At 63.7% G+C, this 226716-nt stretch carries 213 protein-coding genes and 3 pseudogenes (1 of these 216 only partly in view); 113 read left to right on the top strand and 103 right to left on the bottom strand.

Features of this window, described 5'->3' with window-relative positions:
• From PQT43_RS25110 to PQT43_RS25090, 5 genes are all read right to left on the bottom strand, one after another.
• Positions 1-708: the 5' portion of an amino acid ABC transporter ATP-binding protein gene (locus tag PQT43_RS25110; RefSeq protein WP_110652979.1), read on the bottom strand. It extends 57 nt beyond the left edge of the window; the window shows 708 of its 765 coding nt (coding positions 1-708); it begins with the start codon at positions 706-708; the stop codon falls past the left edge of the window.
• Complete coding sequence (locus PQT43_RS25105) at positions 705-1364, bottom strand: amino acid ABC transporter permease (RefSeq protein WP_253085566.1); 660 nt, start codon at positions 1362-1364, stop codon at positions 705-707. Before PQT43_RS25105 ends, PQT43_RS25110 begins: the two co-directional genes overlap by 4 nt.
• Positions 1365-1373: 9 nt before the next feature.
• Positions 1374-2021 (bottom strand): amino acid ABC transporter permease, encoded by a 648-nt coding sequence (locus PQT43_RS25100; protein ID WP_102879946.1) that lies wholly within the window; start codon positions 2019-2021, stop codon positions 1374-1376.
• 63 nt (positions 2022-2084) lie between these two features.
• A complete protein-coding gene (locus PQT43_RS25095; RefSeq protein ID WP_102879945.1) occupies positions 2085-2873 on the bottom strand; it encodes an ABC transporter substrate-binding protein in 789 nt (262 codons plus the stop codon).
• Between the two features lie 190 nt (positions 2874-3063).
• Positions 3064-6111, bottom strand: a complete 3048-nt coding sequence (locus tag PQT43_RS25090; RefSeq protein ID WP_272754888.1) for an aminotransferase class III-fold pyridoxal phosphate-dependent enzyme — start codon at positions 6109-6111, stop codon at positions 3064-3066.
• Between the two features lie 139 nt (positions 6112-6250).
• On the opposite strand from PQT43_RS25090, the gene PQT43_RS25085 reads away from it, so the two are divergent.
• The 6 genes from PQT43_RS25085 (at position 6251) to PQT43_RS25060 (ending at position 12196) form a co-directional block, all read left to right on the top strand.
• A complete protein-coding gene (locus tag PQT43_RS25085; RefSeq protein WP_102879943.1) occupies positions 6251-6691 on the top strand; it encodes an Lrp/AsnC family transcriptional regulator in 441 nt (146 codons plus the stop codon).
• Between the two features lie 209 nt (positions 6692-6900).
• The gene (locus tag PQT43_RS25080; RefSeq protein WP_102879942.1) at positions 6901-7407 is read left to right on the top strand and encodes a sigma-70 family RNA polymerase sigma factor; all 507 of its coding nucleotides are present in this window, start codon (positions 6901-6903) and stop codon (positions 7405-7407) included.
• Positions 7404-8369, top strand: a complete 966-nt coding sequence (locus PQT43_RS25075) for a FecR domain-containing protein (RefSeq protein ID WP_272754886.1) — start codon at positions 7404-7406, stop codon at positions 8367-8369. Before PQT43_RS25080 ends, PQT43_RS25075 begins: the two co-directional genes overlap by 4 nt.
• A 97-nt stretch (positions 8370-8466) precedes the next feature.
• Positions 8467-11301: a TonB-dependent receptor gene (locus PQT43_RS25070; protein ID WP_272754885.1), complete on the top strand. Its 2835-nt coding sequence runs from the start codon at positions 8467-8469 to the stop codon at positions 11299-11301.
• Between the two features lie 103 nt (positions 11302-11404).
• Complete coding sequence (locus PQT43_RS25065; protein ID WP_047303602.1) at positions 11405-11869, top strand: DUF3429 domain-containing protein; 465 nt, start codon at positions 11405-11407, stop codon at positions 11867-11869.
• Between the two features lie 165 nt (positions 11870-12034).
• A complete protein-coding gene (locus tag PQT43_RS25060) occupies positions 12035-12196 on the top strand; it encodes a DUF2986 domain-containing protein (RefSeq protein WP_102864230.1) in 162 nt (53 codons plus the stop codon).
• Between the two features lie 107 nt (positions 12197-12303).
• Here the strand turns inward: PQT43_RS25060 and PQT43_RS25055 are convergent, their stop codons facing one another.
• Positions 12304-12780 carry a GNAT family N-acetyltransferase gene (locus tag PQT43_RS25055; RefSeq protein ID WP_272754884.1) on the bottom strand — a complete coding sequence of 159 codons (477 nt, stop codon included), beginning with the start codon at positions 12778-12780 and terminating at the stop codon, positions 12304-12306.
• A 493-nt stretch (positions 12781-13273) separates the two neighbouring features.
• On the opposite strand from PQT43_RS25055, the gene PQT43_RS25050 reads away from it, so the two are divergent.
• Positions 13274-13966, top strand: coding sequence for a tRNA (adenine(22)-N(1))-methyltransferase (locus PQT43_RS25050; protein WP_317072769.1), 693 nt, complete (start codon positions 13274-13276; stop codon positions 13964-13966).
• A gap of 62 nt (positions 13967-14028) precedes the next feature.
• Here PQT43_RS25050 and arsH read toward each other — a convergent pair whose 3' ends face one another.
• The 3 genes from arsH to PQT43_RS25035 are packed head-to-tail and all read right to left on the bottom strand — an operon-like array spanning position 14029 to position 15615.
• Complete coding sequence (gene arsH / locus PQT43_RS25045; RefSeq protein WP_272754942.1) at positions 14029-14721, bottom strand: arsenical resistance protein ArsH; 693 nt, start codon at positions 14719-14721, stop codon at positions 14029-14031.
• 24 nt (positions 14722-14745) lie between these two features.
• Positions 14746-15216, bottom strand: a complete 471-nt coding sequence (locus PQT43_RS25040; protein WP_272754882.1) for an arsenate reductase ArsC — start codon at positions 15214-15216, stop codon at positions 14746-14748.
• Between the two features lie 51 nt (positions 15217-15267).
• Positions 15268-15615: a metalloregulator ArsR/SmtB family transcription factor gene (locus PQT43_RS25035; protein ID WP_102880097.1), complete on the bottom strand. Its 348-nt coding sequence runs from the start codon at positions 15613-15615 to the stop codon at positions 15268-15270.
• Positions 15616-15858: 243 nt separating this feature from the next.
• Between PQT43_RS25035 and PQT43_RS25030 the strand changes: the two genes are divergently transcribed.
• Positions 15859-16713: a hypothetical protein gene (locus PQT43_RS25030; RefSeq protein WP_123393104.1), complete on the top strand. Its 855-nt coding sequence runs from the start codon at positions 15859-15861 to the stop codon at positions 16711-16713.
• A gap of 48 nt (positions 16714-16761) precedes the next feature.
• On the opposite strand, the gene PQT43_RS25025 is transcribed toward PQT43_RS25030, so the two are convergent.
• Entirely contained in the window at positions 16762-17103 is a 342-nt protein-coding gene (locus tag PQT43_RS25025; RefSeq protein ID WP_249735863.1) for a hypothetical protein, read from the bottom strand.
• Positions 17104-17440: 337 nt separating this feature from the next.
• On the opposite strand from PQT43_RS25025, the gene PQT43_RS25020 reads away from it, so the two are divergent.
• The 3 genes from PQT43_RS25020 (at position 17441) to PQT43_RS25010 (ending at position 21361) form a co-directional block, all read left to right on the top strand.
• Complete coding sequence (locus PQT43_RS25020) at positions 17441-17728, top strand: barstar family protein (protein WP_272754881.1); 288 nt, start codon at positions 17441-17443, stop codon at positions 17726-17728.
• A 96-nt stretch (positions 17729-17824) separates the two neighbouring features.
• Positions 17825-20389 (top strand): valine--tRNA ligase, encoded by a 2565-nt coding sequence (gene valS / locus PQT43_RS25015; protein WP_272754880.1) that lies wholly within the window; start codon positions 17825-17827, stop codon positions 20387-20389.
• A gap of 132 nt (positions 20390-20521) precedes the next feature.
• Positions 20522-21361, top strand: a complete 840-nt coding sequence (locus tag PQT43_RS25010) for an EcsC family protein (protein ID WP_272754879.1) — start codon at positions 20522-20524, stop codon at positions 21359-21361.
• Between the two features lie 50 nt (positions 21362-21411).
• Here PQT43_RS25010 and PQT43_RS25005 read toward each other — a convergent pair whose 3' ends face one another.
• Together PQT43_RS25005 and PQT43_RS25000 are read right to left on the bottom strand one after the other, a co-directional pair.
• Positions 21412-21741 carry a cyclic-phosphate processing receiver domain-containing protein gene (locus PQT43_RS25005; protein ID WP_110652991.1) on the bottom strand — a complete coding sequence of 110 codons (330 nt, stop codon included), beginning with the start codon at positions 21739-21741 and terminating at the stop codon, positions 21412-21414.
• A 40-nt stretch (positions 21742-21781) separates the two neighbouring features.
• Positions 21782-22471 (bottom strand): hypothetical protein, encoded by a 690-nt coding sequence (locus PQT43_RS25000; RefSeq protein WP_272754878.1) that lies wholly within the window; start codon positions 22469-22471, stop codon positions 21782-21784.
• Between the two features lie 93 nt (positions 22472-22564).
• On the opposite strand from PQT43_RS25000, the gene PQT43_RS24995 reads away from it, so the two are divergent.
• The 9 genes from PQT43_RS24995 to PQT43_RS24955 all read left to right on the top strand — a co-directional run bounded on the left by PQT43_RS24995 (position 22565) and on the right by PQT43_RS24955 (position 28086).
• Complete coding sequence (locus PQT43_RS24995) at positions 22565-23350, top strand: hypothetical protein (RefSeq protein WP_272754877.1); 786 nt, start codon at positions 22565-22567, stop codon at positions 23348-23350.
• A 90-nt stretch (positions 23351-23440) separates the two neighbouring features.
• A complete protein-coding gene (locus tag PQT43_RS24990) occupies positions 23441-24538 on the top strand; it encodes a hypothetical protein (protein WP_181433957.1) in 1098 nt (365 codons plus the stop codon).
• The gene (locus PQT43_RS24985) at positions 24535-24870 is read left to right on the top strand and encodes a hypothetical protein (RefSeq protein ID WP_110652994.1); all 336 of its coding nucleotides are present in this window, start codon (positions 24535-24537) and stop codon (positions 24868-24870) included. Before PQT43_RS24990 ends, PQT43_RS24985 begins: the two co-directional genes overlap by 4 nt.
• Positions 24860-25048: a hypothetical protein gene (locus PQT43_RS24980; protein ID WP_102864243.1), complete on the top strand. Its 189-nt coding sequence runs from the start codon at positions 24860-24862 to the stop codon at positions 25046-25048. Before PQT43_RS24985 ends, PQT43_RS24980 begins: the two co-directional genes overlap by 11 nt.
• Positions 25048-25191, top strand: a complete 144-nt coding sequence (locus PQT43_RS24975; RefSeq protein ID WP_180988597.1) for a hypothetical protein — start codon at positions 25048-25050, stop codon at positions 25189-25191. The genes PQT43_RS24980 and PQT43_RS24975 overlap by 1 nt, the downstream gene beginning before the upstream one ends.
• 8 nt (positions 25192-25199) lie before the next feature.
• Positions 25200-25829 carry a DMP19 family protein gene (locus PQT43_RS24970; RefSeq protein ID WP_213666118.1) on the top strand — a complete coding sequence of 210 codons (630 nt, stop codon included), beginning with the start codon at positions 25200-25202 and terminating at the stop codon, positions 25827-25829.
• A gap of 58 nt (positions 25830-25887) precedes the next feature.
• Positions 25888-26334 carry an NUDIX hydrolase gene (locus PQT43_RS24965; RefSeq protein WP_102864245.1) on the top strand — a complete coding sequence of 149 codons (447 nt, stop codon included), beginning with the start codon at positions 25888-25890 and terminating at the stop codon, positions 26332-26334.
• 210 nt (positions 26335-26544) lie between these two features.
• A complete protein-coding gene (locus tag PQT43_RS24960) occupies positions 26545-27240 on the top strand; it encodes an OmpW/AlkL family protein (RefSeq protein ID WP_102879926.1) in 696 nt (231 codons plus the stop codon).
• A gap of 222 nt (positions 27241-27462) precedes the next feature.
• Positions 27463-28086 carry a cell wall hydrolase gene (locus PQT43_RS24955; protein ID WP_170003740.1) on the top strand — a complete coding sequence of 208 codons (624 nt, stop codon included), beginning with the start codon at positions 27463-27465 and terminating at the stop codon, positions 28084-28086.
• Between the two features lie 21 nt (positions 28087-28107).
• Here PQT43_RS24955 and PQT43_RS24950 read toward each other — a convergent pair whose 3' ends face one another.
• Both PQT43_RS24950 and PQT43_RS24945 read right to left on the bottom strand, forming a co-directional pair.
• Positions 28108-28449: a hypothetical protein gene (locus PQT43_RS24950; protein WP_272754872.1), complete on the bottom strand. Its 342-nt coding sequence runs from the start codon at positions 28447-28449 to the stop codon at positions 28108-28110.
• Positions 28450-28492: 43 nt separating this feature from the next.
• Complete coding sequence (locus PQT43_RS24945; protein WP_272754870.1) at positions 28493-28894, bottom strand: GFA family protein; 402 nt, start codon at positions 28892-28894, stop codon at positions 28493-28495.
• A 258-nt stretch (positions 28895-29152) separates the two neighbouring features.
• Here PQT43_RS24945 and PQT43_RS24940 point away from each other — a divergent pair, with 258 nt between their 5' ends.
• Complete coding sequence (locus PQT43_RS24940) at positions 29153-29614, top strand: methyltransferase family protein (RefSeq protein WP_102880094.1); 462 nt, start codon at positions 29153-29155, stop codon at positions 29612-29614.
• A 127-nt stretch (positions 29615-29741) separates the two neighbouring features.
• Entirely contained in the window at positions 29742-29984 is a 243-nt protein-coding gene (locus PQT43_RS24935; RefSeq protein ID WP_159897923.1) for a hypothetical protein, read from the top strand.
• Between the two features lie 38 nt (positions 29985-30022).
• On the opposite strand, the gene PQT43_RS24930 is transcribed toward PQT43_RS24935, so the two are convergent.
• The 3 genes from PQT43_RS24930 to yfcF form a co-directional block, all read right to left on the bottom strand.
• Positions 30023-31192 carry a hypothetical protein gene (locus PQT43_RS24930; protein WP_272754869.1) on the bottom strand — a complete coding sequence of 390 codons (1170 nt, stop codon included), beginning with the start codon at positions 31190-31192 and terminating at the stop codon, positions 30023-30025.
• Between the two features lie 118 nt (positions 31193-31310).
• A complete protein-coding gene (locus PQT43_RS24925) occupies positions 31311-31748 on the bottom strand; it encodes a hypothetical protein (protein ID WP_159897925.1) in 438 nt (145 codons plus the stop codon).
• Between the two features lie 89 nt (positions 31749-31837).
• Positions 31838-32470 (bottom strand): glutathione transferase, encoded by a 633-nt coding sequence (gene yfcF / locus PQT43_RS24920; RefSeq protein WP_272754865.1) that lies wholly within the window; start codon positions 32468-32470, stop codon positions 31838-31840.
• Positions 32471-32759: 289 nt separating this feature from the next.
• Between yfcF and PQT43_RS24915 the strand changes: the two genes are divergently transcribed.
• Positions 32760-33089, top strand: coding sequence for a hypothetical protein (locus tag PQT43_RS24915; protein WP_123393138.1), 330 nt, complete (start codon positions 32760-32762; stop codon positions 33087-33089).
• Between the two features lie 346 nt (positions 33090-33435).
• On the opposite strand, the gene PQT43_RS24910 is transcribed toward PQT43_RS24915, so the two are convergent.
• Complete coding sequence (locus PQT43_RS24910) at positions 33436-34332, bottom strand: DMT family transporter (RefSeq protein WP_110595848.1); 897 nt, start codon at positions 34330-34332, stop codon at positions 33436-33438.
• Positions 34333-34445: 113 nt separating this feature from the next.
• Between PQT43_RS24910 and PQT43_RS24905 the strand changes: the two genes are divergently transcribed.
• The gene (locus tag PQT43_RS24905; protein WP_272754864.1) at positions 34446-35780 is read left to right on the top strand and encodes an aminotransferase-like domain-containing protein; all 1335 of its coding nucleotides are present in this window, start codon (positions 34446-34448) and stop codon (positions 35778-35780) included.
• Between the two features lie 51 nt (positions 35781-35831).
• Here PQT43_RS24905 and PQT43_RS24900 read toward each other — a convergent pair whose 3' ends face one another.
• The 4 genes from PQT43_RS24900 to PQT43_RS24885 all read right to left on the bottom strand — a co-directional run bounded on the left by PQT43_RS24900 (position 35832) and on the right by PQT43_RS24885 (position 39997).
• Complete coding sequence (locus PQT43_RS24900) at positions 35832-37460, bottom strand: methyl-accepting chemotaxis protein (protein WP_102879917.1); 1629 nt, start codon at positions 37458-37460, stop codon at positions 35832-35834.
• Between the two features lie 245 nt (positions 37461-37705).
• Positions 37706-38587 carry an alpha/beta fold hydrolase gene (locus tag PQT43_RS24895; RefSeq protein WP_102864259.1) on the bottom strand — a complete coding sequence of 294 codons (882 nt, stop codon included), beginning with the start codon at positions 38585-38587 and terminating at the stop codon, positions 37706-37708.
• A gap of 87 nt (positions 38588-38674) precedes the next feature.
• A complete protein-coding gene (locus PQT43_RS24890; RefSeq protein ID WP_123393142.1) occupies positions 38675-39196 on the bottom strand; it encodes an alpha-ketoglutarate-dependent dioxygenase AlkB family protein in 522 nt (173 codons plus the stop codon).
• An 87-nt stretch (positions 39197-39283) separates the two neighbouring features.
• Positions 39284-39997 carry a murein L,D-transpeptidase catalytic domain family protein gene (locus PQT43_RS24885; protein WP_123393144.1) on the bottom strand — a complete coding sequence of 238 codons (714 nt, stop codon included), beginning with the start codon at positions 39995-39997 and terminating at the stop codon, positions 39284-39286.
• 151 nt (positions 39998-40148) lie between these two features.
• On the opposite strand from PQT43_RS24885, the gene PQT43_RS24880 reads away from it, so the two are divergent.
• Positions 40149-41723, top strand: a complete 1575-nt coding sequence (locus tag PQT43_RS24880) for a L,D-transpeptidase family protein (protein WP_253085547.1) — start codon at positions 40149-40151, stop codon at positions 41721-41723.
• A 102-nt stretch (positions 41724-41825) separates the two neighbouring features.
• Here the strand turns inward: PQT43_RS24880 and PQT43_RS24875 are convergent, their stop codons facing one another.
• The gene (locus tag PQT43_RS24875) at positions 41826-43709 is read right to left on the bottom strand and encodes an amidohydrolase (RefSeq protein WP_253085546.1); all 1884 of its coding nucleotides are present in this window, start codon (positions 43707-43709) and stop codon (positions 41826-41828) included.
• A 113-nt stretch (positions 43710-43822) separates the two neighbouring features.
• Here PQT43_RS24875 and PQT43_RS24870 point away from each other — a divergent pair, with 113 nt between their 5' ends.
• Positions 43823-44194 carry a hypothetical protein gene (locus tag PQT43_RS24870; protein WP_102879911.1) on the top strand — a complete coding sequence of 124 codons (372 nt, stop codon included), beginning with the start codon at positions 43823-43825 and terminating at the stop codon, positions 44192-44194.
• Positions 44195-44197: 3 nt separating this feature from the next.
• Positions 44198-44380: a DUF1289 domain-containing protein gene (locus PQT43_RS24865; protein ID WP_102879910.1), complete on the top strand. Its 183-nt coding sequence runs from the start codon at positions 44198-44200 to the stop codon at positions 44378-44380.
• 34 nt (positions 44381-44414) lie between these two features.
• Here the strand turns inward: PQT43_RS24865 and PQT43_RS24860 are convergent, their stop codons facing one another.
• The 4 genes from PQT43_RS24860 to PQT43_RS24845 all read right to left on the bottom strand — a co-directional run bounded on the left by PQT43_RS24860 (position 44415) and on the right by PQT43_RS24845 (position 47066).
• Positions 44415-44894 carry a hypothetical protein gene (locus PQT43_RS24860; protein WP_110595843.1) on the bottom strand — a complete coding sequence of 160 codons (480 nt, stop codon included), beginning with the start codon at positions 44892-44894 and terminating at the stop codon, positions 44415-44417.
• Positions 44895-44907: 13 nt separating this feature from the next.
• Positions 44908-45549 carry a LysE family translocator gene (locus tag PQT43_RS24855; RefSeq protein ID WP_110653003.1) on the bottom strand — a complete coding sequence of 214 codons (642 nt, stop codon included), beginning with the start codon at positions 45547-45549 and terminating at the stop codon, positions 44908-44910.
• A 139-nt stretch (positions 45550-45688) separates the two neighbouring features.
• Entirely contained in the window at positions 45689-46240 is a 552-nt protein-coding gene (locus PQT43_RS24850) for a hypothetical protein (protein WP_253085545.1), read from the bottom strand.
• Between the two features lie 67 nt (positions 46241-46307).
• The gene (locus tag PQT43_RS24845) at positions 46308-47066 is read right to left on the bottom strand and encodes a hypothetical protein (protein ID WP_072452364.1); all 759 of its coding nucleotides are present in this window, start codon (positions 47064-47066) and stop codon (positions 46308-46310) included.
• A gap of 323 nt (positions 47067-47389) precedes the next feature.
• Here PQT43_RS24845 and PQT43_RS24840 point away from each other — a divergent pair, with 323 nt between their 5' ends.
• Positions 47390-48064, top strand: coding sequence for an ATPase (locus PQT43_RS24840; RefSeq protein WP_253085544.1), 675 nt, complete (start codon positions 47390-47392; stop codon positions 48062-48064).
• A gap of 123 nt (positions 48065-48187) precedes the next feature.
• Here the strand turns inward: PQT43_RS24840 and PQT43_RS24835 are convergent, their stop codons facing one another.
• The 3 genes from PQT43_RS24835 to PQT43_RS24825 all read right to left on the bottom strand — a co-directional run bounded on the left by PQT43_RS24835 (position 48188) and on the right by PQT43_RS24825 (position 50325).
• The gene (locus PQT43_RS24835) at positions 48188-49039 is read right to left on the bottom strand and encodes a CAP domain-containing protein (protein ID WP_110595840.1); all 852 of its coding nucleotides are present in this window, start codon (positions 49037-49039) and stop codon (positions 48188-48190) included.
• A 93-nt stretch (positions 49040-49132) separates the two neighbouring features.
• Positions 49133-49828 carry a DUF1963 domain-containing protein gene (locus PQT43_RS24830; RefSeq protein WP_253085543.1) on the bottom strand — a complete coding sequence of 232 codons (696 nt, stop codon included), beginning with the start codon at positions 49826-49828 and terminating at the stop codon, positions 49133-49135.
• A 2-nt stretch (positions 49829-49830) separates the two neighbouring features.
• Positions 49831-50325, bottom strand: a complete 495-nt coding sequence (locus tag PQT43_RS24825) for a PaaI family thioesterase (RefSeq protein ID WP_253085542.1) — start codon at positions 50323-50325, stop codon at positions 49831-49833.
• A gap of 726 nt (positions 50326-51051) precedes the next feature.
• On the opposite strand from PQT43_RS24825, the gene mqo reads away from it, so the two are divergent.
• The 3 genes from mqo (at position 51052) to PQT43_RS24810 (ending at position 54528) form a co-directional block, all read left to right on the top strand.
• Complete coding sequence (gene mqo / locus PQT43_RS24820; RefSeq protein ID WP_102879903.1) at positions 51052-52689, top strand: malate dehydrogenase (quinone); 1638 nt, start codon at positions 51052-51054, stop codon at positions 52687-52689.
• Positions 52690-52954: 265 nt separating this feature from the next.
• Positions 52955-53677 carry a GNAT family N-acetyltransferase gene (locus PQT43_RS24815; RefSeq protein ID WP_170004947.1) on the top strand — a complete coding sequence of 241 codons (723 nt, stop codon included), beginning with the start codon at positions 52955-52957 and terminating at the stop codon, positions 53675-53677.
• A 68-nt stretch (positions 53678-53745) separates the two neighbouring features.
• The gene (locus PQT43_RS24810) at positions 53746-54528 is read left to right on the top strand and encodes a DeoR/GlpR family DNA-binding transcription regulator (RefSeq protein WP_102879901.1); all 783 of its coding nucleotides are present in this window, start codon (positions 53746-53748) and stop codon (positions 54526-54528) included.
• Between the two features lie 38 nt (positions 54529-54566).
• On the opposite strand, the gene PQT43_RS24805 is transcribed toward PQT43_RS24810, so the two are convergent.
• The 3 genes from PQT43_RS24805 to PQT43_RS24795 form a co-directional block, all read right to left on the bottom strand.
• Complete coding sequence (locus tag PQT43_RS24805; RefSeq protein WP_272754857.1) at positions 54567-55895, bottom strand: MFS transporter; 1329 nt, start codon at positions 55893-55895, stop codon at positions 54567-54569.
• 154 nt (positions 55896-56049) lie between these two features.
• A complete protein-coding gene (gene lhgO, locus PQT43_RS24800; RefSeq protein WP_272754856.1) occupies positions 56050-57243 on the bottom strand; it encodes an L-2-hydroxyglutarate oxidase in 1194 nt (397 codons plus the stop codon).
• A 114-nt stretch (positions 57244-57357) separates the two neighbouring features.
• Positions 57358-58068 (bottom strand): FadR/GntR family transcriptional regulator, encoded by a 711-nt coding sequence (locus tag PQT43_RS24795; RefSeq protein ID WP_123393159.1) that lies wholly within the window; start codon positions 58066-58068, stop codon positions 57358-57360.
• Positions 58069-58426: 358 nt separating this feature from the next.
• Between PQT43_RS24795 and PQT43_RS24790 the strand changes: the two genes are divergently transcribed.
• Complete coding sequence (locus tag PQT43_RS24790; protein WP_102879897.1) at positions 58427-58885, top strand: GNAT family N-acetyltransferase; 459 nt, start codon at positions 58427-58429, stop codon at positions 58883-58885.
• A 748-nt stretch (positions 58886-59633) separates the two neighbouring features.
• Here PQT43_RS24790 and PQT43_RS24785 read toward each other — a convergent pair.
• The 3 genes from PQT43_RS24785 to PQT43_RS24775 are packed head-to-tail and all read right to left on the bottom strand — an operon-like array spanning position 59634 to position 62063.
• Positions 59634-60575 (bottom strand): class I SAM-dependent methyltransferase, encoded by a 942-nt coding sequence (locus PQT43_RS24785; RefSeq protein ID WP_110653770.1) that lies wholly within the window; start codon positions 60573-60575, stop codon positions 59634-59636.
• A 58-nt stretch (positions 60576-60633) separates the two neighbouring features.
• Complete coding sequence (locus PQT43_RS24780) at positions 60634-61080, bottom strand: DUF7832 domain-containing protein (protein ID WP_110595832.1); 447 nt, start codon at positions 61078-61080, stop codon at positions 60634-60636.
• A gap of 47 nt (positions 61081-61127) precedes the next feature.
• Positions 61128-62063, bottom strand: a complete 936-nt coding sequence (locus PQT43_RS24775) for an ankyrin repeat domain-containing protein (RefSeq protein WP_110595831.1) — start codon at positions 62061-62063, stop codon at positions 61128-61130.
• 349 nt (positions 62064-62412) lie between these two features.
• Here PQT43_RS24775 and acuI point away from each other — a divergent pair, with 349 nt between their 5' ends.
• Together acuI and PQT43_RS24765 are read left to right on the top strand one after the other, a co-directional pair.
• A complete protein-coding gene (gene acuI, locus PQT43_RS24770; RefSeq protein ID WP_102879893.1) occupies positions 62413-63396 on the top strand; it encodes an acrylyl-CoA reductase (NADPH) in 984 nt (327 codons plus the stop codon).
• A 135-nt stretch (positions 63397-63531) separates the two neighbouring features.
• Positions 63532-64887, top strand: coding sequence for an MATE family efflux transporter (locus PQT43_RS24765; RefSeq protein WP_272754854.1), 1356 nt, complete (start codon positions 63532-63534; stop codon positions 64885-64887).
• A gap of 12 nt (positions 64888-64899) precedes the next feature.
• Here PQT43_RS24765 and PQT43_RS24760 read toward each other — a convergent pair whose 3' ends face one another.
• Both PQT43_RS24760 and PQT43_RS24755 read right to left on the bottom strand, forming a co-directional pair.
• Positions 64900-65220, bottom strand: coding sequence for a DUF2834 domain-containing protein (locus PQT43_RS24760; RefSeq protein WP_272754851.1), 321 nt, complete (start codon positions 65218-65220; stop codon positions 64900-64902).
• Positions 65221-65246: 26 nt separating this feature from the next.
• Complete coding sequence (locus PQT43_RS24755) at positions 65247-65636, bottom strand: DUF6713 family protein (protein WP_336314630.1); 390 nt, start codon at positions 65634-65636, stop codon at positions 65247-65249.
• Positions 65637-65784: 148 nt separating this feature from the next.
• Between PQT43_RS24755 and PQT43_RS24750 the strand changes: the two genes are divergently transcribed.
• Both PQT43_RS24750 and PQT43_RS24745 read left to right on the top strand, forming a co-directional pair.
• The gene (locus PQT43_RS24750) at positions 65785-66243 is read left to right on the top strand and encodes a GNAT family N-acetyltransferase (protein WP_102879890.1); all 459 of its coding nucleotides are present in this window, start codon (positions 65785-65787) and stop codon (positions 66241-66243) included.
• 44 nt (positions 66244-66287) lie between these two features.
• The gene (locus tag PQT43_RS24745; protein WP_272754849.1) at positions 66288-67097 is read left to right on the top strand and encodes a helix-turn-helix domain-containing protein; all 810 of its coding nucleotides are present in this window, start codon (positions 66288-66290) and stop codon (positions 67095-67097) included.
• A gap of 49 nt (positions 67098-67146) precedes the next feature.
• On the opposite strand, the gene PQT43_RS24740 is transcribed toward PQT43_RS24745, so the two are convergent.
• The gene (locus PQT43_RS24740) at positions 67147-67521 is read right to left on the bottom strand and encodes a DUF2784 domain-containing protein (protein WP_102864296.1); all 375 of its coding nucleotides are present in this window, start codon (positions 67519-67521) and stop codon (positions 67147-67149) included.
• A 215-nt stretch (positions 67522-67736) separates the two neighbouring features.
• Here PQT43_RS24740 and PQT43_RS24735 point away from each other — a divergent pair, with 215 nt between their 5' ends.
• Positions 67737-68774 (top strand): hypothetical protein, encoded by a 1038-nt coding sequence (locus PQT43_RS24735; protein WP_442962475.1) that lies wholly within the window; start codon positions 67737-67739, stop codon positions 68772-68774.
• 15 nt (positions 68775-68789) lie between these two features.
• Here PQT43_RS24735 and PQT43_RS24730 read toward each other — a convergent pair whose 3' ends face one another.
• The 5 genes from PQT43_RS24730 to PQT43_RS24710 form a co-directional block, all read right to left on the bottom strand.
• Positions 68790-70571, bottom strand: coding sequence for an FAD-dependent oxidoreductase (locus PQT43_RS24730; protein WP_272754847.1), 1782 nt, complete (start codon positions 70569-70571; stop codon positions 68790-68792).
• Between the two features lie 193 nt (positions 70572-70764).
• Complete coding sequence (locus PQT43_RS24725; RefSeq protein ID WP_272754846.1) at positions 70765-71376, bottom strand: class I SAM-dependent methyltransferase; 612 nt, start codon at positions 71374-71376, stop codon at positions 70765-70767.
• A 177-nt stretch (positions 71377-71553) separates the two neighbouring features.
• Entirely contained in the window at positions 71554-72927 is a 1374-nt protein-coding gene (gene ppnN, locus PQT43_RS24720) for a nucleotide 5'-monophosphate nucleosidase PpnN (RefSeq protein ID WP_102879885.1), read from the bottom strand.
• 222 nt (positions 72928-73149) lie between these two features.
• Complete coding sequence (locus PQT43_RS24715) at positions 73150-73815, bottom strand: suppressor of fused domain protein (RefSeq protein ID WP_110653525.1); 666 nt, start codon at positions 73813-73815, stop codon at positions 73150-73152.
• 51 nt (positions 73816-73866) lie between these two features.
• A complete protein-coding gene (locus tag PQT43_RS24710) occupies positions 73867-74616 on the bottom strand; it encodes an SIR2 family NAD-dependent protein deacylase (RefSeq protein ID WP_272754844.1) in 750 nt (249 codons plus the stop codon).
• Positions 74617-74796: 180 nt separating this feature from the next.
• Between PQT43_RS24710 and PQT43_RS24705 the strand changes: the two genes are divergently transcribed.
• Positions 74797-75201 (top strand): response regulator, encoded by a 405-nt coding sequence (locus PQT43_RS24705; protein ID WP_102879882.1) that lies wholly within the window; start codon positions 74797-74799, stop codon positions 75199-75201.
• Positions 75202-75234: 33 nt separating this feature from the next.
• Here PQT43_RS24705 and PQT43_RS24700 read toward each other — a convergent pair whose 3' ends face one another.
• On the bottom strand, positions 75235-76104 hold the full coding sequence (locus PQT43_RS24700; protein WP_102864306.1) for an isocitrate lyase/PEP mutase family protein: 870 nt from the start codon (positions 76102-76104) through the stop codon (positions 75235-75237).
• A gap of 438 nt (positions 76105-76542) precedes the next feature.
• Here PQT43_RS24700 and PQT43_RS24695 point away from each other — a divergent pair, with 438 nt between their 5' ends.
• A complete protein-coding gene (locus PQT43_RS24695) occupies positions 76543-77670 on the top strand; it encodes a saccharopine dehydrogenase NADP-binding domain-containing protein (RefSeq protein WP_110595820.1) in 1128 nt (375 codons plus the stop codon).
• Between the two features lie 7 nt (positions 77671-77677).
• Here PQT43_RS24695 and PQT43_RS24690 read toward each other — a convergent pair whose 3' ends face one another.
• The 3 genes and pseudogenes from PQT43_RS24690 to PQT43_RS24680 all read right to left on the bottom strand — a co-directional run bounded on the left by PQT43_RS24690 (position 77678) and on the right by PQT43_RS24680 (position 81062).
• Positions 77678-79003: a hypothetical protein gene (locus PQT43_RS24690; protein WP_110595819.1), complete on the bottom strand. Its 1326-nt coding sequence runs from the start codon at positions 79001-79003 to the stop codon at positions 77678-77680.
• A 117-nt stretch (positions 79004-79120) separates the two neighbouring features.
• Positions 79121-80068 (bottom strand): sensor domain-containing diguanylate cyclase, encoded by a 948-nt coding sequence (locus PQT43_RS24685; RefSeq protein ID WP_110595818.1) that lies wholly within the window; start codon positions 80066-80068, stop codon positions 79121-79123.
• A 3-nt stretch (positions 80069-80071) separates the two neighbouring features.
• Positions 80072-81062 (bottom strand): annotated as a pseudogene (locus tag PQT43_RS24680) (response regulator).
• A 709-nt stretch (positions 81063-81771) separates the two neighbouring features.
• On the opposite strand from PQT43_RS24680, the gene PQT43_RS24675 reads away from it, so the two are divergent.
• Positions 81772-82308: a DUF4174 domain-containing protein gene (locus tag PQT43_RS24675; protein ID WP_272754841.1), complete on the top strand. Its 537-nt coding sequence runs from the start codon at positions 81772-81774 to the stop codon at positions 82306-82308.
• 56 nt (positions 82309-82364) lie between these two features.
• On the opposite strand, the gene PQT43_RS24670 is transcribed toward PQT43_RS24675, so the two are convergent.
• Positions 82365-83564: an aspartate aminotransferase family protein gene (locus PQT43_RS24670; protein ID WP_272754840.1), complete on the bottom strand. Its 1200-nt coding sequence runs from the start codon at positions 83562-83564 to the stop codon at positions 82365-82367.
• 101 nt (positions 83565-83665) lie between these two features.
• Between PQT43_RS24670 and PQT43_RS24665 the strand changes: the two genes are divergently transcribed.
• The gene (locus tag PQT43_RS24665; RefSeq protein WP_123393179.1) at positions 83666-84613 is read left to right on the top strand and encodes a LysR family transcriptional regulator; all 948 of its coding nucleotides are present in this window, start codon (positions 83666-83668) and stop codon (positions 84611-84613) included.
• On the opposite strand, the gene PQT43_RS24660 is transcribed toward PQT43_RS24665, so the two are convergent.
• The 3 genes from PQT43_RS24660 to PQT43_RS24650 are packed head-to-tail and all read right to left on the bottom strand — an operon-like array spanning position 84565 to position 86334.
• On the bottom strand, positions 84565-85071 hold the full coding sequence (locus tag PQT43_RS24660; RefSeq protein ID WP_267269849.1) for an NUDIX hydrolase: 507 nt from the start codon (positions 85069-85071) through the stop codon (positions 84565-84567). The two genes, PQT43_RS24665 and PQT43_RS24660, sit on opposite strands and share 49 nt — an antisense overlap.
• A gap of 8 nt (positions 85072-85079) precedes the next feature.
• A complete protein-coding gene (locus PQT43_RS24655; protein ID WP_110653517.1) occupies positions 85080-85787 on the bottom strand; it encodes an NUDIX hydrolase in 708 nt (235 codons plus the stop codon).
• 1 nt (position 85788) lies between these two features.
• Positions 85789-86334 carry an adenylyltransferase/cytidyltransferase family protein gene (locus PQT43_RS24650; protein ID WP_102879874.1) on the bottom strand — a complete coding sequence of 182 codons (546 nt, stop codon included), beginning with the start codon at positions 86332-86334 and terminating at the stop codon, positions 85789-85791.
• Positions 86335-86517: 183 nt separating this feature from the next.
• On the opposite strand from PQT43_RS24650, the gene PQT43_RS24645 reads away from it, so the two are divergent.
• From PQT43_RS24645 to nadE, 3 genes are read left to right on the top strand one after another with little or no spacing between them, the layout of a single operon-like run.
• On the top strand, positions 86518-87165 hold the full coding sequence (locus PQT43_RS24645; RefSeq protein ID WP_102864317.1) for an isochorismatase family protein: 648 nt from the start codon (positions 86518-86520) through the stop codon (positions 87163-87165).
• A 9-nt stretch (positions 87166-87174) separates the two neighbouring features.
• Positions 87175-88404, top strand: coding sequence for a nicotinate phosphoribosyltransferase (gene pncB, locus PQT43_RS24640; RefSeq protein ID WP_060838784.1), 1230 nt, complete (start codon positions 87175-87177; stop codon positions 88402-88404).
• Between the two features lies 1 nt (position 88405).
• A complete protein-coding gene (gene nadE, locus PQT43_RS24635; RefSeq protein ID WP_267269851.1) occupies positions 88406-89284 on the top strand; it encodes an ammonia-dependent NAD(+) synthetase in 879 nt (292 codons plus the stop codon).
• 113 nt (positions 89285-89397) lie between these two features.
• Here nadE and PQT43_RS24630 read toward each other — a convergent pair whose 3' ends face one another.
• Positions 89398-89865 carry a hypothetical protein gene (locus tag PQT43_RS24630; protein WP_267269852.1) on the bottom strand — a complete coding sequence of 156 codons (468 nt, stop codon included), beginning with the start codon at positions 89863-89865 and terminating at the stop codon, positions 89398-89400.
• Positions 89858-90268 (bottom strand): GFA family protein, encoded by a 411-nt coding sequence (locus PQT43_RS24625; RefSeq protein WP_267269853.1) that lies wholly within the window; start codon positions 90266-90268, stop codon positions 89858-89860. Before PQT43_RS24625 ends, PQT43_RS24630 begins: the two co-directional genes overlap by 8 nt.
• Positions 90269-90783: 515 nt before the next feature.
• Between PQT43_RS24625 and fae the strand changes: the two genes are divergently transcribed.
• The 4 genes from fae (at position 90784) to PQT43_RS24605 (ending at position 95265) form a co-directional block, all read left to right on the top strand.
• Positions 90784-91296 (top strand): formaldehyde-activating enzyme, encoded by a 513-nt coding sequence (gene fae, locus PQT43_RS24620; protein WP_267269854.1) that lies wholly within the window; start codon positions 90784-90786, stop codon positions 91294-91296.
• Between the two features lie 10 nt (positions 91297-91306).
• Positions 91307-92341, top strand: a complete 1035-nt coding sequence (locus PQT43_RS24615; protein ID WP_267269855.1) for an aldo/keto reductase — start codon at positions 91307-91309, stop codon at positions 92339-92341.
• Positions 92338-93771: an NAD-dependent succinate-semialdehyde dehydrogenase gene (locus PQT43_RS24610; RefSeq protein ID WP_267269856.1), complete on the top strand. Its 1434-nt coding sequence runs from the start codon at positions 92338-92340 to the stop codon at positions 93769-93771. The genes PQT43_RS24615 and PQT43_RS24610 overlap by 4 nt, the downstream gene beginning before the upstream one ends.
• Before the next feature lie 132 nt (positions 93772-93903).
• Complete coding sequence (locus PQT43_RS24605; protein WP_267269857.1) at positions 93904-95265, top strand: MFS transporter; 1362 nt, start codon at positions 93904-93906, stop codon at positions 95263-95265.
• Between the two features lie 34 nt (positions 95266-95299).
• On the opposite strand, the gene PQT43_RS24600 is transcribed toward PQT43_RS24605, so the two are convergent.
• Positions 95300-96175: a LysR substrate-binding domain-containing protein gene (locus PQT43_RS24600; RefSeq protein WP_267269858.1), complete on the bottom strand. Its 876-nt coding sequence runs from the start codon at positions 96173-96175 to the stop codon at positions 95300-95302.
• Between the two features lie 268 nt (positions 96176-96443).
• Positions 96444-97616 (bottom strand): hypothetical protein, encoded by a 1173-nt coding sequence (locus tag PQT43_RS24595; protein WP_267269859.1) that lies wholly within the window; start codon positions 97614-97616, stop codon positions 96444-96446.
• Between the two features lie 321 nt (positions 97617-97937).
• Between PQT43_RS24595 and PQT43_RS24590 the strand changes: the two genes are divergently transcribed.
• The 5 genes from PQT43_RS24590 to PQT43_RS24570 all read left to right on the top strand — a co-directional run bounded on the left by PQT43_RS24590 (position 97938) and on the right by PQT43_RS24570 (position 105096).
• Complete coding sequence (locus PQT43_RS24590; RefSeq protein WP_267269860.1) at positions 97938-98879, top strand: LysR substrate-binding domain-containing protein; 942 nt, start codon at positions 97938-97940, stop codon at positions 98877-98879.
• A 419-nt stretch (positions 98880-99298) separates the two neighbouring features.
• A complete protein-coding gene (gene aldA, locus PQT43_RS24585) occupies positions 99299-100723 on the top strand; it encodes an aldehyde dehydrogenase (RefSeq protein WP_267269861.1) in 1425 nt (474 codons plus the stop codon).
• A 136-nt stretch (positions 100724-100859) separates the two neighbouring features.
• Positions 100860-102182 (top strand): MFS transporter, encoded by a 1323-nt coding sequence (locus PQT43_RS24580; protein ID WP_179601097.1) that lies wholly within the window; start codon positions 100860-100862, stop codon positions 102180-102182.
• Between the two features lies 1 nt (position 102183).
• Positions 102184-103401 carry a mandelate racemase/muconate lactonizing enzyme family protein gene (locus PQT43_RS24575; RefSeq protein WP_267269862.1) on the top strand — a complete coding sequence of 406 codons (1218 nt, stop codon included), beginning with the start codon at positions 102184-102186 and terminating at the stop codon, positions 103399-103401.
• A 78-nt stretch (positions 103402-103479) separates the two neighbouring features.
• Positions 103480-105096, top strand: a complete 1617-nt coding sequence (locus tag PQT43_RS24570) for a GMC family oxidoreductase (protein ID WP_267269863.1) — start codon at positions 103480-103482, stop codon at positions 105094-105096.
• 66 nt (positions 105097-105162) lie between these two features.
• On the opposite strand, the gene PQT43_RS24565 is transcribed toward PQT43_RS24570, so the two are convergent.
• From PQT43_RS24565 to speD, 3 genes are all read right to left on the bottom strand, one after another.
• The gene (locus PQT43_RS24565; RefSeq protein ID WP_267269864.1) at positions 105163-106476 is read right to left on the bottom strand and encodes an NAD(P)/FAD-dependent oxidoreductase; all 1314 of its coding nucleotides are present in this window, start codon (positions 106474-106476) and stop codon (positions 105163-105165) included.
• A 157-nt stretch (positions 106477-106633) separates the two neighbouring features.
• The gene (locus PQT43_RS24560; RefSeq protein ID WP_102879866.1) at positions 106634-107998 is read right to left on the bottom strand and encodes a glutamine synthetase family protein; all 1365 of its coding nucleotides are present in this window, start codon (positions 107996-107998) and stop codon (positions 106634-106636) included.
• Positions 107999-108692: 694 nt separating this feature from the next.
• A complete protein-coding gene (speD, locus tag PQT43_RS24555) occupies positions 108693-109127 on the bottom strand; it encodes an adenosylmethionine decarboxylase (RefSeq protein WP_102879865.1) in 435 nt (144 codons plus the stop codon).
• 592 nt (positions 109128-109719) lie between these two features.
• On the opposite strand from speD, the gene PQT43_RS24550 reads away from it, so the two are divergent.
• The 24 genes from PQT43_RS24550 to PQT43_RS24435 all read left to right on the top strand — a co-directional run bounded on the left by PQT43_RS24550 (position 109720) and on the right by PQT43_RS24435 (position 136288).
• Entirely contained in the window at positions 109720-111219 is a 1500-nt protein-coding gene (locus PQT43_RS24550) for an alkaline phosphatase family protein (RefSeq protein ID WP_267269865.1), read from the top strand.
• Positions 111219-113033, top strand: coding sequence for a B12-binding domain-containing radical SAM protein (locus tag PQT43_RS24545; RefSeq protein WP_102864327.1), 1815 nt, complete (start codon positions 111219-111221; stop codon positions 113031-113033). Before PQT43_RS24550 ends, PQT43_RS24545 begins: the two co-directional genes overlap by 1 nt.
• Before the next feature lie 3 nt (positions 113034-113036).
• The gene (locus tag PQT43_RS24540; protein ID WP_102864328.1) at positions 113037-114164 is read left to right on the top strand and encodes a radical SAM protein; all 1128 of its coding nucleotides are present in this window, start codon (positions 113037-113039) and stop codon (positions 114162-114164) included.
• On the top strand, positions 114154-116385 hold the full coding sequence (locus PQT43_RS24535; RefSeq protein ID WP_267269866.1) for an ANL family adenylate-forming protein: 2232 nt from the start codon (positions 114154-114156) through the stop codon (positions 116383-116385). The genes PQT43_RS24540 and PQT43_RS24535 overlap by 11 nt, the downstream gene beginning before the upstream one ends.
• 3 nt (positions 116386-116388) lie before the next feature.
• A complete protein-coding gene (locus tag PQT43_RS24530; RefSeq protein WP_102879862.1) occupies positions 116389-116643 on the top strand; it encodes an acyl carrier protein in 255 nt (84 codons plus the stop codon).
• Between the two features lie 147 nt (positions 116644-116790).
• A complete protein-coding gene (locus tag PQT43_RS24525; RefSeq protein ID WP_102879861.1) occupies positions 116791-118089 on the top strand; it encodes a trans-sulfuration enzyme family protein in 1299 nt (432 codons plus the stop codon).
• A complete protein-coding gene (locus tag PQT43_RS24520; protein WP_213666147.1) occupies positions 118086-119156 on the top strand; it encodes an OsmC family protein in 1071 nt (356 codons plus the stop codon). Before PQT43_RS24525 ends, PQT43_RS24520 begins: the two co-directional genes overlap by 4 nt.
• On the top strand, positions 119150-119560 hold the full coding sequence (locus tag PQT43_RS24515) for a VOC family protein (protein ID WP_267269867.1): 411 nt from the start codon (positions 119150-119152) through the stop codon (positions 119558-119560). The genes PQT43_RS24520 and PQT43_RS24515 overlap by 7 nt, the downstream gene beginning before the upstream one ends.
• A 9-nt stretch (positions 119561-119569) precedes the next feature.
• Entirely contained in the window at positions 119570-120214 is a 645-nt protein-coding gene (locus PQT43_RS24510) for a sulfotransferase family protein (protein WP_102864334.1), read from the top strand.
• The gene (locus PQT43_RS24505; protein ID WP_102879858.1) at positions 120207-120878 is read left to right on the top strand and encodes an HAD-IA family hydrolase; all 672 of its coding nucleotides are present in this window, start codon (positions 120207-120209) and stop codon (positions 120876-120878) included. Before PQT43_RS24510 ends, PQT43_RS24505 begins: the two co-directional genes overlap by 8 nt.
• The gene (locus tag PQT43_RS24500) at positions 120856-121290 is read left to right on the top strand and encodes a type II 3-dehydroquinate dehydratase (protein ID WP_102864336.1); all 435 of its coding nucleotides are present in this window, start codon (positions 120856-120858) and stop codon (positions 121288-121290) included. Before PQT43_RS24505 ends, PQT43_RS24500 begins: the two co-directional genes overlap by 23 nt.
• Positions 121283-121594, top strand: coding sequence for a phosphopantetheine-binding protein (locus tag PQT43_RS24495; RefSeq protein ID WP_162884136.1), 312 nt, complete (start codon positions 121283-121285; stop codon positions 121592-121594). The genes PQT43_RS24500 and PQT43_RS24495 overlap by 8 nt, the downstream gene beginning before the upstream one ends.
• 8 nt (positions 121595-121602) lie before the next feature.
• Positions 121603-125622 (top strand): non-ribosomal peptide synthetase, encoded by a 4020-nt coding sequence (locus PQT43_RS24490; protein WP_267269868.1) that lies wholly within the window; start codon positions 121603-121605, stop codon positions 125620-125622.
• A 214-nt stretch (positions 125623-125836) separates the two neighbouring features.
• On the top strand, positions 125837-126229 hold the full coding sequence (locus tag PQT43_RS24485) for a VOC family protein (RefSeq protein ID WP_102864339.1): 393 nt from the start codon (positions 125837-125839) through the stop codon (positions 126227-126229).
• Positions 126230-126271: 42 nt separating this feature from the next.
• Positions 126272-126625, top strand: a complete 354-nt coding sequence (locus tag PQT43_RS24480; RefSeq protein ID WP_123393316.1) for a DUF1801 domain-containing protein — start codon at positions 126272-126274, stop codon at positions 126623-126625.
• A gap of 103 nt (positions 126626-126728) precedes the next feature.
• A complete protein-coding gene (locus PQT43_RS24475) occupies positions 126729-127469 on the top strand; it encodes a class I SAM-dependent DNA methyltransferase (protein ID WP_267269869.1) in 741 nt (246 codons plus the stop codon).
• A gap of 24 nt (positions 127470-127493) precedes the next feature.
• Positions 127494-128114 carry a sugar O-acetyltransferase gene (locus PQT43_RS24470; protein ID WP_102864341.1) on the top strand — a complete coding sequence of 207 codons (621 nt, stop codon included), beginning with the start codon at positions 127494-127496 and terminating at the stop codon, positions 128112-128114.
• A gap of 17 nt (positions 128115-128131) precedes the next feature.
• Positions 128132-128755 (top strand): adenylyl-sulfate kinase, encoded by a 624-nt coding sequence (gene cysC, locus PQT43_RS24465; protein WP_110595800.1) that lies wholly within the window; start codon positions 128132-128134, stop codon positions 128753-128755.
• Positions 128755-131079, top strand: a complete 2325-nt coding sequence (locus PQT43_RS24460; RefSeq protein ID WP_267269870.1) for an efflux RND transporter permease subunit — start codon at positions 128755-128757, stop codon at positions 131077-131079. Before cysC ends, PQT43_RS24460 begins: the two co-directional genes overlap by 1 nt.
• Before the next feature lie 31 nt (positions 131080-131110).
• The gene (locus PQT43_RS24455; RefSeq protein ID WP_102864344.1) at positions 131111-131914 is read left to right on the top strand and encodes an outer membrane lipoprotein-sorting protein; all 804 of its coding nucleotides are present in this window, start codon (positions 131111-131113) and stop codon (positions 131912-131914) included.
• On the top strand, positions 131911-133122 hold the full coding sequence (locus tag PQT43_RS24450) for a hypothetical protein (protein WP_267269871.1): 1212 nt from the start codon (positions 131911-131913) through the stop codon (positions 133120-133122). Before PQT43_RS24455 ends, PQT43_RS24450 begins: the two co-directional genes overlap by 4 nt.
• A 54-nt stretch (positions 133123-133176) precedes the next feature.
• The gene (locus tag PQT43_RS24445) at positions 133177-134346 is read left to right on the top strand and encodes a hypothetical protein (protein ID WP_267269872.1); all 1170 of its coding nucleotides are present in this window, start codon (positions 133177-133179) and stop codon (positions 134344-134346) included.
• An 84-nt stretch (positions 134347-134430) separates the two neighbouring features.
• Positions 134431-135537, top strand: a complete 1107-nt coding sequence (locus PQT43_RS24440) for a bis-aminopropyl spermidine synthase family protein (protein WP_162884138.1) — start codon at positions 134431-134433, stop codon at positions 135535-135537.
• A complete protein-coding gene (locus PQT43_RS24435; protein WP_170004784.1) occupies positions 135527-136288 on the top strand; it encodes a PIG-L deacetylase family protein in 762 nt (253 codons plus the stop codon). The genes PQT43_RS24440 and PQT43_RS24435 overlap by 11 nt, the downstream gene beginning before the upstream one ends.
• On the opposite strand, the gene PQT43_RS24430 is transcribed toward PQT43_RS24435, so the two are convergent.
• From PQT43_RS24430 to PQT43_RS24415, 4 genes are read right to left on the bottom strand one after another with little or no spacing between them, the layout of a single operon-like run.
• Entirely contained in the window at positions 136228-137100 is an 873-nt protein-coding gene (locus PQT43_RS24430) for a glycosyltransferase family 2 protein (RefSeq protein WP_110595795.1), read from the bottom strand. The genes PQT43_RS24435 and PQT43_RS24430 overlap by 61 nt on opposite strands.
• The gene (locus tag PQT43_RS24425; RefSeq protein WP_102879846.1) at positions 137100-138479 is read right to left on the bottom strand and encodes an MATE family efflux transporter; all 1380 of its coding nucleotides are present in this window, start codon (positions 138477-138479) and stop codon (positions 137100-137102) included. Before PQT43_RS24425 ends, PQT43_RS24430 begins: the two co-directional genes overlap by 1 nt.
• A 28-nt stretch (positions 138480-138507) precedes the next feature.
• The gene (locus PQT43_RS24420; RefSeq protein ID WP_272754826.1) at positions 138508-139584 is read right to left on the bottom strand and encodes a Gfo/Idh/MocA family protein; all 1077 of its coding nucleotides are present in this window, start codon (positions 139582-139584) and stop codon (positions 138508-138510) included.
• Positions 139581-140789 (bottom strand): DegT/DnrJ/EryC1/StrS family aminotransferase, encoded by a 1209-nt coding sequence (locus PQT43_RS24415; protein ID WP_102864352.1) that lies wholly within the window; start codon positions 140787-140789, stop codon positions 139581-139583. The genes PQT43_RS24420 and PQT43_RS24415 overlap by 4 nt, the downstream gene beginning before the upstream one ends.
• 615 nt (positions 140790-141404) lie before the next feature.
• Between PQT43_RS24415 and PQT43_RS24410 the strand changes: the two genes are divergently transcribed.
• Genes PQT43_RS24410 through PQT43_RS24390 form a run of 5 tightly spaced genes read left to right on the top strand, consistent with a single transcriptional unit; the run spans position 141405 to position 146124 of the window.
• Entirely contained in the window at positions 141405-142688 is a 1284-nt protein-coding gene (locus PQT43_RS24410; protein ID WP_102864353.1) for an alkaline phosphatase family protein, read from the top strand.
• The gene (locus PQT43_RS24405; protein WP_272754825.1) at positions 142685-143644 is read left to right on the top strand and encodes a transglutaminase domain-containing protein; all 960 of its coding nucleotides are present in this window, start codon (positions 142685-142687) and stop codon (positions 143642-143644) included. The genes PQT43_RS24410 and PQT43_RS24405 overlap by 4 nt, the downstream gene beginning before the upstream one ends.
• A gap of 23 nt (positions 143645-143667) precedes the next feature.
• Positions 143668-144411: an SDR family NAD(P)-dependent oxidoreductase gene (locus PQT43_RS24400; RefSeq protein WP_170004919.1), complete on the top strand. Its 744-nt coding sequence runs from the start codon at positions 143668-143670 to the stop codon at positions 144409-144411.
• Positions 144411-145343 (top strand): ROK family protein, encoded by a 933-nt coding sequence (locus PQT43_RS24395; RefSeq protein ID WP_102864356.1) that lies wholly within the window; start codon positions 144411-144413, stop codon positions 145341-145343. The genes PQT43_RS24400 and PQT43_RS24395 overlap by 1 nt, the downstream gene beginning before the upstream one ends.
• A 55-nt stretch (positions 145344-145398) precedes the next feature.
• Positions 145399-146124, top strand: a complete 726-nt coding sequence (locus PQT43_RS24390; RefSeq protein WP_102879840.1) for a YczE/YyaS/YitT family protein — start codon at positions 145399-145401, stop codon at positions 146122-146124.
• Between the two features lie 228 nt (positions 146125-146352).
• Here the strand turns inward: PQT43_RS24390 and PQT43_RS24385 are convergent, their stop codons facing one another.
• On the bottom strand, positions 146353-146682 hold the full coding sequence (locus tag PQT43_RS24385; RefSeq protein ID WP_016968704.1) for a hypothetical protein: 330 nt from the start codon (positions 146680-146682) through the stop codon (positions 146353-146355).
• 568 nt (positions 146683-147250) lie between these two features.
• Between PQT43_RS24385 and PQT43_RS24380 the strand changes: the two genes are divergently transcribed.
• Complete coding sequence (locus PQT43_RS24380; RefSeq protein ID WP_253085466.1) at positions 147251-149611, top strand: DNA polymerase II; 2361 nt, start codon at positions 147251-147253, stop codon at positions 149609-149611.
• A gap of 6 nt (positions 149612-149617) precedes the next feature.
• Here the strand turns inward: PQT43_RS24380 and PQT43_RS24375 are convergent, their stop codons facing one another.
• Complete coding sequence (locus PQT43_RS24375) at positions 149618-149914, bottom strand: hypothetical protein (protein WP_102879838.1); 297 nt, start codon at positions 149912-149914, stop codon at positions 149618-149620.
• 282 nt (positions 149915-150196) lie between these two features.
• Between PQT43_RS24375 and PQT43_RS24370 the strand changes: the two genes are divergently transcribed.
• Entirely contained in the window at positions 150197-151648 is a 1452-nt protein-coding gene (locus PQT43_RS24370; protein ID WP_272754822.1) for a serralysin family metalloprotease, read from the top strand.
• 50 nt (positions 151649-151698) lie between these two features.
• Here PQT43_RS24370 and PQT43_RS24365 read toward each other — a convergent pair whose 3' ends face one another.
• Complete coding sequence (locus PQT43_RS24365; protein ID WP_272754821.1) at positions 151699-152433, bottom strand: glycine-rich domain-containing protein; 735 nt, start codon at positions 152431-152433, stop codon at positions 151699-151701.
• Positions 152434-152518: 85 nt separating this feature from the next.
• Here PQT43_RS24365 and PQT43_RS24360 point away from each other — a divergent pair.
• A pseudogene (locus PQT43_RS24360) lies at positions 152519-152611 on the top strand (DUF2599 domain-containing protein); the annotation flags it as partial.
• Positions 152612-152657: 46 nt separating this feature from the next.
• Here the strand turns inward: PQT43_RS24360 and PQT43_RS24355 are convergent.
• Together PQT43_RS24355 and PQT43_RS24350 are read right to left on the bottom strand one after the other, a co-directional pair.
• Complete coding sequence (locus tag PQT43_RS24355) at positions 152658-154280, bottom strand: MFS transporter (RefSeq protein WP_110595790.1); 1623 nt, start codon at positions 154278-154280, stop codon at positions 152658-152660.
• A gap of 196 nt (positions 154281-154476) precedes the next feature.
• Entirely contained in the window at positions 154477-156123 is a 1647-nt protein-coding gene (locus PQT43_RS24350) for a GMC family oxidoreductase (RefSeq protein WP_272754818.1), read from the bottom strand.
• A 133-nt stretch (positions 156124-156256) separates the two neighbouring features.
• Between PQT43_RS24350 and PQT43_RS24345 the strand changes: the two genes are divergently transcribed.
• Positions 156257-157150: a LysR family transcriptional regulator gene (locus tag PQT43_RS24345; RefSeq protein WP_170003085.1), complete on the top strand. Its 894-nt coding sequence runs from the start codon at positions 156257-156259 to the stop codon at positions 157148-157150.
• A gap of 6 nt (positions 157151-157156) precedes the next feature.
• Here the strand turns inward: PQT43_RS24345 and PQT43_RS24340 are convergent, their stop codons facing one another.
• Both PQT43_RS24340 and PQT43_RS24335 read right to left on the bottom strand, forming a co-directional pair.
• Entirely contained in the window at positions 157157-158092 is a 936-nt protein-coding gene (locus PQT43_RS24340; protein WP_272754817.1) for a phytanoyl-CoA dioxygenase family protein, read from the bottom strand.
• Positions 158093-158210: 118 nt separating this feature from the next.
• Positions 158211-158621, bottom strand: coding sequence for a hypothetical protein (locus PQT43_RS24335; RefSeq protein ID WP_258381443.1), 411 nt, complete (start codon positions 158619-158621; stop codon positions 158211-158213).
• Positions 158622-158924: 303 nt separating this feature from the next.
• Here PQT43_RS24335 and PQT43_RS24330 point away from each other — a divergent pair, with 303 nt between their 5' ends.
• On the top strand, positions 158925-159299 hold the full coding sequence (locus PQT43_RS24330) for a hypothetical protein (protein WP_213666161.1): 375 nt from the start codon (positions 158925-158927) through the stop codon (positions 159297-159299).
• Between the two features lie 28 nt (positions 159300-159327).
• Here the strand turns inward: PQT43_RS24330 and PQT43_RS24325 are convergent, their stop codons facing one another.
• Genes PQT43_RS24325 through PQT43_RS24295 form a run of 7 tightly spaced genes read right to left on the bottom strand, consistent with a single transcriptional unit; the run spans position 159328 to position 165678 of the window.
• Positions 159328-160740: an ATP-binding protein gene (locus PQT43_RS24325; protein WP_272754816.1), complete on the bottom strand. Its 1413-nt coding sequence runs from the start codon at positions 160738-160740 to the stop codon at positions 159328-159330.
• Positions 160737-161399: a response regulator gene (locus tag PQT43_RS24320; RefSeq protein ID WP_102864368.1), complete on the bottom strand. Its 663-nt coding sequence runs from the start codon at positions 161397-161399 to the stop codon at positions 160737-160739. The genes PQT43_RS24325 and PQT43_RS24320 overlap by 4 nt, the downstream gene beginning before the upstream one ends.
• Positions 161400-161421: 22 nt before the next feature.
• Entirely contained in the window at positions 161422-162066 is a 645-nt protein-coding gene (locus tag PQT43_RS24315) for a tetratricopeptide repeat protein (RefSeq protein WP_115582224.1), read from the bottom strand.
• Positions 162063-162872, bottom strand: coding sequence for an SDR family oxidoreductase (locus PQT43_RS24310; protein ID WP_110595783.1), 810 nt, complete (start codon positions 162870-162872; stop codon positions 162063-162065). The genes PQT43_RS24315 and PQT43_RS24310 overlap by 4 nt, the downstream gene beginning before the upstream one ends.
• On the bottom strand, positions 162859-163533 hold the full coding sequence (locus PQT43_RS24305) for a TenA family transcriptional regulator (protein ID WP_272754814.1): 675 nt from the start codon (positions 163531-163533) through the stop codon (positions 162859-162861). Before PQT43_RS24305 ends, PQT43_RS24310 begins: the two co-directional genes overlap by 14 nt.
• On the bottom strand, positions 163530-165011 hold the full coding sequence (locus tag PQT43_RS24300; protein WP_272754813.1) for an AMP-binding protein: 1482 nt from the start codon (positions 165009-165011) through the stop codon (positions 163530-163532). Before PQT43_RS24300 ends, PQT43_RS24305 begins: the two co-directional genes overlap by 4 nt.
• The gene (locus PQT43_RS24295) at positions 165001-165678 is read right to left on the bottom strand and encodes a thermostable hemolysin (RefSeq protein WP_267269883.1); all 678 of its coding nucleotides are present in this window, start codon (positions 165676-165678) and stop codon (positions 165001-165003) included. Before PQT43_RS24295 ends, PQT43_RS24300 begins: the two co-directional genes overlap by 11 nt.
• A 213-nt stretch (positions 165679-165891) precedes the next feature.
• On the opposite strand from PQT43_RS24295, the gene PQT43_RS24290 reads away from it, so the two are divergent.
• The gene (locus tag PQT43_RS24290) at positions 165892-166443 is read left to right on the top strand and encodes a cytochrome b (RefSeq protein WP_267269884.1); all 552 of its coding nucleotides are present in this window, start codon (positions 165892-165894) and stop codon (positions 166441-166443) included.
• A gap of 141 nt (positions 166444-166584) precedes the next feature.
• Here PQT43_RS24290 and PQT43_RS24285 read toward each other — a convergent pair whose 3' ends face one another.
• The 4 genes from PQT43_RS24285 to PQT43_RS24270 all read right to left on the bottom strand — a co-directional run bounded on the left by PQT43_RS24285 (position 166585) and on the right by PQT43_RS24270 (position 171855).
• On the bottom strand, positions 166585-167625 hold the full coding sequence (locus PQT43_RS24285) for a DUF6602 domain-containing protein (RefSeq protein WP_272754812.1): 1041 nt from the start codon (positions 167623-167625) through the stop codon (positions 166585-166587).
• A gap of 17 nt (positions 167626-167642) precedes the next feature.
• Entirely contained in the window at positions 167643-168749 is a 1107-nt protein-coding gene (locus PQT43_RS24280) for a DNA alkylation repair protein (RefSeq protein ID WP_272754811.1), read from the bottom strand.
• A 202-nt stretch (positions 168750-168951) separates the two neighbouring features.
• Complete coding sequence (locus PQT43_RS24275; protein WP_102879821.1) at positions 168952-170775, bottom strand: monovalent cation:proton antiporter-2 (CPA2) family protein; 1824 nt, start codon at positions 170773-170775, stop codon at positions 168952-168954.
• Between the two features lie 189 nt (positions 170776-170964).
• Positions 170965-171855: a LysR family transcriptional regulator gene (locus PQT43_RS24270; RefSeq protein WP_102864378.1), complete on the bottom strand. Its 891-nt coding sequence runs from the start codon at positions 171853-171855 to the stop codon at positions 170965-170967.
• A 170-nt stretch (positions 171856-172025) separates the two neighbouring features.
• Between PQT43_RS24270 and PQT43_RS24265 the strand changes: the two genes are divergently transcribed.
• From PQT43_RS24265 to PQT43_RS24250, 4 genes are all read left to right on the top strand, one after another.
• The gene (locus PQT43_RS24265) at positions 172026-173108 is read left to right on the top strand and encodes a 4-oxalomesaconate tautomerase (protein WP_272754809.1); all 1083 of its coding nucleotides are present in this window, start codon (positions 172026-172028) and stop codon (positions 173106-173108) included.
• A gap of 43 nt (positions 173109-173151) precedes the next feature.
• On the top strand, positions 173152-174477 hold the full coding sequence (gene dctA, locus PQT43_RS24260; RefSeq protein WP_272754808.1) for a C4-dicarboxylate transporter DctA: 1326 nt from the start codon (positions 173152-173154) through the stop codon (positions 174475-174477).
• A gap of 139 nt (positions 174478-174616) precedes the next feature.
• Complete coding sequence (locus PQT43_RS24255; RefSeq protein WP_272754807.1) at positions 174617-175921, top strand: CitMHS family transporter; 1305 nt, start codon at positions 174617-174619, stop codon at positions 175919-175921.
• 91 nt (positions 175922-176012) lie between these two features.
• The gene (locus PQT43_RS24250; RefSeq protein ID WP_102880089.1) at positions 176013-177266 is read left to right on the top strand and encodes an OprD family porin; all 1254 of its coding nucleotides are present in this window, start codon (positions 176013-176015) and stop codon (positions 177264-177266) included.
• Between the two features lie 5 nt (positions 177267-177271).
• On the opposite strand, the gene PQT43_RS24245 is transcribed toward PQT43_RS24250, so the two are convergent.
• Positions 177272-178282 (bottom strand): M48 family metallopeptidase, encoded by a 1011-nt coding sequence (locus tag PQT43_RS24245; RefSeq protein ID WP_102879816.1) that lies wholly within the window; start codon positions 178280-178282, stop codon positions 177272-177274.
• Positions 178283-178309: 27 nt separating this feature from the next.
• Positions 178310-178909 carry a LemA family protein gene (locus PQT43_RS24240; protein WP_102879815.1) on the bottom strand — a complete coding sequence of 200 codons (600 nt, stop codon included), beginning with the start codon at positions 178907-178909 and terminating at the stop codon, positions 178310-178312.
• Positions 178910-179109: 200 nt separating this feature from the next.
• Between PQT43_RS24240 and PQT43_RS24235 the strand changes: the two genes are divergently transcribed.
• The 4 genes from PQT43_RS24235 (at position 179110) to PQT43_RS24220 (ending at position 180828) form a co-directional block, all read left to right on the top strand.
• Entirely contained in the window at positions 179110-179529 is a 420-nt protein-coding gene (locus PQT43_RS24235) for a DUF4265 domain-containing protein (protein ID WP_272754806.1), read from the top strand.
• 22 nt (positions 179530-179551) lie between these two features.
• A complete protein-coding gene (locus PQT43_RS24230; RefSeq protein WP_102880088.1) occupies positions 179552-179959 on the top strand; it encodes an Imm10 family immunity protein in 408 nt (135 codons plus the stop codon).
• Positions 179960-180035: 76 nt separating this feature from the next.
• Positions 180036-180374 (top strand): FKBP-type peptidyl-prolyl cis-trans isomerase, encoded by a 339-nt coding sequence (locus PQT43_RS24225; RefSeq protein ID WP_213666170.1) that lies wholly within the window; start codon positions 180036-180038, stop codon positions 180372-180374.
• Between the two features lie 31 nt (positions 180375-180405).
• Positions 180406-180828 carry an NUDIX hydrolase gene (locus tag PQT43_RS24220; protein ID WP_110653453.1) on the top strand — a complete coding sequence of 141 codons (423 nt, stop codon included), beginning with the start codon at positions 180406-180408 and terminating at the stop codon, positions 180826-180828.
• Positions 180829-180843: 15 nt separating this feature from the next.
• On the opposite strand, the gene PQT43_RS24215 is transcribed toward PQT43_RS24220, so the two are convergent.
• Both PQT43_RS24215 and PQT43_RS24210 read right to left on the bottom strand, forming a co-directional pair.
• The gene (locus tag PQT43_RS24215; RefSeq protein ID WP_110595772.1) at positions 180844-181866 is read right to left on the bottom strand and encodes a sensor domain-containing diguanylate cyclase; all 1023 of its coding nucleotides are present in this window, start codon (positions 181864-181866) and stop codon (positions 180844-180846) included.
• Between the two features lie 159 nt (positions 181867-182025).
• Positions 182026-182664, bottom strand: a complete 639-nt coding sequence (locus PQT43_RS24210) for a LysE family translocator (protein ID WP_272754939.1) — start codon at positions 182662-182664, stop codon at positions 182026-182028.
• A gap of 120 nt (positions 182665-182784) precedes the next feature.
• On the opposite strand from PQT43_RS24210, the gene PQT43_RS24205 reads away from it, so the two are divergent.
• On the top strand, positions 182785-183753 hold the full coding sequence (locus PQT43_RS24205) for a LysR substrate-binding domain-containing protein (RefSeq protein ID WP_272754804.1): 969 nt from the start codon (positions 182785-182787) through the stop codon (positions 183751-183753).
• Here the strand turns inward: PQT43_RS24205 and PQT43_RS24200 are convergent.
• A complete protein-coding gene (locus PQT43_RS24200; RefSeq protein WP_123393268.1) occupies positions 183746-184240 on the bottom strand; it encodes a DUF1543 domain-containing protein in 495 nt (164 codons plus the stop codon). The genes PQT43_RS24205 and PQT43_RS24200 overlap by 8 nt on opposite strands.
• 82 nt (positions 184241-184322) lie before the next feature.
• A complete protein-coding gene (locus tag PQT43_RS24195; RefSeq protein WP_272754803.1) occupies positions 184323-185456 on the bottom strand; it encodes a cytochrome P450 in 1134 nt (377 codons plus the stop codon).
• Positions 185457-185537: 81 nt separating this feature from the next.
• Between PQT43_RS24195 and PQT43_RS24190 the strand changes: the two genes are divergently transcribed.
• Positions 185538-186287, top strand: coding sequence for an ArsR/SmtB family transcription factor (locus PQT43_RS24190; protein WP_110653449.1), 750 nt, complete (start codon positions 185538-185540; stop codon positions 186285-186287).
• A 71-nt stretch (positions 186288-186358) separates the two neighbouring features.
• On the opposite strand, the gene PQT43_RS24185 is transcribed toward PQT43_RS24190, so the two are convergent.
• A complete protein-coding gene (locus tag PQT43_RS24185) occupies positions 186359-189961 on the bottom strand; it encodes a transporter substrate-binding domain-containing protein (RefSeq protein ID WP_272754802.1) in 3603 nt (1200 codons plus the stop codon).
• 337 nt (positions 189962-190298) lie between these two features.
• On the opposite strand from PQT43_RS24185, the gene PQT43_RS24180 reads away from it, so the two are divergent.
• From PQT43_RS24180 to PQT43_RS24145, 8 genes are all read left to right on the top strand, one after another.
• A complete protein-coding gene (locus PQT43_RS24180) occupies positions 190299-191507 on the top strand; it encodes an EAL domain-containing response regulator (protein WP_102879805.1) in 1209 nt (402 codons plus the stop codon).
• Between the two features lie 90 nt (positions 191508-191597).
• On the top strand, positions 191598-192098 hold the full coding sequence (locus tag PQT43_RS24175; RefSeq protein WP_272754800.1) for an AAA family ATPase: 501 nt from the start codon (positions 191598-191600) through the stop codon (positions 192096-192098).
• 492 nt (positions 192099-192590) lie between these two features.
• The gene (locus PQT43_RS24170; protein ID WP_102879803.1) at positions 192591-194000 is read left to right on the top strand and encodes a circularly permuted type 2 ATP-grasp protein; all 1410 of its coding nucleotides are present in this window, start codon (positions 192591-192593) and stop codon (positions 193998-194000) included.
• A gap of 3 nt (positions 194001-194003) precedes the next feature.
• Positions 194004-194954, top strand: a complete 951-nt coding sequence (locus PQT43_RS24165) for an alpha-E domain-containing protein (RefSeq protein WP_102864395.1) — start codon at positions 194004-194006, stop codon at positions 194952-194954.
• Positions 194951-195748 (top strand): transglutaminase family protein, encoded by a 798-nt coding sequence (locus PQT43_RS24160; RefSeq protein WP_102879802.1) that lies wholly within the window; start codon positions 194951-194953, stop codon positions 195746-195748. Before PQT43_RS24165 ends, PQT43_RS24160 begins: the two co-directional genes overlap by 4 nt.
• A 182-nt stretch (positions 195749-195930) precedes the next feature.
• Positions 195931-197097, top strand: coding sequence for a DUF1624 domain-containing protein (locus tag PQT43_RS24155; protein WP_267269892.1), 1167 nt, complete (start codon positions 195931-195933; stop codon positions 197095-197097).
• Between the two features lie 141 nt (positions 197098-197238).
• Complete coding sequence (locus tag PQT43_RS24150) at positions 197239-198459, top strand: putative DNA modification/repair radical SAM protein (RefSeq protein WP_102879800.1); 1221 nt, start codon at positions 197239-197241, stop codon at positions 198457-198459.
• On the top strand, positions 198456-199292 hold the full coding sequence (locus PQT43_RS24145) for a TIGR03915 family putative DNA repair protein (protein WP_267269893.1): 837 nt from the start codon (positions 198456-198458) through the stop codon (positions 199290-199292). The genes PQT43_RS24150 and PQT43_RS24145 overlap by 4 nt, the downstream gene beginning before the upstream one ends.
• A gap of 52 nt (positions 199293-199344) precedes the next feature.
• On the opposite strand, the gene PQT43_RS24140 is transcribed toward PQT43_RS24145, so the two are convergent.
• From PQT43_RS24140 to PQT43_RS24120, 5 genes are all read right to left on the bottom strand, one after another.
• Positions 199345-200364 (bottom strand): branched-chain amino acid aminotransferase, encoded by a 1020-nt coding sequence (locus PQT43_RS24140; protein WP_015635266.1) that lies wholly within the window; start codon positions 200362-200364, stop codon positions 199345-199347.
• 223 nt (positions 200365-200587) lie between these two features.
• Complete coding sequence (gene lpdA / locus PQT43_RS24135; RefSeq protein ID WP_213666177.1) at positions 200588-201979, bottom strand: dihydrolipoyl dehydrogenase; 1392 nt, start codon at positions 201977-201979, stop codon at positions 200588-200590.
• 17 nt (positions 201980-201996) lie between these two features.
• Positions 201997-203295 carry a dihydrolipoamide acetyltransferase family protein gene (locus PQT43_RS24130; protein WP_047303845.1) on the bottom strand — a complete coding sequence of 433 codons (1299 nt, stop codon included), beginning with the start codon at positions 203293-203295 and terminating at the stop codon, positions 201997-201999.
• Positions 203296-204354, bottom strand: coding sequence for an alpha-ketoacid dehydrogenase subunit beta (locus PQT43_RS24125; RefSeq protein WP_047303847.1), 1059 nt, complete (start codon positions 204352-204354; stop codon positions 203296-203298). It abuts the gene before it with no gap.
• Position 204355: 1 nt separating this feature from the next.
• Positions 204356-205591: a 3-methyl-2-oxobutanoate dehydrogenase (2-methylpropanoyl-transferring) subunit alpha gene (locus PQT43_RS24120; protein ID WP_267269894.1), complete on the bottom strand. Its 1236-nt coding sequence runs from the start codon at positions 205589-205591 to the stop codon at positions 204356-204358.
• Positions 205592-205787: 196 nt separating this feature from the next.
• Between PQT43_RS24120 and bkdR the strand changes: the two genes are divergently transcribed.
• Positions 205788-206276, top strand: a complete 489-nt coding sequence (bkdR, locus tag PQT43_RS24115; protein WP_060838848.1) for a Bkd operon transcriptional regulator BkdR — start codon at positions 205788-205790, stop codon at positions 206274-206276.
• A 3-nt stretch (positions 206277-206279) separates the two neighbouring features.
• Here bkdR and PQT43_RS24110 read toward each other — a convergent pair whose 3' ends face one another.
• Complete coding sequence (locus PQT43_RS24110; RefSeq protein WP_253085488.1) at positions 206280-207482, bottom strand: HD-GYP domain-containing protein; 1203 nt, start codon at positions 207480-207482, stop codon at positions 206280-206282.
• 133 nt (positions 207483-207615) lie between these two features.
• Complete coding sequence (locus PQT43_RS24105; RefSeq protein WP_123393286.1) at positions 207616-209238, bottom strand: methyl-accepting chemotaxis protein; 1623 nt, start codon at positions 209236-209238, stop codon at positions 207616-207618.
• Between the two features lie 244 nt (positions 209239-209482).
• Between PQT43_RS24105 and PQT43_RS24100 the strand changes: the two genes are divergently transcribed.
• On the top strand, positions 209483-210967 hold the full coding sequence (locus PQT43_RS24100; protein ID WP_102879794.1) for a DASS family sodium-coupled anion symporter: 1485 nt from the start codon (positions 209483-209485) through the stop codon (positions 210965-210967).
• Between the two features lie 6 nt (positions 210968-210973).
• Here the strand turns inward: PQT43_RS24100 and PQT43_RS24095 are convergent.
• Positions 210974-211422: pseudogene (locus PQT43_RS24095) on the bottom strand (hypothetical protein).
• 214 nt (positions 211423-211636) lie between these two features.
• On the opposite strand from PQT43_RS24095, the gene PQT43_RS24090 reads away from it, so the two are divergent.
• Complete coding sequence (locus PQT43_RS24090) at positions 211637-213292, top strand: MFS transporter (RefSeq protein ID WP_272754796.1); 1656 nt, start codon at positions 211637-211639, stop codon at positions 213290-213292.
• Positions 213289-214419: an HlyD family secretion protein gene (locus PQT43_RS24085; RefSeq protein ID WP_115582244.1), complete on the top strand. Its 1131-nt coding sequence runs from the start codon at positions 213289-213291 to the stop codon at positions 214417-214419. The genes PQT43_RS24090 and PQT43_RS24085 overlap by 4 nt, the downstream gene beginning before the upstream one ends.
• A gap of 185 nt (positions 214420-214604) precedes the next feature.
• On the opposite strand, the gene copD is transcribed toward PQT43_RS24085, so the two are convergent.
• Genes copD through PQT43_RS24070 form a run of 3 tightly spaced genes read right to left on the bottom strand, consistent with a single transcriptional unit; the run spans position 214605 to position 216319 of the window.
• On the bottom strand, positions 214605-215480 hold the full coding sequence (copD, locus tag PQT43_RS24080; protein ID WP_272754793.1) for a copper homeostasis membrane protein CopD: 876 nt from the start codon (positions 215478-215480) through the stop codon (positions 214605-214607).
• Positions 215481-215483: 3 nt separating this feature from the next.
• Positions 215484-215852, bottom strand: coding sequence for a copper homeostasis periplasmic binding protein CopC (copC, locus tag PQT43_RS24075; RefSeq protein ID WP_102879790.1), 369 nt, complete (start codon positions 215850-215852; stop codon positions 215484-215486).
• Between the two features lie 32 nt (positions 215853-215884).
• Positions 215885-216319 (bottom strand): GNAT family N-acetyltransferase, encoded by a 435-nt coding sequence (locus PQT43_RS24070; RefSeq protein WP_102879789.1) that lies wholly within the window; start codon positions 216317-216319, stop codon positions 215885-215887.
• 264 nt (positions 216320-216583) lie between these two features.
• On the opposite strand from PQT43_RS24070, the gene PQT43_RS24065 reads away from it, so the two are divergent.
• Positions 216584-217204, top strand: a complete 621-nt coding sequence (locus PQT43_RS24065) for a TetR/AcrR family transcriptional regulator (RefSeq protein ID WP_110595756.1) — start codon at positions 216584-216586, stop codon at positions 217202-217204.
• Positions 217205-217459: 255 nt separating this feature from the next.
• Here PQT43_RS24065 and preA read toward each other — a convergent pair whose 3' ends face one another.
• The 3 genes from preA to hydA form a co-directional block, all read right to left on the bottom strand.
• Positions 217460-218734 carry an NAD-dependent dihydropyrimidine dehydrogenase subunit PreA gene (gene preA / locus PQT43_RS24060; protein WP_102879787.1) on the bottom strand — a complete coding sequence of 425 codons (1275 nt, stop codon included), beginning with the start codon at positions 218732-218734 and terminating at the stop codon, positions 217460-217462.
• Complete coding sequence (locus tag PQT43_RS24055) at positions 218735-220102, bottom strand: NAD(P)-dependent oxidoreductase (RefSeq protein WP_110653466.1); 1368 nt, start codon at positions 220100-220102, stop codon at positions 218735-218737.
• A 259-nt stretch (positions 220103-220361) separates the two neighbouring features.
• Positions 220362-221801, bottom strand: coding sequence for a dihydropyrimidinase (gene hydA / locus PQT43_RS24050; RefSeq protein ID WP_102879786.1), 1440 nt, complete (start codon positions 221799-221801; stop codon positions 220362-220364).
• A 621-nt stretch (positions 221802-222422) separates the two neighbouring features.
• On the opposite strand from hydA, the gene PQT43_RS24045 reads away from it, so the two are divergent.
• Together PQT43_RS24045 and PQT43_RS24040 are read left to right on the top strand one after the other, a co-directional pair.
• The gene (locus PQT43_RS24045; RefSeq protein ID WP_213666184.1) at positions 222423-223910 is read left to right on the top strand and encodes an NCS1 family nucleobase:cation symporter-1; all 1488 of its coding nucleotides are present in this window, start codon (positions 222423-222425) and stop codon (positions 223908-223910) included.
• A 225-nt stretch (positions 223911-224135) separates the two neighbouring features.
• Positions 224136-225413 (top strand): Zn-dependent hydrolase, encoded by a 1278-nt coding sequence (locus PQT43_RS24040; protein ID WP_267269898.1) that lies wholly within the window; start codon positions 224136-224138, stop codon positions 225411-225413.
• A 57-nt stretch (positions 225414-225470) separates the two neighbouring features.
• Here the strand turns inward: PQT43_RS24040 and PQT43_RS24035 are convergent, their stop codons facing one another.
• Positions 225471-225743 (bottom strand): hypothetical protein, encoded by a 273-nt coding sequence (locus PQT43_RS24035; RefSeq protein ID WP_123393303.1) that lies wholly within the window; start codon positions 225741-225743, stop codon positions 225471-225473.
• Positions 225744-226716 lie beyond the last annotated feature (973 nt).

Raw genomic sequence — 226716 nt, 5'->3', positions numbered from 1 at the left:
CAGGATCTCTTGCGGCGCGCCTTCCTCGACCACCACGCCACCGTCCATGAAGACGATCCGGTCCGCCACTTCACCGGCAAAGCGCATTTCATGGGTGACGATCAACATGGTCATGTGCTCGGCGGCCAGTTGTTTCATCACCTGGTTGACCTCTTCCACCAGCTCCGGGTCCAGGGCCGAGGTGGCTTCATCGAACAGCATGACTTTGGGACGCATCGCCAGGGCCCTGGCAATGGCCACGCGCTGTTTCTGTCCGCCGGACAGGCGAGAAGGGTACTCGTCGAACTTGTTGGCCAGGCCGACTTTCGACAGGTACTCCATGGCCAGCTCGCCAGCGGCGGCTTTGTTCAGCCCTTTGAGCTTGATCGGCCCGAGGGCGATGTTTTCGTGCACGGTCAGGTGCGGGAACAGATTGAAGTGCTGGAACACCATGCCCATCTGCTGGCGCACGCTGTTGATGTGCTGTTCGAATGCGCGACCTTTCAACGGCCGGTTGACGTGCTCGCCTTCCAGCCAGATCTCTCCTTCGTTCAGCACTTCCAAGTGATTGATGGAGCGCAGCAGGGTGCTTTTGCCCGAACCACTGGGGCCGATGATGGCGATGATCTGTCCGCGCGCGACAGACAGATCGATGCCTTTGAGCACTTCAAGTGCGCCATACGCCTTGCGCGCACCCTTGACTTCAACCATGAACTTTTCTGTGGTCATCGTGACATCTCTACCTTGGTTTCAAGCAGGTGCAGGCCGGCTTCCAGAACAAGATTGACCGCGTAATAAATCACCGCGACGGCCAGATAGAATTCGAACGGGCTGTAGGTTTCGCTCACGGCGCGCTGGGCGCTGTAGACCAGCTCGGCAATGCCGATGATCGACACCAGGGAGGTGTCCTTGAGCAGCACAATCAGGTTGTTGCCCAGCGGCGCCAGGGTGCTGCGCAGTGCCTGCGGCACAATCACGTAGCGCTGGGCCTGACTGCGGCTCAGGCCAATGGAGCGCGCACCTTCAATCTGCCCGGGGTCGACCGACAGGACCCCGGCACGAATCACGTCGGCGTTGTAGACCGCAAAATGCAGGCTCAGGCCGATGATGCCGGCCATCAGCGCCGGGATATCGATCCCCACTTGCACCAGGCCGTAATAGATCAGGTACAGCTGCAGCAGCAGGGGCGTGCCCATCAGCAGCCAGGTCAGGAAACGTATGGGCAGGGAGACCAGTTTCGGGGTGTAGAGCACGATCAGGGCAAAGGCTATTCCAGCGATCAGGCTCAGCACACTGGAGCAGAGGAACAAGACGATGGTCCACCAGAGCCCGGTGGCCAGCAGCTCGGAATAGGGGGACACGATACTCAGGTCAAGGCTTGGCATGGAGGTGTCTCACTTGGCCGCGAAGCGTTTATCGAGGTGGTCCACCATCAGCCTGACCGTGTAGACCATGGCGATGTACAAAATGGCCGACACCATGAAGATCTCGAATGGCTTGTAGGTGGAACTGATAAAACGCTGCGCCGTGTAGGAGAGTTCCACCACGGAGATGGTCGACACCAGGGCCGAGCCTTTGATCAGCGCGACCGCATTGACCCCCAGTGGCCTGATCATCAACTTGGCGGTTTGCGGGAGGGTGATCAGCCACAGGGTCTGGCCCTTGCCGAAACCGATTGAGCGGGCGGCTTCGACCTGACCGGGATCGATGTTGCTGATCGCGCCGCGAATGGATTCGGCCATGTAGGCCGCAATGTTCAGGCCCAGGCCGATGACACCTGCGGAGAACGGCTCCAGCTCAAGGCCGATTTGCGGGCCGCCAAAGTAGATGAGAAACAGTTGGACCAGACAGGGTGTGCCGCGAAAAACGCTGATGTAGACCCTGGCCAGGCAGCGAAGCAGAAAAAAGCCGGACAGCCGCGCCGCCACCAGCACGACGGCAACCAGCAAACCCAGCAGCAGTGCCAGCAGCGAAACGTGCACCGTGACCCAGGCCGCCTCCAGAAAAAACGGCAGGGTGCGCTGTATAAGTGTCAGATCCATGGGCAGGCTCGAAAAGGTCGGAGTGACTGGCCCGACCCCAGGTCGAGCCAGGCTGCAGATGAGTCAGCGAATGTCCTTGCCAATCCACTGCATCGAGATCTTTTCGTAGCTGCCATCGGCGAGCATGTCGTTCAGCGCCTGCTGCATCGCGGCCTTGAGCTCTGGGTTGTTCTTGCGCAGGGCAATGCCCATGCCTTCAACCCCACCGTCACTGTCGGGTGGGGTGATGATGCGCACCTTCTGCCCGGTTTCCTTGACGGCCACCAGCACCGGAACGCTGTCCATCACCAGCGCATCGAGGCGCCCGGCGTCCAGGTCGACCAGCATCTCGGGAAGGCCTTTGTAGGTCTTGACCTTCAGGTTGCCGCGCGTCCTGGCCCATTTGTCGTGGGCATCGCCCAGGGTGACGCCGACCTTCACCTCCTTCAGGTCATCCAGGCTGTGGATCGGCGAGTCTTCCTTCACCACGATGGTGCGGCCGGCGTGGTAGTAGGGGCCGACGAAATCCACGGCCTTCTGGCGCTCCGGGGTAATGGTCATGGAGGCGATGATGGCGTCATATTTTTTCGCCAGGAGCCCGGCAATGATCCCGTCGAAGGGCGTGGTGACAATGCTGACTTTCACCCCGAGCCGCTGGGCCAGGGCTTCGCTGATGGAGGCGTCGAAGCCGACAATCTGGTTCTGCTCGTTGGCAAAGCTGAAGGGCGAATATTGCCCGCTCATGGCAATGCGAATCTCTTTGGAGTCCTGGATCGACTGCAAATCATCAGCCTGAACGGCTGTAGGACAGAGGAGCGCCGCGGCCGCGACGGTGGATGCAGCAAGCAGACCCTTGAGCGTTCTGGTTAGCATTGGATGGCACCTTTGAAGAATTATTAATTATTGTTTTTGGGCTCTTCACCCAGGCCTCGGGAAAAGCTTTGCATAGGCCGTTCTGGAAAGCACCCGGCAAGGTGTCCGCCAGCCGGACACATTGCCGGAGTTGGCCGACACTATGTCGGCCGGGCACGCAGGCTGTCACTCGTGCGCCGATCCGGGCGCTCTAGCGCAGGGCCGCCTGGAAGCTGTCGTCCAGCACCTCCAGCAGGAAGTCGGCATTCTTGTGACTGAAAATCATCGACGGGCGCATTTTCAGCACGTTGTCATGGGGGCCTTCGGTGCCGATCAGCACGCCGCGCTCCCGGGCACCATCGGCGACCTTTTTCGCCAGTTGCGTGGCCGGAGCCTTGCTCTGGCGGTCGGTGACCAGTTCGATCCCGAGGAACAGCCCCAGCCCGCGTACATCGCCAATGGCATCGTAGCGCTGCTGCAGTGTGCGAAAGCCATCGAGCAGGTAATTGCCCACCGTCAGTGCGTTGAGTTTCAGGTTGTCGCGCTCGATCACATCGAGAACGCTGAGGCCCACGGCACATGAAACCGGGCTGCCGGCGAAGGTATTGAAGTACTCCATGCCGTTGTTGAAGCTGTCGGCGATCTCGCGGGTAGTCACCACCGCCGACATGGGATGGCCGTTGCCAATGGGTTTGCCCATGGACACCGCATCAGGCACCACGCCCTGGGTTTCAAAGGCCCACCAGTGGCTGCCCACTCGGCCAAAGCCGACCTGAACTTCATCGGCCAGGCACAGACCGCCCTCGGCCCGCACCATTGCATAGACTTCTTGCAGGTAGTTTTCCGGAAAGAACAGCTGCCCGGCGACGCTGGGAATGGACTCCGCCAAGAAGAAGGCCGGGGCTCGGCCTTGCCGGCGCATGCTGTCGATCTGCTCGGCGACACTTTGCGCGAAACGCTTGCCCAGCTCTTCCAATGGCCAGTCATCCGCTGCGCGGTAAACGTCCGGCACGGCCGCCTCGAATACATGCTCTGCACGGCCCTTGCCGGCCTTGCGCTTGTACTTGTAAGGGCTCAGGTCAATCAGCTCCTGGGTGGTGCCGTGGTAGGCCCAATCCAGCACGATGGCATCATTGCGCCCGGTGTGATTGCGCGCCATGCGCAGCATCAGGCTGTTGGCCTCGCTGCCGGAACAGCCAAAGGAGGCGACCGCCAGGCCCTCGGGCAATGTTGCGGTGAGCCGCTCGGCGTATTCCACGATGTTGTCGTGCAGGTAGCGGGTGTTGGTGTTCAGCCGTGAAGCCTGACGCGCAAGGGCTTGCACCACATCGGGATGGCAGTGGCCGAGGTGGCAGACGTTGTTGAAGCAGTCCAGATAGGCCCGACCAAAGTTGTCGATCAACCAGACCCCATCACCGCGTACGAACTTGATCGGGTCCGAGTAGGAAATCGACAAGTTGGGCAGCAGCAGTTGCTTACGCTTGGCCACGATCTGCGCTTTGCTCCTGCCTTCCTGGCTATAGGTTTCCGGAGGAATTCCGGCCAGGGTCGAAGCATCCGGGAACAGGTCGGCCCACACCTCAAGATAGGCGCGCTCACCGACGCCGATGAACTCGCTCGCCTTCAACTGGGTGTCGGTGGACATCTGGAAATGCACATGGGGCAGCCAGCCGCCATTTTCCGTGTCCGCGCCCATGTAGCCCACCAGCGCGCCAGCGGCCAGGTGGTCGCCGGGCTTGAGGCGTGTCAGCGCTTCGTGGGCCATGTGCCCCCACAGGGTCAGGAAGGGCGGGCAGCCTTCAGGCGAGTGCTTGAGCATGATCAAGCCGCCATAGCCCAGTGGTTCAGGCTCGACCTCGACGCTCTGCACCACACCGGCAAGCGGTGTGTACAGCGGCGTTCCGGCCGGCATGATCAAGTCGACACCCAGGTGCATGATCCGACGCTCTCCTGCAATGAAGCGCGATTCAAAGGCGCTGTCGGTGTAGATGGTCCTGGCTTCGCCCCAGGGCCCGATGCCCAGCGGCACCTGATGTTCAGCTGAGAAATCATTCCACCACTGGGTCGCCTCTGCCGGGCGCTGCGCGGCGGAAGCGATGGTCATTTCATGGGCGGCATCGGCGAACGGCACAATGGCCTTGTTCAGGGTCGCCGCCGAGGGATGCACGATGTCCGCGAAGGACTGGCGGTTTTCATCCACCCAGCGGCGAATGGCCCCGGCACCTTCTATCGCGTCGTAACCGCAGGCTTTGCGCAGGATCGCCGTCGCCAGGCGCGGGTTCATGCGATCCATCTTTTCCAGCAGGCGCCAGGCCGGGGCTTCGCTGATGGCCAGGTAGGGGTTGTCCTGGGTCTGCTGGTGGCGCGAGGCCGACAAGGTGACGCTGATCACCAGGCGCATGGCGATCAGATTGAACAGCACGTCCAGCTCTTGCGGCTGCAGCGGGTAGCGCTCATGGAAGCCGCCGGTGAGGGCGGCGGCCGCGCCTATTGGGTCTTGCATGTCGAGAATGGCGTAGGCGCAGGTGATGGCGACTTCGGCAATCAGCACCGTGTGCACCGCATCGCCGAAATCGATGATGCCCGAGACCTGCTGGTGGTTCTGCGGGTCGACGAGGATGTTCCAGTCATTGCCGTCGTTGTGAATGACCTGTGTGCGCAAGCGCGCAAGCTTGGGTTCGACCCTGGTTTCGAAATCATCGATGAAGCGCTGCAGAATGGCGCGTCTGGCGGGGTCCTTGATGAAGTGCAGGCGGGCGCGGGAACGGGCGGCGTGCCGCAGGTCCCAGTCCAGATCGCGGACCGCGCCGGGATGCATGAAGCCCTGAAGGGCATGGTCCATGTCGGCGAATGATTGACCCAGGCTGCGCATGAGTTCGAAGGTGCGCGGGACCTCGGCCAGCGGCGTTCCTTGCAACCAGCTCACCAGGCGCACCGCGTGGGTTTCGCCAGAGGGCGCCACGGCCGAGGCGAGTAAATCGCCGGCCAGGCTTTTCTTCAACTGCGGTACGCCAAGCTCGGGGCTGTGATGGGCCAGATGGCTGAGGATGGCGGTCTGCAGCTGGCTTTCAATGCGCGGTTCGCTGGCGTTGACGACTTTCAGAATCCATCCCGCATCGGTCGCTGTGTTCAGCCGGAAGTTGCAGTCTCGCTCGCCGTCCAGAGGCGAGGCGCTCGCGCTGACATTGAAAAGCTGCGCAGCCAATTGTTCGGCATCGCGGGGCGAGAACTGCGGGGCGGGGTGGCAAAGGTCAGTCATGGTAATGGTTTTCCTGGTTATTTTTTTCAGTTAGCTTGGCATGCGAAATCTTCGAGGGCAGTAGGTATGCGGTCGGCTTTGGCCTGCATATTGTCGGAATCGACCGACACAAAATCGGCAGTCAATGTGAGGAGTTTCAATGCGCGAGCTGGACGTGAAAGATCGGGAAATACTCGACATTCTGTCTAAAGAGGCGCGGATCGCCCTGAAGGCCCTGGCCGCGAGAATCGGCTTGTCCAGAAGCGCCACCAGCGAGCGCGTCAGCAACCTTGAGCGCAATGGTGTGATCCGCGGCTACCGGGCGGATATTGGCGAAATCGACGCCAACGTGATTCGCGCCATGTTTCTGGTGTGCCTGAAACGCACCCCGGCCATCAGCCTGCTGGACATGCTGGCCCAGCACTCGCAGGTGCGCCGCATCTCCTCGGTCAGCGGCCAGCTGGACCTGGTGATCGAGATCGAATCACGCACCATTGATGACCTGAACCGAGTCCGGGATGCCGTGGCCAGCCACGAATCGGTCGAGGACATCACCACCGCCGTGGTCCTTCGCCGCGATATCGATCGACAGACCTCCTGATCCGCCGCGGCAAGTCTTGATGGCGTGTGCCTGCGGGAAATGCCGGACACCGCTCAAACGCAGCTGCAATCCACGCTTGGCACCTGATCCCAGTGGCCTGATCCGTGAAGTCGGGCCAGGCTCTTTACGGCAATCGCAACGTGCCGTGCTGTACAACTCCCATTTGCAAACCATAAAATGAGAAGCATTATCATTAATGCGAATCTCCCATGCACAACCACAGCCTCTCTTCGCCTGTCGCTCAGCTGTATGCGAATCATCACGGCTGGCTGCGCGGCTGGTTGCATCGGCGCCTGGGGCACAGCGCCGATGCCGAGGACTTGGCGCACGACACCTTTATCCGCGTGCTGCGGTCCCAGGAAGATGTGCGTGAGCTGCGCCAGCCCATGGCGTTTCTGGCCACCATCGCCAATGGTCTGTTGATCAATCGCTGGCGTCGTCAGGCCATCGAGCGGGCTTACCTGGAGGCGCTGGCGGCACGGCCGGTGGGGGAGGAGCCTTCGCCGGAAGAGCGGCATCTGATGATCGAGACCCTGCTGCAGCTGGATTCGCTGCTGGTGGGTTTGTCGGCGCGGGTGCGGCAGATTTTCTTTCTGTCCCAGCTCGATGGCTTGACCTACCCGCAGATCGCCGCGCAGTTGGGCCTGACCGTGGCCCAGGTGCAGCGGGCCATGGGCAAGGCGTTCAGCGTCTGCTATGCGAGCCTGTTTGAATGAGTGGCGTCGCGGTCGATCCCCGGGTGCGGGACAGCGCCATTGATTGGCTGGTGCGGATGCAGTCCGGGCTGATGAGCGCCGCGGACCATCAGGCCTTGCAGCAGTGGCGCGAGGCCAGTGCCGAGCATGAGTACGCCTGGCAGCGGGTCAGCGGTTTGCCCCTGATGTTGCAGCCGGGGGCCCATCTGCTGGCGGATGCCACGGCGCGCCGGGCCTTGCAGGCGGCGGGCGCCGATCCGCAACGGCGGCGGCAGGTGCTCAAGTGCCTGTTGGCGCTGGGACTGCTGGGAGGCGTGTCCTGGCAGGGGGCGGATTCCACCCTGGTGCGTTCAGCCTTGGCCGGTTATCGCACCGGTATCGGTGAGCGGCGACGTTGGGCCCTGGCTGACGGCGGTTCGCTGTGGCTGAACACCGCCAGTGCGGTGAATCTGGACTTGGGTGCGGGGCAACGCAGCGTGCAGTTGATCGAGGGCGAACTGGCCCTGGATACCCTGGCCGGATCGGCCTCCCTGCAACTGCAAACGCCGGATGCGCTGTTGTACAGCCAGGGCGCCCATCTGCTGGTGCGCCATGATCGCCAGGGCACTCAGGTGACCGTGCTGCGCGGGCTGGTGCAGGTCAGTGCCCGGCAGCCGTCGACCCCGCTGTCATTGCAGGCCGGCTGGCAAACCCGGGTCGATGGCCAGGGAGCAGGGCGGCCGACTTCCATCGATGTGTTTCTGGCCCAGGCCTGGATGCGCGGCATCCTGCCCGCCGAGCGCATGCGCCTGGATCAGTTGCTGGCAGAGCTTTCGCGCTATCGCCCGGGTTTTTTACGTTGCAGCGAAGCGGTTGCCGCGTTGCGGGTGACCGGCAGTTTCCAGCTGGACGACACCGATGCCGCCCTGGCCCTGGTGGCCAATACCCTACCGGTGCGCATCGAGCGCAGAACCCGTTATTGGGTGACGGTGGTGCCGGCCTGAAAGTTTTTTTTCACCTGCGCGATAGTTTTTTCGATCTGGCTTGGCCTTCAGGTATTACCCACCGGCACAGGTGGGTTTCGATCCTTAGGAGCCTTGCATGATTTTCCCCGCTCGTGTCTTGCGTACCCATACCTTCGGCCTGCTGTTGCTCAGCCTGCAACCGCTCTACAGCGAGATGGTGCTGGCGGCCGGAGAACGTCACTACAGCATCGGCGCCGGTCCCCTGGACCAGGTGCTGTCACGTTTTGGCGCCGAGGCGGGGATCAGCATGGCCGGCAGTGCGCTGCTCACGGCGGGCAAGACCAGCCAGGGCCTGCAAGGGGATTTCACTACCGAAGCGGGCTTGAACCAGCTGCTGGCGGGCACCGGCCTGGGCTACGTGCGTCAGGCCGACGGCGGCTATGCCTTGCGCCTGCGCCTGGAGGCGGTCTCACTGCCGACGCAGAAGGTCAAGGGCGAGAACCCTGACGAGCAAGAGGTGTATCGGGCACCGCGTTCGTCTGTGTACATCTCCGCCGACGACATGCAGCGCTTTGGCGTGGTGTCGGTGGGCGACGTGCTCAAGGGCCAGCCCGGGGTGCAGGTCGGCGACAGCCGCAATGGCGGCGGCCTGGATGTGAACATTCGCGGCATCCAGGGCCAGAGCCGAGTGGCGGTGACAGTGGACGGTTCGCAACAGGCGCTGGATGTCTATCGCGGTTATGCCGGCACTCAGCAGCGCAGCTACATCGACCCGGACATGATCAGCGACATCGCCATCGACAAGGGCCCGAGCCTGACCTCCAGCGCCATCGGCGGCACGGTCAAGATGCGCACCCTTGGCGTCGGCGACATCCTCAAGGACGGTCAGAATGTCGGTCTGCGGCTCAAGGGCGATGTCTGGAACAACGGCGTGGCCCCTGCCCGTCGCGACCCCCATTCGAAGACCGAGGACCTGTATGCGGAGCCGCACCAGAGCCGTGGCGGGCTGTTCGGCTCGGACGCGGAGTCCGGCAGTGCCGCGTTTGCCTACAGCCATGACTTGTTCGATGTGGTGGCAGCCTACGCCCAGCGCAACCAGGGCAACTATTTCGCCGGCAAGAAGGGCCAGGATCGCTACCGCACCTTTGACCGCTACGGCGATGAAGAGACCAGCGTGGCCACCACCTACAACGCCGGGGAAGAGGTGCTGAACTCCTCGTCGAAGACCGTATCGTGGCTGCTCAAGACCACCCTGCGTCCAGCGGACGGCCACAGCTTCGACCTCGGCTACCGGCGCTATGATGGGCGCATCGGCGAGATCATGCCCTCGGACATCTTCCGTTTCGGCACCGGTGGCATCTACCAGTACCCTCTGGGCCACACCCAGATCGACACCTACACCGCGCGCTACAACTACCTGCCCTCGGACAACCCGCTGCTGGACCTGACTGCCGACCTGTGGCTGACCGATGCGCAGACCAGCCAACTGAGCGCCTGGTCGGCACCGGCTTCCCAGGCCTATCGCACGGACCGTTCCTGGGCCCGCCAGGCCAACCGCCGCACGGGCGGCGGTCTGGCCAATACCTCGCGCTTTAGCACCGACTACGGCGACTTGAAGCTGGACCTGGGCGGCTCGTTCCAGCTGGAAGAACTGCGTCCGCAGAAAGGCGTGGTCACCACCCAGGACGACATCAACGCCAACCGCAGCTTGCGCGAAGGCTCGCGGCAGGAGTTCAGCTTCAACGGCAAGCTGGAATACCAGCCGGTGGAGCGCCTGACGCTGTGGGGCGGCGGTCGTTACACCCACTATCGCAGCAAGGACCATGTGGCCAATGCCACGGCGCGCAGAGAGGAGCGCGAACACAAGTACGTGACCGTCTCCAGGCCCGGCGACTATGGCTACCTGATGTGGTTCCCGGACCAGAACGGGCTGTACACCGATGCGACCGACCCACGCTTGAACAACGGCATTGTTTTCAACAACACCAACTATCCATTCGAAGGCACGCCCTATAACCAATTCGGCGCGACCGAGACGGAAGTGGGCGACGCGCAAGTAGGCCGGGTGGTCACCGGCTACAACTATTCGGGCAAGGACAGCAACAGCGGTGGCGCCTTTGCTCCGGCCTTCGGCATCAATCTAGAAGTGCTGCCAGACACCTTCGTCTATGCCTCCTACACCCAGGGCTTTCGCATGCCTTCGCTGTTCGAAACCGGCTACGGTGTGCAGCAGACCACGCCGGGCAAGGGCCTGAAGCCCGAGCGCTCAAGCAACTGGGAGATCGGCGCCAGCACCTTGCACAAGGGGCTGTTCGTGGATGACGATTCGGCGGCGATCAAGCTCGCCTACTTCAACAACAGCATCAAAAACTACATCACCCGCTACTACGATCCGAGCCCGGGCCTGTGGGGCCTGATGCGCTTCAGCAATACCGACAGCTACACCACCCGCGGCCTGGAACTGCAGACCCACTACGACGCCGGGCGGGTGTTTGCCGACCTGTCGTCCACCTACTACCTGAAGACCGAAACCTGCGACGCGGCCTTCGCCGCCACCCTGCGGGCCACCAGCAACCCCTACCGGAAAACCGCCGACACCCCGGACTGCACCCCGGGCAGCTTCATGGGGTCCTACACCAACACCCAGAACCCGCCGCGCTTTGCCGGCAACCTGACCACCGGCCTGCGCTTCTTCGACCAGAGCCTGACCCTCGGCACGCGGATTACCTACACCTCGGGGCCCACCGTCACCGCCGACAAGCCCTGGCAGACCGGTGCCACCACGCCGCAGCTGAACTACCGCGAAGTGGCGCTGTTCGATCTGTTCCTCAATTACAAGTTGAAGCAAGACGCCAGCCTCAATGTGTCGCTGCAAAACCTCACGGATCGCTACTACCTGGACCCGCTGGCGCAGAGCTTCATGCCGGCGCCGGGGCGCACGCTGCGGGTGGGGATGCAGGCGAAGTTCTGAGGGGCCGGCAGTGGCCAGCCGGTTGCGGTGAGTCAACGCGACGGCCATTCAGAGGGCGCTTTTGCGGCTACAGTTTTCAGTGCCCTAATTGAGAGGAATCCAGATGAACCTTTTGTCTTCTGTATCGCCACCCAAGCCCGTTGCCCTGCTGGGTTATGGCGGCTTGCTGCCGTTTCTCGGGCTGGCGTTGCTGGCCGTGGTTGCGCACGGACAGCGGCTGTTGTGGTGCCAGGCACTGGTCAGTTACGGGGCGGTGATCCTGAGTTTTGTCGGAGCCCTGCATTGGGGCTTTGCCATGATCGCTCCCGGCATGAACGCGCAGCAGCGTCACACACGCTTTGTTTGGAGCATCGTCCCTGCGCTGATGGGCTGGGTCGCCACCTTGCTGCCGCTGTCATGGGGCGGGCTGTTATTGATTGGCGGATTCTTCGCGCACTGGTGGCATGACCGGCAGCTCTCGCAGGTCATGCACCTACCGGCCTGGTACCTGCCGATGCGTTTGCGACTGACCATCGTGGCCAGCGCCTGCCTACTGCTGGGGGTGCTCGTGATGGCCATCGGGAGTTAAGTGCGACGTTCAGCTGCCGCCTCCCACCGAAGGGGCGGTGGTTGAAGCAACAGGCATCGCCGAGGAAGGGCGCTGAGGATCATTCGCTGGATCGGCAAAGAGTTACCAGCCCCGTCGAGTGGCGGCTGATATCATTCCTGCACTTAAAAAGCCGGGTAGCCCCACATGAATCGTCGCAAGAAAATCCAACAGCTATTGAAGGCTCATGCCAAGAAGGCCAGCGCCAAACTGGCTCCGCAAAAAAAGTCCAAGTACATCAGCAAGGCTGATCGGGCGAAGCTGGCCACCGAGGCCAATGACGACGCAGTGGTTGTCACTGAGAGCTGATCCGTCCGCTTGAAGCCCGACGGACCTTTATCTGGCCGACTTGCGCGACGCTATCTTTTCTCGGGCCTAGCACACCTCTGGCCAGCAGAGGCGCGGCCGGGTCAGTTCTACAGAGGGCAGAGCATGGTCTGCACCTTGATATGGGGATGGCTTTCCAGGGGTTCCCATTCATCGATGAAGGCGAATCCCTGCTTCAGATAGAAGTGTGCGGCTCTTGCGTTCTCGGGGGCGACGTCCAGATACACGCACTCATGGCCCTTGTCTCGCCCACGGGATTTCACCGCGTCCACCAGCTTCGCGGCCACGCCACTGCCCCGTGCGTCGGGGGCTACCCACATGCCGATCAAGTTGTAGCGGTTCGCGCCACTGACTGCGGCACCGATCATTCCCACCGGCTGCTGGTCCTTGAAGGCCAGCCAGAATTGGCTACCGGTTGACGAGGCGCGGTCCTGCCACTGCTGGTCACTGTAGTTAGCGGCAGTCTGGTAACTCACGCCAAAGGCAGTCGGGGTGTCCTGAAGTGCCGCGAGACGAACGCGCTTCAACAGCATCCAGTCCCTGGTTTGCGTCAATCGAATGTCCATGATTTTCCTGAAGGTGGGTGAAGACTCAACAACTCGCTAACTGGCTCAAGGACATACAGCGAGCTCCAAAGCGGCGGTAAACCCAGCTCCTCCATGTAGGAAGTGAAACAGTTGAACGGCTCGGTAGCCATGACCTCGGCAGTGAGCCACAGCGACTCGCACTCTTGGCAAACGTACAGAATCTCCTGCGTCGCCCGCACTTGAACCTTGGTCACGTCGCCTTGTTCACATTCTGGACAGAGCATTTTTTAAGCCCCCAAATGGGCGGGGAGTCTATCACTGACCAGGGTGCACGCTGCCAGCAACGAAGGTCTGTTTCTGCTCAGAAACCCGCCATGCAGGACGGTGCTTTCGACCCTGTCCGGAGCGGGCCTTTTCTGCAGCGCATCCCAGGTTCCGGTCGCATAAATTTGAAATGCCCGGCATTGCCCGCCAGAATCGCCCCCCGATCCGGCCCTGGCTGGCGGACGTTCGTGGTGAAAAGGGGCAGCAGTTGAAGCAACAGACATTGTCCATGCGCCTGGCGCGTGTGGCGGCACATGTGCCGGCCGGCGCGCGGCTGGCCGATATCGGCTCGGATCACGGCTACTTGCCGTTGGCCTTGATCAGCCGCGGCACCATCGTTGCAGCGGTGGCCGGGGAGGTGGCGTTGACGCCGTTTCGCTCGGCCCAGCGCGCGGTGCGCGAGAGCGGCATGGAGCAGCAGATCGACGTGCGCCTGGCCAACGGTCTGGCCGCGATCGAACCGGCAGACGGGATCACCGCGATCAGCCTCTGTGGCATGGGCGGCGAGACTATCCGTGACATCCTCGACAGCGGCCAGGCGCGCTTGAGCGGTGAGGAGCGTCTGATCCTGCAGCCCAACGGCGGCGAGCAGCCGTTGCGCCAATGGTTGATGGAACATGACTACCAGATCCTCGCCGAGGAAGTGCTGCGAGAGAACCGCTTCGACTACGAAATCATCGTCGCCGAGCGCGTCGGGCCAGTGCAGTACAGTGCCCGGGAGCTGTACTTCGGCCCGCTGCAGATGCAGGCCCGCAGCCCGGCGTTCCTGGCCAAGTGGCAGCGTCTGCTGCGGCTGAAGCAGCGCACGCTGGCCAATTTCACTCAAGCCCAGGCCGTGCCCGAGGACAAGGTGCAAGAGGTCGTCCGCCAGACGCAATGGATCAGCGAATTGCTGGCTTGAGCCGGCGCTTCAAGTGGGCCGCAATGTCCGGAACCTAGCGAGAGGGCAGGGGGATCGTGCTCTCAGATCGAACGCTGGTTGACCCGGGCCATGAGTTGCTCGGCGCTTTCCTTGCGCTCCGAGTAGCGATCCACCAGGAACGCTTGCTGGTCCCGTAGCACGAGGGTGAACTTCACCAGCTCCTCCATCACGTCGACGACCCGGTCGTAGTAGGCCGAGGGTTTCATCCGCCCCGACTCGTCGAATTCCAGGTAGGCCTTCGGCACCGAGGATTGATTGGGGATGGTGAACATGCGCATCCAGCGGCCCAGCACCCGCAGCTGATTGACCACGTTGAACGACTGCGAGCCGCCGCACACTTGCATCACCGCCAGGGTCTTGCCCTGGGTCGGGCGCACGGCACCGAGCTTCAGGGGAATCCAGTCGATCTGTGCCTTGAACACCGCCGACATAGCGCCGTGGCGTTCTGGCGAGCACCAGACCTGGCCTTCGGACCATTGCACCAGATCCCGCAGTTGCTGAACCTTGGGATGGTCCACGGGAGCGTCGTCGGGCAGGGGCAATCCGGACGGATCGAAGATCCGGGTTTCGGCACCCAAGTGCTGCAGCAGGCGCGCGGCTTCTTCGACCAGCAGGCGGCTGAACGAGCGCTCCCGGGTCGAGCCGTACAGCAGCAGGATGCGCGGTTTGTGCTCGGGCCTGGCGTGCTTGCCATCGAGCAGGGAGAGGTCGAGGTTGGGCAGGTGTTCTGACAGGTGTTCTGACATGTGTCCTCCGGCTCAGAGTGTGCCGATACGGTTCAACTCGTGCTGCAGTTGCTCACGGCTGAGGTGGTTGAAATGCAGGCCCAGGAAGGCCCGGCAACGCAGCTCGATGTGCGCCAGGGTGGCGCGGAAGGCGGCGTCGACGCAGGCTTCGTCACCCCGGACGTCGGAGGGATCTTCCAGGTTCCAGTGGGCCTTGAGTGCGGGGCCGAAGTACACCGGGCAGGCCTCGCCCGCCGCCTTGTCGCAGACGGTAATCACGATGTCGGGCGGGTTGTCGGCGAAGGCGTCGTTGCCCTTGCTGTACAGGCCGGCGGTGGCGATGCCGGCCTGCTCCAGGGTGGCCAGGCTGCGGGGCAGCACCTGACCTTTGGGAAAACTGCCGGAACTCAGGGCCGCAAATCCCTCGGGCGCCAGGTGGTTGAACAGGGCTTCACAGAGGATGCTGCGGCAGCTATTGGCCGTGCACATGAACAGGACTCGCATGGGTTGCTCCTTCCGCTGCGGCGGACGTCAAAGGCTCTTTGGGTAGCGGATTCAGCAACAGGCAGCAGCGCGGACCGGGCGTCCATCCATGTTCTGCAGGCGGGCAGCGTTGTCCTGGAGCCAGTGGGCGTTGGCGTGCAGGGTCACTTGCAGGATCTGGTGCACCCAGGCGGGTAGCTCCGGATTCAGGCGGTAGTAGACCCACTGCCCTTGGCGGCGATCCAGCAACAGGCCACTGCTGCGCAGTTGGCCCAGATGGCGGCTGATCTTCGGCTGGCTGTCGTTCAGGGCGCACATAAGCTCACAGACGCACAGTTCGCCCTGGTGCGCGATCAGCAGGGTGGCGCGGGCGCGGGTTTCGTCGGCAAGACTCTTGAATACGTCGGCAGGCGTCATCATGGTGCTGGCTTGAATATATGGGAAATCGAATATACGGAAATCCATATGTTTCATGCAAGCCATGGGAGTAGCAAAGCCCGCTGGTGCCGCCCCCGAGCAGTCCAGACCCGCAATGAGCGCCCGCACTTGCCATTTGCCAGCATCTTGTCGGTGCCGAAAGCCTGCCTTTATGATCGTCGCGTCATGCACGACGCCGCCGACGCAGTCCGCGGTTCTCTACAGGCTCACAGGGACGTTCAAGCGATGAAAATCACGATCAAGGCCGGTTCGCTCATGCAAGGCTGCTTGGGCAAAGGCCTGGCAGGCTTGCTGTTGTCCACCTTCACCCTGGCGGCGCCAGCGCTGGTCCAGGCCAAGGACGCACCGATTCCCCCAGGCGCGGTGCTGGCGGTGATGCAGAACGTCGAGGTTCCCGCGGCGAATGAGGAGGTGGAGCTGGAGGACGGTGTCACCGCCACGTTCTGGTACGGCAAGGAGCTGGACTTCGACGGCAAGCATTACTACGCGGCGTTTGTCTGGCACACCCGGGACAGCGCCGCCCGCCAGGGCGAGGATTTTGCCGCGCCCGACGTCCAGGTGCGGCTGGCCGATGCCACCTTCGAACTCACCCATCCAGGCCAGACGCCGGCCTATTCCATACTCAGTATCGAGCGCAAGATCGGCTTCTTTGGCGGTCGGGAAAAACCCGAGGAAGTGGACACCAAGCGCCAGGCCCTGGAACACCGCACTGCCGATGGACGGCTGCTGTTGGCTGTGCCCACGGCGACCTTTGAGGACGGCATCGTCACCAAGGGCTACACGCTGTTCGTGTTCAATCCGAACAAGAAACCCGAAGACGACGGCTGGATCTGGTCCCATGTCGGCCAGGTGCGCACCGGCGAGGACAATTCGGCGGCCTGCGACGACGGCGCGGTGATGCCGTGCATCGGCAGTGACGGTGAGCTGAGTTTCGTCGCCGGCCAGGAGTCGCTGCCGCAGGTGCAGGTCAAGGTCAGCGGCACCACCTTCCAGGGGCCGGAAAAAGTCCGCCCGCTGGTGGCGGCCGACAACCTCACCTATGTCTATGACAGCAAGACCCAGCAGTACATCAGTCACTAGGTTGCGCCGAGGCTTCAGCGAGGCCGGCCGCTGAGCGGGTCGCACTACTCAGGCATGGGCATCAACGCCGATCCTGGCCTGCAGCCAATCCTGGTAGAGCAAGGGGCTGTCCGTGGACTGGCCGGCGTTCCTGGCGATTAGGGTCTTGCCGTCCAGGCGGCCGATTTCCATCAGGTATTGCAGGCCCTTGAGCACGTGGGTGGCGTCGCTCTTGTCGAGCGATGCCACATCGGGCAGTTCGACGCTGTTGCTCTTGTCGTCGAAGGTCGCCCAGGTAGGGGTGGTTCTGTATTGGGCTATCAGCTTTGCGTTCGAAGCCTGCGACTCCAGAAAGTTGGCGTCGATCTGCGCCTGGATTTGCGGCGTTGCGTTTTCGACTTGAATCTTCATGGACTTCACCGTGCCACTCTCCAAAGCCCGGGTGATTCCCTTGAGGCCCATAGCGACGAGTGACGTGGTGCTTGAGATGCTTCCTGTCATGTGACGACTCCCTGGTTGGTAGCGGCAGACGGAGCAAAAGTCGGGCCATGATCCGGCAGTCTTGTGCTGTGCCGTTCTGTGCGGTGTCCGTGGCGTTGCCGGAGCAGGGCCGTGGCAGGGGCTGGCCGAAGCTGGCAAGGGATTGCCGTGAACGCTGCCGTGCTTGGTTGAAGCGCTTGCGTAAGCGTCCGCAAGCGATGGCATCGGTTATGCTGGCGGCCCATGAACCGGAGCAGAGGCACAGAACATGACGCGCCTGCAGTGGCTGGAAATTGATGTGCGTGACCTTGGCACGGCCCGTGAACTGCACCTGGCCTTGCGTGATGCCTTGGGTTTTCCCCAGTGGTATGGCTGTAATTGGGATGCCTTCTGGGATGCCATTTCCGGACTGGTGGACATGCCGCTGCAGTTGCGGATCAGGGGCTGGCACAGCCTCTCTCAGCGTTTGCCGGACGATGCGCGACTGCTGGAGCAATGCCTGCTGCGCTTGCAAAGCCAGTACCCGGCATGGGCTGCGGACCTGCAGTTCGATTGAACGAAGATGCAAAAAAGGGGCGCTTGGGCAATTTACTAATCCGGCGCGATCCTCTATAAATTTCCCCTTCGGCGCCGATTCTTGCGGCGCCATCGGGTGATAACAGGAGGATGCTATGTCACCGTTAAACGTGTAACCCCAACGCTTTGCCCCATCGCCACACCCTCGCTTGAACACCTCGAAACACGCTGGTCCCAGCGCTGGCTGGAAGAGGGCACCTACGCCTTCGATCGCAGTGCCACCCGGGACGCGGTCTACTCCATCGACACACCGCCACCCACGGCCTCGGGCTCATTGCACGTCGGCCATGTGTTCAGCTACACCCACACCGACATCATCGCGCGCTTTCAACGCATGCGCGGCAAGGCCGTGTTCTACCCCATGGGCTGGGACGACAACGGTTTGCCCACCGAGCGCCGGGTCGAGAACTACTACGGCGTGCGCTGCGATCCCCAGGCGCCTTACCAGCCGCAGTTGCAGCCACCGGCCCGGGTCGCCGAGCGGCGTGCCGACTATGCGGCGATCAGCCGGCGCAACTTTGTCGAGCTGTGCCACCGCTTGACGGCCCTCGACGAGCAGGCCTTTCGCAGCTTGTTCATGCAGTTGGGCCTGTCGGTGGACTGGGGCCTGACCTACGCCACCATTGATGAGCGTGCGCAGCGGGTCAGCCAGCGCGCCTTGCTGCGCAACTACCGGCGCGGCGAGCTCTACAGCCAGCAGGCTCCCTGCCTGTGGGACCTGACCTTCCAGACCGCCGTGGCCCAGGCTGAACTGGAGGAACGGGAGGTGGCGGGGGCGTATCACGACCTGCGGTTCCAGGGCGTCGAGGGTGAAGACCTGCGCATTGCCACCACCCGCCCCGAATTGCTCGCGGCCTGTGTGGCGCTGGTGGCGCATCCGGATGACCCGCGTTACAAGAAACGCTTCGGCCAACACCTGCGTTCGCCGTTGTTCGAGGTCGAGGTGCCGTTGCTGGCCCACGCCCTGGCCGATCCGCAGAAGGGCAGCGGGCTGGCGATGGTCTGTACCTTTGGCGATCTGACCGATGTGCTCTGGTGGCGCGAGCTGCAGTTGCCCACCCGCTCGATCATCGAGCCGGACGGTCGGCTGCTGGCCCAGGCGCCCGATTGGCTGACCACGCCGGGCGCGCGTCAGGCCTATGAGGCCCTGGCGGGGTGCAGTTTGCCCCAGGCACGCAAGTTGATACTGCCGATGTTGCGTGAATGTGGCGCTTTGCTTGGCGAACCGCGGCCGATCCGGCACGCCGTGAAGTTCTTCGAGAAGGGCGACCAGCCTCTGGAGATTGTCGCCACGCGCCAGTGGTACTTGCGCAACGGTGGGCGCAGCGCTGAACTGCGCCAGCAGTTGCTCGGCCGCGGACAGTCCCTGGAGTGGCATCCGCCGTTCATGCGCAGTCGTTACGAGCACTGGGTCGGCGGCCTCAATGGCGACTGGCTGATCAGCCGCCAGCGGGTCTTCGGCGTGCCGATTCCGTTCTGGTATCCGCTGGATGCCCAGGGCGTAGCGGACTACGCCAGGCCGATCCTGGCGGACGAAACCTCACTGCCGGTGGACCCGACCCTGGACACGCCAGCGGGCTACCGCCCCGAGCAACGCGGCCAGCCCCATGGCTTTATCGGCGAGCGCGACATCATGGACACCTGGGCCACCAGTTCCATGACCCCACAGATCGCCGCCGGCTGGGAGGAGGACGACGACCTGTCGGCGCAGGTCTACCCCATGGACCTGCGCCCCCAGGGCCACGACATCATCCGTACCTGGCTGTTTTCGACCCTGGTGCGTAGCCATTTCGAGGCGTCCGTCGTGCCCTGGCGGCACGTGGCGCTGTCGGGCTGGATCCTCGATCCGGACCGCAAGAAGATGTCCAAGTCCCGGGGCAATGTGGTCACGCCGCAAGCCTTGCTGGAGCAATACGGCAGCGACGGCGTGCGCTATTGGGCGGCCCTCGGGCGCCCGGGCAGCGACACCGCCTTTGAAGAGCAGCAAATGAAGATCGGCCGGCGCCTGGCGCTCAAGCTGTTCAACCTGTCGAAGCTGGTTTTCGCGGTGCCGGGAGACCCCGAAGGCCGTGTCGATCAGCCATTGGATCAGGCCATGCTGCAGCGCCTGGGTGCGGTGACCCTGGACGCCCAGGTGGCTCTGGAGGGCTACGACTACAGCAGCGCGCTGATGGGCATCGAGGGCTTCTTCTGGTGGTTCTGCGATGACTATGTCGAGCTGGTCAAGCGTCGTTCCTATCGGCCCGAGGGGCATTCGGCGCGTAATGCCCTGGCGGCGGCCTTGAGTGTGCTGCAACGCTTGTTCGCACCGTTTCTGCCCTTTGTCTGCGAGGAGGTCTGGCGTTGCTGGCAGCCGGGTTCGGTGCACCGGGCCCAGTGGCCCGAGGCGCAGGTAGCCGAGGACTTTGTCGAGCCGCTGCTGGAGGCGGTCAGTGCCACGCTGGCCGCCATTCGCAAGGCCAAGTCCGATGCCCGGCAGTCGATGAAGGCCGCGGTGGAACGGGTCGAACTGGTGGAGCTCGGGCCGCTCCTGGAGTCCCTGCAATGGGCTCGCCAGGACCTGATCGAGGCCGGGCAGGTCGCCAACCTGGTGTTCATTGAAGGCGCGGTACGGGAAGTGCGGGTCTGGTTGCAGGATTGACGGCAATGATCCGGGGCCTGCCCGCGAGAGGACGTTGCAGTCCTTTCGCGGGCAGGCCCCGGCCTCACTTTCCCGAGCGTTGCAAACCCATTACCTTGCACGTCGTGGGCGGTTTAACGGCAGGAGAAGTGCGTGAATATCAAAGACAATCCGCAGGATTATGGGGACCTCAAGCGTGCCGTGAGCTTGCTGGAGTCACCCTCGCTGACGGCGCGCCTGTCCGGCGTGCTCGGCTCGCCCATTGAAAGCGCGGTCAAGGCCTTGCCCAACTGGGTGTCCAGAAAAATCAACGATGCGGTGGTGGCCGCGCTGCAGACCTCCGCCGATGCGGCGCTGTGGAGCCTGGAAAACACGCCAAAAAAACAGGCATCGACGCTGCTGCACAAAGTCTATGCCGCCACCTCCGGTGCGGTGGGCGGGGCTTTTGGTTTTGCCGCGCTGTTTGTCGAGTTGCCCATCTCCACCACCATCATGATGCGCTCGGTGGCCGATGTGGCCCGCAGCGAAGGCTTCGACCTTAACGACCTGGCCACCAAGCAAGCCTGCATCGAAGTGTTCGCCATGGGCGGCAACAGCCAGGCCGATGACGCCACGGAGACCGGCTACTACCTCACCCGCAGCTTCACCACCCAGGCCATGCAGCAACTGTCCAAGGAACTGGCGGCGATTGCCGCCAAGCAGGGGGTGGGCGCGGCTGGCAGGTTGTCGCCGGGGCAGGTGGGCAAGTGGCTGGCGCTGTTGATCGAGAAGGTCGCCAGCCGTTATGGCGTGACCATCTCCAGCAAGTTTGCGGCCCAGGCGGTGCCGGTGATCGGCGCCTTGACCGGCGCCACCATCAATGCGCTGTTCACCGACTTTTATCAGGACATGGCCCGCGGGCACTTCATCGTCAGGCGCCTGGAGCGCAAGTACGGCTTTGAGCAGATCAAGGGCGAGTATGCGCAGATCCTGGGCCGGCGGTTGGCAGGCTAGGGGGCCCTTAGCTGTTGCCCGATTTCGCTGCCGCGCGGTCCTCGATGGGGTCAACTGCCACTGTTGTCGGTTGATGGGCGGCATCCGTTGTTGCGGGCCAGTCGATCGATCGCTTGCACGCCTGCGCGCATCTTTTCCACGGCGCTGGCATTGGCCGAGTGGATGTGAATACGCGGTGGACGAAAGCCATTCAGGGCCACGGCCTCTTCGATCCACAGGATCACGTCGTAACCGGTGCCGCGCAGGTCATCTCCGAGGTCGTGGTCGAGGCTGATCTCTTCGACGCCGCCGGCTTTGAGCAACGCGATGACTTCGTCCGGCCAGTAGGTGCGAATCCAGCCTTGTGGGGTTTGGCGTTCGTCGTCGAGGTAGATTTTCATGGGCGTTAGAAGCGGCTTTTCAGGAGTTGGAAGTGGTCGATCAATGCAGCCTGTCGCGTAATGCCTTGAGGGCGGCATCCCGATGCCAGGTTTCGACCCCAATGGCAACCGTCCCGGCCGCTTCAGGAACCATCTCGACGCAGGTCGCGATGTTCTGTTGGGCGAGCAGTTGCTGCGCCACCTCAAGGTGCCGGCGTATGCCGGTGAGCCAGTGACGCTGTTCATCGGTCAGCAACCGGATGGCCTCGGGATAGGAGCAGTCGAGCTTTTGTCGCAGGTTGATCATTGCCGGCTTGTCGTCACGACTGAATGCCGGGGTCAGTACATAGCACTGGCCTGCTGCGGCACGCAGGTCGTACTTGTCTTGCAGGTACTCTTCAACACTGAAGCAGTTGGCGACCGTCTCGATTTCTCCGCTGAGTACATTGACCAGATGGGCATTGACGCCGACATAGCAGTATTGCGTCATGCCGTGCACCACATAGTCCTCACTGTTGCAGCGCACCGCCCAGTAATCACCCTTGGCGGACAGCTCGCAGGATTGAATGGCAAAGCGTTCGGGCTTGCCATCCCTGAGGGTGCCGTCATGGAGGGCAAGTACGGCATTGCAGGCTTGTTGTGCGGATAGCATCGGTCCGTGATCTTCGACAGTGAGTGTGGTGCTGTTTTTTCGTCCTGCTGTATACCTCGTTGCTGTTCTATAAGCCACAGTGCTGCGAATGTCGGTCAATCCTTATCCTGCGGTGGATTACTGCGCCACAGTTGTGTAAAAGCCCTCGCTTGTTCAGCTCCGTGACCCTGCCAGTTTTCCAGGTGCAAGCCAATGAAACCTAATGCCGAACTCCGGTTGTTTGCCGTCCCCCTGTGCGGCGGGCTGATCTATGCCGTCACCAAGGGGCTGGTCAATGGCTGGAATGCTTCACAGCTGTTCTCCGGGTTTGTGTATGGCAGTGTCATCGCCATTGTCCTGGGTATTCCTCTGTTGCTATGGGGTGACCGACGTTGCCCGGCGCTGCCCGGTCGACATTTTTTCAGCAGCCTGGTGCAGGCCTTGGCGGCCGCGGTTCTGCTGGGGGCTGCAACGAGGCACTTGCTGTTGGCGGTGCTGGGCGGGCTGGCGCTGGGGGGGCTTTTTACTCTGCTGGTGCGCGGGATCGAGGCATTGCCGGTTGCCGGTGAAGGGCCAGAGCGCCAGGGATGGTCACGGGTGCTGATGGTGCCACTGTCAGGTGCATTGACCCTGGGCAGCATCGCTACGGCGCTCTATCCCAGGGGCGTGGAAAGCCTGCCGATGTTTTTCTTCGGCGGGTTGATCGGCGCGTGGCTGAGTGTGCTGGTCTGTTGGCCGATGCTGTGGCTGGTGGAGCGGGTACTGGTCACCCCTTGGCGCTACGTGATCGGTGGCGGCCTCAGTGGTCTGGTGGTCTGGCTGCTGTCCGGGGCACAGGGGTTGATGGTCAATCCTCAGGGCTGGTCCGCGGGGCTGGGCTTCTGGGTGCCGCTGCTGACCCATGGTTTCTTTCCGTTCCTGCTGATCGGGCTGTTGAGCGGGATGCTGATGACGGCCTGCAACCGGATGCTCCAGCGCGAGAAGGCGGGCCCCGGTTGAATTCGGTGACCTTGCCGCCTTCTAGATACTTCGATGGGGCAAATATGATAGCGTTGCGCCACTTTTACCCTGCCGATCAAGGGATTTTTCGTGCGTCGATTGCTCAGTCGCCTATCAACCGTGTTTGCCGGACCCTCGGATGAGTACTGGGACCAGAAAGCCACGGAGTTGACCTATTTGGGCAAGCTTCATCGTGGTGAGCTGGAGTTTGAGCAGAGCCGCCCGGGCCAGAGCCTTCAAGAGCGCGCCATCGCCGCCGTGGGACCGGTGAACTTTACCGAGCTGCTGGCTGAGCTGGAGGTCGATACCGGCTACAGCACCTTGACGGCGGCGCAGATCAGCGGCGCGGTCGGCATCGGTATTGCGGGGGTGGTCTCGGCGTACATGACCAATCTGCACGCCGACAAGCTGGAGGAGCTGTTTCTCAAGTTGCATGAGTATTTCAAGCCGGAAGGCACCACCAGCCCCCTCGACTATCGGACCGGCGCCAAGCATCGCTACATCTTCGGGCATGACCTCAATGTGTTCCAGAAGCTGCCGGACGACTACACCTTCGGTGGCGAGTCCGTAGGCGGCAAGACTCTCTATTCTCTGGTCGTCGATTACATCGAGGCGGGGTACCCGGGCGCAGGACCGGTGCTCAAGCACCTCAAGGCGATTGCCCATATTCTTACCCATTGCCTCAGCGACCTTCCCACCAAGGATGGTCTTCCCCTGCCGTTCAGCTCCCTGTTCACCCAGTGGGTGAAGGATGAAAGCAAGGCGTCCGGCTACAGCGCCTCGAACCCGCTGATGGATGCTCTGGGCAGGGAGTTCGGTACGATCAATGCGGCGGATATCAGCTCCTACGCCACCATCAAGCTGCTGTTGAGCGGACGGCACGCCATCGCTTTCTACAAGTCCGAGGTGACCCAGGAGGACAAGGACCTGCACCTGGCGCTGATGAGCACCATCGCCTACGGCACGGGGTTGATGATCCAGATGTTGCTGCTGGTCGCCGGGGCAGGGGGGCGTACGGGCAAGATGAACTACCTGATTGCCGGGCCTTTTCTCTGGAATGCCGGCAAGTCGACCTTGATTACCCATCGTCAGCACCAGCGAGTGGTGATGGACTACGAGCGCTCCATCCGCCTGCTTGACGATAAAACCACCACCTTCGATGACTGGATCAGAGTTCAATGCCAATGATCGATCATGCCGAAAATGCCGATACCGAATATCACTTCGAGTCGTCGGACGAGTACTGCTCTCCCGATCTCGTGGAGCAGGTTGCCCAAGCGCTGAAGCAGAACATGAGCCTGACGGCGGCCGACCTGGCTCAGTTGGCGACCATCGTGCACCTGGAGCGTCTTCGCCACGACTTTGCCCACAGCGGGCAAAGTCTTGCCGAGCATGGCAAGGAGATTCAGCGGCTGCGCAACGAGTTGATTGAGCATCACCACCGCGAGCCATTCGACAACGGCAAGCTGGAAAAAGCCTTCTACAAGGCGTTGAACAAGGCTTACGGCTATGTCGGATAAAGTCGTCCGGGGCCTGTTCATAGCTGCGGGCGCCATCGTCGTCAGTTGTACGTCGGGGCTGATGGGCAAGCTCGCCTCCGACCATCGAGAGCGCAAGCGCAGAAGCCGGCTCGATGAAACCTTGAACAAGATGGAGGCCAAGATGGCAGCGGACAAACAGAACCGGGGAACTCCTTGATGGCGATTGTGGTAATAGGACTGTTTTTCCTGATCCTGGCCATTGTGGTGTTCAGCACGGTCTTTTCATTGCTTGAAAAATCACGCATCGCCAAACACGAGCAGATGAAAAAGGCCAAGGCCAAGACCTTCAGGAAAAAATAGGTAGCGTTTTGAAATTCCCTCCCATCCTCCATGTCCACTTCGAAGATGACGCGCTCTGCCTGAGCTGGGCCGACGGCCTGGTCCTGCGCCAACCCTTGAGCCGTTACAGCCAGCTGCAAAGCGCCACACCCGAGCAGCGTGCGGATTTTCGGATTCACCCGCATGGGATCTCGGTGTCCTGGCCGCACCTGGGAGACGCGGATGTCGGCATCGATGCCTTCGACTGGATCTGGGAGCACCTGTGCCGGGAATCCATGGGGCGGCTGCAGGCTCTGGAGTGGCAACTGGAGCAATTGCCAGAGGACGATCAGTTGATCGTGGCGCTCTGGCGCCTGGAAGCAGACGGTTACAACGGGGGCTTCCTGCAGTTCTTCTGCAACTGGGGCGAGCATTGCTGCGAGCTGGCGCTCAAGGCGCTGGTTGCCATTGGCGCGCGTAGCACCCATGCCGTGGTCAGCCGCCAGCGGCAGTTGATCGGGCCTCTTGACGATCACCCGCAACTGCAGCGGCTGTGGGACATTCCCGAGCTGCTGAGTGACGAGCAATATGAGCTGATCGGTGGCGAGCTGGACGAGCAATTGTGGTCGGCGATGGAGGAGGTGCCGACGCTGGCGGTAAAGTATTTCTACGCTGGCTGATGCTCATTGCGCCATGTTCTAATGCCGCGCCTTGCCCCCTTTGAATGGACTTCATCCCTTGGCTGAACCCCGTATCCGCGCCCTGGCGCTGTGTGTCTTCCATCACCAGGGCAAGATCCTGGTCAATCAGTTCGTTGATGCCGACACGCAACAGACGCTGTTCCGGCCGCTGGGCGGTGGGATCGATTTTGGTGAGCACAGTGCCCAGGCCATTGTTCGCGAAGTGCAGGAGGAGTTGGGGCAGTCGATCAACAACCTGCGGCTGATCGGCACTCTGGAAAGCCTGTTTGTTTACGACGGCAAACCCGGCCATGAAATCGTCCAGGTGTACGACGCCTGCTTCGAGGATGCGACGGTCTATCAGCGCGCTCAACTTGACGCCCAGGAAAGCGACGGCGCGCCCTTTGTGGCCCGCTGGCAGGGCAGCGCCAGTTTCACCGAGCATACGCCGCTGGTTCCCCAGGGGTTGGGCGAACTGCTGAAGAACGCCGGCTTGCTGGACTGACCGGGCTCCGGCCGCGATTGGCCGCAGGCGCCCGGCCGCGGCCTTGATTAACGAAACACCCCGCAACGCATCCGGCGCCTGATCGGCCTCGGCCTATGTCATTCGGCAGATGTGCGCGTTCACCTGCTTCTCGATACTCAAGCCTCCCTGGCACAGCCCGCCGTGATCACGGCTGGCGGGTTGGCCGTTGTTCGAGTAGTGGAGTGATGCATGCGTAAATTGACCCTTCTGAGTACCAGCCTGCTGTTGTCTGCCCTGGCCGTTTCCACGGCCCAGGCCTTCGAGGCTGGCGACATTATTGTCCGCGCCGGCGCGGTGACGGTGGACCCGCGTGAGAGCAGCTCCAGCGTCAAGGTCGATCGCGGCGCCCTGGCCGGCACCAGCCTGGGGGGCAAGGCCAGCCTGGGCAGCGATACCCAATTGGGCCTGAACTTCGCCTACATGCTGACCGATAACCTGGCGGTGGAACTGTTGGCGGCGACCCCCTTTGAACACAACGTGAGCCTCAGTGGCACCGCTGGCGGCATTGCCGATGGCAAGCTCGGTTCCCTCAAGCACCTGCCGCCGACCCTGAGCCTGCTGTACTACCCGATGCACAGCAAATCGGCGTTCCAGCCCTATGTAGGGGCGGGGATCAACTACACCTGGATCTACGATGAAAAGGTCGGCAGCCGGGCTTCAGCCGCAGGCTTCGACAACTTCCGCGCCGGCAACTCCTGGGGCTGGGCGGCACAAGTGGGCATGGACTACATGCTCACCGATCGGCTGATGCTCAACGCACAGATGCGCTACATCGACATCAATACCGATGCCTATGTGAACAACAGCCAGCTTGGGGTTCGCTCCAAGGTCAATGTGGATGTCGACCCGTTCGTGTACATGGTGGGCTTGGGCTACAAGTTCTAGGTGCTGAGCCGGGGCGCTGCGCCGAGGTCCAGCGTCCCTGGTCCGGTCAGCGTTTTTCAAGGGAATGTTTTAGTGGCGCCATGGTCGACTCGATATGGCCCGCTCATGACCCGTCGGTTGTCGCCTACGAGCCCGTGCGCCGGCCTCGGTGCGCGGCGCTGTGGCTCAATGGCTCAGGGCTGGCGCTGACACAGGGTCCATGACTTGTTGGAAGAGTCGATCATGCACTTCATCGCAAGGCTTACCTGCTACGGTCTGATGCTCTATATCGCCCAGCTCCTGGCCGCCGAGCCGCAATCGGTGGTCCAGGAAGTGGCCAAGGACAAGGCTCAGGTCCTGGAGCAGAAAGTCGCGGACAAAGAGAGCCCCAAGGCCGAGCCCCAGGCGGCAGCCATCACCAAGCCTGAAGTCCAGGCCGTTGACCCCGCCGGCCAGGCACCGGTGGACGATGCCATCACCTGTCTGTCGCGAACTCTGTATTGGGAAGCCAAAGGAGGGGAGTCTGCCGATATGGAAGCGGTGGCCGATGTGGTCATGAACCGCCTGGGCCATGAGGGGTTTCCGTCTACCGTGTGCGAAGTGGTCAAGCAGGGCTCGGAAAAAAGTCCGTGCCAGTTCTCCTGGTGGTGCGACGGTCGCCCGGATCAGGTGCAAGAGGAGGGGCGCTATAGCCTGGCCAAGGAGATTGCGCGCAAGGCGCTGAATCAGCAGCTCCAGGACCGCACCGGCGGCGCCCTGTACTTTCACGACCGCAGCGTTTCACCGCAGTGGGCCAAGAGCTATATCAAGACCACCGAAATCGGCCATTTCCTGTTCTACAAACCCAAGGATCTGGCGGCGCGCTAGCGGCGCCGGGGCCGGTGGTGTTCAGGTCGTCGGGCGGTGCTGACGCAGCCAGCGCTTGCCCAGGGGCGTCAGCCTGTGCCGGATGGATTGGCTGAAGCGTTTGCGAGACACCTGATGCAGCAGGGTTTCGCATAGCTCGTGATCCAGTGGAAAGCCTGTTTCCAGCCATATCACGGCACATTGCGCCCAGTATTCGGAGTCGGACTCCAGGGCGGTCAGCAGCAACTGGCGCAGGTCGACCGCCTGGGGCAGCGGGTGCTTGATGTCCCGCTCGGCCAGGGCATTGGGCAGGTTGGCCGCTACCGACTCATAAGGGCTTTCCAGCAGCGGCAGTAGCCATACGTAGCACAAGTGCTGGCTCATCTATTGGCCGATCCTTCAGGTAGGGGCACGGCTGCGCCCGGGGTCAGGGCAGTTGCGGATAGTGATCGGTGATGGCATGCCAGCTGGCTTTCATGGCCACGCAATGGTGCTTCTGCTTGGGGGCCGTGAATGGCGTGTCCAGGGTGGCGATGGCGATTGAAATCCACTCGGCGTATTCGCCTCGCACATTTTGCCAGAACAACGATGAGCCACAGTGGCAGCAGAACTGGCGCAGTACGCCGGGGGAGGACTCATAGCCCTTGAGGGCTGTGCCGGCGTCGCTGACGTGCAGATTCGCGCGCGGGGTGCTGGCGTAGGAGGCAAAGGCCGCGCCATGGCCTTTCTGGCACTTGCGGCAGTGGCAGTGGGTGACGGCTTTCAGTGCGCCGGACACTCGGTAAGTGACTGCGCCGCACAGGCAACTGCCTTGATGGGGGATTTGCATGTTGTGAGGAATTCCGAGGTTTCAGGGCCATTCGCGCTGGAACCAGTCCAGTTGGGGGTTCAGAGTGGATGGGGACAATCAGGTCGAGGCCCGGAGGATGTACAAATGCGCGCTGATGCTCAAGTGGGCAGTGCCGGCTTCCCAGGAATGTCTTGTCGCATTATTGAGCGACGGTAAGCTGTGGCGGGTGACGGGCAACCTCTGGGGCTAGAGATCCGTCGCCTGTCTATTGCGCAACATGTCGAGGGAAGAATCATGCTGCAGGCATTGGAAAACAAGGTTCCGCCCCCGCTGGTGGCGCTGGTGTTCGGCGGGCTGATGGGCGGTGCATCGCTGGGGCTGCCGGGACTTGACCTGGCATGGGGCACACGCCTGTTGTTGGCGCTGCCGCTGATCGGGGCGGGGCTGCTGTTCGTTCTGGCGGGCGGGATCTCGTTCCGGCGTGCCCGGACCACGGTCAATCCCTTGAAACCCGAAGCGGCCTCAGCGTTGGTCACGTCAGGCATCTACCGCTACACCCGCAACCCGATGTATGTCGGCTTTGCCCTATGGTTGCTGGCCTGGGGGCTGTACCTGGCCTCGCCCCTAGTGCTGCTGGGCGTCCTGGGGTTTGTCCTGTACATGAATCGCTTGCAGATCGCTCCCGAAGAACGGGCGCTCGGGCGGTTGTTTGGTGCGGATTTTGCGGCGTATCGACAGCGCGTGCGGCGCTGGCTGTGAGCTTCTGCTGAAGTTGCATGCAATAGGCGACTTTTTTCCTCGCCAATTCCTCGGTGTTTTCAGGCCTGGGGTTGATCCTGTGCTCGATCTTCAAGATCAGCCAGACAACTCACTAAAGGCACACCTCATGAACCAGCAAAGCCGCAACAACCGCGCTAATCAACTGAACCCCAACAGCCCTGCCTACCGGCGCTCACGGGGGGATACCAGGGCAGCGATGGGCAGTAGCAAGAAACACCCCCAGGATGCGCGAGGGGATATCCAGAACGCCAACAAGGGCACGGCAGGTACCAATCCCATCTATGACAAGGGCCAGGGCAATCGTGGCAAGCAGCTGAATCCCAATCAGTCTCCGTCGAAACCTAGATGACCAAGGCTTTGGGGCCGGCGACGTGCCGGCCCTTTTCTTCAGGGCAGCGGATGGCCCAGGATCATCAGCGCTTTGCGGTACTCCTGCGGATAGCTGGCGAACACCTCGCCGATCAATTGCGCGGGCAGGCCCAGCCGTTGCAGTTCCTTCTGTAGAAAACGCGTTGTTTCGGCAAAGTGCAGCATTTGCCGCAGTGCATCGATTTCACTTCCTCCCTGGTAGTCCGCCACACCTTGCAAGGCGGCCGCCCTGATCGCCACCGCCTCGGCAAGTGAGCGCACGCTGGCGAGGGTAGGCCGGCCTTTGCCGCCGCTGATCCAGTCACGCAGCAAGCGTTGTTTGGAGGTGATGTCACGGACTTTGCCCTGATGGTACTCATGCTGCGCCCAGAGCTCGCCAAGGGCTGCCGTGTTAGAGCATCCCGCGAGCTTGGCAAAGTGTTCAAGGCAGTCGCCGAGAGGGTTGCTCCAGTCGGACTGGGGAGGCGTCAGCCTGGGCAGCCAGCGTTCCAGTGGCTGGCTATTCCGGGTTGCGTTGTGTTGCATCAGGTCCCAGTTCAGCACCACGGCATCGGCGGTCAGCCAGGCCGCAAAACGCAGCAATGTGGCGACGCTGTCGGCCAGTCTCGTCTGCATGAAATCCGCATGGCTGGTCAGGGCCTGCTCATCGCGTGTGCTTGCCAGCAATGCCTTGAGCCGTGCCCTTGAACCAGGAAGGCCGAGATCCTCGGTCAATGTGGAGTCGGCCAGTAGTGCCAGCTTTGCCGCGACGCCGGAGGCACCGGGCAACAGCTTGCAGGCCAGGTGCCATTCTGTCTCGAGCTTGTCTTTCCAGTAGTCCCCGCATCGCGGGCTATTGAAGAGCGGGCTAGCCATCAAACCCAGCCATTCGGCGTAGGGGCGCCAGAGCGCCTCCTTCTGCAGAATTTCTTGCTGCAGTTGTGCCAGCTCCGGACGGCTTTGCAGCATCTTGTCCAGCTTGAGCTTCTGGGTAGGGCGCATCTCCTCCTTGGGCTGAGGGTCTGCAAACCACTTGCTGAAGGTCTTCCAGGTGAGCCAGCCAGGTCGATGCGCCTGCTCGTACAGATTCCTCTGCAGGGCCGGCATGTGGAGCAAGTCGAAGACGTTGGCCATGGGCAGGAAGTACAGGCAGCCCTGATAGATGGGAATCAGGGCTTCTTGATCGGACGTTGGCAGGTGGGAATCCATTCCTAGCTCCTGATGCCGCAGGGGGGGCCGTAGGTGTGTGACCTTGTGCCGGGTTTGCGTGGGGGCGCCTCGGCACGGTGCGGGACGCCGGGCAATCAGTGCTGGCCGCTGGCGGCTCTCAAGCCGCCACTTGCGCCTGAATCTGCAACTGGCCGTCCACTTCGCGAGTCAGGCCGCTGGCGACGAACAGCGGCACCAGCAGTTTGTGCAGTTCGGGGTCGACGAAGTCCTTGACCGTCGCCAGGTCCAGGTCGCCGCTCGCTGGCAGTTCGGCCTTGGTGAAGGACAGCCAGGCCTTTTTCAGGGCCAGCAGCACGTCGCTGCCGGCGGTGGTGGCGAAGCGGCGGTTGGCGACCTTGCCGGCAAAGTTGAAGCTGTGCGGGTGCTCGTAGCCGGTTTCGTCACCCTGGCTGGCGACGCAACGACCGCAGGAGCAAGGGCCGTCGGCGAAGGCGGCGCGCAGGTAGCTGTTGAAATCGACAATGGGCTTGAGGGCCAGGCGCTTGTCGACTTCGAACAGGTCCCCGGTCATTTTTGCTTCACTGCTCAAGGGCATTTTCCTCAGTGTCTGGCGGTGTGTTTTTCAAGGGCCGCACCATACCAGCCGGATCGGTCCAGGGGTACTGTTCTGGCGTTGCGCGGCCGCTACAGCGCCGGCCGCGGCAAACGCAGCCATTCCTGCACTGCCGGCCGCTGCCATTGGCGCCGGGCATAGTCCACCAGGCGCGCCGGCATCGGGTCGCCGTTGAGGATCAGCCGATTGAGCATCAGTGCCAGGTCGACATCGGCAATCGACCATTGGCCGAACAGGCAGTCACGGCCATCGGCCAACAGCGCTTGCGCAGTATCGATCAGCTTGGCCACCGCCGCTTCGGCGGGTGGCGACAGAGGTTCGCCCTTGCAGCCATAGAACACCACCAGGGTCGAGCGCTCCTGGCGGATCGGCAGCAAATCGCTGCGCAGCCAGGCCTGGACTTGGCGGGCCTTGGCTCGCTGTTGTCGGTCTTGGGGATAGATCGCGGGTTCGGGGAACAGCTCCTCCAGGTATTCAGTGATGGCCGAGGATTCGGACAGGGCAAAGCCGTCATGCACCAGGGTCGGTACGCGTTGGGTCTGAGACAGGCGGGCATAGGCGGGTTCGCGGTGTTGCGCGGCGTCCAGATCCAGGGGCAGCAGGTCGAAATCGATGCCCTTCTCGCGTAGTGCCACGAACACGGACAGGGCATAAGGGCTGGTGAACTGAGCATCGACGTACAGGCGCGGGCGGGAAGCGGTCACGGCGGTATCTCCATAGGGGGAACCGACACGCTAAGAGATCCTGTTCGATAAATAAAATGCGCTATTTTTATCCTGGCATTCCTCGTGGGAATACTGGCGAGCGGCCGGCGCGGCGGGTGTCATGCTGCGCTGTATCGGCCTCGGGCAACTGAGCCGCCACTGGGGGGATCGCCTGGGTGGCCAGTATCGGCAGGCATATTGCCTTGATTGGTCAGGCAGAATACTGGCCCCGGACAGTCTGAAATGTCGCCAAAATCGCTTTATTTTCAGGTGGTTAGGTGACCGAAAAATGCGCCATGTGTTGATTACGCTGACGTCGTTTGCCCTCCTGGGCGGGGCTTGTGCGGCCCAGGCCCGGGAGCTGGCGGCCAATGATCGTTATGTTTGCAGTTGGGGCGCAGGCACGGCTGCCAGGGCCCAGGAGCTGAAGTTGTCCGGGGTGTCGCTGTACGCGGCGCGGCAGAAGATCCAGGTCTACAAGTTCAGCAAGGGCTGGATGCGCATGATGGCCCTGGGGATCACCGAGCAGACCTACGACAGCCCCTCGCGGATCAGGCCCGAAGCCTTGCGCAAAAGCTTTTACGACGACTGTGTGCGCTACAAACTGGCCCGTCGATAGTCGCTGCTACAGGCTCTAGCCTGAGTGCTGCGTAACGGGATTGAGGTTTCTGATCCGTATTTTTCTCGCTCATCTGCATCTGTTATCAGAACAGCCAAGGTTTGAAAATGGCGCGCCCACTGGGTCTCCTGGCTGGAGATCCGGTCCGCTGCACCGCAAACCTAATGTTCAGGAGGCCTGATGACTAAGATGGCGTTTTTCTTGTTTGGATTTTTAGCCTTGACCATCGCTATCGGTGCGCTTGCCACTATCTCTCCGACTTGAGCGGGGCCGTTCGCGGCTCCGGTTTCATTTCCCTTTACCATCAGTGGCAGGGCAGATCAGCCACTGCCACTGAATCTGACTGCTATCTGGAAAACTTCTTCGCTCCGGCCACGCACAGGATCACTGCCACTGTGACCCCGAGCATGCCCAGGCTGACCTGTTCATGCAGCAGGCCGGCGGCCAGGGCCAGGCCGAAGAATGGCTGCAACAACTGCAGTTGGCCGACGGCGGCGATCCCGCCCTGGGCCAGTCCGCGGTACCAGAAGACAAAACCGATGAACATGCTGAACAACGAGACATAGCCCAGGCTGAACCAGGCCGGCAGGCTGATGCCGCTAAAGGAGGCCGGAGCGCTGAACAGGGTCAGGACCGCCATGACCGGCAACGACAAAACCAGGGCCCAGGAAATCACCTGCCAGCCTCCCAGGGTCCGGGACAGTTGCGCGCCCTCGGCGTAACCCAGGCCGCACACCAGCACCGCCAGGAGCATGAGCAAATCGCCCTGGGGCGACGCCGACAGACCCTGGGACAGGGCGTAGCCCACCACCAGCAGGCTGCCCAGCACCGAGAACAGCCAGAACACCGGACGCGGTCGTTCACCGCCGCGCAACACGCCGAATACCGCGGTGGCCAGGGGCAGCAGGCCGAGAAACACGATGGAGTGAGCCGAGGTCACGTACTGCAGGGCCAGGGCGGTCAGCAAGGGAAAGCCCAGCACCACGCCCAGGGCGACGATGGTCAGGGGCAGCAATTGCTGCCTGCTGGGGCGTCGTTCCTTGAACAGCAACAGGATGCACAGGGCCAGGACCGCAGCGAGGGTGGCGCGGACAACGGTAAGGAACAGCGGGTCGAACTCCAGCACCGCGACCCGGGTCGCCGGTAGTGAGCCGCTGAAGATCAGTACCCCGATAAAGCCGTTCAGCCAGCCGCCGGCGGTATTTTCCAGCGGGGGGGATTGCAGGTGCGATGTCCGTTCCATTCAACAAGTGCTCACTACGATTGGCAGGGGCAGGCCCGGGGTGGGGCTTGCGTCCAGCTCATCCTAGGATTGAAAATCAGCACAATCAAAAAATTGTCATGGATACAGCGTCAATGGCCCGCGCCCGCTACAAGCAGTTAGTCGATGTGTTTGCCGCCGATATCCGTCGCGGTGTGCTGGCCCCTGGCACCCGCCTGCCCACCCATCGAGAGCTGGCGGCCAGGGAAGGGCTGGCGCTGGTAACCGCCTCGCGGGTGTATGCCGAGCTGGAAGCCATGGGCTTGATCAGCGGCGAAACCGGGCGTGGCACCTTTGTCCGGGAAACCGCGCTACCGCCCGGACAAGGTGTAGATCAGCAGGCCACGGCGGCCGGAACCCTGGACTTGAACTTCAACTACCCGTCCTTGCCCGGGCAGGCAGAGTTACTGCGCGCAGCCCTGCGTCAGTTGGCGTCCTGCGGCGACCTGGAGGCCCTGCTGCGCTATCAACCCCACGCTGGCCGCAGTCATGAGCGGGCCACGGTGGCGCAGCATTTGGCGGGTCGCGGTCTGGCGGTGAAGGGCGAGCAGGTGCTGATTGTCAGTGGGGCCCAGCACGGCCTGGCGACCACGGTCATGGCCCTGCTCAAGCCCGGCGACGTGGTGGCCACCGATGCCTTGACCTACCCGGGGTTCAAGGTGGTGGCGGATGCGCACGGATTGGAGTTGCTGGCCATCCCATTGACGGCAGAAGGCCCGGACCTCGATGCCTTCGAGCGCTTGTGCCAGCGTCGGCGGGTAAGGGCGGTGTACGCCATGCCGACTTTGCACAACCCCATGGGCTGGGTGCTTGACCTGGCCTGGCGCCAGCGTCTGGTGGCCCTGGCCCGCCAGCATGGGTTGCTGATCATTGAGGACGCGGCCTACGCCTATCTGGCGGACGATCCACCTGTGCCCCTGGCGGCCCTGGCCCCGGAAAGCACGGTGTACATCTCGGGCTTTTCCAAGAGTGTGGCCGCCGGGCTGCGGGTCGGCTACGTGGTGACCTCCGCAGACCGAGCGCCCTTGCTCGAACGCGCGATCCGCGCCACTACCTGGAACACCCCCGGGGTGATGACCGCCATGGCCTGTGCCTGGATTGAGGACGGCACCGTGGCGCGCCTGGAGCAGGAAAAACGCCAGGACGCCCAGGCCCGTCAGCGTCTGGCTCGGGAACTGTTGGCAGGACTGGAGCATATCGGCCACCCCAACTCGTACTTCCTCTGGCTGCCTTTGCCCGAGGAAGTACGCGCCGATCAGGTGGCCATGGCGTTGCTGCGCGAGAACGTCTCGGTGTCCACCGCCGAGCCCTTTGTCTGCGCCGGGCCGGTGCCCCACGCCATTCGCCTGGCCCTGGGCTCGGTGGACCTGGCGGATTTGCCCGAGGCGCTGGCCAAGGTCCGGCAAGTGATGGCCCGTTACGCGTTCTGACGCTACCAGCCGCTTGCTGCAGGTTTGCGGCTCGATAGGTACGGCGGCTTCTCAGAGCTTGAACTGGGTCACCAGCCCGTTCAGGTCCACCGCCAGCCGCGACAGTTCCTGGCTGGCGGCGTTGCTCTGGTTGGCCCCGGCCGAGGTCTGGGTCGACAGGTCGCGGATGTTGATCAGGTTGCGATCCACTTCCCGGGCGACTTGGGCCTGTTCCTCGCTGGCGCTGGCGATCACCAGGTTGCGTTCGTTGATCGCGGTGATGGCCTGGGTGATCTGGTCCAGGGCCAGCCCCGAGGCGCGGGCGGCTTCCAGGGTCAGATGGGCGCGCTCGTTGCTGTTGCGCATGGCGCTGACCGCCCCCTCGGTGCCTTCCTCGATGGTGTTGATCATGCTTTCGATTTCCTGGGTCGACTGCTGGGTGCGATGGGCCAGGGCCCGCACTTCGTCGGCGACCACGGCAAACCCCCGTCCGGCATCCCCGGCCCGGGCCGCTTCGATGGCCGCATTCAGGGCCAGCAGGTTGGTCTGTTCGGCAATCGAGCGGATCACTTCCAGCACCTGGCCGATATTGCGCACGTCCACTGCCAGGTGCTCGACCTGTTCGCAGGTCTGGGTCACGTCTGCCGCCAGTTGGCCGATGGAGTCCACGGTGTGTTGCACCTGCTCGCGGCCGTGGTGGGCGGTGCGGTCGGTTTCCTGGGAGGCTTCGGAGGTGCTCACCGCATTGCGCGCTACTTCCTCCACGGCGGCGGTCATCTCGTTGACTGCCGTGGCAGCCTGCTCCACTTCATTGCTTTGCTGGTGCAGGGTTTGACTGGAGTGTTCGGTGACCGCATGCAGTTCCTCGGCGGCGGAGGCCAGTTGGTTGGAGGAATCGGCGATCCGCTGCAGGGTGCCCCGCAGGCTGGCCTGCATGGTTTGCAGGGCTTGCAGCAGGCGTGCCGGTTCGTCCTTGCCACTGACCGTGATGCTCTGGCCGAGGTCGCCGCTGGCGATGGTTTCTGCCACGGCCACGGCCTGGCCCAGTGGGCGCACGATGCTGCGGGTCAGCAGCAGGGCGAGGGCGATGGTCAGGGCCACCACGATCAGCATGATCAGCACGACCATGGCAATGGCGCCCTGGAACACCTCACTGCTCAGCTGCGCGGCGGCGACGCCACCCCGAGTGTTGGTGTCGATGATGTCCAGCAGCTCCTTGAGCATGGCGTCGGCATGGGTCAGGAACGAACCGCCGTCGACGACATCGATGGCCGCTTCCTTGTGCCCCTGGCGCACCAGTTCCACCACCCGGTGCTGTTCCTTGATGTAGGCCGCCTTGGCGCTGAGAAAGCGTTCATAGGCCGAGCGCTCCTCGGCCTCGGTGATCAGCTTTTCGTAGACGCCTTGCTGGCGATTGAGTTGCTCGTCGAGTTCGCCGACGCGCTTGAGCAGGGCCTGTACATCGTCGTGGTCACGGACCACCAGCATGCGCAGGGTGATGGTACGGATCTGGGTGCTGGTCAGGGCCAGGGCGTTGGCGGCGACAATCGATGGCTGCCAGTTCTGGTCGACCTCAAGGGATTGCTGGTTCATGCGCCGCATTTCCAGCAACGAGAAGCCCCCCAGGCCCAGTGCCAGCAGGGCGATCAGGGCGAAGCTGAACCCTGCGCGGCGGGAAATATTCATCGTTCTCAAGAGCATGACTGTGTTCCTTGTGGCGGCAAAAAGTACAACCGGCGAAGCGAGTCGCGGTTTGCATCTGTGCGGTGCGCTGTGGAGCGAGGCTTCACGGCACCGTCGGTTTTTGCACACAAGGTCGGCGGTAGGCGCATCTGATCGGCGCCTTTGCCAGGGTCTTCCAGGGGGGACAGGAGGCACGGCCGGCCTGGAAAACCCGCCGATGATATCACGATGACATCTATTTGCGGGCGCCTGGCCCGCAGCTTTCAATGGGCTTCGGTATGCAGGAAGCCTGCGATGGAGCGGGCACTGGTCACTGGGTCGACTTGCATGAAACAGTGCTGGCCGTCGATCACCTGGGTGCTCAGGTGCCGGTTGAGGGCGGCCCAGCGTTTGATCGAGCGGGCGACGTAGGGGTAGCTGTCGCGCCCGTGGATCACCAGGGTCGGGGTCTGCACCCGGCGCAGGGATCGCCACAGGCGCCGCGGGAAGCTGCTGAAAATGTCCACCTCGCGTTCAGGGGAGCATTTGAGCGCTACGCCTTGACCGTCGTCTTTCAGACCGTGCTCGACGTAGGCGTTCAGGGCCTCGTCGCTCCAGCCCTTGAAGATCCCCCGGTTGGCCAGGGCGGCCTTGGCCGAGGCGCGGTCCGGCCAATGCTGGCGGCGGGCAGCGGCCTTGCGAGCCAGGGTATGGCGACGGTTGAGGCCCAGGGCCGAGAGCAGCCTCAGGGAGCTGATCATCGACGGGCTGAAAATCACCGGGTCGAGCATCACTGCCTTGGCAAACAGCTGGGGGCGTTCGGCCACGATCAGACTGGTGAGCACGCCGCCAAAGCTGTGGCCGACGGCGTAGCGGGGCACGTCACCGTAGGCCTTGAGCCCGGCCTCGAAGGCTTCGGCCGCCAGTTCTGCGGTGCGGTTCCAACCCACAAACGGGCCGCCATGATCGCTATCGCCATGGCCCTGGACGTCGCTGAGCCACAGGTCGAAGGATTCGGCCAGCAAGGCCAGCAGCGGACGATAGGCCATGGAGCAGAAGCCGTTGCCGTGGAGGAAGTGCAGCAACGGTTTACCCGAAGGTTCTGAGCGCAGGCCGCGCAGGGTGAAGCCTTCGGGGCAGGGGTAGGACCAGGGAAGCAACTGCATGGGGCCTCTATTCGAGCGGTGATCACAGCCGGGCATTGTCGATGGCGCGGCCCTTGAGTCAAGGGCCGATCCTGACCGAGTCCAGCACTACGCGGTCTTGAGCTGGCGAAACGACAGGCTGATGCGTTCGCCGGCATTCGGGGCCTTGGGGATCGCGTGCAGCCAGTGTTTCTGCAGTTCGTCCGACATGTGCAGCAGCGAGCCGCTGGCCAGGCTGTAGTCGAAGGTGGCGCCGCTTTCCTTGTGGCGAAAGACCATGGCCCGGGCGTGACCCAGGGAGACGATCACCACCCCGGTGCCTTCCACCAGTTGCTCGTTGGCATCGGAATGGAAGCCCATGGAGGACTGGCCGTCCGGATAGAAGTTGAGCAGGCAATTGTTGGGGCGAAAGCCCAGCAGCTGCTCGATCGGCCCGCACAGCTGCTCCAGCGCCTCGGGCATCGGCACTGCCGGGTAGGTGATCTGCGAGTAGTCGTAGGGCGCGCCGAAGCTGGCGGTCTTGCGTGCGCGCATGCGTTCATCCCAGAGCACGCTGTCCTTGAGGTGGTTGAACAGGGCGTCGGGGGCCGGGATGAAGTCAGGGAACAGATCGATTGCAGGTGGCGTCATGGGGCGGCTTCAAGTGCTAGAGGGACGAGCAGCGAGTCTAACCCGGTTACGGGCGCCCTCGCTGATCGGCATTGCGCCACCGAGCAATCAGCCGCCGTTGCTGCTCAGGATGCTCGCGACCTGACGCGGCTGGCAATTGAGGTAGGGCGAGGATTTCAGCCAGCGCTGGTCCGGATACCAGGAAAACATGAACTGGCCATCCTTGAGCTTGTCTATCACCTGGCGCGCCACCTGGGGTCGCACCGCCGGGCAGCCCTGGCTGCGGCCGATGCGGCCCTGGCGCTGGCTCCACAAGGGGTTCACGTAGTCGGCGGCATGGATCACGATGGCCCGGTCCCGGGCCCGGTCGTTGAAGCCGGGCTCCAGGCCGTCCATGCGCAAGGAGTAGCCGTGGGTGCCTTCGTAGCTCTCCTGGGTGCGGAACAGGCCCAGGCTGGATTGATAGCTGCCCAGGCGATTGGAGAACTGGGTGGCGAAGTTTTCCCCGGACTTCTGTCCGTGGGCCACCAGGTCGCGCAGCACCAGTTTTTTGCTGCGCAGGTCGAAGATCCACAGGCGCCGCGCGGTGGACGGTTGCGAGTAGTCGATCACCGCCAGGTGCCGGGCTTGTCGGGCACCACTGTTGACCGCGCATTGCATGGCGTTCAGGGCACTTTTCAGGGCCTGGGGATTGAGTTCCGGTGCGGCGTGAGCGAGGCTGCTGTACAGCGCGGGAGCGGGTTTGCTGGCGGCGAAGGAAGGACTGCAAAAGGCGCCCAGAGCGATAGTCGCCAGGCAGATTCGGCACAAGAAGTTCAACATGTTTAGAGCATCCCCATGATCACTTTGGCTCCTGACGTCCTGTCGTTCCCCCGGCAGTCTGGTCTATATGTTTAGATCCCAGGCCTGATTGTTCCCCATCTGCCGTAACGATTGGCCAACGCACTGAAGGCCACGGATTGGAGTAAAGCAGTTGTTCAAAAAAACCGCATGTTACTTGAGCCTGTGCCTGCTCGCTGCGCCATTGGTCGCGCTGGCCGAGGACCCTGCGCTGGCGCCGGCCAGTGCGCTGCAACTGACGCTGACCCAGTTGGCGGTGGCTTGCCCGGCACAGAGTCCACGCCTGGATGCTTCCGCGCAACTGCTGTTGCAGGCGTTCTACCGCCAGAACGGCGAACAGCCGGTGTGGTCCGCCGAGCACCGGCTGGCCAGCTTGCAGGCGCAATTGGCCCAGGTGATCGATGACGGCCTGGACCCGGAGCGCTATCGGCTGCCGGTGAGCAGCGCAGCAGGGGATGAGCTGTGCACCGATATCGCGATCAGTCATCAGTACCTGCAAGCCTTGCAGGATCTGCACTACGGTCGCCTGTCACAGAGCCGCTTCGAGCCCTTGTGGCGGGCCCAGCCGCCGGCAGACGATCGCCAGGCGGCGTTGCTGGCGATGGCCGTGCCCGGGCTGGAAAACCTCGCCGGCGCCTTCGATCAGGCCCGTCCGAACCTTGAGCAGTACCGCAACCTGCGTCAGGTCTATGCCCGTGAACGCCAGCAACCATTACCCAGTTGGCAGGCGGTAGCCGGTGGCCCGCTGTTGCGTCCGGACATGCAGGACAAGCGAGTCCCGGAACTGGCCCAGCGCCTGTACCTGGGCGGCTTTCTGCCAAGCCCCGAGGTCAGTGCCGATAATACCTTCAGCAGTGACCTGGTAAACGCGGTGAAAAATTTCCAGCTCAGTCATTCGCTGCAGGCTGATGGCGTGATTGGCGCGGGCACCCTCAAGGAGCTGAATATCAGCCCGGCCCAGCGCCGTGAGCAACTGCGCATCAACCTTGAACGCCTGCGCTGGCTGGCCCAGGATTTCGAACCCAATATCGTGTTGGTCAACGTCGCGGCCGCGCAACTGACCTTCTATCAGGACGATGCGGTGGTGTGGCAGACCCGCACCCAGGTCGGCCGAGCCGAGCGTCAGACCCCGCTGTTGAAGTCCCAGGTCACGCGCTTGACCCTGAACCCTACCTGGACGGTGCCGCCGACCATTCTCAAGGAAGACAAACTGCCGGAAATCCGCCGTGACCAGGGCTTCCTCAATCGTCAGAACCTGCAGGTGCTGGATGCCAATGGCCAGCCCCTGGCGCCCGAGGATGTCGATTGGGAGCGTCCGGGCAATATTCTTCTGCGCCAGGGGGCGGGCCCGCGCAACCCCTTGGGGCGCATCGCCATCCGTTTTCCCAATCCGTTCTCCGTGTACCTGCACGACACCCCGAGCCAGGCGCTGTTCAGCAAGGGGCCCCGCGCCTTCAGTTCCGGCTGCGTGCGGGTCGAACAGGCGCTGCAACTGCGCGACTGGTTGCTGAGCCCGGCGGAGCGACTGCGCACCAACGAACTTCTGGCCACCGGCCTGACCCACGAATTTCGCTTGGCCAGGCCGGTGCCGATCCTGCTCAGCTACTGGACGGTGCAGGCCGACAGCCATGGGCAACTGCTGTATGCGCCGGATATCTATGGGCACGACGAAGTCCTGTCCAGCGCCTTGGGCAGCAAGCTCCTGTAGCCGCGAGCTTGCTCGTGATGAACCGGTGAGCGTCGCATTCAATCGGCAAGCGCGGGTTCGCGAGCAAGCGTGTGCCTGTAAGAGGGCCGTGTCGCCGCGGTTTCAGGGCTGCGCGGGTGCGAGCTGGTCGTAGATCACATCCAGTGCCGGTCCAAGGTCGCCATCTCCCTGGGCGACGGCCTTGATTCCCTGGGGCAGCGGCAGCGATGGATCGCCATGCATGCCCAGCGGCGCTGGCAACGGTGTCACCTTGGCCGGCCGCTCATAGATCACCCGGCCTTCCTTGATTGTCTTGAGCACCTTGATCTCGCTCAGGTTTTCGGGCGCTTCGGTCAGCGGGTTGGCCGACAGCACGGCGAAGTCCGCCAGTTTGCCGGGGGTGATGGAGCCTTTGCGGTCCTCCTCGAAGTGCTGGTACGCCGACCACAGGGTCATGGCCTTGAGCGCTTGCAGAGGCGTTACTCGCTGCTCCGGTCCCAGTACATAGCCGCTGCGGGTGGTGCGATTGACTGTGGTCGCCAGCACCCGCATGGAGTCTGGCAGGGCCACCGGGGCATCGTGGTGGGTGGTGAACTTCAGGCCGGCCTTGAGCACCCATTGAGTGGGCGAGATGTTTTCTGCGCGCTCCGGCCCCAGCACCGATTGGCGGTGCCAGTCGCCCCAGTAATAGGTATGCATGGGGAACAGTGACGGGAAGATCTTCAGTTGCTTGAGTTCGGCCACCTGATCCTGGCGCAGGGTCTGGCCGTGGATCAGCACCGGGCGCACATCGACGCCGGGGTAGGCTTTTTCCGCGGCGCGCATCGAGCTCAGCAACTGGTCGATGGCCCGGTCGCCGTTGGCATGGGAGAGGATCTGCCAGCGATTGGCCAGGGCTTGCTTGTAAATGGTCAGGGCGTCGTCGTCCTTGACCACGCCGTAGCCGGCATAGCTGGCGTCCTGACCTTGAGGCGGCTTGAAGTAGGGTTGGCTGAGCCAGGCGGTCTTGCCCTGGGGCGAGCCGTCCAGGGTCAGCTTGACCCCGCCGATGCGAAAGTGCCGGTCATAGCTCACCGGTTGGTTGGTCGGGTGATACCAGGGCGCGACCAGCAGTTCCTTGGTGCCCGGGGTGAGGATGTCGGGGTAGGAAACAATGTCCGCCAGCAGCTTGCCGTCGCCAGCGGCCTTGATTGCGGTCTTGACCTGGTCCGGCGAGGAGCGGCCGTCCTGCAGGGTGGTGTAGCCATAGCTGATGTACAGCTGTTGCCCGGCGCTGAGCATGTCCACCGCCTGGTCGGCAGTGAGCTTGGGGAAGATCTTGATCAGGGCATTGAAGAAGGCGTTTTCCTCCAGTACGCCGTTGGGTTCCTGGCTGCCCTCGACCCGGCGGATCACCCCGCCTTCCGGGTCGGGGGTCGAGGCGTCGATCTTCGCCAGTTCCAGGGCCTTGCTGTTGAGCACCCCCAGGTGCGAAGACTGGTGGACGATGGCAATGGGCACGTCCCTGGACACGGCATCCAGGTCGTCCTTGGTCGGGTGCCGCTGTTCCTGGAGTTGGGAGTCGTCATAGCCAAAACCGAACAGCACGCCGAACTGCTTGGGGATCGGTGACTGCTGTTCGAAGTTGCGCAGGGTTTCCTGAAGCTTGGGGAGGGTGTCGTTGGTGCCGTCCGGCGGTGGCAGCAGGTTGGCGCTGGCGGCCTGGAAACCCACCATCGATACATGGCCGTGGGGGTCGATGAAGCCCGGCAGCAGGGTGGTGCCCTTGAGGTCGATCATCTGCGTGGTCGGACCTTGATTCTGCAGTACCTGTTGGCGCTCGCCCACGGCGAGGATCTTGCCGTCCTTCACCGCCACGGCCTGGGCATTGGGGTGTTTGTCGTCGAGGGTGATGATCGGGCCGTTGAACCAGATGGCGTCGGCCACCGGGGCGCCCGTGGCGGCCATGGCGCTGCCGCAGGCGAGCTGGATGGCGGCCAGGAGCAGGGTGAGAGAGGGTCGTGACATGACCTGTCTTCCTTGAAGGTATGAAGGAGGGCACAAGCCTAGACGCAAAGATGCGTCCCGAGGGAGAAGCTTGAGGTATCGTGTGCGGCCTTTTTTGCCTCTCGAGGGTCGTCATGCCATTGAACAAACGCCAGCAGGCCGCCATGGAGCGTCTACTGGCCGTCACCCTGACCGAGGCTTGCGAAAGCGCCAAGGCGCAGATCGAGGGTTTTGCCTGGCTGACCCACGAGGCGGATTACGCGGCCTTTCCCGCCAGCCTGGTGGTGGTCTGGGTCTTCGACACCCAGGCGCACAAGGAGCGCGCTCTGGCCGCGGGCCAGGGCCCACTGATGATCGAGTTGACGGCCCGAGCTTTGAACGAGGCCCAAGTGTGCCTGGACTCATTGGCCGCCCATGTGTTCTTCGACAGCGAAGAACAGTGCCGCAGGGTCAACGCCGGTGATTGGGCGCAACGCCTCAAGCGCCTGCGCCCGGGACGGGGTTGAGCCATGGCCAAGGAAATCGACAACCCCTGCATCGCCCTGTGCCAGCTCAGCGGCGACCTGTGCGTGAGTTGCGGACGGACCAAGGAGGACATCCGCAAATGGAAGCGCATGAAGCGCCCGGAAAAGATGGCCGCCGTGCAGCGGGCCAGTGCGCGGCTCAAGGCCTTGCAGAAAAAGAAGGGTTGAGGGCGGTGTGTTTGCCCCGCGACCTTGCCAGGCATCAGCCCTGAAACTGTCCTGCTCCCAGGCGTCGCACGCTTAGCCAGAAGTTTTTCTGAGGCTCGAACTGGAGCAAGTGGATGGAGTGCTCGTCACCCAGCTCATCCTCCACAATTACCCTTGTGTTCCAATCGAACTGTGGAGTCTGGGAGATGCTGTAGGACGGATAAGGGCTATCGATCTCGAAGTGAATCGAATAGACCTCCAACGGCGGGCACGAGACGCTGCCTTGTTCATACAACTGCCAGACCTGGCGTATTCCGGGTTCACACAGTTGTTCGGCAAAGGCCAGGGCCTGGGGGATGTCGTCCCAGGCGGCCTGTACCCCTTGCTGTGCAATCGCGAGCCTGCGCTGCGGTGGTTCGTTGTCGGGGTGCTGGACATAGACCAGGCGCCCGCCGAACTGCAACTCACATTGCATCACCCCAGTACCGGTCTCCCAGTGACCGAGCATCGCCCCATTCAGTAGATCGATTTGCATAGCGTCTGATTGCCTAAGCCGTTTGCCGGCGCATGGCCAGGATGGTGGTGCCGAAGAAGATAAAGGTCGAACCCACCACGCGGTTGACCCACTTGGACAGCGCCGGGCGGGTCAGCACGCCCTTGGCCCGGGAGGCCAGCAGGGCGTAGACGCTGAGGGAGACTAGCGACAGCGCCATGAAGATCAGGGTCAGGATGAAGAACTGCGGCAGCAGCGCGGCGTGCTGGTCGATGAACTGGGGGAACAGCGCGGTGAAGAAAATCGTCGCCTTGGGGTTGGTGGCGGCGGTCAGGAAGGCCGACTTGAACAGCTTCAGGCGTGGCGGCGGGGCGAGCTTGTTGTGCTCGGCGCTGCTCGGGCTCAGGAGCTGGCTTTTGCTGAACAACTGCTTGGCGCCGAGGTAGAACAGGTAGCCGGCACCGACAATCTTCACCGCGTTGAAGATCCACTCCGAACTGGCGATCAGCGCTCCTAGGCCCAGCATGGCCGCGGCGGACATGCAGAACAGCCCGCTGATATTGCCCAGTGACGACCACAGGGTCGATTTGGCGCCGTAGGCCACGCTGTTGTGCAGCGCCACCAGGGTGGCAGGGCCGGGGCTGGCGATGGCGATGGCTGCCACCAGGGTGTAGGTCAATATCGAGTGAGCATCCATGGTTCGGACTCGTCTTGCAGAAAAAGGGGGGTCGATTCTATAGGGGGCAGCACAAGGCTGTAAGCCAAAAACTTCCAGGTTGCGTCTGGGCGGTTTTGGACTGCAAGTGCCACGCTCGGTTGGCAATTGTCAGTAGCGCCTAGAAGGCATTGCGGTGATACACCGTCAGATCGCAGGACGACGCAATGATCAGCGTGAGGCCGCTGTAGGAAAAGCCAAAAGCTCTGTATCCGGCTTCAATGGCCAGCTTGTGGAAAACCGCCGGTCGATTGATCTGGGCGCCATACAGCCAAGATCCAGGCTCCACCAGCAGCAGGTGATGTTCGGGCCATGCCAGGGAGATACTCTCGACCTTCCAGCCGTCGTTGCTACCTAGGGGCAGACTGCCGCCATTGATACCCGCCATGGCGATGGTCTTGCCCGCTAGAGGCCCAATCCCCTGGGCCTCGAGGTAACGGTTGCTTTCGACGTCCTGCGTATAGTCCCGGGCAATTTTTTCACCCGTCAGGCAGTCGATGACACTTCGTCCTGAACTGGAGGTCACCAGCAACAGCTCAGACTCACGATCGAAACCGACTTCCAGCAGGCTGCCGGCGGCTCGCTCAGTGACCAGCTTCCAAGGTTCCGGAGGCGGGCTGATGGGGCATTGAGCGATGGTGCGACGCAAGATGTCCAGGTGCGAGGTATTCATCCGGGGCTCCGCTGACGGTTCCTGATTTATCGAGCGTTCAGGCACCGGCTGGTTGGTCGAGGTCGATTTACTGCATGGCCACGTCGCTGAACTTGAGGGTCAGCGGGTCATTGTTGCCATCACGAAATACCAGCTTGATGGCCGGGGTTTTGCTCATTTTGTTATTACTTTGCTGAAAGATCAGGGTGACCCGGGTCGGCACATTGCGAATCAGCTGGAAGTCCAGCCAGGAATGGGACTCGACCTGACCCACCCGAATGGAGTTGAAGGTTAGTGGCCCGCCGGATTCGTCGAACAGGCGAGTGCCATTGTCGAAACTGAAATTGCGATCAAGGTTGAGGTTGGTCAGCTCGAATGAGCAGGTCGGCAAGCGGCCGATGTTTTCACAGCCTTCCAGTTCGAAACGTACGTTATCCAACACTTCAATGCGTCGGCCCAGGAGGTTGTTGCCTTCGTTTTCGACAATCTTGGCCTGCAGCTTGGCGAATTCGAACGAGGGCTTGGCGTACTCGGTGCCGAGGATGAAAAAGCCGAAGGAGAGGATGCAGGCCAGGCCGAACTGCAGTACGCCTCTCAGCAAGGGCGTGAGGTTGCGCATCTGCCAGCCCAGGGATACCGCCCCCAGGAACAGGAAGGTGCTGACCAGCAACACTACATTTTTCCAGCTGATGAAGCTGAAACCGAAGACGCTGGGATCGGGGACCGCATAAGTAATCAGGGCCCACAGACCGCTCAGTACGACCCCGAGGCCCGCCATTCCCCGAGTGATCAATGAGGTGAGTTTCTGGGTGCGGGTCGACGGTGCGATTGAATCTTGAGATGACATCAACGGTACTGGCTCCTTGTTCCGTAGTCGGATCATGCGTTCTTGCAGGCGTTTGTCAGGCAGTTTTTCCTGTGGACCTCATGGCAGAGGAATACTGTCCGGTTATGGCGAGTTGCCATTATCCAGTATCGACGGGAACGGTAAAGCAGAGTCTGTTTTTGCAGTCCTTGGCCCGGGCGATCAATGCAAAAGCAGCTCAAGTGTCCAGGCCTTTTACATCATTGCTGCAATCGATAGTTATCATCAAAAAGTGCAGGTTCCGTTTTTCCAGCAAAGGAGGAAGATGGCGCTTACACCGTGCTGGCTGCAGAAGGAAACACCCGATGAGAATCTCGACTCTATTGACCCTTGTGGTTGTCTTGATCGCGGGAACCGGTGCTTCTGCGACAGCCTTCGCCGCCGATGACATGTCCTGCCACTTCTTGCCCATGGCCGACAGCAGCGCCGATCTGCGGCACGCCCAGTCGGTAGGGCTGCTGTACAGCGAAAACACCCTCAATACCCTGGATTACCTGGAGCACTACCACTCGGTGGCGCTGAACGGGGCGAAAAATGCCGGGCTCGACCCGCGCATCAGTGCCGCCTTTGTCGACAGCTCCGACCCGCAACGGGCGATCAACTGGTTGACGGCGTCGTTGCAGAAACACTTTGGTACCGTGACCCTGTATGACAGCCTCGATGCCGTGGTCCAGGCCCGGCCTGACGTGGTGGTCATGCTCGATACCTACAACCAACTGGTGACCAAGGCCAACCGCAAGGTGGAGGCGCGGTTCATCGCCAAGTTCTATGACGCCAACCTGCAATACATCGGCAAGGCCGAAGGCATTCAGGCCAAGGAGTTGCCTTCGGTCTGGGTCCGGGGCAAGGCCGCACCGGAAATTGCCGCGCAGATCAACCAGCAGACCGAGCTGCAGGTCAATGCGCTGAAGCAGTTCGACGCATCCCTCAAGGCGCTGGTGAGCCAGGGTGATGCTGGGCAGGTGGCGACCAACCAGTAAGGTCGCCATTGGCTGAAAAAAACGCCCCGGTTGATCGGGGCGTTTGCGTTCATGGCCGGGCTCGAACCCAGACGGGGACTGGCCGGCCACTGTGCTCGGCAGGCCCTGTCTGAAGCCGGCGCCTCAAGGCGCGCCGAACATTGCAGTCCAGTAGATGCCCGCATCGCTTTTCGGGTCCACTGCATAAGCTGCACCCAGCTCGCGGTAGGCCGGGTTCATCAGGTTGGCACAGTGCCCGGGGCTGGCCAGCCAGCCGTCCAGCACCTTGCGCGCGCTGTCCTGGCCGGCGGCGATGTTCTCGCCCACTTGTTGCCCGGCATAACCGGCCAGTTCGGCGCGATCACCCGGGGTGCGGCCGTCATGGTCCTTGTGATCGAAATAGTTCTGGTTGGCCATGGCCCGGCTGTGTGCTTCGGCGGTGCTGCCCAGGGTGGCATTCCAGGCCAGCGGTGCGCTGGCGGCAAAGCTCTGGCCGCCGCATTGCCGGGGCTGGCTGCGGGCGCTGTTGATCTGTGCCAGCAGTTGCTGGCCCTCAGCTTGCCAATCCCCGAGGCGGGCGGCCAGCAACGGCCGGGCGAGGACGATGCGCCACTGGTTGGCCTGGCGATTGACGCCGATATCGACGAACTGCGGGTCCAGCACCACCTGGCAGAAGCTCTCGCGCACCGCTTGCATCGCCGCCTGGGCGTCCCGGGGGCCGGAGAGGCTGATGGCCTGCACATTGACCATGGGATAGGCCGCCCGTGCCAGGGCCTGTTGCAGGTCACCGACGTTGTCTACGGGCAGGATCAGGCGCGGATCGCTGGCCAGTGGCGGCAGCTCCGAGGAGGCCTGGTTGGCGCAACGTTGTGGCTGGCTGCGGTAGGCGTTGATCGATTCGATCAACTGCGACCGATCATCGGCCACGGCGCTGGCCGAACCCAGCAGGCCCAGCGCCAGAGCGGCGGCGGGCAAGAGCAATGGACGCAGGGGCATGAAGGTCTCCCGAAAAATGACAGCGCTCATGATGCACCTGGCGCCCGGGCTTTTCATCCGTGGGAAGATGAAATCGCTATTCACCGACCGGTCTCAATAGAAGTCGAAGTACAGCGCCCATTCGCCCGTGTCGCGATGCTTCCAGAACATCAACTTGCCGCCGTCCACCACGTTGAGTCCGATCTTGGCGTCGGAGGCAATCTGCATCACGAATTCGAAACCGTCTCCGACATCGATCCCTGATTGGCAGTAGGACGGATAGCCCCCCAGCTTGTGTTCATAGCAGTGGCTGATCAGGTCGTAGTAACACTCGATCCGGCCGCTGCGTTCCAGGTCGAGAATGGCCTGCTCCACCTCATCGGGGATGCCGCCACCGTCCCACAGCGGAAAGTCCTCGGCCACGGCTTCGGCTTTGATCGGCATGGGTTTGAGGAAGGCTCCGGGAGCGGCCAGCTCCTTGCGCACCAGCACCTCGTCGTCGCGGTATTCGCGGATCAGCCAGCGTTCACCCATGGGCTCCAAGGGTTCGGGAAAGGGATTGGCGACAAACACGCTCAGCACCCGCACGCCTTTTAGCAGCGGGCTGTGAAAGGGCAGGGCCGGGAGATAGAGCTGCGCGAAGGGCAGCAGGGTTTCACCGGCGCGGTTGCGCGGCAACTCTTCGTCTTCGCGAAACAGAAAGACTCGGCCCAGCCAGCTTTCCTCATCGCTGTGAGTCGGACGAAAGCCGCCGGCACTGAACTTCACGGCTGGCTTGGCCAAGTGCAGCTGTATTTCCTGAATGTCCATACTCAGGCACCACGTCCATGAGCGGCGGCGGCCAACTGCTCTGTATCGACCCGAACAAACACCGAATCGCCAATGGCGGTCAGTACATCACCGGCATACACCTCACAGATCACCCGGCTCTTGCGCCCCACGTCGCCCTCGACCTTGGCCCGCAGGGTCAGGGGTACGCCCATGGGCGTGGGCTTGATGAACTTGATGCCCAGGTTGCCGGTGACGCAGTCGATGCGCGGCAGGCTGCCCGGTTCCCGTTGTTCGTTACGGTAGTGGTAGGCCATGGCGGTCCAGTTGGAGTGGCAGTCCACCAGCATGGCGATCAGGCCACCGTAGACCAGGTCCGGCCAGCCGCAGTACTGGGATTGCGGCAGGTGCTCGGCGATCACATGCTCGCCGTCTTCATGCCAGTGGCTCTTGATCTGCAGGCCGTGGTGGTTGCTGCTGCCGCAGCCGAAACAGACGCCCTCGGGGGCGGTGGTGTCTTGCAGGGAAGTCTCGTGCATGGTTGTTCTTCTTGTCCTTGACGATGGTCTGGCAGGTCTTGCAGCCGGTCATGATGCCTGTGCCATTGCTGACCGCCAAGGCTCAGTGCAGTGCCGAGGCGTAGCGACCGGCCAGCGTCTTTGTGACGCATTGATTGTGGCGAGTGTCGTAGTGCGTCGCGGTTTTTTCGAGGGCCAGGGCAGCCGCTCCGGCCAAGACAGGCTGATGCCGTAATGATATTCTTGCGCTGAATCGGTTCATCGTTTGTGCAGAAATACCTCCCCTATGCTTTGCTTCAAGTGGCCTGTTCGGGTCCTTGCAAGCGCGTGGGAGTGTCTGGGCAAACTCGCCGAATGCAATGTCAGGCAGTGTTCGTCTACCTCCTTTGGTTGACCCCGACCCTTCTTTGTCCTGCTGGCCCCGTGTAGACGGGTGTCAGTGTTGTGCGTCGAATCGAGTCCGGTGTCGGTGAAAGGAGTGGGGCGTTATTGCCCGTTGGTCTACGTCCCGTGACGTGTCCTGAGAAACAAGTGTCACTCAAGTAGCTGAAGCCAAAAACGACAAGAAGTCAGCGCCGGAGCGATATAAAACTGAGGTCGAGCCAGTCTCGTCGGCCTTGTGTGCCCACCCTCCAGTTCTTTTGAATGCGTTCATCCAGGACCTGCGAAATGCCTGTTTCGCAATGCACTGAGTTCGCAGGATCGAGGATGGGGCGGCGGATGGCGTTCTATCGTAGGTACTACAGAATGTTGAAGAAAGTGAACACGGCCCTGATCGGGCTGGCGATGTCGATAGGCCTCACGTCCGCGCACGCGGCTGAGCCGAAGAAAGTGGATGTGCTGCTGATCGGTGGCGGCATCATGAGTTCGACCCTCGGGGTCTGGCTCAATGAGCTGCAGCCCGATTGGTCCATGGAGATGGTCGAGCGCCTGGATGGCGTGGCTGAAGAAAGCTCCAACGGCTGGAACAACGCCGGTACCGGTCACTCCGCCCTGGCTGAGCTGAACTACACCCCGGAAGGCAAGGACGGCAAGATCGAGATCGCCAAGGCCATCGAGATCAACGAAGCGTTCCAGATTTCCCGCCAGTTCTGGTCGTGGCAGGTCAAGAACGGTGTGCTGAAGAACCCGCGTTCGTTCATCAACTCCACGCCGCACATGAGCTTTGTCTGGGGCGATGACAACATCAAGTTCCTCAAGGCACGCTACGAGGCCCTGCAGGCCAGCCCGCTGTTCAGCGGCATGCAGTACTCCGAAGACGCCGAGCAGATCAAGAAGTGGGTACCACTGATGATGGAAGGTCGTGATCCGGCGCAGAAGATCGCTGCGACCTGGAGCCCGATCGGCACCGACGTCAACTTCGGCGAGATCACTCGCCAGTTCGTCGCGCACCTGCAAGCCCAGCCGAACTTTGCTCTCAAGCTGTCCAGCGAAGTGCAGGACATCGAGCGCAATGAAGACGGCTCGTGGCGCGTGACCTACAAGAACCTCAAAGACGGTTCGAAAACCGAAACCGACGCCAAGTTCGTGTTCATCGGCGCTGGCGGCGGTGCCCTGCACCTGCTGCAGAAGTCGGGCATTCCCGAGGCCAACGAATACGCCGGCTTCCCGGTGGGTGGCTCGTTCCTGGTGACCGAGAACGCCAGCGTTGCCGAGCAGCATCTGGCCAAGGCCTACGGCAAGGCTTCGGTGGGCGCTCCGCCGATGTCGGTTCCGCACCTGGACACTCGCGTGCTGGACGGCAAACGGGTCATCCTGTTTGGCCCATTCGCTACCTTCTCCACCAAGTTCCTCAAGGAAGGTTCGTACTTCGACCTGCTGACCAGCACCACCACCCACAACTTCTGGCCGATGACCAAAGTCGGTATCGAACAGTACCCGTTGGTGGAATACCTGGCCGGCCAACTGATGCTGTCGGATGACGATCGCTTCAACGCCCTGAAGGAATACTTCCCCAACGCCAAGCAAGAAGACTGGCGCCTGTGGCAGGCCGGTCAGCGCGTGCAGATCATCAAGCGTGACGAAGAGAAGGGCGGCGTGCTGAAACTGGGCACCGAGATCGTCGCTTCCCAGGACGGCAGCATCGCCGGCCTGCTGGGCGCCTCCCCAGGTGCCTCGACCGCCGCGCCGATCATGCTCAGCGTGCTGCAGAAGGTGTTCAAGGACAAAGTGGCGACCCCGGCCTGGCAGGAAAAACTGCACCAGATCGTACCGAGCTACGGCACTGCCCTGAACGACAGCCCTGAGCGTGTGGCCAAAGAATGGGCCTACACCGCCGAAGTGCTGCAACTGACCCCGCCACCAGCGGTCAAGGGCGCTGCACCTCAGGCTCCGGCCAGCATGGCCAAGCCAGAGAGCAACCCAGCGGCCGACATGGCGCTGTAAGCCTCGGCCCCGTCCGCGTTCGTCGGATGGGGCACAGCGGCTGCCACCGTGCAGCCGTATCTTGCATGGGTTGCGGCGATATCCCTGATGTCGTCGCAACCGGCCGGCCTTGCCGGTGCTTCTGAAGCAGCATCTCCGTATCTTTCTCAACGAGGCTTGAGCCCGACTCGAGCATCTTGTTGGCTGCCTGTGTCTTGCCGTGACGCGGTATGATTGCCACGCCCGCCGTTGCGGGCACGCCTCAACCCTCGGAGTCACTGCCTCGATGTCCAGCATCACCCTGTTCCAAGCCCCGCCGCCCGAAGCCATCCAGAGCCAGATCCAGCAAATGGTCGTGGACTACATCACCGACATCAGCGCGGTGGCCATTGCCCCGAGCAACCCGCTGTACAACCTGTACCAGTACGGCGTCGGCTACGAAGTGCACCTGTACCTGCAGGCCATGGACGGTTCCCGGGGGATCGCGGTAGAGCTGGTGGTGGCCACCGATACTCAGGACCCTGAGCAGGTGCTGGGCTTCACCCTGTACCTGCCGCTCAAGGACGATCCCCAGGCCTGTGCCGTGGCCTATATGGCGGTGCGGCAAAACCATCGGCGCCAGGGCATTGCCCGGCAGATGCTGGAGGCGCTGCGTGCTCGCTATCCCCATGCCGAGCTGGCCTGTCAGGTGGCCAAAGTGGAGTGTTTCGAGGCCCTGGGCTTTCAGCTGCTGGGCGCCCGCGGTCCGCAAGTGCTGATGAATACCCGAGACCATGGCAGCGATGGCTTGCTGGCGGTATTGGACGTGGCGCCGATCTACCAATCGGTGGAAGTGCGGCAGATTCACACCTACCTGCTGGCCCAGCACGGGCGCAAGGCCATGCTGGAAGCGGAGAAGAAGCGCGACCGGCATCTGGACCAGATGACCCGGCAGGCCCAGGCCCTGGTGCGCGAGCGCCTGGGTGAGGCGGCGCTGTACAACGTACGGCCCCCACAATTGATCTCCTGAGCGCGGCTGCTTGTTTTCGCGAGAGGGCTTGGCTAATCTCGCGAAAACACGCAAAAACGGGCAAGAACATGCAAAACCTGCACCCGGCAGCCGAGCTGCCCTCCCTGCGTCGACAAAAGATCCTTCTGCTGCTGGAGCGCGACGGCAAGGTCATGGCCGCCGAGCTGAGCCGGCACTTCGCGGTTTCAGAAGACACCATCCGCCGCGACCTCGCCGAGCTGGATGCCAATGGCCTGGTGCAGCGGGTGCACGGCGGTGCGCTGCCGCGACCCAAGGACAGCGGCAAGGACTACTTCACTCGGGTCGGCGAAACCAACGAGGCGAAACTGCGTCTGGCGCAGTTTGCCGTGCAATGGGTGCGGGACGGCCAGACGGTGCTGTTCGATTCCGGTTCCACCACCTTGCATATCGCCCAGTCCCTGCCGGCCGATATCCGCCTGACCGCAGTCACCGCTTCGCCAATGATTGCCGTGGCCCTGGCCGAATACCCCGGGGTCAAGGTGATTCTCGTGGGCGGCCAGCTCAATCCGGCAACCCTGTCCGCCAGCGGCCATGAAGCACTGCGGATGATCCAGGGGATCAAGGCCGACCTGATGTTCACCGGGGTCTGTGCGATTCACCCGGAGATCGGCATCAGCTCCCTGCATTTCGATGAAGTGCCGATCAAGCAGGCGATGTTCGACAGCGCCGCCGAAGTCATCGCCGTGACCACCGCCGACAAACTCGGCGCCATGGAGCCCTTTGTGGTCGCACCCTGCAACCGTCTGCAGCGGCTGGTGACCGAGCAGGAAGTGCCAGAGGTGGATATCGAAGGTTATCGCCAGCTGGGGATCGAGGTGCTGCTGGCCTGAGCCGCCCCAGTGCGACCTGTGGGCGGCTCAACGGTTTTTCAGTTCTTGAACGCCGAGTGCTTGCGCCCCTGGTCGAAGAGGGCAAACACCATCACCAGCACGGCGGACACCGCGAGGATGATCACCACGCCGTCGGTGGAGTGAGTGGCCGAGGCGGTCACCAGGGATAGGGCGCCCAATGGCGCCAGGCCGCCGGCAATGGCGGTGCCGATCTCGCGCCCGGTGCCGAAGCCCGAGGAGCGGGTCGCGGTGGGGAACTGGCGGCTGAGGAACGAACCCTGAGGCGCGAACATCATCGGTGCCAGGATGCCGGTGCCGACGCCGATGGCGATGTAGATCATCAGGCTCTCGCCGGTATTGAGCAGGGCCAGGAACGGGTAGGCGAACAGCAGCGAGAACACCCCGCCCAGAATCAGCACGGTCTTGCTGCTCCACTTGTCGCAGAGCCAGCCGAAGAAGGGCACGGCGACGATGGCGATCAGGCTGGCGATGGTCACCGACAGTGAAGTGACGTGCACATCGACATTCTTGTACTGGGTCAGGTAGGCCAGGGAAAAGGTCTTGAAGATGTAGCTCAGGGCGTTGTAGCCAATGGCGACGAAGAACACCACCGCCAGGCCCTTGAGGTCGTTCTTGAACAGTGCCTTGAGGGGCGAGGGCTTGGCCTTCTGGCTTTCCTTGCTCAGTTCCTTGAACTCCGGGGTTTCCGGAATGCTGTTGCGCACCCACAGGCCGACCGCCACCAGGACGATGCTGCACACGAAGGGAATGCGCCAGCCGCCGGCCAGCAGGAAGTCGTTGCCGTTGATGGTCAACAGGTAAATGGTCAGCGACGACAGCAGCAGGCCCAGGTTCAGCCCCAGCGCCGGCCAGGCACCTTGGCTGCCGCGTTTGCCTTCGCTGGCGTGTTCATAGGAGGTGACCGCCGCGCCGGAGAGTTCGGCGCCGGCCCCCAGGCCCTGGATGATGCGGATCGCCACCAGCAGGATCGGTGCCCAGATGCCGATGGAGGCGTAGCTGGGGATCAGGCCGATCAGTGCGGTGCACACGCCCATCAGGCAGAAGGTCAGCACCAGCACCTGCTTGCGGCCGAACTTGTCCCCCAGGTAGCCGAACAGGATGCCGCCGAAGGGACGGGCGATAAAGCCGATGGCAAAGGTGGAGAAGGCCATCAGCGTGGCGCTTTTCGGGTTGCTGTTATCGAAGAAGATCTTCGAGAAGACGATGGCCGCCATGGTGGCGTAGAGGTAGAAGTCGTACCACTCCAGCATCGAGCCGAAGATGGTGGCCGCCGCGACCTTGCGCAGGCGTTTCTGGGTTTGTTGTGGGGTTTCCGCTGCAGTAATGCCGGTTTCAACTGCGGTCATTGTGTACATCCTCTTGGATCATTGTATTTATTGTCGAGTTGACGCGGGTCTTGCTCGGTGTGCCCCAAAGGGACTGCCGAGGGGTATTTCGGCGGCACGGGGCCCCGCAGACAGCGCTGCAGCGCTGTGCAACAAGGCGTGCCGCGTCTGTGTTTCAGTCGGCCTGGAAAATCTTGTCAGCGATCATCGAACCAATGGGAATCGCCGACGTGGCGGCGGGCGAGGGCGCGTTGCATACGTGCAACATGCGTGGGGTCTGGGCGAACAGGAAGTCGTGCACCAGGCTGCCGTCACGCATTACCGCCTGGGCGCGAATCCCCGCCTCGTAGGGCAGCAGGTCGGAGACTTCCAGGGACGGGCAGTACTTGCGGCACTGCTCCAGGTAGCCGGACTTGAACAGCGAGTTCTTCATCTCCGTGGTGCCGGAACCCAGGTTCTGCCAGATGGTTTTCCAGAACCCGGGGAAGCTGGCGTACTGCGCCACGTCGCGCCAGTTGATGGAGAACTTCTTGTAGTTCTCACGGCCCAGGCCCAGCACCGCATTGGGGCCGACGGTGACGCTGCCGTCGATCATGCGGGTCAGGTGCACGCCGAGGAATGGCAGCTCCGGGTCGGGGATCGGGTAGATCAGGTGATTGACGATGTTGTTCTTCGAGGCCGGCAGGCGGAAGTACTCGCCGCGGAAGGGGATGATCTGGTGGTCGATCCTGACCCCGGCCAGGGTCGCCAGGCGATCCGATTGCAGGCCGGCACAGACCACCAGTTTCTTCGCCTGCCAGCTGCCGCCATGGCTGTTGACCGTGACGCTGTCGGCGTTTTCCTGGATCGCGGTCACGGTCTGGCTGAGGCAGATTTCTCCGCCGTCGCGGCGGATCACCCGGGCCATGGTTTCGCAGACTTCGCGGTAGTCGACGATGCCGGTGGCGTCGAGGAACAGCCCGCCGAGGCCGACGATGTTCGGCTCACGCTCACGCAGTTGCTCGGCGTCCAGGCGCTCCACCTTGAGGCCGTTCTGTTGTGAGCGCTGATACAGGGCTTCCATGCGCTGCACTTCCAGGGCGTTGGACGCTACCAGCACCTTGCCGCAGACCTCGAACTTGATTCCGTGCTCGCTGCAGAACTGCTTGGTGGCCTCGGCGCCGCGCTTGCACAGGTCGGCCTTGAGGCTGCCCGGCGCGTAGTAGATACCGGCGTGGATCACCCCGCTGTTGTGCCCGGTCTGGTGCTTGGCCAGGACATTTTCCTTTTCCAGGATCACCAGCGAGGCGCCCGGCTGGCGCTTGAGGATCTCCATGGCCGTGGCCAGTCCGACGATGCCGCCGCCGATGATGCAAAAGTCATAAATCATGGTTCTGGGTACCTTGGATCAAACGGTTTCAAGTCTGGTTATCAGGTTGTCAGACTAAGTGTTCCGATAAAAAACCGCAGGCTAGCGCTTGCGGCTTGAAGCGTGTTGCAGGTGTCAGTCGAGGGTTGGCAGCTCCAGGCCCAGGCGCTTGGCCGCGGCACGCAAGTGAGCATCGGCACAAGCGGCGGCGGCCTGGCGATCACCGGCGGCAATGGCCTGGTACAGCGCCTGGTGTTCCTGGGTGGCATCGGCGGAGCCGCCGACCATGCGCCGCGCCGAGTTTTCCCAGGCGGCCTTGCGGGCGCTGGTTAGCTGGCTGCGCAGAAAATCATGGAAGGCCACGAAGTAGTCGTTCTTGCTGGCCTCGGCGATGGCCCGGTGAAACTCCACGTCAGCCAACCCCGCGGCTTCGAAATCGCTGCGCTTGTCGTGCATTTCCTGCAGGGCTTGCTGCATGCGCTGCAGATCGGCGGCATCGCGGCGCTGGGCGGCAATCGACGCAGCCTGGGTTTCGATCCACAGGCGCATCTCGAACATCTGCGCCAGATCCGGCAGGCGTCCATCGGCCTGGGGGAAGCGGAACACCGTGCCGGCAGGGGTCTTGGAAATGTACGACCCCAGGCCGCGCCGGGCGATCAGCACGCCATCGGCCTTGAGCTGGGCAATGGCTTCGCGCACCACCGAGCGGCTGACATTCAGCTGCTCGGCCAGTTGCTGCTCAGTGGGCAGGCGCGACTCGGGAGCCAGGCGGCCGGAGTCGATCTCGGTACGGATCGCATTGACCACACGCACAACGAGAGAGTCGGGACGCTGGAGTTCAAGCATGGAGAAACCTTGGTAGTCAGGTTGTCAGACAATAGCCGCTGGGAATTTTTGCTGTCAAGAAAAACCCACAGCTCAGCGCTATCGCCGGCAGTTGGGACTAAGGCTCCGAGTCCTCAGGCACTCCTTGCAATCGCTCACAGAAGCTTCGGGTCGTCCACGTTCTGTTCGCGTAGAAAGCGGGTGGGATTCACTTTGGGGCCCATTAGCAGTCCGAGGTGCGAGGTGCGCGAGCGGTGGCAAAAGTGGTCTGCTCTTTGCGATTGAAATGGCCTGATAAAACCCTCCATTCAAACCATAAGCTGGCGCTCCTCACCATCCAGGGGTTGACGTCTGGAGTGGGTTTTAACAGGAGAGTGCAATGAGTGATCAACAACACGCAGTGACGATACGGCCGATTCAGCCTGGCGATTATCAGCAGTGGTTGCAGTTGTGGCTGGCGTATCAGGACTTCTATCAGGTGACGCTGGACGAGCAGGTCAGTGTGGTTGCCTTCGAGCGTTTCTGTGATCCGCAAGAGCCGGTGTTTTCAGCGGTGGCGGTGCAGGGTGATGAGCTGATCGGTTTCGTCAACTCGGTGTTGCACCGTTCGACCTGGGCGGTAACTGACTTCTGTTATCTGGAGGATCTGTATGTCGCTCCGGCAGTGCGGGGCAGTGGTGCGGGGAAACTGTTGATCGAGTGGGTGCAGGCCTTTGCCCGGGAACAGCGGTGTGGGCGGTTGTATTGGCATACGCAGGAGAGCAACAAGCGGGCGCAGAGGTTGTATGACTGGGTGGCGCAGAAGCCTGGGGTTATTGAGTATCGGATGGGGTTGTGAGGCGGGGCGGGGGCTTTGGGGTTTTTTTGGGGGGCATATCCGTTGCTGCGGGTGGGGCCACTTATGGTTTCGCTCTTACAGCGAGTCACTTTGGAAAGAGCCCAAAGTAACCAAAGGCTCCTGCCCCTCCACTCGGTGCCTCGCCTAGGCTCGGCATGCCCTCACTCCGGCATTGATCCGTGGGCCGCCGCCACAGGCCATCCATGGCCTGGGGCGGCTAACCCGGCGTCCTGCCGGGTTACCCACGGCTCAATGCCTGCGTTCGGCCATCGTGGTTAACGGGGCGTTCAGATCAAGATCAAGAGCGCGACGGCGGCCTTGCGGCCGGCCTGAAGATGGAGTGGGGCGTCCCTCCCACCACCTCCCGTAGGAGCTGGCTTGCCAGCGAAGGCGTCCGCCCTGACGCTGCATGACTCACGGGCCTCTTCGCCGGCAAGCCGGCTCCTACGGACAGCGCGTAACACGCGCTTGGCTCTGGCTCTGGCTTTTGATCTTGATCTTCAGGCCCCTTCCCAGCCTGCCGGAGAGAGGGAACCCCGAGCCCCAGCGAGGGGCCCATGGAGGGGCAAGCGTTTTTGGTTCCTTTTTAGGCGTTTGTAAAAAGGGACTCGCCGTAAGGGCGAAACCCTAAGTGGCCGTGACCGCAGCAACGGATATGTACCCCGTCCCCCTCGCCGTAAGGGCGAAACCATAGGTAGCCGCACCCGCAGCCACGGATACATCACCCTTCCCAGCAGCGATGGCCCCTCTATTCCCCCTGACGAAACACCAGCGCCTTGAGCCCACACTGCGGATCGGCATCGGGAAACTCCGGCGGGTTCTCCAGCCGCTGTTCAAAACGCAACCCCGGCGCTGCCTCGGCCATGCCCTCCAGCAGAAACTCCACGGTAAACGCCGGGTCGTTCATGCAGGCCAGCACGCAGCCGTTGGCTGTCAGCAACTCCGGCAAGCGCCGCAGGACCCGGGCATAGTCCTTGCCCAGGACAAAGCTGCCTTTCTGGAACGATGGCGGATCAATGATCACCAGGTCGTAAGGGCCACCTTGCTTGACCTTGCTCCAGGACTTGAACAGGTCATGGCCGAGAAAGCTCACCCGGCTGGTGTCGTGGCCATTGAGCCGGTGGTTGTCGCGGCCACGGCTCAGGGCCGCTCGGGACATGTCGAGGTTGACCACTCGCTCGGCACCGCCAGCGATCGCTGCTACCGAGAAGCCGCAGGTGTAGGCGAACAGGTTGAGCACGTTCTGGCCCCGGGCATGGGCCCGGACCCAGTTGCGCCCGTAGCGCATGTCGAGGAACAGCCCGTTGTTCTGCTTGCTGCCCAGGTCCACTTGGTAGCGCAGGCCTTCCTCGGTGATGGTGCAGGAATCCACCGGCTGGCCCAGCAGCCATTCGCCATGGCTGTCGGGCAGGTAGCGGTGTTGCAGCATCAGGCTGCGGGCACCGCTGGCGGCCCATTGTGCGGAGTTGCCCAGCTCCACCAGCAGCAGCTTGAGGGCCGCGAGTTGTTCAGGCTCCGGCGCCTTGAACAGGGACACCAGCAATACCCCTTGCAGCCAGTCCACGGTCAGTTGCTCCAGCCCCGGCCAGCAGCGGCCGCGGCCATGGAACAGGCGCCGGGTTTCGGTGGGCGCGGTGGCCAGGGCGGTTAGCAAGTGCTGGTTGAGGGTGGCGAGGGCTTGAGGGGTCATCACGGTAACCGGCGATTTTCGGGGGCGGCATTTAACCACAATTGCCGGCGTCCGGCGCTCAGTCGATGTACTGCGCTCGCCCCGTGGCGCGCCAGTGTGCAAGTCGCTCGTCCATCACCGATGCCAGCCGGTCGTAGTTGCTCCAGCTGTTTTCCACCCGGTAGATGGTGCCCGGCTCAGGGGCCAGGATCTGTTCGTAGTCGCTGGAAAACCGCCCGCTGTCCCGCCCCTTGTAGTAGGCCAGGGCAAAGGCATTGCCTTCGTCGTTGAAATCGCCGTCGCTGAGCTTTTCATCCAGTATCCGCAACAGGAACTCGCGGCCATCGAGGGTGCGGGCCTGGACTTGGCCGATCTCCTCTTCGACATCGTCCAGCAGCTCCTCGCTGGCAAAGTCGTTGATCAGCATCCAGGCCAGGAACAGGCCGATGTGGGTGGCTCCGGCCGTGGTGGGCAGGTCGTCGGGAAAGTCGCCGCCGTAGTGCCAGGAGGCGTCGTCGTATTTCATGGGGGCAGGTCCTGAAAGGTGAGAGGGGCGTGCAAGTTGCAGGGGCGTCACAGAATCGCGTTGGTCCATTTCGGGGTGCCGGCCAGGCGCCGCTTGACGCTGTCGATGCGCCATTGCCCCGCGACCCGTTTGACCAGGAAGCGATGCTCGTAGCACAGCGCCCGGGAGGCTGGATCACGCATCAGCACTTCGGCCTCGGCGGGCTTGAGCAACTGGCAGCCCAGTAGTTGGTCGGCCTCGGAGTAGGTTGTGGGGTAACCGTAGGAGGCTCGGGGATAGGCCCGCGGCCGCAGGGTGCAGAAACGTTCGAGGAGCTGTTGCGGTTCGGCCCAGAAGGCCGCGTCGACAGCCTCGTGGCCCAGGGCATTGCCTCGTTGTTCCCAGGCCTCCAGCGCCAGGGTATAGGCCCGCACCTGGGTGACCGGATCGCCACTGTTGTCATCGCCTGCTGCCAGTGGCGGCCAGGGCAGGGAAGGGGCCGCTGCGGGCGCTGGCGGCGCTCCGGCACCGGCCTGCGCCAGCTGTTGCATGATCTGGGTATGGCCCTTCTCTTCGGCCAGGGACCAGGCATTGCGCTGCTGGAAGTCCAGGCGCAGCGGATCGGCGCCGGCTTTGAGCAGCAAGCTCAGCATTGCCTCGTGCCCGCCCTGGGCGGCGTTCATCAGGGCAGTACGTTGCAGTTCGGGGCTGGCGTGTTCGAGCGCTGCGCCATGGGCGATCAGCAACTCGGCCATGGCGGTATCACCTTGGCTGGCGGCCCAGGCCAGGGGGCTGTAGCCCAGGGCCTTGCACGGTTGCTGGACATTCGCGCCGCGTGCCAGCAGCAGCGCCACGGCCGGCTGGTGCCCGGCGATAGTGGCGGCCAGCAGGGCCGTGCGGCCGGTGCCCTTGTGCTGCCATTCAAGGTCCGCGCCAGCATCAAGGAGGCGCTCGATGGCCGCGAGATCGCCGCGTGCGGCGGCTTTTTCCAGTAGGTGAGACAAGGTCGAGAATCCGTTCGGTCAGGGTAGAAACGCCGCGGCATGGTAACGCTCCATGCTGCGTTTTTGCCACGCCCGATACGCCCCTCATCGCCGTTCTGGCAGGCCAGTTGCGCTGGGCTACGTTGCGATACGGGACGCTGGGTGCGGCCCGGGCCATTGCGAGCGTCGCGGGCGGGGACTGGGGTGAGGGGCGATCAATGACCTTTAGCGCCGGCCCGGCCACCGGAGCAATCCTGTGGCGGGCAGGGGTGTTCATGGACGCCTTCCGAAGGCTTGCGTAGGATGGCGCGTTCGCGTTCTACGCCGTTGCAGCCAGCGCTGCAGCCTCCCTTGCCAACAGGAGTCCGTGATGTTCAAGGCCATTGTGATCGACAAAGACACTGCAGGTTATCGCGCCCATCTGAGCCAACTGGAGGAGGTGCAACTGCCTGCAGGCGATGTCACGGTGCGGGTGGCCTACAGCACCCTGAACTACAAGGACGGCCTGGCGATCACTGGCAAAAGCCCGGTGGTGCGGCAGTTTCCCATGGTCCCCGGAATCGACCTGGCAGGTACCGTCGAAGCCAGCAGTCATCCGCGCTTTCGCCCGGGGGAGCAGGTGCTGCTCAATGGCTGGGGCGTGGGCGAGAGCCATTGGGGCGGGCTGGCACAGAAGGCCCGGTTGCAGGGGGACTGGCTGATCCACCTGCCAGAAGCCTTCAGCGCGCGCCAGGCCATGGCCATCGGCACTGCCGGCTACACCGCCATGCTGTGCCTGATCGCCCTGGAACGCAGCGGCCTGACCCCCGAGCACGGCGAAGTGCTGGTCACCGGTGCCAGCGGCGGCGTCGGCAGCTTTGCCATCAGCCTGCTGTCGCGCCTGGGCTACTCGGTGATTGCCGCCACCGGGCGGCCGGAAGAGGCCGACTACCTCAAGGCGCTGGGGGCCAGCCGTATCATCGAGCGCGCCGAACTGTCCGAGCCGGGACGCCCGCTGGCCAAGGAGCGCTGGGCGGCGGCCATCGATTCGGTGGGCAGTCACACCCTGGCCAACGTCTGTGCCGGCACCGCCGCCGATGGTCTGGTGGCTGCCTGCGGGTTGGCCCAGGGCATGGATTTCCCGGCTTCGGTGGCGCCCTTCATTCTGCGGGGAGTGAGCTTGCTGGGGATCAACAGCGTGACCCGTCCCTACCACGAACGGGTGCATGCCTGGGAGCGCCTGGCTGCCGAGGTGGACCAGCAGCACCTGCAGCGGATCACCCGCGAAGTGGGCCTGGAAGAGGCGTTGACCGTCGCCCGTGAACTGCTCGAAGGCAAGGTCCGCGGGCGGGTGGTGGTGGACGTCAACCGCTGATATAAACCTCGGGCCGCTGCGCTGCCGGAACGTCGCGTGCGGCCTTCATTGCTGCACCTTCCAGGACCGACGCGAGCCCCGTGCCACGGACTGCTTCGCGGCCCTTCGTCCTCTTGATCCGAGGTTGCCTGCCCCATGTCGATTCCCGCCCAGCGCCCGCTTTGGCAGGTGTACCTGATCTTCCTCATGCCCATGGTGCTGTCGAACTTCCTGCAGTCGTTCTCCGGCACGCTCAATGGCATCTACATCGGGCAGATGCTGGGGACCCAGGCGTTGGCCGCGGTGTCGGGGATGTTCCCCATCGTGTTCTTCTTCATTGCTCTGGTGATCGGCCTGGGCGCGGGGGCCTCGGTGCTGATCGGCCAGGCCTGGGGCGCCCGGGAGCTGGGCACGGTCAAGGCGGTGGCCGGCAGCACCTTGCTGCTGGGCGCGCTGATCGGGTTGTTGGGGGCGGTGCTGGGCATGCTGTTTGCGCGGCCGGCATTGCAGGGCCTGGGCACGCCCCTGGATGTGCTGGACGATGCAGTGGGCTATGCCCGGGTGATGATGCTGATCATGCCGCTGCTGCTGGTGTTCGTGCTCTTTACCCAGTTGCTGCGGGGCGTCAGCGATACCCTGTCGCCGCTGCTGGCGCTGATCGTGTCGACCCTGGTGGGCCTGCTCCTGACCCCGGCGCTGATTCGCGGCTGGCTGGGCCTGCCGCCGATGGGCATCCAGAGCGCGGCCTTCGCCGGGCTGGTGGGCAATATCCTGGCCATGGGTTTTCTGGTCTGGCGCTTGAGTGGCCGGGCCCATCCCCTGGCGCCGGATCGGGCGCTGTTCGCGGCGATGAAGCTGGACCGGGCGATCCTCGCCAAGGTGCTGCGCATCGGCCTGCCCACCGGGGTGCAGATGGTGGTGATCTCGCTCTCCGAACTGGTGATCCTGGCCCTGGTCAACCGCCACGGTTCCCAGGCTACGGCGGCTTATGGCGCGGTGACCCAGATCGTCAACTATGTGCAGTTTCCGGCGCTGTCGATCGCCATCACCGCGTCGATCCTCGGGGCTCAGGCCATCGGCGCCGGGCGCCTGGAGCGCATCACCCCGATCCTGCGCACGGGCCTGGCGATCAACCTGTGCCTGACCGGGGCCCTGGTGCTGCTGGGCTACCTGATTTCCCACTGGCTGCTGGGGCTGTTCATCATCGACCCCACAGCCCTGGTGCAGGCCGAACACCTGCTGCACATCATGCTCTGGAGCATCCTGGTGTTCGGCTTCCAGGCGGTGGTGGGCGGCATCATGCGCGCCAGCGGCACGGTGCTGATGCCGGTGGCGATCTCGATTTTCTGCATCCTCGGGGTGCAGCTGCCGATGGCCTATCTGTTGGACGCGCACTTCGGCCTGCAGGGGGTGTGGATGGCGTTCCCGGTGGCCTACCTGAGCATGCTGGTGCTGCAGACCGGCTACTTCAAGCTGGTCTGGCGGCACAAGCAGATCCAGCGGCTGATCTGAGGCCGTTGCCGCTCAGGCGCTGCGGGGCGAGCCTCGGCCAAAGCCGTTGACCACGATGTACAGCAGCGGGCCGATGGAGACCAAGACCGCCGTCAGCAGCAGGTAGGGCAGCACCGACAGCGCCGAGCGTCCGCGGGCCCGGGCGTCTTGCAGCATCCACAGTCCAGCCAGCAGCGCCATCAAGTACAGGTCGATGACCACCTGCGCGGTGTCGGGTTGCGACAGCAGTTGCACGCCGAATTGCAGCAGCGACTGCTGTGCCTGGAGCAGGGTGAACAGGGTGTAGGCACTGAAGGCCAGCAGGGTCAGCAGCGCGAGGTAGGGACGGGGCATGGTGGGTTCCTTGAGCCGGGAGGTGATCAGTCGTTGCACGGGGAGCGTTGCCGGCCCAGGTCCAGCATCAGGTAGAGCAGGCCGGTGGCACCGCAGGCGAAGATCAGCGTTTGCGACAGCAGCGAGTCGAAGAGGTACAGCGGGTGCTGCTGAAGGTTGAAGTGCAGCCCGGCGTGAACCACGGCAAAGGCGGCCAGCAGTTGCCGGCTGGTCCGGCGCATGGCCTGGCGCGGGTGCCCGATCAGCCACATCAGTGCGACGCACAGCGGTACATGCAGCGCAATGAACCACTGCTGGCCCAGCGTCGGATCGAGGTCGCGCAAGCCATACAGCAGGCGCCACTCGGCTTGGGCCACGGCGTCCAGTTCATGGCCGGCGAACAAGGCCAGGCATAGGCGCCAGAGTGTTTTTCTCACCATTAAACTCCTTGAACTACGGGGAGCGAACAGGCTAAGTGGCAACCCCCGGGCCACTCAATGACCTCCCAGGTCATAGACAGGCGTGGGGCACAAGCGCTCAGCTGGGCGGCACAGGACAACAATCAGCTTCAAGGAATGAGTAGCAATGAGCGACAGCGAACAGGCTCCTGAGCCAGGCACCTCGAGGGTGATCCGTGAAGCACGGCCCGACGATGTGCCGGCCATGCTCGGCTTTGATGCCTATGCACAATCCCATGCCAGCCGGGGCCAGGCGCTTCGCGAGGCGGTCGGGCGGGGCCAGGTGTGGGTTGAGCTGGCGTGCGACAGGATCGCCGGCTATGTGCTGCTCAATCATGATTTTTTCGATCAGGGGTTCGTCTCCCTGGTGGTTGTGGCGCCCGGGCAACAGCGTCAGGGGGTGGCACAACGGCTGCTCGCCGCCGCCGAGAAGGCTTGTCGGACGAGCAAGCTGTTCACTTCCACCAACCGTTCCAATCGGGCGGCCCAGGGGCTGCTGGCCAAGGCCGGATTCCGCCCCAGCGGGGTGGTCGAGAACCTGGACGAGGATGATCCCGAACTGATCTTCTTCAAGCCTGTTCGCTGAGTTGTCCGCCAACGGCTAACCCACCCAAAGGATGATGGAACCCGATGATCGAACCCCTTGGACGCGTTCCCGCACCAGCGCTGCCGGTCGGCGCGCAACTGCGCCAGCTGCGGCGCCAAGCGCGCTTGAGCCAGCTGGATCTGGCGTTGCAGGTGGGCATGTCGCAACGGCACCTGAGCTGCGTCGAGACGGGCCGGGCGCAGCCCAGCCCGGCGCTGCTGCATGGCTTGCTGAGCACCCTGGATACCCCACTGGAAATACGCAACCGGGTGTATCTTGCCGCCGGCTATGCCCCCCGTTATGCCGCCTTGCCATTGGACGATCCGGGCCTGGAGCCGGTGCGCGCCGCGCTGATGCACCTGCTCCAGGCCAACAACCCGGCGCCGGCCATTGTCATCGACAGCGGCTGGCAGGTACTGGCCGCCAATCGCGCCACCACGGCCTTGTTCGGGCTTTTGGGACTGCCGCCGGCGGCGCTGGAGCAAGGTTTCAATCTGCTGGCGAGCCTGCTGCTGCCCGGTGGTTTTGGTGACTGCCTGATCAATGCCGAAGAGATCCGTCAGGTGGCTTGGCAGCGGGCGGCCCGGGAGGCGGCGCAACAGCCAGGGCTGGCGGCGCTGCTGGCGAGCCTGCCGTGCCCCGGCGAGGCGTCGGGTGCTGCAAGCCTGGCCACGCCGTTGCTGCTGACCCGGGTGCGCGGGCCCACGGGGGAACTGCGTTTTCTTTCCACCTTCACCACCTTTGGCATGCCCCAGGACATCACTGTGGCGTCATTGCGCATCGAGCACCTGATCCCCGCCGACCAGGCCACCTGGCAGGCGCTGACCCAGGCCTGCGAGGCCGATCCGTCCTAGAGCGCCAAGGTGCGGGCCGGTTCGCCGCTGCGGTCACAAGGGGGAGGCTTCAGGCGTGGCGGGTACGGCTCCAGCGCCGTGCCAGGTAGCCGTAGACCGAGAGGTTGATCACTAGAACCAGGCTGCCCAGCCAGAGCTGGATGCCCGGGGTCAGCCCGGCGGGGTAGATCAGTGGGATCAGGTAGTGCTCGATGAACCCGGCCCCGTAGCCATCCTGGCCGGCGGCGTGGCGCAACAGGTTTTCCCAGCGGGTCAGCGGGCATTCCAGGTGCAGGACTTCCACCGCCACACCCCAGGCCGCGGCGGGCAGGTGCAGCAGCATCAGCCGTGGATGGCGCAGCACCAGCAGGCCTCCCAGCAGCACGAAGACGATGAATGACAGGTGAAACAGCACCAGGCTGTCAGCGGCGATGCGGTAGAGCATGAAGGTTCCTTGTAGGGGGGAGGCAGGTCCGTGGCGCAGGCGCCCCGGGCAATATACCGATGCCGGAGGCGTCGTGGGTGACGATTGCACGAGCGCCTGGCAAAACGCCCCGGGCGGCGCAGTGGCGCTACCTATACTGCAAGTAGGCCAGGCCGGACAGTCGAGTCTGGCCTGGCCTTGCCTTCAGGGAGGGACTTGCCTTGTGCTCACTGGCGCTGCGTTGCTGTCGCCCCAGGTCCTGGTTGTTCAGCCTGGGGCTGGCGGTGCTGGTACTGCTCCTTCCTGGCTGCGCCAGCCGTGTCGCCGAGCCCGTCGCCCAGGCGCCGGTCAGTCCGGCCGTCTGGCGTCAGGTGGACGGGGAGCTGCTGAACGCCTCACGCTCCGCCACCCAGCAGGCTGAAGTCTATGCCCAGGGCTCCATGGAGCACTGGCGCACGCGGATCTATCAGCAGACCGACGAACACTTCATTCCCTGGTTCAGTGGCTACTGGACCCAGGAATGGCTGGCGCTCAAGGTCGGTTGGTATTCCCTGAACGACCGGGGCGATGACGCACAGGCTTCCAGGCGCCTGGCCGGTTACCTGCAGGAACAGTATCAGCAGCGGGTCCTGGCACCAGTGGCGCTGGAGATCGATGCCGATGGCATTACTGGCGAGGCCATGGAGTTCTATGTGCAGTTGCTGCGTCAGCAGGTGCAGCTCAGCACTGCGCGTCACCAGTTGCCCGTGCCGCAATTGGATCAGCATCTGGCGCGGATCATCGCCATCGATCTTGGGCCCCAGGCCGGGCAACGCGCTTCGCTGCAGCAACTGTTGCAGGTAGAGCCGGTGGCCCGTCTGCCGGCCTATGCGCCGCTGTTGCAGCAGATTCATGCCGGGCCGGCGACCGATCAGGGGGAGGCGGCGCCGGGCGTGTCCCAGGTGGCCCAGGTCACCAGTGAGAAACTTCAGGCCCAGTTCGCCAGTCGCGGTGTGGCCGGTGCCGTGGCCGCCGCGGTGGGGCGGGTGGCCGGAGCGCTGATTTCCGTGGGGGTGGCGGGCGTACGGGCCCTGGTCCAGAACAATGAGCGCGAGTACCTGCAGGCGCAGACCCGGCGCGACCTGGGCGTGGCCTTCGATCAGGCCTGGCTCAAGCAGTTGCATGACCCTGAGCACGGGGTTATGGCCGGGGTGTATTACCTGGCGCGGCAGATCGAGGCGCAGTTGCAGGCCTCGCAACCCCTGGTGGAGCAGGGCCCCGGCTGGAGCCCATGAACCAGCGGCGCCAGGTCAATGCATCGCCGCGCATTGTCCGGAACCTGCGCCAAGGGCCGGTTCGAGGATCACCTCATAGTCACTGACGCCTGCGGCATGGCGCCCGGCAATGTAGCCGAAGGTCATGGCCGGCCCCAGGTTGATGCCCCCGGACGGGTAGAAACCGCCCATGACACTGGCCATGTCGGTGCCCGCGGCATACAGCCCCGGGATCACTGCCCCGGCCTGATCCAGTACTTGGGCCTGGGGGCTGGTCTTGAGCCCGGCAAAGGTGCCGAAACTGCCGGGCAGCACTTTGACCCCATAGAACGGCCCTTGCTGGATAGGCGCCACACAGGGGTTAGGCCCTGGGTGCAGGGCGTCACCCTGCTTGCGGTTGTAGGGCGTCGAACCGCGACCGAACTCAGGGTCCTGACCCTGCCGGGCATGCTGGTTGAACGCTTGTACCGTGGCGGCCAGGCCTTGTGGGTCGATGCCGCAACGCCGTGCCAGCTCCTGGATGGAGTCGGCCCGTTGCAGGTAGCCGTTGCGTACCAGATGGCCCACGGGCAGGGGGAAGGGGCGGGCATAACCCAGCCCGTAACGACGCTGGAAGCGGTGGTCGCAGATCAGCCAGGACGCCACTTCCTCGCCGGCCGGAACCGCTTCCACCATGGCCGCGGTGTAGTCGTAGTAACCGTCGGCCTCGTTGACAAAGCGTTTGCCATTGGCCAGCACCCCGATCACCCCGGGCTTGGCCCGATCGATGATATGGGGAAAGTGGCCGATGCTGCCGTCGGCGTGTTGCACCCGCGATACCGGGGCCCAGGCCACCGGGCTGGCAAGGTCGGTGGCCAGCACGGCACCGGCGGCTTCACCGAGACGAATGCCGTCCCCCGAGCAGCTCAAGGGTGGCAAGGCCAGATGCTCGTCGGGGCCAGGCGCCCGGGGAAACAGCGCCTGGCGTCGAATCGGGTCATGGGTAAAACCACCGGCCGCCAGGACCACGCCGCGACGGGCCCGGATCTCCCGCGGCCCCTGAGGCGTGTCGACCAGGGCGCCGTGCACCCCTTGTTCGTCCTGTAGCAGCGAACGGGCCGGCGACGACTCCAGCAGATTCACTCCCAGGTCCTGGGCCGACTTCGCCAGCCGGCCGATCAGCGCCACGCCGTTCACCAGGTGCATGGCCCGGCCATGCAGCGCCAGGTCCCGCAGATGGCGGACAAAGCGCTTGCCCACATGCAACAGCGACTTGAACGAGCGCGTCATGCTGAGAAAGGCGCCCAGGTCGGCCCCGGCCATGATCGGCATGCCCAGGAACGAGGTCTCGCGCAGGGTCCGGCGCAGGCGCGCCAGCAAGGGACCAATGGCCCGGGCGTCATAGGGCGCGGCGATCACCTGATGACCCTCGATGCCAGCCCCGGGCACCTGGCCATGGATGTCCGGAATGCCATTGCCGTCGACGAACTGCAGGGCGGTGTGCTGTTCGAAGAAGGCCACCATTTGTGGACCGTTATCGAGAAAGGCGTCGATGCGTCCGGCGTCGTAGCCTTCGCCCAGTTCATGCCTGAGGTAGGTGCGCGGTTGCTGCGGGTTTTCATGGATGCCGGCGCGGCGTGCCAGCGGATTGCCCGGCACCCACATCCAGCCACCGGACCAGGCACTGGCACCGCCGAAAGTGGAATCCTTTTCCACTACCACCACCTTCAGCCCATGCCAGGCGGCGGTCACGGCACAGGCCAGACCGGCAGCTCCGGAGCCGATCACCAACAGGTCACAATCCAGGGGCGGGAGGGTTGCGGCGGGAACTTCGCTCACGATGACAGGCCTTTTTTGGTGTATTTATAAAAAATGGAATTGCGTTCCATAATGTTGGAAAACTATTTCACGTGGCCATGAGGCTGTCAAACCCGCTGCGTTTTGCAGGTGGCAACGCCGTGTGCAGCGGCGTTGTCCGGGGATAGGGGGAGGGGAAGGAGAAAGGGGGGGGCGGCGGCCTTGGTGGCGTCCGTCAGGGTTTGCGCAGGATCAGGTCGAACCTGTGGTTGTGCTTGGGACCGCGCAGGCTCTTGCCCAGCCCTTCGCTTTCCTCGAAATGCTCGATGTGCAGGCCGGCGCACAGTGCCTGTGCGCCGCTGCGGGAGTGAAAAGTCAGGTCTGGCGCCGTGGCCCATTGGTCCCGCTCACCGAACAGCTGGCCCACCAGCAATGCGCCGGGTTGCAAGGCCTCGACTTGCACCTGCCAGAACCGGGCGAAGGCGTCGGGGCGACAGAACGGCCAGGCCAGTCCGGCGTGAATCAGCTGGGCCGGCGCCAGTTCATCGAGGGTTTCGAAGTGCCCCTGGACGGCACGTAGGCGACCTTCGGCGAGGGTTCCGGCGCGTTCTTTGAGGCGCTCGATGGCGCTCGCTTCCTGGTCGATGGCCAGCACTCTCCAGCCGCGCTCCAGCAGTAAGCGGGTCTCGATGCCCGAGCCGCAACCCAGGTCGATGGCCAGAGGGTGGTCCATATCGGGCAGGTTCAAGGCCAGGGCGCGGCACAACAGGGGCGAAGGTGGGCGACCCTCGAAAGTCTTGTAGAAGGCTTCCCACCGGGCGGACGTCTCACTGTCTGGTGCTGGCATGAATCACTCCTTGATGGTTGGCGCCACATCCTAGCGGAGCCCGGCCATCCTTTGCCGGGTTTCAGCTAGCACAAAGCCCAGGGGCCGGCCTGGCGCGGGAGGCAAATGCCGGGCAAGAAAAAGCCGCGCGCTCCCAGGGAACGCGCGGCGCTGTTCAACCACCGAAGGGGCTGGGGATCAGCTCACTACGCGGTAGCACGGCACATAGGCCGCGCCGCCTGGCAGCTTCATGCGGTGCTGCTCGACGAAGGCTTTGAGCAGTTGGTCCAGGGGCTGCATGATCGCCGGGTCACCGTGAATGCTGTAGGGACCTTTCTGTTCGATCAGGCGGATGCCCTGGTCCTTGACGTTGCCGGCGACGATGCCGGAGAACGCCCGGCGCAGGTTGGCCGCCAGTTCGTGGGGCGCCAGGGCGTGGTTCAGTTGCAGGTTGGCCATGTTCTCGTGGGTCGGATCGAAGGGGCGCTGGAAGCCCTCGTCGATCTTCAGCAGCCAGTTGAAGTGGAAGGCGTCGTTGCGTTCGCGGCGGAACTGCTTGACGGTCTTCAGCCCTTCGGTCATCTGCCGGGCCACTTCTGCCGGGTTGTCGATGATGATCTGGTAGTGCTTCTGCGCCGCTTCGCCCAGGGTCGCCAGGACAAAGGCGTTGAGCTGCTCCAGATAGGGCGCTGCGCTCTTGGGACCGGTCAGGATCACCGGGAACGGCAGTTCACGGTTGTCCGGGTGCATCAGGATGCCCAGCAGGTAGAGGAATTCCTCTGCGGTGCCGGCGCCCCCCGGGAAGATGATGATGCCGTGGCCGACACGGACGAAGGCCTCCAGGCGCTTCTCGATATCCGGCAGGATCACCAGCTCGTTGACGATGGGGTTCGGTGCTTCGGCGGCGATGATCCCCGGCTCGGTCAGGCCCAGGTAGCGGCCGCCGCTCATGCGCTGTTTGGCGTGGGCGATGGTCGCGCCTTTCATCGGGCCCTTCATCACGCCCGGACCGCAGCCGGTGCAGATGTCCAGCTTGCGCAGGCCCAGTTCGTGGCCGACCTTCTTGGTGTATTTGTATTCTTCGGTATTGATCGAGTGGCCACCCCAGCACACCACCATCTTCGGCTCCACGCCGGGCCGCAGGGTGCGGGCGTTGCGCAGCAGGTGGAAGACGTAGTCGGTGATGCCCTGGGAGCTCTCCAGGTCGATGCGCTGGCTGTCGAGTTCGTTCTCGGTGTAGACGATGTCGCGCAGGGCGCTGAAGAGCATTTCCCGGGTGCTGGCAATCATCTCGCCGTCGACGAAGGCGTCGGCCGGTGCGTTCAGCAGTTCCAGGCGCACGCCACGGTCCTGCTGGTGAATGCGCACTTCGAAATCGTGGTAGGCGTCGAGGATGGTCTTGGCGTTGTCGACGTGGGCGCCGGTGTTGAGGATCGCCAGGGCGCACTGGCGGAACAGCGTGTAGATGCTGCCGGAACCGGCGGCGCTGAGTTGTTGCACTTCACGTTGCGAGAGGGTCTCCAGGCTGCCTTTCGGGCTCACCGAAGCATTGATCACTTGTCTTTGCGGCATTAATCCATTTCCTGAAATCGGCGCCACCGCGCCATGTGCGGTCAGTGGCGAAAAACGGCGGGGCAGTGAAAGAGCCACCGGTACGGGGCTTGGTTTCCAGCGGCAGGGCAAGAAAGCAAACGTCGTCGCGAGATTGTTCGCTGTCTGAATCTACCTCAAGCGGGCCCGCTGTGGCTGGAAAAATGACGATCCGTCACGGTCGCGGTGAATTTTCATCGAGTCTCAGCAGACGCTGGCCCGTGCCGGATCCATCACCGGCGAGGCTGCGGCCTGGGTCAGGCGTTGCTGCAGGGCCGGATACCCCGCGCCCTGGCCCCAGGCGTGTTCGTCCAAGGTCAGACCGACGATCTGCAGGAATTCGAAGCGTCCGCTCAGCAATTGATGAGGCCCGGCAAAAGCCGGCGCGGGGATGAACAGCAATGCCTGCAACAGGCTGTCGCCGCCGTCGATGGGTTGCCCGGTACGCATGCGGTCCCATTCGTCCAGCGGCGGCTGCTCGCCGAAACGGCCGGCGGCCAGTAGCAGTTGATAGGCGCAGAATTTACGCAGCAGGTGCAGGGCCCAGGGCGCCTGCTCGCGGGTTTCCAGCAGCAGTTCCTGGCCCATCCCGGACCAGCCATCGGCTTCGGGTTGCGCATCTTCCCAGGCATTGGACAGCCCTGAAGTGACGTACAGCCAACTGTTGCGCGTGGTGGTAGGCGGTGATTCGAAGACTCCGTGGCTGAGCCAGCGCGGGTCGATTTCGGTCTGACCGAAGACCTCGCTGAACAGCGCCATGTCCAGGGGGTAGATGCCTGGGCCCAGGTCGCCGAACAGCGCCGGGTAGAGTTGTTCCTCACGTTGTGCCCAGGCGGCTTCAAACCATGAAGAGTCGGGGGATTGCAGCATGTGAAAGCGTCCTTGAACAGAAACGGTGGCTCGGCTTGAGCCCCCAGAAAATCAGGCAAAGGCCTGACGCAGCAATTGCGGCAGAATCTCTCCGGCCTTGCCCACCAGGCTGTATTCCTCAGGCTTCGTACAGGCCTGGGGCTGCGGGTTGATGTGCACCACGCAGGCACCTTGCTCCAGCGCCAGTTGGGGGATCTGCGCCGCCGGCTGCACCAGACCCGAGGTGCCTACCGACAACAGCAGGTCGCATTCGCCTGCCGCTTTGAATGCCTCCTTGAGGATGTGCGGTGGCAGGGCTTCGCCGAACCACACCACACCGGGGCGGATCTTGCCGTTGCAGCCGGTGCAACGGGGGGGCTCCAGGCTGCAACCCTGCTCCGGCAACAGGGGTTCTGGCAGTTCGCCGCTGAAGGGGCGGTTGCAGGCGAAGCACTTGGGGTGGTGCAGGCTGCCGTGCAGGTGCAGCACCGAGGGGCTGCCGGCGCGCTCGTGCAGGTCATCGACATTCTGGGTGATCAGGGTCAGGCGCGGTACGCGTCGGGCCAGTTCGGCAATCGCCAGGTGGGCCGGGTTGGGTCGGGCCTGGAGCACTTTCATGCGGCGCCATTCATACCAGCCCCAGACCAGCGCCGGGTCCTCGCGAAAGGCTTGGGGCGTGGCCAGCCGCGCCGGGTCGAAGTTCTCCCACAACCCGGTCAGGGCGTCGCGAAAGGTCGGGATGGCGCTTTCGGCCGAGACTCCGGAGCCACTGAACACCACCAGGTGTCGGGCCTGGGCCAGGCGTTGGGGATCGAACTCCATGGATGACCTGTCTCCCTTGTCACGCTGATATCGGGGTCGCATTATCGCCAGTCGGTTCGGACCTGTCCGAAAAAAACACTGCGGGCGCATCGGGAATGAATTTATCGTCAAGCCGCCGCTCATAACTCTTGTCAGCGGTCCTGTCCGTAGAGTCCTCAAGCCTTCAGGGAGTGTTACCCCATGTACCCAGCCTCGTCCGTCAACCCAGACGCCACCTCCCGTTTGATCCTGGTGGTGGAGGATGAACCGACGGTGCTGGAGTTCCTGTGCGAGATTCTGCAGGACGAGGGGTTTGCCACCGAGGCCATGGAGAGTGCCGACCGGGCCTGGGAGTTCCTGCAACAACATGCCGCGGACGTGGCCCTGCTGCTGACCGATATCACCATGCCCGGCCGGCTCAATGGCGCCAGCCTGAGCAACCTGTGCGGTGAGCACTGGCCGTCGCTGCCCATTGTGGTCATGTCGGGTTTCGAGACCCCCGAGAGTTCCGGGGTGCGTTATCCGGTGTCCTTCATTCGCAAGCCCTGGACCATCGGGCAGATCCTCGACTGCGTGGAAGGCGCGCTGAAATCGGCCCAGGGTTGAGGCGTTGCGCCTCACCCCGGCCCATCGCCGGTGTTACTCCTTGACGCTCATGAACTCCTTGGCCCAGACGATGTAGTCCTCGGGCTGGGTGTAGGTATGAGCCAGTTCGGTCGCACTCAGGTCCGAGGCCTGGGTGAAGATCTGCCGCTGTTCCCGCAGGCAATCGTAAGTGGCCTTGATCGCGGCGAAGTAGGCGGCGTGGCCGTCCACCACGATTTTCACTCCCAGCTCCGCCAGGCGTGCGTCGTCGCGCAGGGCCGGGTTGCCGTAGGTCACCAGCATCAGCGGCACACTCAGGTGCTCGGAGATCTGTTCCAGTTGCTCGAAATCACGAATGCCCACCATGCAGATGGCGTCGGCGCCGGCACGCTGATACTGCTGGGTGCGGCTGATGATTTCCTGCACCGGGAGAATCCCGGCGTTGGTCCGGGCGATGATCGCCAGTTCGTTATCGACCCGGGCTTCCAGGGCGGCGCGGATCTTGCCGACGCCTTCGGCAACGCCAATCAGGTCGGTGGATTTACGCCCGAACTGGGCCGGCAGCAGGGTGTCTTCGATGGTCAGCGCGGCGATGCCGGCACGCTCCAGTTCAACCACGGTGCGCATCACGTTGAGGGCGTTGCCGTAGCCATGGTCGGCATCGGCGATCACCGGCAACTGGGCCACGCGGCCGATGCGGGTGGCCTGTTCGGCGAATTCGCTGAGGGTGATCAGGGCGAAGTCAGGGGCCGCCAGCACTTGCAGCGAAGCCACGGAGCCACCCAGGATGCCCACTTCAAAACCCAGGTCGGCGGCGATGCGCGCGGACATCGGGTCGAACACGGAAGCGGTGTGGTAGCAGGAGTTGGAAGCGATCAGTTCACGGAAACCGCGGCGCAAATCTTGATGGGAAAGCCTGGACATAACAGCTCCGAGATAGGATCGAGAGATCGACCTTGAGGTCGAGTCAGATTTTGCAATCAGTTCCCTTGGCGAGCCGATGATTGATGGGCTCACAGCGAAACGTTAGTTGGGCAGATGAAGGTGAAGCAAAGGGGGGTAACAAGGCGTCTGGGTCTCACTCGGTTGCGTGAACCGGCAAGTTTATTATGCGAAGCCGACATAGCAGGACGAGGCTAACACGCTCCAAGGCCCGAGTTGATGAGGAATTTGCATAGCATTATGCCGGACCGGCATTGGCATTTTTTTTCTAACTGAATATTACGACGCTTCGCCGAGGGTGGTTGAGGAGGCCGCCGCAGGCAATCGGGGGCTTGTCGATCCCTGGCAAATCCACCAAGCTGCCGCGCCTCGAATGGCAGCTTGGCAGCTGCGCAATGGCTTGGTTCAAGGATGCAGGTAATGACGCTCAGGGTGTTGGTGGTCGGTGGTTATGGCAATTTCGGCAGCATCGTCTGCCGCTATCTGATCCAGACGCCCGGGGTGCATCTGCTGATTTCCGGGCGTGACCCGCGCAAGCTCGCGGCCAAGGTTCAGGCGCTGCAAGCCGAGGCTGGACAGCCCTGCGAAGGCTGGTGCGGCGATGCCATGGGCCCGCAGTGGGTGCCGGCGCTCAAGGCCCTGGATGTGCATTGGGTGATCCACACCGCAGGGCCGTTCCAGGGCCAGTCCTACGCGGTGGCCCAGGGCTGCATCGAGGCTGGGGTCAACTACTGCGACCTGGCCGACTGCCGCCAGTTCGTGCGCGGTATCGGCACCCTGGATGAAGCGGCTCGGGCCGCCGGGGTGACCCTCCTCAGCGGGTGCAGTTCGGTGCCGACCCTGTCGACGGCGATCATCGATGAGCACCGTGAGCGGTTCTCCCGCATCGATCGGATCGAGCACGGTATTTCCTCCTCGGCGAAAATGCCCGGCCTGTCCACCATCCAGGGCGTGCTGGCCTACGCCGGCCGGCCGATCCTGCAACTCAAGGACGGCCAGCCGCTCCCGGTGATCGGCTGGCAGGGCCTGACCTTGCGCAAGCTGCCCAGGCTGGGCACGCGGCTGGTGGCCAATGTCGATGTGCCGGACCTGGACCTGTTCGCCGAGCGTTATGGCGCCCACACCTTGAGCTTCAAGGCGGGTGCCGGGCTGAAGATCGCCGGGCTGGCCAACGCCCTGCTGGCTCAGGCGGTGAAGCTCGGGCTGATCGACGACCCGGCGCCTTGGGCGGCGCGTCTGCATCGTTGCGGCACTTGGTTTGAAGGTTTCGGCGACGGCCTCAGTGCCATGTACGTGGACGTGCATGGCCTGGGCCAGGACGGTCAGCCGCTGTCGATGTACGCGCAGTTGACCGCCACCCACGATCACGGCCCGGAGATCCCCAGTTGCGCTGCGGTGGCCCTGGTGCACAAGCTGCTGGCCGGCCATGTGCCGGTCTCGGGGGCGCGTTCCAGTGCTGGCGAGGTCAGTGTCGAGGAGTACCTGCGGGCGATCGATGATCCGGATCACCTGCAACTGCAGGTGAGTTTCTCGCGCCCGCCGGTTTAAAACCCGCTCACCACAGCAGGGGCTTGGCGAAGTCCTTCCAGAACAGCCAGCGCCGCAGTTCGTGGTGCTCGCCGGTGCCGATCTGCCAGTCCGGTCGTCCGCTATCCAGGGCGATCTGGACGATGATCCCGGCATAGGTCGCGGCCACCAGGGTCTTGCCGTCGACGCTGATGTCCATGGCGGTGAGGGTCGAGCCGATGTAGTGCTGCCAGCGCTCTTCGCCGGTTTCACTGATGGCCCGCAGGTAACCGTAGGCGTCGCCGATGATGAACTCGTCGCCCCGTGAAGCAGCGGCATACACCCGGGCGCCTTCTTGCAGCACCGGGGTGCGCGGGTCGTCGCTGTAGAAGTCGGTGGAGAGCCCCGGCAGGTCGGCTACCGCCACCCCCACGCTGGCGCCGCCATAGAAGTGGCAAGCATTGAGCAGCAGGCGGTCGCCGCGCTGGTTGAAGTGAGCGAAGTGCGGGTATTCGCTGGCGGGGCCGATCTGCGCGACCTGCTGCAACCTCGCATCGAACACCAGGTGCATCCCGCTTTGCTCGCCGATGGCGATCCACTGGCCATCGGGCGACACCGCGCCATGTTCCATGCTCAGGCCGATGCTCAGGTCTTCGGCGGCGACGCCGTCGGCCAGGTCCTGCTGGATGTCCTCAAGGCTGCGCAGCAGGCGGGTGGCGCCATCGGCAGCCAGGACGAAGATGCCGTCGGCACTCACCAGCAGCACCCGGCGCCCGTCGGGGAAAGGGATCAGGCTGGTGGCAGAGGGGCGTCCGCTGTCTTCAAGCTCCAAACCTGCCGGCAGGCCGGCGTGAGGGGCGGGCCAGGGAAAGCTTGCCACCTGAGGCCCGTTCCAGCCGTCAGTGACCTGGATGCCGTCGGCCCGGCCCCAGGCGAAGTAACGCCGCTGCGGGCACATGCCGAAGCATTCCACCTGCTCCAGGGTCTGGATCCGCGCATCGTCGATATGCACCACGAAGCCGGCCTCGTAGGGCGCGCCGATACGTGCCAGCAGGCTACCGTCCGGCAACAGGGCCAGGGTCGGAATCATCCGCCCCTGGCTTTCCAGGCGCGGCGTCAGTGGGAAGTGTGCCGGCGGCCAGTCCTGGCGGAACGCCTGGCGCGCGGCCTCATCATGGGGGCACTGATTGCTCGCCTCCAGGGCCGCTTGCCAGTCCTGCAACAGGTGCTCGGTGTCGGGCATGTTCGGTTCCTTCAAGCCCTTCCAGCCCTCGCGGGTGCCGGTTTCGACATAGTGGTTGATGTCGCGGGCATAGGTCAGCACGGCTTGCTGCCATTGCTGTTGCGGGGACAGGTTCGAATTCGACTGGGACATGCGCGCAGGACTCCTTGTGGCGCTGGAAAAGGCGTAGCAGACCGGGGGATGGACCGGAAAAGCGCGCAGTTTATCCCTTGGCGGCGGCTTTTTTTCAAGGGGCCGGAGCGCCCCTGTTCAAGGCGCGTAGGTGCTGACCCGATTGCGCCCGGCGTGCTTGGAGGCGTACAGCGCCTGGTCGGCCCACTCGATCAGGCAACGGTGGTCCCGGGCCGGACGGTCGAGGCAGGCGATGCCCAGGCTGATGGTGAAATCGATGGCCTGGCCGTTGTGGATCACCTGTTGTGCTTCCACCGACTGGCGCAGGCGCTCGGCCAGGGTGTGGGCACCGGCCAGATCGGTGTGGGGCAGGAGGATGGCGAACTCTTCGCCGCCATAACGCCCGGCCACGTCGCTGTCGCGCACATGCTCGTGGATCAGTTGCGACAGGCGTTTGATCACCGCGTCACCGGCCTGGTGCCCGTAGCGATCATTGATCGACTTGAAGTGGTCGATGTCCAGCATCAGCAGGGCAATGGCGTTGCCGTGGCGGCTGTATTCGAACGCCAGGCGCTGTTCCCAGTGGCCGCGGTTGAACAGCTGGGTCAGGTGGTCGACGCGTGACAGGTGCTGCAACTGCTGGTTGGCCTTCTGCAGCGCCAGGCTGTTGATCGCCACGTCGGTGAGGTCGTAGATCACCAGGCAGACATGATGGATCTCGCTGTTGGACGAACGCAGCGGCAGCAGCGTGGTGTTCTGGTACATGAACTCGCCCTGGCCGGTAATCGGTTGGTAATTGTTGAAATGCACCAGGTACGGCCGCTGCTTCCAGATGGTAAAGGCCGGTGTGCCCAGGGCCACCACACGCCCGACCTTGCGGGTGAACCAGGGTCGCTCGACCTCGGGGAACAGCTCGAAAAAGGACTGGTCGATGGCCTGCTTGGAGGGCACGCCGGAGCGGTTCTCCATGAAGCTGTTCCACACCTGGACCCGGCACTCCAGATCAAGCACCACGATCCCCACATCGATGCTCTGGACCACCGCCAGCAGCCAGTGCAGTTCACTGAAATCCATTCGTTTGGGCATGGCTCAATTCATCAGGTAGGCGAGCTTCTGTTCCAGCAAGGCCATGGAACTCTCGGTGAACAGCAGCAACAGGTCGAAGTGGATGTTCTGTTCTTCCAGGCTGTAGCTGATCTCCACCGCTTGGGTCCTGTTCCAGCGTTGCTGGTTGAGCACGATCAATTCATCGATGGTGGTGTGTTCGCCCAGCACCTGGGGATGCCCCACGGAAAAGAACACATCCAACTGCTCGGCAATGCTGCTCAAGCAGGCACCGATCAACACGCTGGACAGGTCGATCAGCACTTCCATTTCCTGATAGGGATCGGTGCCCTGTTCCATCAGTTGGGCGATGTCGGCCACTTCCGAGTCGTAGAACATCAGCAGCGCTTCGCCGGCAATGCCGCTGCCGATATAGCTTTGGCAGATGGCAGTCAGTTGCCGGGCGCGATTGGCATCGGCCAGGAGCATCTGCAGTTCGCCGGCCTCCAGCACATTGACGTGAGGGATCGGCAGGTGCACGAACACGTCCAGGACCTTGGCGATCAGCGCCGCGGCGTAGCCCATGGAGACGTTGACGGTTTCCCGGAACGCGTCGCGAAAGGTCACCAGGGGTGGCGGCGACAGGGGGGGCGACGGGGGATGCGCCAGGGCTGTCCAGCAGTTGCAGTTCGTTGAGCAGTGCACGCAACTGCTGGGGATCGAAGGGCTTCTTCAGGAAGGCCCGGGCCCCCAGTTCGCGGGTGCGACGGACCGCTTCTTCCTGGACGTCGCCGGAGATGACGATGATCTGTGCGTCGATGCCTTCTTCCTGCACCGCACTCAAGACCTGGTAGCCGTCCATCACCGGCATGGTCAGGTCCAGCAACGCCACCTTGCCCAGCCCCCGGCGCAGGGCTTCCAGGCCTTCGCGACCGTTGCAGGCCTGGGTCACGGACACCCGCCACTCGCTGGGCAAGGTCCGCAGCACCTGCTTGCGGGCCATGCTCGAGTCATCGCAGACGAGGAGAGGGATCATCGGGGTCGGACGCTCATTCGAAAAAAACCGCCGTTGGATAACGTTCAGGAATGTAACGAGTTGCCGCGCAATAAGGGTGGTGTAACGGGCTGTCCGTGCCGCGCCGCACTATAGTTCGGTCGGCAATGGAAGAACAAGTCGGCGTTCATTGAGTTATTTGTTCCAGATCATTGTTCTGTGCATTGAACTGCAGAGCGAGTTGCAACTTTCGGCTGATATCAGTCTGTGCCTCGATGCGTTGTTCCCTTTGCATTGCTGGGTGGGTTCAGCGAGATGCTGAAAGATCGAAAGCCCCGAGATAGAAAGGTTGTTAAAGGTCAGTGAGCAGTTGTGCCTGTTTTCTGGCGTTTGGGAAATGACACTTTGCAAGCAACTTTAAAATGCTGCCGTTCAATACGGTTGATGTACGAGCTGGTCAGGGACGGTGGTATGAAAGACGGCATATTCTGCTGCCGGAGGAGGGCGTGAAAGTTTCGGCGCAACCGCTGTTCCGATATTCCGTACAGCCCGCTTATATGCAACAAAACCTTACCGTGGAATGCACTTCGATGAGCGCTGCCAACCCTGTAGCCCTTGTTTCCCGCCGCCTATAGAGCACGAGGCGCAGGCCCGGCCGGCCGGGCAAAAAAATGTCAGATTTTGAGTCCCGGCCTGGACCTTTTCCTGCAATGCGCAATCATTACTGCGTGGAAAACATAAGGAGAGACGCATGTTCATTCGGTCATTGACCCTCGCTACTCTGCTCGCTGTCGCCGGCCCGGTCCTGGCGGCCGACAACGACGGCCCATTGGCTCAGGACCTGGGCAAGTCACGGCCATTGATCGTGATCGCCCCCAGCACCGTGGACCCGACCCTGGTGAGCCTGAAGAAGTCCCTGGATGAGCCGGCGACCCGTCAAGCCTTCAACGAACGCAACATGGTCCTGTACACGGTGATCAACACCATCGGCCAGCGCGATGGCAAGGACATCGACCCGCAATCCACCATGGCCCTGATCCGCAGCCTCAAGCTGGGGGCGGGGGCCCGAACCAAGGTGATCCTGGTGGGCAAGGACGGCGAGAAAAAGCTCGAGCACTCCGGAAGCATCGAGCTCAAGGAAGTCTTCAGCGCGGTCGACCAGTTGCCGGCGGCGGAGAAACAGGCCGCGGCTCCAGCTCCGGCTCCCGAGCCGGAAGCCAAACCGGCCAATGCCAAGGCCGGCAAGGCGACCAAGCCGGCGGCGGCGCCCAAGCCGCTGGACGACTGAATTGCATAGCCGGCTAGCCCGGGGCAGGCGCTGCGCGCCCCGGAACTTGCCCAGCGTCATCGCGTCAGCGCGTGGCGCGATGTCAGCGCCTCGAGGGTTTGGCGCAGCCCGTCGACGATCATCTCCACTTCTGCGGCATCGATCACCAAGGGGGGCAGCAGGCGGATGGTCGTGCCCCGGGTGACATTGATCAGCAGGCCATGATCACGGGCGGCGATCTGCACCAACTGCTGGGCCGGCTGCACCAGCTCGATACCCACCATCAGCCCCAGCCCGCGAATCTCCCGTACCGCCGGATGTCCCGCCAGTTCCTCCCGCAACCGACCTAGCAACTGGGCGCCGCGTTGCTCGGCGTTAGTCAGCAACTGCTGTTCCTCGATGATGTCCAGCACGGTGCAGGCCGCGCGGCAGGCCAGGGGATTGCCGCCGAAGGTACTGCCATGGCTGCCTGGTGTGAACAGTTCGGCGGCCTTGCCCCGGGCCAGGCAGGCACCGATGGGAATGCCATTGCCCAGGCCCTTGGCCAGGGTCATCACGTCCGGTACCACGCCTTCGTGCTGACAGGCGAACCAGCGCCCGGTGCGGCCGATACCGCTCTGGATCTCGTCGAGCATCAGCAGCCAGTTGCGCCGGGTGCACAGCTCACGCACGGCCTTGAGGTAGCCGGGCGCAGCCAGCTGGATGCCGCTTTCACCCTGGATCGGCTCCATCAGCACCGCGCTGATGCGCGGACCGTGCTTGGCAACGACCGATTCCAGGGCGGCCAGATCGCCGAACGGCACCTTGAGAAAACCGTCCGGCAACTGGCCGTAGCCCAGGCGCACTGCCGGGCCGTCGCTGGCGGCCAGGGTGGCCAGGGTCCGGCCATGAAAGGCGTTTTCCATGACCACCACCAGGGGCTGCTCGATGCCTTTGTGCCAGGCGTGCAGGCGCGCCAGCTTGAGGGCGGTTTCATTGGCTTCGGCCCCGGAATTGTTGAAGAACACCCGCTCCATGCCACTCAGCTGGGTCAGTTTGGCGGCCAGTTGCTGCTGCCAGTGGATGTCATAGAGGTTGGAACTGTGCAGCAGCAGGCCGGCCTGTTCGCGGATGGCGCTGACCAGGCGTGGATGAGAGTGGCCGACAGCGGTCACCGCGACTCCGGCGATGGCGTCCAGGTACTCACGCCCGGTCTGGTCCCAGAGGCGGCTGCCCAGGCCCTTGCAGAAGCTCAGGGCGAGGGGCTGGTAGGTGCTCATCAGGCAGGCGGCGGTCATGGCGGGCGACTCCATCTCAGGGGGTGTGCTGCCAGTATCGTTAGCCATTCAGGCTAGATAAACTCGCCATTTCTTTAATCATCTTGAAGTCAGGGTTGATAATGGATCTGTTCCAGGCAATGTCGGTGTACGTCAAGGTGGTGGAGGCGGGAAACATGACGGCCGCCGCCCGGGAATGCGCCATGTCCACCACCATGGTGGGCAATCACCTGCGGGCCCTGGAGCAGCGCCTTGGGGTGCGCCTGCTCAACCGCACGACGCGACGCCAGCGCCTTACCGAATTCGGCACCGAGTACTACCAGCGTTGTCTGGCGGTTCTGGGCCTGGTAGCGGACTCCGAGCGCCTGGCGGAGCAGGCTCAAGGCGAGCCCTCCGGCACCTTGCGCATCACCGCGCCGCTGACCTTCGGCACCGAGCGCCTGGCTCCGGCCCTGAGCGAGTTCCGGGAGCGCTGTCCGCAGGTCAAGGTGGAACTGACCCTGGCCAATCAGCGTTTCGACTTGAGCGACGGCGCCTTCGATGTGGCCGTGCGCCTGGGCAACCTGGACAACTCATCGCTGATTGCCCGGCCGCTGCAGGATTACACCCTGACCATCTGCGCCGCTCCGGAGTACCTGGAGCGTTGCGGCACCCCGCAGGTTCCCGAAGATCTGCAGCAGCACAACTGCCTGGCATTTGCCTACCCGGCCGGCGACGAGTGGAGCTCCACCGCCACCCAATGGCCGTTGCGCGGGCCCGAGGGGGATGTGCTGATTCCGGTGTCCGGCTCGTTGCTGACCAACACCTCGTCCGGGTTGCACCGGGCGGCGCGGGGTGGGCTGGGGCTGGTGATGATGCCCGATGCGTTGGTGGAGGAGGACCTGCAGCAGGGCCGGCTGGTGCCGGTGCTGCAGGATTATCAGTTGCCGTTTCGGACGATGCACCTGCTGTATGCCCAGGACCGCTATCGCCTGCCCAAGCTGCGCAGCTTTGTCGACTTCGCCCTGGAGAAGTGGGGGCGTCAGGCCGACTCGGCGGCCAGCAACATCATTGCTGCCGACAGGGTGTGACCGTCGGTGATCTGGCCGGCGGCGATCATCGCCAGCAACTCCTGGCGGCTGACCCACAGTATATGGTCCACCTCGCCATCGGTGGCGGCGCTCTGCTGGTCGGCGATCTCGACCTGACACACCGCCACCGCGCTGGCGATCAGCGAAGTGTTGCTGTGCAGCAAGCCCAGTTGGCGGACCTGCGATGCCTGCCAGCCAGTCTCTTCCAGCAGTTCCCGGGCTGCGGCGTCACAGGCGCTTTCCCCGGCATCGATGGCGCCCCGGGGAAACTCGATGGACTGGCCGCCAATGGCCCGGCGTTTGAGGTCCACCAGCATCAGCCGGCCATCGGCCAGGGTCGGCACGGCCACCACGCCGTTTACCGCCTGGGCTTCCTTGATGATGAAGTAGCCGTTTTCGCGGACCACCTTGAAGTACGGGGTTTGCAGCAGGCACTGGCTTTCGGTGACGGAACTCATGGGCGGCATTACTCCAGAAAACAACGATCGAACAGGTACAACTCGGTGGGTTTGAGGGTTTCCACTGTGGCCTGAGGGCGGCCGCCATCGCCGCTTTTCTTGCGCCCGGTTTCCTGCAGGTAACCGGCCTCGCTCATCTTCAGCAGGCGCTGGCGGATGCTGGTCTTGAGCACTGGCCGTTGCAGTACCAGGGAGAAGATGCTCACCGCCTCGGGGGCGCTGAATTCCTGGCCGAGAAACATCAGCGGCAGGCTGCTGTACAGGGATTTGGAAAACAGCCGCTCCCGTGTCTGGGCCACCAGGCTGTTGTGGTCGAAAGGCAGTTTGAAGGCGCCGCTGGCTACGTCCGCGAGGGCAAAGAAACCCTGCTGCGGGCCGGGCTGCACCGGGTCGCTGACGATTCCCAGGTAAAAGGTCGAGGACGACCAGCAGCGCGGGTCGCGGAAGGCGTCGCCGACGGTGCCCACCTGTTCCAGCCAGGCCAGGGGCATGTCCACTTTGCTTGAACGGCGCAGGCGTTCCACCGCGTCATTCAGGCTGCGGTCTTCGACATCGCCGTTGACCACGATGCCCGGCAGTGCCCAGTGTCCGGCGAATGGCTCGCTGTCCCGTTGGTGAAGGAGAATTTCCAGCTCGCAGCGCTCGCGGTTGTAGCGCAGCAGGCACAGGTCGATGGTGTGCAGGTAGGCGCTGGGGAGGGTGGTGCGATCGTGCATATCAACTTCCGTGGACGGCGTAGAGGCCGTAGTTTAGCGGATTCATGCCCGGTGCCAGCCATTGGCTGGGCGGTGTTTCGCCGCGGGCCAGGCACTGGCGCAATACGCTGCTGCGCACTCCAGGCTGTTCCTCGATGCAGAGGATGGAAAAGCGTTGCAGCAATTCTTCGCCGCGATGGAACCTGGGCAACTGCCGCGCCACGTCTTCACCCACCACCAGGGCGATGCGCTTGCCGTCCAGGGCCAGGTCGTCGGCCAGGCGTTGCAGCAGAGTGAAGCTGTAGACCGGACCCGGATCGGCCAGGGCCAGCTGCCGCTCCAGGCGGCTGACCGCCAACTCGGCCTGGCACTCGGGCTGCAAGTGCGTGGTGATCGCCTGCAACCAGTTGGCCCGTTGCTCGAAATCGGCCATGCGCTTGCCGTCCGGGTGGCGAAAGCTCGGGACTACCAGTACCCGGCGGGCGTGGCGAGCGGCTTCGAGCATCACCTGGGCGTGTCCGGCGTGGGGCGGGTTGAAGGCGCCGCCATAGAGGGCCAGTTCAAACATCTGCTTTTCCTCGTTTGGTACATGACGTGTACCTTAGCATCGCTTTTGTCGGCGGAGAATCTCCTTTTGTACCTTGCTATTTCGGATTGATTGAAGATCGATTGATAAAAATAAAATCCATAGGGGCTTGCCATGAAAGTACATGACATGTACTTTGTGCTCCATGCAGAGGAGAGACCCAGCATGAACAGCCAAACGATGAAGACCGCTTCCTTCGATGTCGATGCACAAAAGAGCTTTACCCCGCTGTGCCCGAACGAGTTGCCCGTGGCCGAAGGCGATCGCATCGGCGGCGAGCTGAATTTCATGGCGACCCTGGCCAGCCTGCGCATCGGCAGCAAGGACGCCCACAGCCCCCAGGCTCCCTGGGTGGTGGCCGAGCACGCACAGATGCTCCAGCCCACCGGCCTGGAACACGCCGACCTGACCTGGGTCAGCCACTGCGTACCGGGCACCGCAGGCTTCACCCTGCTGGACGAGTTGCCCACGCCGTACGACTACGACTACTTCGTGTGGAAGGGCGTGGAGCCGGACCTGCACCCCTATGGCGCCTGCTATCACGACCTGCACGGCAAGCTCTCCACCGGGGTCATCGAGTACCTCAACAGCCAGGGCGTGCAACAAGTCATCGTCGGCGGCCTGGCCCTGGATTTCTGCGTCAAGACCACCGCCCTGCAACTGGCCGCCGCCGGCTTCAAGGTGATCATTCACCTGCCGGCCTGTCGCGCCATCAGCGCCGAGGGTGCTACTCAGGCGATCAACGACATGCAACGAGCGGGCATCGCGGTTGCCGCGACCCGCGAAGCAACCGCCAGACTGGCCAAGGCCTGAGGAGTCATCATGGAAAGTGCATTCGACCGTAACAACGGCGTGATTCAGAGCCTGCTGGACACTGACTACTACACCTTCACCATGATGCAGGCGGTGCTGCACCAGCACCCCAATGTCGATGTGGAATACCAGTTCATCGTCCGCTCCAAAGAGTCCCTGGTGCACCTGATCCCCGAGATCCGCCAGGAACTGGAAAAGCTCGCCGGCCTGCAGATGCGCGAAGGCGAACAGCGTTTTTTGTTCAACAAGCGCTTTCGTGAGTACCTGACCCCGGACTTCGAACAGTTCCTCGGCCTGTTCCGCTTCAACCTGCGCTACATCCACGTGGCGGCGGTCGATGGCCAACTGAGCATCCGCGTCCGTGGTCCGATGCTGCACTGCATCATGTTCGAGCAGCCGGTGCTGGCCATGGTCAGCGAGTTGCGCAACCGCGATAAGTACCCCGAGGTGGAGCTTGAGGATGTCACTCGCCGGCTCTATCAGAAGTTCGAATGGCTGGAGAAAAACGCCAGCCGCGACGAACTCGCCGAGTTCCGTGTTTCGGATTTCTCCACCCGCCGGCGCCTCTCGTTCAAGGCCCAGCGCGAAGTGGTGAAGATCATGCGCAGTGATTTCCCCGGGGTCTTCGTTGGCACCAGCAATGCGCACCTGGCCTACGAGTTCGACCTGCCGCTGATCGGCACCATGGCCCACCAATGGCTGATGGTGCACCAGCAACTGGGGCGGTTGCGGGAGAGCCAGAATGCGGCCCTGGAGAATTGGGTGCACGAGTATCGCGGACGCCTCGGCATCGCCCTGACCGACTGCATCAGCACCGACTTTTTCCTCAAGGACTTCGACCTGTACTTCGCCAAGCTCTACGACGGCCTGCGCCAGGATTCCGGGGACCCGCTGCTCTGGGCCGACAAGGTCCTGGCCCGCTACCGCGAACTGGGCATCGATCCACGGACCAAGGACCTGATGTTCTCCGATGGCCTGAACTTCGAGAAATGCCTGCCGATCCTGCGCCACGTGCGTGGCCAGGCCAGGTTCGGGTTTGGCATGGGCACCAGCCTGGCCTGCGATGTCGAAGGCGTGGAGCCGCTGAGCATCGTGATGAAGCTGGTGCGGGTGCATGGCGAACCGGTGGTGAAGTTCTCCGACGACCCGATCAAGAACGTTTGTGAAGACCCGTCGTTCCTGCGCTACGCCGCCCAGGTGTTCAACGTTGATCTTGCCCACTCGCCCCTGGAGGCCTGACATGAGCAACCAAACCCAAGAACGCATTGCCCGGGAACTGGGCATCGACCGGCAACTGGTGCGCGGTGGCGAGGCCCTGGAAATCGCCCGGCGCGTGGAGTTCATTCAGCAAGTGCTGCGCGAGTCCGGTTGCACGACCCTGGTGTTGGGCATCAGTGGCGGAGTCGACTCCCTGACGGCCGGCCGCCTGTGCCAGCTGGCGGTGGAGCAACTGCGGGGGGCAGGGCAGGAGGCGCGATTTATCGCCATGCGCCTGCCCTATAAAAGCCAGGCGGATGAACGCGATGCCCAGGCGTCCCTGGACTTCATTCGCCCGGACAGCGTCAGTACCTGCAACATTGCCGACAGCGTCGATGGAATGATGAATCAGCTACAGATCGAAGGCTTGCAACCCTCGGCGGCCCTCACGGACTTTGCCAAGGGCAACGTCAAGGCCCGAGCGCGGATGATCGCGCAGTACGCCGTGGCCAACTTCAGCAACGGCCTGGTGGTGGGCACCGACCACGGCGCCGAGGCGCTGATGGGTTTCTTCACCAAGTACGGTGACGGCGCCTGCGACCTGGCCCCGCTGTCGGGGCTGACCAAGACCCAGGTACGACTGCTGGCCGACGCCCTTGGCGCTCCTGGCCAACTGGTGCACAAGGCGCCCACCGCGGACCTGGAAGAACTGGCCCCGGGCAAGCTGGATGAAACGGCTTATGGTTGCAGCTACGAAGAAATCGATGCCTACCTGATGGGCGAGCCCGTCACCGACGCAGTGCGCCACCTGATCGAACGTGCCTACCTGCGAACGGCCCACAAACGCGCCTTGCCCCGCACCCCGCCTTATCGGCATGCGTCGAATGACCTCTCCCAGCCGGTCCTGCCCAGCGTCCTGTAGCCGCTGCCGCAGGCTGCGATCGGCTCCGCAGGAGACGCGGCGAGCTGAACGCCGCCAGAGGTCCGTCGGGAAATCGCCAGGCAAGGTCCTGTGGCCTTTGTCGACAGGGCCGGTCAATCCGGCCATTTCTTCAAGGCCACACGGCATTCTTCGGTCAGCTCCGGCATATGCTCCCGTACCTGCGGCCAACCCAATATCTCCAGTGCCTCGCGGGCGCCTTCTCGCAGCGGTCGCCATTGCGGGTGTTCGAAGCCATTGTCTTCCAGGGTCATTCCATAGGCCTCCCGGCACAGTGCTTCACAGCCGATTAACAGTGCTTGCAAGCGCGACAGCAAATGCGGCGCCAGATACAGCGGAAAATGCTTCACAAAACCAGCGAGATAATCCAGATAGCCAGACCACAGATTGCACTCGGCACAGCAACCGACCTCCATCCGTTGTCGCTTGGCGTCCAGGGCGAGAAATTCCAGGGCCACGCCCAGTTCGCCCAACAGGATGATCCTTCGGTATTCGTCCTGGCCGTACCAGGTCCAGACGTTCGAGGCGAGGGGGGAGCTGCAGTGCGAAGGTGCTTCACTCATGCTGTCCGCCTTTATCCTGCGTTGTCGGCGCGGGCTGCCAGCCCTCGGGCCAGCGGTCGCTGAACGAATGGCTGGCCGGCATCAGGGCTGGGTCGCGGTTGTCATCGAAGCAGCCCAGCAGCAGGGCAAGGGTCGGCTCGTCATCGACAGCCCCCAGCGTGCTGCCGCATTCCCGGCAAAAGGCCCGGCTCGAATAGTCCGACGACCTGAAGGTCGCCGGTGCGCCGCCAGGGCCGGTCCAGGTCACCCGTTCCCGGGGGAACTCGACCCACGCCAGTGTCAGCGCGCCACTGTGGCGCTGGCACAGTTTGCACGAGCAGGTATGGGGATTGGCGGCAGGCCCTCGGGCCTCGAAGCGAATCTGCCCGCACAGGCAGCCGCCCTGGTACAACGCTTGGTTCATGGCTGGGTCTCTGAACATGCGGCGCTGATGGCCGATGGGCGAATTTACCACGTCCGGCATGTTTTCAAGGCACAGCAAGGACCTGATCGAGGACCTGGGGGGATCTCTGGTAACCGATCGATGGGTAACTCAACAGGGCTTTGACGCCGGCGGGCAGTTCCGGTCCCGTGACTGGCAGCAGGTCCAGGGTGACGCTGGCGTAGGGGGAGCGAGCAGGTCGCCGGGCGCTTGGTCCGCCGCGGAGCGCCCTTCACCAGGGGTATGACTAAAGCTCATGGCCACATGACTTTTAATGGTTACGGCTGCCTGAAAATCCGGTGATACAACAGCGCCAAACCAGCTCATCCATAACAACAAAGAGCGTTTGGCCATGACTTCATCCCGTCCTGCCGGGCTTCCCGGTTCGCGCTGCACCTATCTCTGGCTGCGCTCTTTGACCTGCATTTTCCACCCGGTCCGGTTTCAGCTTGGCTGATCCGGTTCCTGTTCCCTGCATCCTCAAAGAGTAAGCATCCATGCAACCACTCGACCTCTACATTGGTGAAGGTTTTGAAGGCCCGGGCGTCAATGCCGCCCATATCAATATCCTCATCGGTCCGCGCAACGGCCCTGCCGGGCAGGCCTTCGCCAGCAGCCTGGCTTCGCCGAGCCAGGGCCATTGCCCATTCATGGTCATTGCCCAGCCGAACATCCCGGTCAAGCCCATGACCCTGTACGTGAACAAGGCGGCCATTGTCAGTGAGCTGCACGGCCAGGCCACTTGGGGCGCCTCTCAGGCCGGGATCGCCAAGGCGGTGCTCGAAGCGCTGCTGGACGGCACTTTGCCGGCCGAGGCCGAGAACCAGTGGGCAATCGTCACCGCCAACTGGGTCAACCCGGACTGCGACGACTTGGATGCGGTCTACCAGAACAACTACCGCGCCTGCCGCACGGCAATTCGCGCAGCCCTGACCGGCAAGCCCGAGCGCGCCCAGCTGGCGGACGTGGTGAACCAGATCAGCAACCCGTTCTACACCCCCAAGGCCTGAGGAGCGCAGCATGCAATACATTCGTTTGGGCCAGTCCGGCCTGCAAGTCTCGCGCCTGTGCCTGGGCACCATGAACATGGGCACCCCGGACTGGAAACCCTGGATCTTCGATGAAAAACAGAGTGAGCCCATCGTTGCTCACGCCCTGGATCACGGGGTGAATTTCATCGACCTGGCGGACTTCTATTCCGCAGGCGTCGGTGAAGAGGTGGTGGGACGCATCGTCAAGCGTCTGGCGCGCCGCGAGGACCTGGTGATCACCACCAAGGTCGGCTACGGCACCCGCAGCGGGATCAATGCCAGCGGTCATTCGCGCAAACATATCCTCGACAGCATCGATGCCTCGCTCAAGCGCCTGGGCATGGATTACGTCGATGTGTTCATGCTGCATTACTTCGATGTGAACACCCCAGTGGAAGAAACCATGCAGGCGCTGGACGACATCGTCCGTGCCGGCAAGGCTCGCTACATCGGCGTCTCCACCATGCTCACCGGGCAACTGGCGAAGCTGCTCATGGCCTGCGAGCGCCATGGCTGGGTCAAGCCGATCAACATGCAGCTGCAACTGAACTGCGCCTACCGCGAGGAAGAGCGCGAGATGATCCCATTCTGCCGTGACCAAGGCTTGGGCATCTCGGTGTTCAGCCCCCTAGCCCGTGGCTTGCTTACCGGTGACGTGCAGTCGACCCGCAACCAGACGGACTTTTTTACCCAGCAGATGTACAGCGATGAGGCCTCGTTGCAGATTGCCCGCTCGGTACAGTGCGTGGCGCGCGCCCGCGGTTTGTCCAACGCCCAGGTGGCCCAGGCCTGGGTGCTCAAGCACCCCGGGGTCGATTGCATGCTGGTGGGCGCCGACACCACCGCGCAGTTCGATAGTGCCCTGGCGGCCCTGGAGACCACCCTGGATGCCGAGGAGCTGCACGAGCTGGAGCGCAACTACACCCCCTGCGATGTGATCAACGACTACACCGCCGGCAAACGTATCCTGCGCGTGGCCCGTCCGGGGCTGCAGCGCTTTTCCCTGAGTGAGGCACTGGCATGAGCGCATTGATCCGTACCGGCCATTTCATCGATGGCCACTGGTCCAGCGGCGGCGCCAGCTACCCGGTGTACAACCCGGCCAATGGCGAGCTGATCACCCAGGTGCAAAAGGCCGGCGCCGAGGAAACCCGCCTGGCCATCGCCGCCGCCCAACGCGCGCTGCCGGCCTGGCGCGCACTCACCGCCAAGGAGCGCAGTCAGCGGCTCAAGCGCTGGAGCGAACTGATGCTCGGCCAGCAGCGCGAACTGGCCACCTTGCTCAGCCGCGAACAGGGCAAGCCCCTGGCTGAAGCCATGGGCGAGGTGGTCTATGCCGCGAGCTTTCTGGAGTGGTTCGCTGAGGAGGCCAAGCGTGCCTACGGTGATGTGATCCCCAGCCACAAGGCTGACGCGCGAATCATCGTGACCAAGCAAGCCATCGGTGTGGTCGCGGCGATCACCCCGTGGAACTTCCCCCTGGCCATGGTCACGCGCAAGGTCGGCCCGGCCCTGGCCGCCGGCTGCACGATGATCCTCAAGCCCTCGGAAGAAACCCCGCTATCGGCCTTCGCCCTCGGGGTGCTGGCAGAGCAGGCGGGTATCCCGGCCGGGGTGTTGAACATCGTGTCTGGCGATGCCCCGGCCATTGGCCAGGCGCTGCAGGCTTCGAGTGTGGTGCGCAAGCTGTCGTTCACCGGCTCCACCGGCACCGGCAAGCTGCTGATGCGTCAGTCCGCCGACACCCTGAAAAAAGTCTCTCTGGAACTGGGGGGCAACGCACCGTTCATTGTCTTCGACGACGCCGACCTGGACGCCGCGGTCAAGGGCGCCATGGCCTCGAAGTTTCGCAACACCGGGCAGACCTGCGTTTGCGTCAACCGCTTCTTTATCCAGGACGGCGTGTATGAGGCTTTCACCGCCAAGCTGGCCGAGGCGGTTGCCGTGCTGCGGGTCGGCAGTGCCCTGGATGGCGATACCGATCAGGGTCCGTTGATCAATGCGGCTGCCCTGGCCAAGGTCGAGGCGCATGTCGGCGATGCACTGGAGAAGGGAGCCAGGCTGCTCTGCGGCGGCCGTCGTCATGCCCTGGGCGGCACCTTCTTCGAGCCGACCATCCTCACCGAGGCCAGCGACCAGATGCGGATCGCCGAGGAAGAAACCTTCGGTCCGGTGGCGGCCTGCTTTCGTTTCAAGGACGAAGCCGAAGTGCTGCAGCGGGCCAACGACACGCCATATGGCTTGTCGGCCTACTTCTACAGTCGTGACATCGGCCGGGTCTGGCGCATGGCCGAGGGCCTGGAAGCAGGGATGGTGGGCATCAACGAAGGCATCATTTCCACCGAAGTGGCGCCCTTTGGCGGGATCAAGGAATCGGGCCTTGGCCGCGAAGGTTCCAGGTACGGCCTGGACGATTACCTGGAGATCAAATACCTGCTGATGGGCGGCCTCTAGCCTTCACACCCTCCAACGCAGGCGCTGGCTTGCCAGCGAAATGGCGCAAGGTCCAAGGGGCCTTTCGCCAGCAAGCCGGCTCCTGCGTGGTTCGATTCATCTCTTATCCAAGAACAATAAATGGAGACGAACATGAGCACTGCAACCGTCAAGATCGATGACCTGCCCATTGGCCGGTTTCACCTGAAAATCGCCGGCCTGACCTTCGGCGCGCACTTCACCGACGGCTATATCCTCGGCCTGATCGGCATCGCTTTCACCCTGCTGAGTCCGCAGATGCAGCTGGATGCGTTCTGGCAGGGCCTGATCGGTGCTTCGGCGCTGATGGGGCTGTTTATCGGCAGCCTGTTTTTCGGCTGGATCTCCGATCACCTGGGGCGGCAGAAGATCTTCCTGGTCAGCTTCGTGCTGATCACCCTGGCCTCGGTGATGCAGTTCTATGCCGAGACGGCCATGGGCCTGTTTGCCTGCCGGGTGCTGATCGGCATCGGCCTGGGCGGCGATTTCAGCGTCGGCCACGCGATGCTCGCCGAGTTCGCGCCGAAGAAGCAGCGTGGCGTGCTGCTGGGTTCGTTCAGCGTGATCTGGACCTTCGGCTATGTCGCCGCGACCTTTGTCGGCACCGCCATGCTCAGCCTCGGCGACGATGCCTGGCGTTGGATGCTGGCGTCCTCGGCGATTCCCGCCGGACTGATCCTGCTAGCGCGCATCGGCACCCCGGAATCGCCGCGCTGGCTGGTCAACCGCGGGCGCATTGCCGAGGCCCGGGCCATCGTGCACAAGCACCTGGGAGCCAACGTGGTGCTGGACGAGCAACCCAGCAGCCAGAGCCGCTCCGGCTACGCTGTGCTGTTCAGCCCCGAATACCGCAAGCGCACCGCGTTCAACTGCCTGTTCTTCGTGTGCATTGTCATGCCGTATTTCGCCATCTACACCTTCCTGCCGTCGATCCTGCAGAAGATGGGCCTGGCCGAGGGCTTCGGCACCGAACTGATGCTCAACCTGCTGCTGATCATTGGTGCGCTGATTGGTATCTGGTGCACGGTGAAGTTTTCTCGCCGGGGGTTCCTGATCAACTCCTTCATTATCCTGGCGGTGGCACTGTTGCTGCTGGCGGTATTGCCGGGCAGCGCGGCGTGGCTAATGGTGTTGCTGTTCGGGGTGTTCACCCTGGTGCTGTCGGCGGTGAGCAACCTGGTGGGGGTGTTTCCCGCGGAGAGTTTTCCCACCGAAGTGCGCGCCAGCGGCATTGGCCTGGCCACCGCGGTGAGTCGCCTGGGCTCGGCCATCAGCACCTTCCTGCTGCCGGTGAGCGTGGCCGGGATCGGCCTCAGCCCAACCATGGGCATCCTCGCCGGGATCCTGGCCCTGGGAGCACTGATTTCCTGGGCCTGGGCGCCAGAAACCAAGTCCCTGACCTTGAGTCAGGCGTGTAGCGCCAGCGCTGTTGGCTCCAGCAAAAACGACCTGCCGAAGGTCGCCTCGCCGATCTGATATCGCCCCGCATCATCGTAGAAACCACGCGCCGTCAGGGATTGCTCACCCGCCCCAGCCATTGGGTGAACAGCTGCACTTTGGACAGCCCCTGTTTGCCATTCGCCACGTCTAGCCAGTAGCCATATGGGCCGATCACCTCCACCGGGGTGATCGGCAGCAGGCGTCCATCCGCCAGTTCCCCCTCGATCATCTGCCGGTCGATCACCGCCAGCCCGCCACCGGCCAGGGCCGTGTGGATCACCTGGTCCAATGTGCTGAACTCCAGGCCTGCCCGGGCGTCGACGTCGTTGCGGCCCATGGCCGCCAGCCAGTTCTCCCAGACCTGCAAACGCTTGCCGGCATGCAGGATGTGCAACAGCGGAAAGCGCCGGAGGTCCGGCGCCTGGCCGGCGCTGAACAGCTCCGGGCTGGCCACGGCAATATGCCGCTCCATCACTAGCAGTTGGCTCTGGCAATGGGGGGCGGCCTGCAGGCCGAAACGGATCTCGCAATCGACTTCGGCCGGGCTGTCGTGATGGTTGTGCTGGGTCACGCTGAGGCTGATATCCGGGTAGCGCTGGCAGAAGTCCCGCAGGTGCGCCGACAGCCAGCGGGTGGCCCAGGTCGGCGGCGCGATGATGCGCAGGCGTTGACGCAGATTGGGGACGCGCAGGGCTTGCAGGGCGCGCTCGATGTGATCGAAGGCCTGGCCCAGGTTCGGCGCCAGGGCCGCGCCGGCCTCAGTCAGCGCCAACCCTTGAGGGGAGCGGCTGAACAGCGCCACGCCGAGGTAGTCTTCGAGCTGCTTGATCTGTCGGCTGACTGCGCCCTGGGTGACGTTGAGCACCACAGCGGCCTGGCTGAAACTGCGGTGGTGGGCGACTTCCTCGAAGACCCGGAGCATGTTCAGGGAGGGCAGTTGACGCATGGCGGGCAGACTCCGCACCTGACGCCAGGCTGTAGCGATCCGCGCCTGGCGGGCTGAGCGCTGGAAGTGGCGGGGCAGGTTTATTGTTGTTGTAGGGCACTTCATCTAGGGCGCCCATCTTAGCCTGTAGGAGCCCTTTGCGGAGGTTGGCTTGCCCGCCAAGAGGTCCGTGAGATCGCTTTCGCCGGCAAGCTGGCTCCTACAGAGAGATTCATATTTTCCTGCCAACTGTAGGAGCTGGCTTGCCAGCGAAAGGGCCAGCAAGGATTCAGAAGTAGTAGCCGATATTCACATACACCTGGTTTTCCCACTGGTTGCTGCCACCGGCTCCCAGGCTCTGGGCATAACTGCTGCCGCCGATGTACGGATCGTTCTTGCCGAACAGCCATTCGGTAGCGATCCACAGCTTGCTCAGCGAGAACGAGCTGCCGAGGATCATCCGCTGGGACGTTTTGTAGGCGCTGGCCGACTTGTCGAAGGCGCTGTAGTTGGCGTACAGCTTGACCCCGCTGACCTGGTCGAACAGGTACTTGCCGTCGACGTCGTAACTCAGGTCGGCGACATACAGGTTGCCGCGGCTGGCGACGTTGAAGGTGCCGTCGTAGCCGCCCAGGGTTATCAGCTCATCGGTGCCCGGATTGCGTGGCGACATCTGCTGGCGCGCCGCCTGCAATTGCACGCCCCACGGGCCGTTCTTACCCCGGTAGTGGACGGCCAAGGCATTGCGCCTGCCGTCGTTGTGGGTGTCGTTGTTTTTCAGGGTCGAGGTCAGGCCCGAGACGCCGACTTCCGATGCCCAGTCACCCAGTTGCACGGCCCGCGCCGCCCGCAGCACCAGGGTGTTGCGTTCGCGGTTGTCACTGCCGTCGGCCACGTAGCTGTCGGCCGAAGACACCACGCTGGAATAGGTGCGGCCGTTGCTGGTGCCCTTGCCTTGCCAGGCCGGGCGCAGGTAGTAGCCGGCCTGGAGGTTCCAGTCGCCGTGCTGCTGGATGTACTTGGCACCGATTTGCTCGATGTCCTCCAGGCCCACCACGTTGCCCAGGGTTTCGAAGAAAGTGCTGCCGAAATAGGGTTGCAGGCCGAAGGGAATCTGGTTCAGACCGACCTGCACTTGCTGCTCGGGGTTGAACCGGTAGCCGATCCAGGCGCTCTCGGCGAAAGCGATGTCGCCCACTTTGTCGGTGTAGCGGTAGGGGTAGGCGCGGCCGTAAAAGCGGTACTTGGCGGCGCCGATCCAGGTGTCGGAGCTGTACTTGGCACTCAAGATCGCGGTGTCGAAGTTGAAGGTCTGGATATCCCGGTCCGGGTCGTAGTCCCAGCGCGCGCGAACCGCGCCGCCCAGATCCAGGTGGTCGGTGACTTGCACGGCCAGAGCGGGGGTGGCGAGGCTGCCCAGCAGGGCGAAGTTGCACAGTAGGCCAGAGCGTTTGTAAAGCATGGGGTTTTCTCCCGGATTGTTATTGTCGGGTGCGATGAAACCGGCCGCGGCAAGGGCTGCAGCCAAGGGTGAAAGAATTGAGAGTGGGGTGAACGCTAGGGCTTCAGCCCTTGGCGATCATCGAGACAAGCGGGAAAGGAGGCATGGGCGGTACTCGTTGTTGTTTTTGTAATGTGCCTGCAGTGTTGCTATCTACTCCTGGCTCGACAAACGATTTATTCATCGCCAAGGCATGACTAAAACGAATGTTAGTCAGATAGATTCCGCCTGTGATGGCATGCGATGCTCTGCGCCTTCTGCAGCCGTTACAGAGAGACTGTCGTGAAACGCAAGATGCCTGCGCTCAATGCGCTCAAAGCCTTCGAGGTCGCCGGCAGCACCGGCAGTTTTACCCGGGCCGCCGAATTGCTCAACGTCACCCAGAGCGCGGTCAGCCGCCAGGTCCGGCAACTGGAGGAACAGTTAGGGGAAAGCCTGCTGCAACGGCGCCATCATCATCTGGAACTGACCAGCGCCGGGCGTGTGCTGCTGCGGGCCCTGCACCAGTCCTTCGACAAGATCGAGCTGACGCTGCGCGGCATCGCGCAGAAATCCCATACCAATCGCTTGCACCTCAATGCGCCGCCGACCTTCGCCAGTCGCTGGCTGCTGCCGCGCCTGGGGCGCCTGCGCGAGCAGCATCCGGAGCTGGAGCTGAGCCTGACCACGCGCTTGCAGGACAGCCTGGCGGAAACCGCGACCCTGGATTGCGCGATCCGCTTTGGTGACGGTGAGTGGGATGGCCTGGACAGTTCGCTGCTGTTCCAGGAGCGGCACATCGCCGTCTGCGCGCCTTGGCTGCTGGCCCGGGAATCGGCGGAGCAGGGCGTCGATCTCAAGCGCATGACCCTGTTGCATGTATTGGCCCGGGAGGACCAGCGCTACCTGACCTGGAAGCACTGGCTGGATGCCGCGCGGATCACCGGGGTCGATACTCAGGGCGGCTATGAGTTCGACCTTCTGGACCTGGCCATCCGCGCGGCCACCGAGGGCCTGGGGATCACCATTGCCGACTGGCACATGGTGGCGGCGGAACTGGCGGCGGGGCAGTTGACCCAGGTGCACAACGTGCATGTGGAGGGGCACCAGTCCTACTGGCTGGTGACGCGCCCGGCCCAGGCGCCGTTGCCGCAGCTGCAGGTATTCAGCCAGTGGCTGCAAGAGGAAGTCTGGCTGGCGCAGCGCCAGCTTGAGCCCTCCACAGCCTCCACACCCCTGGGCTAGAGGCCGCGCGACCGCCTTCGTCGGCAAGCCGACTCCTACAAAAGCCCACATGCGCAACCTGTGTAGGAGCTGGCATGCCAGCGAAGAGGTCCTTCAGGCCACCATCATCAGTGCGTCATAACCTGCGTTTTTTGCATGTTAGTCCGCACAATTAATCGTTTGTCCTTGTCGCGCCGGACGACAAGACTGCCAGCACTCACATAACAACAACCCGAGTGCTCAGCCATGCCATATCCGATCCTTGCCGATTGCCTGTCGCTGCCCCTTGTCCGCGTCTTCCAGCCTTGCCCGCACGTCATCGCCATGTCCGTGGATCGCTGTGCTGTGCCCGCTCGACTACGCCAGACCCTTTGACCGCCGGGCCTGGATCGTCTCCAGGCTACCTGCGCCACCTCTCTGCCAACGACGGGGCAACTTTCATGCAACTTGAACAGAATTTTGTTAATGGCGACTTCATCAAACCAGCCAGCGGTGCATCGATTGCTGTTTATGATCCGGCTGACGAAACCCTTGTCGGGCATGTCTCGGCCGCCACTCAGGAAGAGGCCTGTGGAGCGGTGAGCGCCGCCTGCGCTGCACAGAAAAAATGGGCAGCGTTGACCAGCATCCAGCGCGGTGATTACCTGCGCGCATTGGCCGACGCCCTGGAGTCGCGTGCCGACGCCATTGGCCAGGCGCTGGCGGCCGAATCGGGCAAAAGCCTGGCGGACGCCAGCAACGAAGCCCGCTATGCCGCGCAGATCACTCGTTATCACGCTGAATGGGCGCGCCGCATCGAGGGCGAGATCATTCCCAGCGACAGCCCCGACGAAAAGCTGTTTCTGCACCGCGAGGCGATTGGCGTCGTGGCCTGCCTGATCCCGTTCAACTACCCGGTCTACACCTTGCTGCGCAAGGTGGCGCCGGCGCTGATCGCCGGCAATACGGTGGTGGTGCGGCCGAGCAACAACACGCCGCTGTCGGCGTTTGAAATCGCCCGGGCGGTGCAGCAGGCGGGCCTGCCCCCGGGTGTAGTGAACATCCTGACCATGGACCACGCCACCGCTGCCACGGTCTGTACCCACCCGGCAGTGGGCATGATCACCCTGACCGGCAGCGTCAATGCCGGGCGTATCGTGCTCGACTACTGCAAGGCCAATATTGCCAAGCCGTCGTTGGAACTGGGGGGCAAGACCCCGGCCATCATCGAGCCCGACGCCGACCTGGAGCAGGCAGCCAGCGCCATCATCGCCTCCAAGACCACCCACTGCGGCCAGTTGTGCACGGCGGTGGAGCGGGTCTATGTCCATGAAAGCGTGCATGAGCGCTTCCTGGCCCTGCTCAAGGCAAAAATCGCCGCCGTGCAATTCGGTGACCGGCGCCAGGACCCAAGCCGCATGGGGCCTCTGGTCAGCGCGGCGTCCCGGGTTGCGATACATGGCCTGGTGCAGCGAGCGGTCGCCCAGGGCGCGGTGCTCGAAGCCGGTGGCGTGATGCCCGAGGGGCCGGGGCATTTCTATCCGCCGACGCTGCTCAGCGGCTGTCGCCAGGACATGGAGATCGTGCAGGAGGAAATCTTCGGTCCGGTGCTGCCGGTGCTCAAGTACCGGGATATCGATGAAGCCCTGGCCTTGGCCAATGACCACCAGTTCGGCCTGGCCTCGGTGCTCTACACCGAAAACTACCGCACCGCGATGAAAGTCGCCGGGGCCATCCAGGCCGGCGAGCTGTACGTCAACCGGACCCCGGCCGACCCCTACCAGGGCTACCACGCCGGCTGGAAGCGCTCGGGACTGGGCGGCGACGACGGCAAGCACGGCATGCTCGAGTTCACCCAGACCCGCCTGGTGGTCATGCCTTTCTGAAGGCCGCCGCCAGTCATCAGCCGCAAGCTGCAAGCAAGAGCAGCGCAGTCGTTCTTTCCGCGTGAAGCTCGAAGCTTGCCGCTGCCCCACTAATAATAATGAGCGGCGCCGGATACCGGCGCCCGAGGGCATCGTCATGTCAAAAAATGCCGCCGATCTGGCCGCTATCCCGGGTTCTGCCGCATTGCCGCTGGACAACAGCGACAAGCGCAGTCGCTACTTTCAACTGATGCTGCTGGTGCTGGCCGCCGGGGCGATCTACCCGATCCTCTACCTGCGTCAGGTCTACCAGACCACCATGCTCGAGGTGTTGCACATCAACCACAGCGAGCTGGGTTACCTGTACTCCATGCTCGGCACTATCTTCCTGATCAGCTACCTGCCCAGCGGCTGGCTGGCGGACCGTATCGCTCCGCGCTTGCTGATTTTCTTCTCCCTGGTGGCCACCGGCGCCCTGGGCCTGTGGTACTCCACTGCGCCATCACTGACGTCGCTGATGATCATCTTCGGCTGCTGGGGGCTGACCACCGGGCTGACCTTCTGGGCCTCGGTGCTCAAGCGGGTGAAGATGATTGCCCGCCACAACGAGCAGGGGCGTTTCTTTGGCATCCTCGACGGCGGCCGTGGCCTGGTGGAAGCCTTGCTGGCGACCCTGGCCCTGGGGTTGTTCGCCCTGGCCACCGAGACGCGTGGCGAGTCGACGGCCGAGGGGTTCCGGCATGTGGTCTACCTGTACTCCTTTACCTGCATCGCCATCGGCTGCGTGCTGGTGCTGCTCAAGGACCCCAAGTCCATGCAAGACACGGCGCCGGTGGAGCAGGGGCGCTTCAACCTGCTCAGCGACCTGGCGACCCTGGTGAAGATCCCCGAGCTGTGGCTGGTGACCGCCATCGTGTTCTGCGGCTACCACATCTTCTGGGCCACCTACAGCTTCTCCGACTACCTGCAGGGCAACGGCATGACCGCGGTAATGGCCGGCACCATCACCACCATCAAGCTGTGGATGCGGCCGCTGGGTGGCATCGGTGGCGGCTGGCTGGGGGACCGCTTCTCGAATATCTCGGTGCTGATCGTGGCGCTGTTGCTGGCGACCTTGGGCATCGTCGGGCTGATCCTGTTCCCGGCCCTGGGCAGCCTGGGCTTGTTGATCGCCACCGTGATCTTCATCGGCCTGATGACCTACGCCATTCGCGGGCTGTACTGGGCGATTCTCGATACCTGTCGGATCCCCTTGCGCATCACCGGCCTGGCCATCGGCATCGTCTCGGTGGTGGGCTACCTGCCGGACGCCTTTATCCCGCTGATCAACGGCTATCTCACCGAACATTTCCCCGGGGCCTTGGGCTACCGCCTGTACTTCGGCTATATCGCCGCGGTCGGCGCCCTCGGCACCCTGGCCGCGATCGCCTTGCGCGCTCGCGTCAACCGCACCCAGCAGCATTCGCAAACAGGAGCCTGAGATGAAAATCGTCGCCCTTGAAACCCATATTGTCGCTGTTCCACCACCGCATATCGGCGGCATGTACTGGCTGTTCGTCAAGTTGCGCACCGCCTGCGGCATCGAAGGCGTGGGCGAGATCTACGCCGCCACCTTCGGTCCTCAGGCAATGCAGCCGATCATCGAAGACGTGTTTCAACGCTACCTGCTGGACCAGGACCCGCACCACATCGAACGCTTCTTCCGCCAGGCCTATTCCAGTGGTTTCACCCAGCGCCCGGACCTGACCATGATGGGCGTGGTCAGCGGCCTGGAGATGGCCTGCTGGGACATCATCGGCAAAGCGGCGAACAAGCCGGTGTATGAGCTTTTGGGCGGCAAGGTCCACGAACGCCTGCGCTCCTACACCTACCTGTATCCACAGAACAGCCGTGGCGAATACGACTACGACGACCCGGACCTGGCCGCCGAATGCGCGGTGCAGAACATGAACCAGGGCTTCACTGCCCTGAAGTTCGACCCGGCCGGGCCCTACACCGCGTACTCCGGGCACCAGCTGTCCCTGGAAGTGCTGGAGCGCTGCGAAACCTTCTGCCGCAAGATCCGTGAAGCGGTGGGCAATCGCTGCGACCTGCTGTTCGGCACCCACGGGCAGATGGTGCCGTCCTCGGCCATACGCCTGGCCAAGCGCCTGGAGCAATACGATCCGCTGTGGTTCGAGGAACCGGTGCCGCCGGGCCAGGAACAGGCCATGGCGCAGGTGGCGGCCAAGACCAGCATCCCGATTGCCACCGGCGAGCGCCTGACCACCAAGTACGAGTTCTTCAAGCTGCTGCAGGCCGGTGGTGCCTCGATTCTGCAGATGAACGTGGCGCGCTGTGGGGGCCTGCTGGAGGCGAAGAAGATCGCCAGTATGGCCGAGGTCTACTACGCGCAGATCGCCCCGCACCTATACAACGGCCCGATCGGCGCGGCGGCGAGCTTCCAGCTGGCTGCCTGCACGCCGAACTTCCTGATCCAGGAAAGCATCATGACCTGGGGCGGCTTCCACGCCGAAGTGCTGACCAGGCCTTTGCAATGGGAGGATGGCTACATCATCCCGTCCAGCGAGCCGGGCCTGGGGGTGGAGCTGAACATGGACGTGGTACGCAGGCACTCGCCCTACAGCGGCGAACGCCTGCACTTGCAAATGGCCGCGAGCCCGGTCGACGTCAAGGACACCTCCCCGGCCAAGGGCTGAGCACTTCCCGCCCGGTGACGGGCAGGGCATGGGCAGCCATTGCGGCTGCCTTCAACACCATCTGAGCGGTAACCCTGCATGACATACGACTACATCATCGCCGGCGCCGGCGCCGCCGGCTGCGTTCTGGCCAACCGGCTCTCGGCCTCGGGCCAATACTCGGTATTGCTGCTGGAAGCGGGCGGCAAGGATTCATCGTTCTGGTTCAAGATTCCGGTGGGGTTCGCCAAGATGTACTACAACCCGACCTTCAACTGGATGTACTACAGCCAGCCACAGAAGCAGCTCGCCGACCGCGCCCTTTATGCGCCACGGGGCAAGGTTCAGGGCGGTTCCGGCTCGATCAACGCGATGATCTACGTGCGTGGTCAGGCCCATGATTTCGATGATTGGGCGGCGGCCGGCAACGACGGCTGGAGCTTCAATGACGTGCTGCCATACTTCCGCAAATTGGAAAGCCACCCTCTGGGGGACAGCCAATACCACGGCGCTAGCGGTCCCATCAGCATCACTCCGATGAAGGGACAGACCCATCCCATCTGTGATGTGTTCCTCAAGGGCTGCGAGGAACTGGGCTACTCGCGCAGCGAAGATTTCAATGGCGCCAAGTTCGAAGGTGCGGGTATCTACGACGTCAACACCCGCAACGGCCAGCGCTGCTCCAGCAGTTTTGCCCATCTGCATCCGGCGTTGAGTCGGCCAAATCTCAAGGTCGAGCATTACGCGCTGGTCGACCGGGTGCTGTTCGATGAGCAGAAACAGCGCGCCACGGGCATCAGTGTGACCCAGCACGGGGTGGTCCGGACCTTCAGCGCCAACAAGGAGGTGATCCTGTGTGCCGGCGCGGTGGACACGCCGAAGATCCTGCAACTGTCTGGGGTCGGTGATCGCGAGTTGCTGGCCCGGCACCAGATTCCTTTGGTTCGGCACTTGCCGGCGGTGGGGCAGAACCTTCAGGACCACTTGTGCGTTAGCTACTACTACAAGGCCAATGTGCCCACCCTCAACGACCAGCTCAGTTCGCTGTTCGGCCAGCTCAAGCTGGGCCTGCAATACCTGCTGACGCGCAAGGGCGCACTGGCCATGAGCGTCAACCAGGCCGGAGGCTTCTTCCGTGGCGACGAAGGGCAGGAGCACCCTAATCTGCAGCTGTACTTCAACCCGCTGTCGTACCAGATCCCCAAGAGCAACAAGGCCAGCCTCAAACCCGAGCCGTATTCCGGCTTCCTGCTGTGCTTCAACCCCTGCCGGCCCACCAGTCGCGGTAGCATCCAGATCGCCTCGAAGAACCCTCGCGATGCGGCGCTGATCGATCCCAACTACCTGAGCACCGACAAAGACGTTGCCGAGGTGATCCAAGGCAGCCGACTGCTGCGCAAGATCATGCAGACCCCGGCGCTCAAGAGCATAACGGTGGATGAAGTGCTACCGGGGCCAGCGGTGGACAGCGATGAGCAGATGCTGCAGTACTTTCGCGAGAACAGCGGCTCGATCTACCACCTGTGCGGCTCCTGCGCCATGGGCCGTGACGAACAGCACTCGGTGGTGGATGCGCGGCTGAAGGTGCACGGCCTGGCGCGGCTGCGCATAGTCGATGCCTCGGTGTTCCCCAACGTCACCTCTGGCAACACCCATGCGGCGGTGCTGATGGTGGCGGAGAAGGGCGCCGACCTGATCCTGGAGGATGCTCGGTAGCAGCCCCAGGATCGTGTCGAACGGCTTGTTGACGGTGCTGTACGTCAGTGCGTACCGGGACCTGGGTTAGCGCAGTTTCTCCAGCATCTGGTAGTACCACATGCCCGCCGCCAGCATCGGGTTGCCCAACTGGTCGCCGAAGGGCACGCGGATGTGTTGGCAGGCGGCGAAGGTGTCGTAGTGGCCGAGGTGGCCGGTCAGGGCTTCGGCCATGATCTCGCCCATGATGTGGCTGGTGGCCACGCCGTGCCCGGAGTAGCCCTGGCAGTACCAGACGTTGTCCGAGAGCTTGCCCAGTTGCGGGATGCGGTTGATCACGATGCCCATGGCGCAACTCCACTGGAAGTCGATGCCCACGCCCTTGAGCGCCGGGAAGGTGCGTTCGATGCACGGGCGCAGTTCGCCGGCGATGTCTCGCGAGTCCTTGCCGCTGTAGTTGGCGCCGCCGCCGAACAGCAGGCGGCCGTCGGCGGTCATGCGGTAGTAGTCGAGGACGAAGCGGCAGTCGTAGACCGCCAGGTCCTCGGGGTTCAGGCGCTTGGCCAGGTCGCCCAACGGCTCGGTGGTGACGATGCCGCCCATGGCCGGGAATATCTTGCCCTTGAGCTTCTTCGGCTCCAGCTTGTGGTAGACGTCGCCGGCCAGCAGCACTTGCTTGGCGTTGATCCGGCCTTGGGCGGTGATCACTGCCGGGTGTTCGCCGTGGACGATCTGCAGCACTTCGCTGTGCTCGAAAATCAGTGCCCCCAGGCTTTCGGCGGCCCGGGCTTCGCCGAGGCACAGGTTCAGCGGGTGCAGGTGCAGGTTGCGGGTGTTCTTGATGGCGCCGTGGTAGAGGTCGCTTTCCAGCAGGCCGCGCACCTGGGCTCGGTCCAGCAGGCTGACTTCGTCGCCCATGCCGCGGCGCAGCGCTTCTTCGTAGTCGGCGCGCAGGCCGGGCAGGTGGCTGGGCTTGTAGGCGGCGTGCAGGTGGCCGTGCTTGAGGTCGCAGGCGATGGCGTATTTCTCCACCCGTTGCTGGATGATCCGGTGCCCGCGCCAGCGCAGGTTCCAGATGAAATCGTCGACCTCGTCGCCCAGTTCGCGGCGCATCTGCTTGCGCATGGCCGCATCGCCGGAAAGGCTGCCGGTGACCTGGCCACCGTTGCGCCCGGTGGCGCCCCAGCCGACCTTGTGGCTTTCGACGATGGCGACTTTCAGGCCGCGCTCGGCCAATTCCACCGCGCTGGCAACGCCGGTGAAGCCGCCGCCGATGATCACCACATCCACCTGATGGCTGCCTTGCAGGGTCGGGTAATGGGTTTCCTGATTCAGGGTGGCGCTGTAGTAGCTGGGGCAGCGCTCGGCTGCCGGGGTCCGCGGATCGAAGGCGGCTGTCATTGAAAAATCCTCGTGGAAAAAACAACCGGCGGCTGCGTGGGGGCAGCGGCCAGCGCTTCAGCAACTGTCGATGATCTGCCGGGCGCAGCTCAGGTCCGGCAAAGCGGTTTCAGGCCGCCTTGCCCATGAGTCCAGCACCGCAGATCGTTTCTGCGGCTCAGGCCTGGGTCAGGTACCAGCGCCAGTCCTGCTCGCCGACTTCGGCCATGAACTGGCGGTACTCGGCACGCTTGACCGCCAGGTACACACCGAGGAACTCACGGCCCAGGGCGTCCCGGGCCCAGGCCGATTGCTCCAGGGCGATCAGCGAGGTCAGCCAGTCGGTGGGCAGCAGTTCGGTGGCCTGGGCGTAGCCATTGCCCTGCACTGGATCGCCCGGATCGAGCTGTTCGCGCAGGCCACGATGGACGCCGGCGAGGATCGCCGCCGCGGCGAGATAAGGGTTGGCGTCGGCGCCGCAGATGCGGTGTTCGATGTGCCGACTATTGGCCGGGCCACCGGGCACCCGCAGGCTCACGGTGCGATTGTCGACGCCCCAGGTCGGCGCCAGGGGCGCGTAGCTGTTGGCCTGGAAGCGCCGGTAGGAGTTGGCGTTGGGGCAGAACAGCAGCAGCGATTCCAGCAGGGACGCGAGCATGCCGCCCACCGCCTGGCGCAGCAGCGGGGTGCCGGCCGGGTCCTCGGAGGCGAACAGGTTGCGGCCCGCAGCGTCGGCAATGCTCACGTGCATGTGCATGCCGGTGCCGGCCAGGTGGTCGAAGGGCTTGGCCATGAAGGTGGCCTGCATCCCGTGCTTGTGGGCCACGGCCTTGACCAGGCGCTTGTAGCGCACCGCCTGGTCCATGGCCTCCAGGGCATCGCCGTGTTCCAGGGTGATTTCCACCTGGCCCGGGGCGTACTCGGAGATCGCCGTGCGCGCCGGAATGCCTTGCAGTTTGCAGGCGGCGTAGAGATCGGCGAGGAACGGCTCGATCTGCTCCAGCTCGCGCAGACCGTAGACCTGGGTGCTGCGCGGACGACCGCCGTCGGCGTCCAGGGCCGGTTGCGGTCGGCCGTTGCCGTCACGCTTGGCGTCCAGCAGGTAGAACTCCAGCTCGCAGGCCATCACCGGGTGGTAACCCTCGGCCTTGAGCCCGTCGATCACCTTGATCAGCAGGTGGCGCGGATCGGCGATGCTGGCGGGCATGCCCTCCTGCGGATGCATGCTGACCTGCACAGCCGCGGTGGGAATCTGCCGCCACGGCAGGCGCACCAGGCTGCCGGCCAGCGGGTAGGCACGGCAGTCGATATCACCGACGTCCCACACCAGGCCGGAGTTCTCCACGTCGTCGCCGTTGAGGGTCAGGCCGAGGATGGTGCTGGGCAGGGGCCGGCCGCTTTCATACACCGCCAGCAGTTCTTCGCGGTGCAGCAGCTTGCCTCGGGGCACGCCGTTGGCGTCGAGGATGAACAGCTCGATCATGTCGATGTCGGGGTTGGCGGCCAGGAAGTCACGGGCTTCGTCGAGGGCGGCAAATTTCATCAGGGTTCTCGCTTGCGCCATTGGGGCGCGCAGGTTTTCAGGTCCTGCAACAACGCCGCGCACGGTGCGGTTGCAAGGGTAGAAATCAGGTCTGGGAGCGGCACGCGCAGGAGGGCGCGATCAGGCCAGAAGCGAGTGATCCGGAGGACGTGAGGAGTGGCGCAGACGGGAGCGGCACAGGGCCATGGGCAGGTTGACCAGGAGTTTCATGGGCAGGGCCTGTCCAGCAAGTACAAGCCGATGACGGCGGCGCGGTCCTCATGGACCTCACGAGGCATGGCGGGGAGCGAGCGGGGCAGCGAGAACCCAGCGTCGACGTCAGCACCGCGGCCACTGTGCAGGGGCGCGGGAGCTGATCTGTCGAATCCGTGAAACGGGCTCAGGGGGTACATCGCCGGGTGATCTCGCTGTCGAGTTCGTTGTAGTTATTGGTTATGGGAACCGGGCGCTGCTGGGGCAGAGCAATGGAGCCGTTGTCCCAGGGCGGATCAATACTGCAAGAATCCGTCCGCCAATGTAAGGGGGGTAAACGGCTCCAGTCCCCTGGCGGGTGCCCTGCACCCACGGGGAGAGGTGCGAGCTAGAGCGGTGCTTTCTGGTTGCCAGAAGTGTCTGATTTTTTTTACAGAGCCCCAGCAGACACCGGGCAACTTCCACGCAGCATCACCGAGTATCAAGGCTCTTCGTACAAAGCCTAGGGATCGACCGACTCTGTCTGGTGCCGTACCACCGGCGCTGCATGGCTGGCTGGCAGGTGAGGGGATGCTTGCGTCGCTCCCCGCTCAACGATCTTCATCGCCCGTACATCGCAGCCCAGGTTCGAACAGATGTAGTCGAATGCCTTGACCGGGTCGCAGGTTGTGCCGCAGGTAAAGATGTCGAGAAACAGCGCGCCATGCTCGGGGTAGGTGTGGAAGGAGGCGTGGGACTCCTCCAGCATCACCAGGACCGTTGCGCCTTGTGGCTCGAAGCGTTTTGTCAGCGTGCCACAGACCGTCGCGCCGGCTTCGGCGGAAGCGGCACACAGCAGTTGGGTCAAGGCATCCAGGTCATTGAGCTTTTCGGGGGCGATCTGATAGAGCTCGCCCAGCGTGTGCCTGCCAAAAAAAGCATTGGCGTTCGGGTTCATAGGACTTCCCTGTTTCGACACCAGTACGGATGGCGCGGGTCGGTGAGTGACAGGCTGCGCAGGCCTGATTGCAGGCGCCGATGATGGGATAGCCGGTACTCGATTTCCAGGCAAATTGCCGGCGGGTTATTTGAGTATGTAAGAGGTTGATACCAATTGTTTCGCAGGCCCTGGCGGAGCGATCAGCACCTGGCGCGCAGGCCCCGAGGCAAGGCGGCGCATGGCACCGGCAATGATTCATGGGCCTTGATCAACTCACTCATCGGTTCAGCTATCGCCATCGGCAGGCGTCGCCGTGCTGTCCGGGGGCGAATCTGTTCCTTTATTAGTTGCTGGAAATATCGATTCATACTCGGATTGATTTTGTTACAAGTCTGAAATTATTTTCGGAGTTCTTTGTTTGATGTCGGTGTTAGCTTGTTTTCGCTGCTGTTCCGGCTGTGCCTGGTAGTTGTGAGTCTCGAACTTTGTCGGTTGGTTTTCGAATGGCGTCGCAATAGCGATTCTTATACGTCGCTGCTGTTTGAAATGTTGTTCTGCAATGTTGATGAAAGTTTATCTGGTTAAACTTTAGTGTCGGAGGTGGGTGATCATGGAAGATCAGAAGTTGAAGTTGTTGGTCTTCGGTATCGACGGGGCGTCCCATGCTGTCCTCCAGCAACTGATGGCTCGGGGATTGCTGCCGAACTTCAGCGCACTGCGCCGGCGCGCCTCCCATGGGGTACTGCAATCGACCTTCCCACCGCACACGGCACCGGGCTGGGCCTCCATGTTTACCGGGGTTTCTCCGGGTGAACACGGGATCTACCAGTTCTGGTCGACCCAGTCTGCGGACTATCGTTTCCGGGCAATGAACGCTGCCGACTATGGGCGTGAACCCTGCTGGCTGACCCTGGAACGCCAGGGGCTGAAAGTCGGTGCCTACAACATCCCCATGACTCATCCGCCGGCAGATCTTCAGGGCGGCTATATGATCAGCTGGCCATTGGCCAAAACCCTGAGATATACCTCGCCCGCCAACTTGATGCATGAGTTGATGCAGGCGGGACTGCACTATCATTCAGACATTGTCACGATGTATCGCGGTCAGGAAGACTACTGTGAGCAGGCGCGAAAGTTTATCAAGGGGCGTGCCGATACTTGCTGTTTTCTGCAGCAGACCCGACCAGTGGATGCACTGTTTGTAGTCTTCACCGAAGTTGATCGTGTCAGTCACTATTATTGGGGCGATCACTCGGCGCCAAGTTCAGTAGTGGAACAGTGTTATATCGATATTGATCAGGCGCTGGGCACGGTATTGACCCTGGCCGATGACGACACCCTGGTGGTGGTGGCTTCCGACCATGGCTTTGGCCTGTGTGAAGCGGACTTCAGCGTGCACGAGTTCCTCGAACAACAGGGCCTGCTGGCGACCCGCTATGAACTCCAGGACTCGGGCGCCGAGGCCTCCCACGACGACCCGGGGGCGCGTTCCTGGTTCGACGCCCCCGGAAGCTACCGACGTGTGGTGGATTGGTCGCGCACCGAGTTCTACATGCCCACCCCTGGCTGCTTCGGTGTCAATGCCAATCTGATGGGGCGCGAGGCCCAGGGGGTGCTGCGCGCCGAGCAGTTGCCGGAGGCCGAAGCGCGTTTGCAGCAAGCCCTGGAGCAGGTGCTCGACGAACAGGGGCGCCCCTGGTTCACGCTGGTCAAGGCCGATCAGGTGTATGCCGGCGCACGCCTGCAGGACGCTCCCGACTACCTGCTGATCCCCAGGGATTTCAGCGTCATGCCGACGCCGGCACTCACCGGCCGGGTCTGGAGTACACCGGCCCAGCGTGGCGTGCATCGGCCCGACGGCATCGTGTTTATCCGTGGCTCGACCTTTCCCGAGGACGCCGCGCTGCAAGCGCGGATCGAAGACATCTACCCGACGATCCTGGCCCATCTGGGGCTGCCGGTCCCTGAAGGGCTGGAAGGCCACTGGTTGCTGGAACCGGCCCACGAGCCGCAGCGCGAGCCCGGCCGCAAAGGCTGTGGCGGGCAACGAATGAGTGAAGAAGAACAGCGCTTCATGGACAGCCAATTACAACAAATTGGGTATTTTTAATGGAAACCGTGCAGTTCACCAACGCCGCCGACGGGTTGATTCCGCTCGCCAACCTGGCTGAGCCGATCGACGCGCCACCGACCAATCCGCTGCATTCCACTGTCGACTTCCGCAAGCCGCAGCCGATGCGCGTGTGCTTTCCGGTGTTGCTCGATGGCGACCTGGTGATGAGTTCCGAACACCTGGGCGTCAGTTACCTGGTGTCGATCCTGCGGGACCTGGGAGCCGAGTGCCAGGTGGTCGAGGTCAAGTCGATCCAGCACGGCGACGAGATTGCCATTGCCGAAGTGGTGGCCTTCAAGCCCGACCTCATTGGTTTCTCCCTGACCACGGTCACCGTCAGTCATGCCACCGCTTTCGGTTCGGCATTGCGTGCGGCCCTGCCCGAGCAGGTGGCGTTTCTGGCTGGTGGCCCGCTGGCCACCTTCCTGGGCTCCAAGTTGCTGAGCAACCCCAACTGGAGCTTCCTTGACGCCCTGGTGCGCGGTGAGGGCGACGTGCCGCTGGTGCGCTACGTCGAGGCCTTCTGGGATCACGGCGACTACGCCCGGGTGCCGAGCCTGAGCTGGCGCGAGGAGGGCGGGTTCGTCATCGACAACCCCATTGGCAAGCCGGTGCCGGAGCTGGACATGCTGCCTGAGCCGGCGCGGGATCAGTTCGAGCTCAACAGCGGCAAGCTGCCCTACCTGCGCCTGGCCACCACCCGTGGCTGCACTGCGCGCTGCACCTTCTGCAACGCGCCTCACGCCGGCAACAAGATCAACCCCGGCAAGCTCTGGCGGGCCAGGACCCCGGACAATATCGTCGATGAAATCGAGCGGCTTTATCACAAGTACAACTTCAACACCTTCGACTTCGTCGACTCGACCTTCGAAGACCCGGGCGGTGCGCCGTTCGCCAAGCAGCGGATTGCTGACATCGCCCAGGGCGTGCTCGATCGTGGGCTGAAGATCTATTACAACTGCTGCATGCAGGCCAAGAACTGGCACCCTGAAGACCAGCCGCTGCTGGACCTGCTGTACCGCTCCGGCCTGGAGAAGGTGCTGATCGGCATCGAGTCGGGTTCACAGATCGGCCTGGACCGCTGGAAGAAGAAGTCCACGGTCGAGGACAACAAGCGGGCCATCGAGCTGGTGCGTGGTGCCGGCATCTACGTGGCCTTCGGATTCATTGCCTATCACCCCTGGTCGACCTTCCAGGAGATCCGTGACAACAACCTCTTCCTGCGCGAATACATGGGCTACAACCTGCGCCGCTACACCGTGCGCCTGGAGCTCTACCCCGGGGCGGAGGCGGTCGAGACCCTGCGCGCCGAGGGCAAGCTGCATGACGACTTCGATGTGTCGCTCAATGCACTGAGCTACGACTTCGAAGACCCGCGAGTGCGTCAGTTGTCGACCATCAGTGCCTTGCTCTACGGCGAGAAGTACGCCTCGGAAATGGTCATCGAAAAGGAACCGGCGGTGTTCGAGTTCGAGACCTACGACATTGTCATGCACACCTTCATGTCGCGCTTGCGGCGTGCGGTGCTCGGCGACGCCCGGGGCATGGCGATTCTCGAAGCCGGCGAAGCCAAGGCCGCCGAATTGCGCCGGCTCATGAGCGATTTCAACTATGCGCTGATTTCCGAGATGACCGACCTGGCCGAGCAGGGGACCCTCGACGAGGCCTATGCCCATGAACGGCGACCCCAGGTCGAGCAGTTCTACCGGGTCAAGCTCGGCGAGCTGCGCCAGGTCCAGTTGGGAATCAGCATGCAACTCCACCGCGCCGGGCTGAGCCTGCGCGACATCCAGTTCAGCAAAGGGGCTTGAGCCATGACGAATGCCGAACCGGTGAACTTTCTCGGTCACAGCCAGTTGCTGGGCAATGACCTGGTCATCAACGAGGACTCCTGCAACCTGGGGTGCACCTACTGCCTGACCGGGCAGAGCAACATGAAGTCGTCCCACGAAGGCAAGCTGATCTTCCAGCCGCCGGTGCACGACGTCTACAGCCAAGACAGTGACCTGGGCCGGCGTCTGCAGACCATCGTCGAGCGAGTCAACCGCACCTTCAAGCCACCGCTGCTGAAACTCACCGGCGGCGAGATTTTCATCATCAAGGGCATCATGAGCTTCATCGAGAGCATGTCGCCCCTGCATGAAGTGCTGATCGTACAGACCAACGGCCTGCCGTTGACCCGGGACAAAGTGCGGCGCCTGGCCCAACTGGGCAATGTCGTGGTGCAGATCTCACTCGACAGCAGCAACTATCAGGGCAACAGCTATCGGGTCCTGTCGCCACGCATCCACGAGATGATCATGGAGCGTATCGCGATGGTCCTGGAGGCCGGCCTGCCGCTGGAAATCTATGGCGTGCTCAATGACCGCAGTGCGCCGTATCTGCGCGAGTTCGTGGAGTGGTGCTCCGGGTTTGCAGACAACCCGCCGCAGCTGTTTCCGTTCCCCGTCCGCGGCCCGGACAGCGAGAAGTTCAAGGTTCGCCCCGAGCAGTATCCGTTCATCGACGCGTTGTTCGAGCTGCGCGAGCGTTACCCGCAGATCCTGCCACCCAAGGCCTACCTGGACCGCCTCAGTTCGTTCTATCACCAGGGGCGGCGCACCTGGCGCTGTCACCTGCCGCGCCTGGTGCTGTCGACCTTCAGCGACGGCGTGGCCACGCCCTGTCCGAACATCTGGTTCCACAACATGGGCAACGTGCTGGAACAGGACTGGAACAAGGCTCTGGCGCCGGTGAACCGCTCACCGTTCTATCAGTTGCTGCTGGCTGAACGACCACGGCTGGATGCCTGCAAGGGGTGCTTCACGCCCTGGGACACCCTGAGCCTGTATTTCGAAGACGCTATCAGCCTGGACGAGTTATGCCGTGCGCCTTCCTACGCGCCCCAGGCCGTCAGGAACCTGCTCGAACAAGCCAAGGAAGCGTATCAACATGGCGCCTGAGTCACGGACCGATGACCGCTGGTTTGCCCAACTGAGCGCGGGGCCGGTACTGGCTTCGCTGCCGGCAACCCGGCGCAGTGAGTGGGCCCGGCAGCTTGGTGAACTGGCCAGCAGCGGCCAGCAGCGCCTGCTGCTGGTGTTCGACAGTACGCTTGAGCATGCCGCGCTGTTGCTGGTGTTGCTGGAGCAGGGCTTGTCGCCGTTGCTGGTGGCCAGCGATGCCAAGCCCCAGGAACTGCAGCGCTATGCCGCCCAGGGGGCGATCAGCCACAGCGTCCATCTGGAGCAGGGCGAACTGCGGGTGACATCGCTTGAGCCTGGCGCTGCGCGGCCTGCCGATCCGGCAGTGCAGCCACACCGGCGTGGCATCTATTTGCTGACGTCGGGCACCACGGGGGAACCGTCGCTGGTTTTTCGCGACCTGCACAGCTGGCGCGACGAAGGCTTGCGCTATTGCCGGCTGTTGCAACTGAGCCACGAGGACCGGGTACTGTTTATTGCCCCGGTGTATCACGCCTATGCACTGGGCTGGTTGTGGGGCGCGTTGCTGGCCGGGTCCCAGGTGGAAATCTGCAAGCCCACGGAACTGGGGGCGGCGCTGCAGGCGCTGCGTCTGCGCGCCAGCCATTGCGTGGTCACGCCGATGTTGGCGACCCTGATGGCCCAGCGGGTTGGCCAGGGTGAGCGTCCGCCCCAGCTCAAGGTGGTGATGTCCGGCGCCGGCCCGGTGGACGGACAGCTCGACCAGCAGTTTCAGCAGGCCTTCGGCATCGGACTGTCGCGCAACTATGGCAGTACCGAAAGCGGTGCCGTGTTTGCCGGCGTCGCGCCATTGCCGCCGTTGTCCATCGGCTTTCCCATGCCGGGGATCGAAGTCGTGGAGCCGGCGGCGGGTCAGCCGTTTGCCCTCAAGGTGCGACTGGAGGATGGCCGCCTTTACGACACCGGCGACATCGCCGAACAGAGTCCGGCCGGCTACAGCATTGTCGGTCGTGAAAGCAGTGCGATCCGTCGGGGCGAACGCTGGATTTCGCCGTTTGAGATTGAATCGGTACTGACCAGCCACCCCGACGTACTGGATTGCTCGGTGCGGGCAGTGAAGTCGGCCCGGGCAGGCAACGACCATATTTTCGCCTTCGTGGTCTGGAGTGCCGAGCGGCCCTGGAACCCGGGACTGCTGCGCGAATACTGTCAGGCGAACCTGGCGTCGGCCAAGGTCCCCGACCGCTTCGAGCGCACGGCATTGATTGCTCGTAGCAGTAATGGCAAGCCGCTGCTCAGTCGCCGCTACCGCCCGGCTGCCAGCCTGGTATTGCTCGACGCGGCCCACGCTTACAAGCGTTCGCAATTGCTGTTGGCATTGTGGGATTGCGGCGCCTTGCAACTCAGTGCCCAGGGCTTGAGCGTCGATCAGATTGCCCAGCGTACCGGGCTGCATGCGCAGACTCTGGCGGTGGCCTTCGACACCGCCCAGGCCAACGGATTGGTGCAGGAAGCCGCAGGCGCCGAGGCGCATGCGCAGGACCTTGAGGCCCTGGCTCCGGTGCTCGATCTGGAAGCCTTCAACAACCGCCACTGGAACCGTCTGGACGAGCTGCTGGCGGTGCTGCATGACGGCCTCGACCGGCGCGCTTTCGAGCAGAGTCCCAAGCATCCGCAATTGCTTCGGCGCTACCAGCGCGCAGTGTCCGGGGCGGACAAGCAACTGGCTGCGCAACTGACCTGGCGCAAGGCCTTGCTCCACACGACGGGCGCCATTCGCCTGCTCGATGTCTGTGCCACCGGCGCGGTGTACACCCAGGCGTTGCTTGGTCGCCGACGCCTTGACTGCAACGCCAGCCGGATCGTGCCACTGGGGGGGCTCAACCCTGTGGCGGCGGATATTCCGGTGCACAGCCGGGAGACATTGGCCGAGCTCGATGAGTGCCAGTTCGACGTTATCGTGCTCGACAACACCTTGCACCAGCCCAGCGTAGCCCAGGCCCTGCCTGCCTTGCTGGAGCGCCTGGGGGCAGGTGGCCGGCTGATCATTGACGAGATTTTCTTTTGCGACACGGCCTCGGCAGCTGTCGGCGTGGATTGGCTGACCCATGGCGGCTGCCAGTACCCGAGGCAGGACGAGGTGGTTGCGGCGCTGGCGCGCCTGGGGTTCGTCGGCGAGCAAATCTGGCGCCGCGAATCGATGATTTATCAATGCACGATGTTATTCAGCAGGAGCTAGAAAATGACCGATACCGACCGCTTGATCAAAGTGTTCTCCAGCACCGTGGGCCGTGAGCTGAGCCGCGAAGACCTTTCGGGGGGCGACCTGATCGGCACCCTGGGCCTGAACTCGATCGACGCCTTGCAGTTGCTGATCCAGGTGGAAACCGAGTTCGGCTTTTCCATCGAGGACAACGAGCTGTCCATTGAACTGGTCAACTCGCTGGAGCGCCTGGAAGCCTTCGTCGCCGACAAGACCCAGGCCCGGGTCGTCTGAGGACGATGACGGCATGTGTCTCTTTGCCAACCTCGGCCGCGCGCTTTGCAGTGCGCGCCGACCTGGGCGGCCCGGCGCCCGCCGGGCCGCCCGGAAGAACCGAACGACGAGGGAATTCGTGTGAACGATGCAAAAAAGACTGAGGCAATGTTTGCCAATCGTCCCGGCACCGATGCCCAGTTGCCCTGGCTCAACCAGCTCAACCGCCAGCGTCTGGCCGGGCCGGCGATGGAGAACAATCGCTGGCTGACCGAAGGCGAGGCCCCGGCGACACTCTGCGTGCACGCCGGCACCTACGAGGACCCGGTGACCGGGGCCGTGGGCACGCCGATATTTCCCAGCACCACCTTTCGCTTCAGCCAGTCCACCTACGAGTCGTTCCTGGAAGGCTACGTGCGTGACATTCCCACCTACAGCCGCTACGGCAACCCGGGGCAGTGGTCGGTGCAGTTGAAGGTGGCGGCCATGGAGGGGGCGCAAAGTGCCTTGGTTCTGTCATCGGGCATGGCGGCGATCGCCTCGACCCTGTTCGCCCTGACCAACCGCAATGGCCACATCATCTCTTCCTACGATCTCTACGGTGGCAGCTACAGCCTGCTGCACGCCGACATCAGCCAGGCCGGGCGCTCGGTGAGCTATGTCGACCCGCTGGATCTGCAGGCGATTCGCCGGGCGATCCGCCCGCAGACCCAGATCATGTTTTTCGAGCTGCTGTCCAACCCGCTGATGAAGGCCATCGATCTGCTGGCCATCGCTGCCTTGTGCAAGCAGGAGAACATTCTCCTGGTGGTGGACAACACCTTCCTTTCACCCATCAGTTGCCGTCCCCTGGAGTGGGGGGCCGATATCGTCATCCACTCGGCGACCAAGTACCTCAACGGGCACAGTGACGCCACCTGTGGCGCGGTTGCGGGCAGTCGCAAGCTGGTGGACCGGGTCTGGGCACAGCTGTTGCGCTTTGGCGGTAACCTGGACCCCTTCGTGTGCTTCCTTCTGGAACGGGGCATGAAGACCCTGGCGGTGCGCATGCAGGCTCATGCCGCAGGGGCCCGGCAGGTGACGCGTTTTCTCGAACGCCATCCGCAGGTGACCGCGGTGCATTCGGTCTATGCCGAGGAGTATGCCCACCCCCATCTGTACCAGTACGCCGCCCAGGCCACCTGCGGCATGCTCGGTTTTGAGCTGCGGGGCGGCGATCCGGCGGCCCTGCAACTGCTGGAACACCTCAAGCTGATCACCTGTGCCACCAGCCTGGGCGGTGTCGAGTCGCTGGTGAGCCTGCCGTTCAACACCTCCCACAGCGGCCTGACTCGCGAGCAGCAGAAAAAGATCGGGCTCAACCCCGGGCTGGTCCGGCTGTCGGTGGGAATCGAGGACCCTGATGACCTGTGTGCCGATCTCGAGCAGGCGTTGCGTCAGGTCTACCAAGGAAGGAGTCAGCCATGAGAAACGGAATGAACATCTCGGGCTTCAGTGAGATTGTCCACGAGATCCAGCAAGAGCCGGCCCAGGCGATCTTCCGTTACGCCGCCTATGCGCACTGTTCGCCGGCCGGCGGCATGCTGGCCGGCGTGGCTCCGGCCTTGATCGGCCTGTTGCGCGCGCCGCGGCATTTCGAAGTACCGATCCGCCCCAGCCCGGCGTTGCAATGCCAGGGGCTGCTGGACCCGGCCTGGCCCCAGGAATTGGCCCTGGCGGCGCTCTCCGGCTGTTTCCTGGTGTCCGCGGTGTCGGGGTTTTCCGCGCGACGGACCACGGTCGATCATCTGTCCATGACCACCAGCGCGATCCTGCAGGAAGCGGCCGCTGCTGCTCCCCAAGTGCGCTACGAGATCCGTTCGGGCACCGACAAGAAGATCAGCGAAGCCCTGGAAGTGATCGAGGCGGTGAAGAGCCACAGTCCCAATCACCAGACTTTCGTCCAGCCCCTGGGGCTTTCGGCACGTCTGGTGGATGCCGAGGGCGCTGGCCCCTGGCACAGGTTTTGCCCCTTCGAGCAGGCGCCTGCGGATACTGCGGCGGTCCAGACCAAGACCCAGGCCCTGTCCCTGGATTGCCAGTGGCTCTATGGCACTCAACTGCGGGCGGACTTCGTCCACCAGGACCCTCAGGACCTGCGCAGCTTTCCTATCGACCAGCCCAAGCAGCTGGCTGGTATCGACTGGGGCCCCAACCCCCAGGAATACCTGCTGATGGCGATTGCCGCCGATGTCCTGGCGCAGCTCAACCGTCGCCAGCAGTTGCCGGGTGCGGTGCACCTGGACGTGCGGGCCATGGTGGACATCCGCGGCATGTGTGAAGTGGCGCCGACCCCGGTTCACCTGCAGGACATCGAGCTTGAACTGCAAGTCGAAGGCTGGCCGGCCGCCCAGTTGGCGACGCTGATGCAACAGCTGGCGGCGAGCATCGAGGCCTCGGTGGTGTGTGCCCTGATTCGCCATCGGGTGGGTTTCGAGTTCCAGGTCGGTGCCCGGCCGCTGTCCGAGGATGCCCGCGAGTGCCAGCCATGCTGAATCAGTCGACCCTGTGTTTCGCCACCCTGGCGGTTCCCGACCTGGCGGCTGCCGAAGCCTTCTATGTGCAGGTCCTGGGTCTGCAGGTCAGCCGGCGCTTTGCCCCGACCCGCTGGATCAGCCTGGATGTGGACGAGCAGGGCGGTGCCGGACTCGGCCTGATCGAAGACCCGCTGATGGCTCGACCGTCGCCGGCCAGCATGCTTGACCTGATGGTGCCTGAGCTGGATGCGCTGGTTGCCCGGATGCCACCGCAGGTGACCCTTGTCGAGGTGCCAGGGCCGACCCTGTGGGGCAGTTACAAGGCGGTGATCGAGGACCCGTTCGGCAACCGCCTGGGCCTGGTCCAGTGCAGCCCGCAGGCCGCTGTCCAGGATACCGGGCAGCCGGGAAAGAACGAGTAAGGAGCTGGGATGCTTAAGCAATATGAATGCATGAATGTACCGGACTGCGTTGCTGGCGATGGCGGCTTCGTGTCCGTGGTCTCCGGGCTGCCGCGCAGCGGCACCTCGATGATGATGCGTGCCCTGGCCAGTGCCGGCCTGGCGCCGCTGACTGACAACCTGCGCCAGGGCGATGAACGCAATCCCCATGGCTATTTCGAATGGGAAGCGGTCAAGTCCCGCGACGGCTACCTGGGGTGGATGGACCAGGCCCGCGGCCGTGCGGTCAAGCTGGTGTCGCGCTTTCTCCAGCACCTGCCAGCGACCCACGGGTATCGGGTGTTGTTCATGCACCGTGATATCGATGCGGTGATCCGTTCCCAGCGAGACATGGCCGAGCACCACAGCGGTCAGGTCTGGGGAGGGCAGGAGGTCGAGGAACTGGCGCGGCTGTATCGCGAGCATGTGGCCCAGGTGCTGGCATGGGTCCGTTCGCGGCCGAACATGCAACTGCTGGAACTGGATTATCAACGGGTGCTGCAAGACCCTGACGGCGAATTCACCCGGGTTGCGGCATTCCTCTCACCCTTGCCCCTGGCGGTGCAGTCGATGGCGGCCACGGTGGATCGAGGTCTGAATCATCAAGCGGCGATGGAGGCTGCGAGCCATGTCTGAATTGCCCATCCGTGCAGTCATCTTCGACCTCGACGGAACCTTGATCGACAGCAAGCAAGTGATTCGCGAGGCCTACCACGCGGCCCATGCCCAGGTGGTAGGGGCGGACGTCGAGCCACCACCGTTCAGCGAGTACTGCAAGCACCTGGGACGCAGCTTTGTGCAGATCATGAAGATCATGGGGCTGCCGGCGCAGATGCACCCGGTGTTCATGCGTGAAAGCAACGCGCGAATGCAGCGCATCCGCGTGTTCGAAGGCGTCGGGGGACTGTTGGCGAGCTTGCATGCCAGGGGCATTCCCATGGCGATCGCCACGGGCAAGGACCATGGGCGCACGGTGGCGATTCTCGAGTACCTGGGCCTGCTGAAGTATTTCTCCTGCATCGTCGGCAGCGACGACGTGGCCAATCCCAAGCCGGCGCCGGACATGGCCCGGATGATTGTCGAACAGTTGCATCTGGACCCGGCGAGCTGCCTGTTCGTGGGCGATGCCCTGGCTGACCTGCAGTGCGGCCAGGCGTCGGGCATGCAGACCGCGCTGGCGCTCTGGGATCATCCCGGCGAGGAGATCCGACGCTATCCCAGCACCTATCAACTGACTGCGCCAGGCCAGATCCTGGCCTTGCTGGAGGTGGCTCGCCATGCCGACATTACTCCTGCTTAACGGCCCCAACCTGGGGCGCCTGGGGCTGCGCGAACCGCAGGTCTATGGCACCAAGACCCTGGACCAGATCACCGCTGAGGTCACCGCGGTCGCCGCCTCCCGTGGCTGGACGGTGCTGGCCCGACAAAGCAACCATGAGGGCGAGTTGATCGACTTCATCGAGAGCCAGCATCAGGCCGAGGCGATGATTATCAATCCGGGGGCGCTGATGATGTCCGGCTGGGCTCTGCGCGATGCCTTGCAGGACTACCCGGGGCGCTGGATGGAGGTGCACATTTCCAACCTGTTTGCCCGCGAGAGCTTCCGTCACAGTTCGTTGCTGGCGCCCCTGTGCCACGGCTTCATTGCCGGTCTGGGCACTGATGGCTATGCCCTGGCCGCCGCGGCACTGGTGGGAGCCCGCCATGTGTAGTGCAACGGCGGTACCGCTGCAGACTCAGGTGATGGACGACGTGCTGGGCCTCTGCGCCCGTTTGCTGAAGGTGGCGCAGGAGCAGTTGCATGCCGGGCAGAACTTCTTCGCCATCGGGGGCAGCTCGTTGCAGGCCCTGCAACTGTGTGCACTGCTCGAACAACTGCATCCGCAACTGTGCGGCGAGGACGGGATTGACCTGACCCTGATCGTCGGCACCGCGACCCTCGGCGAGTTTGTTGCCGCCGTCCTGCAGGGGGCGGCCGGCCGGCGTGCCGGGGCAATCTGCGAGGGCGAACTATGAGCCAGGCGATGGCGACATTGATCGAGCATTGGGAACAGCGCGGTGTGCACCTCTATGAAGATGGCGGGCGCCTGCGCTACTACTGCGGCGCAGACGGACTGCCTGAAGATATCCGCCATTTAGTGGGTCATGAGAGGAGTCGCCTGCTGGCGTACCTGGCCCCGACGGACCCACTGGCGTCTCACCTTGGCGGGCTGCGCCAGGCCTACTGGCTGGGTGAGCATTCGGCTTTCAGCCAGGGCAGTGCTGCCTATCTGCACCTGGTCTATGCCGGCGCGGTGCCCACGGCCGCGCAATTGCAAGCGGCATTGCCCCGCCTGCTGGCCTTGCACCCGATCCTGGCGTACACCCTGGACGCCCAGGCCCCGCGCTTCAAGCCGCTGGTCGCACCGCAACTGATGGTCGAGCAGCAGGTCGCTGCAGAGGGGACGGACCCACGGCGTTGCACGGCCCTGGCGGACAGCGCCATGCCGATTGCGCCGTTGACCGCGGAGCAGCCGCTGTTTCGCCTGGTGCTGGTGGCAGGTCCCCATGAGCGCTGTTTGCATGTGGTCTATCGGCTGGCGCTGTTCGATGCCCCGGCGGTGCAGATTTTTATCGGTGACTTGCTGGCACTGGTCGCCGGAGACAGTCCTCTGCAAGCGCAGGGCTATGCCCCGGCGCAAGTCGCGGCGTGGAGCCGGGCCCAACGCCTGGCGCGTTTCAAGGCCCGGCACTACTGGCTGCAAAAGATTCCCCAACTGGCTGCGGGTCCGGACCTGCCGCTGGCTCGGCGTCGGCAGGCGAGTGCAACACCGGCGCGCTTCATCGAGCATCGGGTGGTCCTGACGCCGGCGCTGCAGCAGGCGCTGAGTGCGGCGGCACGGCATCACCGCGTGTCGCTCAATGCGGTCCTGCTGACGGTGTATCTGCAGACCCTGGCACGCTGGTCGGGCAGGACCACGGTGACCTGCAGCGTCATGTACAGCACCCGGACGCTGCTGGGGCCGGAGTTCGCCCGCACCATCGGCAATTTCGCCGATACCCTGCTGCTCGATCTGCCATCCCAACCCCTGGCCTTTGCCGCCTGCGCCCAGCGGGTCCAGCAGGACCTGTACGGTGCGCTACAGCATGCCGCCTACGATGGCGTGTCAGTGGTCCGCGAATGGATTCGCGAACACGACCAGCGTCTCGACAGCAGCGAGCCGCCGATGCCTTATGTGTTTTCCTCGTTGCTGGAAATGGACCTGCCGGCGCCACCGCTGCAACAGACCGATCACGCGATGATGACGCCGCAGATCTGGATCGACGCCCAGGCCTTCGCAAGCGAGGCGGGCTTGTGCCTGTCCTGGGACGAGCGCGAGGGCTTGTTCGAGCCCGGGCTTGTCGCCCAGGCCTTCGAGCATTTTCATGGCGCCCTGGAGCGCCTGGCCAACCAGCCGTCGACCTGGGAGCTGAGCGAGCTGGCCTTGCCTGAGTCACTGCTGGCCCGGGTCGATGCCTTCAATCACTGCACGCGGCCGCTGCCTCGGCAGGCTCTGCATCAGGGCCTGTCCAGGCAAGCGGCGCTGCGCCCGGATGCGCCGGCGCTGTTGAGCGCTGGCAGCAGTCTGAGTTTTGCCGAGCTGTTGCGCCTGGCCAGTCGTCTGGCCAGCCACCTGAATGAAAACGGCGTGGGGCCCAGTGACCATGTGGTGGTGCGCGGCAGTCGGGACAGCGCCAATGTGGTGGCGATCTACGCGGTACTGATGGCCGGGGCGACCTATGTTCCGGTGAGCAAGAGTTCTCCGGTGCGCCGGGTGCATTCGATCATCACCCAGGCAGCGGCCACCACGGTGCTGGGCGACGATGCTGCGGACATCGCGGCGGTGCTCGCATCGCCGGTGAACTGGTCGCTCGACTACCGGCACTGGCTGGCGTCGCCGGAGGCGCAGGGCGCCGCTATCGCACCGGCTTATCCGGCGGTGGACAGTTCCCTGGCCTACCTGATGTTCACCTCCGGCACCACGGGCACGCCCAAGGGGGTGGCGGTCAGCCATCGCGCCGCGTTCAATACCCTGCTGGACTGTCACGAGCGCTTTGCCATCGACGCCCAGGACCGGCTGCTGGGGGTCAGTGAGTTCAGCTTCGACCTGTCGGTGTTCGACCTATTCATGCCGGCATTGTGCGGCTGTGCGCTGATCCTGCCGGCCAATGGCGAGCGGGCCGAGCCCCAGGCCTGGCTCGACGCGGCACGGACCCATGGGGCGACTGTCTGGAACTCGGTCCCGGCGATCATGGAAATGGCCCTGGGCTACGCCAGGGCGGTGGGCCTGCCGGCGCCGGCGGCGAGTGTGCGCCTGTGGATGGCCAGCGGCGACTGGATCGCCCTGGGGTTGCCCGAGCGCCTGCGGGAGCTTACACCGGGCTCGCGCTTCGTGGCCCTGGGGGGCGCCACCGAGGCGGCCATCTGGTCCAACTGCTTCGAGGTCCAGCAAGTGCACCCCGAGTGGCCGAGCATTCCCTATGGCCGACCGCTGAGCAACCAGCGGTTCTACATTCTCGACGCGCTGGGCCGGCGTTGCCCGCCAGGGGTCAAGGGCATGCTGTACATCGCCGGCGACGGCCTGGCAGCGGGCTACATCCATGATCGGCAACGGACCGAGCAGGCCTTCTTCATCGAGCCCGGGTTGCAGCAGCGGGTCTACCGCACCGGTGACATGGGACGGCTGCGAATGGACGGGGAGATCGAGTTTCTCGGCCGCGAGGACTTGCAGGTCAAGCTCAATGGCATGCGTGTGGAACTGGCGGAGATCGATGCGGTGCTGGGACGCGCCCCCGGGGTCGAACAGGTGGCGGTGTGTGTAGACGCTGCCGGGGCCTTGTACGGGTTTTTCGTCGCCGGTCAGCCGGCACCCAGTGGCCCGCAGTTGCTGGCCTTCGCGGCGCAGTACCTCAATCCCTACATGCTGCCGGTGCAGTTGTTCGCGCTGGCGCAGATGCCGCTGAGCGCCAACGGCAAGGTGGATCGGGGGGCGCTGGTGGCCTTGCTGCCAGGGCTTTGCGAACCCGGCGAGCCGGTGCAGGAGGTGGGCTTCTCGGCCCGGCAGGAACTGCTGCTGAGCTGCGTCCAGCGGGTGTTGCCGGCGGTACGTGGCGCGGCTGATTCATGGTTCGACATGGGCGCCTCGTCACTGCACGCGGTGCACATCCTGCTGGGGTTGAACACTGAGCTGGGGCTGGACCTGAGCCTGGCGGACATCTACGCCTATCCCTCGGTCAGTGCCTTGCTCGGGCATATGCAGGGCACGGGCCGGCGGCACCGCAACCGGGTGGATTTCTGCGCCGGCAGCGGTGAGCCGCAACCCTTGCTGGTGCTGGTGCACCCGGTGGGCGGGGCGTTGTCGTGCTATTGGCCGATGATTCGTGCCACCCGCGAGGACTTCCAGGTGATTGGCCTGTGTGCCGACGCTGGCCAGCGTTTCGATACGCTTGAGGATCAGGCTCTGGAGTACCTGGAGCAATTGCAGGACAGCCTGCAGGCAGCACGTCCGGTGGTGCTGGCCGGTTGGTCGTTCGGTGGCGTGCTGGCGGTGGAAATGGCCCGCTTGCTCAGTGACCGCGGCCGTCAGCAACTGGCGCTGGTGACCCTCGATGCGGGCGCGCCGCTGGACAGCGTGGTGCAATTGCCGCCGAGCTTGTTGCAGCAACTGTTTCAGGACGACCTGGAGCATTGCGCCCAGATCCAGGCCACGGGCCAGGCGGTAGCCGAAGTCTGCGAGAGCGCCACCCAGGAACGCTTTGCCTTGTTCTGTCGGCACTACGCCGCCTTGCTCGATTATCGCTACCGAGCGCCGGCTTGCCCGACCTGGCACCTGCAGGCCAGCGTCGAGCAGCCGTCCAGCGGGCTGCGTCCCTTGGCCGGACAGGACCGGGACGCCCATTGCCTGACCCTGGCTGGTGACCACTACAGCATTCTTTCCGGGGCGGCCCTGGAGCAGATTTTGCTGAGCCTGGCGGCGGCGGTGCGCGAAGTCAGCGCGGCGGATGACCGCCAGGCAGGGACATGAACGCTGGTGAACACAGGCGTGCGCGCCCAGTGGCCACCCCGGCAGGCGGCTCACTAGTGGCTGCGGGCCATGATGTGGAGTGTCTGAAAGTGCTGTTCCAGGCTGATTCTGCACTGGCGGATCGCCCCGCTAACCGGGAAAATTCGCCTCGGCTCCAAGGCTGCCACCCAGGCGCCAGGAGCCTCATAAACAGGGTAATTAAAGGAGTGACACTGTGAAGTTTGGATACACGATTGTTTATGTTCCCGATGTTGAAGCCTCGATCCGTTTCTTCGAGGACGCCTTCGGTTTCTCCCGTCGTTTCCTCGACGAGTCCGGTGATTACGGTGAACTCGACAGTGGCGCCACGACCCTGGCCTTCGCCAGCCGCGGCCTGGCGGACTCCAATTGTGAAGGCGGCTACCAGTTCTGCAGCCCTCAGCACAAACCTCTGGGCATCGAGATCGCCCTGGTCACCGATGATGTGCCCAAGGCCCATGCCAAGGCCCTGGCCGCCGGCGCCACCGAGCACGCCGCCATTCAGCACAAGCCTTGGGGGCAGGTGGTTTCCTATGTGCGTTGCCCGGCCGGAACCCTGGTCGAGTTGTGCACTCCGGTGGGCCAGTGAGCACCGGGCTTGAGGTTGCGGGCTGCCAGGGAGTACGCGGTCATGGTTAAAACCGAGGATGCGGTCCTGGCGTTGCTCGAGGACATCGGCAGCACCCACGGAGCCTTGCTGGACATCGTCCAGCGTGTGCGCCAGGTGGTGGAGGAAACCTGCGGCGGCGTCGCGGAAATGGTCAAGTACGGGGGCATCATGTTTTCCCGTGCAGCGCCGTTCTGCGGGGTCTATGCCTATACCGACCATGTATCGGTGGAGTTTGGTCAGGGCTATCTGTTCGACGACCCGCACGGGGTGCTCGAAGGCTCTGGAAAGTTTCGCAGGCATATCAAGTTGTTTGCTGTATCGGATGTTCAAAAGAAGCATCTTGCTGATTATGTAAGGCAAGCAATCAATCAATAGTCTTTTGAACTGAACACCTAACTAACGGTTGTTTCCTGCGGGGGATCATATCCCCCGCACGGGACCTTATTGCCCTGAAAAAACCACAGAGTGGAATGAGCACATGAACGATGCCAGCACTTACGGCGAAACCCTGGCCGATATCTATGACGACCTGTACGGCGAGGCTCCGGCCAATGCCATCGAGGTTCTGGTGGCAATGGCCGGCACCCGCGAGCCGGTGCTGGAGCTGGGGATCGGCACCGGGCGTTTCGCCTTGCCGATGCATGCACGCGGTGTGCAGGTGCATGGCGTCGATGCATCACCGTCGATGCTGGAGAAGCTGCGAGCCAAGCCCGGTGCGGCCGGCATTCCCCTGACCGAGGCGGATTTCGCCACCCTGGAAGGGGTCGGGGGCGGTCCGTTCAGCCTGGCCTTCTGCACCTTCAGTTCATTGTTCCTGCTGCTGTCCCAGGCCGCCCAGGTCAGTTGCTTCAAGGCCACCAGCGCCTTGCTCAAGGACCAGGGACGCCTGGTGATCGAGACCTTTTATCCGGACCTGTCGCGCTACGGCAAGGACCAGCCGGTCTATGTCGGCGGCCTGGAGCGCAACGAAGTGCTGCTGGAAGCTTCGCGCCTGGATGCCGTCGCGCAGCGGGTCAGCTGCCGCTTTATCCGCATGCAGGAGCAAGGGGTGAAAGTGATTCCGGTGGAGCTGCGCTATGCCTGGCCGGCGGAACTGGACCTGATGGCCGAGCTGGCGGGCATGCGCCTGGTGCAGCGCTGGTCAAGTTGGGACAAGACGCCTTTCGTCGAGGGCTCGTTCAAACATATATCGACCTATGAAAAGTTGCCCCAGGCCTGACTTTCCAGAACTTCGGAGTTGGACATGGACGTTTCCCAATCACCACGCATTGTGATCGACGAAAGTCGTTCGGCCCGCGAGTTGATGCTCGCGGGAGAGTGGTTCTGTACGCCTGATCTGGAACTTGCGCGCATGCGTTTTCGCTCCCAGGCATTGCAACGACGCTTTAACGATTGCTCTGTTCTGGCGTTCAAGGAACAGCAGGCCCTGCTGGCGAAGTTACTCAAGCGAGTGGGCCTGAACAGTTGGATAGAACCCAACTTTTATTGTGATTACGGGGTGCATATCGAGATTGGCGATGAGGTGTTTATCAACATGAACTGCACCTTTCTGGACGCAAACCGGATCCTCATCGGCGATCGCACCTACCTCTCGCCCGGCGTACAGCTGATGACCACCGCCCACCCCCTGGACCCCCGGGCACGTACGGTGCGCATCGACGCTCGCCTCAAGTGCGTGCAGCGGGCGGCACCGATTGTGCTGGGCAACGATGTGTGGATCGGCGCGGGGGCGGTGCTGTTGGGCGGGGTGGAGGTCGGCGATGGCAGCGTCATCGGCGCCGGCAGCGTGGTGACACGCTCGATCCCGGCCGGGGTACTGGCGGCAGGTAATCCCTGCCGAATCATCCGCTCGGTGTACGAGTGAACCTACTGGATCTGTTTATGAGAGACGTGACAGTGAATATCGATGACACAGGCAAGGGCCACACCGGCGCTATCGCCTCCCTCGGCGAGGCGGCCGGCCGGTTCGTCCATGGACCGTTGTGTGTGTGGTTCACCGGCCTTTCGGGGGCCGGCAAGTCGACCCTGGCCAGGGCCCTGGAAGCGCGGCTCGGGCAGTTGGGCGCACGAGTGCGGGTCCTGGATGGCGACGACCTGCGTGGCGGGTTGAACAGCGATCTGAAATTCAGCGCCGCCGACCGCAAGGAGAATATCCGCCGCCTGGGGGAGGTTGCCCGGCTGTTCTACGACAGTGGCTACATCGTCCTGGTCAGTGCGATTTCGCCATTCATTGAAGACCGCGAGCGGGCGCGGGCGTTGTTTGCCGCGCCGTCGTTCATCGAGGTGCACGTCGCCACTGCTCTGGCCTTGTGCGAAGCGCGCGACCCCAAGGGCCTGTATGCCAGGGCTCGCAGTGGCCTGTTGCCGGAGTTCACCGGGATTGACAGTGCCTACCAGCCGCCGACGGCCTGCGAGTGCCTGATCGAGACGGCAGGGCGCAGTGTCGACGACGGCGTCGGGCAGTTGCTGGAAGTCATTGGGCGCATCGGTGGAGGACAGCATTGATGGCCACTTCGACCTTCGAGCGCGTGCTCAAGCGTTACCGTTTCTGGCTGTTTGCCCTGGTGCTGGCGCTGGTCGCGGGGTTGTCCTGGGGGATGACCTCGATCCGCTTCGCCGCCGACTACCGGGCGTTTTTTCCCGAGGGCGAAAAAACCGTCGAGCAACTGGACGCCTTGCACCGGCAGTTTGGCAAGTCCGACACCCTGCTGTTCGTGATCAAGAACCCCAAGGGCACGGTGTTTACTCGGGAGTACCTGGAGCAGTTGCATGAGCTGACGCAACAGGCCTGGCACATTCCCCACGCTTATCGGGTGGACTCGGTAACCAACTTCCAGCATGTGTTCGCCGAAGGCGACACGGTGCATGTCGAGGCCCTGGTACGCGAGCCCACAGACCTGACGCCGTCCCACATCGAGTTGATGGAGCGCCTGGGACGCAATGACATCGAACTGGTCAAGCGCCTGGTGTCCAGCGATGGCCAGACGCTGGGGGTGCTGGTCACCCTGCAGTTTCCGCCACAGACCCTGGATGCGGCGCTGGCCGCCACCGCCGAAGGCCAGCGCCTGCTGGATGACTTTGCCCGCAAGAACCCGCAACTGCAGGTGCACCTGACCGGGCTGGCGGCCGTGGAGGCGGCCTATCCGGCAGCGGCGCAGCAAGACATGGCGGTGCTCACGCCGTTGATGTACCTGATCATTCTGCTGGTGAGCGTGCTGATGCTGCGCAGTCTTGGCGCCCTGCTGGTGGTGCTGATCGCCATCAGCATGGCCACCGCCGCGACCCTGGGCGCCAGCGGCTGGCTGGGCTTTGAGGCAACGGCCTTGACCGGCCTGCTGCCGACCATTGTTCTGGCGACCTCGGTGGCGGAGATCATGCACGTGCTGTCCGCCGCGCGGCAGATGAGCGCTGAGTATGGCCAGCGCCGGGTGGACCTGGCCTGCGCGGCGATCAAGGACACCATCAAGCCGATTGCCATTGGCACGGCGACCAATGCCGTGGGTTTCTATAGCCTGGTGTTCGCCGCGTCGCCGCCCTACAAGGAGTTCGGGGTGCTGGCGGCCATCGGTGCGGTCATGGCGTTGCTGGTGACCATTTCGGTGGCCGCGGTGCTGATCCCGCTGCTGCGGCTCAAGCCGCTTGAGGGGGCCGCCAGCCGGCGCTATTCGCTGTACATGGAGCCGTTGTTGCGCTACCCGAAGCTTTGGCTGCTGGGGTTTGTGGTGCTGTTCGTGCTGGCGATCGAGCCGGCGCGCAACAACCTGATCAATGACCGGATCGTGGAGAACTTCGACACCAGCATCCCGGTGCGCAACGCCACCGAGTTCGCCATGGACAACCTGTCCGGGATCTATCGCCTGGAATATGTCGCCACCTCGGCCAAGAGCGATATTTCCGATCCGGGCTTTCTCGTCGAACTGGACCGTTTCGCCCAGTGGCTCAGGACTCAGCCGGAAGTCGATTCGGTCACCACCCTCGGTGATGCCCTGAAGAAGCTCAACCAGACCATGAACGGCGGGCAGGCCGGGGAATACCGCTTGCCCAGCGACCCGGCGTTGGCCGCACAGATGCTGCTGGTGTACGAAATGTCGCTGCCGTTCGGCCTCGACCTGGGCAGCCAGATCAACATCGACAAGTCGGCCACGCGCCTGGTGGTGACCCTGAGCCGGCTCGACACCCAGCAGATCCGCGACATCAAGCAGCGGGCCGATGACTGGTGGCAGACCCATGCCGATCGTGCGGCGCTGGTGCCGAGCCTGGGCACCGGCGAGGCGGTGGTGTTTGCCAACCTCACGCACATCAGCATCGAGTACATGGTCAATGGCCTGCTGTTCGAACTGGTGACCATCACCCTGATGGTCGCGCTGTTCCTGCGCAACGCCGGCCTGGGGCTGATCAGCATCCTGCCCAACGTCTTTCCGTTCTTCATCATGTTCGGCCTCTGGGGCCTGTGGCGCGGTGAGATCAATACCGCGGCGATCAATGTCTGCGTGGTGGTCTACGGCCTGATCGTCGAGGCCACGATCCACATCATGAGCCACTACAAGGAGCTGCGCCTGGTGCAGGGCCACCCGCCACGAGAGGCACTGCGCCTGACCTACCAGCATGTGCTGCCGTCGGTGTTCGCCAATGCGGTGATTCTCGCCTCGGGCTTCATGGTGATGACCTTGTCGCCGTTTTCGATGAACGCCGATTTCGGCCTGCTGGCGGTCATCGCGATTTTCCTCGGACTGATCTTCGACGCTCTGTGCCTGCCCCTGGTGCTGCTGACCTTTGACCGCTTCCTGTGGGGCCGCGCCGCCACGCGACTGGCCACGCGCGAAGCCTGAACCCGACCCGTATTCAGAGAAGGAATCGACAATGAACTGCAATGCCGTATCGAGCGTCTGCCTGTCACTCTGCGCACTGCTGTACCAGGGGACATCGCTGGCCAGCCCGGAGCAGGAACTGGGGCAGCAATACGCCCATCACTGGCGCGACAGTGACCTGGGCTACCAGGACACCAGTGCCAGAATCCGCTTGACCCTGGTGGAGAAGGAGGGCGCCAGCACCGACCGCTTCATGCGCATGAACAGCTTCGAAACCGCCAGCACGGCGGTGGGCGACAAGGTGCTGCTGACCTTCGAGGCCCCGGAGAACATCAAGAATTCCCGGGTGCTGATCCACTCCAAGATCAAGGAAGGCGATCAGGTCTGGCTGTACCTGCCGGCCCTCAAGCGGGTCAAACGGGTGGCGGCGGCCGACCGTTCCGGGTCGTTCTCGGGCAGCGAGTTTTCCTACGAGGACATTGGCTCAATGGAAGTCGGCAACTACGACTACCAATGGTTGCGCGACGAACCCTGCGGCGACTTCCAGTGCGCGGTGGTCAAGCAGGTGCCGCTGTATCCGTATTCGGGCTATTCGTCGATCTGGGTCTGGTACAACAAGACCGACTACCGGCAGATGAAGACCGAGTACTACGACCGCAAGGGCAGCAAGTTCAAGACCCTGACCCTGGGTGACTACCAGTTGTTCCTGGGGCGCTACTGGCGTGCCCTGAACATGACCATGGTCAATCACATCACCGGTCGGCAAACCGTGCTGGTCAGTTCCGACGTGCAGTTTCGCACCGGCATCCGGGAGGACGCTTTTGAACCTGCAAGGCTTGGAAACCTGACGCAATGAATCCAGGCAAGGTCCACCGCAGGCTCCAGGCGTTGATGCTGGGGCTGTGCTGGAGCGTCACCCAGGTGCAGGCCGAGGCGGAGCAGGGGTTGTCGGCGAAGATCGCGCTCAAGCGCTACTTCTTCAGCTCATCGCCGGCCGAGGGCGTTGACGATGGGCAGCTGTCCGGCACCGCGCAACTGGGCCTGGACTACCAGTACCTGCAGAGCTGGGACAGCCTGCGCCTGCGCCTGGTGGTCAACCCGCGCTACCTGGAGAGCGGGTCCAGGGACCCGCGGCCGAGTTTCTATTGGGATGAGCTGTTCGTGCTCCTCGAGCAGGACAACCGTGAGCTGAAAGTGGGGCGGATCAAGGAGCATTGGGGCGTCATGGAGACCCGCCAACTGGTGGATGTGATCAACACCTACGACAACCTCGACGGTCTGCAACCGGAAGAAAAGCTCTCGCAGAAAGCCATCAAGCTGGGCAGCACTCTGGGGCCTGGGCATCTGAGCCTGTACCTGCTCGACGGCTTCGAACCGGTGCAGTTCTACAGCGAGCCGGCGCGGTTTGCCGCTTACCGGGTCCAGCCAGCGGCCGAGTACATCCACGGTGCCGATCCGGATTCCCTGGATCTGGCGGCGCGTTATTTCGTCTCGGTGGCCGACCTGGACATCGGCCTGAGCTACTTCAAGGGCACCAATCGGTCGCCGGCATTGCGCGCCGAAGGTGACAGCCTAGTGGCCCAGTACACCGAGGTCACGCAATGGGGGCTGGATGCGATCTGGGTCAGGGAACAATGGTTGTACAAGCTCGAGGCCCTGAATCAGCGGGTTAGCGACAATGCCTACAGCTCGCGCAAGCTGTCGGTGGGGCTCGAATACGCGATTACCCGGGCCTGGCGCGATGCCGACCTGAGCCTGATCGGTGAATACCACCACGACCGTGACCAGCCCCTGGCCCCGGTGAGCATCTTTGATCGCAAGTTCCTGTTGGGGGCGCGTCTGGAACTCAACGATGCCCATTTGTCCTCGGTGTTCCTGGGCTACACCGCGCAGGCGTCCGATCTGCGCAACAACATGCTCAGCGCCTCCCTCGACCTGGGGCTCAGCGATGCAGTGCGGGCCGGTGTCAGCGCGGCGCTGATCAACAGCTCCGCGAGCGACGTGGTCTGGGATGCGCTGGCCAGCGATTCCCACGTGGCGTTGGAGCTTTCCTATTCATTCTGATCGTACCGGCGCACGCCGGGCCGATCCCATGCAATTGCTTAAAGGGATAACGCCATGGATACCTTGCTACAGATCATCGGATTCGGGCCCGCGGCCCTGGGTCTGTTCATTACTGCAGATCGCAATGGCCGTTTGCAGCAATTGCTCGACTGCGGGTTGCAGGTGCATGAGCGCAGTGCCTCCCTGGAGCAGTGGGATGGCCTGGGCTACGAAATCGAAGCCAATTCGCCGATTGCCGATTTTCTTGGCGGCATTCGCCGCGACGGGGTGTTTGCCCAGTGCCTGGATCAACCCCAGGTACAACGCTGGCTGCAGGTTCCGGAGCAGGTAGTGCCCCTGGTGCAGGTCTCGGCGTTTCTGCGTCAACTGGCGCAGGTGATCATCGAGCTCTGTCAGGCTCACCCCAGGGCGGCGATCCATTTTGCCCACGGGGTCGAGGACGTCCGATGCGAGGCGGATGGCTTCACGGTCAGTGGTGGCTGGGGTAACAGTTCCAGCCGTTACCTGGTGCTGGCCTGTGGCGCCCGGGTGCGTGACCTGCAACCGCAGGAGGCGATGCCGGCCACTTCGGTGCTGTGCTCCGACCGGGTGCTGCGGGGGCGGGTTGACCCGATCCTGCGCCAGACCCTGGAGCAAGGGCGGCCAGTGGTGGTGCTGGGGGGCAGTCATAGCGCCTTTTCCGTGGTCGGCTACCTGCTTGAGCGTTTCACCGGACTGCTCGGCCTGGGGTCGATCCAGGTCCTGTGCCGTCGCCGCCCGGCGTTGTGGGCAGCCTCGACCCGGGTTGCCGCGCCATTGGGGGCCCAGGACCGGGTGGATGAGGACAGTGGCGAGGTCAACCGCTTCTGCGGCTTGCGCGGCGCCGCCCAGGACACCCTGCTGCAGATCGAGGCTGGCGCGCGCGCCAGTGTCGTCTTGCACATCGGCTCCACCGATCCGCAACCCTGGCTCGCCCGCGGTGCGCTGTTGATCAATGCCACCGGTTACCGACCCCGATTGCCCGGGCTGCTGGATGCCCAGGGCCGTCAACTGCGCCTGGACCAGCGCGACGGCAACCTGTGCAAGCACCCGCAGAGCCACGAACTGACGGTGGGCGGCCAAGCGGTGCGCGGGTTGTTCGGCACCGGGCTGGGGTTTTCCGACCGGCGCGGCGCGACCCTGGAAGTCGGGGTCAACTTCTTTCACGGCCGTTGTGCCGGGAACATTCTGCACGCCGTGCTCTGACGGCATCTCACTTCAACCAGGCATACAGGAGGCTGCATGCGCACACTCGCGGCAACTCGATCGGATCTACAGACAGGACTGGCGATGCTGCCCAGCGCCTTACCCGCGGACCCCGCCGCACTGGACGACCTGCTGTCCAAACTCGCCACCCCCCAACGGGTCTATCAATTGCTGTCGTCGCGCCTGACGGTGCGCCAGGTGCTCTGGTGCCTGGCGCAACTGCTGGCCGAGGGACAGCTGCGCGTGGTGCCGGGAGGCTCGCCGCAGCGCTTTGTCCGGGAGGGGCCGGATGAGACTCCGCTGCCGGGCTGCGGCCTGCATCTGGTGGGCGACGACAGCCTGCGCCTGAACCCGCATTTTCGCGAGATCCTCACCGATCTCATCAGTGACAAGCAGAGCCAGTACAGCCAGTCCGTCGAGACCTACGAAACCTTGATCCGTCGTTACAAGATCATGCAGAGCCTGGGCGACTTGAATCACGAGGCGCTGTTGCTGTTGGGGGATGACGCGTTGTTCTCGCTGTTCCTCGCGGTACATGGTTATCGCCGACGGATCGTCGTGGCGGACATCGACCCGCAGTTGCTGGCGACCATTGCCCGGGTCGCGGCGCAGCAGGGTTTCAATAACATCGAGGTGGTTCAGTACGATGTCTTCCAGCCCTTGCCCCAGAGCCTGGTCGGGCAGTTCGACTGCTTTGCGGTCAATGGTTTCAAGGACCTGGGAGGCTTGCTGATGTTCGTCTGTCGCGCCTTGCAGGCACTCAAGGCGCCACCGGCCATGCGCAGCGGCTACCTCAACTTCGGCAGTCACGATGTGCTGTCAGTGGAGCAGGTCAGGCAGGAAGTCGAGATGCATCAGGCGCTGCTGCGCTTTGGTCTGTACCTGGACTACTGCGTGCCCTGTCCCGAAACCCATGTGTGCAGTGCCTTCGAGGAAGCCTTCAGCGCCAGCGCGCAACGCCTGGCCGAGGTGCCGCCGGTGTTGCGGGTGCAGGCGTGCGAGCGTGAACTGCAGGCGCTGTACCAGGCCTTTTCCCACCTGTCCTGGGTGCAGATGCGCAACTTCCCGGACATCCAGCTCTCGCCCCTGAAGATGGGCCGCTGCCGGGTGGTGGAGCGCAATGACCGGGAGATCTCACGGTTCCTGCGCTTGGGCCAGTTGTACGCAGGCAGCACCGCCAATGCCCAGTGAGGCCGGCAATGGCCGGGTGGTGGTGCTGTCGCCGCACCCGGACGATGGGGTCTGGTCGCTGGGCAGCGGCCTGGCACGCTGGGCGCCGCGGCAGGAGATTGAGCTGTTGAGCCTGTTTGCCGGCGACGCCCCGGCGGGGCTGACTCGGGCCCGTGCGCCGGAGCAGCGCTGGCGCTGTTTTTCCACGCCCGGGCAACGTCGCGCCGAGGATCGGCGTGCCGCCGCAGTCCTCGGCTACGGCTGCTCGAACCTGGAGGCAGCGGATGGTGCATTGCGTCTGGATCAGGGCGGAGGTTTTGCGCATGCCAGCCTGCAGTCGCTGTTCCTGGACAGCGCCCCGGGCTCCTGGCCAGCCCCGGAGGCTGCCCTGGTGGCTGCGCTGCAAGGTTTTCTACGGCCGCAGGATGTGGTCTGCGCGCCGCTGGCCATCGGGGGGCATGTCGACCATTGCCTGACCCATCGCCTGGCCCGCGAGCTGCCTAACCGGGTGTATTTCTACAGTGAGTTTCCCTATGCCGAGCAGTTGTCGCAGCAGGCGCTGCAGGGGCATGTGCGGGCCTTGGGCCTGCAGCTGCAGGCCCGGGATATTGCCTGTTCCTGGCCGGCGTGGCGCGAGGCGGCGCTGTGCTACCGCTCCCAGGTGCTGATGCTGTTCGCCGGTCAGGGCCGTTTTCTCCAGGCCCTGCAGCGTCACTGCCGCGTACAGGGGGACACGGCGTTCTGCCGGATCTGGTCGACCCGGGCGATGTAGCGCTGCACCGAGCCGGTGGGCGAGAGCAGTTCGTCCAGGGCCAGGGCCTCGGCGATTGGTGCCTGGGCCTGGAACAGTTGCAGGTTATGCCGATGGTCCTCCCAGCGCTGGGGATTGTGATGGGACATGTGGTAACCGCAGGCGCGGGGTTCCAGGCTCAGCCTGACCCCGGCCCGCCACAAGCGGTAGCCCAGGTCCAGGTCTTCCATGCCCCAGCGTCGGCCATAGGACGCATCGAACCCGCCTACTTGGCGCCAGGCGCTGCGCGACAGGGAGATGTTCGCCCCGGCACTGGCCAGCCATGGCCACTGGCTGGCCCGTGGATGTTCTGCGGCCTGCTCCAGGGGATTGGCCAGGGTCCGCGCGCTCTGTGGTGTCCAGCGCCCGGCCAGCAAGTCTTCCACCAGGATCGGTGGGCAGCCGACGGTGCCCAGGGCCGGATCGCTCACCGGACCCAGGGCAATCAGTTCCCGCAGCCGGCCGTGTACCAGGCCGCCGTGTGCCTGCTGGGCCTGCAGGTGGGCCTCGAAGAAACCGTCCTGGACCAGGATGTCATCGTCGAGAAACAGCAGGATCTCACCCCTGGCGACACTGGCCCCAAGATTCCTCGCCGCTGCGCGCCCCAGGCCCGGCGAGCTGAGCAGCCGTACGTCCGGCAAGGATTCGACCAGGGCCAGTACGGCGGGCTGGGCGCCGTCGGCGACGATCACGGTCTCGAATTCACAGCGTGCCTGTTGGCGCTGCAGGCTGGCCAGGGTCAGGCGCAGGCGCTCGGCCTTGGCATGCACCGGAATGATCACGGAGAGCTGCATCAGGCACCTTCGTCGCGCAAGTCGCTGGCAGGGCCAGCCTGGCCGGGCTGGTGGTTCAGTTGGTGGTGGCGCTGGGTCATGAGCACCGCAGCGATCAGGTTGCCGATCAGCATGGCTTCCACCAGACCATTGAGGCCGCGCTGCCAGTGCAGGGTCAGCAGCCAGCCCAGGGGCACCATCAGCAGCAGGTAGGCAATGGCATGGATCAGGGTGGGGGCCATGGCGTCTTCGCGTCCGCGCAGGGCATTGGACATGATTCCCTGCCAGGCATCGAAGGGCAGCGCCAGGGCCAGTAGCAGCATGCTCGGCAGGGCCACGGCCAGCAGTTGCGAGTCATGGCTGTATTGCGCCAGCAACGGTTCCGGCAGGGCCGCCAGGACCAGGGCGCAGAGGGTGCTCAGGGACACCCCCAGCAGCAGCCCGGCGCGGGTCGACAGCTTGATGTCCGGCAGGTCGCGGTTGCCGTGGGCCATGCCCACCTGGATCGAGGTGGCAAAGCCGACCCCCATAGGAATCATGAACAGGATCGAGCGGATATTGACCAGCACCGCGCAGGCGGCGGCAATTAATGGCGAGGCCACTGCGGCCATGACCGCGATGAGCATGAAGGCCAGGGCTTCGATGCCGAAGCTCAAGCCGCCGCCGTAACCGATGCGGCGCTGCATCTGCCATTGCGGCCAGGCCCAGCGAAAACGCTGGTTGATCGCGAAATCGTCACGGTCAGCCATGATCCGGTGCACATACAGCACGATCGCCAGCGCCATCAACAGCCGGACAATGGTGGTGCACCAGGCTGAGCCCAGGGCGCCCATTTCCGGCAGGCCGAACTCGCCGTAGACCATGGCGTAGCACAGCACCGCGTTGACCAGGTTGCCGCCCAGGATGACCAGGGTGGCGGGCATGGGGCGAGAGATGCCTTCGAGGAAAAACGAGTAGGCGATGTAGATCAGGATCGCCGGCAACCCCAGCGCCACGATGACCATCAGTTCGGCAATGGCCGCGGCCAGCTCCGCCTGCACCCCGAACCGCGCGAGCAAGGGCAGGCTGGCGACACTGGCCAGGGCGCAGGCCAGCCCGAGACCGAGTGCCTGGACCACTCCGCGCTGGGCGGCCAGGCCGGCGGCGCGCGGGTCCTGCTGGCCGATGGCGATCGAGCCCATGACCAGGATGCCGAACAGCAACCCGGCGGCAATCAGCATGTAGGTGTCGGCAATCGCATGGGTGATGGAGATCGCAGCCAGCGATTCGGTGGCATAGCGCCCGACCATGATGGTGTCCACCAGGGACAGCAACAGGAAGCCGATGCGCGACACGACGATCGGCCCCGAGAGTTTGGAGAGTTGCAGCAACTTGTCTTTGAGCGGTGTGGAACTGGCCATGGGAGTGGCTCCTGGCTGCGGCGCCCGGTCAGTGACCTGGCCGGGCGGTGCAAGATGGCGTGAGATGGGGGTAGAGGGCGGACATCGCCGAGGCCAGCGAGCGCAGCTTGCGGTACTCGTGTTCGCGGGTCTGCGCACAAGTGCCCAGGCTGGCGATGCGGCTGCCGAGGAAGTCCCGGTAGGGCGCGAGGTTGTCCTCGGCGGCGAAGGCCAGAGAGGTCTGGGTGCCGTCCACGGTCAGGGTCAGGCTCGGCTGTTGGATGCGGTTCTGGCTGAAGCCGAAGGTGGTGCGCAAACACAGCTCACCAGCGCTGCCGTACAGGGTGATACGGGTTTCATCGTGCTCCTGGTGGCTGGCCCAGGCAGTACTCATGCGCACCAGCGTGCCGCCCCGGGCCTGCAGGCAACTGAATGACTGCGACTCGACTTCGATCGCGCCTCCCGGGCCCTGGTCGCCACGCCAGGTGGCCTGCTGTTGAGCTTCATCGGCGGTCGCCGGCACATGGTTGCACAAGGCCGCGTCGATCAACGGATAGTCCAGTGCATGCAGAGCCACCTCCAACAGGTGCCAGCCCAGGTCCGCGCCCGAGCCGGCCAGGGCCTGGCTGGCCTGGGTGAACCAGGAGCCCGGGCGCGGCACCCCACGGCGCCGACGCCAGCTGACATCGATGCAGTGCAGTGTGCCCAGCGCGCCCCGGGCCGCGGCCATGGCGCGAACGTCGCTGCGGTGGGCCGCCGCGGCGCTGACCAGGAGTTCGGCACCGGTTTCACGGCTGCAGCGGATCAACTGTTCGGCATCCGCGGAGGACAGGCAGGCGGGTTTTTCCAGGATCACGTGCAATCCCTGGCCCATGGCCCTCAAGGCTTGCTGCACGTGATGCACGTTGGGCGAGCAGATCAGGGCCAGATTGCAATTGTGCAACGCCTGGTCACTCATGCAGCGATGCCAGCGCGGGCCAGGCGACATGGTAGGGAAGGCCGTACTCGCATCGGTCTGTGGATCGATCACCGAGACAATGTGCGCATTGTGTTGCACCAGCAGTGGTGCCCAGACATTGCGCACCACCCAGCCGGCTCCGACGAGGGCTATACGGGGCTCGATCATCGTTCGCCGGCCAGATGCTGGTGGACCTTGGCGATGGCCGTGGCGATGTCCAGGGTGTCCTGTTCGTTGCCGAGCAGGGCGCGGTGATGGATCCAGATACCTCGTTGTGCCATGTGCTCGGTCACCGGACAGGAGGCGATGCATTGGGCCAGGTCCTGCCGGGTCGGTGCCGGTGCCTGCCAGAAGCTGGGAATGCGGTACAGCGCCTGGTAGGAGCGGAACGCCGGGATGCCTTCGGCCACCAGGCAGTCCACCACCCGGTTGCGATCCAGCGCGCGCTGGCCCGGGAGGTCGTTGAGGGTGAACAGGAACATGTAATAGGGATGGGTGTGGGCATCTTGGGTGCGCACCTGTGCGGTGACCAGTCCCTGGCGGGCCAGGGTGTCACTCAGGAGCCGGGCGTTGTGCTGGCGCACACGGGTCTGTTGCTCCAGGCGTGAAAGCTGGACACCAAGCACCGCGGCGCTGAACTCGCTCAACCGGGCATTGGTGCCGACCACGGTGTGCTGATAGCTGCGATCACCCAGCGGACGCCCGCAATTGCCATACAGGAAGACCTTCTCGCGCAGCTCTTCGTTGGGGCACAGGACCAGGCCGCCTTCACCGGCGGTCATCAGCTTGAAGTTCTGGAAACTGAAGCAGGCCAGGGAGCCATACTCGCCGATCCCGGTATCTGCGTAGCCCCGCGCGCCGTGGGCATGGGCGGCGTCCTGGATGATCACCAGCCGATGCTGGTCGGCGATTCTCGACAGGCTGAGCATGTCGCACATGTGCCCAGCCATGTGTACTGGAATGATGGCTCGGGTGCGGGGGCCGATGTTCGCCAGCACGGCGGCCGGGTCGATGCACAGCGTGTCGGGCAGTACATCCACGGCAATCGCGGTGGCACCGATACGCTGGCAGGCCATCGAGGTGGAGATGAAGGTGAACGCCGGCACTATGACCTCGTCACCGGCACCGATGCCTGCGGCTTGCAGGGCGATTTCGATCGCCACTGTGCCGTTGCTCACCGCAAAGGCCGAATGGGCACCGTGCATCTGCGCGAAGGCCTGTTCGAAGTCCAGGTTTTCGCAGCCTTGCATGCGCCACCACTGGCCCTGGTGCAGGCTGCGCAGCAGAGCGCTTTCCTCTTCGGCGCCAAACTGTGGCCAGCCGGGATAAGGGGTTTGTCGAACAGGGGTACCGCCATCAATAGCCAGGGTCATACATCCATTCCCTTGGAAAGGTTGATAAATAAACAGGCAAGCAGATGTTTACCGGGATGTTTTGGAAGAAGTCCCGGTGTTTAAAGTGTCTTTCCTGAAGTTGTAGTTGGGCTGCCAAATGTGTCGCGCTATAGGTTTTATAGTTCGTGGGTGGTGCTTCCCTAGTTGTTATTTTCAGAGTCGCCGTGAAGATAACATGGGATTAAAAGCTGGGTGCAAGGTTATTTTTAGTAATCCTTTGTAATATTGTGAAATACTCTCGGAGTTGCAGTTGTCGTGTCCGAATTAATCCCTGTGTTAAAAAATTGGAAATAGCTGATTTGTCCTGAAGCCCCCGTTCTGAATGGCTTTGAGGTGGGTTGGTGGCGGGCCTAGGCGCGCTTTATAAGAATAGCTGACGTCAAGGAAGTGTCGTTTCATATCTGGGAATTTATATGCAGCTCTCCTTTTTAAATAAAGGAGTGGTTTGTGTCTTTCTGCCTTTTATTCGCTTTCTTGACAGGGTGGCATTCGCGACATTGCAAAGGGATTGTCACTTTGCGGTCATGTCTAAGTGTTGGTTCGGTATTCACTAAGTTTGCCGGATTCAGGGATGATAAGAGGCTAATTGATATTATGAAGACATTGATTGTCATTGCCGAAGGGATGGACCCACTGGTACTGGAGTCCGAAGTTGCCAAAGGCCGGCTTCCATGGTTCTCGCAGCGCTTGGGCGCGCACTCTTATCGGCATTTGAATTGTGGGCCGGTGCCCTATGAGCCAAGCAACCTGGCGACCGCTTTCTCGGGGGTCAACCCGGGTCGGCATGGCTGCTTTTCCTACTGGAGCGCCCACAGCTCGGGGGAGATTCCGCGGATTCTCGAAACCACCGATGTCATGGCGCCCCGGCTTTGGGAGTGGCCGGAAATGGCCGGTCAGCGTTTTGCGGTGGTCAATGTGCAGCTCACCCATCCGCCGCGGCCGCTCAATGGCACGCTGATTACCTACCCGATGCACAACTCGATGAACACCAGCCACCCGCGCAGCCTGCTGCGCGACCTGAATGCCCAGGGGGTGCGCTACGCCCATGACGTTTCGCTGTTCTACACCGGGCAGCCCTTCGACGAGTTCGCGGCCCAGGCCTTCCGGATTGCCGAGCATCAGCTCGACAGCGCCATGGCGCTTGCGCAAGAGGCGGATGTGATGATCGTCAACCTGACCCTGGCCGATCGTCTGTCACATTTCATGTGGTACGAAATGCTTGAGTCCGAGCCCGCGCAGCGCCCGCAGATTCTGCGCGCTTATGACTTCATCGACCGTGCCTGCGAGCGTCTGCAGTCCCTGGCTCCAGAGTCGATGCTGGTGTTTTCCGAAATGGGCTTCGGCGAACTGGCGGGGTTCTTCTCCATCGATCAGCACTTGCGGGCCGCGGGCCTGCAAGTGCTCGACGAGCAGGGGCAGGTTGACCTCAAGCGCAGCGTCGCCCTGGAGACGGTGCAGGGTTCCCATGGGGTAATGTTGTGCGCCGACCTGTGCAATGAAGGGCACGCCAGCGCTGCTCAACGCCAGGCGGTGATGCAATGCCTGAGTGACATCCGCTTTGCCGATGGGCAGCCGGCGCTGGCCAGCGTCCGTGCCCGGGAGGAGGTGTACCAGGGCCCCCATACTCACCTGGCCCCGAGCCTGATCGTGACTCCGGCGGACCCCAAGCGCCCACCTTTGGGCGATCCGCGCTGGGCCAACCACGTGCGCCGCACCGCGCAGTCGGGATGGCATCGCGACTGCGGCTTCGTGCTGCTGGATGGGGCCAGGATCAAGGCCGCGCCGGGGCCCCTTCAACTGCAACAGATCGCCCCGACAATCGCCGGGCTGAGTGGTTGTCAGGCGGCTGCCCAATGTGAAATGACGAGCTTCGCATGACCAGCCTGGCGCTTGTTCGGCAGCCGATGGCGCAAGTTGTTCTCGATAACCTGGGCAAGGTCGAGGATCACCATCGCCGGTTCAGCGTGGCGGCAGCGGAGGCGGGGCTCTATGGCTTTGTCGACAGTGACCTGCAGGCACTGAAGTCCATCGGCCTGGTGTCGCGTATTCAGGAGCACGACGAGTTCTTCGATCCTGACGATCTGTACAGCCTGTCCCTGCACCTGCGCTTGCCGTCGTTGCACAAACTGGCCATGCGCAGTTGGGCCACGGCGTTTCGCCAGTCCGATCGTCAGCGACAGGTTGAACTGGTGTATACGCTCAACGAGAAACAGCCGCCCCAGGGGCCGATCCAGGTGCTGACCGCCGCGGAGCGCCTGTGTGTGCTGGAGGCACCGCAGGGCGGTGACTTCTATCGCCAATGCCTAGTCATACCGGGCCAAATGCGGCTCCTGCCGAGTCCGTTTCGGGAGCTGATCGAAGAGGTCAGTGCCGGCATGCAGTTCTACATGCTGCATGACGGAGTTCGTTGGGACCTTGAATTCATGAGCCGGCACAAGCTGGCCGAATGCGGTGGCTTCTCGAAACTGCTGGTTGAGCGGGCCAAGGCACTCGGCTTGCCTGCCAGGCAGGTATTCGGCCTGCTGCTCAGTTCCCCCTATGCCACCGGCCATTACTGGGCCGAACTGCAGATCTGTGGTGAGTGGATTGCCGTGGACCCCTTGATGATCCGCCTGCTGTCACAGCAGGCGGGGCTTGTCTGTGATCAATGGCCGCTGCACAGGTCACCGCTGGGCGCGCTGTTGAGGCTATGCGTTGTCGAATCCTACGACCACAACGGAGCTCCCTGCCTGAGCTGCTTCGAAGACAAGTACTTTCGCCAGCTTCCTGTGGCGACGGCAGGAACCACGCAGTACCGGGTGTCATACAGGGTAGCGGTTCAGCTGCCTGTTTAAATCGATTGCAGATAGGGAAAATCATGCTGGAACTGAATGGACGGGTGTGCCTTGTCACAGGGGCTTCAGGTGTGCTGGGCGCTGCGATATGTGAAGAGCTGGTCCGCGAAGGCGCTTGGGTCTTCGGGGTCTATCAACACAACATCGAGCGTATGCAAGCCCTGGTCGCCGAGACCGCGGAGCTGCCTGGCACACTGATTCCGGTCGCTTGCGACCTGACATGCGCAGAAGATACCTCAAGGATGCTGGCCACCCTGGCCGCTGACTCAAGGCCGATTCATGCCTTGGTCTGTTGTGCCGGGAAGATGTTGCGCAAGTCTGCCCTGCTCAGCAATCAACTCGATGGCGACCCGCTGTTCGAACTCAATGTCGAGGCCACGATCCGCCTGGTGCGTCAGGTTGTGCGGCCGATGCTGGGGCAGCGAGCCGGGCGCGTGGTGCTCCTGGGGTCACTGGCCGGCGAGAGCGGGATGCCCGGGCAAAGCCTTTATGCCGCGTCCAAGGCGGCGCTGCATGGTTACGCCCGATCATTGGCCTTTGAGGTCGGTGGGTTCGGCATCACCGTCAATGTGGTAGCTCCGGGGGCCGTGGCCGGACCACCGACCCATTACAGCGCCGCCGAGGAACAGCAGGTGTGCCAGCGTATTGGCCTGCGACGCTTGGGACGCCCCGAGGAAGTGGCAGCAGTGGTCGGCTTTCTCGCCTCGGCCCGGGCCTCCTATATCAACGGTGCGGTGATCGCGGTCGATGGCGGAGGGCGTTTCTGATGCATTGCGCAAGTATCGACCTGGGCGGCAGCAAGATGGCCCTTCACTTCAGCATCGCCGGACGCGTTGTGCAGCGTGAGCGCATCGAGATTCCGGCCGGTTGTGTTCCGCAAAGCATTCTTGAACAGGCGGTGGTCCTGTTGTGCCAGCAAATAGCGCTGTACGGCCCGATCAATTGCCTGGTGATTGCCAGCGCGCCGACGATCAATGCCGACGGCACAATCATTCGCTGGCCCAATCGACCCGACTGGGAAGGCCTGGCCATCGGCCCGGCTTTTCGCATCGAGGGGGTCGAACGGGTGATCTGGTGCGATGACGGAACGGCGGCGACTTTCGGCGATGCCACGGTCATGCGTGCCTCCAACCTGGTGCATTTTTCCCTGGGCACCGGGGTTGGTGGCGGTGTGGTCTATCAGGGCCGCATGTTGCCCGATCGCGAATTGGGACACCTGCTGGTCTGGCCCGGAGGAGCGCCCTGCAGTTGTGGACGGGCGGGTTGTCTGCAGGCCTATGCGTCGTTCCGTTCACTGGACAAGTTTGTCGCCTCGATGGGCTTTTCCGATGAGGCCACGCTTAACCACTGGCGCTTGCGGGCGGTACAGGCCCTGGCGCTGGCCACGGCCAACCTGGTGGAGCTGTTCCGGGTGGAGGTGATCTGCCTTGGCGGGGGCATGCTCGGACGCTTCCCGGAAATTCCCCATCAGGTGGGCATGCTGCTGCGCGAGCCGGGCTACCTGAAACCCTCCTTGAATCCGCCCCTGGTGATGCATTCCCCCCAGGGCACCGAAGCCTCGGTGCTGGGCGGGTTGTATCTGGCCCAGGCCAGCCACGAAGTGCAGAACGAGATTTGCGAAGGTGGCATCGACAACTCCAGGGTCAGCATTCGCCATGTCAGCAACGGTATGAGTTTTATCTCCATGAGCTCGAGGTGAATGGGCGCATGGCAGGACACAACGGATGTATCCATTCTGAGAAAAGGCAAACGATATGATCAACGAACCAATCCACGAGCCCAAGGGCCTCAAGAAAGTCCTGGCCGCCTCTGTGCGTGCCTGGCTGACGCCGAGTCGGCTGGCGATGTACTTGATAGGCGTGATGATCTTTTCGCTGGGGGCACTGTTCTTTATTGTCAGCCGATTGGGCACCGATCCACTGGATGTGTTTGTCATCGCCTTGAACAATCATCTGCAGGTGGGACTGGGGGCTTGTTCTGCTTTGTTCTCGGTGGGCTTGTTGCTCTGGTGGGCACTGTGGAACAGGCAGTGGCCGCCGATCAGTCCCTTTGTGACCACGACCCTGACCGGACTGTTCATCGATCTCTGGCTGTTTCTGGAGTTTGACGAGGTGTTGGCGGCGGCCCTGGGGCCTTATGTGCTGCTCGCCATTGGCTTGGGGCTGTGCGCTTATTCCTCGGCGCTGATCATCATGAGCGGGATCGGCATCCGGGTCATCGATTTACTGGTGATCAGCATGATGAACAAACTCGGTTGGTCCTTCACCCTGGCGAAGATGGTTCTGGAGATTTCGGTCTTTGTCCTCGGCTGGTTCATGGGCGGGCCATTCGGCATCGGCACCATCGCGTTTCTATTGATCATCGCGCCGATGATCAAGCCCTTCATGAACATGAACGAGCGTTACCTGCGCATGGGCAACTATGGGCTAAAGCGCCGCGATGTGTATTTCGTCCCTCCGGCGTCGCTCACTGGCAAGTAAGGCCGCTGTGCTCGAAGAGCATGCCCAGGTGCCGGATCGAATGGTCGAGAAACAGGCGCGTCAGGGAAGTTCCGAGCCACTTGTTGCAACGCTGTGGCAAGTCATGAGGGGAGTGAAAGTTGCTAGAGGTGGGCTGCAACACGCAGAAGTTGGTTATGTGCCGTGTTGCAGTTGTTCCAGGAAGAGGGTGGATCAACGGGTGTTCAACCCGTTGATCACACAAGGTACTCAACAAAACCGATCAATCACCCGAACTTCCGACTTGTCCCGCAGCGATTGCCATTCGGCTTTCAGGGTCTCCAGGACCCGACCGATGAAGTCTTTGTCGGCGGCGGCTTTCTTGCCGACGTAGCCCTGGCCGCGGCGGTACATCTTCAGGCGGGCCGCCAGTTCCTGGTTGTTCTGGTCGAACTCTGCTTCATGGCTATGGGGCGACAGGCAGTCGATATGCACTTGGCCCGACTTGGCAATCCACAGGATGTGGCTGTCGTGGCTGTCTTTCTGTGCGGCGAACATACGTGCCAATTCATCAATAGTGGGTTGATTATTAAGATTCATTTGTAGCCCCCTTGACCATTTATCGATCTATCTAAGTTGATTCGCTAATTCATCTTGCTACGTCGGTAAGTTGAACCCTGATACCGGAAACAGGGCGACAGAGGGTGTCTGTCGGATACAGATAAGGCCCAGAGCCTGATGCGTGTAGTTGCCTTGATTAACTGCTACGCAATAGCGTCACAACGAAGAGAAGCAGCGTAAACCTGGATGAAGCTGCCGACATTCCCACCATCGGCCACAAGCATCTTGAAGAGTTTTCGCCGGCTTCCCGTCTTGGTACTGGACGGTCAATGCCAGGTCAGTTTCATCAATCTGCCTTGTGGGCAGTACACATCCGGGTCACAGCTCGGCGGTCAGACGAGCTTGCTCATAACACCTTTGCCTCGTCCCCCGATCGGGGGGACGCCTGCATCATGCAAGGGCGAAATCCTCTCGTCAACGGTTTTGTAGTGAAAATTTTCAGGCACTACATATTGTCTGACAAAAGCCGAAAAGCCATCACCCAGGCCCCCCAATGCCGGTCAGGGCAGGTAGAATCGGCGCCTTGAAATGTTCTGAGGTTGCAGCGGTGGATGTACAACAAGGCTTCGTCCTGACCCGGCACTGGCGCGACACGCCGGCGGGCACGGAAGTCGAATTCTGGCTGGCCACCGATCAGGGGCCGCGCCGTATCCGCTTGCCGTTGCAAACGTCCGTGGCCTTCATTCCGGCGGCCCAGCGGGCCCAGGCCGAGCGTTTGCTGGCCGACGACCCGGATGTCCAGCTGCGCCCCTTGCAGTTGCGGGACTTCCACCAGCGCCCGGTGCTGGGCATGTACTGCCCGCAGCACAATCAACTGATGCGCCTGGACAAGACCCTGCGCCGTGCCGGTGTCGAGGTGTTCGAGGGCGACGTTCGTCCGCCCGAGCGCTACCTGATGGAGCGTTTCATTACCGCGCCGGTGTCCTTTGGCGGCCAGCCAGGGCCCGACGGCCTGTTGCTTGAGGCGCAGATGAAGCCGGCGCCGGACTACCGCCCGACCCTCAAGCTGGTGTCCCTGGACATCGAAACCAGCGAGCGCGGTGAGTTGTACTCCATTGCGCTGGAGGGGTGTGGCCAGCGCCAGGTGTACATGCTCGGCAAGGCCCGGGAGGACGACAGCCCGGTGGACTTCGACCTGGAGTTCTGCGCCAGCCGCGAGCAGTTGCTGGAGAAACTCAACCAATGGCTGGCCGAGCACGACCCTGACGCAATCATCGGCTGGAACCTGGTGCAGTTCGACCTGCGGGTGCTTCACGAACATGCCCGGCGCCTGGCCGTGCCCCTGCGCCTGGGGCGTGGTGGCGAGGAAATGCAATGGCGCGAGCACGGCAGCCGCACCCATTACTTTGCCTCGGCCGCCGGGCGCTTGATCATCGACGGTATCGAGGCATTGCGTTCGGCGACCTGGAGTTTCCCGTCCTTCAGCCTGGAGAACGTGGCCCAGACGCTGCTGGGGGAGGGCAAGTCCATCGACAACCCGTACCAGCGCATGGACGAAATCAACCGCATGTTCGCCGAGGACAAGCCGGCCCTGGCCCGTTACAACCTCAAGGACTGCGAGCTGGTGACGCGGATCTTCGCCAAGACCGAGCTGCTGACCTTTCTCCTGGAGCGGGCCACGGTCACCGGCCTGCCCGCCGACCGCAGCGGTGGCTCGGTGGCGGCCTTCACTCACCTGTACATGCCGCTGATGCATCGCCAGGGCTTTGTCGCGCCCAATCTCGGCGAGCTGCCGCCCCAGGCCAGCCCCGGTGGTTTTGTCATGGATTCGCGGCCCGGGTTCTACGAGTCGGTGCTGGTGCTGGACTACAAGAGCCTGTACCCCTCGATCATCCGCAGTTTCCTGATCGACCCGGTGGGGCTGGTGGAGGGCCTGCGTCAACCGGATGACCAGCACTCGGTGCCAGGCTTTCGCGGCGCGCGCTTCTCCCGTACCCGACATTGCCTGCCCTCGATCGTGACCCGGGTCGCCGAGGGCCGCGAAGTGGCCAAGCGCGAGCACAACGCGCCATTGTCCCAGGCCCTGAAGATCATCATGAACGCCTTCTACGGCGTGCTCGGCTCCAGCGGCTGCCGCTTCTTCGATCCACGCCTGGCGTCATCCATCACCTTGCGTGGCCACGAGATCATGGCCCGTACCCGGCAGTTGATCGAAGCCCAGGGCCATCAAGTGATCTATGGCGATACCGACTCCACCTTCGTCTGGCTCGGCAGCCTGCATGACGAGGAGCAGGCGGCGCTGATCGGCCGCAGCCTGGTGGCCCACGTCAACCAGTGGTGGCGCGAGCATCTGCAGCAAGAGTACGGCCTGGAAAGCGCCCTGGAGTTGCAGTTCGAAACCCACTACAAACGCTTTCTGATGCCCACCATCCGCGGCGCCGAGGAGGGCAGCAAGAAGCGTTACGCCGGCCTGGTGCAGCGCGCCGATGGCAGCCAGGAGATGGTCTACAAGGGCCTGGAGACCGTGCGCACCGACTGGTCGCCCCTGGCCCGGGAATTCCAGCAGGAGCTGTACCAGCGCATCTTCCACCGCCAGCCCTACCAGGACTATGTGCGCGACTACGTGCAACGCACCCTGGCCGGGCAACTGGACGATTTGCTGATCTACCGCAAGCGCCTGCGCCGTCCCCTGGACGACTACGAGCGCAACGTGCCACCCCATGTGCGCGCGGCGCGCCTGGCGGACGAGTACAACCGCGAGCAGGGCCGGCCCCTGCAGTACCAGAACGGTGGCTGGATCAGCTACGTGATCACCCTGGCTGGCCCCGAGCCCCTGGAAAACCGCCGCGCGGCCATCGACTACGAGCACTACCTGACCCGGCAACTGCAGCCGGTGGCAGACGCCATCCTGCCGTTCGTGCAGGACGACTTCAGCACCCTGGTGGGCGGGCAGATGGGCCTGTTCTGAGGCGCCTCAGTCGTCCACGGCTTCGCACAGGCCACTGGCACCGTGTTTGTCGCTGTACTTCACGCTCACTGAATCGTCGTCCTCGACGCTGATGGTCAGGTTCGTTTCTGGCGTCTTGACCTGGAAATGCCGGTCATCCACGGCGCGGCTCTTGACCACTTTGCCGTTGATGTAAATCGGACCGCCCTGGTCGGCGCTGACGGCCAGATTGCCGGGGCAGGAGACGTTGAACAGCGGTACAGCTTCGGCGTGGGCGGCGCCGGTGAACATCATCAAAGTGCCCAGCAGCAGGATTTTGCGCATCGCGGACTCCTCGTGGAACAGCCTGGAGGCAGAGGCCTGAGCGGCCCTTTGCAACCCCGGATTGGGGCTTAGCCTATCGGCTGCCAGAGCTGTGCGCGAGTGGAATATTTACCCCGGGGCAGAGCGGTTTTCGGGCTTTTGTCGGACAAAAAAAACCGTGGACTCGCCGTTGACGACTGTGTCAGGTTTCCAGGGCCTCAATGGGCGAGTGATAGGACGATCTCGCAGGCGGGGTCGTGGCTGTTCTATCGGAAATTTTTTGTCTGGAACAAGGACGTAACAATGTCAAACGCACTATCCAAAGCACTTCCTGAAACCATCGGTTACGGGATCGACCCGCTCGCAGCGGGCAGTAATGCCTACCAGCAGGTCCACGCCTTCAGCCATCTGTATGACCGGGGCGGCAGCGAACTGGTGAACGGCAAGCCATCGTTCACCGCCGACCAGGCCGCCGACTCGATCCTGCGCAAGGGCCTGTCCTGGCACGACCAGAATGGCGACGGCAAGATCGACCTGAGCTACAGCTTCCTCACTGACAAACCGGCCAACTACAACCCGGCCCTGGGCAGTTTCAGCGAGTTCAGCGCGCTGCAGAAGGCTCAGGCTTTCCTGGCCCTGCAGTCCTGGTCGGACGTGGCCAACATCACCTTCAGCGAGTCCGCCAAGGGCGGCGACGGCCACCTGAGCTTCGGCAACTACAACGTCAGCACCGGAGGCGCGGCCTTCGCCTACCTGCCGTCCGGCAGCAGCTATGACGGCCAGTCCTGGTACCTGATCAACGACCAGTACCGGGTCAACGAAACTCCGGGCAATGGCAACTATGGTCGCCAGACCCTGACCCACGAGATCGGCCACAGCCTGGGCCTGTCCCATCCGGGTGTATACAACGCCGGCAGCGGCAGCCCGACCTACAACGACGTCACCTACGCCCAGGACACCCGCGGCTACAGCCTGATGAGCTACTGGAGCGAGAGCCACACCGGGCAGAACTTCAGCAAGGACGGCGGCGGTGCCTACGCCTCGGCGCCGTTGCTGGACGATATCGTCGCGGTGCAGAAGCTCTATGGCGCCAACCACGAGACCCGTGCCGACAACACGGTCTATGGCTTCAACTCCAACACCGAGCGGGATTTCTACAGCGCCCATAGCGCCTCCGACAAGCTGGTGTTCGCGGTCTGGGACGGTGGCGGCAACGATACCCTGGACTTCTCCGGCTTCACCCAGAACCAGAAAATCAACCTCAACGAGGGTGGTTTCTCCGATGTCGGCGGCCTGGTGGGCAACGTCTCCATCGCCCATGGCGTGACCGTGGAAAACGCCATCGGCGGCTCCGGTAATGACCTGCTGATCGGCAACGCTGCGGCAAACATCCTCGAAGGCGGTGCCGGCAACGACATCCTCTACGGCGGTGGCGGCGGCGATAGCCTGTGGGGTGGGGCGGGGGTCGACACCTTCGTCTACGGCGCGGCTGCGGATTCGACCTTCGACGCCCCGGACTGGATCATGGATTTCGCCAGTGGCGAGGACAAGATCGACCTCAGCGGCCTGTTTGCCTCCACCGGCGCCACCCTGAACTTCGTCAGCGGCTTCACTGGCCACGCGGGCGATGCGATCCTCACCTACTTCGCCGAGACCAACCAGACCAGCCTGATGATCGACCTGACCGGTCATGGCGCGGTGGACTTTGCCGTGGGCACCGTGGGCCAGGCGGCCGTCACCGACATCATCGCCTGATCAACGCTGTGTGACGGGAGCGGCGCCAAGGCGCCGCTCTTCACTGAACGTCAGTCACCACCCCCGCCGCCACAACCGCCACCCCCACAACCGCTGCCATCGCTGGCGCCACTGTCCCCGTCGCCGCCAAAACGCGAGCCGTCACTGTCGCTGCCACTGCTGGAGGAATCGCTGTCGAAGGAACTGCTGTGCAGCTCGCTGCCGCAGTGCACCACCGCGGTCGTGCTGCCGTTGTCCGTCAGGCGCCGCAGGGACTGGCAGTCAGCGACGTAGTGAAAGCCCCGGGCGATCTTCAGCTTGGCATCCAGGGCGAACAGCAGCGGCAGGCGGCTGGGTTGGGCCGGGTTGATGTTTTCTTCCAGGCAGGCCTGGCGCCAGACCCGGCGCAGGCCGTTGTCGCTTTTCTGCTCGGCGTTCTGGCCAAGCACCGCAGCGGGGGTGTGATGGAGGAACTGGCCGAAGGCCTTGTTGCAGAACGCCTGGTAGTCCCGGGTATGCAGGATGAATTCATGCCACAGGTCGTCCACCACCTGGGACGGCATCGACACGTAGCGCTGGCCGCTTTTGAGGTAGGCGAGGAAAAATTGGCGCAGGCCCTGGGCCACCAGTTGGCAGTCCTTGAGGCTCAGGTGTGGATGCTGGGTGCGCAGCGGCTCGAACAGCCGCGGTGGCAAGGTGAAGTTGCGGATATAGGCTTCCCGGCGCAACGCAGTGAGGGCTTTCTGGCGGCGCCAGAACACCAGGATCAAGACCAGGGCCACCACTGCGGGAAGGATCAACAGCATGCTCGGTCTCCGCCGGAAAAAGTGCCGAGACAGTGGCGCAAAGCAGCGCGTTATTCAAGCCGTCCCATCGATGCCGCCCTTGACGATCGCCGGCAACCCGCCCGAGTGGAACCTGGAACCGTCGCAGTCCAGCACCTCCAATCAAGACACCATCGCCAGCGGCTGCAACAACACCTGACAGCCGCCGGCTTCTACGCAACCCTGCTCGCCCGTGAACGGCCCCGTCAGACGTGGTCGATATCGATATCCCGGGTCTCACGCAAACACAGCAAGCCCACCACCAGGCTGACCCCGGTAATCAGCACCGGGTACCACAGGCCGTAGAAGATATCGCCGGTGTACACCACCAGGGCGAAGGACACGGTGGGCAGGAAGCCGCCAAACCAGCCGTTGCCAATGTGGTAGGGCAGGGACATCGAGGTGTAGCGGATACGGGTCGGGAACAGCTCCACCATGAGCGCTGCCAGTGGGCCGTAGCACATGGCGGCAATCAGGATCAGCGCCACGATCAACAGCACCACCATGGGCTTGTTGACGTTCTGCGTGTCCGCCTGCTGCGGATAGCCGGCCAGGGTCACCGCGCCACGCAGGGCCGCCTCGTCGAAGCCGTTGATCTTCACGTCACCGACGCTGACCTGCACCGGGCTGCCGGCCGGGGCGGCGACGCTGCTGTAGGGCAGGCCCTGTTTCACCAGGAAGGTCTTGACCTTGTCGCAGGGGCTGTCGAAGCGCGCCTTGCCCACCGGGTCGAACTGGAAGGTACAGGTGGCCGGGTCGGCGCTGACGCTGATGGGCGCCTGGCGGCTGGCCTGGTCGATGGCCGGGTTGGCGTAATGGGCCAGGGCCTTGAAGATCGGGAAATACAGCACGGTGGCCAGCAGCAGGCCGAGCATCAGCACCGGCTTGCGACCGACCTTGTCCGAGAGCCAGCCGAAGAAGATGAACATCGGCGCACCGATCACCACGCTGATGATCAGCAGGCTGTTGGCCAGGGCCGGGTCCATCTTGAGGAACTGGGTGAGGAAGAACAAAACATAGAACTGCGCGGCGTAGAAGGTCACCGCTTGCCCGGCGTTGATGCTGAACAGGGCGATCAGCACCACCTTGAGATTCTCCCATTTGCCGAAGGACTCGCGGATCGGCGCCTTGCTGGCGCGGCCTTCTTCTTTCATTTTCAGGAAGGCCGGCGACTCGTGCAGGCTCATGCGGATCCAGGTGGAGATGCCCAGCAGGACGATGGACAGCAGGAACGGCAGGCGCCAGCCCCAGACTTCGAACTGATCGCCGGTGAAATAGCGGCAAGCCAGTACCACCAGCAGCGACAGCAGCAGGCCGAGGGTTGCGGTGGACTGGATCCAACTGGTGTGCAAACCGCGCTTGCCCTGGGGCGCGTGCTCGGCCACATAGGTGGCGGCACCGCCGTATTCACCGCCCAGGGCCAGGCCCTGGAGCATGCGCAGGGCCACCAGGATGATCGGTGCGGCGATGCCGATGCTGGCGTAGTTGGGCAGCAGGCCCACGGCGAAAGTCGCCACTCCCATGAGGACGATGGTGGCGAGGAAGGTGTACTTGCGGCCGATCATGTCCCCCAGGCGACCGAACACCAGGGCGCCGAAGGGGCGCACCACGAAGCCGGCGGCGAAGGCCATGAGGGCGAAGATGAACGCCGTGGTGTCGTTGACCCCGGCGAAGAACTGCTTGCTGATCACCGCCGCCAGGGCGCCATAGAGAAAGAAGTCATACCACTCGAACACCGTGCCGAGTGACGAGGCGAAGATCACCTTCTGACTGCCCTTGGCGGCACAGTCGTCCAGGGACGCATTGAGAGGCTGAGCGTGTTCTGACATAGGGTGCTTCCTTACAGTGATTATTGTTGTTGTTCCACTGCCGGCGCCGTGACCGACGCCGTTGTTGCGATTCACCGCGACCGTGCGATGAACCTTCGTTTACCTCCCGAGCGTAGGAGCTGGCTTGCCAGCGAAGAAGCCCTTGAGCCAGGTGCCGGCCTTGGGGGCGCCTTCGCCGGCAAGCCGGCTCCTGCACTCATGCCGGGGTGGTGTTCTCCTTGTGCTGGACGGTACTCCTGGGGACGCTGGCGAGAATCAGTTCGGCAGCCTTCTCGGCGATCATCAGGGTCGGCGAGCAGGTGTTGCCGGAGGTGATGCGCGGCATGATCGAGGCATCGGCAATCCGCAGTCCGGGAATGCCGTGCACCCGCAGTTGCGCGTCGACGACGGCGTGGGCGTCGCTGCCCATGCGACAGGTGCCCACCGGATGAAAGATGGTGGTGCCGATGCGCGCCGCCGCTTCATGCAGTTGTTCCTCACTCTGCAGCTGCGGCCCGGGCAGGTATTCGCTGGGTTTGAACGGCTGCAGGGCCGGGGCACCGACAATGCGCCGGGTCAGGCGGATGGCATCGGCGGCGACGCGCAGATCCTCCGGATGGCTCAGGTAATTGGGCTGGATCAGCGGTGCATCCCCGGGTTCCACGGAGCGTATCTCTATCCGGCCGCGGCTTTGCGGACGCAGGTCGCAGACCGAGGCGGTGAAGGCCGGGAAACTGTGCAGGGGCTCACCGAAGCGCTCCAGGGACAGCGGCTGCACATGGTATTCGAGGTTGGCGCTGGTCTGCTCCGGTCCCGAGCGGGCAAAGGCGCCCAATTGGCTCGGGGCCATGGACAGCGGGCCGCTGCGGTCATACAGGTAGCGCAAGCCCATGCCCATCTTGCCCCACAGGCTGCCGGCGATCTGGTTCAGGGTGCGAGCGTTTTCCAGCTTGTAGATCAGGCGCAACTGCAGGTGATCCTGGAGGTTGCCGCCGACCCCGGGCAGGGCATGGCTGACCCCGATCCCCAGCCGCTGCAGCAGCGCGCTCGGACCAATCCCGGAGCGCTGCAGAATACTTGGCGAGCCGACGGAACCGGCGCACAGAATGATCTCCCGGCGGGCCTTGAGCGTCTGCTGGCGGCCCTGGCTGATGGCCCGTACTGCGGTGGCGCGGCCGTCCTCGAGTATCAGCCGCTGCACCTCGACATCGGTCAGCACCACCAGGTTGGGGCGGTTGGCGATGGGCTTGAGAAAAGCCTTGGCGGCGTTCCAGCGCACCCCGGCCTTCTGGTTGACCTGGAAGTAGCCGCAGCCTTCGTTGTCGCCGCCATTGAAGTCGTCGATGTTGCGGATGCCGCTCTGCTGCGCAGCCGTGCGGAAGGCGTCGAGGATCGGCCATGACAGGCGCTGGCGCTCGACCCGCCATTCACCGGCGGCGCCGTGCAACTCGCTGCCCCCGGCAAAGTGGTTTTCGCTTTTCTTGAACAGCGGCAGGACCTCGTTCCAGCTCCAGCCCGGGTTGCCTTCAGCGGCCCAGCCGTCGTAGTCGGCGGCCTGGCCGCGCATGTAGATCATGCCGTTGATCGAGGAGCAGCCGCCCAGCACCTTGCCCCGCGGGTAGCTCAGGCTGCGACCTTGCAGGCCCGGTTCGGCTTCGGTCTTGAAGCACCAGTCAGTGCGCGGGTTGCCGATGCAGAACAGGTAGCCCACGGGAATGTGGATCCAGGGGTAGTTGTCGCGGCCGCCGGCTTCCAGCAGCAGCACCCGGTGCTGGGGATTGGCCGACAAGCGATTGGCCAGCAGACAGCCGGCGGGACCGGCGCCGACCACGATGTAGTCGTAGGCGTCAAAGGCAGGGAGCATCCGTGACCTCTTTTCTTCGTTCTTGTTTTGCCCTCATCCTAGTTGTTAGCTTTCGTTAAAAGAATGTTAGTTTTTACCCACCTGCTGTGCGTTTTCTAACAGCGTCCCTCTTCGACATCGACCAGGATTTTCCATGTTCGACTGGAACGATCTGCGCTACTTCCTCGAGCTGCAACGCAGCGGGCGCCTGCTCACCGCGGCCCGGCGACTGAACACCACCCACGCCACGGTGGCCCGGCATATCGAGGCGGTGGAGAAGGCCCTGGGCACCGCGCTGTTCGTCCAGCATGCCCAGGGCTACGAGCTGACCCCGGCCGGCGAGGCGCTGCTCAAGCACGCCGAGGCCATGGAAAACGTCGCTTTGCTGGTGCAGGAGGAAATCACCCAGTCCAGTGCGCCCCTGGGCAAGATCCGCGTCGGCGTCACCGAAGGCCTGGGGGTGAAGTTCCTGGCCAGCCGCATGTATGGCCTGTTCGAACGTTATCCGGGGTTGGAAGTGGAGCTGGTGGCGGTGCCGCGCTTTGTCAGCATCCTCAACCGCGAGGCGGAAATCAGCATTCACCTGGAGCGCCCCAATGCCGACATGCTGGTGACCCGCAAACTCACCGACTACCGCCTGGCCCTGTACGCCAGCCAGGCCTACCTGGACCGCGCGCCGCCCCTGCGCAGCCGCGAGGACCTGGGGCGCCACGCCTGGATCGGTTATGTCGACGACCTCTTGTTCAGCCAGGAACTGATGTTCCTCAACAGCTTCTGCCGCAACCCCCAGGTGGTGTTCCACAGCACCAGCGTCATCGCCCAGCAGGAAGCGGCCCGCTCCGGTCTGGGGATCGCCGTGCTGCCGTGCTACATGGCCGCCGCCGACCCGCAACTGGTGCCGCTGCTGCCGGCCGAGAGCATCCAGCGCGCCTACTGGATCAGCACCCGCCGCGAGCTGCACAAATCGGTGCGGTTGCGGGTGGTCTGGGACTATCTGGTGCAGCTGTGCGCGGCGCAGCAGCAGGTATTGCTGGGGCCCGAGATCTAGCCTGGTTCAGAGAATCGGCCCGCAATGGGCCGAACTGCGGATCGCTGCACCGGGCTTGATGTCGACGAAGCGCGAGCCGTAGGACACCGGGTTCAGCGGGCCGCCGTCCAGGCCCATGCCCAGGCCACCGGCGCTGCGGGTTTCACCTTCCTGCAGCAGTGGATCAAGGCATGCCCGCCAGTCCAGCAAGCGCAGGGTCACGGCCTGGCGCCGTTCCAGGTCGCCGGCCAGCAAGGGGCTGGAGCGGTGCCACAGGTATTTGCTGAACAGCAGAGCGTCGCCGGGATCGAAGGCCTCTTCGATGCGTTGCTCCTCGAAGGCGTCGGTAAGCACCCCGGGCGTGCAGTAGGTCTGGCGCAGGTGCGCGGAAAATTCGGCCACCGACTCGCCCCGTGCCAGTTTGCCTGCCAGCAGGCGCGAGAACTGGAAGTTCTCCTGGGCCGAGAACAGCGACAGGGGCACCCAGGCCATGCCGCCACCTTGCAGTTGGGGGCGGATCGGCTGCAACGGCATCCACAGACTGAAGGCCGGGTCCTGGGGGCGGATGTAGCGAAAGTTCAGCGAGTCGTAGTGCCAGGCAAAGCCCGAGCGTCCCACCCCCAGCTCGAAGCTCTGGGCCTCGCTCATGATCAAGCGGCAGCCGGTGAGGCGGGTCAGCACCTGGGCGAAGGCCGGTTGCCGGTAGAGGCGTTCGAGGATGCCCACCTGGGTCACTCGGTGGGTCAGGCGGCTGAAACCGTCGCCATGGGCCGAGGTGCCCGAGGGGGCAGGGCGCAGTTGGCTGTTGGCCAGCTCGCGCAGTTGCAGGATGGCCGCGGGCGTCAACAGGCTGCGCAGTTTGATAAAGCCACGCTCCTTGAAATGCCGTAGATCGTCCTGATCCAGGCGCAGCGGGTTGACCAGGGCAGGGGCGGTGTCAGGCAGGACCGGTGGCAGGTTCACAGGGGTATTCCATTACCAGGGGACAAGGCCCTTGAGTATGGACAGCGCGAGCTGGGTCGGCAGGCTGGATTCGACCTCGAACAACGCCTTTGCGACATCGGGTAGGGAGGGCGGCGTCTTAGTCGTTAGGCCGGATATAGCGGTCCTGGGTCTGGATGAACTCATCGAAGGCCCGGGAGTTGTAGACCTCAAGGCAAGCATGCAGCACCACCTTGTCGCGGCTGTATTTGCTGCTTCCCGAGGCCTGCTCATAGGCTTGTGCCACGTAGTCGGTGGTGGCGGTGTAGGGGTTGTGCAGGGTTTCCAGGGTGTCTTCGTTCTGCAGCACGTTGTACAGGCCTATCCCCAGCACGCCGTACATGCCGACGGCGTGGCCGACGTCCTGACGCATGGCCGAGGGTTCCGGGAAACGCTCGGCCAGGCAGTTGGCCAGGCCATAGTTCTTCAGGGACTGGCGGGCAGCGTCGACCTCACTGGTGGCCTGGGCCGCGCTGCAGGCAGCGGCCAGTGATAACAGCAATACGCTCATCCTTTTCACCCTTGCCACTCCTCGATCCAGGCATCCGCCAGTGCTGACGGCGGCAGATGGTCGGCGTTGCCACGGCGCTTGTCAACGAGCCGGCCTGCCGTCGATCCCATGCCCCAGACAGCCCTTGCACCGCAGGATTCCCAGCTCTCTTTTGCGCCGCTATTGCTCTAGAATGCCGGCGCTTTGAGCACCGCCGGTGAGGACCATGCCCGGCCCTGCTCAAGGCGATTGTCCAGGCCTGCCTGCGCCTGCTGGACCTGCCCCCTCTTGAAGACCCCACGGGTAAAAGGAACGACCCTCCCGATGCAAAAAATCAAACTCATTCTGGGCTCCGCACTGGCGCTGTTCCTGGCGTACCAGGCCTACGGTTCGTTCTACTACGGCACGCCTTATCAGGGCCGCGACTACAGTCCTGACCAGGCCTTCTACTACCAGAAATACCGCTTGTTCAGCTGGCGCACCTGGATTCCCACCATGACCATGCCCGGTGATGGCGACAGCTCGCGGTACAGCGTTGGCGGCTACCTGCGGGTGTTCAAGGCCGACGGCACGCTGGTGGGGCAGTCCTATGACGGCTGCATTGCGGTGGTGGAAGTGTCCTGGTACGACGATGCGGTGGGCGGCTTCGGCTGCAGCGAGCACTTGATCGCGCTGTCTGGGAAGGCCACGCCGGACTGAGCGTTCAGTCCCGGCGCCCGCCCATGGGCTATGGCTCGCGGCGCGCCGTCCAGGCGCTGCCCAGCCGCAGCGGTTGCTGGCAGGGAATCGACAAGGTCGCGCGCAGGCCGCCCTGGGGCAGGTTGTCGAGGCTGATCCGGCCCCCCAGGTGGCGGGCGATGACGCTGACGATGGTCAGCCCAAGGCCGGCGCCGTGGACGTTGCCGCGACTGTAGAAGCGCTCGAACAGCCGCTCGCGTTCCCCTTCATCGATGCCCGGGCCCTGGTCTTCCACGCTCAGTTCGAAGTGTTCGTCGATCTGGGTCAGGCGCACGCTGATCACGCCATTGGCCGGTGAAAAGTTCACCGCGTTGCTGATCAGGTTATTCAGGGCAATATCGATGGAGGCCGCTTCAGCGCGAACCGGATAGGGACGCTCGTCCACCTCGAAGGACAGCTCCAGGCCCTTGTTCAGCAGCCACGGGGTCAGTTGCACCAGGCTGTCGCGCACGGTGTGGGCCAGGTCCACGGTCTGCTCGCTGGGCATCTGCGCCTTGGGTTCCAGGCGGGCCATGGTCAGCAACTGGTTGACCAGGCGCCCGGCGCGGTCGACGCCCAGGATCAGCGATTCCAGGGAGGCCCGGCGTTCCTGTTCGGTGCCGGCTTGCAACAGGTTCTGCGCGTGCACGCGCAACACCGCCAGGGGCGTGCGCAGCTCATGGGCGGCGTCGGCAATGAAGCGCCGCTCGCGGCCCAGCAGTTCCTGAATCTGCGTCAGCATGCGGTTGAGGGCAGCCTGCATGGGTTCCAGTTCCCTGGGCAGCGGTTCCAGGTGCAAGGGTTCCAGGGAACCGCTGGGCCGGGCCCGGAGCAGGGCGGCCATATTGGCCAGGGGGCGCAGGCCCCAGCCGATGGCCAGCCAGATCATCAGCACCAGCAGCAGGCTGCCGACCACATTGGGCCACAGGGTGTGGCGCATGATGCGGTTGACCAGGTCACTGCGCACATCGACTCGCTCGCCGACCCAGACCCGCAGCCCGGAATCCTGATCATCCAGGATGAAGGTGCGCCACTGATGGTCGTTGCCGTCCTGTTCATTGCCGAACCCTGGCGCCAGCGGCTGCACCGCCAGGGCGGGGGCGCTGGTGGTGCGCACCAGCAGGCTGCCTTTGCGGTCCCACACCTGGAAGGCGATCTTGCTTTCGTAGGGGTGACCGTCGACCTGGGGCATGGCCTGGCTCAGTGCCAGGTTGAAGGCGTGATACAGCTGGGCCTGCTCGGCGCTGCTGTTGGGCATGCGCATGATGCCCAGCAGCAGCCGGGCATGTTGCGCCAGTTGGGCGTCGTAGACCTCGTCGATCTCGTGGTTGCTGTCGTGCAGGTTGAATGTCGTCAGAATCAGCAGGCCGGCGAACAGCAGACCGATGATCAGGGTCAGGGTGCGTCGGCGGATCGAATTCATCGACGCTCCTCCACCAGATAACCGACCCCGCGAATGGTGCGGATCAGGTCGGCGGAAAACTTCTTGCGCAGATGGTGGATGTGCACTTCCAGGGTGTTGCTCTCGGCCTCTTCATTCCAGCCGTAGAGCAACTGCACCAGGCGGTCGCGGGTCATCACCCGACCCGGCGGCGAGAGCAGTTCGTAGAGCAGCTGGTACTCCTTGGGTGTCAGGGCCACCGGCTCGCCGTGGTAGTGCACCTGCTGGGTGCCAGGGTCGAGGCTGATGCCGGCGTGCTCGATCAGCACCCGGGCGCGCCCGGCACTGCGCCGCAGCAGGGCCCGCAGCCGGGCCTTGAGTTCGTCCAGGTCGAAGGGCTTGATCAGGTAGTCGTCGGCGCCGGCGTCCAGGCCGGCGATACGGTCCTCGGTGGCGTCCCGGGCGGTGAGAATCAGCACCGGCAGGGTCGAGCCACTGTCACGCAGGCGCTTGAGCACTTGCAGTCCATCCAGGCGCGGCAGGCCAAGGTCGAGCAGGGCCAGGTCGAAGGTTTCGCTGAGCAGCGCATGCAACGCGCTGCTGCCGTCCTTGAGCCAGTCCACGGTGTAGCCTTCGCGAGTCAAGGCTTGGTGGATACCTTCGCCCAAGGGCTGGTCGTCCTCGATCAGTAGTAAGCGCACAACGACTCCTGTCCTGTCTGGATCATTTGATTTTCTTGCCCACCTCGGCCAGCAGCGCCTGGATCTCCTCGCGCCGGCCCTTGTCGGCCACTTCCCGCCCGGGGCGCGGAGCAGCTTGCAATGCCTTGAGCAAAGCGACCCGGGCCTCGCCGTAGCGGCCCTGGCGATACAGGTGGTCACCCCAGAAGTACAGACTATCCAGGCCGTCGGGGTTTTGCTGCAAGGCTTGCTTGAGCAGCTCCTCGGCCTTGTCGGCGTCGCCGAACCCGATGGGCCAGCCAGGAACGCGATCATACAGCGCACCCAGGCTGGTGTAGGCAGAACCCTGCAGGGCCTTGGGGTCCAGATTCAGCGCCCGTTCCAGGTCGGCCTTGGCTGCCTTGACCTTGCTCAAGGCCCCCAGCCCACCCTGGGCTCCGGCCCAACTGCTGGTGACGATGCCTGACCAGATCCAGGCTTCGGCGACCGCTGGACGCTCCTGGGTAAAGGCCCGGGTTTGCGTGGCCAGCTGTTCAAAGGCGGCGGCCCGTTGCTCGGCCGGCACCTGGTACTGAATGTGCGCCCAGCCTTGCTGGATGACGCCGAGACGTTGCTGGTCCGCCGTATCCAGGGCCCAGGCGGGCAGGCTCAAACAGCCCAGCAACAGTGCGCTGATCAGGTTCTTCATGGTTTTTCGTGCTCCCGTTCGGATCGGATACTCAGCCGCCGGATCAGCGGCAGGTGTTTACGCAGGCCGCGGTCCACCAGGTTGGGCAGCAGACTGTTGAGGCGGACAAAAAAGCGTTCCGGCCAGCCCAGGTACAACTCGCGGTGGTCGCCGGCAATGGCGTGGACCACCGCGCTGGCCACGGTCTGCGGATCGTCGACGTTGCTTTTCAAGGCATCGTTCAAGGCCTGGGCGGCGGGGCTGTTCATGCTGGTGCGGGTGGCTCGCGGCGCCACATAGAGCACGTTGACCCGGGTGTCCGCCAGTTCCCGGCGCAGTGCCTCGGAGAAGCCGCGCAAGGCGAACTTGCTGGCGCAGTAGGCGGCATAACCGGGGTAGCCGATGGAGCCGTAGGTGGAGCCGACGTTCACCACCATGGCGCTGGAAGCCTGTTGCAACAGCGGTAGCAGCAGGCGAGTCAGGCACATCGGTGCGCCGATGTTGACCGCCAGCATGGCGTTGATCTCGGCGTCTTCGAGCTGTTCGAGCATGGCGAAGTGATTGATTCCGGCAGCGTTGATCAGCAGGTTGACGCTACCGATGGCCTCGGCGGCCAGCAGCACCTTGCGCCGGTCGCTGAGAAAGGTCAGGTCCGCCGAGACCCAGCACAGTTGATTCGGGTAACGCGCCAGCAGCGGCTCCAGGGGTTCTTTGTGCCGGGCCACGGCCAGCACCTGGGCGCCACTGGCGCACAGGGCCTCGGCGATGGCCAGGCCGATGCCGCCACTGGCCCCGGTGAGCACGGCACGGGTTTCAGGCAGGCGCATGGGCGCGCTCCCCGACACGTGGCAGACCGCGGAACATCTCGCTGTACAGGTGGTAGACCACCTTCGAGGCATGGATCACTGCGGCCTGGTCGGCAGGGTCGTCGAGACGGTCCATCAGGCGCTTGTAAGTCTGCATATGCTCGATGTCCAGGGAACCGTGGGAGGCCAGGTAACTGAAGGCGCTCTGGGGCAGTTGCAGACTGTCCTGGATGCTGCCGGCGGCCAGGGTGGCCAGGGCGATGCTGGTGCCTTCGAGCACGTTGACCATGCCGAACAGTCCCACCGGATTGTCCCGGGCGATCAGGTCATAGAGAAAGCTCACCATCAACTCGATGGCCAGGGACGGGCGGCCATCGCGAACCGCCAGACGGTCGCCGCCGCAGGCGACGATGTCGTTGAGCACCCACTGTTCATGGCCGTACTCCTCCTCGATGTACTCGCACACCGCGCCGCGCAGCCATTCCAGACGTTCCGGCAGGCGTGCGCCGCACGCCATCATCAGCGGCACGGTGTGGCGCACGTGGTAGTAGGCCTGGGTCAGGAACGCCCGGTAGCCCTCAAGGCTGACCTGGCCGGCCAGGGCTTCACGAATGATCGGCAGGCTGAACAGCTGTTCCCGTTCCCGGGAGGTGGCGGCTTGCAGTTTGTCGAAAAAACTCATGACGATGATTCCTCGGAATGAACAGTAGGGCAGAGCAGGTCGCGGTAGCGTTCAACGATGGCCTCGCGGCGAGGCCGGCCGTTGGCGGTGAGCAGGCCGTTGGCTGGGGTGAAGGGTTGCTGCAGGCGGGTCCAGTGGTGGACCTGGGCGTAGTCCGGCAAGGCCTCGTTGGCCTGGGCCACGGCGGCGTCCAGTTGGCTGTCGCTGCAGTCTGGCCGATGGGGCCAGAGCAGGGCATGGTTGCGAGGCAGGGCCTCGCCGTAGACGAAGGCCTGGGCAATATGGCTGCGCTGGGTCAGTTCGGCTTCGACCCATTCAGGGTTGACGTTGCGCCCGTAGCTGGTGACGAACTGATGCTTCTTGCGGCCCTTGAGATAGAGGTAGCCATCGCTGTCGAACTCACCGATATCGCCGCTGTGCCACCAGCGCTCGACCCGCTCGGGTTCACCCAGGTAGCCCAGCAGCAGCGAGCCCTCGATCAGCACCTCGCCGTCGGCGGCCAGGTGCACTCGGACATGGGGCAAGGGCTGGCCTACGCTGCCTGGGCGGTGTGCGCCGGGACGGTTGAGGCACACCACCGAGGCGCACTCCGACAGCCCGTAGCCCTCGTACACCGGCAGGCCCAGGCGCTGGGCGCGTTGCAGCAGCTCCAGCGAGACCTTGGCCCCGCCCACGGCGGCAAAGCGCAGGCTGGCGGGATTGAACAGGCGCTGTTCGGCGGCCCCCACCAACAACAGCAACAACTGCGGCACCAGGATCAGGCTTTCGGGCTGACGCTGGGCCAGGCAGCCGAGCAAGGTGGGCGCGTCGACCCCGCTGGCGCCCTGGATGCCCAGGGTTTTCTGACTCGGCAGGCTGAGGGTGGCACCGGCATAGAGCGCGGCGTAGCAGCCCAGGTTTTCCAGGAGAATCCCCAGGGGCAGCAGCGCCAGGTGATGGCGCGGGTTGCTGGAGTGACTGGCCTGTTCCAGTTCCCGGGCCACCCGCAGCAGGCTGTCGGCGCCCAGGCACACGCCTTTGGGGGTGCCGGTGGTGCCGGAGGTGAAGGTCAGTTTCGCGGTGCCTGGCGGCAGGATTGAGGGTCCATCGAAGCGTCGGCGCCAGAATTCGCCCTGGCGCTCATAGCCGGCGGCTTGCAGTGGCGCCTCCTGGCCGTCTTCGGCCAGCAGCAGCTCGGCGCGGCTCTGTTCCAGGCAGTGCTGGTGCTGGGCAGCGCTGAAGAAGGGCGGCAGGGTCAGGCAGGTCAGGCCCTCGAACAGGGCCGCCAGGTCCCAGAGCAGCAGTTCCGGGCCGTTGTCCAGGGCCAGGGCCAGCACGTTTACCTGTGCTTCGCGCAGCCGTTGCTGGCGGTCGATCACCTCGGCATACAGGGAGGCGTAGTCCAGGCGCAGGCGATCGCCCCAGAGTGCAATGTGGGCGGTCTTTTCTTCGGCGTGCTTGCGTAGTGCTTCCTTGAAGCGCTGCACTTCAGGCGACATGGGTGTTCTCCTCGAATGACTCCGGCAGGCCCAGGCGGTTGAACATCCCCATGTTGCGCAAGTGGATGAAGCCTGCGCGGATGCTGCCCACGTGTACCGATGGCTGGCTTTGGTAGTAGCTGCCCCAGTGATGCCGCTCTTCACCCAGGCGCTCGGGATCGGCCGCGCACAGGGTCAAGGGGCGCAGGCCCAGGCGATGAAAGCTGTTGACCAGGCCGATGTTGCCGGTGAACGCCACCCACTCCAGGCCACCCATGGCCAGCAGCCAGGTGATGGCGATGATGGACAGGCGTGCGCTGCCGGTGTCGCTGGCCGCCAGGTTGCCCACTTCCACCACGCCCTGACGCGTCGTCGGACGCTGGGCGGCGAAGTCGATCAACTCCTCGATCGGTGCATCCAGATAACGTTCCAGAAACAGCGGGCCGCTGCTGGCCAGGCGCACCCCGGCGACGGCGCACAGCGCGCCCTGGGGATCACTCAAGCCGAACAGCTCCGGCATGAACTGACGGATGGTGGCGCCGTGGACCTGCTGGAATCGCTGGCTGACGTAGGTTTCGAAGACGGGGCGCTGAACCTCCCCGGGCAGGCTGCGGGCCAGGCTCAGGGCCGTGGCGCAGTCCCGGCCGAAGTTGAGGGGCAGATGGATGTTCCAGTCAAAACCAGGCATGGATGCAGAGCCTCCCGAGGCATGTTGGGGAGGAGTATCGGCAGGCTTTCTTAACGAAGTCTGAAGATGGCCAAAAGACATTTTTTGCGCTCTTCAGGTTGCCTTAAGGCTGGCAACACAAGGTGGCGCACCCGAGCGACGGAAGAAGGCGTTGCGCGGGCCCTGCGACGACCTGAATGACTCGGGCGTCCCGAACCACCGTGAGGACTGTGTATGACTGCTCAATCCGTACCATCGCGTTACGCGCGACTGTCGATCCTGATGCACTGGCTGATGCTGGCGCTGTTCGTCGGCGTCTATGCCTGCATCGAACTCAAGGGGCTGATGCCCAAGGGCAGTACGGCCCGGGGGCCGTTTCTCGGGCTGCACAGCCTGTTCGGGATCAGCATCTTCGCCCTGGTGTGGATTCGCCTGGTGGCCCGCCTGCAACCGCGACCGCCGATCTTGCCGGCGCCCTCTGCCTGGCAGACCGGGCTGTCGCACCTGATGCACCTGGTCCTTTATGCACTGATGATTGCCACGCCGCTGCTGGCCTGGCTGATGCTCTCGGCGGCGGGCAAGCCCGTGCCTTACTTCGAGTTCTTCCTGCCGGCCGCGCCAGTGACGGTGGACCCTGATCAGGCGCGATTCTTCAAGCACTGGCACGAGCAACTGGGTAGCGCCGGCTACTGGCTGATCGGCCTGCATGCCGTGGCCGGGCTGTTCCACCACTACTGGGTAGGCGACAACACCCTCAAGCGCATGCTGCCGGGTGCCCGGCGCTGAAATACGGCGTGGCCGGCAGGCGCCGGCTGGCCAGCGAACCGCCGCGCCGCGGTCTGCCGATTCTCCACGGCGGCCTCAGGATCGCTTTCGTCGGCAAGCCGGCTCCTGCGGGGGGACGGTCTGTGGGGGCTGTCGATGGCTTCAGGTCCTGGCCTTCCACAGGCCGAACTTGCCCGCCAGATCCAGCTTGGGATCACGTACCCGGGTCAGGTTGATCGCGGCGCCGGACCAGCCGCCCTCCATCTCTTCACTCAGGTGGTATTTCAACAGGTTGTACTGGATCGCCGTCCCCCCCAGTTGCTGGTAGCCGATGCGTGAGGTCACCGCCTCCAGCAAGCTGGAAATCAGGTACTGCAGCGGCGTTTCGTAGGCCTTGATGGCGATGCCGTAGTCGAAGCTCTCAGCGTTGCTTTCGCGAAAGCAGGCGAAGAATTCCTGCTTGCTCATGCTGCTGGACATGGCCGTGTTGTAGCTCTGGCGACAGGCTTCGAGGTCGGCAGCGCCGGGCCGGGGCAGGGCCAGGTGGTTGTTGAGGTTCTTCAGGGTCACACAGCCCTGGGTGGCGATGACCTCGGGCATTAGGGTCACGTCCAGTTCACCGGCACGGTCGGGGAGGTTGTGCCAGGTGTTCAGGCTGTTGCGCAGTTGCTCCAGGCTGGCGCCGGGATAGCCTTGATAGCCGTACACATACGCTGGCGGCAGCACCAGGCCCATGACCGAATTCATCTGCGAGACCGTGAGGTTCTGATAGTCGCGGTCATAGATGCGCGCGCTGTACTCGTCGAGGGAATGGCGCAGCACCGAGGGCTTGAGGTTGCGCACCGACTTGCCGTTCTCCAGGGCCTCGAACAGGCTCTTTTCGTTGAGCTGGGACTTGACCTCCACGGTGGCGATCACCCCTTCGATCAGGTACACGTCGGCAGAGCCGAAGGTGCGCAGCGTGGGGAAATCGTTGCGGTAGATGATCAGGTCGATCTGCTTGGAGATGCCGCCTTGGGCGTCGATGATCTGCCCGGCACCGATGCTGATGTTGCTCGGTAGAAAACGCTTGAGGACGTCACGGATGAAACTCTCCCGGGCGTCGCCAAGGACCCCGGAGTGGCTGGCGATGGTGCTGCTGACGCTGAAACTGCTTTCCAGGACCCGGGCGATGGATTTCGCCCATTTGCTGATGATTGCCACGCGGTCTTCCTTGAATGTCAGGGGATGAGCAAGTCGAAATGGCCGGTGGCCAGGGGTTCGCCGTTGACCAGCAACTGCACGCCATGGCGTCCGGGATAGTGACGGCGGGTGGTCAGTTCGCGGATCTGCTGGCTGCGGCCCAGGTCCACCCGGGCCAGGCCTTGCAGGGTGAAGGTCTTGAGCTTGAACACCTTGCTCGCCGTGGCGCCTGAAGCCTTGACGTAGTCGATGGCGTAATCCACCACCAGGCGCTGGTGGCGGGGGCTGGTGGAGACCAGGGTCAGGGACAGGTTGAGGCTGTCCCCCAGGCGCAATTGCCCGGGAGCCACCTGGAAGCGGCTGACCTCGACCTCGGGCCGGGCCCCGGCCCCGATGATCGCCAGGGCCCGGCGGTCGCCCTGCTTGATCAGGCTGCGCAAGGCATGACGGGCGATCCAGGCACTGTGGGGTTGCTCCAGGGGCCAGCCTTCAAGGCGTTCCAGGACCCACTGCGGGTGCTCCTTGGTGATGTCGTTGAGGTGATTGGCCACGGATTTGCGCACGTACAGGCTGGGGTCGTTGCGCAGGCGTTCGAGGATCGGCGCCGCCAACTGCGGGTCGGCCTGCAACTGTTCCAGGCGAAACGACCAGGGCAGGCGCGGGCGGCTGCCCTCGCTGGCCAGGCGACGCACGTGTTCATCGCTGTCGGTGGCCCACTCCTGCAGCACGGCCAGCGTGCGCTGGCAGTCCTGGCGCAGAAAGTGGCGCACGGCGAACTCGGATGAACCAAACCCGGTGAAGTACTTCAGCGCCGCCATGGACAGTTCGAAGTCATGCAGGCCGTAGCTGGCCACGTAGTGGGGTAGGAAGATGCACACGAAGCGGCTGTTCAGGCGCGGTGCCAGGGCTTTCAGCAGCTCGAGGCTGGTGGCGTAGTCCAGGTCCAGCACCTGATGCAGGCTGTCGCTGACCCGGGCCAGGCGCTGCATCAGCGACAGCTGGGGCAGATCCTGGCTGGCCAGCTGCAAGAAGGCCTGGCGCTGGAAGTCTGGATACACCGCGTGCATCTGCTCGGCGATGTGTTCCAGGCGTTCCTGGTTGAAGATCTCCTTGAGGGCGGGAGCGTTCTGCTGGCTTGAGCTCATGGGGTGTATCCGTTCAGTGACGAGGCGGCATCCACTTTACACAACCGCTCCTGACAGAATCTGTCGGTAGTCGCTGGCCACCACCACAACCTGCCGTCCCCAGTCGCTGGTTGGCCTGCCAAGCAGTCCCTGGGGGCTAGGCCAGGTTCAGTGGCCTGTTCGCCAGCAAGCCGGCGCCCACGCGGTGTTGTCTGAAGCGCCGTCAGCGCATCGGCGGCAGCGGGCTCTCGATCTGCTCGTCCTGCTCGTCGGCGGCGAACAGTCGGGCCAGTTCGGCTCGGGCTTCCTGGGCGCTCTGCAGCACTTTGGCAGCGTCGTCGTAGACCGCGTGCTGGGCCGCCAGCAGCTGTTCGTCGTGCTGGGTGAAGCGCTGGATTCGCGAGTCGGCCTGGGCCTGGCTGAGCCCCAGGCCCACCAGGGTGCGGCGGCTCATTTCCAGGCTGGAGTAGTAGGTTTCCCGCACGGCCTGGGCCTCCAGGTCCATCAGCCGGTGCACGTGCTGGCGGTTGCGCGCCCGGGCGATGATCTTCAGGTGCGGGTAGAGCTTGCGCACTTGTTCGGCGGTCTTGATGTTGGTTTCCGGGTCATCGGTGGCGATGACGAAGTACTCCGCCGTACCGACCTTGGCCGCGCTGAGGATTTCCGGGCGCATGGGATCGCCGTAGAACACCGGCATGCCGCCAAAACTGCGGATCAGTTCGATGGTGTCCACCGAGGTGTCCAGGGCGACGAAGGGGATTTTCTGCGCCCGCAGGATACGCGCCACGATCTGCCCCATGCGGCCCATGCCGGCGATCACCACCCGCGGGCTGTCGGCATCGATCTGGCGGTATTCGGCGGGCATTTCCAGGGGCTTGGCCTTGGGTTTGAGCCAGCGCGAGCAGGCCAGCAACAGCAGCGGGGTCAGGGCCATGGACAGGGTAATGGTGAGCACCAGCAGGTCATGCAGGCGGGCCTCGAACAGGCCCTGGTCGCGACCGATCTTGAACACCACGAAGGCGAATTCACCGCCGGCCGCCAGCACCACACCCAGGCGCACCGCGCTCTCGCGATTGAGGTCGCCGGCCAGCCGCCCGACCACAAACAGCAGCGGCAGCTTGAGGCCGATCAGCAGCAGGGTCAGGCCCAGCACCGCGATGGGCGCGCTGAGCAGCAGGCTGATATTGGCGCCCATGCCGACGCTGATGAAGAACAGCCCCAGCAGCAGGCCCTTGAAGGGTTCGATCTGCGCTTCCAGCTCATGGCGGTATTCCGAGTCCGCCAGCAGCAGGCCGGCGAGGAAGGCGCCCAAGGCCATGGACACGCCCACCAGATCCATCAGCCAGGCGGTGCCGATCACCACCAGCAGGGCGGTGGCGGTGGACACTTCCGGCAAGCGGGTGCGAGCCACGATGCGAAACACCGGGCGCAGCAGGTAACGCCCGCCCACCACCACCACGGCGATGCTGCCCAGCACTTGCAGGCCGTGACGCAGATCCTCGGCGCTGCTGGTGTGGTGATCGTTGCCGGCCAGCACCGGGACCATGGCGATCAGCGGAATGGCGGCGATGTCCTGGAACAGCAGGATGGCGAATGCCATGCGCCCGTGGGGGCTGTTCAGCTCCTTGCGTTCGGCCAGGCTTTGCAGGCCCAGGGCGGTGGATGACAGGGCCAGGCCCAGGCCCAGCACGATGGCGCTGTTCAGCGACTGGCCGAACAGAAACAGCGCCACCACGCCGATCACTGTGCCGGTCAACAACACCTGGGCCAGGCCAGCGCCGAACACCGCCTTGCGCATCACCCACAAGCGCTTGGGCGACAGCTCCAGGCCGATGATGAACAACAGCAGCACCACCCCCAGCTCGGAGATGTGACTGACGCTTTGCGGATTGCCCACCAGCCCCAGCACCGAGGGGCCGATCAGCACCCCGGCCAGCAGGTAGCCGAGCACGGCCCCCAGTTGCAGGCGCTTGGCCAGGGGCACGATCAGCACGGCGGCGCAGAGGAACACGACGGCGGCTTGTAGCAGGTTGCCTTCATGGGGCATCGGGGGGACTCCAGGGAGAACGGGGCGCAGTGGATGATAAAGGCTCGCCGGTGACAATCAGCGGATGGCTGTTGCCAGTCTGCGCCCGGATAAAAACGGCGTGGATGTTCTGAGACTGGCGGTGCGCCCTGCAAGGCACGTCGGAGTAGGAGGGAGTCTGGAGAGGGGGGAGTTGGAGGGACGCACCGGTCAGTGCGGCCACTGCTCCAGCAGGATCGCCACGAATTTTTCCGCCGCCGGCGACAGCGATGCGCCGCGTCGATACACCAGGCCCAGGGTGCGATTGACCACGGGGTCGGTCAGCGGAACGCTGACCAGGGTCGGGTGATCGGCGGCCGGCATGGCCAGGCTTGGCATCGCCGACACCCCGAGCCCGGCCTCCACCATGCCCAGTGACGTGGACAGGTGCTGCACCTCGTAGAACCACTGGGGACGCCAGCTCAAGCCGGACAGGGCATGGTCCAGCAGCATGCGGTTGCCGCTCAGGCGACCGACGCCGATCAAGCGGTAGTCGCTCAGTTCCGACCAGGTCACCGAGCTGCGCTCGGCCAGTTCGTGGTCGCGCCGGCAGGCCAGGACAAAGGGCTCGTTGACCAGTGGCACGAACTCGATGTCCGGGTGCTGGCCGCTCATCATGTTGATGCCGAAGTCCGCTTCGCCGCGCAGCACCGCTTCAAGGCCTTCGTTGGCACTGAGATCGAGCAGACGGATGCGGATTTTCGGGTAGCGCTGGTTGTACAGGCGGATCACCGACGGCAGGAAGTAGAAGGCCGCCGTGGGGATGCAGGCCAGGGTCACCTGACCGATCTGCCGTTCTGCCAGCTCACGGATGTTGAGGATCGAGTCGTCGAAGTCGTCCAGCAGGCGTCGGGCCTTGGGCAGAAAGTCACGACCGACGCTGGTCAGGCTGACCTTGCGCGTGGTGCGGTCGAGGAGGGCGGTGCCCAGTCCCTCTTCGAGCTTTTTCATGCGTCGGCTCAGGGCCGGTTGGGACAGGTGCAAGGCGTCGGCCGCTTCGTGAAAACTCCCCAGTTCGGCGATTTTCACGAAAGATCTGATGTCCTGAAGCTCATATTCCATGCGGGTTTCTCAAGGCGGGAGTCGGGTGGAACGCTGCCGGACACGATATTTAATTCATGCATGAAGCGCAATAATGTCTCTGATCTTTGCATTGGAAACACTTTTTAATCCCTGACACTCTTGTGCCCAGAACATCAATTACCTCGATTGATCAACAAGAGTCAGTGTTCATGCAACGAATTCCTTGTGTGTTGATGCGCGGCGGCACCTCCAAAGGGCCGTTTTTTCTGGCCTGGGATCTGCCGGTGGCCGTGTCCGAGCGTGATGAGCTGTTGCTCAACCTGATGGGTTCCGGCCACGAGCTGGAAATCGACGGCATCGGCGGTGGCAGCCCGCAAACCAGCAAGGTGGCGATCGTCAGCCCGTCGCTGCACCCGGACGCGGATGTCGACTACCTGTTCGTCCAGGTCATGGTGTCCCAGCGGCGGGTCGATACCGCACCCAACTGCGGCAACATGCTCTGCGCCGTGGGGCCCTTCGCCATCGAACAGGGGCTGGTCAAGGCCACGGGGGCACAGACCCAGGTGCGGATTCGCAACCTCAACACCGGCACCCTGGTCAATGCCCAGGTCCAGACTCCCGATGGCAAGGTCAGCTACGAAGGCGATACCACCATTGACGGCGTGCCGGGCAGCGCGGCGCCGGTGGCCCTGACCTTTCTCGATGCCGCCGGCAGCAAGACCGGCCAGTTGTTCCCCACGGGCCAGCCCCAGGATTTGATCGACGGCATTGCCGTGACCTGCATCGACATGGCCATGCCCATGGTGCTGGTGCAGGCGGCCTGCCTGGGCAAGCGCGGCGATGAAAGCCCGGCCGAGCTGGACACCGACGCGGACTTTCTCCAGCGTTTGGAAAGCCTGCGGGTGAAGGCCGGCCTGGCCATGGGCCTGGGGGATGTCAGCGACAAAGTGATTCCCAAGCCGGTCCTGGTGTCCCGGGCCCAGTCCGGGGGCACCCTGGCGGTGCGCTATTTCATGCCCCACAACTGCCATCGAGCCCTGGCCATTACCGGCTCCATCGGCCTGGCTACCGCCTGTGTCACCGCCGGCAGTGTGGTGGCCGAGATGCTGGGCGGGATCAGCGAGCCGCGCCTGCAAAAGGTCCGTATCGAACACCCCAGCGGGGCAATAGATGTCGTATTGTCCTACAGCGGCACCCGCCCCGAGACCATCCGCGCCTCGGTGGTCCGCACCGCTCGCCGGTTATTTTCCGGGTATGTCTACGCGCCTGTTTCACAACGCCTTGCCGGGTAGTTGACGCGCTGTCGATCCCGGTTGCATCAGAACAATTCTAAAAATGGGTGATGCCATGAAAGTTGTTAAATCGCTCTACTTCCAGATCCTCTGTGCGGTGTTACTCGGGGTTCTGGTGGGGCACTTCTGGGCCCAGCAAGCCATTGCCTTGAAGCCCCTGGGAGATGCCTTCATCAAGCTGATCAAGATGATGATCGCCCCGGTGGTGTTCTGCACCATCGTCACCGGCATCGCCGGCATGAGCGACAAGCGTTCCCTGGGCCGCCTGCTGAGCAAGACCATGCTGCTGTTCCTGGGCCTGACCCTGATCAGCCTGTGCATCGGCCTGGCGGCGGTCTACCTGTTCCAGCCCGGCGCGGGGATGAACATCGACCCCACCCGGCTGAACACCCAGGGGCTGTCCCAGTACACCGATTCGGCAGCCAAGCTGGGGGTGGTGGAGTTCTTCATGCACATCATCCCCGAGACCTTCATTGGCGCCTTCAACAAGGGCGAGGTGCTGCCGGTGCTGTTTATCGCGGTGCTGTGCGGGTTTGCCCTGTCGTCCCTGGGCGAGCGCGGCAAGCCGGTGCTGGAGGTGCTGGAGTCGGCCTCGCAGATGGTGTTCAAGATTTTTTCCTACCTGATGCGTTTCGCGCCGGTCGGCGCCTTCGGCGCCCTGGCCTTTACCGTGGGCCAGTACGGCATCACCTCCCTGGGCGCCCTGGCCAAGCTGATCATGACCCTCTACGTCGCCTGCGGTTTCTTTGTCTGCGTGGTCCTGGGCGGCATTTGTCGGGCAAACGGCTTCAGCCTGTGGAAGCTGTTGCGCTACCTGCGTGAAGAGTTCCTGGTGGTGCTCGGCACCTCGTCCACGGAGCCGGTGATGCCGCGCATGCTGGAAAAACTCCAGGCCCTGGGCTGCAAGAAAAGCGTGGTTGGGCTGGTGCTGCCCACCGGCTATTCGTTCAATCTCGACGGTACGGCGATCTACCTGTCCCTGGCGGCGATCTTCATTGCCCAGGCGTGCAACATCGAGCTGAGCGCCGGCCAGATCGTCACCATGCTGGCGATCATGCTGCTGTCGTCCAAGGGCGCCGCCGGGGTGACCGGCAGCGGTTTCGTGGCGCTGGCCTCGACCCTGACGGTGATTCATGACATTCCCCTGGCCGGCCTGGCGTTGTTGATCGGCATCGATCGCTTCATGTCCGAGGCCCGGGCCTTGACCAGCCTGGCCAGTAACGCCGTGGCGACGGTGGTGATCGCCCTCTCGGAGCAGGCCTGCGACCGCCAGGTGCTGTTGCGCACGCTCGATGGCCAGCCGCTTGCGGCTCAGGCCGCTGCCGCCGATGACAGCCCCGCGGCCGCTCTGGCGAGCAAGCTCGGCTAGACCCGCCAGGCACTACCGCTTTACCCCAAGTACCGACTCAACACCTGCGCCGGGCGCCCTTGAACGGGGTGTCCGGTGCTCGGGTGGCCGTGCGCCCGCGCGCCGGTCATGCTCATCATAAAAACAAGAGAATCGACTTATGCTCGCTTTACTCGGCCTCGCCATGGTGGTGGTCTTTACCGTCCTGATCATGACCAAGCGCCTGTCGCCCATCGTCGCCTTGACGCTGGTGCCTATCGTTTTTGCGCTGCTCGGCGGGTTTGCCGGCAGCACCGGCAAGATGATGCTCGACGGCCTGAAAATGGTCGCGCCGTCGGCGGCGCTGTTGTTGTTCGCCATTCTGTTCTTCGGCTTGATGATCGATTCGGGGCTGTTCGATCCGCTGATCCGCAAGATTCTCAAGCGGGTCAATGGCGACCCGATCAAGATCGCCATCGGCACCGCGTTGCTGTCGCTGGTGGTCGCCCTGGACGGCGACGGCACCACCACCTACATGATTACCTGCGCGGCCATGCTGCCGTTGTACAAGCGCATCGGCATGAACCCGATGATCCTCGCCACCATCGCCATGTTGTCCCTGAGCATCATGAGCGGCATGACCCCGTGGGGCGGGCCGGCAACCCGAGCCATCGCCGCTCTTGGTCTGGATGCCGGCGAGTACTTCGTGCCGCTGTTGCCGACCATGATCGGCGGCGCCGCCTGGGTGGTGTTTACCGCCTACCTGCTGGGCCGGGCCGAGCGCAAGCGTATCGGCAATACCCAGCTGCAAAGCGGTGGCGGTGACTGCTACATCCAGGCGATTCTGGAAGACACGCCGCACAAGCGGCCCAAGCTGGCCTACGTCAACCTGCTGCTGGTGGTGGCGGTGATGACCGCGCTGGTGTTGGGCCTGATGCACTCGGCGGTGCTGTTCCTGATCGGTTTTGTCCTGGCGCTGATGATCAACTACCCGCAGTTGGATGTTCAGAAGGAGCGCATTCTTGCCCATTCAGGCAACGCCATGACCGTGGTGCTGCTGGTCTTCGCCGCGGGGATCTTCGCCGGGATCTTCTCCGGCACCAAGATGGTCGATGCCCTGGCACAGACCCTGGTGGACTGGATTCCGCCCTCCTGGGGTCACCTGTTCCCGCTGGTGGTGGCGCTCACCAGCATGCCGTTGACCTTCGTCCTGTCCAACGACGCCTACTACTTCGGCGTGGTGCCGATCCTGGCCAACGCGGCGGCGGCTTATGGCATTTCTCCCCTGGAAATCGCCCGCGCCTCGATTCTCGGCCAGCCGGTGCACCTGATGAGTCCGCTGGTGGCCTCGACCCTGCTGCTGGTGGGCATGGTGGACCGTGACATTGGCGACTTCCAGAAAGCCACGGTGAAGTGGGCCGTGCTGACCTCCCTGGTCATTACCGCCCTGGCCTTGCTGACCGGTGCCCTGACCCTGTTCGTCTGATTGCTTCGAAACCCTCTTTTGTGGCCTGGCGCGCCTGCTGGCGGGGCGCTTGGCGAACTGCGCCTTGAATAACAACAACGAGAAGTACGACATGAGCCATTTGCTGATTCGCGCAACGGTATTTTCCTGCTTGAGCCTGCCACCCGTGGCCGGGCTTCAGGCCGCTGATTTCAACGATGACAGCAGCCTCAAGCTGCAATTGCGCAACGTTTATTTCAACGAAAACTTCCGCGACGAACACGGCCTCAGCGCCAAGGCTGCGCGCACTGCCAAGAGCGAGCGCACGGAATGGGCTCAAGGCTTCCTGCTTGACTATCAGTCCGGATTCACCCCCGGCACCCTGGGGTTCGGGGTCGATGCCCTGGGGCTGCTGGGTGTCCGGCTCGATTCCGGCAAGGGGCGCAGTGGCACCGGGCTGCTGCCGGTGCACGACGACGGTCGCGCCGCGGGCGAATTTGCCAGTGCCGGCGCCACGGCCAAGGTGCGGCTGGCCAAGACCATCCTCAAGTACGGCACTTTGCTGCCCAAGACCCCGGTGCTGGTCTACAACGATGCCCGTCTGTTGCCGCAGACCTATCAGGGCACCCAGCTCACCAGCACGGATATCGACGGCCTGAGCTTGACCGGCGGTTATCTGCAGCGCTTCAAACTGCGGGACTCCACCGACAGCGTGGGGCTGGTGCCCGACGGTTACAGCGGCGGCCAGTCCGGGGACTTCCGTTACGGCGGGGCCGAATACAAGTGGAGCAAGAACCTGCGCCTGAGCTATTTCCATGGCGAACTTGAGAACTTCTATCGGCAGGACTTTGTCGGCCTGCAACATGACCTGGCGCTGGGGCAGGGGACCTTGACCAGCGATCTGCGCTACTTCCGCAGTGCCGATTCAGGCGCGGCCTTTGACGGCAAGATCGCCAACCGCATGCTCAGCGGCCAATTGACCTACGCCATCGCCGGGCATTCCCTTGGCGGTGGTTATCAGCACCTCAGTGGCGATGCGGGTTTGCCGTATATCAGCGGCGCCACGGTCTACTCCTTCAGTAACGCCGGTATCGGCAAGTTCATCGAAGAGGGCGAGAAGACCTGGATGCTCAGCTATGGCTACAACTTCGCCAGCCTGGGTGTCCCCGGCCTGACCTTCAGCTCGCGCTACCTGAGCGGCAACGACGGCAAGTCCCGGACCCGGGTCGATGAGTGGGAGCGAGACGCCGAACTGGCGTATGTACTCCAGCAAGGCTCGCTCAAGGGGTTGGGGGTGAAGCTGCGCAATTATGTGTATCGCTCCGACTACTCCCGGGGACGCGACAGCAACCGCCTCTACATCACTTACGACATTGCCCTTTGGTAGCGCATTTACAGCGGCTTGAAGCGCCCATCCCACTGCGGGTCCAGGCGCTGGATGCGCGCGGCCAGCGGCGGGTGGGTGGCGAACAGGCGTTCCAGGCGCAGTTTCACCCCCTGGTGGAAATACAGGTGGCTGTACTGCGCAGCGGCGAAGGCGCGCAGGCGTGAACCGGCGCTGCTGCCGCCGATCTTTTTCAGGGCGCCGGCAATGCCCTGGGGGTTGCGGGTGAACTGCACCGCCGAGGCATCGGCGAGAAACTCGCGCTGGCGGCAGATGGCGGCCTTGATCATATTGCCCAGCAAGCTGCCCAGGGAGCCGAAGACCAGCAGGGCCAGGCCCAGCACGGCGAAGATGATCTGCCAGAAGAAGCGGTGGCGGTCGCTGCCCAGGTGCTGCTTTTCAGCCTGGCGCAGCACCGCGATGCCCGCCAGGCTGAACACCAGCAGGCCGTGGATCACTGCCAGTAGGCGGGTATTGAGGCGCATGTCGCCGTTGTAAATGTGGCTGAACTCATGGGCGACCATGCCCTGCAATTCGTCGCGGTCCAGATGGATGAGGGCACCGCGAGTGATTCCGAGTACCGCCTGCTGCGGGGTCAGTCCGGCGGCGAAGGCATTGATCGCGTCTTCCGGCAGTACATACACGGCCGGCAGGGTGGCGCCCGAGGCCAGGGCCATTTCCTCGACGATGTTCAGCAGGCGCTGTTCTTCGCTGCCCCGTGGCGAGTCGTTGATCAGGCGTCCACCCAGGTGCTCGGCGATCACCTTGCCGCCGGCCCGCAGGCGCCAGGTCTTGTACCAACTGCCCAGCACCACCACCACGAGCATGAGCACTGCTATGACCGCGACCACGGTCCAGTTCAGTACCTTGGGCTGGCCGTACTGCTGATTCAGCTCGCGCCACAACAGGCCCAGCCCCAGGCTGCTGAGGCTGACCAGGGTGGTCACCGCCAGGGTCATCAACAGCAGCAGTTTGAGGGTGTGGCGCCGGGCACGGGCCTGGTGTTGAAAGAACTTCATGCAAGCTTCCGGGGGCAGGCGGCGGGGTTATTGAAAGGACACTTTGCTGGCGTCTTGGATCTGCGCGCTGTCGGCGAATTGCAGCAGGGCGGCATCGGCGCGATGGCCGAACAGCCCGGCGAAAAACAGCGCCGGCACCTGCTGTTTGCACAGGTTGTAGTCGGTCACGGCGTCGTTGAAGGCCTGGCGCGCGTAGGCGACCTTGTTCTCGGTGCTGGTGAGCTCTTCGCTGAGCTGCGCCATGTTCTGCGAGGCCTTGAGTTCCGGGTAAGCCTCCAGGCTCAGGTGCAGGCGGTCGAGGACCTGGTCCAGGGCACCCTGGTCCTGGCCCAGGCGGGCGATGCGCGCGCTGTCGCCAGGTTGCGCGGCGGCTGCTTGCAGGCTGTCCCGGGCACTGTTGCGGGCCTCGGCCAGGGCGGTCAGGGTCTGGCGCTCGTGCTGCAGGTAGCCCTTGACGGTCTCCAGCAGGTTGGGAATCAGGTCGTAGCGGCGCTTGAGTTGCACTTCGATCTGGGCGAAGGCATTGCGCAGGCGATTGCGCCGGGTCGTCAGACGGTTGTAGAGACTGACCAGGTACAGCGCCAGAGCGGCGAGCAGCACCAGGGCGACGATATCGGCGGTGGCCATGGGATGTCCTTATCGGGGTGGGGCGTGAGGGCGGCCATGTTAACGGAAACGTCCCGGGCAGTGACAGACCTTTGCCACACTGCCATTCAAGGATTGCCACGGGCCGGCAATTCTGCGAAAAAGCGCTCGGCGCGCGTCGGCCTCAAGGCCGGGCGGGCGTTTTTTATTCAATGAACCAGGGACAGGTGATGGACAAGATCATGCTCAGGTTGACGGTGGTCGACGACTATCCACCGGTCGCCAGCGAAGGGGTCTGGGCGCAACAGCAGCCTGACGGTCTGTACCGAGTCGCCAATATTCCCTTCTATTCCCCGGAAGTCTGTTACGAGGACGACGTCGCAGTCCAGGTGCAGGACGATGGCTTGAAGTGGTTCAAGCGGATCGAACGCAGCAGTGGCAACAGCACGCTGCGCCTGGTGTTTTTTGAAACCGGCCGGGCCCGGACGTCCGAGGTGCTGGAACGGATCAATGCCCTGGGCTGCCGTTGGGAGGGCATGAGCAAGGCCTTCTACGCAATCAATGTGCCGGCCTCGGTGCTGCTGGACAGCGTGCTGGACTACCTGCAGGCATGCTTTGAACAGGGTTGGCTGGACTATGAGTCCGGGTTGTTGCGCCAGTGAGCGTTAAAAGGAGCAGATGCTGATGAGCCTGAAGTTTCATGCAACCACCTACAGTGCCTGCACTGAGGACGAGGTCCGGATACTGGGCTTTGCCGACGATGGGCAACAGCCAGGGCATTACCTGCTGCTGCAGCGTGCCGAATGCGTTGACGAGCAGGATCGGCAACTGGGCATGGACACCTACTATGTAGAACTGGGCGGGCAGGACGTGGCCGGCTACGGTGGTATCGAGCGCCTGCAATTGGCGCCGGGGCATTTGACCCTGCACTTTTCCAGCACCCTGGACTGGTGCCGTGCCTTGCCCAACCTTGAAGTCAGCTGGGATGCCGGGCTGGCCAGCGTCGAGGAGGTCGAGGCGGCGTTCGGCGAGATGTTTCTGGGCACCGACACAGCGGTCCAGGTCCAGCACGGGGCGGCTGCAGCGCAGTGATTGCCAAGCAGCGGCAATTCTGCGAAAAAGCGCGCCGCAGTCCCGTGTCGGGGCAATGTTTGAACGGGAGTGAAGCATGAGTGACCCATTGCAGGTGATCGATATCCAGCTGGGCGACGGCAAGGCGGTGGTCAAGGGCGCTTTGATCACCACCCAGTACCGGGGCTTTCTGGAGGACGGCAGCAGTTTCGATTCCTCCTACGATCGCGGCAAGCCGTTCCAGTGCGTGATCGGCACCGGGCGGGTGATCAAGGGTTGGGACCAGGGCCTGATGGGCATGCAAGTGGGCGGCAAGCGCAAACTGCTGGTGCCGGCGCACCTAGGCTACGGCGAGCGCAGCATGGGGGCGATCCCGCCCAACTCGAACCTGATCTTCGAGATCGAGTTGCTGGAAGTGCTGACCCGTGACGATTGAGGTGCAGGCGCGAACTGCACAAGCGAGGTCGATGCCCGCCAACAAGGCTTGCCCGGTAGTGCTGCGCCACACCACTGAACTTGAGGTCTTGGCCTTTCGCCACCCGCTGGCCGGTCTGCAACTGGTCAAGGGCACGGTGGAGGCGGGAGAGTCGACGGCCGCTGCGGCGGTCCGCGAGCTGGCGGAAGAGGCTGGCGTCCAGGCCGAGGAAAGCCGCTTTCTCGGGCTTTGGCACTCGGGGTTTTCTGGCCAGGTGTGGGCCTTTCATGAGTGCCGGGTGCGGGTGCCACTGCCCGAGAGCTGGACCCATTTCACTGCGGATGATGGCGGCCATCAGTTCGAGTTTTTCTGGCATCCCCTGGCCAGCCCGCCGTCGGCCCAATGGCATCCGCTGTTTCAAGCGGCCCTGGGCTTGCTGCAGGAGCGCTTGCTGGGCGCGGGCCGCGACGCCTAGGCAAGGCTGGCGGTATTACTGCCCCAGGCGGTACTGGTTGTTGCCGCTGCGTTTGGCCTCGTACATCGCCAGGTCGGCGACGTGCAGCAACTGGTCCATGCGCCCGGCATGGTCGGGAAACACCGCCACGCCCAGGCTGCTGCCGATGCTGTGGCGATGGCTGTCCACCTCCACTGGAGGCGACAGTTCATTGAAGATCTTTTCGCCGATGCGCCGGGCTTCTTCCTCCAGGTCGAGCCCCGGGGACAGCCCCTCCAGAATCACCACGAATTCGTCGCCGCCGATCCGCGCTACGGTGTCGCTGGTGCGCAGGATGCCTTGCAGGCGCCGGGCCGTGGCGCTCAGGACCCGGTCGCCGGCAGCGTGGCCGTACTGGTCGTTGATCGCCTTGAAACCGTTGAGGTCGACGAACACCAGGGCCACCCGGGTCTGATTGTGACGCGCCTGCTCCAGGGCCCGGGACAGGCGCTGTTCCAGCATCAGGCGATTGGGCAGGCCGGTCAGCGGATCGAAATGCGCCAGTTGCTGCAACTGGCTGGTGGAGACTTTCTCATCGGTAATGTCCCGTACCACCCCCATCATCTTGATGGTGGTGTCGTGCACGTTCTTCACCACGTTGCCGGTTTCCCGCAGCCAGTGGATGCTGCCGTCGGGCCACACCACGCGGTATTCCTCATCGTGGTTCTCGCCGGTTTCCAGGCAGCGCAACTCACCGGCGCGGACCCGTTCGCGATCGTCCGGATGCACGCAGGAGCAGAAGAGTTCGTAGGAGGGCACCACTTCGCCGACCTTGAAGCCGAACATGCCGTAGATGGCTTCCGACCAGTACAGCCGCTGGGTGTCCACTTCCCAGTCCCAGGTGCCGATGCGTGCGAAGTACTGGCTGCGCTTGAAGCGCTCGGCATCGTCGGGCACGCCTTCGGCGAGTTTGCGATAGACGCGCAACTGGGCCTGGGCGCGGCGTTCGCGGCGCAACAGCCACAACGCCAGCAGGGCCAGCAACAGGGACAGACACAGCAGGGGCCAGACAGCAATCATCGGATTCTGGACAGCATGGAAGAGGGTGGTCCTGAGGGGTGGATAGCACTTGGCTATGTTAATTCATGGCGTGCTTCCCACAGGAGATTTTTATCGGCTGGCGAGCGGTTTTTCCACAATGTCGCCACGGGCTACGAATGCCCGGGGCTCAGTCACGCGTCACCGCTGGGCGCCGGCATTGCTCAGTTCCAGCACGGCGTAGCCCAGGCCCAGCAGAGCCACCAGTAACAGCGCCAGGCTGGAAATGCCGGTCACCAGGCGTTTGTATCTCAGCGAGAAACCCTGACGCGCCACCAGGATGTAAGCCCCCAGCACAGCAAAATCCACCAGCACCCAGACCAGCGTCAGCAGCAGCGCACTGTGTTGCAAGGAGCGGGTGACCTGGATGAACTGGGGGAAGAAGGAGGCAAAGAACACGATGTCCTTGGGGTTGCCGATCCCCACTAGGAAACCGCTGGCCAGGCCCTGGCGGCCCTGGTCAGCGCGTGGCGCTGCCGCCACGGGTGCGGGGCCAAACACCTCCCGCAGTCCTTGCACGCCCAGCCAGCCGATGAAGCAACAGCCCAGCAGACTGACCCAGCCGATCAGGCGCGGGTCCAGCGCCAGGCCGGTGGTCAGCATCAGCACCGCCAGCAGCGCCAGCAGCAGTGAGGCGGCGTTGGTGCCCAGGGCCGTCAACACGGCCTGGCGCGGGCCGGCGTTCATGCTGGTGTTGACGATCAGGGCCACCACCGGCCCCGGGGTGGCCACCAGCATCAGTACGCTGAGTACGTAGGCCAATAATAACGATAGGTTCAGGTCCACGAATAACGCCTTTCAAGTCATGTGCAAGGCCGCAGCTTGGCGGCTTTGAGCTGCATTGAAAAACGCAAAAAGCTATGACCTACTATAAGTTTTAATCATTGTTGGTGCCTGTCGATGGTCGAATCCCTGCCGCCGCTCTACGCGTTGCGGGCCTTTGAAGTGGCCGCCCGTTCCAGCTCCTTTACCCGGGCCGCCGAGGAACTGTCCCTGACCCAAAGCGCCATCAGCCGGCATATCCGTACCCTGGAAAGTCAGTTCGGCTGTCGCCTGTTCGAGCGCCACGGCCCCAGGCTGGTGCTTACCGAAGCCGGACAGCGCCTGGCCCGGGAGCTCAAGGTGGGCTTTCGGATCATCGAGGATGCCTGCCTGCCGCTGCGGGCCAACACCGGCCAGTTGCGTCTCAAGGCGCCTTCGACCCTGACCATGCGCTGGCTGCTGCGGGTTCTGGAGGCTCTCAAGGGGCAACAGCCGGCGTTGGCGGTGCAACTGGCCAGTGTCTGGATGGACTTCGACCATGTGGATTTTTACGCCGAGCCCTACGACTGCGCGATTCTCCTGGGTAACGGACACTTTGGCGCCGGGATCGAGGCCTGCAAGCTGTTCGATGAGTGGCTGATTCCCATCGGCCCACCCGAGCCCGCGGACGGACCGCCCTGGTCCCTGGAGCGGCTCAAGGACGCCGAGCTGATCCATCCTTCGGCGGACCGTCGCGACTGGCGCCGCTGGCTGCAGGCACAAGCACCGCAGGACCGGGCGTTGCTGGAGCAGGTGCGGCTGGAGCGGGGCAATGTCTTCGACACCCTGGACCAGGCGATCTGCGCTGCCATGGCCGGGCACGGCCTGTCGATCGGCGACCTGCATCTGGTGGCGCAGGACATTCGCCTGGGGCGGATCAGCCTGCCGTTCCCCAGCGCGGTGGCCTCAGGGGACGGCTATTACCTGGTGTGGCTGCGCGACAGTCCACGCCAGGAGCACATCGCCCGGTTGCGGGCGTTTCTATTGAGCCAGGTGCTGGATATCAGCGATCTCGAACTGGACTATCGGGTGCCGGGGGCGGTCACCGGCCGTCTTGAACTCAGTTGAGGAGGATGTAGTCGTTGCGCTGCACGATGCCCCGGTGCGGGCCGGGCACCAGGTGCACATAACGGCCCTCCAGCAGGTCGATCGGCAGGCAGTCGTCCACGTCCAGCAAGGCATCGGTGTGGGATTTGTGCCAGTGGGCCAGCATCTGCCGTTTGCCTTTGGCCTTGGCTTCGGCCTTGTCCCGGGCCACCACCAGCAGGTAGCTGTGGGCCTCGCCAAAGGCCGCCGCTTCGTAACCGCCCAGGTTCAGGAAGTACAGGCGTGGTGCACCAGGCTGCGGTGCCAGGGGGCTGAGTTCGACCTTGCAGTCCTCGACCCCGTCGACCTGCATCCAGGCGTCGATGTGCAAGCCCGCCTGGCTGCCGAACCAGCCTTCGCGCAGTTGCGGGTAGGCGGCTTCGAGACGCTCGGCGACCACGAACTGGACATCGTGGACTTCAATTTTCGCTCTGGGGTGTTTTCCCCCCAGCATCACCACAAACAGCATTGTTGTTCCTTTTCCAGGATCGGTTTTGGCAGTGGGGCACCTTTTACCTCAAGCGCGCGGAGACTGCCAAGGCGCTTGCCGGTTATCCGGCGGCATCGGTGAACAGCGGCAGGCGGCCGTTGACCGAAGGCAGGTAATTCCAGTCTAGCGTCAGGGTGCTCAGCCCCGGCGAGCGCAGCAGCAGCTGCAGCAAACTCTGGACGATATTCAGCGCCAGGCCCTGGCCGGGACAGCGGTGCGTGCCGCTGCCAAAACTGAACCCCTGGTATGCCGGATCGCAGCCGGTGACCGCGGCCAGGGCCGGGTCGTGGTTGGCCGCCGCCAACAGCACCAGCACCGTCTCGCCGGCTTGCAGGTCCACGCCCAGCAGGGTGCAAGCCGTGGCGACGAACCGCCGGGTGTTCTGCACCGGCGGGTCCAGGCGCTGGCGTTGGAGCAGCCAGGCACTGAGCCGGTCCGGGTCCTGGGGCAGGCGCTGGCACAGTGACGGCTCCGCCAGCAGGGCGATCAGGCTGTTGCCGATCAGCCCGGCGCAGGCGTCGTGGGTTTGTGCCAGCAGGCCCAGCAGGTTGGCCTGCAGATCCTCTGGGGCAAGGCCCTGGCTGCGCTCGAGGATCGCCCTCAGGAACGGGCTGTGTTGCGGCGCATCGAGCAATGCCTGCATCTGTTGGATCAAGTACTGCGCCGCTGAGTCGGCGGCCTGCAACTGTTCTGCGTTGCTCAAGGGGGAGAGGCAGGCAACGAATTCGCCGGTGCGTCGGGCAAGGTCTTCGCGCCGCTCGGCGGCTATTCCCAGCAGTCCTGCCAGCAGTGCCACCGGCAGGCGCCACTGCCAGCGTTGCAGATCGTTGGCGCCTTGGGGGGCGCTCAGGGCAGGGCGCCACTGTGCCAGCCAGGGCTGCAGGTCGATGGCGCCCAGCTGCTGCAGCGGCGCCGCCATGGCTGCACGGGGACAGCCGTGGCGCAGGCCATCGTTCATCCGCATCAAGCGCGCAAACACGTCCCCGGCAGGCCGCCCGGCGATGGCCCGGGGCACCGGCTCCTGGGGCGGTCGGACTCGGCAGGCGGGGTGGTTCAGCACCGCCGCCACCGCGGCGGCGCTGCTGGCGACCCATAGGCCCAGCGCTGAATCGTAGGTCAGGCCTCCCCGGGCACGCAGGCGGGCGTAATAGAAATCGTAGGGGGCAAAGTGGGTGGCAGCGCTGATCGGGTCCATGATTTGTCTCTTTGTTGGGCAGATATCCAGGTTGCTACTATCCTCACCTTTTCGAAGACACGATTCGTCATGGAGCGAAATATGAATGTAGTGCAGAACGACCTGGGGGTATCCAACGTGGCGGCGGCCATCGCCGAGCCGGCCCGTACCCGGATGCTTTGTGCGCTGATGGATGGCCACGCCCGTACCAGCACCGAGCTGGCGGCGATTGCCGAGGTCAGCACTTCCACCGCCAGCGCCCACCTGGCCAAGCTCAGGGACGCCGGCCTGCTGCGGGTGCAGGTCCAGGGGCGGCACCGTTACTACGGCCTCGGCGATCCGCTGGTGGCCCAGGCCCTGGAGGCCCTGATGGTGATCGGCCAGGGCAGTACCTTCACCCCGCGTACCCCGGACCGCCTGCAATTTGCCCGCACTTGCTACGACCACCTGGCGGGCACTCTGGGGGTGCAGTTGCACGACCGGATGCTGGAAGCCGGCTGGTTGCTGATGGGAGAGGAGGGCGAGGACTACCGGGTCAGTGACAGTGGTGTCGAGTTCTTCCGCGGCCTGGACATCGACGTGGTCGAGCTGAGCAGGCTGCGCCGAAGCCTGGCCTGTCCGTGTCTGGACTGGAGCATGCGCAGTCCGCACCTGGCGGGCGCCTTGGGGGCGGCGCTGCTGCGGGTGCTGTTGCAGCGCAAATGGCTGAGGCAGGATGTGGACAGCCGAGCCCTGACCCTGACCGGCACCGGCGGGCGCTACATCAGCAAGTACTTCGGTATCGCCTTGATTCAGCCATCCAAGCCGCTGTCGGCATCGGCCAGTCTGGAGCTGCAAAGCCTGGGGGCCTGAACCCCGGCGGCTGGGCGGTAAGGGGCTATGGTGCGGTGCCCGAGTGTGCGATCAGCTGATGCCAGGGCTGCTCAATCGGGCACCACGGACTCCAGCAAGTCACGATCCAGCCCCACCATGGCCTGCTCCAAGCGCGTCAATGCCGTCTTGATCTGGCCGGCATTCGCGCCTTCGCGGCAGGCCTTCTCCAGGTATTCGCATTCATAGATCAGGGCCTGGGCATTGATGATCCGCGCCGCGCCGCGGATCCGGTGAGCCAGGTCGGTCACGCCTTTATTGTCGGGGTTGGCCAGCAACCCGCGGATCTGCTTCAAGTCCTGCTGGTTGCTCTGGTGCAAGCCCTTGAGCACCCGCTGAATGGAGGCTGGGTTGCCGCCGGTGAGGTGGTCCAGTTGCTGGATGTCGAAGCGCTCACTGTTGGCCTTGAGTTGCAAGCGGGGCAGGGCGGGCAGTTCTCGCAGACGGCGGTCCAGTTCCGGCAGGGCAATGGGCTTGAAGATGCATCCATTCATGCCGGCGTCCCGGCAACGCTGTTCCTCTTCGGGTTGGACGTTGGCGGTAAAGCCGAAGATCTGCACCGGTGGCCGGCCCTGGATCTGTTCGGCAACACGGATTTGTCGGGTCAGTTCATAGCCGTTCAGCACCGGCATGTTGCAGTCGGTGATCACCACGTCGAAGGTTTCCCGCTGCCAGACCTTGTAGGCTTCGGCGCCGTTCTGCGCCTGGCTCAATGAATAGTCCAGGAAGCGCAGTTGCTCGCACAGCAGTTGGCGATTGGCCTGGCTGTCGTCCACCACCAGGATATGCAGCGGTGCCCTGGCGGCGACCGACGGGGTGGCTTGCGTTACAGCAGGCGGGGCATCGGGCAGTGGGTCGAGGCGATTCAACTGCACCTGCACCCGGGCCAGGGTGCCGACGCCCGGCTGGCTCTCCAGACGCAGTTGGCCGCCCATCATTTCGCAGAGCGTGCGGCAGATCACCAGCCCCAGTCCGGTGCCCGAGCGGGCGTTCTGATGTTGCCCTGGCACCTGGCTGAAGGGCTGGAACAGCCGTTGCTGGTCGTCGGGATCGATGCCGATCCCGGTGTCCTTGACGGTCATCAGCAGGGGCAAAAGTTGCGCATCGTCACCCTCGGCCTGCAAACGGATCTGCACCCCGCCGTGTTCGGTGAACTTGATCGCATTGCTCAGCAGATTCGACAGCACCTGCTTGAAGCGCAATGGGTCCACCAGCACGTCGCCATTGACGCTGCTGTCCAGATCCAGCTCCAGGCGCAGGCCCTTTTGCCGGGCCAGGCCATCGAAGACCCGGAACACCGACTCCACCAGATCCCGCAGGTTGGCTCGTTCGGGGCTCAGGCTCAGGCGTCCGCTTTCGATCCGGGCGATGTCCAGGATGTCGCCGATCAACTCCAGCAGGCCCTGGGCCGAACTGTAGGCCACCTCGATCGAGCTGCGGTCGAGCTGGCCCTGGTCGGCACGCTTGAGGGCCAGTTCCAGCATGCCGATGACCGCGCTCATGGGGGTACGGATCTCATGGCTCATGGTGGCCAGGAAGGTGGTCTTGGCGCGGTTGGCCTTGTCGGCGTCGTTCTTGGCCTGGGTCAGCTCGTCCAGCAGTTGCTGGCGCTCACTGATGTCCAGCCAGCCGCCGATGATGCCGAGGATTTCGCCCTGGGCATTTCGATAGGGCAGCATCCAGTGGTAGATCTGCGTCCGCTGCCCGCGGATATGGACGGTGCGGTCGATCAGCAGCGGCGGGCCACCGTCGAGGATGCTTTGGAAATCTTTAGCGAACAGACTGGCTTCGGGCACCGCCAACTGTTCGAGGTTGCTGCCCAGCACGCTCTCGCGATCGGTGCCCATGGTCTTGAGATAGCTGTCATTGCAGATCACCAGGCGCCGCTCGAGGTCGCGCACGTAGATCGGATTCGGCGTGCCGTTGATCAGCGCGTCCATGAAGCGCATTTGATCGTTGAGCGCATGCTCGGCCCGTTCGCGCTGGCTGACCTGGCGGCGCATGGCATAGCCCCAGGCCAGGGCGATCAGCAGCAACAGCACGGAGACGGCACCCGCCAGGTAGAGGGTGGTGCGGTAGTCGCGCCAGGAAGGGGGGACGACAGCGGCCTTGGAGCGCCAACGATTATTGAGCTCGGTAATGGCGTCGGGAGAAATGCTGCGCAGGGACTTGTCGATGATGCTGAACAGCTCCAGTTGGTCCCTGCGCACGCCGAAGGATTCGTTCAGCAACGGCAGGTTCAGGGCTGATCGGACCTTGAGCTGGTCTTGCTTGATGCGCGGCAAGTTGAAACTGACGGCGATTTCCGCTTGCACCGCAGCATCGCCCTTGTGGTCGCGCAGCAGGGCCAGGGCTTCGAAGTTGGTTTGTACTTCTTTGATCCGGATCTGTGGATAGCGCTGGCGCAGCAGCGGCACCAGGGCATGGCCGCTGCCGATCAGCAGGGTCTTGCCGGCCATTTCCTCCAGGGTTTTCGGCGCATCGGGGGCGTCGCGAGTGATCAACATGTAGGGCCCGACCAGGTAGGGGCGGGTGAATTGCAAGTAGCCTTCGCGCTCGGGGTTGCGGGCTCGATCGGCCACCATCTGCACCCGGCCCTCGCGTACGGCGTTGTTGAGGTCCGTGAAGCTGGGCATGGCATCGATCTCGAAACTCAGCCCGGTCTTGGTCTCCAGCATGGCCAGCAGGTCGGAGGTAATCCCCAGGTAATTGCCCTCGGCGTCGAAGTAGGACATCGGTGGCAGATAGCGGTGAATGCCGATGCGCACCACGGGGTTGTTTTCGATCCAGCGTTGTTCGTCGGCAGTGAGATCGGTTTTTTCCATGCTCAGCAGCAGGCGGTCGCCCCAGCGATTGCGGATGCTGATGTCCTGCTCCTTGTGGATCGCTTGCAGTGCACTGTCGATCAGGCGTTGCAACTGCTGGTTGTCCGGGTTCACGGCGAAGGCGAAACCCGGGATGCTCGCGGGGCCGCTATAGATGATCCGCAGGTAGTCGCTGTAGTTGCGCGAGATCAGGAACTGCGCCGAGACCGCATCGCTGAGCAGCACATCGGCATCACCGAAGGCCACGGCGGCCATGGCGGCATCCGTGTTGTCGTAGCCTTCGATCTGTGCCTTGGGGTACATGGCCTGGGCAACGGGCAGGCTGATGGTGTCCAGGGAAATGGCCAGGCGGCGTCCCTGCAAGCCGTTTTTCAGTGATGGAGAGTCCCCGAGGCGGGCCACCAGCGTCGGGCGATTGACCAGGTAGCGTTGGCTGCGCAGGAGCTGACGTTGCTGGGCATCGACCGGTGTCACGCTGCCCATGAAGTCGATCTCACCCTTGGCCAGGGCCTTGAAGACCTGTTCGCGGTTGTCATAGGCGCGGACGCTGATCTTCACCCTCAGAGCGTCCGCCAGCAGGCCGATGTAGTCTGCGGTGATGCCTTCGTATTCCCTGGACTCGTTGACCATCTCCAGCGGTGGCAGGTTCTGCTGCGAGGTGCCCAGCACCAGTTCGCGCTTGTTGCGCAGCCATTGCCAATCATCGTTGGTCAAGGACAATTCATGGTGGTGGGGTGATTCATAGTTGAGCAGTTGCAAGGGAGTTGCGGTGTCTCCCAAGGCGGGAAAACATGCCAGCCATATCAGCGTTGGCAGGAGGAAGCGGGGCATCGGGGCTCCTGATCGAAGAACGGCACAAGGATGAGTCGAGGAGGAACTGGGCTGGCTGAGTTGACCGCCGCACAAGGGCTGATCGTCAATGCTGGATATCAATATAGATCAAGGATGAGCGCGAAACGGGCCTATTTTCCTGAGTTGCTCGGGCTTGGGCAAGCCCGTCGAGGCTGGCGGACCGAAGGTAGGGGCTTTGTCTTGACCCGCGTTCGGTTGGCGATACGCTTGTGTCTATCTGCACCCTTGCGATACTTCTGTCGGTTAGTGCCACAGAAGGTGCCAAGCGATCCGTTATCGGGCCCCTCGGCAGTCGCCGCTCACCCTGGAGCCGCGCGTGAATACCCTGAAAATATTGGTGCTTGAAGACCATCCGGTGCAGCAACTGCTGGCCCTGGAGCAGTTGCGACGCCTGGATGTAGCTCAGCCATTGGCGGCGTCCGATGGGGACAGTGCCCTGAACCTGCTGCGTGAGCGCGGTGCGGCGGACATCGTGCTCTGCGACTTGCAGATGTCGGGCATGGACGGCCTGGAGTTCTTGCGGCGGGCCAGTGAGGAGCAATTGGTGCGGGCCGTGATTCTCTACAGCCTGATTGAGTCCGATCTGCGTCGCGCAGTGTTGCAGATGATCAGCCTGCATGGGTTGATCGTCCTGGGGGACGTGGGCAAGCCGGCGGACCTGGAAGCCCTGCAGGCGATGCTCGAACTGTATCAGCAGCGCCACCAGCAACAGGTTCCGGCGCCGTCCCGGCACTTCGCCCCGGTGAGCCTTGAAGACCTGCAGCGGGGGGTCGAGCAGGGCCAGTTCGTCGCCTACTACCAGCCCAAGTTCGACCTGCGCCACGCCAGTTGCTGTGGCGCCGAAGTGCTGATGCGTTGGTGCCATCCCGAGCGCGGGGTCCTGGCGCCGGCGGCCTTTCTCGATGAGCTGGAGGCCGCAGGCCTGCTGGACGAGGTTCTCCACCAGCAGCTTGACCAGAGCATGGCCCTGCAGCGCCGACTGCTGGACCAGGGTGAAGAACTGGAGCTGGCGTTCAACCTGATGCCCCGACAACTGGCCAGCGGGGACATCGTCAGGCACATCCGCCAGGCCATCGACCGGCATCAGGTTCCACCGCGGTTGCTGACGTTCGAAATCACCGAGGTGGGCCTGGTGCAGGCGCCGGCCATCAGCCTGGAAAACCTGGTGCGCCTGCGGATGATGGAGTGCAACCTGGCCATCGACGACTTCGGCGCCGGCTACTCCTCCTTGCAGCGCCTGTGCGAACTGCCGTTCAACCAGATCAAGCTCGATGCGCATTTTGTCCGTGAACTGGTGCGTCAGCCCCGCTGTCGCGCGGTGGTCGGTGCCTCCCTGGCCTTAGCCAGCAACCTGGAAATGTGCCTGGTGGTGGAGGGGGTGGAAACCCAGCTCGAACGGCGCCTGCTGCTGGAAATAGGCTGCGTCATGGCCCAGGGGTACTGGTACGCCCGACCGATGTCGGAAAGCGCACTGTTGTCCTGGCCGCGAAGCATCCCGGCCGAGCAACCTGCAGTGTTTCCCTGACACTGCTCTGCGGTGTCGGAGGGGCCCGCGCTGGACGTCGACGGCGATTGCGTTGAAGCTTGCCCTCCAACGTTCCAGCCAGGGCCATGCATGCTCATCGTATTCAGCGGATTGCCGGGCTCCGGCAAGACCACCATCGCTCGCACCCTGGCTCCCCACTTGGGAGCCACCTACCTGCGTATCGACAGCATCGAGCAGGCCCTGCGCGATGCCGGCCTGGCAGAGGTCGGCAAGGCCGGTTACCAGATCGCCCTGCAACTGGCCGAGGCCAATCTGGCCCTGGGCAACCCGGTGCTGGCCGATTGCGTCAATCCCGTGGCCGAAAGTCGCCAGGCCTGGAGCGATCTGGCGCAGCGACTGGGAGTGCTCCTGCTGGATGTCGAGGTGATCTGTTCCGACCCCCGGGAACATCGACGGCGGGTCGAGACCCGGCAGGTGGATGTGCCGGGGCTGCAGGCGCCCAGTTGGCAGTCGGTACTCGATCACGACTACCAGGCCTGGGCGGAGTCGCCCTTGCGCCTGGACAGTGCGAGCCTGTCGCCGCAGCAGGCGGTGGCGCTGATCCTGGCTCGGTTGCCGGTGCGCAGCTGACGGCCGACCGGCCAATCCTCGCTGTGGCCAGTCAATGCCTTGAACCTCGATGGTGCGCTGGCGGTCAGTGTTCAGGGGCCGCTGCTGGCCAGTGCGCGCCATATTGCCGGCAAAGCTCCCGATAACGGGGCAAAAAAATCCTCCCTGGGGCTTTGTGCACCGATTCAGCCCGCAACCGTTTGCCATGACTCGGGCAGGGTCCCCATGGGCGTCCCCAAGACCGCTTCCTGGTGGGGATATATGTCTCTTTTATGAATGTATTTGTCGTCATTTGTGGGGTTTTTCAGACCATATGCCGCAGTGGCCGTGGTTTGGGCATTTGCGGCATAGCCTTTGCTACCGCTCTGTGAAGCGGGCGGCAGGGGCCGTCCGACCGTGGGCCCAGGAGGTGCTCGCACACAGGGGAACTATCATCCCTTCTAGGTTAAAGCCGGGTCACGCACACACAGGGTTCAAATAAAAAGCCGTTCATATCACGGCAAGGAGTTGGCTATGTCCCGCGCTTTTTTCGATGAAATGTACGCTGCCAGCGGCACCTGTCGACCACACTACGAAGCGTTCGCCCGTTGGCTGGCGGACACGCCCCTGGAGCTGCTGGACCAGCGTCGGCGTGAAGCCGACCTGTTGTTCCACCGCGCCGGTATCACCTTCACCCTGTACGGCGACGAACAGGGCACTGAACGCCTGATTCCCTTCGACATCATTCCCCGCAGCATCAAGGCCAGCGAGTGGCGCACGGTGGAGCGCGGCTGCGTGCAGCGGGTCCAGGCGCTGAACCTGTTCCTGGCGGATATCTATCACGGCCAGCGGATCATCAAGGAAGGCATCATTCCCGCCGAGCAGGTGCTGGCCAACGAAGGCTATCAGGTGGCCATGCAGGGCCTGGACCTGCACCGGGGCACCTACGCCCATATCGCCGGGGTCGATCTGGTGCGCGACGGCGATGGCAGCTACTACGTGCTGGAGGACAACCTGCGCACCCCCAGCGGCGTGAGCTACATGCTTGAAGACCGCAAGATGATGATGCGTCTGTTTCCCGAGTTGTTTGCCGCCCAGCGCATTGCCCCCATCGATCATTATCCCAACCTGTTGCTGGACACCCTGAAGAGCTCCAGCCCCCTGGACAACCCGACGGTGGTGGTGCTGACCCCGGGACGTTTCAACAGTGCCTATTTCGAGCACGCGTTCCTCGCCCGGGAAATGGGCGTGGAACTGGTGGAAGGCGCCGACCTGTTCGTGCGTGACGACCGGGTGTTCATGCGCACCACGGCCGGCGCCCAGGCGGTGGACGTGATCTACCGTCGGCTGGACGATGCCTACCTCGATCCGCTGTCATTCAATCCGGACTCCATGCTCGGGGTGCCCGGGCTGATCGCCGCCTATCGCTGCGGCAATGTGGTGCTGGCCAACGCCGTGGGCACCGGGGTCGCCGACGACAAGTCGATCTATCCCTATGTGGACGCAATGATCCGCTTCTACCTGAGCGAAGAACCGATCCTCAAGAACGTGCCCACCTGGCAGTGCCGCAAGCCCGCCGAGCTGTCCCATGTGCTGGCCAACCTGCCGGACCTGGTGGTCAAGGAAACCCAGGGCTCCGGCGGCTACGGCATGCTGGTAGGGCCGGCGGCCACCGCAGCCGAGATCGAAGAATTCCGCACCCGCCTCAAGGCTCGCCCCGAGGCTTACATCGCCCAGCCGACCCTGTCCCTGTCCACCTGCCCGACTTTTGTCGAAAGCGGCATCGCCCCGCGGCACATCGACCTGCGGCCGTTCGTACTCTCCGGCCGGGAAACCCGCCTGGTGCCCGGCGGCCTGACCCGCGTGGCGCTGCGCGAAGGCTCGCTGGTGGTGAACTCGTCCCAGGGCGGCGGCACCAAAGACACCTGGGTAGTGGAGGACTGAACCATGCTCTCAAGAACCGCTGCGGACCTGTACTGGATGTCCCGCTACCTGGAGCGCGCCGAGAACCTGGCACGCATGCTCGAGGTCAGTTATTCGCTGTCGCTGATGCCCCAGGCCGGGCGCGGTGACGGCCATGCCGAACTGGCCATGTCGTTGCTGGCGGCCGGCACCCTGGATGACTACAACCAGCGCTACGGTGAACTGAACACCGAGCGCATGCTGCACTTTTTCGCCCTCGACGAGACCAACCCGGGGAGCATCTACTGCTGCCTGCGGGCGGCCCGCAGCAATGCTCACGCGGTGCGCGGGCGGATCACCGCGGACATGTGGGAGAACATCAACGCCACCTGGCTGGAGATGCGCAACATCGCCCGCAACGGCCTGGGGCGCTACGGCATCAGCCAGTTCTGCGAGTGGGTCAAGGAGCGTTCGCACCTGTTCCGCGGCGCAACCGCCGGCACCATCATGCGCAACGACGCCTATCGCTTCATTCGCCTGGGGACCTTTATCGAGCGCGCCGACAACACCCTGCGCCTGCTCGACGCACGCTATGAAATGTTCGGCGAGGAGTCCGAGGAAGTCAGCGATAACTCGGCCCGGGGCTATTACCAGTGGAGCGCCTTGCTCCGTGCCTTGTCGTCCTTCGAAGCGTTCAACGAGATCTACCGCAATGCCCCGGGGGCCGAGCAGGTGTCCGAGATGCTGCTGTTGCGCGCCGATGTACCGCGCTCCCTGCATGCCTGCGTCGAGGAGCTGGACCAGCTCCTGGCCACCTTGCCGGGGGACAACGGACGCCCGGCCCAGCGCCTGGCCGCCGAACTGAACGCGCGCCTGCGCTATACCGGGATCAACGAGATTCTCGATTCCGGCCTGCACCAGTGGCTGACCGATTGCATCGGGCAGATCCGCCACCTGGGGCAGACCGTGCATGAGTCCTATCTGGAGGTGGTATGAAACTGTCCATTCGTCACGACACGACCTACAGCTACGCCGATGAAGTCTGCACCAGCATCCAGTTCCTGCGGTTGACGCCCCAGGACAGCCAGCGCCAGCAGGTCCTCCAATGGCACCTGGAGCTGCCACGGCAGGTGCGCGCCCAGCGCGATCCCTACGGCAATATCCTGCATGTCATGACCCTCGACGAGCCCCACGGCGCCATTGTCCTCACGGCCTTTGGCGAAGTGCAGATCGATGGCACGCGGGAAGTGGAGGGCGACAGCCAGTCGCCGCTGCCGTTCCTGCGTTGCAGCCACCTGAGCAAGGCGGACTCGGCCCTTTGCGACTTTGCCCGGCGCCATTGCGGCGAGCGCCGTGATCGCGCCGCGCTGATCGAGCTGATGCAGGCCCTGGCCGAGCACATGCCCTACAGCCCGGGCGCCACCGGGGTTGGCAGTACCGCGGCCGAAGCCTTTGCCGGCGGTGCCGGGGTCTGCCAGGACCATACCCACGCCTTCCTGGCCTGCGCCCGCAGCCTGGGGATTCCCGCGCGCTACGTCTCCGGCTACCTGTGCACCGAGGACGCCAGCCACCTGGCCAGCCATGCCTGGGCCGAAGCCTGGCTCGACGACGGCTGGTACAGCTTCGACGTGACCAATCGCCTGGCGCGACCCGAGCGTCACCTGAAACTGGCGGTGGGCCTGGACTACCTGGATGCCTGCCCGGTGCGCGGCATGCGTCGCGGGGGAGGGGCCGAACAGATGCAGGCCCGGGTCCAGGTCAGTTCCATGGTGCAGTTCCAACATCAGTAACGCCGCGCAGCGTCGCCGCCCATGCCCTGGCCGGGCGCGGCGCTACGGGTCGATTGTTGCCTGGGGCCGTGACCACAGCTAAGGAGTTTTGGATCGACAGGCAGATGTTATAAAGTAACGGCCGATTTGCCGGGCGCGAGACCGGCACCGTCCCTTTGAACCTGACGCTGCGATCCCTCCTTATGAGTTCTTTACCCAACCCTCCCGCGAGCCTCGGCACCCGGCTGCTGAGTATCGATGCCCTGCGCGGCCTGGTGATGCTGTTCATGCTACTGGACCATGTGCGGGAAACCTTCTTCCTGCACCGGCAGGTGAGCGATCCCATGGACGTGGCCACCACCGAGCCCGGGCTATTTGTCAGCCGCACCCTGGCACACCTGTGCGCGCCGGTGTTTGTCCTGCTGACCGGGCTTTCGGCTTACCTGTTTGCCCAGAAGCACGGCCATCGGGCCGAGGCCAGCGCTTTCCTGTTCAAGCGTGGGTTGTTCCTGGTGGTGCTGGAGCTGACCCTGGTGAACTTCGCCTGGACCGGACAGGTTCCGCCGACGCTGATCTATCTGCAGGTGATCTGGGTCATCGGCCTGAGCATGCTGGCGCTGTCGGCCCTGTTGTGGCTGCCTCGGGCGCTGTTGTTGGGCCTGAGCCTGCTGCTGATCGGCGGGCACAATCTGCTGGATGGGCTGCATTTCGCCCCGGGCGAGGCGCTGCACGTGCCTTGGGCGATCCTGCATGACCGCGGCTGGATCGAATGGGGCGAAGGGCTGCGTCTGCGGACCTCCTATCCGCTGCTGCCATGGATCGGTGTGATCGGCCTGGGTTATGCCCTGGGGCCCTGGTTCGCCCGCGAAGCCGAGGCCGCTCAGCGACAGCAGCGTCTGTTGCGATGGGGGCTGGCGGCGCTGGCGGGGTTCATCGTGCTGCGGCTGCTTAACGGCTATGGCGAGCGGCCCTGGGTCAGTGGCGAGACCTGGGTGCAAACCCTGATGAGCTTTTTCAACATCACCAAGTACCCGCCGTCGCTGCTGTTCATCGCCCTGACCCTGGGCGCCGGGCTGCTTCTGCTGCGGGCCCTGGAGCGGCGGCAGGACAGCGGTTTGATCCGGGTGCTCGGCGTATTTGGCGCGGCGCCGATGTTCTTCTACCTGTTGCACTTGTATGTGCTCAAGGGCCTGTATCTGCTGGCCGTGGCGCTGCTGGGACGCAATCAAGGGGCCTATTTTGGCTTCGATTGGCTGGGCTGGCTGTGGCTGATCACGTTGCTTCTGGCCTTGATCCTGTACCCGCCGGTGCGGGGCTTCGCCCGACTCAAGGCCCGGCGCCGCGACCTGGCCTGGCTGAAGTACTTCTAAGGGGCCAGTCCCTGGCTGCCTGCGCCGGATTGCTGGCGCAGGCAGGGCAATCAGCGTTTTTTTGCCGGCGCCGATAAACACCGCTTGAACGGCATGGGGCACTCTCTGTACTGTATATAAAAACAGTATTCGAGCCTCGCCATGCAACTGATCGACAAGCTGAGCATCCTCGCCGACGCCGCCAAGTACGACGCTTCCTGCGCCAGCAGCGGCGCGCCCAAGCGCAGTTCCGAAGGCAAGAGCGGGTTGGGTTCGAGCAATGGCATGGGCATCTGCCACAGCTATACGCCGGACGGACGCTGCGTCTCGCTGCTCAAGGTGCTGCTGACCAATTTCTGCCTGTATGACTGCCAGTACTGCGTCAACCGCCGCTCCAGCGATGTGCCCCGGGCCCGTTTCAGCCCCGAGGAAGTGGTGCGCCTGACCCTGGATTTCTACCGGCGCAATTGCGTCAGCGGGCTGTTCCTCAGCTCCGGGATCATTCGCTCGGCGGACTACACCATGGAGCAGTTGGTGCAGGTGGCGAGGCTGTTGCGTGAAGAGCACGAGTTCCGCGGCTACATCCACCTCAAGACCATTCCCGACGCCGACCCGCTGCTGATCGAGCAAGCCGGGCGCTATGCCGACCGCCTCAGCGTCAATGTCGAGCTGCCCACTGACCAGGGCCTCAAGACCCTGGCCCCGGAAAAACACCTGGGCTCGATCAAGCAGGCCATGGGCACCATCTATACCGGCGAGCAGACCGTGCGCAACGAGCCCCGGGCGCCGCGTTTCGCCCCGGCCGGGCAGAGCACCCAGATGATCGTCGGTGCCGACGACACCGATGACAGCACCATTCTCCACAGCGCCGAGGCGCTGTACGGCAATTTCCGCCTGCGCCGGGTCTATTACTCGGCATTCAGCCCGATCCCCAACAGCCCGAAAAGCGTGCCCCTGGCCGCGCCGCCGCTGATGCGCGAGCACCGCCTGTATCAGGCCGACTTCCTGCTGCGCGGCTATGGCTTCAGCGCCAACGAACTCTTCAAGGGGCCGGGGCACCTGGCCCTGGATATCGACCCCAAGCTGGCCTGGGCGCTGGAGAACCGCAACCTGTTTCCCCTGGACCTGAACCGCGCCGAGCCGGCGCTGATCTCACGCATTCCGGGGATCGGCCTGCGTACTACCCAGCGCCTGGTGGAACTGCGTCGCGAGCGACGCATCCGCTTCGAGGACCTGGCGCGCATGCGCTGTGTGCTGAGCAAGGCCAAGCCGTTCTTCATCACCAGCGACTATCACCCGCAGCAGGCGGAAACCAGCAGTGCGCTGCTCTACCAGCAACTGCGGGACCGGCCGCAACCGCAGCAGATGGGGCTCTGGGGATGATCAGCCTGGACTGCGACGACCTGTTCGACACCTGGCGCCAGCAGGCGCGCTGGCTGCTCAGCCATTCCATCGATCCGAGTCGGGTCAGTTGGGCCGGGACCCGGGAGGCCGACCTCTTTGCCAGCGACGAGAGCTGCCCCGAACAGCCCGGACCGTTTCGCGCGCGCATTCCCCAGGCCCTGCTGGAGCTGTTGCAGCGGGCTGCCTGCTATCGCGGCGAGCAGCGCTGGAGCCTGCTCTACGAGGTGCTGTGGCGAGTCAGCCATGGCGACCGCACGGCCATGCTCAGCGGCGATCAACTGGGCAGCGAGTTGCAGCGGCGGATCAAGCAGGTGGACCGCGAGGCCCATCACCTGCATGCCTTCGTGCGCTTCGTCAGGCTGCCCGAGGGCCGCTCATCCCTGGCCGAGCAACCCGAATACGTGGCCTGGCACGAACCGGTCCACGACATCCTGGCCCAGGCCAGCCGGCACTTCATCGGACGCATGGGGCGCCACCGCTGGATGATCGCTACGCCCCGGGACGGGGTGTATTTCGACGGCGAGCAACTGCACCATCAGCGCCAGTGCCCCGCTGGTTGGCAGCAACTGGCCCAGGCCGGCGACGACCCCGGAGGCGAGCTGTGGCTGGCCTACTACAGCCACATCTTCAACCCGGCGCGGCTCAACCCCAAGGTCATGCAGGGGCATTTGCCGACCCGGTTCTGGAAGCACCTGCCGGAGGGACCGCTGATTCCGGCGCTGATCAGCGAAGCGCGCCACGGCAAGCAGCGCGACGGCCAGGCCAGCCAGGTGGCGGCGCGGCGCGGCAAGCGGATTGGCGGCGGGCAATAAAAAGCCCGCCCCTGGCAAGCAGGGGCGGGCTGGGGTGCAGCAGGGGGGCGAATCAGACCTTGACGATCCAGCCCGCTGGCGCTTCCACGTCGCCGGTCTGCACGCCGGTCAGCTCTTTGTAGAGCTTCTGGGTGATCGGGCCGACGTCTTTTTCGCTGTAGAACACGTGCAGCTTGTCCTGGTACTGGATGCCGCCGATCGGCGTGATCACCGCGGCAGTACCGCAGGCACCGGCTTCCTTGAAGTCCGAGAGCTTGTCGATGAACACGTCGCCTTCGACCACTTCCAGGCCCAGGCGGGTCTTGGCCAGCTCGATCAGCGACAGGCGGGTGATACCCGGCAGTACCGATGGCGAGTTGGGGGTGACGAATTTGTCGTCGTGGGTGATGCCGAAGAAGTTGGCCGAACCCACTTCCTCGATCTTGCTGTGGGTCAGCGGGTCGAGGTAGATACAGTCGGCGAAGCTAGCCTTCTTGGCCTGGGAGCCCGGCATCAGGCTGGCGGCGTAGTTGCCACCGACCTTGGCCGCGCCGGTGCCTTGTGGGGCGGCGCGGTCGTAGCTGGAGATCAGGAAGTTGTGCGGAGTCAGGCCGCCCTTGAAGTAGGCGCCGACCGGGATGGCGAAGATCGAGAAGATGAACTCCGGCGCGGTGCGCACGCCGATGTTGTCGCCGACGCCGATCACGAACGGACGCAGGTACAGCGCGCCGCCGGTGCCGTATGGCGGAATGAAACGCTCGTTAGCCTTGACCACGGCCTTGCAGGCTTCGATGAACTGTTCGGTGGACACCTGCGGCATCAGCAGGCGGGCGCAGCTGCGCTGCATGCGCGCGGCGTTCTGGTCCGGACGGAACAGGTTGATCGAGCCGTCCTTGCAGCGGTAGGCCTTGAGGCCTTCGAAGCATTGCTGACCGTAGTGCAGGGCGGTGGAGCCCTCGCTGATGTGCAGCACGTTGTCTTCGGTCAGGGTGCCTGCGTCCCACTCGCCGTTACGCCAGTGCGACAGATAGCGCTTGTCTGTCTTGATGTAGTCAAAACCCAGCTTGTCCCAATTGATGCTTTCGTTACCCATGACACCCTCTATCACTTAACAACCGCCGGAACGGCTTAAGGCTTCTGACGTTTTTTTGGATGGGCACAACAATACTGCATTCCGGGGGCTTACCGCATCCCCGTATTGAACCCTGTAACTGCTGCCGCAGGCTGCGATCGGCCTCGAAGAGGACGTGCTCTTGAGGCCCTCGGAAGGTCCTGCGGACCTTGTCGCAGCCTGCGGCAGCAGCTACAGGTTGTGTTTACAGGTGCAGGGCGTGCCCCAGTGCCCGCAGCGCCGCTTCCTGGACCGCTTCACCCAGGGTCGGGTGGGCGTGGATGGTGCCGCCGATGTCTTCCAGGCGCGCGCCCATTTCCAGGGATTGGCCGAACGCCGTGGACAATTCGGAGACACCGACTCCCACCGCCTGCCAGCCGACAATCAGGTGATTGTCACTTCGGGCCACCACCCGCACGAAACCGCTTTTCGATTCCAGGGTCATGGCCCGGCCATTGGCCGCGAACGGGAAGCTGCTGACGATGCAATCGAGGCCCGCGGCGCGGGCCTCGTCCGGGGTCTTGCCCACTACCACCAGTTCCGGGTCGGTGAAACACACCGCCGGGATCGCCGCCGGGTTGAACTCGCGGTGCTTGCCGGCGATCAGCTCGGCGACCATCTCGCCCTGGGCCATGGCTCGGTGGGCGAGCATCGGCTCGCCGCTGAGGTCACCGATGGCCCAGACGTTGCGCATGCTGGTCTGGCAGCGGTGGTCGATCTTGATCGCCGCGCCGTTCATGTCCAGGTTCAGGCTTTCCAGGTTCCAGCCCTGGGTGTTGGGTTTGCGACCCACGGCCACCAGCACCTGATCGGTGGCCAGGTTCAGGGTGTCGCCATTGGGCTCGCGCACCTGCAGGCTGCTGCTGGCGGCATCAAAGCCCAGCACGCTGTGCTTGAGGTAGAGCTTGATGCCCAGCTGCTTCACCGATTCCAGCACCGGCTGGGTCAGTTCCGCGTCATAGGCCGGCAGGATGCGTTCCTGGGCCTCGACCACGCTGACCTCGACCCCGAGCTTGCGGTAGGCGATGCCCAGTTCCAGGCCGATGTAGCCACCGCCGACCACGGTCAGGCGCTTGGGCAGGGTCTTGGGCGCCAGGGCCTCGGTGGAGGAGATGATCGGCCCGCCGATGGGCAGCATCGGCAGGTTGACGCTTTTCGAACCGGTGGCCAGCAGCAGGTGTTCGCACTGGATGCGAGTATCGGTGCCTTCGATCTCCACGGTCTTGCCGTCGATGACCTTGGCCCAGCCGTGAATCACCTGGACCTTGTTTTTCTTCAACAGCGCGGCGACCCCGGTGGTCAGACGGTCGACGATGCCATCCTTCCATTCCACGCTCTTGCCGATGTTCAAGGTCGGCGCCGCCACTTCGATGCCCAGGGCCGAGCCCTGGCTGTGGTGGCGAGTCTGGTGGAACTGCTCGGCCACATGAATCAGCGCCTTGGACGGGATGCAGCCGATGTTCAGGCAGGTACCGCCCAGGGCCTGGCCTTCCACCAGGATGGTTGAAATGCCCAGCTGGCCGGCACGGATCGCCGCCACATAGCCACCAGGACCGCCGCCGATGATCAGCAGCTGGGTATTGAGAGTCTGTTGCATGCCTGCTCCTCTGAAAGTCAGTCCACAAACAGCGTGGCGGGTTGTTCGAGCAGGCCGCGAATGGCCTGGATGAATTGCGCAGCGTCCATGCCGTCGACCACCCGGTGATCGAAGGAGCTGGAGAGGTTCATCATCTTGCGGATCACGATCTGGCCCTTGATCACCATCGGCCGTTCGACGATGCGGTTGACCCCGACAATCGCCACTTCCGGCAGGTTCAGCACCGGGGTGCTGACGATCCCGCCCAGGGCGCCGAGGCTGGTGAGGGTGATGGTGGAACCGGACAGTTCATCCCGGGCTGCCTTGCCACTGCGGGCGGCCTTGGCCAGGCGCGAGATTTCCTCGGCGTTGCCCCACAGGCTGCGGGCTTCGGCGTGACGCACCACCGGCACCATCAGGCCGACGTCGCTCTGGGTGGCGACCCCGACATGCACCGCGCCGTGGCGGGTGATGACCTGGGCTTCATCGTCGTAGCGCGCGTTGATCTGCGGGAAGTCGCGCAGGGCGACGACCATGGCCCGTACCAGGAACGGCAGCAGGGTCAGCTTGCCGCGGCTGGCACCGTGTTTTTCATTGAGGTGGATGCGCAGCTCTTCCAGGGCGGTGACGTCCACTTCCTCGACATAGCTGAAGTGTGCGGCGCGGTGCTTGGATTCCTGCATGCGCTGGGCGATCTTGCGGCGCATGCCAATCACCTGGATCTGCTCTTCGTCGTGGCGTTCGGCATAGCCTGTGCCCGGCGCCGAGTAGCCCTTGAGCGGCTGGCTGTCCTGGGCCAGGTAGGCCTCCAGGTCTTGGTGCAGGATGCGCCCGGCGGGGCCGCTGCCTTGCACCAGGCGCAGCTGGATGCCCAGGTCCAGGGCGTGCTTGCGCACGGCTGGCGAGGCCAGGGGGCGTTCGTCGGCCTGGCGCGCCACCGGCGCCTGGGGAGCAGGGCGGCAGGCGGCTTGGCTGGCGACGGCTTGTTCCACCTTCGGTGCTTCGACCACTGGCGCGGCAGCCGGCTTATTAATAGCTGCCGGCGCTTGTTGCGCCGGCGCGGCGGCCTGGGCGGACTCCTTGAGGTTGCCCGCGCCTTCGACTTCGATGCTGATGAGGATGCTGCCCACCGCCATCACTTCACCGGGTTCGCCGCCCAGGGAAATGACCGTGCCGTGCACTGGCGAGGGAATGTCCACCATCGCCTTGTCGGTCATCACGTCCGCCAGGACCTGGTCTTCAACCACCTGGTCGCCGACTTTTACGTGCCACTGCGCCAGTTCCACTTCCGCGATGCCTTCGCCGATGTCCGGCATCTTGATAACGTGCGTACCCATTCAGACCTCCATGACCCGTTGCAGCGCCGCGCCCACTCGGGACGGCCCTGGGAAATATGCCCACTCCTGCGCGTGGGGATACGGCGTATCCCAACCGGTGACGCGCTCGATCGGGGCTTCCAGGTGGTGGAAGCAGTGTTCCTGCACCAGCGACACCAGTTCGGCGCCGAAACCGCAGGTGCGGGTGGCTTCATGCACCACCACGCAACGGCCGGTCTTCTTCACCGACTTGACGATGGTGTCCAGGTCCAGCGGCCACAGGCTGCGCAGGTCGATGACCTCGGCGTCGATGCCGGTTTCCTCGGCCGCCACTTGCGACACATAGACGGTGGTGCCGTAGGTGAGGACGGTGACGTCCTTGCCTGGGCGGGCGATGGCTGCCACATCCAGCGGCACCTTGTAGTAGCCGTCCGGCACCTGGGCCGCCGGGTGTTTCGACCACGGAGTCACCGGGCGGTCGTGGTGGCCATCGAACGGGCCGTTGTACAGGCGCTTGGGTTCGAGAAAGATCACCGGGTCATCGTTTTCGATGGAGGCGATCAGCAGGCCCTTGGCGTCGTAGGGGTTGGACGGCATCACGGTGCGCAGGCCGCAGACCTGGGTGAACATCGCCTCGATGCTCTGACTGTGGGTCTGGCCGCCGTAGATGCCGCCACCGCAGGGCATGCGCAGGGTCATGGGCGCGGTGAACTGGCCGGCGGAGCGATAACGCAGGCGCGCGGCTTCGGAAATGATCTGGTCCGAGGCTGGGTAGACGTAGTCGGCGAACTGGATTTCCGCCACCGGGCGCAGGCCGTAGGCGCCCATGCCGATGGCCGCGCCGACGATGCCGCTTTCCGAGATCGGTGCGTCGAACACCCGCGAGGTGCCGTACTTGGCCTGCAGGCCCTCGGTGCAGCGGAACACGCCGCCGAAGTAACCGACGTCCTGGCCGAACACCACCACGTTGTCGTCACGCTCGAGCATCACATCCATGGCCGAGCGCAGGGCCTGGATCATGGTCATGGTGGTGGTGGTCATGGCGGTTTCCAGCTGGATATTGTTGTTGTGATCGTTCATGTCAGACCCCCAGTTCCTGGCGTTGACGTTTCAGGTGCTCGGGCATGTCCTTGTAGACATCCTCGAACATGGTCGCGGCGCTGGGAATCTGGCCGCCGGCGAGGGTGCCGTACTGCTCGGCTTCCTTCTGCGCGGCGATGACCTGGGCTTCGAGCTCGGCACTGACTGCGGCGTGTTCCTCTTCGGACCACTGGCCGATCTTGATCAGGTGCTGCTTGAGGCGGGCAATCGGATCGCCCAGGGGGAAGTGGCTCCAGTCGTCGGCCGGACGGTACTTCGACGGGTCGTCGGAAGTGGAGTGCGGGCCGGCGCGGTAGGTGACCCACTCGATCAGGGTCGGGCCGAGGTTGCGCCGGGCGCGTTCGGCGGCCCAGCGCGAGGCGGCGTAGACCGCGATGAAATCGTTGCCGTCGACCCGCAGGGAAGCGATGCCGCAGCCCACGCCGCGTCCGGCGAAGGTGGTGGCTTCACCGCCGGCAATGGCCTGGAAGGTGGAGATTGCCCACTGGTTGTTGACCACGTTGAGGATCACCGGCGCGCGATACACGTGGGCGAAGGTCAGGGCGGTGTGGAAGTCCGATTCGGCGGTGGCGCCGTCGCCGATCCAGGCCGAGGCGATCTTGGTATCGCCCTTGATGGCCGAGGCCATGCCCCAGCCCACGCCCTGCACGAACTGGGTCGCCAGGTTGCCGGAGATGGTGAAGAACCCGGATTCCTTCACCGAGTACATGATTGGCAGCTGGCGTCCCTTGAGCGGATCGCGCTCGTTGGACAGCAGTTGGCAAATCATTTCCACCAGCGGCACTTCCCGGGCCATCAGGATGCTTTGCTGGCGGTAGGTGGGGAAGCACATGTCGTCGATGTTCAGGGCCAGGGCCTGGGCGCTGCCGATGGCTTCTTCGCCCAGGCTCTGCATGTAGAAGGACATCTTCTTCTGGCGCTGGGCGACCACCATGCGGTTGTCGAAGATCCGCGTCTTGAGCATGGCGCGCATGCCCTTGCGCAGGATCTCCAGCGGCACGTCTTCAGCCCAGTCACCCAGGGCGTTGCCCTGATCGTCGAGCACACGGATCAGGCCGCGGGCCAGGTCGGCGCAGTCGGCAGGTTCGATATCGATGGGAGGTTTGCGGGCCAGGCCGGCGTCGTTCAGACGCAGGTAGGTGAAGTCGGTCTTGCAGCCGGGACGGCCCGAGGGTTCGGGAACGTGCAGGCGTAGCGGTGCATACGCTGTGGTCATGGCTTTCTACGCTCGATCTTGTGGATTTCTTGTAATTGGGCGCGCTAGCTGACAGTCATTCCCTGGGTAAGGGAAATCTTGTCCTACAAACATCATAGGCCGGGCGTAGAAGAATATTTATCTCTGTTTCATTGCGCTGGAAGTTATTTGCAGATAAAAAATCTGCATAAACATAAAAAACAGGTTGTTTTGTCTCATGCGCAAACTGGATCGTACCGACATCGGCATTCTCAACAGTCTTCAGGAGAATGCTCGCATCACCAACGCCGACCTCGCCCGTTCGGTGAACCTTTCGCCCACGCCGTGCTTCAACCGGGTCAAGGCCATGGAGGAGCTGGGGTTGATCCGCGAGCAGGTGACCCTGCTGGATGCCGACCTGTTGGGGCTGCACGTCAACGTGTTCATTCACGTCAGCCTGGAGAAACAGGTGGAAGAGGCCTTGCAGCACTTCGAAGAGGCCATCGCCGACCGCCCGGAAGTCATGGAGTGCTACCTGATGGCCGGCGACCCGGACTACCTGATCCGCGTGCTGGTGCCCACCATCCAGTCCCTGGAACGCTTCATGATGGACTTTCTGACCAAGGTGCCCGGGGTGGCCAATATCCGCTCCAGCTTCGCCCTCAAGCAGGTGCGCTACAAGACCGCGCTGCCACTGCCGGCCAACGGCCTGACCCTGGGCACCTGAGGGTCAGGCGGGGACTCCGCTCCAGAGCCGATCCAGGTTCTTGAACTCCCAGTCTTCCGGGGCTTCGCGAGCGACGATGCGATCCTGGCCGTGGATCTTGGCCAGGTCGACCACGTTCTGTTCCAGGGGCAGGTTGGAGCGGGTGGAGAAGAACACCCGGACCTTGGGCGTCAGCAACGACTTGGGGTTTTGTTCGATCACCACCGCCAGGCGCCCGCTCTTCAGGCGCACCAGGGCCCCAACGGGATAGATGCCCACGCTCTTGACGAAGGCCTGGAACACCCGCTGATCGAAATGACCTTTCCAGGTGGACATGCGCTGGATCGCTTCGGCCGGGTCCCAGCCACGGTTGTAGGGACGATTGGAGGTTACCGCGTCGTACACATCGCAGACCGCGCCCATCTGCGCGAACAGGCTGATCTGGTTGCCGGCCAGGCGGTGCGGATAGCCGGAGCCGTCGGCCTTTTCGTGGTGATGCAGGCACACATCCAGAACCAGCGCATCCACATCGGGGCTTTGACGCAGGATCGCGCCACCGGCCTCGGGGTGCAGCTTGACCCGTTCGAACTCAGTGTCCGAGAGCTTTTGCGGCTTGTTGAGAATGCTGTCGGGGATGGTCAGCTTGCCCACGTCATGCAGCAATCCGGCAATGCCTGCCAGGCGGATATAGTCCTCCGACAAGCCCAATTGCCGCGCGGTGGCCAGCATCAGCGCACAGACCGCCACTGAATGCATGTAGGTGTAGTCATCGGCGTTCTTGAGCCGCGCCAGACTGATCAGCGCATCGGGATGACGTAGCAGCGACTGGCCGATCTGCAGCACCAGATCCTCGGCTTGCTGCATCTCCAGGGCCTGGCCCATGCGCACTTCCTGGAACATCGCCGTCACCGCCTTGCGCGAGTAGGCGCAGAGCTTTATTGCGCGCTGCACTTCCTCATCCATGCTGGCCCGGGGCGTGGCAGCAGTGGCCGGTTGTGCGGTCGGCGGCAGGTCCGGCGTGGTGGTTGCACTGGCCTCGGGCAGGTCGCCACCTTTGCTGGTGTCGATCCACAGGCTGCTGAGGTTGGAGCTTCGCAGGCGTTGCAGGTCGGCATGGCTGTCAAGAACAAAGCCAGCCTTCCAGAAAGAGTGGTCCAGCCAGGAGCCACAGAACTGATGGATGTACATGCCCATCTGCAACTGATGGATCGAAATCAGTTTCAGCATCAACAACACTCCCTTTCAGGCCGTCGGCCATTGCCGGCCATCTGGCTCCTACAGATCAGTGTAGGAGCCGGATGGCCGGCTAACAGCGCCAGCGCTTTTCTCTACCTGACGTCTTACCGGGCCTGGGCCCGTCTCACAGGGAGAAGCGTGCCACCAGTTTGTTCAGGCTCGCCGCCAGGGACGACAGTTCACTGCTGGCAATGGACGTCTGGCTGGCGGCGGACGAGCTTTGCAGCGACAAGTCGCGGATGCTCATCAGGTTCTGGTCCACCGAGCGCGCCACCTGGGCCTGTTCCTCCGAGGCGGTGGCGATCATCAGGTTGCGTTCGTTGATCTCGCTGATGGCCTGGGCGATATGGCCGATGGCGGCGCCGGCCTCGTGGGCGATGGCCAGGGTCTGGCTGGCATCCTCGCTGCTTTGCTGCATCGACAGCATGGCCTTGCTCGAACCGTTCTGGACGCCCTGGATCATCTGCTCGATCTCTTGGGTCGAGAGCTGGGTACGGTGGGCCAGGGCCCGCACTTCATCGGCCACTACAGCAAAGCCGCGGCCTTGCTCGCCGGCCCGAGCGGCCTCGATGGCCGCGTTGAGGGCCAGCAGGTTGGTCTGCTCGGCAATGGCGCGGATCACGTCCAGGACCTTGCTGATGTCCTGGGCCTGCTGGGCCAGGCCGGCCATTTCCACCCGGGTGTTTTCCACGGTGCCGGTGAGCTTCTCGATGGAGTGGATGGTCTGCTCGACCCGCTCCTTGCCCAGCCCGGCGGAGCGCTCGGATTCCTGGGTCGACTGCGAGGCGGACACCGCGTTGCGCGCCACTTCCTCCACCGCGGCGGTCATTTCGTTGACCGCGGTGGCGGCCTGATCGGTCTCCATGCTCTGTTGCTGGATGCCGGCGTTGGACTCGCGGGTAATGGCGCTCATTTCCTCGGCGGCGGAGGCCAGCTGGGTCGAGGAATCGGCAATTTGGCGGATGGTCGACTTCAGGTTGTCGAGCATGGACTGGGTGGATTTCTGCAGGTCGGTGAGTTCGTCCTGGCCGCTGACTTCCACTTGGGTCCGCAGGTCGCCCTCGGCGATTTTGCGCGTGGTGGCCAGCAGCGATTGCACCGGGCGGGTGATGCTGCGGGTGAACAGGGTGGCGATGAGCACGGTCAGGACAATCGCCAGGACGATGATCAGCGAGGTCAGGGTCAGGCCACTGTCGAACTGATGGTCGGCCAGGGTCGCCGAGTGCGCGGCACCGCTCTCGTTGATCGCGATCAGGGCTTCGATGGCGCTTTGCAAGGCATTGGCCAGGGGCACCGTGACCTGATTGATGTAGTCACTGCTCTGCTGCGCGGTGTGGGTCTTGCTGGCATCGATCAGCACCGCCAGCTTGTCCAGGTAGTCCTGGGCGCCGCGCTTGACCTGATCAAAGGCGGTTTTCTCTTCGGCGCTGGACACCAGCGGCTCGTAGTCCTTGATGGCCTGGGCCAGGGTGGCTTTCAGGCTACCCAGCTTGTCCAGGGATGCGCCTTTCTGGGCTTCGCTTTCAGTGGCGTAGTGCAGGGCCTCCAGGCGCACACGCAAGGTGGAAGATTCGATTTTCGTGGCTTGCCTGACGCTGGGCAGCCAATTGTTTCGCAGGTCCAGTGCAGCGTCGTGAATCTGTCCCATTCTCCACAGCGCCAGTCCCCCCAGACCGACCACTAGCACACAGATAGCGCCAAAACTCAGGAGCGCCCTGGACGTCAGTTTCAAGTTTCTTGTCACCATACAGGCACCTTGCAGGTTGGAGTGATACCGCCAATTTCTTTTCGACTCCTTGTCGCCCTGATAGCACTGTGACTCCAAAGAGATGAAAAATCTGTAGGGATGTAAAAATATTTCTTTGCGTCCAGCGGGCTTCAACCTAGCGTCGCCGCAAGGGCGGGCAACCCCGCGGCTTGACCTTTATCAACGCGCTTCTGGCGGTTTTGTAGCAAGCTTGGCGCCTCTCCAATTGCAAAGGAAAAGGCCCATGACTACGCCTCTGACAACGGCGCCCGCGGCCAAGGCAGTACTACCGATTGGATTGCTGATCGCCGTGCTGGCCATGATCGGGGTGCTGTTTCTGCCACTGCCCGCCGACCTGCCGGTGGCCGGCCAGCGGATGCTGGCGATCCTCGCCTTCGCGGTGGTGGTGTGGATCAGCGAAGCGGTGTCCTACGAGGCCAGCGCGATCATGATCACCGCACTGATGGCGTTCCTGATTGGCACCGCACCGACCCTGCAGGACCCGACCCAGGTCTATGGCAGCTCGGCGGCCATCAGTCTGGCGCTGACCGGGTTCTCCAATTCGGCCCTGGCCCTGGTGGCCGGTGCCTTGTTCATCGCCGCCGCCATGACCCACACCGGCCTCGACCGGCGCATCGCCCTGGTGACCCTGACCCGGGTCGGCACCAGCACCCGGCGCATCCTCATCGGTGCCATTGCCGTGACCATCCTGCTCAGCCTGCTGGTGCCCAGCGCCACGGCCCGCAGTGCCTGCGTGGTGCCGATCATGATGGGGGTGATCGCCGCGTTCGGCGTCGACAAGCGCTCCAATATCGCCGCCGGGCTGATGATCGTGGTGGCCCAGGGCACCAGCATCTGGAACGTCGGCATCCAGACCGCCGCGGCGCAGAACCTGCTGACCGTGGGCTTCATGGACAAGATGCTCGGCCAGCGCGTGGCCTGGCTCGACTGGCTGATCGCCGGGGCGCCCTGGGCGCTGATCATGTCCCTGGTGCTGCTGTGGCTGGTGCTGAAACTGCTGCCGCCGGAAACCGACAGCATCCCCGGCGGCAAGGAAGCGGTGGCCCAGTCCCTGGTGGACATCGGGCCCATGACCGGGCCGCAGAAGCGCCTGCTGGCGGTGTCGCTGCTGCTGCTTTTGGCCTGGTCCACCGAAGGCAAGCTGCACCCCTTCGACACCACGACCACCACCTACGCCGGGCTGGTGATCCTGCTGCTGCCGCGGATCGGCATCATGACCTGGAAGGACGTGCAGTCGCGCATTCCCTGGGGCACGGTGATTGTCTTCGGGGTCGGCATCAGCCTCGGCTCGGCGCTGCTCAGCACCCAGGCCGGGCAATGGCTGGGCGGGCAGGTGGTGGCCCACACCGGCCTGGACCAGGTCGGGCCTTTGGCGGTGTTCGCGATTCTCGCGGCGTTCCTGATCCTCATTCATCTGGGGTTCGCCAGTGCCACGGCCCTGACCTCGGCCTTGCTGCCGATCCTGATTGCCGTGCTGCAAACCCTGCCGGGCGAGTTCAGCCGCCTGGGCATGACCATGCTCCTGGGCTTTGTCGTCAGCTACGGTTTCATCCTGCCGATCAACGCGCCGCAGAACATGGTCTGCCTGGGTACCGAGACCTTCAATGCCCGGCAGTTCGCCAAGGTCGGGCTGCTGGTGACGCTGATCGGCTACCTGTTGATGCTGGTGTTCGCCATGACCTGGTGGAAATGGCTGGGCTGGATGTAGAGCCCTTCACAGTGACCCGCTGAACACCCGGGTCACGCTGCCGGCCAGGCGCACCTTGCCCTGGCCGTCCCAGCTCACCGTCACCGGCCCGCCGTCGCACAGCACCCGCACCGGGCTGTCGAGCAAGCCGCGACGGATGCCATTGACCGCCGCCGCGCAGGAACAGTTGTCAGCTGCACCGAGGTGGCACCGCTTTCCTCCATCAGCAGGTCGGCGGCGCCGCGGGTGGCGCTGCCGCAGGTGTTCAGGCTGGAACCATCGGCGTTGAAGAAGGTCAGTTGCGCCGCACTCTCGTGGCAATCGCCGAGTACCACCAACTGATTGAAACCAATGCCGCGTCGGCGATCGCCCAGGGCCTTGGCCAGCTCGCGGGTGATCGGGTTGTCGCGGCCACGGGCATCGATCAGCACGAAGTCGTCGCCATTGGCGTGCATCTTCACAAAGTTCAGCGGCATTCGGGCTCCGACAGGCGAGGGCAGGCAGCCGGCTCAACGACCACCAGCGAACGCAGGATTGCGAAAAAACGCCACCGGCGCCAGCGCCTTAAAATAAAATTCATCCTGCAAGCCTGGGCATTGCCTGGACGGTGGGATTTTCCGGCACACTGCCGGAGCACCGCGAACATCGCCGGGCGCTGCAACAGCGACCGGCACAGCACAAGGTCACGGCATGGATCACTACGCCCCGCGCAACTGGCAGCCCCACGAAAAGCCCAGCTTGCCCGGTTCCCCCTCGACACCGCTGCACCCCGCCCACAAGCGCCTGGCCTATGCCCTGGTGGGCTTGCTGGTGGCGATCACCGGCGGCCTGGGCAACTCGCTGGTGATCGCCAACCTGCCGTACCTGCAAGGCGCGCTGGGGGCGACCACCGCGGAAATGGCCTGGCTGCCGGCCGCCTACGTGATGACCAATGTGTCGATGAACCTGCTGCTGGTGAAGTTTCGCCAGCAGTTCGGCCTGCGCGCCTTCACCGAAGTGTTCCTGGTGCTTTATGCCCTGGTGACCTTCGGCCACCTGTTCGTCAACGACCTGAGTTCGGCCATCGCCGTGCGTGCGGCCCATGGCATGGTCGGCGCCGCGCTGAGCTCCTTGGGCCTGTACTACATGGTCCAGGCCTTCCCGGCGAAATGGCGGCTCAAGGCCCTGGTGCTGGGGCTGGGCACCTCGCAGCTGGCCTTGCCCCTGGCCCGGCTGTTTTCCGAGGACCTGCTGCAGATCGCCGAATGGCGCGGCCTGTACCTGTTCGAACTGGGCCTGGCGCTGACCTCCCTGGGCTGCGTGTTCCTGCTCAAGCTGCCGCCGGGGGATCGTTTTCGCACCTTCGAGAAACTCGACTTCCTGACCTTCGCTTTGCTGGCCACAGGCGTTGCCCAGCTGTGCGCGGTGCTATCGCTGGGACGCATCGACTGGTGGCTGGAAGCGCCGTGGATCGGCTATGCCAGTGCCGCCTCCATCGTGCTGATCCTGGCCGGGCTGTGCATCGAACATAACCGCAGCAACCCGATGCTGATGACCCGCTGGCTGGGCAGCGGGGCGATGATCCGCCTGGCCCTGGCGGTGATCCTGATTCGCATGGTGCTGTCGGAACAGTCCACCGGCGCCGTGGGGTTTCTCCAGGCGTTGAACATGAGCAGCGAGCAGATGCGCCTGCTCTACGGGGTGATGCTGCTGGGCAGCATCGCCGGGCTGGCCACCAGCGCGCTGACCATCAACCCGGCGCATCTGTTGATGCCGCTGGTCATTTCCCTGGCGCTGATGGCCGTGGGCTCGGTGATGGACAGTTTCTCCAGCAACCTCACGCGCCCGGCCAACATGTACCTCAGCCAGTTCCTCCTGGCCTTTGGCGGCACCTTCTTTCTCGGCCCGACCATGGTCCTGGGCACCCGCAATGTGCTGACCAACCCGCGCAATCTGGTCAGCTTCTCGGTGCTGTTCGGCATCTGCCAGAACCTCGGCGGGCTGATCGGCTCGGCCTTGCTCGGCACCTTCCAGATCGTGCGCGAGAAGTACCACTCCAGCCACATCGTCGAGCAACTGACCCTGCTCGATCCCCAGGTCCTGGCCCGGGTGCAGAGCGGCGCGGCGGCCTACGGTAAGGTCATCGCCGACCCGGACCTGCGCACCCTGCAAGGCATTCGCAGCCTGGCCAGTGCGGCCACCCGCGAGGCCAACGTGCTGGCTTATAACGATGTATTCATGCTGATCGCGGTGATTGCCGTACTCACCATGCTCTGGATATTCATCCGCAGCCTGTGGCTGATGAGCACGACCCGAGCGGTCGCGCCCGCGGCTCCCGTTCAACAAAGTGGTGCCCCAACTTCATGAGCGAAACCGTCAACCCCACCACCAATGCCATCGCCTCGACTCCCGAGCCCAACGGCCCGCCGAGTCTTCCGGCGACCGAGCCGCGCCCGTTGGCGGTGCGCATCCTCTCATCCCTGGGCTTTGCCGCCATCGCCATCGTCGGTGTACTGATCGTGCTCTATGCCTGGCAGCTGCCGCCGTTTTCCAGCGCCATCGAAAGCACCGAGAACGCCCTGGTGCGCGGGCAGGTGACCATCATCGGTCCGCAGCTCAGCGGCTATGTGTTCGAGGTGCCGGTGCAGGACTTCCAGCAGGTCAAGGCCGGCGATCTGCTGGTGCGCCTCGACGACCGCATCTATCGCCAGCGCCTGGACCAGTCCCTGGCGCAACTGGCGGTGCAGAAGGCCGCCCTGGCCAATGCCCTGCAGCAACGCAACAGCGCCGAAGCCACGATCAAGCTGCGCCAGGCCGCTCTGGTCGACAGCCAGGCCCAGGCGCGCAAGAGCGCGGCCGACCTGCAACGCAACCAGGCACTGATTGCCGACGGTTCGGTGTCCCAGCGTGAGCTGGACGTGACCCGCGCGGCCAATGCCCAGACCGTCGCCGCCGTGGCCCAGGCCCAGGCGCAACTGGACATCGCCCGCCAGGACCTGCAGACCGTGATCGTCAACCGCGGCTCCCTGGAAGCGGCGGTGGCCAGCGCCGAAGCCGCGGTGGAGCTGGCGCGCATCGACCTGTCCAACACCCGCATCCTCGCGCCCCGCGACGGGCAACTGGGGCAGATCGGCGTGCGCCTGGGGGCCTACGTCAACTCCGGCGCCCAGCTCATGGCCCTGGTGCCGAACCAGCTGTGGGTGATGGCCAACATGAAGGAAACCCAGATGGACAATGTGCGGGTCGGGCAGCCGGTGAGTTTTACCGTGGACGCCCTGAACCACCGCACCTTCAGCGGCAAGGTGCAGCGGATTTCACCGGCCACCGGTTCCGAATTCGCCTTGTTGCAGGCCGACAATGCCACCGGCAACTTCGTCAAGATTGCCCAGCGCGTCCCGGTGCGGATCAGCGTCGACCCGGATCAGCCAGAGCTTGAGCGCCTGCGCCCCGGATTGTCGGTGGTGGTCAGCATCGACACCTCCGTCACGCCTTGAACCCTCTCGCCGCGGATCCTCTGTAGCCGCTGCCGCAGGCTGCGACCGGCTGCGCAGCAGACGCCAAGGATGGGGCCCCCACCGCAATGCTCAAGACCAGGGGGGGAGGCCTTGAGATCGCTGAAGGTCCTGCGGACCTTTTCGCAGCCTGCGGCAGCGGCTACAGGGGCGCGGTGCGCGGGAGGTTATGCCGCCTGCATTGGCGGCAAGGTGCCCAGTAACGACACGGCGGCCACGGCGGCCACACCTAGCAGCCACTCCACCAGCACGCTGCTGCGCAGGCTCGACAGGCGCTGGTCGCAGCCGCGGATGCGCAGGCGATTGAACAGCGCCAGCCCGAGCATGCCCGCCACCAGCAGCACCTTGATCAGCAGGATCAGAGCAAAGCCGCTGAACAATGGCGTCGGCCACCACTGTCCGGTGAGCACCCGGACGTTGATCAGGCCGGTGATCAGCAAGCCGCTTACCAGCCCGTAACCCACGCCGCTGAAGCGCTTTAACAAGGGTTCGACAGACAGGCTTGCGGGTTGGCGCAACACCAGCAACAACACCAGCAGCCCCCCCAACCAGATGGCGACACAGCTTAAGTGCACGATCTGATTGAGGATCAGCATCTGCCCCTGCAGCCCATCAAGCATGGCGCCGTGACCCACCGGAGCCAGGGTTGCCAGGAGCAGGGCGCCCAGTCCCAGTTGCAGCGGCAGGCTTCGGCCCAGCGGAGTCAGCAGCAGCCCCAGCAACAAGAGGTTGAGCAGCAGGTGCCAGGTCCAGATCTGGCCGAAGAAGGTCTTGCCCAGTACCAACCCCACGGTTGCCGGGTCCAGCGCCGCCAGCCAGGAGCCGGCCATGCTGGCGGTGATCAGCAGCAGCCAGCACAGGCCACTGCAAAGGCCGATCAGCGTCAACCAGCGGCTGAGCCGGTCGAGCTGTCGATGCACGGCGCCATGGCCGTTCTGCGCGGCATCTCGGCCCAGCAACAACGGGCGAAACACCCAGGCGCCGACCAGGGTCAACACCACCGCAAAGTGCACGAAGCGGCACAGCACCAGCCATGACGCCATGGCTTACGGGCTCACCTTGAAGCTGTAGCTGCCTTCGCTCTTGTGGGTGTCCACCGACACCGCGTGCCACTCCACCTTGTACTCGCCAGCGCGCAGCGGCGTGGCGGCGGGGGTGACCACCAGGGTTTTCTTGTCCGTACCTTCGGTGGCCAGGCTTTTCACTTCGAGGGGGGCACCGTCCTTGCTGATCGTCACTTGAGTGAAGGCCGCTTCCACGCCTTCGCTGAACATCAGGCGCAGTTCGTTGGGCGCAACCACGCTGCTGTTGGCCGCCGGGTTCGAGCCTTTCAGGTGGGCGTGGGCGAATACCGAGGAGGCGCCCAGCAGCGAGGCGAGCAGGGCGGTGGTGGTGAAGAGGTTTTTCAGTGACATGAGAGGGTTACCTTTATATAGAGGGCAGGGGCTCAACGATCGCGCAACTGCATGTGGATGATCGGAAACGGCCGGCCTTCGCCATCGGTTTCCGAGCGGCCGCAGTCGACGAAGCCGTAGTGACGGTAAAAGCCATGGGCCTGGGGGTTCTGTTCATTGACGTCGACCTTAAGGCCCGGACGGCGTACATGATCCAGCAGCCGGCGACCGATGCCCTGGCCGCGTTGGGCCGGTTCGATGAACAGCATCTGAACGGTGTCGTCGCTGGTGGCGATAAAACCGCCGGGGCTGGCGTCGGGGTTGTCCCAGACCCAGGTTTCAAGGGCCGGCAGGTAGCTGTCGCGTACCAGCGGGTACAGGCGCTGGATATCGTCTTCGGCAATAAAGTCATGGGTGGCGCGGACCGAACGCTCCCAGAGCGCGGTCAGCAGGGCGTCGTCCGCAGCGACGCGAGGGCGAATCTTCATGGGGGTATTCCATCGGTAACAGGACAGATGGCCGGCGATGGGGCAGGGCCGGCATTCGGGCAGAGGCCTGTATGCCCGTGTCGCGAATTAACGCCTGGACGGAGCACCGCAGTGGCTGCTGCAAATGAGCGGGAGGCCGATCCTACCCAATACGTGCGGGCGGCGAAAGACCCATCCAGGCCCGCAATGTCGCAGGCCTGACAGCTCCCCGCAGGGCGCGGGCGGATGCTAGTCTTGCCGCAGACTGTTTTCGTAGGAGCCCTCATGGGCAATCACAAGATCGAGATTCGTCGCAGCAACGTGGAAAAGATCCTCCTGGCGGCCGAGAAAATCTTCGCCGAAAAAGGTTATGCCGGAACCGCCATGGCCGACATCGCCGAAGAAGTGCAACTGCCGCGCTCCAACCTGCATTACTACTTCAGTACCAAGAACGAGCTGTACAGCGCCGTGCTCATGGACCTGCTGGACCTGTGGAAGCAGGACGCCCTGTGCTTTGAAATGTTCGACGATCCGCGGGTGGTGCTCAGCAGCTACATCCGCGCCAAGATGCAGCATTCGCGCAGCCGGCCTTATGGCTCCAAGGTCTGGGCCAACGAGATCATCCATGGCGCGCCGACCCTGGGCGAGGCATTGGATGCCAGCCTGTACGACTGGGCGAAGATGAAGGAAGCGAAGATCCGCCAATGGGTCGAGGACGGGCGGATCCTGCCGGTGGAACCGTCGAGCCTGCTGTACATGATCTGGGCCTCGACCCAGCATTACGCCGACTTCGACCACCAGGTGATGATCCTCAACGACCACCAGCCGCTGTCGGACCTGCAATTCGAACGCGCGGTGCAGACCGTCACCAGCGTCATCCTGCGGGGCATCGGCCTGGAGCCCTGAGCAACACGCGAAGTTGCAATCCCTGTTGACCTCAAGAACGCTGCGAGCGTACCGCTCGTTCGCAGCCTGCGGCAGCGGCTACACGAAACCATCCGACCCCCGCAATTCCTGTAGCCGCTGCCGAGCCTGCGAGGCTGCGAAAAGGCCCGCAGGGCCTTGCTTGACGGTCTCCCGCCAATCCTTTGCTGGCCTCAATAACGCCGCGAGCGTACCGCTCGTTCGCAGCCTGCGGCAGCGGCTACAAGTGGTGCGGTGTTACACGGCTTCGCGGTAGGGGTTGCGCGGGTCGTGCAGCCAGTCGAGGAAGGGCTTGCCCGTGTCCTGGGGCACCATTTCGATGCAGTCCTGCACCGGGCAGGTGATCTGGCACAGGTTGCAGCCCACGCACTCGTCGTCGATCACTTCGTATTTATGGGTGCCGTCGGCCTGCCTGAGGCTGGCAATCGCTTGGTGCGAGGTGTCTTCGCAGGCGATATGGCAGCGGCCGCAACCAATGCACGCCTGCTGGTCGATCTTGGCGATCACCTGATAGTTGATGTCCAGGTACTTCCAGTCGGTGGTGTTGCCCACCGCGCGCCCGGAGAAGTCTTGCAGGCTGTGGTAGCCCTGGCTGTCCATCCACCGCGACAGGCCGTCCTTCATCTCGTCGACGATGCGAAAGCCATGCAGCATCGCCGCCGTGCACACTTGCACCGCACCGCAGCCCAGGGCGACGAACTCCGCCGCATCGCGCCAGCTGCCGATGCCGCCAATGCCGCAGATCGGCAGGCCGCGGGTCTGCGGGTCACGGGCAATCTCGGCCACCATGTTCAGGGCAATCGGCTTGACCGCCGAGCCGCAATAACCGCCGTGGGTGCTCTGGCTGCCCACCATCGGGTGGGCCACCATGCGTTCCAGGTCGACGCTGGTGATGGAGTTGATGGTGTTGATCAGCGACACCGCATCGGCACCGCCGCGATGGGCGGCGCGGGCGGCCATGCGGATGTCGGTGATGTTCGGCGTCAGCTTGACGATCACCGGCAGCGAGCAATAGGTCTTGCACCAGCGGGTCACCTGCTCGACGTATTCCGGCACCTGGCCCACCGCCGCGCCCATGCCGCGTTCCGGCATGCCGTGGGGGCAGCCGAAGTTCAGCTCGATGCCGTCGCAACCGGTGGCTTCCACCAGGGGCAGGATGGCTTTCCAGGATTCCTCGACGCAGGGCACCATCAGCGACACGATCAAGGCGCGATCCGGCCAGTCCTTCTTCACCTGGGTGATTTCCTTGAGGTTGATCTCCAGGGAGCGGTCGGTGATCAGCTCGATGTTGTTGATGCCCATGACTTCGCGGTTCGGTCCGAAATGCGCGGAATAACGGGACGAGACGTTGACCGCCGCCGGGTCCTCACCCAGGGTTTTCCAGACCACACCACCCCAGCCGGCCTCGAACGCGCGCACCACGTTGTAGGCCTTGTCGGTGGGCGGCGCGGAGGCCAGCCAGAACGGATTGGGGGCTTTGATACCGGCGAAGACAATCGACAAATCGGCCATTTACGCAGCCTCCACATTGAGCATGAGTTGGGCATGCATGGCTTCTGCGGCCAGCTTGCCGTGTTGCACCGCCTGCACGGTCAGGTCCTGGCCGAGGCTGACGCAGTCGCCGCCGGCGTAGACCCCGGGAATGCTGGTGCGCAGCTGTTCGTCCACCTGGATACGTTCCCCGCAACGCTGCAGTTCCCGCGCCAGTGGATCGGCCAGGGCGCCGCCGTCGAACGACTGGCCGATGGCCTTGAAGATCGCGTCGGCCGCCAGCTCGAAGGTTTCCCCGGTGTGTTGCAAACGGCCTTCGTGCATGTGGGTGCGGGCGAAGCGCATGCCGCGCACCCGGCCCTGGTCATCCAGCAGCACGTCTTGCGGTGCGGCCCAGGTCAGCAGGCGTACCTGATTGGCCTTGGCGATCTCCTGCTCGTGCGCGGTGGCGCCCATGTCCTCGACGCCCCGGCGGTACACCAGATTGACGTCCCGGGCGCCGAGGCGGGCCATTTGCACGGCCATGTCGATAGCGGTGTTGCCGGCGCCGAGGACGATGCAGCGGTCGGCCAGGGGCAACTGGCTGAGGTCGTCGGCCTGACGCAGTTCGCGGATGTAGTCGGTGGCGGCCAGCAGCCCGGGGGCGTCTTCATGTTCCAGCCCCAGCTGTTTGCTGGCGGCCAGCCCGAGGCCAAGGAACACCGCGTCGAACTCCTGATGCAGTTGGCTCAGGCTCAGGTTGGCGCCGAGTTTGTGCCCGTGGCGGATCTCGATGCCGCCAATCCCCAGCAGGAACTCCAGCTCCTGCTGAGCGAAGTCATCCACCAGCTTGTACTTGGCGATTCCATATTCGTTGAGGCCGCCGGCTTTCTCCCGGGCTTCGAAAATCACCACCTCGTGGCCGTGCAGGGCGCTGCGGTGGGCGCAGGACAAACCCGCCGGGCCGGCGCCGACCACGGCGATGCGCTTGCCAGTGGGTGCGGCGCGCTGGAACGGGTGCTCGGTGAAGTGCGCGTTGTCCAGGGCATAGCGTTGCAGCAGGCCGATCAGCACCGGCGCGCACTCCTGGGCGTTGTTGCGCACGCAGGCCTGCTGGCAGAGGATTTCCGTGGGGCAGACTCTTGCGCAACTGCCGCCGAGGATATTGGCCGAGAGAATCTTCTGCGCCGCGCCCTGGACGTTGTCGGTGTGGATGTTGCGGATGAACGAAGGAATGTCGATCTCGCTGGGGCAGGCGTTGACGCAGGGCGCGTCGTAGCAATACAGGCAGCGCGAGGCTTCCAGGTGGGCCTGGCGGGCGTTGAGTGGTGGCGCCAGATCGCTGAAATGGCCGGCCAGGGTGGCGCCGTCCAGGGTCGGGTGGGGCAAGTGGTTCAAGGTCTTGATCACGGTTTTGGCCTCACGGTTTTTCATCTGCCTCTGACGGGCATGGGTGTTCACGAAACTGCTATCTGTCCTGCCGTCCTGTAGCCGCTGCCGAGCCTGCGAGGCTGCGAAAAGGCCCGCAGGGCCTTGCTTGGCGATCTCCTGCCAACCCTCTATTGGCCGCAAGAACGCCGCGAGCGTACCGCTCGTTCGCAGCCTGCGGCAGCGGCTACACAGAGCGTGGATTGGCATTGGGGCCTTGCGTGACGTTCTTGCGCCGGGATCAGCGTTTGACGGCGGTTGGCTTGTGCTGCTCGGCGCGCTTGCTCAACAGGTCGAACACCGCCGGGTAGGCCGGGCGTTCGATGTAGCGCCCGGCGCCGCGTTCGGCTCGCAGATCGCCGTCGGCCCACACCAGCTTGCCCTGGCTGATGGTGTGGCTGGGCACGCCGCGCACGGTCTTGCCTTCGAAGATGTTGAAGTCCACCTGCTGGTGGTGGGTCTTGGCGGAGATGGTCCGCGTGCCTTGCGGGTCCCAGAGCACCAGGTCGGCATCGGCGCCGACGCGGATCGCGCCCTTGCGCGGGTAGAGGTTGAAGATCTTCGCGGTGTGGGTGGAGGTCAGGGCCACGAACTCCTGCATCGACAGGCGTCCGCTGTTGACCCCTTCATCCCAGAGCACGGCCATGCGGTCCTCGATGCCGGCGGTGCCGTTGGGGATCTTGCTGAAATCATCGCGGCCGGCGGCTTTCTGTTCGGCGCAGAAGCAGCAGTGGTCGGTGGCGGTGGTGTGCAGGTTGCCCGATTGCAGGCCGTGCCACAGCGCTTCCTGGTGGCCACGAGGGCGGAAGGGTGGGCTCATCACGTAACCGGCGGCGGTCTGCCAGTCCGGGTCGCGGTACACGCTGTCGTCCAGCAGCAGGTGGCCGGCCAGCACTTCACCGTAGACCGGTTGGCCCTTGCTGCGGGCGTAGGTGATTTCGTCCAGTGCCTCTTTGGTCGAGACGTGCACCAGGTACAGCGGCGTGCCCAGGGTTTGGGCGATACGGATCGCCCGGCTGGCGGCTTCGCCTTCCACTTGCGAGGGCCGCGACAGCGGGTGGGCTTCTGGCCCGGTGATGCCCTGGGCCAGCAACTTGCGCTGCAGGTGGTACACCAGCTCGCCATTTTCCGCGTGCACCGTGGGCACCGCGCCCAGTTCCAGGCAGCGCTCGAAGCTGGCCACCAGGGTGTCGTCGGCGGCCATGATGGCGTTCTTGTAGGCCATGAAGTGCTTGAAACTGTTGATGCCGTGGTGCTGTACCAGCTCGGCCATTTCCTCGCGCACCTGCTCGCTCCACCAGGTGATGGCCACGTGGAAGCCGTAGTCGCTGGCGGATTTCTCGGCCCAGCCGCGCCACTGGTGGAAGGCCTCCAGCAACGACTGCTGCGGGTTGGGAATCACGAAGTCGATGATCGAGGTGGTGCCCCCCGCCAGGCCCGCCGCGGTGCCGCTGAAGAAGTCTTCGCTGGCCACGGTGCCCATGAAGGGCAGTTGCATGTGGGTGTGGGGATCGATGCCGCCGGGCATCAAGTATTGGCCGCTGCCGTCGAGCACTTCACAGCCGGCGGGAATATCCAGATTGTTGCCGATGGCGCGAATTAGACCGCCTGCGCAGAGTACATCGGCTTTGTAACTTTCATCATGGGTAATAACGGTGGCGCCACGGATCAACAGAGACATTCCGAGTTCCTCGCAGGCATGACCGACTGGTGCCGGTTCTAACTTTTTTATTGAACGCACTGACAACTTAATAATCCTGTCAGCGGTGTCAGGATTAGAAGCTAGCCGGAGTTTAAAGAAACAGCAAGAATATTTTATATAAGCTTATGTTCACTTTAACTTGTTGAAAAATAACGATAAAAAACAAAAATCCGCAAAATGGTGCGGCTCATCACCATTTTGACGCACTTGACAGGATCGAAAAATAGTCGAGATTTCCTATGTCAAATCAGCTGCTTGAGGAGTCGCGAGAAAGACTAATCGATAACTTGGAAAATTAACGTGCACCGCTTTGGGTCCTGACCAAACGGACAACTTGCCAAACACCCGGCCTGAGTGAGTTGGCAACTAACCGAGGGCTACAAAGTTGGTTGAATAAAACTGAGTGGTATCAGTTGTTTACATGGATTTCGCACACTGTGCAGTAGCGAGTTCGGCCGTAGTTGGCATCTTTATTGAGTGCCGCCGCAGATCGCTGGCCAGGAGGGCGGAAGTCGTCAGTTCTCCGGCCATCGTCCGGCGCGCTGTTCCTGAGTGCGCCGGCCTGATGAGCAAAATAATCAGAACAACAGTGGAGCGGCCATGCAACAGATCAGATCCCAGGTGACCGAGCGCGAAGGCTTGTACGAGCTGGACGCCGGCAGCGACGTGCTCGACAGCCCCCGTTACAACCACGACATCGCACCGACCCAGGTCCAGGAACGCACCTGGAACAAATGGCACATCACCGCACTGTGGATCGGCATGTCGATCTGCGTGCCCACCTACACCCTGGGCGGGGTATTGACCGCCTACTTCGGCCTCAGCGTCGGCGAGGCGCTGCTGGCGATCCTGCTGGCCAATATCGTGGTGCTGGTGCCCCTGACCCTCAACGCCTTTGCCGGCACCAAGTACGGCATTCCGTTTCCGGTGCTGCTGCGCTCGTCGTTCGGCATCATCGGCTCCAACGTGCCGTGCCTGATCCGCGCCTTGGTAGCTTGCGGCTGGTTCGGCATCCAGACCATGTTCGGCGGGTTGGCGATCCACCTGTTCCTGGGCTCGATCTTCGAGGGCTGGAAGGCCCTGGGCGGCACCGGAGAGGTGATCGGCTTCATGATCTTCTGGACCCTCAACCTGTGGGTGGTGCTGCGCGGCGCCGAGTCGATCAAGTGGCTGGAAACATTGTCTGCGCCGCTGCTGGTGGCGGTGGGCATCGGGCTGCTGGTGTGGGCCTTGCCCAGCGTGTCGCTGACTGAGTTGCTGGCGATCCCGCCCAAGCGTCCCGAAGGCGCCAGCGTCACCAGTTACTTCATGGCCGGGCTCACCGCCATGGTCGGCTTCTGGGCCACCTTGTCGCTGAACATTCCCGACTTCAGCCGCTACGCGAAAAGCCAGAAGGACCAGATCCTCGGGCAGATCTTCGGTCTGCCGCTGACCATGTTCCTGTTCGCCGCCCTGGGGGTGGTGATGACTGCCGCCTCGGTGAAGCTGGTGGGCGTGACCGTCTCCGACCCGGTGAGCCTGATCGGCCACATCCAGAGCCCGGGCTGGGTAGCCCTGGCCATGGCGCTGATCATTATCGCCACCTTGTCCACCAACACCGCAGCCAATATCGTCTCGCCCACCAATGACTTCCAGAACCTGGCGCCCAAGCTGATCGGCCGCACCACGGCGGTGATCCTCACCGGCCTGGTGGGGCTGGCGCTGATGGGCCACGAGTTGTTGAAAAAGCTCGGCCTGCTGATTTCCGACGTCAGTCTGGAGACGGTGTATTCCAACTGGCTGTTGGGCTACTCCAGCCTGCTGGGGCCGATCGCCGGGATCATGGTGGTGGACTATTTCCTGATCAAGAAACAGCGCCTGGACCTGGCCGGCCTGTACCGCGACGACGTCTACCCGGCGTGGAACTGGCACGGTTTCATCGCCTTTGGCGTACCGGTGGCCCTGACCCTGATGTCCCTGGGCAGCAGCGCCTTCAACTGGTTCTACAGCTACGGCTGGTTCACCGGTTCGGCCCTGGGCGGGTTGATCTACTACGGCCTGTGCACCTGGCGCAGCACCCAGGTGGCGACCGCCAAGACCCCAACATGAACACCCAGCCAGCGCTCACGTGCTCACCACATACGCGCGGTTTTTTGTAGGCGCTGGCTTGCCAGCGAAGGCGTCGGCACGGGCGACGCACATCTTGCGGGCCCCTTCGCCGGCAAGCGGAACACCGCCCGGCCTGCTCCTACCGATTGTTGCTAGGCCGTTATCCCGGGTGATTGCGTCACGCATCCCCCGACAAAATCAGAAGAAATGCCTGAGGAGATCACCATGAACGCTGCCGTCGAGGTTCTGCAATCCAGCCATCAGCACATCAACCGCGACCGTCTGTGGCAGTCGCTCATGGCGCTGGCCCAGCTCGGCGCCACGGTCAAGGGTGGGGTCTGCCGTCTGGCCCTGACCGACCTCGACCGCCAGGCCCGGGATTTGTTCGTGAAGTGGTGCGAGGAGGCCGGTTGCACGGTCACGGTGGACGGTATCGGCAACATCTTCGCCCGCCGCCCCGGGCGCAATCCGCACCTGCCACCGGTGATGACCGGCAGCCATATCGACACCCAGCCCACTGGCGGCAAGTTCGATGGCTGCTTCGGCGTGTTGGCCGGGGTCGAGGTGCTGCGCACCCTCAATGACCTCAAGCTTGAAACCGAAGCGCCCCTGGAAGTGGTGGTGTGGACCAACGAAGAGGGTTCGCGCTTTCCACCGTGCATGATGGGCTCCGGGGTGTTCGCCGAGAAATTCACCCTGGAAGACACCCTGGCCAAGACCGACGCCGAGGGCATCAGCGTCGGCGAGGCGCTGAACGCCATCGGCTACGCCGGCACGCGCCCGGTCAGCGGGCATCCGGTGGGCGCCTATTTTGAAGCGCATATCGAGCAAGGCCCGATCCTGGAGGACGAGCGCAAGACCATAGGCATTGTGCTCGGCGCCCTCGGCCAGAAGTGGTTCGACCTCAAGCTGCGCGGTGTCGAAGCCCACGCCGGCCCAACGCCGATGCACCTGCGCAAGGACGCCCTGGTGGGCGCCGCGGCCGTGGTCGCGGCGGTCAACCGCGCCGCCCTCGGCCACCAGCCCCACGCCTGTGGCACCGTCGGCTGCCTGCAAGCCTACCCGGGCTCGCGCAACGTGATTCCGGGCGAGGTGCGCATGACCCTGGACTTCCGCCACCTGGAGCCGGCGCGCCTGGATTCGATGATTGCCGAAGTGCGCCAAGTGATCGACAACACCTGCGAAGAACACGGCCTGAGCTACGAACTGACCCCCACCGCGGACTTCCCACCGCTGTACTTCGACCCCGTCTGTGTCGACGCCGTGCGCGGAGCCGCGCAGGGCTTGGGGTTGTCCCACATGGACATCGTCAGCGGCGCCGGGCACGACGCGATCTTCGTCGCCGAACTGGGCCCGGCGGGGATGATCTTCGTGCCCTGCGAAGGTGGCATCAGCCACAACGAAATCGAAAACGCCGACCCCGACGACCTCGCCGCCGGCTGCGCCGTCCTGCTGCGGGCGATGCTCGCTGCTTCCCAGTCCATCGCCCACGGCAAGACTTGACGCCCGCATTGTGGCGAGGGCGCTTGTTCCCTCGCCACGCTCACGTAGACAGCAGGGCTACGCAACCCGCCACTGAATCACTTCCAGCACCGCGCAGCCTTCTCGGGTGAGCAGGTGTACGCCACGGGTGATGCGGGTCAGGTCGCAATCGCTGATGTCTTTCAGCCCCAGGGTGGACAGGCTGTCCATCAGGTCGCGGACCACGGTGAAACGGTGGGCGGCGCTGCTGGCCAGGTCGCTCAAGGGGGCGTCGGTGTCGAGGTAGAACACCGGGTGTTCGGTGTCGTGGGTGTCGATGGGGGTGAAGCGGGGGAGGTGATGGTCAGTCATAGGTGCGGCTCCTTTTTTCAGAGCAGTCACCTTTTTCGCTGATTGGGAGGAATAGGGCGGTGGTACGCGGAAAGACTGGCCGGAGACAGGACAGCAGTGCACCAGAAGGTGTCCCGCGCATCACCGTCATGTCCCTCGATCACTGGCGCAAAAAGCGACTGCAATGATGGTTTGATAGTCGATGCGTTCCTATATTCGACCGGCCAAGGTCGCTCGCGGATTGGGTTGCGAGGGGGGACTATAGGAGCGACGTCATAGCGCTGCAACAGGGTGGTTGGGGAGATGTTTGAGCGCTTGTTTCGTGGTGTTGGTGGCTGGTTTTGGTGGGGGGCATATCGGTTGCTGCGGGTGTGGCTGCTGGGGGGGGCGTCTTGATGGTTTGGGGTTTGGGTACATATCCATTCCTGCGGGTGCGGCCACTTAGGGTTTCGCCCTTACGGCGAGTCCCTTTTTTTCAAACGCCAAAAAAAGGAACCAAAAAACGCTTGCCCCTCCATGGGCCCCTCGCTGGGGCTCGGGGTTCCCTCTCTCCGGCATTGCTCCGGGGGCCCGCCGCCAACCGGCCATCCATGGCCGGGTGGCGGCTAGCTCGGCATCCATGCCGAGCTGCCCCCTACGCAACGCCTACGCTCGGCCGGCTGGGAAGGGGCCGGAAGATCAAGATCAAAAGCCAAAGCCAAGGTGCGCAGGCCGGCTCTTTGTAGCCGCTGCCGAAGGCTGCGAAAGAGGGCGACGCGATATGTCAGGAATATCGGGGAGGCAGGTTTAGCGTCTCCTGCGGAGCCGGTCGCAGCCTTCGGCAGCGGCTACATTAACGCGAACGGCAATGAAACAGGTCGGCCGGCAGGCCGCCGTCAGATTTTGATCTTGCTCTGGCTTTTGATCTTGATCTGTTAGCCCCGTTAACCACGATGGCCGAACGCAGGCATTGAGCCGTGGGTAACCCGGCAGGGATGCCGGGTTAGCCGCCACC

This window comes from Pseudomonas sp. BLCC-B112 (assembly GCF_028550695.1).
Lineage (GTDB): Bacteria > Pseudomonadota > Gammaproteobacteria > Pseudomonadales > Pseudomonadaceae > Aquipseudomonas > Aquipseudomonas danubii.
This window is presented reverse-complemented; position numbering and strand designations above follow the sequence as displayed.

Bases quoted from the DNA above. Each gene is read 5' to 3' on its own strand.
- PQT43_RS25105 (WP_253085566.1), bottom strand. From the start codon at position 1,364: ATGCCAAGCCTTGACCTGAGTATCGTGTCCCCCTATTCCGAGCTGCTG.
- PQT43_RS25100 (WP_102879946.1), bottom strand. From the start codon at position 2,021: ATGGATCTGACACTTATACAGCGCACCCTGCCGTTTTTTCTGGAGGCG.
- PQT43_RS25095 (WP_102879945.1), bottom strand. From the start codon at position 2,873: ATGCTAACCAGAACGCTCAAGGGTCTGCTTGCTGCATCCACCGTCGCG.
- PQT43_RS25090 (WP_272754888.1), bottom strand. From the start codon at position 6,111: ATGACTGACCTTTGCCACCCCGCCCCGCAGTTCTCGCCCCGCGATGCC.
- PQT43_RS25085 (WP_102879943.1), top strand. From the start codon at position 6,251: ATGCGCGAGCTGGACGTGAAAGATCGGGAAATACTCGACATTCTGTCT.
- PQT43_RS25080 (WP_102879942.1), top strand. From the start codon at position 6,901: ATGCACAACCACAGCCTCTCTTCGCCTGTCGCTCAGCTGTATGCGAAT.
- PQT43_RS25075 (WP_272754886.1), top strand. From the start codon at position 7,404: ATGAGTGGCGTCGCGGTCGATCCCCGGGTGCGGGACAGCGCCATTGAT.
- PQT43_RS25070 (WP_272754885.1), top strand. From the start codon at position 8,467: ATGATTTTCCCCGCTCGTGTCTTGCGTACCCATACCTTCGGCCTGCTG.
- PQT43_RS25065 (WP_047303602.1), top strand. From the start codon at position 11,405: ATGAACCTTTTGTCTTCTGTATCGCCACCCAAGCCCGTTGCCCTGCTG.
- PQT43_RS25060 (WP_102864230.1), top strand. From the start codon at position 12,035: ATGAATCGTCGCAAGAAAATCCAACAGCTATTGAAGGCTCATGCCAAG.
- PQT43_RS25055 (WP_272754884.1), bottom strand. From the start codon at position 12,780: ATGGACATTCGATTGACGCAAACCAGGGACTGGATGCTGTTGAAGCGC.
- PQT43_RS25040 (WP_272754882.1), bottom strand. From the start codon at position 15,216: ATGCGAGTCCTGTTCATGTGCACGGCCAATAGCTGCCGCAGCATCCTC.
- PQT43_RS25035 (WP_102880097.1), bottom strand. From the start codon at position 15,615: ATGATGACGCCTGCCGACGTATTCAAGAGTCTTGCCGACGAAACCCGC.
- PQT43_RS25030 (WP_123393104.1), top strand. From the start codon at position 15,859: ATGAAAATCACGATCAAGGCCGGTTCGCTCATGCAAGGCTGCTTGGGC.
- PQT43_RS25025 (WP_249735863.1), bottom strand. From the start codon at position 17,103: ATGAAGATTCAAGTCGAAAACGCAACGCCGCAAATCCAGGCGCAGATC.
- PQT43_RS25020 (WP_272754881.1), top strand. From the start codon at position 17,441: ATGACGCGCCTGCAGTGGCTGGAAATTGATGTGCGTGACCTTGGCACG.
- PQT43_RS25005 (WP_110652991.1), bottom strand. From the start codon at position 21,741: ATGAAAATCTACCTCGACGACGAACGCCAAACCCCACAAGGCTGGATT.
- PQT43_RS24995 (WP_272754877.1), top strand. From the start codon at position 22,565: ATGAAACCTAATGCCGAACTCCGGTTGTTTGCCGTCCCCCTGTGCGGC.
- PQT43_RS24985 (WP_110652994.1), top strand. From the start codon at position 24,535: ATGATCGATCATGCCGAAAATGCCGATACCGAATATCACTTCGAGTCG.
- PQT43_RS24980 (WP_102864243.1), top strand. From the start codon at position 24,860: ATGTCGGATAAAGTCGTCCGGGGCCTGTTCATAGCTGCGGGCGCCATC.
- PQT43_RS24975 (WP_180988597.1), top strand. From the start codon at position 25,048: ATGGCGATTGTGGTAATAGGACTGTTTTTCCTGATCCTGGCCATTGTG.
- PQT43_RS24960 (WP_102879926.1), top strand. From the start codon at position 26,545: ATGCGTAAATTGACCCTTCTGAGTACCAGCCTGCTGTTGTCTGCCCTG.
- PQT43_RS24955 (WP_170003740.1), top strand. From the start codon at position 27,463: ATGCACTTCATCGCAAGGCTTACCTGCTACGGTCTGATGCTCTATATC.
- PQT43_RS24950 (WP_272754872.1), bottom strand. From the start codon at position 28,449: ATGAGCCAGCACTTGTGCTACGTATGGCTACTGCCGCTGCTGGAAAGC.
- PQT43_RS24945 (WP_272754870.1), bottom strand. From the start codon at position 28,894: ATGCAAATCCCCCATCAAGGCAGTTGCCTGTGCGGCGCAGTCACTTAC.
- PQT43_RS24935 (WP_159897923.1), top strand. From the start codon at position 29,742: ATGAACCAGCAAAGCCGCAACAACCGCGCTAATCAACTGAACCCCAAC.
- PQT43_RS24930 (WP_272754869.1), bottom strand. From the start codon at position 31,192: ATGGATTCCCACCTGCCAACGTCCGATCAAGAAGCCCTGATTCCCATC.
- PQT43_RS24925 (WP_159897925.1), bottom strand. From the start codon at position 31,748: ATGCCCTTGAGCAGTGAAGCAAAAATGACCGGGGACCTGTTCGAAGTC.
- PQT43_RS24915 (WP_123393138.1), top strand. From the start codon at position 32,760: ATGCGCCATGTGTTGATTACGCTGACGTCGTTTGCCCTCCTGGGCGGG.
- PQT43_RS24910 (WP_110595848.1), bottom strand. From the start codon at position 34,332: ATGGAACGGACATCGCACCTGCAATCCCCCCCGCTGGAAAATACCGCC.
- PQT43_RS24905 (WP_272754864.1), top strand. From the start codon at position 34,446: ATGGCCCGCGCCCGCTACAAGCAGTTAGTCGATGTGTTTGCCGCCGAT.
- PQT43_RS24900 (WP_102879917.1), bottom strand. From the start codon at position 37,460: ATGCTCTTGAGAACGATGAATATTTCCCGCCGCGCAGGGTTCAGCTTC.
- PQT43_RS24895 (WP_102864259.1), bottom strand. From the start codon at position 38,587: ATGCAGTTGCTTCCCTGGTCCTACCCCTGCCCCGAAGGCTTCACCCTG.
- PQT43_RS24890 (WP_123393142.1), bottom strand. From the start codon at position 39,196: ATGACGCCACCTGCAATCGATCTGTTCCCTGACTTCATCCCGGCCCCC.
- PQT43_RS24885 (WP_123393144.1), bottom strand. From the start codon at position 39,997: ATGTTGAACTTCTTGTGCCGAATCTGCCTGGCGACTATCGCTCTGGGC.
- PQT43_RS24875 (WP_253085546.1), bottom strand. From the start codon at position 43,709: ATGTCACGACCCTCTCTCACCCTGCTCCTGGCCGCCATCCAGCTCGCC.
- PQT43_RS24870 (WP_102879911.1), top strand. From the start codon at position 43,823: ATGCCATTGAACAAACGCCAGCAGGCCGCCATGGAGCGTCTACTGGCC.
- PQT43_RS24865 (WP_102879910.1), top strand. From the start codon at position 44,198: ATGGCCAAGGAAATCGACAACCCCTGCATCGCCCTGTGCCAGCTCAGC.
- PQT43_RS24860 (WP_110595843.1), bottom strand. From the start codon at position 44,894: ATGCAAATCGATCTACTGAATGGGGCGATGCTCGGTCACTGGGAGACC.
- PQT43_RS24855 (WP_110653003.1), bottom strand. From the start codon at position 45,549: ATGGATGCTCACTCGATATTGACCTACACCCTGGTGGCAGCCATCGCC.
- PQT43_RS24850 (WP_253085545.1), bottom strand. From the start codon at position 46,240: ATGAATACCTCGCACCTGGACATCTTGCGTCGCACCATCGCTCAATGC.
- PQT43_RS24845 (WP_072452364.1), bottom strand. From the start codon at position 47,066: ATGTCATCTCAAGATTCAATCGCACCGTCGACCCGCACCCAGAAACTC.
- PQT43_RS24840 (WP_253085544.1), top strand. From the start codon at position 47,390: ATGAGAATCTCGACTCTATTGACCCTTGTGGTTGTCTTGATCGCGGGA.
- PQT43_RS24835 (WP_110595840.1), bottom strand. From the start codon at position 49,039: ATGCCCCTGCGTCCATTGCTCTTGCCCGCCGCCGCTCTGGCGCTGGGC.
- PQT43_RS24830 (WP_253085543.1), bottom strand. From the start codon at position 49,828: ATGGACATTCAGGAAATACAGCTGCACTTGGCCAAGCCAGCCGTGAAG.
- PQT43_RS24825 (WP_253085542.1), bottom strand. From the start codon at position 50,325: ATGCACGAGACTTCCCTGCAAGACACCACCGCCCCCGAGGGCGTCTGT.
- mqo (WP_102879903.1), top strand. From the start codon at position 51,052: ATGTTGAAGAAAGTGAACACGGCCCTGATCGGGCTGGCGATGTCGATA.
- PQT43_RS24815 (WP_170004947.1), top strand. From the start codon at position 52,955: ATGTCCAGCATCACCCTGTTCCAAGCCCCGCCGCCCGAAGCCATCCAG.
- PQT43_RS24810 (WP_102879901.1), top strand. From the start codon at position 53,746: ATGCAAAACCTGCACCCGGCAGCCGAGCTGCCCTCCCTGCGTCGACAA.
- PQT43_RS24805 (WP_272754857.1), bottom strand. From the start codon at position 55,895: ATGACCGCAGTTGAAACCGGCATTACTGCAGCGGAAACCCCACAACAA.
- lhgO (WP_272754856.1), bottom strand. From the start codon at position 57,243: ATGATTTATGACTTTTGCATCATCGGCGGCGGCATCGTCGGACTGGCC.
- PQT43_RS24795 (WP_123393159.1), bottom strand. From the start codon at position 58,068: ATGCTTGAACTCCAGCGTCCCGACTCTCTCGTTGTGCGTGTGGTCAAT.
- PQT43_RS24790 (WP_102879897.1), top strand. From the start codon at position 58,427: ATGAGTGATCAACAACACGCAGTGACGATACGGCCGATTCAGCCTGGC.
- PQT43_RS24785 (WP_110653770.1), bottom strand. From the start codon at position 60,575: ATGACCCCTCAAGCCCTCGCCACCCTCAACCAGCACTTGCTAACCGCC.
- PQT43_RS24780 (WP_110595832.1), bottom strand. From the start codon at position 61,080: ATGAAATACGACGACGCCTCCTGGCACTACGGCGGCGACTTTCCCGAC.
- acuI (WP_102879893.1), top strand. From the start codon at position 62,413: ATGTTCAAGGCCATTGTGATCGACAAAGACACTGCAGGTTATCGCGCC.
- PQT43_RS24765 (WP_272754854.1), top strand. From the start codon at position 63,532: ATGTCGATTCCCGCCCAGCGCCCGCTTTGGCAGGTGTACCTGATCTTC.
- PQT43_RS24760 (WP_272754851.1), bottom strand. From the start codon at position 65,220: ATGCCCCGTCCCTACCTCGCGCTGCTGACCCTGCTGGCCTTCAGTGCC.
- PQT43_RS24750 (WP_102879890.1), top strand. From the start codon at position 65,785: ATGAGCGACAGCGAACAGGCTCCTGAGCCAGGCACCTCGAGGGTGATC.
- PQT43_RS24745 (WP_272754849.1), top strand. From the start codon at position 66,288: ATGATCGAACCCCTTGGACGCGTTCCCGCACCAGCGCTGCCGGTCGGC.
- PQT43_RS24740 (WP_102864296.1), bottom strand. From the start codon at position 67,521: ATGCTCTACCGCATCGCCGCTGACAGCCTGGTGCTGTTTCACCTGTCA.
- PQT43_RS24725 (WP_272754846.1), bottom strand. From the start codon at position 71,376: ATGCCAGCACCAGACAGTGAGACGTCCGCCCGGTGGGAAGCCTTCTAC.
- ppnN (WP_102879885.1), bottom strand. From the start codon at position 72,927: ATGCCGCAAAGACAAGTGATCAATGCTTCGGTGAGCCCGAAAGGCAGC.
- PQT43_RS24715 (WP_110653525.1), bottom strand. From the start codon at position 73,815: ATGCTGCAATCCCCCGACTCTTCATGGTTTGAAGCCGCCTGGGCACAA.
- PQT43_RS24710 (WP_272754844.1), bottom strand. From the start codon at position 74,616: ATGGAGTTCGATCCCCAACGCCTGGCCCAGGCCCGACACCTGGTGGTG.
- PQT43_RS24705 (WP_102879882.1), top strand. From the start codon at position 74,797: ATGTACCCAGCCTCGTCCGTCAACCCAGACGCCACCTCCCGTTTGATC.
- PQT43_RS24700 (WP_102864306.1), bottom strand. From the start codon at position 76,104: ATGTCCAGGCTTTCCCATCAAGATTTGCGCCGCGGTTTCCGTGAACTG.
- PQT43_RS24695 (WP_110595820.1), top strand. From the start codon at position 76,543: ATGACGCTCAGGGTGTTGGTGGTCGGTGGTTATGGCAATTTCGGCAGC.
- PQT43_RS24690 (WP_110595819.1), bottom strand. From the start codon at position 79,003: ATGTCCCAGTCGAATTCGAACCTGTCCCCGCAACAGCAATGGCAGCAA.
- PQT43_RS24685 (WP_110595818.1), bottom strand. From the start codon at position 80,068: ATGCCCAAACGAATGGATTTCAGTGAACTGCACTGGCTGCTGGCGGTG.
- PQT43_RS24675 (WP_272754841.1), top strand. From the start codon at position 81,772: ATGTTCATTCGGTCATTGACCCTCGCTACTCTGCTCGCTGTCGCCGGC.
- PQT43_RS24670 (WP_272754840.1), bottom strand. From the start codon at position 83,564: ATGACCGCCGCCTGCCTGATGAGCACCTACCAGCCCCTCGCCCTGAGC.
- PQT43_RS24665 (WP_123393179.1), top strand. From the start codon at position 83,666: ATGGATCTGTTCCAGGCAATGTCGGTGTACGTCAAGGTGGTGGAGGCG.
- PQT43_RS24660 (WP_267269849.1), bottom strand. From the start codon at position 85,071: ATGAGTTCCGTCACCGAAAGCCAGTGCCTGCTGCAAACCCCGTACTTC.
- PQT43_RS24655 (WP_110653517.1), bottom strand. From the start codon at position 85,787: ATGCACGATCGCACCACCCTCCCCAGCGCCTACCTGCACACCATCGAC.
- PQT43_RS24650 (WP_102879874.1), bottom strand. From the start codon at position 86,334: ATGTTTGAACTGGCCCTCTATGGCGGCGCCTTCAACCCGCCCCACGCC.
- PQT43_RS24645 (WP_102864317.1), top strand. From the start codon at position 86,518: ATGAACAGCCAAACGATGAAGACCGCTTCCTTCGATGTCGATGCACAA.
- pncB (WP_060838784.1), top strand. From the start codon at position 87,175: ATGGAAAGTGCATTCGACCGTAACAACGGCGTGATTCAGAGCCTGCTG.
- nadE (WP_267269851.1), top strand. From the start codon at position 88,406: ATGAGCAACCAAACCCAAGAACGCATTGCCCGGGAACTGGGCATCGAC.
- PQT43_RS24630 (WP_267269852.1), bottom strand. From the start codon at position 89,865: ATGAGTGAAGCACCTTCGCACTGCAGCTCCCCCCTCGCCTCGAACGTC.
- PQT43_RS24625 (WP_267269853.1), bottom strand. From the start codon at position 90,268: ATGAACCAAGCGTTGTACCAGGGCGGCTGCCTGTGCGGGCAGATTCGC.
- fae (WP_267269854.1), top strand. From the start codon at position 90,784: ATGCAACCACTCGACCTCTACATTGGTGAAGGTTTTGAAGGCCCGGGC.
- PQT43_RS24615 (WP_267269855.1), top strand. From the start codon at position 91,307: ATGCAATACATTCGTTTGGGCCAGTCCGGCCTGCAAGTCTCGCGCCTG.
- PQT43_RS24610 (WP_267269856.1), top strand. From the start codon at position 92,338: ATGAGCGCATTGATCCGTACCGGCCATTTCATCGATGGCCACTGGTCC.
- PQT43_RS24605 (WP_267269857.1), top strand. From the start codon at position 93,904: ATGAGCACTGCAACCGTCAAGATCGATGACCTGCCCATTGGCCGGTTT.
- PQT43_RS24600 (WP_267269858.1), bottom strand. From the start codon at position 96,175: ATGCGTCAACTGCCCTCCCTGAACATGCTCCGGGTCTTCGAGGAAGTC.
- PQT43_RS24595 (WP_267269859.1), bottom strand. From the start codon at position 97,616: ATGCTTTACAAACGCTCTGGCCTACTGTGCAACTTCGCCCTGCTGGGC.
- aldA (WP_267269861.1), top strand. From the start codon at position 99,299: ATGCAACTTGAACAGAATTTTGTTAATGGCGACTTCATCAAACCAGCC.
- PQT43_RS24580 (WP_179601097.1), top strand. From the start codon at position 100,860: ATGTCAAAAAATGCCGCCGATCTGGCCGCTATCCCGGGTTCTGCCGCA.
- PQT43_RS24575 (WP_267269862.1), top strand. From the start codon at position 102,184: ATGAAAATCGTCGCCCTTGAAACCCATATTGTCGCTGTTCCACCACCG.
- PQT43_RS24570 (WP_267269863.1), top strand. From the start codon at position 103,480: ATGACATACGACTACATCATCGCCGGCGCCGGCGCCGCCGGCTGCGTT.
- PQT43_RS24565 (WP_267269864.1), bottom strand. From the start codon at position 106,476: ATGACAGCCGCCTTCGATCCGCGGACCCCGGCAGCCGAGCGCTGCCCC.
- PQT43_RS24560 (WP_102879866.1), bottom strand. From the start codon at position 107,998: ATGAAATTTGCCGCCCTCGACGAAGCCCGTGACTTCCTGGCCGCCAAC.
- speD (WP_102879865.1), bottom strand. From the start codon at position 109,127: ATGAACCCGAACGCCAATGCTTTTTTTGGCAGGCACACGCTGGGCGAG.
- PQT43_RS24550 (WP_267269865.1), top strand. From the start codon at position 109,720: ATGGAAGATCAGAAGTTGAAGTTGTTGGTCTTCGGTATCGACGGGGCG.
- PQT43_RS24545 (WP_102864327.1), top strand. From the start codon at position 111,219: ATGGAAACCGTGCAGTTCACCAACGCCGCCGACGGGTTGATTCCGCTC.
- PQT43_RS24540 (WP_102864328.1), top strand. From the start codon at position 113,037: ATGACGAATGCCGAACCGGTGAACTTTCTCGGTCACAGCCAGTTGCTG.
- PQT43_RS24535 (WP_267269866.1), top strand. From the start codon at position 114,154: ATGGCGCCTGAGTCACGGACCGATGACCGCTGGTTTGCCCAACTGAGC.
- PQT43_RS24530 (WP_102879862.1), top strand. From the start codon at position 116,389: ATGACCGATACCGACCGCTTGATCAAAGTGTTCTCCAGCACCGTGGGC.
- PQT43_RS24525 (WP_102879861.1), top strand. From the start codon at position 116,791: ATGTTTGCCAATCGTCCCGGCACCGATGCCCAGTTGCCCTGGCTCAAC.
- PQT43_RS24520 (WP_213666147.1), top strand. From the start codon at position 118,086: ATGAGAAACGGAATGAACATCTCGGGCTTCAGTGAGATTGTCCACGAG.
- PQT43_RS24515 (WP_267269867.1), top strand. From the start codon at position 119,150: ATGCTGAATCAGTCGACCCTGTGTTTCGCCACCCTGGCGGTTCCCGAC.
- PQT43_RS24510 (WP_102864334.1), top strand. From the start codon at position 119,570: ATGCTTAAGCAATATGAATGCATGAATGTACCGGACTGCGTTGCTGGC.
- PQT43_RS24505 (WP_102879858.1), top strand. From the start codon at position 120,207: ATGTCTGAATTGCCCATCCGTGCAGTCATCTTCGACCTCGACGGAACC.
- PQT43_RS24500 (WP_102864336.1), top strand. From the start codon at position 120,856: ATGCCGACATTACTCCTGCTTAACGGCCCCAACCTGGGGCGCCTGGGG.
- PQT43_RS24495 (WP_162884136.1), top strand. From the start codon at position 121,283: ATGTGTAGTGCAACGGCGGTACCGCTGCAGACTCAGGTGATGGACGAC.
- PQT43_RS24490 (WP_267269868.1), top strand. From the start codon at position 121,603: ATGGCGACATTGATCGAGCATTGGGAACAGCGCGGTGTGCACCTCTAT.
- PQT43_RS24480 (WP_123393316.1), top strand. From the start codon at position 126,272: ATGGTTAAAACCGAGGATGCGGTCCTGGCGTTGCTCGAGGACATCGGC.
- PQT43_RS24475 (WP_267269869.1), top strand. From the start codon at position 126,729: ATGAACGATGCCAGCACTTACGGCGAAACCCTGGCCGATATCTATGAC.
- PQT43_RS24470 (WP_102864341.1), top strand. From the start codon at position 127,494: ATGGACGTTTCCCAATCACCACGCATTGTGATCGACGAAAGTCGTTCG.
- cysC (WP_110595800.1), top strand. From the start codon at position 128,132: ATGAGAGACGTGACAGTGAATATCGATGACACAGGCAAGGGCCACACC.
- PQT43_RS24460 (WP_267269870.1), top strand. From the start codon at position 128,755: ATGGCCACTTCGACCTTCGAGCGCGTGCTCAAGCGTTACCGTTTCTGG.
- PQT43_RS24455 (WP_102864344.1), top strand. From the start codon at position 131,111: ATGAACTGCAATGCCGTATCGAGCGTCTGCCTGTCACTCTGCGCACTG.
- PQT43_RS24450 (WP_267269871.1), top strand. From the start codon at position 131,911: ATGAATCCAGGCAAGGTCCACCGCAGGCTCCAGGCGTTGATGCTGGGG.
- PQT43_RS24445 (WP_267269872.1), top strand. From the start codon at position 133,177: ATGGATACCTTGCTACAGATCATCGGATTCGGGCCCGCGGCCCTGGGT.
- PQT43_RS24440 (WP_162884138.1), top strand. From the start codon at position 134,431: ATGCTGCCCAGCGCCTTACCCGCGGACCCCGCCGCACTGGACGACCTG.
- PQT43_RS24435 (WP_170004784.1), top strand. From the start codon at position 135,527: ATGCCCAGTGAGGCCGGCAATGGCCGGGTGGTGGTGCTGTCGCCGCAC.
- PQT43_RS24430 (WP_110595795.1), bottom strand. From the start codon at position 137,100: ATGCAGCTCTCCGTGATCATTCCGGTGCATGCCAAGGCCGAGCGCCTG.
- PQT43_RS24425 (WP_102879846.1), bottom strand. From the start codon at position 138,479: ATGGCCAGTTCCACACCGCTCAAAGACAAGTTGCTGCAACTCTCCAAA.
- PQT43_RS24420 (WP_272754826.1), bottom strand. From the start codon at position 139,584: ATGATCGAGCCCCGTATAGCCCTCGTCGGAGCCGGCTGGGTGGTGCGC.
- PQT43_RS24415 (WP_102864352.1), bottom strand. From the start codon at position 140,789: ATGACCCTGGCTATTGATGGCGGTACCCCTGTTCGACAAACCCCTTAT.
- PQT43_RS24410 (WP_102864353.1), top strand. From the start codon at position 141,405: ATGAAGACATTGATTGTCATTGCCGAAGGGATGGACCCACTGGTACTG.
- PQT43_RS24405 (WP_272754825.1), top strand. From the start codon at position 142,685: ATGACCAGCCTGGCGCTTGTTCGGCAGCCGATGGCGCAAGTTGTTCTC.
- PQT43_RS24400 (WP_170004919.1), top strand. From the start codon at position 143,668: ATGCTGGAACTGAATGGACGGGTGTGCCTTGTCACAGGGGCTTCAGGT.
- PQT43_RS24395 (WP_102864356.1), top strand. From the start codon at position 144,411: ATGCATTGCGCAAGTATCGACCTGGGCGGCAGCAAGATGGCCCTTCAC.
- PQT43_RS24390 (WP_102879840.1), top strand. From the start codon at position 145,399: ATGATCAACGAACCAATCCACGAGCCCAAGGGCCTCAAGAAAGTCCTG.
- PQT43_RS24385 (WP_016968704.1), bottom strand. From the start codon at position 146,682: ATGAATCTTAATAATCAACCCACTATTGATGAATTGGCACGTATGTTC.
- PQT43_RS24375 (WP_102879838.1), bottom strand. From the start codon at position 149,914: ATGCGCAAAATCCTGCTGCTGGGCACTTTGATGATGTTCACCGGCGCC.
- PQT43_RS24370 (WP_272754822.1), top strand. From the start codon at position 150,197: ATGTCAAACGCACTATCCAAAGCACTTCCTGAAACCATCGGTTACGGG.
- PQT43_RS24365 (WP_272754821.1), bottom strand. From the start codon at position 152,433: ATGCTGTTGATCCTTCCCGCAGTGGTGGCCCTGGTCTTGATCCTGGTG.
- PQT43_RS24355 (WP_110595790.1), bottom strand. From the start codon at position 154,280: ATGTCAGAACACGCTCAGCCTCTCAATGCGTCCCTGGACGACTGTGCC.
- PQT43_RS24350 (WP_272754818.1), bottom strand. From the start codon at position 156,123: ATGCTCCCTGCCTTTGACGCCTACGACTACATCGTGGTCGGCGCCGGT.
- PQT43_RS24345 (WP_170003085.1), top strand. From the start codon at position 156,257: ATGTTCGACTGGAACGATCTGCGCTACTTCCTCGAGCTGCAACGCAGC.
- PQT43_RS24335 (WP_258381443.1), bottom strand. From the start codon at position 158,621: ATGAGCGTATTGCTGTTATCACTGGCCGCTGCCTGCAGCGCGGCCCAG.
- PQT43_RS24330 (WP_213666161.1), top strand. From the start codon at position 158,925: ATGCAAAAAATCAAACTCATTCTGGGCTCCGCACTGGCGCTGTTCCTG.
- PQT43_RS24325 (WP_272754816.1), bottom strand. From the start codon at position 160,740: ATGAATTCGATCCGCCGACGCACCCTGACCCTGATCATCGGTCTGCTG.
- PQT43_RS24315 (WP_115582224.1), bottom strand. From the start codon at position 162,066: ATGAAGAACCTGATCAGCGCACTGTTGCTGGGCTGTTTGAGCCTGCCC.
- PQT43_RS24310 (WP_110595783.1), bottom strand. From the start codon at position 162,872: ATGCGCCTGCCTGAAACCCGTGCCGTGCTCACCGGGGCCAGTGGCGGC.
- PQT43_RS24305 (WP_272754814.1), bottom strand. From the start codon at position 163,533: ATGAGTTTTTTCGACAAACTGCAAGCCGCCACCTCCCGGGAACGGGAA.
- PQT43_RS24300 (WP_272754813.1), bottom strand. From the start codon at position 165,011: ATGTCGCCTGAAGTGCAGCGCTTCAAGGAAGCACTACGCAAGCACGCC.
- PQT43_RS24295 (WP_267269883.1), bottom strand. From the start codon at position 165,678: ATGCCTGGTTTTGACTGGAACATCCATCTGCCCCTCAACTTCGGCCGG.
- PQT43_RS24290 (WP_267269884.1), top strand. From the start codon at position 165,892: ATGACTGCTCAATCCGTACCATCGCGTTACGCGCGACTGTCGATCCTG.
- PQT43_RS24280 (WP_272754811.1), bottom strand. From the start codon at position 168,749: ATGAGCTCAAGCCAGCAGAACGCTCCCGCCCTCAAGGAGATCTTCAAC.
- PQT43_RS24275 (WP_102879821.1), bottom strand. From the start codon at position 170,775: ATGCCCCATGAAGGCAACCTGCTACAAGCCGCCGTCGTGTTCCTCTGC.
- PQT43_RS24270 (WP_102864378.1), bottom strand. From the start codon at position 171,855: ATGGAATATGAGCTTCAGGACATCAGATCTTTCGTGAAAATCGCCGAA.
- PQT43_RS24265 (WP_272754809.1), top strand. From the start codon at position 172,026: ATGCAACGAATTCCTTGTGTGTTGATGCGCGGCGGCACCTCCAAAGGG.
- dctA (WP_272754808.1), top strand. From the start codon at position 173,152: ATGGGTGATGCCATGAAAGTTGTTAAATCGCTCTACTTCCAGATCCTC.
- PQT43_RS24255 (WP_272754807.1), top strand. From the start codon at position 174,617: ATGCTCGCTTTACTCGGCCTCGCCATGGTGGTGGTCTTTACCGTCCTG.
- PQT43_RS24250 (WP_102880089.1), top strand. From the start codon at position 176,013: ATGAGCCATTTGCTGATTCGCGCAACGGTATTTTCCTGCTTGAGCCTG.
- PQT43_RS24245 (WP_102879816.1), bottom strand. From the start codon at position 178,282: ATGAAGTTCTTTCAACACCAGGCCCGTGCCCGGCGCCACACCCTCAAA.
- PQT43_RS24240 (WP_102879815.1), bottom strand. From the start codon at position 178,909: ATGGCCACCGCCGATATCGTCGCCCTGGTGCTGCTCGCCGCTCTGGCG.
- PQT43_RS24235 (WP_272754806.1), top strand. From the start codon at position 179,110: ATGCTCAGGTTGACGGTGGTCGACGACTATCCACCGGTCGCCAGCGAA.
- PQT43_RS24230 (WP_102880088.1), top strand. From the start codon at position 179,552: ATGAGCCTGAAGTTTCATGCAACCACCTACAGTGCCTGCACTGAGGAC.
- PQT43_RS24225 (WP_213666170.1), top strand. From the start codon at position 180,036: ATGAGTGACCCATTGCAGGTGATCGATATCCAGCTGGGCGACGGCAAG.
- PQT43_RS24220 (WP_110653453.1), top strand. From the start codon at position 180,406: ATGCCCGCCAACAAGGCTTGCCCGGTAGTGCTGCGCCACACCACTGAA.
- PQT43_RS24215 (WP_110595772.1), bottom strand. From the start codon at position 181,866: ATGATTGCTGTCTGGCCCCTGCTGTGTCTGTCCCTGTTGCTGGCCCTG.
- PQT43_RS24205 (WP_272754804.1), top strand. From the start codon at position 182,785: ATGGTCGAATCCCTGCCGCCGCTCTACGCGTTGCGGGCCTTTGAAGTG.
- PQT43_RS24200 (WP_123393268.1), bottom strand. From the start codon at position 184,240: ATGCTGTTTGTGGTGATGCTGGGGGGAAAACACCCCAGAGCGAAAATT.
- PQT43_RS24195 (WP_272754803.1), bottom strand. From the start codon at position 185,456: ATGGACCCGATCAGCGCTGCCACCCACTTTGCCCCCTACGATTTCTAT.
- PQT43_RS24190 (WP_110653449.1), top strand. From the start codon at position 185,538: ATGAATGTAGTGCAGAACGACCTGGGGGTATCCAACGTGGCGGCGGCC.
- PQT43_RS24185 (WP_272754802.1), bottom strand. From the start codon at position 189,961: ATGCCCCGCTTCCTCCTGCCAACGCTGATATGGCTGGCATGTTTTCCC.
- PQT43_RS24175 (WP_272754800.1), top strand. From the start codon at position 191,598: ATGCTCATCGTATTCAGCGGATTGCCGGGCTCCGGCAAGACCACCATC.
- PQT43_RS24170 (WP_102879803.1), top strand. From the start codon at position 192,591: ATGTCCCGCGCTTTTTTCGATGAAATGTACGCTGCCAGCGGCACCTGT.
- PQT43_RS24165 (WP_102864395.1), top strand. From the start codon at position 194,004: ATGCTCTCAAGAACCGCTGCGGACCTGTACTGGATGTCCCGCTACCTG.
- PQT43_RS24160 (WP_102879802.1), top strand. From the start codon at position 194,951: ATGAAACTGTCCATTCGTCACGACACGACCTACAGCTACGCCGATGAA.
- PQT43_RS24155 (WP_267269892.1), top strand. From the start codon at position 195,931: ATGAGTTCTTTACCCAACCCTCCCGCGAGCCTCGGCACCCGGCTGCTG.
- PQT43_RS24150 (WP_102879800.1), top strand. From the start codon at position 197,239: ATGCAACTGATCGACAAGCTGAGCATCCTCGCCGACGCCGCCAAGTAC.
- PQT43_RS24145 (WP_267269893.1), top strand. From the start codon at position 198,456: ATGATCAGCCTGGACTGCGACGACCTGTTCGACACCTGGCGCCAGCAG.
- PQT43_RS24140 (WP_015635266.1), bottom strand. From the start codon at position 200,364: ATGGGTAACGAAAGCATCAATTGGGACAAGCTGGGTTTTGACTACATC.
- lpdA (WP_213666177.1), bottom strand. From the start codon at position 201,979: ATGCAACAGACTCTCAATACCCAGCTGCTGATCATCGGCGGCGGTCCT.
- PQT43_RS24130 (WP_047303845.1), bottom strand. From the start codon at position 203,295: ATGGGTACGCACGTTATCAAGATGCCGGACATCGGCGAAGGCATCGCG.
- PQT43_RS24125 (WP_047303847.1), bottom strand. From the start codon at position 204,354: ATGAACGATCACAACAACAATATCCAGCTGGAAACCGCCATGACCACC.
- PQT43_RS24120 (WP_267269894.1), bottom strand. From the start codon at position 205,591: ATGACCACAGCGTATGCACCGCTACGCCTGCACGTTCCCGAACCCTCG.
- bkdR (WP_060838848.1), top strand. From the start codon at position 205,788: ATGCGCAAACTGGATCGTACCGACATCGGCATTCTCAACAGTCTTCAG.
- PQT43_RS24110 (WP_253085488.1), bottom strand. From the start codon at position 207,482: ATGCTGAAACTGATTTCGATCCATCAGTTGCAGATGGGCATGTACATC.
- PQT43_RS24105 (WP_123393286.1), bottom strand. From the start codon at position 209,238: ATGGTGACAAGAAACTTGAAACTGACGTCCAGGGCGCTCCTGAGTTTT.
- PQT43_RS24100 (WP_102879794.1), top strand. From the start codon at position 209,483: ATGACTACGCCTCTGACAACGGCGCCCGCGGCCAAGGCAGTACTACCG.
- PQT43_RS24090 (WP_272754796.1), top strand. From the start codon at position 211,637: ATGGATCACTACGCCCCGCGCAACTGGCAGCCCCACGAAAAGCCCAGC.
- PQT43_RS24085 (WP_115582244.1), top strand. From the start codon at position 213,289: ATGAGCGAAACCGTCAACCCCACCACCAATGCCATCGCCTCGACTCCC.
- copD (WP_272754793.1), bottom strand. From the start codon at position 215,480: ATGGCGTCATGGCTGGTGCTGTGCCGCTTCGTGCACTTTGCGGTGGTG.
- copC (WP_102879790.1), bottom strand. From the start codon at position 215,852: ATGTCACTGAAAAACCTCTTCACCACCACCGCCCTGCTCGCCTCGCTG.
- PQT43_RS24070 (WP_102879789.1), bottom strand. From the start codon at position 216,319: ATGAAGATTCGCCCTCGCGTCGCTGCGGACGACGCCCTGCTGACCGCG.
- PQT43_RS24065 (WP_110595756.1), top strand. From the start codon at position 216,584: ATGGGCAATCACAAGATCGAGATTCGTCGCAGCAACGTGGAAAAGATC.
- preA (WP_102879787.1), bottom strand. From the start codon at position 218,734: ATGGCCGATTTGTCGATTGTCTTCGCCGGTATCAAAGCCCCCAATCCG.
- hydA (WP_102879786.1), bottom strand. From the start codon at position 221,801: ATGTCTCTGTTGATCCGTGGCGCCACCGTTATTACCCATGATGAAAGT.
- PQT43_RS24045 (WP_213666184.1), top strand. From the start codon at position 222,423: ATGCAACAGATCAGATCCCAGGTGACCGAGCGCGAAGGCTTGTACGAG.
- PQT43_RS24040 (WP_267269898.1), top strand. From the start codon at position 224,136: ATGAACGCTGCCGTCGAGGTTCTGCAATCCAGCCATCAGCACATCAAC.
- PQT43_RS24035 (WP_123393303.1), bottom strand. From the start codon at position 225,743: ATGACTGACCATCACCTCCCCCGCTTCACCCCCATCGACACCCACGAC.